The 226,522-nt window shown below is 71.8% G+C and carries 211 protein-coding genes, 4 tRNA genes and 1 pseudogene (2 of these 216 cut by a window edge); 110 read left to right on the top strand and 106 right to left on the bottom strand.

Annotated features, from left to right (window positions below):
• The 3 genes from OG344_RS02180 to OG344_RS02170 all read left to right on the top strand — a co-directional run.
• Positions 1-511, top strand: the 3' portion of a protein-coding gene (locus tag OG344_RS02180) for a lysophospholipid acyltransferase family protein (RefSeq protein ID WP_405086743.1). Its footprint begins 299 nt before the window's first position; only the last 511 of its 810 coding nucleotides appear in the window; its start codon lies beyond the left edge, outside the window; its stop codon occupies positions 509-511.
• 53 nt (positions 512-564) lie between these two features.
• Positions 565-1,572 carry an NAD(P)H-dependent glycerol-3-phosphate dehydrogenase gene (locus OG344_RS02175; RefSeq protein WP_405086742.1) on the top strand — a complete coding sequence of 336 codons (1,008 nt, stop codon included), beginning with the start codon at positions 565-567 and terminating at the stop codon, positions 1,570-1,572.
• Positions 1,573-1,645: 73 nt separating this feature from the next.
• Positions 1,646-2,761 (top strand): D-alanine--D-alanine ligase family protein, encoded by a 1,116-nt coding sequence (locus tag OG344_RS02170; protein ID WP_405086741.1) that lies wholly within the window; start codon positions 1,646-1,648, stop codon positions 2,759-2,761.
• A gap of 75 nt (positions 2,762-2,836) precedes the next feature.
• Here the strand turns inward: OG344_RS02170 and OG344_RS02165 are convergent, their stop codons facing one another.
• Positions 2,837-3,280 (bottom strand): DUF3515 domain-containing protein, encoded by a 444-nt coding sequence (locus tag OG344_RS02165; RefSeq protein WP_405086740.1) that lies wholly within the window; start codon positions 3,278-3,280, stop codon positions 2,837-2,839.
• 22 nt (positions 3,281-3,302) lie between these two features.
• A complete protein-coding gene (locus tag OG344_RS02160; RefSeq protein ID WP_405086739.1) occupies positions 3,303-3,536 on the bottom strand; it encodes an Lrp/AsnC family transcriptional regulator in 234 nt (77 codons plus the stop codon).
• 47 nt (positions 3,537-3,583) lie between these two features.
• Between OG344_RS02160 and OG344_RS02155 the strand changes: the two genes are divergently transcribed.
• From OG344_RS02155 to thiD, 3 genes are all read left to right on the top strand, one after another.
• Positions 3,584-4,552, top strand: a complete 969-nt coding sequence (locus OG344_RS02155) for a thiamine-phosphate kinase (protein ID WP_405086738.1) — start codon at positions 3,584-3,586, stop codon at positions 4,550-4,552.
• A gap of 142 nt (positions 4,553-4,694) precedes the next feature.
• Positions 4,695-5,897 carry a hypothetical protein gene (locus OG344_RS02150; RefSeq protein ID WP_405086737.1) on the top strand — a complete coding sequence of 401 codons (1,203 nt, stop codon included), beginning with the start codon at positions 4,695-4,697 and terminating at the stop codon, positions 5,895-5,897.
• Positions 5,898-6,086: 189 nt separating this feature from the next.
• A complete protein-coding gene (thiD, locus tag OG344_RS02145; protein WP_405086736.1) occupies positions 6,087-6,896 on the top strand; it encodes a bifunctional hydroxymethylpyrimidine kinase/phosphomethylpyrimidine kinase in 810 nt (269 codons plus the stop codon).
• A 44-nt stretch (positions 6,897-6,940) separates the two neighbouring features.
• On the opposite strand, the gene OG344_RS02140 is transcribed toward thiD, so the two are convergent.
• Together OG344_RS02140 and rpmB are read right to left on the bottom strand one after the other, a co-directional pair.
• Positions 6,941-7,549, bottom strand: a complete 609-nt coding sequence (locus tag OG344_RS02140) for a hypothetical protein (RefSeq protein ID WP_405086735.1) — start codon at positions 7,547-7,549, stop codon at positions 6,941-6,943.
• 89 nt (positions 7,550-7,638) lie between these two features.
• On the bottom strand, positions 7,639-7,824 hold the full coding sequence (gene rpmB, locus OG344_RS02135; RefSeq protein ID WP_030506042.1) for a 50S ribosomal protein L28: 186 nt from the start codon (positions 7,822-7,824) through the stop codon (positions 7,639-7,641).
• 205 nt (positions 7,825-8,029) lie between these two features.
• Here rpmB and OG344_RS02130 point away from each other — a divergent pair, with 205 nt between their 5' ends.
• The 14 genes from OG344_RS02130 to OG344_RS02065 all read left to right on the top strand — a co-directional run bounded on the left by OG344_RS02130 (position 8,030) and on the right by OG344_RS02065 (position 25,598).
• On the top strand, positions 8,030-9,673 hold the full coding sequence (locus tag OG344_RS02130) for a DAK2 domain-containing protein (RefSeq protein ID WP_405086734.1): 1,644 nt from the start codon (positions 8,030-8,032) through the stop codon (positions 9,671-9,673).
• A gap of 37 nt (positions 9,674-9,710) precedes the next feature.
• A complete protein-coding gene (gene recG / locus OG344_RS02125; RefSeq protein WP_405086733.1) occupies positions 9,711-11,873 on the top strand; it encodes an ATP-dependent DNA helicase RecG in 2,163 nt (720 codons plus the stop codon).
• 455 nt (positions 11,874-12,328) lie between these two features.
• A complete protein-coding gene (gene rsmD / locus OG344_RS02120; RefSeq protein WP_405086732.1) occupies positions 12,329-12,898 on the top strand; it encodes a 16S rRNA (guanine(966)-N(2))-methyltransferase RsmD in 570 nt (189 codons plus the stop codon).
• A 17-nt stretch (positions 12,899-12,915) separates the two neighbouring features.
• Positions 12,916-13,392 carry a pantetheine-phosphate adenylyltransferase gene (gene coaD, locus OG344_RS02115; protein ID WP_327047559.1) on the top strand — a complete coding sequence of 159 codons (477 nt, stop codon included), beginning with the start codon at positions 12,916-12,918 and terminating at the stop codon, positions 13,390-13,392.
• Between the two features lie 69 nt (positions 13,393-13,461).
• Complete coding sequence (locus OG344_RS02110) at positions 13,462-14,016, top strand: YceD family protein (RefSeq protein ID WP_405086731.1); 555 nt, start codon at positions 13,462-13,464, stop codon at positions 14,014-14,016.
• 1 nt (position 14,017) lies between these two features.
• Complete coding sequence (rpmF, locus tag OG344_RS02105; protein WP_111698173.1) at positions 14,018-14,197, top strand: 50S ribosomal protein L32; 180 nt, start codon at positions 14,018-14,020, stop codon at positions 14,195-14,197.
• A gap of 288 nt (positions 14,198-14,485) precedes the next feature.
• Complete coding sequence (gene rnc / locus OG344_RS02100; protein WP_327047557.1) at positions 14,486-15,235, top strand: ribonuclease III; 750 nt, start codon at positions 14,486-14,488, stop codon at positions 15,233-15,235.
• Positions 15,236-15,254: 19 nt separating this feature from the next.
• Positions 15,255-16,142 carry a bifunctional DNA-formamidopyrimidine glycosylase/DNA-(apurinic or apyrimidinic site) lyase gene (mutM, locus tag OG344_RS02095; RefSeq protein WP_405086730.1) on the top strand — a complete coding sequence of 296 codons (888 nt, stop codon included), beginning with the start codon at positions 15,255-15,257 and terminating at the stop codon, positions 16,140-16,142.
• 74 nt (positions 16,143-16,216) lie between these two features.
• Positions 16,217-16,486, top strand: a complete 270-nt coding sequence (locus tag OG344_RS02090) for an acylphosphatase (RefSeq protein WP_405086729.1) — start codon at positions 16,217-16,219, stop codon at positions 16,484-16,486.
• Between the two features lie 188 nt (positions 16,487-16,674).
• Positions 16,675-16,869, top strand: coding sequence for a hypothetical protein (locus OG344_RS02085; RefSeq protein WP_142571989.1), 195 nt, complete (start codon positions 16,675-16,677; stop codon positions 16,867-16,869).
• Between the two features lie 189 nt (positions 16,870-17,058).
• On the top strand, positions 17,059-20,772 hold the full coding sequence (gene smc / locus OG344_RS02080; RefSeq protein WP_405086728.1) for a chromosome segregation protein SMC: 3,714 nt from the start codon (positions 17,059-17,061) through the stop codon (positions 20,770-20,772).
• 111 nt (positions 20,773-20,883) lie between these two features.
• Complete coding sequence (gene ftsY, locus OG344_RS02075) at positions 20,884-22,059, top strand: signal recognition particle-docking protein FtsY (RefSeq protein ID WP_405086727.1); 1,176 nt, start codon at positions 20,884-20,886, stop codon at positions 22,057-22,059.
• A 280-nt stretch (positions 22,060-22,339) separates the two neighbouring features.
• Positions 22,340-24,370 carry a tetratricopeptide repeat protein gene (locus tag OG344_RS02070; RefSeq protein ID WP_405086726.1) on the top strand — a complete coding sequence of 677 codons (2,031 nt, stop codon included), beginning with the start codon at positions 22,340-22,342 and terminating at the stop codon, positions 24,368-24,370.
• Positions 24,363-25,598 carry an MFS transporter gene (locus tag OG344_RS02065; RefSeq protein WP_405086725.1) on the top strand — a complete coding sequence of 412 codons (1,236 nt, stop codon included), beginning with the start codon at positions 24,363-24,365 and terminating at the stop codon, positions 25,596-25,598. Before OG344_RS02070 ends, OG344_RS02065 begins: the two co-directional genes overlap by 8 nt.
• Positions 25,599-25,623: 25 nt before the next feature.
• Here OG344_RS02065 and OG344_RS02060 read toward each other — a convergent pair whose 3' ends face one another.
• Positions 25,624-26,694 carry a PLP-dependent cysteine synthase family protein gene (locus tag OG344_RS02060; protein ID WP_405086724.1) on the bottom strand — a complete coding sequence of 357 codons (1,071 nt, stop codon included), beginning with the start codon at positions 26,692-26,694 and terminating at the stop codon, positions 25,624-25,626.
• A gap of 295 nt (positions 26,695-26,989) precedes the next feature.
• Here OG344_RS02060 and OG344_RS02055 point away from each other — a divergent pair, with 295 nt between their 5' ends.
• On the top strand, positions 26,990-27,583 hold the full coding sequence (locus OG344_RS02055) for a sigma-70 family RNA polymerase sigma factor (RefSeq protein WP_327047550.1): 594 nt from the start codon (positions 26,990-26,992) through the stop codon (positions 27,581-27,583).
• A gap of 75 nt (positions 27,584-27,658) precedes the next feature.
• On the opposite strand, the gene OG344_RS02050 is transcribed toward OG344_RS02055, so the two are convergent.
• A complete protein-coding gene (locus OG344_RS02050) occupies positions 27,659-28,495 on the bottom strand; it encodes an EamA family transporter (RefSeq protein WP_405086723.1) in 837 nt (278 codons plus the stop codon).
• 229 nt (positions 28,496-28,724) lie between these two features.
• Here OG344_RS02050 and OG344_RS02045 point away from each other — a divergent pair, with 229 nt between their 5' ends.
• Positions 28,725-29,030, top strand: coding sequence for a hypothetical protein (locus tag OG344_RS02045; protein WP_327047548.1), 306 nt, complete (start codon positions 28,725-28,727; stop codon positions 29,028-29,030).
• A 34-nt stretch (positions 29,031-29,064) separates the two neighbouring features.
• Positions 29,065-29,901, top strand: a complete 837-nt coding sequence (locus OG344_RS02040) for a polysaccharide deacetylase family protein (protein WP_405086722.1) — start codon at positions 29,065-29,067, stop codon at positions 29,899-29,901.
• 14 nt (positions 29,902-29,915) lie between these two features.
• On the opposite strand, the gene OG344_RS02035 is transcribed toward OG344_RS02040, so the two are convergent.
• Positions 29,916-30,578 (bottom strand): superoxide dismutase family protein, encoded by a 663-nt coding sequence (locus OG344_RS02035; RefSeq protein ID WP_405086721.1) that lies wholly within the window; start codon positions 30,576-30,578, stop codon positions 29,916-29,918.
• 151 nt (positions 30,579-30,729) lie between these two features.
• Positions 30,730-32,583 (bottom strand): translational GTPase TypA, encoded by a 1,854-nt coding sequence (gene typA, locus OG344_RS02030; RefSeq protein ID WP_405086720.1) that lies wholly within the window; start codon positions 32,581-32,583, stop codon positions 30,730-30,732.
• 217 nt (positions 32,584-32,800) lie between these two features.
• Between typA and OG344_RS02025 the strand changes: the two genes are divergently transcribed.
• Positions 32,801-33,556, top strand: coding sequence for an alpha/beta hydrolase (locus OG344_RS02025; protein WP_405086719.1), 756 nt, complete (start codon positions 32,801-32,803; stop codon positions 33,554-33,556).
• A gap of 128 nt (positions 33,557-33,684) precedes the next feature.
• Here the strand turns inward: OG344_RS02025 and OG344_RS02020 are convergent, their stop codons facing one another.
• Positions 33,685-35,121 (bottom strand): aldehyde dehydrogenase, encoded by a 1,437-nt coding sequence (locus OG344_RS02020; RefSeq protein WP_405086718.1) that lies wholly within the window; start codon positions 35,119-35,121, stop codon positions 33,685-33,687.
• A gap of 174 nt (positions 35,122-35,295) precedes the next feature.
• A complete protein-coding gene (locus OG344_RS02015) occupies positions 35,296-38,466 on the bottom strand; it encodes a M14 family zinc carboxypeptidase (protein ID WP_405086717.1) in 3,171 nt (1,056 codons plus the stop codon).
• 213 nt (positions 38,467-38,679) lie between these two features.
• Between OG344_RS02015 and OG344_RS02010 the strand changes: the two genes are divergently transcribed.
• Positions 38,680-39,576 carry a coiled-coil domain-containing protein gene (locus OG344_RS02010; RefSeq protein ID WP_405086716.1) on the top strand — a complete coding sequence of 299 codons (897 nt, stop codon included), beginning with the start codon at positions 38,680-38,682 and terminating at the stop codon, positions 39,574-39,576.
• Here the strand turns inward: OG344_RS02010 and OG344_RS02005 are convergent.
• Positions 39,558-40,853, bottom strand: a complete 1,296-nt coding sequence (locus tag OG344_RS02005) for a GH1 family beta-glucosidase (RefSeq protein ID WP_405086715.1) — start codon at positions 40,851-40,853, stop codon at positions 39,558-39,560. The two genes, OG344_RS02010 and OG344_RS02005, sit on opposite strands and share 19 nt — an antisense overlap.
• 70 nt (positions 40,854-40,923) lie before the next feature.
• On the opposite strand from OG344_RS02005, the gene OG344_RS02000 reads away from it, so the two are divergent.
• Positions 40,924-41,568: a TetR family transcriptional regulator gene (locus OG344_RS02000; RefSeq protein ID WP_405086714.1), complete on the top strand. Its 645-nt coding sequence runs from the start codon at positions 40,924-40,926 to the stop codon at positions 41,566-41,568.
• Positions 41,569-41,612: 44 nt separating this feature from the next.
• On the top strand, positions 41,613-41,825 hold the full coding sequence (locus OG344_RS01995) for a type II toxin-antitoxin system VapB family antitoxin (protein ID WP_405086713.1): 213 nt from the start codon (positions 41,613-41,615) through the stop codon (positions 41,823-41,825).
• Positions 41,826-42,021: 196 nt separating this feature from the next.
• Here OG344_RS01995 and OG344_RS01990 read toward each other — a convergent pair whose 3' ends face one another.
• A complete protein-coding gene (locus tag OG344_RS01990) occupies positions 42,022-42,345 on the bottom strand; it encodes a DUF6907 domain-containing protein (protein WP_405086712.1) in 324 nt (107 codons plus the stop codon).
• Positions 42,342-42,551, bottom strand: a complete 210-nt coding sequence (locus tag OG344_RS01985; protein WP_405086711.1) for a hypothetical protein — start codon at positions 42,549-42,551, stop codon at positions 42,342-42,344. Before OG344_RS01985 ends, OG344_RS01990 begins: the two co-directional genes overlap by 4 nt.
• A 175-nt stretch (positions 42,552-42,726) precedes the next feature.
• On the opposite strand from OG344_RS01985, the gene OG344_RS01980 reads away from it, so the two are divergent.
• On the top strand, positions 42,727-44,037 hold the full coding sequence (locus tag OG344_RS01980) for a helix-turn-helix domain-containing protein (protein ID WP_405086710.1): 1,311 nt from the start codon (positions 42,727-42,729) through the stop codon (positions 44,035-44,037).
• Positions 44,038-44,710: 673 nt separating this feature from the next.
• A complete protein-coding gene (locus OG344_RS01975; RefSeq protein WP_405086709.1) occupies positions 44,711-46,042 on the top strand; it encodes an ImmA/IrrE family metallo-endopeptidase in 1,332 nt (443 codons plus the stop codon).
• A gap of 391 nt (positions 46,043-46,433) precedes the next feature.
• Here OG344_RS01975 and OG344_RS01970 read toward each other — a convergent pair whose 3' ends face one another.
• The 3 genes from OG344_RS01970 to OG344_RS01960 all read right to left on the bottom strand — a co-directional run bounded on the left by OG344_RS01970 (position 46,434) and on the right by OG344_RS01960 (position 47,979).
• Entirely contained in the window at positions 46,434-46,736 is a 303-nt protein-coding gene (locus OG344_RS01970) for a hypothetical protein (protein ID WP_405086708.1), read from the bottom strand.
• 5 nt (positions 46,737-46,741) lie between these two features.
• Positions 46,742-47,233, bottom strand: a complete 492-nt coding sequence (locus OG344_RS01965; RefSeq protein ID WP_405086707.1) for a hypothetical protein — start codon at positions 47,231-47,233, stop codon at positions 46,742-46,744.
• A gap of 92 nt (positions 47,234-47,325) precedes the next feature.
• Positions 47,326-47,979 (bottom strand): hypothetical protein, encoded by a 654-nt coding sequence (locus tag OG344_RS01960; protein ID WP_405086706.1) that lies wholly within the window; start codon positions 47,977-47,979, stop codon positions 47,326-47,328.
• A 118-nt stretch (positions 47,980-48,097) separates the two neighbouring features.
• On the opposite strand from OG344_RS01960, the gene tnpC reads away from it, so the two are divergent.
• Entirely contained in the window at positions 48,098-49,612 is a 1,515-nt protein-coding gene (tnpC, locus tag OG344_RS01955; RefSeq protein ID WP_405086705.1) for an IS66 family transposase, read from the top strand.
• An 87-nt stretch (positions 49,613-49,699) separates the two neighbouring features.
• Here tnpC and OG344_RS01950 read toward each other — a convergent pair whose 3' ends face one another.
• The 6 genes from OG344_RS01950 to OG344_RS01925 all read right to left on the bottom strand — a co-directional run bounded on the left by OG344_RS01950 (position 49,700) and on the right by OG344_RS01925 (position 57,748).
• Positions 49,700-51,130, bottom strand: a complete 1,431-nt coding sequence (locus tag OG344_RS01950; RefSeq protein WP_405086704.1) for a hypothetical protein — start codon at positions 51,128-51,130, stop codon at positions 49,700-49,702.
• Between the two features lie 168 nt (positions 51,131-51,298).
• Positions 51,299-52,567: an MFS transporter gene (locus OG344_RS01945; protein WP_405086703.1), complete on the bottom strand. Its 1,269-nt coding sequence runs from the start codon at positions 52,565-52,567 to the stop codon at positions 51,299-51,301.
• The gene (locus tag OG344_RS01940; RefSeq protein WP_405086702.1) at positions 52,564-54,285 is read right to left on the bottom strand and encodes a hypothetical protein; all 1,722 of its coding nucleotides are present in this window, start codon (positions 54,283-54,285) and stop codon (positions 52,564-52,566) included. Before OG344_RS01940 ends, OG344_RS01945 begins: the two co-directional genes overlap by 4 nt.
• Positions 54,270-55,025 (bottom strand): ABC transporter ATP-binding protein, encoded by a 756-nt coding sequence (locus OG344_RS01935; protein ID WP_405086701.1) that lies wholly within the window; start codon positions 55,023-55,025, stop codon positions 54,270-54,272. The genes OG344_RS01940 and OG344_RS01935 overlap by 16 nt, the downstream gene beginning before the upstream one ends.
• An 83-nt stretch (positions 55,026-55,108) precedes the next feature.
• Positions 55,109-56,020, bottom strand: a complete 912-nt coding sequence (locus tag OG344_RS01930) for an aldo/keto reductase (protein ID WP_405086700.1) — start codon at positions 56,018-56,020, stop codon at positions 55,109-55,111.
• Between the two features lie 45 nt (positions 56,021-56,065).
• Entirely contained in the window at positions 56,066-57,748 is a 1,683-nt protein-coding gene (locus OG344_RS01925; protein ID WP_405086699.1) for a pentapeptide repeat-containing protein, read from the bottom strand.
• A gap of 169 nt (positions 57,749-57,917) precedes the next feature.
• On the opposite strand from OG344_RS01925, the gene OG344_RS01920 reads away from it, so the two are divergent.
• Positions 57,918-58,316, top strand: coding sequence for a MerR family transcriptional regulator (locus OG344_RS01920; RefSeq protein ID WP_405086698.1), 399 nt, complete (start codon positions 57,918-57,920; stop codon positions 58,314-58,316).
• Positions 58,317-58,345: 29 nt separating this feature from the next.
• Here the strand turns inward: OG344_RS01920 and OG344_RS01915 are convergent, their stop codons facing one another.
• The gene (locus OG344_RS01915) at positions 58,346-60,247 is read right to left on the bottom strand and encodes an ABC transporter ATP-binding protein (protein ID WP_405086697.1); all 1,902 of its coding nucleotides are present in this window, start codon (positions 60,245-60,247) and stop codon (positions 58,346-58,348) included.
• A 230-nt stretch (positions 60,248-60,477) separates the two neighbouring features.
• Here OG344_RS01915 and OG344_RS01910 point away from each other — a divergent pair, with 230 nt between their 5' ends.
• The 3 genes from OG344_RS01910 (at position 60,478) to OG344_RS01900 (ending at position 63,664) form a co-directional block, all read left to right on the top strand.
• Entirely contained in the window at positions 60,478-61,764 is a 1,287-nt protein-coding gene (locus tag OG344_RS01910) for an ABC transporter substrate-binding protein (RefSeq protein ID WP_405086696.1), read from the top strand.
• Positions 61,765-61,880: 116 nt separating this feature from the next.
• Positions 61,881-62,774, top strand: coding sequence for a carbohydrate ABC transporter permease (locus OG344_RS01905; RefSeq protein ID WP_405086695.1), 894 nt, complete (start codon positions 61,881-61,883; stop codon positions 62,772-62,774).
• Positions 62,771-63,664, top strand: coding sequence for a carbohydrate ABC transporter permease (locus tag OG344_RS01900; protein WP_327047522.1), 894 nt, complete (start codon positions 62,771-62,773; stop codon positions 63,662-63,664). The genes OG344_RS01905 and OG344_RS01900 overlap by 4 nt, the downstream gene beginning before the upstream one ends.
• 3 nt (positions 63,665-63,667) lie before the next feature.
• On the opposite strand, the gene OG344_RS01895 is transcribed toward OG344_RS01900, so the two are convergent.
• Complete coding sequence (locus OG344_RS01895) at positions 63,668-64,768, bottom strand: LacI family DNA-binding transcriptional regulator (protein ID WP_405086694.1); 1,101 nt, start codon at positions 64,766-64,768, stop codon at positions 63,668-63,670.
• Positions 64,769-64,817: 49 nt separating this feature from the next.
• Here OG344_RS01895 and OG344_RS01890 point away from each other — a divergent pair, with 49 nt between their 5' ends.
• The 3 genes from OG344_RS01890 to OG344_RS01880 all read left to right on the top strand — a co-directional run bounded on the left by OG344_RS01890 (position 64,818) and on the right by OG344_RS01880 (position 67,915).
• Positions 64,818-66,068, top strand: a complete 1,251-nt coding sequence (locus OG344_RS01890; protein ID WP_405086693.1) for a helix-turn-helix domain-containing protein — start codon at positions 64,818-64,820, stop codon at positions 66,066-66,068.
• Positions 66,069-66,076: 8 nt separating this feature from the next.
• On the top strand, positions 66,077-66,496 hold the full coding sequence (locus OG344_RS01885; protein WP_405086692.1) for a hypothetical protein: 420 nt from the start codon (positions 66,077-66,079) through the stop codon (positions 66,494-66,496).
• Positions 66,497-66,721: 225 nt separating this feature from the next.
• Positions 66,722-67,915, top strand: a complete 1,194-nt coding sequence (locus OG344_RS01880; protein WP_405086691.1) for an MFS transporter — start codon at positions 66,722-66,724, stop codon at positions 67,913-67,915.
• Between the two features lie 29 nt (positions 67,916-67,944).
• Here the strand turns inward: OG344_RS01880 and OG344_RS01875 are convergent, their stop codons facing one another.
• Positions 67,945-68,316 (bottom strand): phage holin family protein, encoded by a 372-nt coding sequence (locus tag OG344_RS01875; RefSeq protein WP_327047518.1) that lies wholly within the window; start codon positions 68,314-68,316, stop codon positions 67,945-67,947.
• A gap of 187 nt (positions 68,317-68,503) precedes the next feature.
• Here OG344_RS01875 and OG344_RS01870 point away from each other — a divergent pair, with 187 nt between their 5' ends.
• The 7 genes from OG344_RS01870 (at position 68,504) to nhaA (ending at position 74,216) form a co-directional block, all read left to right on the top strand.
• Complete coding sequence (locus OG344_RS01870) at positions 68,504-68,779, top strand: hypothetical protein (protein ID WP_405086690.1); 276 nt, start codon at positions 68,504-68,506, stop codon at positions 68,777-68,779.
• A gap of 54 nt (positions 68,780-68,833) precedes the next feature.
• Entirely contained in the window at positions 68,834-69,547 is a 714-nt protein-coding gene (locus tag OG344_RS01865) for a response regulator transcription factor (protein WP_327047517.1), read from the top strand.
• Positions 69,544-70,608: an ATP-binding protein gene (locus OG344_RS01860; RefSeq protein WP_405086689.1), complete on the top strand. Its 1,065-nt coding sequence runs from the start codon at positions 69,544-69,546 to the stop codon at positions 70,606-70,608. Before OG344_RS01865 ends, OG344_RS01860 begins: the two co-directional genes overlap by 4 nt.
• A 4-nt stretch (positions 70,609-70,612) precedes the next feature.
• Complete coding sequence (locus tag OG344_RS01855) at positions 70,613-70,999, top strand: OsmC family protein (RefSeq protein ID WP_405086688.1); 387 nt, start codon at positions 70,613-70,615, stop codon at positions 70,997-70,999.
• A 985-nt stretch (positions 71,000-71,984) separates the two neighbouring features.
• Positions 71,985-72,557 (top strand): hypothetical protein, encoded by a 573-nt coding sequence (locus OG344_RS01850; protein ID WP_327047514.1) that lies wholly within the window; start codon positions 71,985-71,987, stop codon positions 72,555-72,557.
• Positions 72,558-72,629: 72 nt separating this feature from the next.
• A tRNA-Lys gene (locus OG344_RS01845) sits at positions 72,630-72,703 on the top strand.
• Between the two features lie 160 nt (positions 72,704-72,863).
• Positions 72,864-74,216 carry a Na+/H+ antiporter NhaA gene (nhaA, locus tag OG344_RS01840; RefSeq protein WP_405086687.1) on the top strand — a complete coding sequence of 451 codons (1,353 nt, stop codon included), beginning with the start codon at positions 72,864-72,866 and terminating at the stop codon, positions 74,214-74,216.
• A 49-nt stretch (positions 74,217-74,265) separates the two neighbouring features.
• Here nhaA and OG344_RS01835 read toward each other — a convergent pair whose 3' ends face one another.
• The gene (locus OG344_RS01835; protein WP_405086686.1) at positions 74,266-75,441 is read right to left on the bottom strand and encodes a cytochrome P450; all 1,176 of its coding nucleotides are present in this window, start codon (positions 75,439-75,441) and stop codon (positions 74,266-74,268) included.
• A gap of 370 nt (positions 75,442-75,811) precedes the next feature.
• Between OG344_RS01835 and OG344_RS01830 the strand changes: the two genes are divergently transcribed.
• From OG344_RS01830 to OG344_RS01820, 3 genes are all read left to right on the top strand, one after another.
• Positions 75,812-76,054 carry a hypothetical protein gene (locus OG344_RS01830; protein ID WP_405086685.1) on the top strand — a complete coding sequence of 81 codons (243 nt, stop codon included), beginning with the start codon at positions 75,812-75,814 and terminating at the stop codon, positions 76,052-76,054.
• 130 nt (positions 76,055-76,184) lie between these two features.
• On the top strand, positions 76,185-77,183 hold the full coding sequence (locus OG344_RS01825; protein WP_405086684.1) for an aldose 1-epimerase family protein: 999 nt from the start codon (positions 76,185-76,187) through the stop codon (positions 77,181-77,183).
• Between the two features lie 340 nt (positions 77,184-77,523).
• Positions 77,524-77,991: an ATP-binding protein gene (locus OG344_RS01820; protein ID WP_405086683.1), complete on the top strand. Its 468-nt coding sequence runs from the start codon at positions 77,524-77,526 to the stop codon at positions 77,989-77,991.
• Positions 77,992-78,028: 37 nt separating this feature from the next.
• Here OG344_RS01820 and OG344_RS01815 read toward each other — a convergent pair whose 3' ends face one another.
• Positions 78,029-78,571 carry a shikimate kinase gene (locus OG344_RS01815; RefSeq protein ID WP_405086682.1) on the bottom strand — a complete coding sequence of 181 codons (543 nt, stop codon included), beginning with the start codon at positions 78,569-78,571 and terminating at the stop codon, positions 78,029-78,031.
• Positions 78,572-78,656: 85 nt separating this feature from the next.
• On the opposite strand from OG344_RS01815, the gene OG344_RS01810 reads away from it, so the two are divergent.
• Positions 78,657-78,914, top strand: coding sequence for a DUF6458 family protein (locus OG344_RS01810; protein ID WP_327047508.1), 258 nt, complete (start codon positions 78,657-78,659; stop codon positions 78,912-78,914).
• 56 nt (positions 78,915-78,970) lie between these two features.
• The gene (locus tag OG344_RS01805) at positions 78,971-79,363 is read left to right on the top strand and encodes a ChaB family protein (protein ID WP_405086681.1); all 393 of its coding nucleotides are present in this window, start codon (positions 78,971-78,973) and stop codon (positions 79,361-79,363) included.
• 162 nt (positions 79,364-79,525) lie between these two features.
• Here the strand turns inward: OG344_RS01805 and OG344_RS01800 are convergent, their stop codons facing one another.
• The 4 genes from OG344_RS01800 to OG344_RS01785 form a co-directional block, all read right to left on the bottom strand.
• Positions 79,526-81,352 (bottom strand): transketolase, encoded by a 1,827-nt coding sequence (locus OG344_RS01800; RefSeq protein WP_405086680.1) that lies wholly within the window; start codon positions 81,350-81,352, stop codon positions 79,526-79,528.
• Positions 81,353-81,455: 103 nt separating this feature from the next.
• Positions 81,456-82,463: an SDR family oxidoreductase gene (locus OG344_RS01795; RefSeq protein ID WP_405089034.1), complete on the bottom strand. Its 1,008-nt coding sequence runs from the start codon at positions 82,461-82,463 to the stop codon at positions 81,456-81,458.
• Between the two features lie 10 nt (positions 82,464-82,473).
• Positions 82,474-82,722 carry a hypothetical protein gene (locus OG344_RS01790; protein WP_327047504.1) on the bottom strand — a complete coding sequence of 83 codons (249 nt, stop codon included), beginning with the start codon at positions 82,720-82,722 and terminating at the stop codon, positions 82,474-82,476.
• 10 nt (positions 82,723-82,732) lie between these two features.
• On the bottom strand, positions 82,733-83,776 hold the full coding sequence (locus OG344_RS01785) for a bifunctional heptose 7-phosphate kinase/heptose 1-phosphate adenyltransferase (RefSeq protein WP_405086679.1): 1,044 nt from the start codon (positions 83,774-83,776) through the stop codon (positions 82,733-82,735).
• A gap of 204 nt (positions 83,777-83,980) precedes the next feature.
• Here OG344_RS01785 and OG344_RS01780 point away from each other — a divergent pair, with 204 nt between their 5' ends.
• Both OG344_RS01780 and OG344_RS01775 read left to right on the top strand, forming a co-directional pair.
• Positions 83,981-85,030, top strand: coding sequence for a glycosyltransferase family 9 protein (locus OG344_RS01780; protein WP_327047502.1), 1,050 nt, complete (start codon positions 83,981-83,983; stop codon positions 85,028-85,030).
• On the top strand, positions 85,027-86,112 hold the full coding sequence (locus tag OG344_RS01775) for a DNA topoisomerase IB (RefSeq protein ID WP_405086678.1): 1,086 nt from the start codon (positions 85,027-85,029) through the stop codon (positions 86,110-86,112). Before OG344_RS01780 ends, OG344_RS01775 begins: the two co-directional genes overlap by 4 nt.
• A gap of 96 nt (positions 86,113-86,208) precedes the next feature.
• Here OG344_RS01775 and OG344_RS01770 read toward each other — a convergent pair whose 3' ends face one another.
• Both OG344_RS01770 and OG344_RS01765 read right to left on the bottom strand, forming a co-directional pair.
• Positions 86,209-87,123, bottom strand: a complete 915-nt coding sequence (locus OG344_RS01770; protein ID WP_405086677.1) for a glycosyltransferase family 9 protein — start codon at positions 87,121-87,123, stop codon at positions 86,209-86,211.
• 27 nt (positions 87,124-87,150) lie between these two features.
• Positions 87,151-88,374, bottom strand: coding sequence for a glycosyltransferase (locus OG344_RS01765; RefSeq protein ID WP_405086676.1), 1,224 nt, complete (start codon positions 88,372-88,374; stop codon positions 87,151-87,153).
• A 481-nt stretch (positions 88,375-88,855) separates the two neighbouring features.
• Between OG344_RS01765 and OG344_RS01760 the strand changes: the two genes are divergently transcribed.
• A complete protein-coding gene (locus tag OG344_RS01760) occupies positions 88,856-89,101 on the top strand; it encodes a BON domain-containing protein (RefSeq protein WP_142558089.1) in 246 nt (81 codons plus the stop codon).
• 5 nt (positions 89,102-89,106) lie between these two features.
• On the top strand, positions 89,107-89,826 hold the full coding sequence (locus OG344_RS01755) for a metallophosphoesterase (RefSeq protein ID WP_405089033.1): 720 nt from the start codon (positions 89,107-89,109) through the stop codon (positions 89,824-89,826).
• A gap of 131 nt (positions 89,827-89,957) precedes the next feature.
• On the opposite strand, the gene OG344_RS01750 is transcribed toward OG344_RS01755, so the two are convergent.
• The 3 genes from OG344_RS01750 to OG344_RS01740 form a co-directional block, all read right to left on the bottom strand.
• Positions 89,958-90,107 (bottom strand): GPGG-motif small membrane protein, encoded by a 150-nt coding sequence (locus tag OG344_RS01750; RefSeq protein WP_165900798.1) that lies wholly within the window; start codon positions 90,105-90,107, stop codon positions 89,958-89,960.
• A 315-nt stretch (positions 90,108-90,422) separates the two neighbouring features.
• Positions 90,423-90,932 carry a DUF6328 family protein gene (locus OG344_RS01745; protein ID WP_405086675.1) on the bottom strand — a complete coding sequence of 170 codons (510 nt, stop codon included), beginning with the start codon at positions 90,930-90,932 and terminating at the stop codon, positions 90,423-90,425.
• The gene (locus OG344_RS01740; protein WP_405086674.1) at positions 90,929-91,429 is read right to left on the bottom strand and encodes a DUF1360 domain-containing protein; all 501 of its coding nucleotides are present in this window, start codon (positions 91,427-91,429) and stop codon (positions 90,929-90,931) included. The genes OG344_RS01745 and OG344_RS01740 overlap by 4 nt, the downstream gene beginning before the upstream one ends.
• A gap of 55 nt (positions 91,430-91,484) precedes the next feature.
• On the opposite strand from OG344_RS01740, the gene OG344_RS01735 reads away from it, so the two are divergent.
• Positions 91,485-92,081, top strand: coding sequence for a nucleotidyltransferase (locus OG344_RS01735; RefSeq protein WP_405086673.1), 597 nt, complete (start codon positions 91,485-91,487; stop codon positions 92,079-92,081).
• Between the two features lie 127 nt (positions 92,082-92,208).
• On the opposite strand, the gene OG344_RS01730 is transcribed toward OG344_RS01735, so the two are convergent.
• On the bottom strand, positions 92,209-92,574 hold the full coding sequence (locus OG344_RS01730) for a PRC-barrel domain containing protein (protein WP_405086672.1): 366 nt from the start codon (positions 92,572-92,574) through the stop codon (positions 92,209-92,211).
• A 135-nt stretch (positions 92,575-92,709) separates the two neighbouring features.
• Here OG344_RS01730 and OG344_RS01725 point away from each other — a divergent pair.
• Positions 92,710-92,786 (top strand) — tRNA-Lys (locus OG344_RS01725).
• Between the two features lie 109 nt (positions 92,787-92,895).
• Here OG344_RS01725 and OG344_RS01720 read toward each other — a convergent pair.
• Positions 92,896-95,259 (bottom strand): M48 family metalloprotease, encoded by a 2,364-nt coding sequence (locus OG344_RS01720; RefSeq protein ID WP_405086671.1) that lies wholly within the window; start codon positions 95,257-95,259, stop codon positions 92,896-92,898.
• Positions 95,260-95,476: 217 nt separating this feature from the next.
• Here OG344_RS01720 and OG344_RS01715 point away from each other — a divergent pair, with 217 nt between their 5' ends.
• From OG344_RS01715 to OG344_RS01700, 4 genes are all read left to right on the top strand, one after another.
• On the top strand, positions 95,477-96,166 hold the full coding sequence (locus OG344_RS01715; RefSeq protein WP_327047491.1) for a Crp/Fnr family transcriptional regulator: 690 nt from the start codon (positions 95,477-95,479) through the stop codon (positions 96,164-96,166).
• 63 nt (positions 96,167-96,229) lie between these two features.
• Complete coding sequence (locus OG344_RS01710) at positions 96,230-96,787, top strand: hypothetical protein (protein ID WP_405086670.1); 558 nt, start codon at positions 96,230-96,232, stop codon at positions 96,785-96,787.
• Entirely contained in the window at positions 96,784-99,723 is a 2,940-nt protein-coding gene (locus OG344_RS01705) for a CHAT domain-containing protein (RefSeq protein WP_405086669.1), read from the top strand. The genes OG344_RS01710 and OG344_RS01705 overlap by 4 nt, the downstream gene beginning before the upstream one ends.
• Positions 99,720-101,123, top strand: a complete 1,404-nt coding sequence (locus tag OG344_RS01700) for a hypothetical protein (protein ID WP_405086668.1) — start codon at positions 99,720-99,722, stop codon at positions 101,121-101,123. The genes OG344_RS01705 and OG344_RS01700 overlap by 4 nt, the downstream gene beginning before the upstream one ends.
• Positions 101,124-101,194: 71 nt before the next feature.
• Here OG344_RS01700 and OG344_RS01695 read toward each other — a convergent pair whose 3' ends face one another.
• Genes OG344_RS01695 through OG344_RS01670 form a run of 6 tightly spaced genes read right to left on the bottom strand, consistent with a single transcriptional unit; the run spans position 101,195 to position 106,321 of the window.
• On the bottom strand, positions 101,195-101,833 hold the full coding sequence (locus tag OG344_RS01695; protein ID WP_405086667.1) for a hypothetical protein: 639 nt from the start codon (positions 101,831-101,833) through the stop codon (positions 101,195-101,197).
• 5 nt (positions 101,834-101,838) lie between these two features.
• Positions 101,839-102,924, bottom strand: coding sequence for a DUF475 domain-containing protein (locus OG344_RS01690; RefSeq protein ID WP_405086666.1), 1,086 nt, complete (start codon positions 102,922-102,924; stop codon positions 101,839-101,841).
• Positions 102,921-103,481 carry a TerD family protein gene (locus OG344_RS01685; protein ID WP_405086665.1) on the bottom strand — a complete coding sequence of 187 codons (561 nt, stop codon included), beginning with the start codon at positions 103,479-103,481 and terminating at the stop codon, positions 102,921-102,923. Before OG344_RS01685 ends, OG344_RS01690 begins: the two co-directional genes overlap by 4 nt.
• Before the next feature lie 10 nt (positions 103,482-103,491).
• Positions 103,492-104,757: a hypothetical protein gene (locus OG344_RS01680; RefSeq protein WP_405086664.1), complete on the bottom strand. Its 1,266-nt coding sequence runs from the start codon at positions 104,755-104,757 to the stop codon at positions 103,492-103,494.
• 38 nt (positions 104,758-104,795) lie between these two features.
• On the bottom strand, positions 104,796-105,518 hold the full coding sequence (locus OG344_RS01675; RefSeq protein WP_405086663.1) for a hypothetical protein: 723 nt from the start codon (positions 105,516-105,518) through the stop codon (positions 104,796-104,798).
• Between the two features lie 5 nt (positions 105,519-105,523).
• Positions 105,524-106,321, bottom strand: coding sequence for a hypothetical protein (locus OG344_RS01670; RefSeq protein ID WP_405086662.1), 798 nt, complete (start codon positions 106,319-106,321; stop codon positions 105,524-105,526).
• Positions 106,322-106,726: 405 nt separating this feature from the next.
• Between OG344_RS01670 and OG344_RS01665 the strand changes: the two genes are divergently transcribed.
• Positions 106,727-107,008, top strand: coding sequence for a hypothetical protein (locus OG344_RS01665; RefSeq protein WP_405086661.1), 282 nt, complete (start codon positions 106,727-106,729; stop codon positions 107,006-107,008).
• Positions 107,009-107,078: 70 nt separating this feature from the next.
• Here the strand turns inward: OG344_RS01665 and OG344_RS01660 are convergent, their stop codons facing one another.
• Together OG344_RS01660 and OG344_RS01655 are read right to left on the bottom strand one after the other, a co-directional pair.
• Positions 107,079-107,276: a hypothetical protein gene (locus OG344_RS01660; protein WP_405086660.1), complete on the bottom strand. Its 198-nt coding sequence runs from the start codon at positions 107,274-107,276 to the stop codon at positions 107,079-107,081.
• Between the two features lie 128 nt (positions 107,277-107,404).
• Positions 107,405-109,021 (bottom strand): hypothetical protein, encoded by a 1,617-nt coding sequence (locus OG344_RS01655; RefSeq protein WP_405086659.1) that lies wholly within the window; start codon positions 109,019-109,021, stop codon positions 107,405-107,407.
• Between the two features lie 334 nt (positions 109,022-109,355).
• Here OG344_RS01655 and OG344_RS01650 point away from each other — a divergent pair, with 334 nt between their 5' ends.
• Complete coding sequence (locus OG344_RS01650) at positions 109,356-110,009, top strand: HAD family hydrolase (RefSeq protein WP_405086658.1); 654 nt, start codon at positions 109,356-109,358, stop codon at positions 110,007-110,009.
• 16 nt (positions 110,010-110,025) lie between these two features.
• On the opposite strand, the gene OG344_RS01645 is transcribed toward OG344_RS01650, so the two are convergent.
• Positions 110,026-111,369, bottom strand: a complete 1,344-nt coding sequence (locus OG344_RS01645) for a multiprotein-bridging factor 1 family protein (protein ID WP_405086657.1) — start codon at positions 111,367-111,369, stop codon at positions 110,026-110,028.
• A gap of 196 nt (positions 111,370-111,565) precedes the next feature.
• On the opposite strand from OG344_RS01645, the gene OG344_RS01640 reads away from it, so the two are divergent.
• From OG344_RS01640 to mgrA, 4 genes are all read left to right on the top strand, one after another.
• Positions 111,566-111,823 carry a hypothetical protein gene (locus tag OG344_RS01640; protein ID WP_405086656.1) on the top strand — a complete coding sequence of 86 codons (258 nt, stop codon included), beginning with the start codon at positions 111,566-111,568 and terminating at the stop codon, positions 111,821-111,823.
• A gap of 112 nt (positions 111,824-111,935) precedes the next feature.
• Complete coding sequence (locus OG344_RS01635) at positions 111,936-112,568, top strand: hypothetical protein (RefSeq protein ID WP_405086655.1); 633 nt, start codon at positions 111,936-111,938, stop codon at positions 112,566-112,568.
• Between the two features lie 82 nt (positions 112,569-112,650).
• The gene (locus tag OG344_RS01630) at positions 112,651-113,427 is read left to right on the top strand and encodes an aminotransferase class IV (protein ID WP_405086654.1); all 777 of its coding nucleotides are present in this window, start codon (positions 112,651-112,653) and stop codon (positions 113,425-113,427) included.
• 111 nt (positions 113,428-113,538) lie between these two features.
• Complete coding sequence (gene mgrA / locus OG344_RS01625; RefSeq protein ID WP_405086653.1) at positions 113,539-114,543, top strand: L-glyceraldehyde 3-phosphate reductase; 1,005 nt, start codon at positions 113,539-113,541, stop codon at positions 114,541-114,543.
• Between the two features lies 1 nt (position 114,544).
• Here mgrA and OG344_RS01620 read toward each other — a convergent pair whose 3' ends face one another.
• Genes OG344_RS01620 through OG344_RS01610 form a run of 3 tightly spaced genes read right to left on the bottom strand, consistent with a single transcriptional unit; the run spans position 114,545 to position 118,559 of the window.
• Positions 114,545-115,408, bottom strand: a complete 864-nt coding sequence (locus tag OG344_RS01620; RefSeq protein ID WP_405086652.1) for an NAD(+)/NADH kinase — start codon at positions 115,406-115,408, stop codon at positions 114,545-114,547.
• Positions 115,409-115,440: 32 nt separating this feature from the next.
• The gene (locus OG344_RS01615) at positions 115,441-116,904 is read right to left on the bottom strand and encodes an ATP-binding protein (protein WP_405086651.1); all 1,464 of its coding nucleotides are present in this window, start codon (positions 116,902-116,904) and stop codon (positions 115,441-115,443) included.
• Complete coding sequence (locus tag OG344_RS01610; protein WP_405086650.1) at positions 116,901-118,559, bottom strand: FAD-dependent oxidoreductase; 1,659 nt, start codon at positions 118,557-118,559, stop codon at positions 116,901-116,903. Before OG344_RS01610 ends, OG344_RS01615 begins: the two co-directional genes overlap by 4 nt.
• Before the next feature lie 136 nt (positions 118,560-118,695).
• Between OG344_RS01610 and OG344_RS01605 the strand changes: the two genes are divergently transcribed.
• Positions 118,696-119,361 carry a CBS domain-containing protein gene (locus OG344_RS01605; RefSeq protein WP_327047465.1) on the top strand — a complete coding sequence of 222 codons (666 nt, stop codon included), beginning with the start codon at positions 118,696-118,698 and terminating at the stop codon, positions 119,359-119,361.
• Here the strand turns inward: OG344_RS01605 and OG344_RS01600 are convergent.
• Together OG344_RS01600 and OG344_RS01595 are read right to left on the bottom strand one after the other, a co-directional pair.
• Entirely contained in the window at positions 119,348-120,352 is a 1,005-nt protein-coding gene (locus OG344_RS01600) for a zinc-dependent alcohol dehydrogenase family protein (RefSeq protein WP_405086649.1), read from the bottom strand. The two genes, OG344_RS01605 and OG344_RS01600, sit on opposite strands and share 14 nt — an antisense overlap.
• Positions 120,353-120,354: 2 nt before the next feature.
• Positions 120,355-120,780, bottom strand: coding sequence for a pyridoxamine 5'-phosphate oxidase family protein (locus OG344_RS01595; RefSeq protein WP_405086648.1), 426 nt, complete (start codon positions 120,778-120,780; stop codon positions 120,355-120,357).
• Between the two features lie 336 nt (positions 120,781-121,116).
• Between OG344_RS01595 and OG344_RS01590 the strand changes: the two genes are divergently transcribed.
• Positions 121,117-121,521 (top strand): VOC family protein, encoded by a 405-nt coding sequence (locus OG344_RS01590; RefSeq protein WP_405086647.1) that lies wholly within the window; start codon positions 121,117-121,119, stop codon positions 121,519-121,521.
• 114 nt (positions 121,522-121,635) lie between these two features.
• Positions 121,636-122,991 carry a lanthionine synthetase LanC family protein gene (locus OG344_RS01585; protein ID WP_405086646.1) on the top strand — a complete coding sequence of 452 codons (1,356 nt, stop codon included), beginning with the start codon at positions 121,636-121,638 and terminating at the stop codon, positions 122,989-122,991.
• A 7-nt stretch (positions 122,992-122,998) separates the two neighbouring features.
• Here OG344_RS01585 and OG344_RS01580 read toward each other — a convergent pair whose 3' ends face one another.
• The gene (locus OG344_RS01580) at positions 122,999-123,895 is read right to left on the bottom strand and encodes a fructosamine kinase family protein (protein ID WP_405086645.1); all 897 of its coding nucleotides are present in this window, start codon (positions 123,893-123,895) and stop codon (positions 122,999-123,001) included.
• 249 nt (positions 123,896-124,144) lie between these two features.
• Here OG344_RS01580 and OG344_RS01575 point away from each other — a divergent pair, with 249 nt between their 5' ends.
• The gene (locus OG344_RS01575; RefSeq protein WP_405086644.1) at positions 124,145-125,725 is read left to right on the top strand and encodes a cellulose binding domain-containing protein; all 1,581 of its coding nucleotides are present in this window, start codon (positions 124,145-124,147) and stop codon (positions 125,723-125,725) included.
• Between the two features lie 329 nt (positions 125,726-126,054).
• Positions 126,055-126,924, top strand: a complete 870-nt coding sequence (locus tag OG344_RS01570) for a hypothetical protein (RefSeq protein WP_405086643.1) — start codon at positions 126,055-126,057, stop codon at positions 126,922-126,924.
• A 32-nt stretch (positions 126,925-126,956) separates the two neighbouring features.
• Here the strand turns inward: OG344_RS01570 and secA2 are convergent, their stop codons facing one another.
• Entirely contained in the window at positions 126,957-129,257 is a 2,301-nt protein-coding gene (secA2, locus tag OG344_RS01565; protein WP_327047457.1) for an accessory Sec system translocase SecA2, read from the bottom strand.
• 124 nt (positions 129,258-129,381) lie between these two features.
• On the opposite strand from secA2, the gene OG344_RS01560 reads away from it, so the two are divergent.
• Both OG344_RS01560 and OG344_RS01555 read left to right on the top strand, forming a co-directional pair.
• Entirely contained in the window at positions 129,382-129,738 is a 357-nt protein-coding gene (locus OG344_RS01560) for a VOC family protein (RefSeq protein WP_327047456.1), read from the top strand.
• 129 nt (positions 129,739-129,867) lie between these two features.
• On the top strand, positions 129,868-130,746 hold the full coding sequence (locus OG344_RS01555; protein ID WP_405086640.1) for a DMT family transporter: 879 nt from the start codon (positions 129,868-129,870) through the stop codon (positions 130,744-130,746).
• Positions 130,747-130,778: 32 nt separating this feature from the next.
• Here the strand turns inward: OG344_RS01555 and OG344_RS01550 are convergent, their stop codons facing one another.
• On the bottom strand, positions 130,779-131,963 hold the full coding sequence (locus tag OG344_RS01550; protein WP_405086639.1) for an FAD-dependent oxidoreductase: 1,185 nt from the start codon (positions 131,961-131,963) through the stop codon (positions 130,779-130,781).
• A gap of 70 nt (positions 131,964-132,033) precedes the next feature.
• Here OG344_RS01550 and OG344_RS01545 point away from each other — a divergent pair, with 70 nt between their 5' ends.
• The 5 genes from OG344_RS01545 to OG344_RS01525 all read left to right on the top strand — a co-directional run bounded on the left by OG344_RS01545 (position 132,034) and on the right by OG344_RS01525 (position 137,432).
• Positions 132,034-132,609 (top strand): TetR/AcrR family transcriptional regulator, encoded by a 576-nt coding sequence (locus tag OG344_RS01545; protein ID WP_405086638.1) that lies wholly within the window; start codon positions 132,034-132,036, stop codon positions 132,607-132,609.
• Between the two features lie 164 nt (positions 132,610-132,773).
• Positions 132,774-133,799 (top strand): phosphotransferase family protein, encoded by a 1,026-nt coding sequence (locus OG344_RS01540; protein WP_405086637.1) that lies wholly within the window; start codon positions 132,774-132,776, stop codon positions 133,797-133,799.
• Positions 133,800-135,017, top strand: a complete 1,218-nt coding sequence (locus OG344_RS01535) for an acyl-CoA dehydrogenase family protein (protein ID WP_405086636.1) — start codon at positions 133,800-133,802, stop codon at positions 135,015-135,017.
• A 7-nt stretch (positions 135,018-135,024) separates the two neighbouring features.
• Positions 135,025-136,197 (top strand): acyl-CoA dehydrogenase family protein, encoded by a 1,173-nt coding sequence (locus OG344_RS01530; protein ID WP_405086635.1) that lies wholly within the window; start codon positions 135,025-135,027, stop codon positions 136,195-136,197.
• Entirely contained in the window at positions 136,194-137,432 is a 1,239-nt protein-coding gene (locus OG344_RS01525) for an acyl-CoA dehydrogenase family protein (protein WP_405086634.1), read from the top strand. Before OG344_RS01530 ends, OG344_RS01525 begins: the two co-directional genes overlap by 4 nt.
• Positions 137,433-137,475: 43 nt before the next feature.
• Here the strand turns inward: OG344_RS01525 and OG344_RS01520 are convergent, their stop codons facing one another.
• A complete protein-coding gene (locus OG344_RS01520) occupies positions 137,476-138,099 on the bottom strand; it encodes a TetR/AcrR family transcriptional regulator (protein WP_405089032.1) in 624 nt (207 codons plus the stop codon).
• 162 nt (positions 138,100-138,261) lie between these two features.
• Between OG344_RS01520 and OG344_RS01515 the strand changes: the two genes are divergently transcribed.
• The 3 genes from OG344_RS01515 (at position 138,262) to OG344_RS01505 (ending at position 139,950) form a co-directional block, all read left to right on the top strand.
• Positions 138,262-139,050, top strand: coding sequence for a nuclease-related domain-containing protein (locus OG344_RS01515; RefSeq protein WP_405086633.1), 789 nt, complete (start codon positions 138,262-138,264; stop codon positions 139,048-139,050).
• Positions 139,051-139,145: 95 nt separating this feature from the next.
• Positions 139,146-139,222 (top strand) — tRNA-Lys (locus tag OG344_RS01510).
• A gap of 341 nt (positions 139,223-139,563) precedes the next feature.
• Positions 139,564-139,950, top strand: a complete 387-nt coding sequence (locus OG344_RS01505) for a recombinase family protein (protein WP_405086632.1) — start codon at positions 139,564-139,566, stop codon at positions 139,948-139,950.
• Between the two features lie 119 nt (positions 139,951-140,069).
• On the opposite strand, the gene OG344_RS01500 is transcribed toward OG344_RS01505, so the two are convergent.
• Positions 140,070-140,237, bottom strand: coding sequence for an alpha/beta fold hydrolase (locus OG344_RS01500; protein ID WP_405086631.1), 168 nt, complete (start codon positions 140,235-140,237; stop codon positions 140,070-140,072).
• On the bottom strand, positions 140,234-140,449 hold the full coding sequence (locus tag OG344_RS01495; protein ID WP_405086630.1) for an alpha/beta fold hydrolase: 216 nt from the start codon (positions 140,447-140,449) through the stop codon (positions 140,234-140,236). Before OG344_RS01495 ends, OG344_RS01500 begins: the two co-directional genes overlap by 4 nt.
• Positions 140,450-140,511: 62 nt before the next feature.
• Between OG344_RS01495 and OG344_RS01490 the strand changes: the two genes are divergently transcribed.
• Entirely contained in the window at positions 140,512-141,459 is a 948-nt protein-coding gene (locus OG344_RS01490) for a helix-turn-helix transcriptional regulator (protein WP_405086629.1), read from the top strand.
• A 95-nt stretch (positions 141,460-141,554) separates the two neighbouring features.
• On the opposite strand, the gene OG344_RS01485 is transcribed toward OG344_RS01490, so the two are convergent.
• From OG344_RS01485 to OG344_RS01475, 3 genes are all read right to left on the bottom strand, one after another.
• On the bottom strand, positions 141,555-142,166 hold the full coding sequence (locus OG344_RS01485; protein WP_405086628.1) for a YdeI family protein: 612 nt from the start codon (positions 142,164-142,166) through the stop codon (positions 141,555-141,557).
• Positions 142,167-142,247: 81 nt separating this feature from the next.
• Positions 142,248-142,844 (bottom strand): helix-turn-helix domain-containing protein, encoded by a 597-nt coding sequence (locus tag OG344_RS01480; protein WP_405089031.1) that lies wholly within the window; start codon positions 142,842-142,844, stop codon positions 142,248-142,250.
• Complete coding sequence (locus OG344_RS01475; protein ID WP_405086627.1) at positions 142,844-144,319, bottom strand: hypothetical protein; 1,476 nt, start codon at positions 144,317-144,319, stop codon at positions 142,844-142,846. The genes OG344_RS01480 and OG344_RS01475 overlap by 1 nt, the downstream gene beginning before the upstream one ends.
• A 56-nt stretch (positions 144,320-144,375) precedes the next feature.
• On the opposite strand from OG344_RS01475, the gene OG344_RS01470 reads away from it, so the two are divergent.
• The 3 genes from OG344_RS01470 (at position 144,376) to OG344_RS01460 (ending at position 146,593) form a co-directional block, all read left to right on the top strand.
• Positions 144,376-145,095, top strand: a complete 720-nt coding sequence (locus OG344_RS01470; RefSeq protein ID WP_405086626.1) for a TetR/AcrR family transcriptional regulator — start codon at positions 144,376-144,378, stop codon at positions 145,093-145,095.
• 92 nt (positions 145,096-145,187) lie between these two features.
• Positions 145,188-146,171 (top strand): DUF2332 domain-containing protein, encoded by a 984-nt coding sequence (locus OG344_RS01465; RefSeq protein ID WP_405086625.1) that lies wholly within the window; start codon positions 145,188-145,190, stop codon positions 146,169-146,171.
• A gap of 44 nt (positions 146,172-146,215) precedes the next feature.
• The gene (locus OG344_RS01460) at positions 146,216-146,593 is read left to right on the top strand and encodes a class I SAM-dependent methyltransferase (protein WP_405086624.1); all 378 of its coding nucleotides are present in this window, start codon (positions 146,216-146,218) and stop codon (positions 146,591-146,593) included.
• Between the two features lie 66 nt (positions 146,594-146,659).
• Here the strand turns inward: OG344_RS01460 and OG344_RS01455 are convergent, their stop codons facing one another.
• Positions 146,660-152,179: an amino acid adenylation domain-containing protein gene (locus OG344_RS01455; RefSeq protein WP_405086623.1), complete on the bottom strand. Its 5,520-nt coding sequence runs from the start codon at positions 152,177-152,179 to the stop codon at positions 146,660-146,662.
• Between the two features lie 500 nt (positions 152,180-152,679).
• On the opposite strand from OG344_RS01455, the gene OG344_RS01450 reads away from it, so the two are divergent.
• The 3 genes from OG344_RS01450 (at position 152,680) to OG344_RS01440 (ending at position 157,108) form a co-directional block, all read left to right on the top strand.
• Positions 152,680-153,603, top strand: a complete 924-nt coding sequence (locus OG344_RS01450; protein WP_405086622.1) for a TauD/TfdA family dioxygenase — start codon at positions 152,680-152,682, stop codon at positions 153,601-153,603.
• A 65-nt stretch (positions 153,604-153,668) separates the two neighbouring features.
• Positions 153,669-155,828: an HAD-IIIC family phosphatase gene (locus tag OG344_RS01445; RefSeq protein ID WP_405086621.1), complete on the top strand. Its 2,160-nt coding sequence runs from the start codon at positions 153,669-153,671 to the stop codon at positions 155,826-155,828.
• 5 nt (positions 155,829-155,833) lie between these two features.
• Positions 155,834-157,108, top strand: coding sequence for a glycosyltransferase (locus OG344_RS01440; protein ID WP_405086620.1), 1,275 nt, complete (start codon positions 155,834-155,836; stop codon positions 157,106-157,108).
• A gap of 15 nt (positions 157,109-157,123) precedes the next feature.
• On the opposite strand, the gene OG344_RS01435 is transcribed toward OG344_RS01440, so the two are convergent.
• The 3 genes from OG344_RS01435 to OG344_RS01425 form a co-directional block, all read right to left on the bottom strand.
• Positions 157,124-158,278, bottom strand: coding sequence for an NAD(P)/FAD-dependent oxidoreductase (locus tag OG344_RS01435; protein ID WP_405086619.1), 1,155 nt, complete (start codon positions 158,276-158,278; stop codon positions 157,124-157,126).
• A 2-nt stretch (positions 158,279-158,280) separates the two neighbouring features.
• Positions 158,281-159,546: a serine hydrolase domain-containing protein gene (locus OG344_RS01430; protein WP_405086618.1), complete on the bottom strand. Its 1,266-nt coding sequence runs from the start codon at positions 159,544-159,546 to the stop codon at positions 158,281-158,283.
• 109 nt (positions 159,547-159,655) lie between these two features.
• Positions 159,656-161,155, bottom strand: coding sequence for an RICIN domain-containing protein (locus tag OG344_RS01425; RefSeq protein ID WP_405086617.1), 1,500 nt, complete (start codon positions 161,153-161,155; stop codon positions 159,656-159,658).
• A gap of 259 nt (positions 161,156-161,414) precedes the next feature.
• Here OG344_RS01425 and OG344_RS01420 point away from each other — a divergent pair, with 259 nt between their 5' ends.
• Positions 161,415-162,053, top strand: coding sequence for a TenA family protein (locus OG344_RS01420; protein WP_405086616.1), 639 nt, complete (start codon positions 161,415-161,417; stop codon positions 162,051-162,053).
• A gap of 39 nt (positions 162,054-162,092) precedes the next feature.
• Here the strand turns inward: OG344_RS01420 and OG344_RS01415 are convergent, their stop codons facing one another.
• The 7 genes from OG344_RS01415 to OG344_RS01385 all read right to left on the bottom strand — a co-directional run bounded on the left by OG344_RS01415 (position 162,093) and on the right by OG344_RS01385 (position 165,670).
• Entirely contained in the window at positions 162,093-162,536 is a 444-nt protein-coding gene (locus tag OG344_RS01415; RefSeq protein WP_327047430.1) for an SRPBCC family protein, read from the bottom strand.
• An 8-nt stretch (positions 162,537-162,544) separates the two neighbouring features.
• Complete coding sequence (locus OG344_RS01410; protein WP_405086615.1) at positions 162,545-162,772, bottom strand: hypothetical protein; 228 nt, start codon at positions 162,770-162,772, stop codon at positions 162,545-162,547.
• A 56-nt stretch (positions 162,773-162,828) separates the two neighbouring features.
• Complete coding sequence (locus OG344_RS01405) at positions 162,829-163,413, bottom strand: Dps family protein (RefSeq protein ID WP_405086614.1); 585 nt, start codon at positions 163,411-163,413, stop codon at positions 162,829-162,831.
• A 199-nt stretch (positions 163,414-163,612) separates the two neighbouring features.
• Complete coding sequence (locus OG344_RS01400) at positions 163,613-163,984, bottom strand: hypothetical protein (RefSeq protein WP_327047424.1); 372 nt, start codon at positions 163,982-163,984, stop codon at positions 163,613-163,615.
• 65 nt (positions 163,985-164,049) lie between these two features.
• A complete protein-coding gene (locus tag OG344_RS01395) occupies positions 164,050-164,469 on the bottom strand; it encodes a roadblock/LC7 domain-containing protein (RefSeq protein ID WP_405086613.1) in 420 nt (139 codons plus the stop codon).
• Between the two features lie 38 nt (positions 164,470-164,507).
• On the bottom strand, positions 164,508-165,332 hold the full coding sequence (locus OG344_RS01390) for a MarR family transcriptional regulator (RefSeq protein WP_405086612.1): 825 nt from the start codon (positions 165,330-165,332) through the stop codon (positions 164,508-164,510).
• Positions 165,332-165,670: a roadblock/LC7 domain-containing protein gene (locus OG344_RS01385; protein WP_327047421.1), complete on the bottom strand. Its 339-nt coding sequence runs from the start codon at positions 165,668-165,670 to the stop codon at positions 165,332-165,334. Before OG344_RS01385 ends, OG344_RS01390 begins: the two co-directional genes overlap by 1 nt.
• A gap of 295 nt (positions 165,671-165,965) precedes the next feature.
• On the opposite strand from OG344_RS01385, the gene OG344_RS01380 reads away from it, so the two are divergent.
• A complete protein-coding gene (locus OG344_RS01380; RefSeq protein WP_405086611.1) occupies positions 165,966-166,475 on the top strand; it encodes a DUF523 domain-containing protein in 510 nt (169 codons plus the stop codon).
• Here the strand turns inward: OG344_RS01380 and OG344_RS01375 are convergent.
• Positions 166,450-167,676, bottom strand: a complete 1,227-nt coding sequence (locus tag OG344_RS01375; protein ID WP_405086610.1) for a DUF4032 domain-containing protein — start codon at positions 167,674-167,676, stop codon at positions 166,450-166,452. The two genes, OG344_RS01380 and OG344_RS01375, sit on opposite strands and share 26 nt — an antisense overlap.
• Before the next feature lie 56 nt (positions 167,677-167,732).
• Here OG344_RS01375 and OG344_RS01370 point away from each other — a divergent pair, with 56 nt between their 5' ends.
• Positions 167,733-169,307: a DUF885 domain-containing protein gene (locus tag OG344_RS01370; protein ID WP_405086609.1), complete on the top strand. Its 1,575-nt coding sequence runs from the start codon at positions 167,733-167,735 to the stop codon at positions 169,305-169,307.
• Between the two features lie 23 nt (positions 169,308-169,330).
• Here the strand turns inward: OG344_RS01370 and OG344_RS01365 are convergent, their stop codons facing one another.
• Entirely contained in the window at positions 169,331-169,984 is a 654-nt protein-coding gene (locus tag OG344_RS01365; protein ID WP_405086608.1) for a class II aldolase/adducin family protein, read from the bottom strand.
• Between the two features lie 47 nt (positions 169,985-170,031).
• Between OG344_RS01365 and OG344_RS01360 the strand changes: the two genes are divergently transcribed.
• The 4 genes from OG344_RS01360 to OG344_RS01345 all read left to right on the top strand — a co-directional run bounded on the left by OG344_RS01360 (position 170,032) and on the right by OG344_RS01345 (position 174,954).
• A complete protein-coding gene (locus OG344_RS01360) occupies positions 170,032-170,304 on the top strand; it encodes a 4a-hydroxytetrahydrobiopterin dehydratase (RefSeq protein ID WP_405086607.1) in 273 nt (90 codons plus the stop codon).
• A gap of 90 nt (positions 170,305-170,394) precedes the next feature.
• The gene (locus tag OG344_RS01355) at positions 170,395-171,423 is read left to right on the top strand and encodes an RNA polymerase subunit sigma-70 (RefSeq protein WP_405086606.1); all 1,029 of its coding nucleotides are present in this window, start codon (positions 170,395-170,397) and stop codon (positions 171,421-171,423) included.
• A gap of 37 nt (positions 171,424-171,460) precedes the next feature.
• Positions 171,461-172,210, top strand: a complete 750-nt coding sequence (locus OG344_RS01350; RefSeq protein WP_405086605.1) for a DUF6069 family protein — start codon at positions 171,461-171,463, stop codon at positions 172,208-172,210.
• A 236-nt stretch (positions 172,211-172,446) separates the two neighbouring features.
• Positions 172,447-174,954 carry a DUF222 domain-containing protein gene (locus OG344_RS01345; protein WP_405086604.1) on the top strand — a complete coding sequence of 836 codons (2,508 nt, stop codon included), beginning with the start codon at positions 172,447-172,449 and terminating at the stop codon, positions 174,952-174,954.
• 41 nt (positions 174,955-174,995) lie between these two features.
• On the opposite strand, the gene OG344_RS01340 is transcribed toward OG344_RS01345, so the two are convergent.
• Positions 174,996-175,817 (bottom strand): spermidine synthase, encoded by an 822-nt coding sequence (locus tag OG344_RS01340; protein WP_405086603.1) that lies wholly within the window; start codon positions 175,815-175,817, stop codon positions 174,996-174,998.
• Between the two features lie 53 nt (positions 175,818-175,870).
• Here OG344_RS01340 and OG344_RS01335 point away from each other — a divergent pair, with 53 nt between their 5' ends.
• Positions 175,871-177,505: a penicillin-binding transpeptidase domain-containing protein gene (locus OG344_RS01335; RefSeq protein ID WP_405086602.1), complete on the top strand. Its 1,635-nt coding sequence runs from the start codon at positions 175,871-175,873 to the stop codon at positions 177,503-177,505.
• A 25-nt stretch (positions 177,506-177,530) separates the two neighbouring features.
• Here the strand turns inward: OG344_RS01335 and OG344_RS01330 are convergent, their stop codons facing one another.
• Positions 177,531-177,977 carry an Lrp/AsnC family transcriptional regulator gene (locus OG344_RS01330; protein WP_327047410.1) on the bottom strand — a complete coding sequence of 149 codons (447 nt, stop codon included), beginning with the start codon at positions 177,975-177,977 and terminating at the stop codon, positions 177,531-177,533.
• Positions 177,974-179,329, bottom strand: a complete 1,356-nt coding sequence (locus OG344_RS01325) for a transaminase (RefSeq protein ID WP_405086601.1) — start codon at positions 179,327-179,329, stop codon at positions 177,974-177,976. The genes OG344_RS01330 and OG344_RS01325 overlap by 4 nt, the downstream gene beginning before the upstream one ends.
• A gap of 211 nt (positions 179,330-179,540) precedes the next feature.
• Here OG344_RS01325 and lat point away from each other — a divergent pair, with 211 nt between their 5' ends.
• Positions 179,541-180,815 carry an L-lysine 6-transaminase gene (gene lat / locus OG344_RS01320; protein ID WP_405086600.1) on the top strand — a complete coding sequence of 425 codons (1,275 nt, stop codon included), beginning with the start codon at positions 179,541-179,543 and terminating at the stop codon, positions 180,813-180,815.
• Here the strand turns inward: lat and OG344_RS01315 are convergent.
• The 7 genes from OG344_RS01315 to OG344_RS01285 form a co-directional block, all read right to left on the bottom strand.
• Entirely contained in the window at positions 180,735-181,097 is a 363-nt protein-coding gene (locus tag OG344_RS01315; protein ID WP_405086599.1) for a LuxR C-terminal-related transcriptional regulator, read from the bottom strand. The genes lat and OG344_RS01315 overlap by 81 nt on opposite strands.
• Before the next feature lie 240 nt (positions 181,098-181,337).
• Positions 181,338-181,413 (bottom strand) — tRNA-His (locus OG344_RS01310).
• A gap of 98 nt (positions 181,414-181,511) precedes the next feature.
• Entirely contained in the window at positions 181,512-182,108 is a 597-nt protein-coding gene (gene orn / locus OG344_RS01305) for an oligoribonuclease (protein ID WP_405086598.1), read from the bottom strand.
• Between the two features lie 21 nt (positions 182,109-182,129).
• Positions 182,130-183,299 (bottom strand): DUF2510 domain-containing protein, encoded by a 1,170-nt coding sequence (locus OG344_RS01300; RefSeq protein ID WP_405086597.1) that lies wholly within the window; start codon positions 183,297-183,299, stop codon positions 182,130-182,132.
• A gap of 19 nt (positions 183,300-183,318) precedes the next feature.
• A complete protein-coding gene (locus tag OG344_RS01295) occupies positions 183,319-184,734 on the bottom strand; it encodes a hypothetical protein (protein ID WP_405086596.1) in 1,416 nt (471 codons plus the stop codon).
• Between the two features lie 67 nt (positions 184,735-184,801).
• Positions 184,802-186,337: a protein kinase domain-containing protein gene (locus tag OG344_RS01290; protein WP_405086595.1), complete on the bottom strand. Its 1,536-nt coding sequence runs from the start codon at positions 186,335-186,337 to the stop codon at positions 184,802-184,804.
• Positions 186,338-186,439: 102 nt separating this feature from the next.
• Entirely contained in the window at positions 186,440-187,081 is a 642-nt protein-coding gene (locus OG344_RS01285; protein WP_405086594.1) for a pyridoxamine 5'-phosphate oxidase family protein, read from the bottom strand.
• A 36-nt stretch (positions 187,082-187,117) separates the two neighbouring features.
• Here OG344_RS01285 and OG344_RS01280 point away from each other — a divergent pair, with 36 nt between their 5' ends.
• Complete coding sequence (locus OG344_RS01280; RefSeq protein ID WP_405086593.1) at positions 187,118-188,635, top strand: PLP-dependent aminotransferase family protein; 1,518 nt, start codon at positions 187,118-187,120, stop codon at positions 188,633-188,635.
• On the opposite strand, the gene OG344_RS01275 is transcribed toward OG344_RS01280, so the two are convergent.
• The 3 genes from OG344_RS01275 to OG344_RS01265 all read right to left on the bottom strand — a co-directional run bounded on the left by OG344_RS01275 (position 188,613) and on the right by OG344_RS01265 (position 193,050).
• Complete coding sequence (locus tag OG344_RS01275) at positions 188,613-189,152, bottom strand: hypothetical protein (protein ID WP_405086592.1); 540 nt, start codon at positions 189,150-189,152, stop codon at positions 188,613-188,615. The genes OG344_RS01280 and OG344_RS01275 overlap by 23 nt on opposite strands.
• A gap of 157 nt (positions 189,153-189,309) precedes the next feature.
• The gene (locus OG344_RS01270) at positions 189,310-191,019 is read right to left on the bottom strand and encodes an RNA polymerase sigma factor (protein WP_405086591.1); all 1,710 of its coding nucleotides are present in this window, start codon (positions 191,017-191,019) and stop codon (positions 189,310-189,312) included.
• Between the two features lie 189 nt (positions 191,020-191,208).
• Positions 191,209-193,050, bottom strand: coding sequence for a substrate-binding domain-containing protein (locus OG344_RS01265; RefSeq protein ID WP_405086590.1), 1,842 nt, complete (start codon positions 193,048-193,050; stop codon positions 191,209-191,211).
• A 91-nt stretch (positions 193,051-193,141) separates the two neighbouring features.
• Here OG344_RS01265 and OG344_RS01260 point away from each other — a divergent pair, with 91 nt between their 5' ends.
• Entirely contained in the window at positions 193,142-194,017 is an 876-nt protein-coding gene (locus OG344_RS01260; RefSeq protein WP_405086589.1) for a TrmH family RNA methyltransferase, read from the top strand.
• 26 nt (positions 194,018-194,043) lie between these two features.
• Here the strand turns inward: OG344_RS01260 and OG344_RS01255 are convergent, their stop codons facing one another.
• From OG344_RS01255 to OG344_RS01235, 5 genes are all read right to left on the bottom strand, one after another.
• Positions 194,044-194,889, bottom strand: coding sequence for a D-alanyl-D-alanine carboxypeptidase family protein (locus OG344_RS01255; RefSeq protein ID WP_405086588.1), 846 nt, complete (start codon positions 194,887-194,889; stop codon positions 194,044-194,046).
• Positions 194,882-195,412, bottom strand: coding sequence for a DedA family protein (locus tag OG344_RS01250; RefSeq protein ID WP_405086587.1), 531 nt, complete (start codon positions 195,410-195,412; stop codon positions 194,882-194,884). The genes OG344_RS01255 and OG344_RS01250 overlap by 8 nt, the downstream gene beginning before the upstream one ends.
• Positions 195,413-195,611: 199 nt before the next feature.
• Positions 195,612-198,971 (bottom strand): BTAD domain-containing putative transcriptional regulator, encoded by a 3,360-nt coding sequence (locus OG344_RS01245; protein ID WP_405086586.1) that lies wholly within the window; start codon positions 198,969-198,971, stop codon positions 195,612-195,614.
• 311 nt (positions 198,972-199,282) lie between these two features.
• A complete protein-coding gene (locus tag OG344_RS01240; RefSeq protein ID WP_405086585.1) occupies positions 199,283-200,503 on the bottom strand; it encodes a lysylphosphatidylglycerol synthase domain-containing protein in 1,221 nt (406 codons plus the stop codon).
• A 5-nt stretch (positions 200,504-200,508) separates the two neighbouring features.
• Positions 200,509-201,306 carry a PIG-L family deacetylase gene (locus OG344_RS01235; protein ID WP_327047393.1) on the bottom strand — a complete coding sequence of 266 codons (798 nt, stop codon included), beginning with the start codon at positions 201,304-201,306 and terminating at the stop codon, positions 200,509-200,511.
• Between the two features lie 144 nt (positions 201,307-201,450).
• Between OG344_RS01235 and OG344_RS01230 the strand changes: the two genes are divergently transcribed.
• The gene (locus tag OG344_RS01230; protein WP_405086584.1) at positions 201,451-202,563 is read left to right on the top strand and encodes a glycosyltransferase family 4 protein; all 1,113 of its coding nucleotides are present in this window, start codon (positions 201,451-201,453) and stop codon (positions 202,561-202,563) included.
• A gap of 310 nt (positions 202,564-202,873) precedes the next feature.
• On the opposite strand, the gene cysS is transcribed toward OG344_RS01230, so the two are convergent.
• A complete protein-coding gene (gene cysS / locus OG344_RS01225; RefSeq protein WP_405086582.1) occupies positions 202,874-204,250 on the bottom strand; it encodes a cysteine--tRNA ligase in 1,377 nt (458 codons plus the stop codon).
• 137 nt (positions 204,251-204,387) lie between these two features.
• On the opposite strand from cysS, the gene OG344_RS01220 reads away from it, so the two are divergent.
• Complete coding sequence (locus OG344_RS01220) at positions 204,388-205,131, top strand: DUF427 domain-containing protein (RefSeq protein ID WP_405086580.1); 744 nt, start codon at positions 204,388-204,390, stop codon at positions 205,129-205,131.
• 9 nt (positions 205,132-205,140) lie between these two features.
• Here the strand turns inward: OG344_RS01220 and OG344_RS01215 are convergent, their stop codons facing one another.
• The 5 genes from OG344_RS01215 to OG344_RS01195 all read right to left on the bottom strand — a co-directional run bounded on the left by OG344_RS01215 (position 205,141) and on the right by OG344_RS01195 (position 206,893).
• Entirely contained in the window at positions 205,141-205,563 is a 423-nt protein-coding gene (locus OG344_RS01215; protein WP_327047389.1) for a type II toxin-antitoxin system VapC family toxin, read from the bottom strand.
• Positions 205,563-205,814, bottom strand: coding sequence for a type II toxin-antitoxin system Phd/YefM family antitoxin (locus OG344_RS01210; RefSeq protein ID WP_327047388.1), 252 nt, complete (start codon positions 205,812-205,814; stop codon positions 205,563-205,565). The genes OG344_RS01215 and OG344_RS01210 overlap by 1 nt, the downstream gene beginning before the upstream one ends.
• Before the next feature lie 32 nt (positions 205,815-205,846).
• Entirely contained in the window at positions 205,847-206,314 is a 468-nt protein-coding gene (locus OG344_RS01205) for a Clp protease N-terminal domain-containing protein (RefSeq protein ID WP_405086579.1), read from the bottom strand.
• Positions 206,315-206,321: 7 nt separating this feature from the next.
• Positions 206,322-206,525, bottom strand: a complete 204-nt coding sequence (locus OG344_RS01200) for a hypothetical protein (protein ID WP_327047386.1) — start codon at positions 206,523-206,525, stop codon at positions 206,322-206,324.
• Positions 206,526-206,605: 80 nt separating this feature from the next.
• Positions 206,606-206,893: a hypothetical protein gene (locus OG344_RS01195; RefSeq protein WP_117408619.1), complete on the bottom strand. Its 288-nt coding sequence runs from the start codon at positions 206,891-206,893 to the stop codon at positions 206,606-206,608.
• A 239-nt stretch (positions 206,894-207,132) separates the two neighbouring features.
• Between OG344_RS01195 and OG344_RS01190 the strand changes: the two genes are divergently transcribed.
• From OG344_RS01190 to OG344_RS01170, 5 genes and pseudogenes are all read left to right on the top strand, one after another.
• On the top strand, positions 207,133-208,596 hold the full coding sequence (locus tag OG344_RS01190) for an XRE family transcriptional regulator (RefSeq protein ID WP_327047385.1): 1,464 nt from the start codon (positions 207,133-207,135) through the stop codon (positions 208,594-208,596).
• A 31-nt stretch (positions 208,597-208,627) separates the two neighbouring features.
• Positions 208,628-209,611, top strand: a complete 984-nt coding sequence (locus OG344_RS01185; protein ID WP_405086578.1) for a phosphotransferase enzyme family protein — start codon at positions 208,628-208,630, stop codon at positions 209,609-209,611.
• A gap of 212 nt (positions 209,612-209,823) precedes the next feature.
• Positions 209,824-210,027 (top strand): cold-shock protein, encoded by a 204-nt coding sequence (locus tag OG344_RS01180; RefSeq protein WP_405089030.1) that lies wholly within the window; start codon positions 209,824-209,826, stop codon positions 210,025-210,027.
• A 136-nt stretch (positions 210,028-210,163) separates the two neighbouring features.
• Positions 210,164-211,837 (top strand): alpha-amylase family protein, encoded by a 1,674-nt coding sequence (locus tag OG344_RS01175; protein WP_405086577.1) that lies wholly within the window; start codon positions 210,164-210,166, stop codon positions 211,835-211,837.
• A 72-nt stretch (positions 211,838-211,909) separates the two neighbouring features.
• Positions 211,910-212,395, top strand: a pseudogene (locus OG344_RS01170) (DUF998 domain-containing protein); the annotation flags it as partial.
• A 102-nt stretch (positions 212,396-212,497) separates the two neighbouring features.
• Here OG344_RS01170 and OG344_RS01165 read toward each other — a convergent pair.
• The 3 genes from OG344_RS01165 to OG344_RS01155 all read right to left on the bottom strand — a co-directional run bounded on the left by OG344_RS01165 (position 212,498) and on the right by OG344_RS01155 (position 216,145).
• Entirely contained in the window at positions 212,498-213,586 is a 1,089-nt protein-coding gene (locus OG344_RS01165; protein ID WP_405086576.1) for a hypothetical protein, read from the bottom strand.
• Between the two features lie 58 nt (positions 213,587-213,644).
• On the bottom strand, positions 213,645-215,033 hold the full coding sequence (locus OG344_RS01160) for a dihydrolipoyl dehydrogenase family protein (RefSeq protein ID WP_405086575.1): 1,389 nt from the start codon (positions 215,031-215,033) through the stop codon (positions 213,645-213,647).
• A 134-nt stretch (positions 215,034-215,167) separates the two neighbouring features.
• Positions 215,168-216,145 (bottom strand): malate dehydrogenase, encoded by a 978-nt coding sequence (locus OG344_RS01155; protein WP_405086574.1) that lies wholly within the window; start codon positions 216,143-216,145, stop codon positions 215,168-215,170.
• Between the two features lie 377 nt (positions 216,146-216,522).
• On the opposite strand from OG344_RS01155, the gene OG344_RS01150 reads away from it, so the two are divergent.
• A complete protein-coding gene (locus tag OG344_RS01150; protein WP_405086573.1) occupies positions 216,523-218,403 on the top strand; it encodes a glycoside hydrolase family 6 protein in 1,881 nt (626 codons plus the stop codon).
• Between the two features lie 129 nt (positions 218,404-218,532).
• On the opposite strand, the gene OG344_RS01145 is transcribed toward OG344_RS01150, so the two are convergent.
• Both OG344_RS01145 and dapD read right to left on the bottom strand, forming a co-directional pair.
• A complete protein-coding gene (locus tag OG344_RS01145) occupies positions 218,533-218,709 on the bottom strand; it encodes a hypothetical protein (RefSeq protein WP_191910244.1) in 177 nt (58 codons plus the stop codon).
• A gap of 110 nt (positions 218,710-218,819) precedes the next feature.
• A complete protein-coding gene (gene dapD, locus OG344_RS01140) occupies positions 218,820-219,785 on the bottom strand; it encodes a 2,3,4,5-tetrahydropyridine-2,6-dicarboxylate N-succinyltransferase (protein ID WP_327047375.1) in 966 nt (321 codons plus the stop codon).
• A gap of 165 nt (positions 219,786-219,950) precedes the next feature.
• On the opposite strand from dapD, the gene OG344_RS01135 reads away from it, so the two are divergent.
• Genes OG344_RS01135 through egtD form a run of 4 tightly spaced genes read left to right on the top strand, consistent with a single transcriptional unit; the run spans position 219,951 to position 224,152 of the window.
• Positions 219,951-221,111: a glutamate-cysteine ligase family protein gene (locus OG344_RS01135; RefSeq protein WP_405086572.1), complete on the top strand. Its 1,161-nt coding sequence runs from the start codon at positions 219,951-219,953 to the stop codon at positions 221,109-221,111.
• Positions 221,112-221,128: 17 nt separating this feature from the next.
• Positions 221,129-222,406 carry an ergothioneine biosynthesis protein EgtB gene (gene egtB, locus OG344_RS01130; RefSeq protein WP_405089029.1) on the top strand — a complete coding sequence of 426 codons (1,278 nt, stop codon included), beginning with the start codon at positions 221,129-221,131 and terminating at the stop codon, positions 222,404-222,406.
• A gap of 3 nt (positions 222,407-222,409) precedes the next feature.
• Entirely contained in the window at positions 222,410-223,126 is a 717-nt protein-coding gene (gene egtC / locus OG344_RS01125; protein WP_405086571.1) for an ergothioneine biosynthesis protein EgtC, read from the top strand.
• Positions 223,127-223,168: 42 nt separating this feature from the next.
• Positions 223,169-224,152: an L-histidine N(alpha)-methyltransferase gene (gene egtD, locus OG344_RS01120; RefSeq protein ID WP_405089028.1), complete on the top strand. Its 984-nt coding sequence runs from the start codon at positions 223,169-223,171 to the stop codon at positions 224,150-224,152.
• On the opposite strand, the gene OG344_RS01115 is transcribed toward egtD, so the two are convergent.
• The 3 genes from OG344_RS01115 to OG344_RS01105 form a co-directional block, all read right to left on the bottom strand.
• Positions 224,127-225,536 (bottom strand): sensor histidine kinase, encoded by a 1,410-nt coding sequence (locus OG344_RS01115; RefSeq protein WP_405086570.1) that lies wholly within the window; start codon positions 225,534-225,536, stop codon positions 224,127-224,129. The genes egtD and OG344_RS01115 overlap by 26 nt on opposite strands.
• Before the next feature lie 291 nt (positions 225,537-225,827).
• The gene (locus OG344_RS01110) at positions 225,828-226,226 is read right to left on the bottom strand and encodes a PPOX class F420-dependent oxidoreductase (RefSeq protein ID WP_405086569.1); all 399 of its coding nucleotides are present in this window, start codon (positions 226,224-226,226) and stop codon (positions 225,828-225,830) included.
• Between the two features lie 103 nt (positions 226,227-226,329).
• Positions 226,330-226,522 carry the 3' end of a hypothetical protein gene (locus OG344_RS01105; RefSeq protein ID WP_327047369.1) on the bottom strand. It continues 338 nt past the right edge of the window, so 193 of the gene's 531 nt are visible here — the last part of the coding sequence; its start codon lies beyond the right edge, outside the window — the gene reads right to left on this strand; it ends in the stop codon at positions 226,330-226,332.

Here is a 226,522-nt window from a genome sequence, read left to right as displayed (position 1 = left end):
GATCCTGGCCAAGGCCGGCCTCTTCCGGCTGCCCCTCCTCGGCCGCGCCGTCAGGCAGTTCCAGGCCATCCCGGTCGAGCGCAACAGCACCGAGGCCACGCGGTCGCTCAGGACCGCCGAGGAGCGGCTCCGGAACGGCGCCTGCATCATGTTCTATCCCGAGGGCACGATCAGCCGCGATCCCGAGATGTGGCCGATGACCGGCAAGACCGGTGTCGCCCGGCTGGCCCTCACGAGCGGCGTGCCGGTCATCCCGATCGCGCACTGGGGCGCCCAGGAACTGCTGCCGTACGGCGAGAAGAAGCCGCACCTCCTGCCTCGCACGACCTTCCACGTGCTCGCCGGGCCGCCGGTGGATCTGTCCCGGTACGCCGGGCAGCCCCTGCGCGGCTCGGTCCTGCGCGACGCGACCGCCGACATCATGGCGGCCATCACCGCCCTGCTCGCCGAGATTCGGGATGAGAAGGCGCCAGAGGTCCCCTATGACCCGAAGAACGACTCCAACGGCTGACCGGAGCGTACGGTGAGGGGTGAGCGGGTGCGGCAAGAGGAGTGGTGCGTCCAGTGAGCAGGGCGGCTGTTTTTGGTACGGGCTCGTGGGGCACCACGTTCGCGATGATCCTCGCCGAGGCGGGCACCACCACGACCCTGTGGGGCAGGCGGGCGCAGATCGTCGACGCGATCAACGAGACCCGGGAGAACCCGGAGTACCTGCCGGGGACGCGGCTGCCCGACACCCTCCGCGCGACGACCGACCCCGCCGAGGCGATGGACGGCGCGGACTTCGTGGTCCTCGCCGTCCCGTCCCAGACGCTGCGCGCCAACCTCCAGGGGTGGAAGCACCACATCCCGCCCGGGGCGGTGCTGGTCAGCCTGATGAAGGGCGTCGAACTCGGCACCTGCAAGCGGATGAGCGAGGTCGCCTGCGAGGTGGCGGAGGTGCCGGCGAGCCGGGTGGCCGTGGTCTCCGGGCCCAACCTGGTGCCCGAGCTGGCCCGGCGGCAGCCCGCCGCGGCCGTCGTCGCCTGCACCGACGAGGAGGTGGCGGACCGGCTGCAGGAGGCGTGCCACCTGCCGTGGTTCCGGACGTACACGAACCCGGACGTGGTCGGCGTCGAGCTTGGCGGCGCGGTCAAGAACGTCATCGCGCTGGCCGTCGGCGTCGCGGCCGGCATGGGCCTGGGCGACAACGTGCGCGCGACGCTCATGACGCGCGGGCTCGCCGAGATCGCCCGGCTGGGCGCGGCGCTCGGCGCCGACCAGCACACCTTCGCGGGCCTCGCCGGCATGGGCGACCTCGTCGCGACCTGCACCTCGCCGCTGTCGCGCAACCGGACCTTCGGCGAGAATCTGGGCCGCGGGATGACCATGGCCGAGGTCGTCGCGGCCACGAAGCAGACCGCCGAGGGCGTCAAGTCGTGCGAGTCGGTGCTCGAACTGGCCAGGAAGCACGACGTGGAGATGCCGATCACCGAGGTGGTCGTGGGGGTCGTCCACGACGGCATGACTCCGGGCGAGGCCGCCGTGCTGCTTATGTCCCGCACGCCGAAACCGGAGCGCTACGGCGTCTGACCAGGCGTCCGGCTCTCCGAGGCGCGCGGCTGACAAGCCGTTATGCCCCTCGAACACGGTAGATTCGGGCATCATGAATGAGGATCGCGAGTCCCCGTCACGCGTGCGCGTGGCAGTCGTCTTCGGCGGGCGCAACTCCGAGCACGCCGTCTCGCTGATGGGCGCGGGCAGCGTGCTGCAGGCCATCGACCGGACGAAGTACGAGGTCGTCCCCATCGGCATCGCCCAGGACGGGCGCTGGGTGCTGGCCTCCGGCGGCCAGACGTACGCGATCGAGTCGGGCCGCCTGCCCGTCGTGGACGACTCGGGCACGGCGCTCGCGCTGCCGGGGGATTCCGGCGCGCTCGTGGCCCTGGAGCCCGGCGAGATCCCGCGCTCGCTCGGGCAGGTGGACGTCGTGTTCCCGGTGATGCACGGCCCGTTCGGCGAGGACGGGACCATCCAGGGCCTGCTGGAGATGGCCGGGGTCCGTTACGTCGGCTCGGGCGTGCTGGCCAGCGCGGTCGGGATGGACAAGGCGTACATGAAGCTCGTCCTGCGCGTGGCAGGCCTGCCGGTCGGCCCGTTCGTGGTCGTCCGGGACCGCGACTGGCGCCTCGACCGCGGCCGGGTGCTGAAGGAGATCGAGGAACTGGGCTGGCCGGTGTTCGTCAAGCCGTCCCGGGCCGGGTCGTCGCAGGGGATCTCCAAGGCGCACGACCCCGAGTCGCTGGAGCTGGCGATCGAGCGGGCCCGCGAGCACGACCCGAAGGTGCTGGTCGAGGCCGCCGTCGCCGGCCGGGAGATCGAGTGCGCCGTGCTGGAGTCGCCGGACGGCGCCGCTCCCGAGGCCAGCGTCCCCGGCGAGGTGCTGGTGCGGGGCGACCGCGAGTTCTTCGACTTCGAGGCCAAGTATCACCCCGGCCAGATGGAGCTCCGGGCCCCCGCCGACATCCCCGCCGAGGCGGCCGAGACGCTGCGGGCCATGGCGGTGCGCGCGTACGAGGCGCTCGGCTGCGAGGGACTGTCGAGGGTCGACTTCTTCTACACGCCGTCCGGCGAGCTGATCGTCAACGAGATCAACACCATGCCGGGGTTCACCTCGCTGTCGGTCGCGCCGCAGCTGTGGGCCGCCACCGGGCTGCCGTACGCCGACCTGGTGGACCGCCTGATCCAGCTCGCCCTGCGCCGCCCCGCCGGGCTGCGCTGACCGTGCCGTCCCGACGGCTCGCGCTGACCGTGCCGTCCCGACGGCTCGCGCTGACCGTGCCGTCCCAGGCGCCGGCTAATCGGGGACGTTCCGCTTGACCGGCTCGGCGAGATCGACCAGCACCGCGGCCGGTTGGTGGCTCTTGGCGATCGTGACCTCGACGTACGCCACCCGGTTGACCGAGGTGAACAGCGTCGGCAGCCGGGGGTCCTGGAACCAGCCGACGCCGTTGACGTCGACGACCTCGGCCGTGGGCTCCATCGCGGCCGGGCGGGGCACGCCGCAGCGCAGGGCGATCTGGCCGTCGCCCCAGACGGCGACGTACGGCGAGGGCGGCTCGGACTCGGCCCGGCCGAGCCCGTCGAGCGTCCCGGGCAGGGCCGCGCCGAGCCTGCGGCAGGCCGCGGCGGCCTCGCCGGCCGGCGAGGGCGGCTCCACGTGGATGGTCGACGAGCAGGCCGTGAGCAGGGCCAGCGTCAGACCCGCCGCGGCCGCGGCCGTGCCCCTCGCCACGCGCATCGTCCCCCCGGTCGGTTCGCGGTCAGATGTGGACGATCGGACACGTCAGCGTGCGGGTGATGCCCTGCACCGCCTGGATCTGGGCCACCACGAGCTTGCCGAGTTCGTCCACGTTGCCGGCCTGGGCGCGGACGATCACGTCGTAGGGGCCGGTCACGTCCTCGGCCTGTGTCACCCCAGGGATGGAGGAGATCTCCTCGGCCACGTTGGCCGCCCTGCCGACCTCGGTCTGGATAAGGATGTAGGCCTGCACCATGATGCCCTCCGGGTAGAGATCAGTGCCGGAGCGTAACCGTACCTCGGATGCACAAGGGGTGTGCCATCACAGTCGGAGAACTGGGCGAATTCGGAGTAATTCAGCGAATATCAGGACGGCTTCCTCAGGGCGCGGCCGTACTGCTGGGCCCCGGTGACGACGCCGCGATCCTGCGCGCGCCCGACGGCCGGGTGGTGGTGAGCACGGACCTTCTGGTGGAGGGAAGGCACTTCCGCCGCGACTGGTCGGGCGGCTACGACATCGGCCGCAAGGCGGCGGCGCAGAACCTCGCCGACATCGCCGCCATGGGAGCGGAACCCACCGCGCTGGTGGTCGGGCTCGGCCTGCCCCCGGACGCCGCCGCCGACTGGCTCGACGCGCTGACCGACGGCTTCCGCGACGAGTGCGACCTCGTGGGCGCGACCGTGGCGGGGGGCGACGTCACGCGATCGGAGAGCGTCGTGCTCGGGGTGACCGCGCTGGGAGACCTCGGCGGACGGCCGCCGGTGACCCGTGCGGGCGCGCGGCCCGGGGACGTGGTCGCGGTGGCCGGCCGCCTCGGCCACGCGGCGGCGGGTCTCGCCCTGCTCACGGCGGGGGCCGGCGCCGGCGCCCCGGAGTTGCGGGAGCTTCTTGAGGCGCACCGGCGCCCCCGGCCGCCGTACGCCTGCGGGCCCCGGGCCGCGCTGCTCGGCGCGACGGCCATGCTCGACGTGAGCGACGGCCTGCTGCAGGACCTCGGGCACGTCGCGGAGGCCTCGGGAGTGGCCGTCGCCCTGGACGCCGCCGCCCTTCCCGTGGCGGAGGTCCTGGCCGCGGCAGCCGGCGAGCTGGGAGCAGACCCGCTGGAGTGGGTGCTGACCGGCGGCGACGACCACGCGCTCGCCGCGACCTTCCCTCCCGCCGTACGGCTGCCGCCGGAGTGGACGGTCATCGGCCAGGTCGAGCGGGGTCACGGCGTACGCGTCGACGGGCAGGTCCGGGCCGTGGGCGGATGGGATCACTTCCGTGAATGAAGTGAAATTTGTGACATAGGTGTATCAGATCTGTTATTAAGTATGGCGGTCGGCGACAGAGAGGACCGCCATGGGCCGTCATGCGGCAGGACGAAGCACCGGAGAAGGCACGCTCGCCCCACCCGGGGAGGGGGCGCCGGTCGTGGGTGAGCCCGGTGACCCGGAGCCGGGGCCGGGCACCAGGACCTTCGCCGCGCTGTCTCCCGAGAGCCTCGCCTCCCACGACGACGACCCTCCTCGTGGCTTCCTGGGCTCCGGCTGGAACGACCGGCCGGAGCCGCCGAAGCGCCTGCGGCGGGTGGCGCTGGTGTCCGGCCTGTCGGTGCTGCTGGCCGTCGGTGTGACGACGGGCGGGGTGCGCCTGATGGCCGGGCGGACCACGCTGACCGCAGAGCCGGCCCGGCAGGCCTGCGCGTCCGCCGTGGACTGTGCCGTGACCGGTGCTCCCTCTCTCGGCGCTGGGGCGCCGCAGGAGACCGGCCCCGCTCCCCAGATAGGTGACGCGGCAGGCGACGCCGCCGGTGACGCGGAGGGCGGGACGACGGGCGGCACGGCCGGGGACGGAGCCGCGGGGGACGGAGCCGCGGGGGACGGAGCCGCGGGGGACACGGCGGGAGACGGAGCCGCGGGCGGCCGGACCGGCGAGGACCCGGCGCGGGGCGACACCGGTCCAGGCACGCCCCCCGGCCCCGGCGCCCCGCCTGTCTCCCAGCCGGCGGCCGACCCTGTCCCGGGCGCCGGGCAGGGGCGCACCCAAGACAAGGCCCGTGCCTCCACCTCTCCCAAGGCGCGTGCCACGTCGCCCGCCGGGCACCGGAGCGGCGCGGGTTCCACGCCCGCCGGCGTCGGCGCTCCCGCGACGGCCGACGCCCCGGGAACGGACGGCACGACGGACGGCACGACGGACGGCGCGGACCCGGGCAGCCCGGCAACCTCCGGCACCTCGGAGCCGGGCGGGCCGGACTCGGGCTCGCCGGACTCGGGCGGGGAGGCCCCGCACACCGACTCGGCCGCCGCGCCGGGTGACGGCGCCGTCCGCGTCACGTACGCGGTGACGGGCAGGCGCGGCGCGGCCTACACGGCCCGGCTCGCCGTCCGCAACGAGGGCCCGGCGCTGTCCTCCTGGACGCTCCGGCTGCCGGTAGGCGGGCGGGTGATCGCGGTGCGAGGAGCCGCCCACTGGGAGCAGCAGGGAGACACCCTGGTCGTCACCGGAGAGCCGCTCGGCGAGAGCGGCGAGATCGGCGTCGTCTTCGACGCCGAGGGCTCCTCCCGCGCCCCGGCCGAATGCGCGCTCGCCGAGGGAACCTGCGCCGTCGCGAGCGACTCCCGCCACCACCGCTGACGCCCGCGCCCAGATCCCGTGCCCCGGTCCCGTGCCCCGGGGCTGGGCGCTCGTCTCGCATCACCGCCGCCGGGATGTCGCCGGTGGGTGACGCGATGGGCGCCGGGAAGTGTGTCGCCCGGGCCGTGCGTGCCCGGCCCGTCCCTGCTCGCGAAGGGGCGCGGCCTACGCCAAAGGGGACCTGGTTGGATGGACGCTATGACCACCCCACCACGTGTTCTGACGATCGCGGGCTCCGACTCCGGCGGCGGAGCCGGCATCCAGGCCGACCTGAAGACCATGCTGGCCCTCGGCGTACACGGCATGAGCGTGATCGCCGCGGTGACGGCGCAGAACTCGCTGGGCGTCCAGGGCTACTGGGAGCTGCCCCCGGAGGCGGTGCGCGCCCAGCTCGACTCGGTCCTCGGCGACATCGGAGCCCAGGCGATCAAAACGGGCATGCTGGCCTCGCCTGCGCTGGTGGAGACCGTCGCCGAGGTCCTCGCGGGCGTCGCCGTTCCCGTCGTGGTGGACCCGGTGGGCGTGTCCAAGCACGGTGACAGCCTGCTCCGGCCGGAGGCCGTGGAGACCGTCAGGAGGACGCTGCTGCCCACGGCGACCGTGGTCACCCCCAACCTGTGGGAGGTCGAGCAGCTCACGGACGTCAAGGTGGAGGACGAGGCCGACCTGCCCCGCGCCGCCGAGGCGGTGCTGGCGCTCGGCCCGAAGTGGGCGCTCATCAAGGGAGGGCACCTGCCCGGCGAGCCGGTCGACCTGCTGACCGACGGATCGGCCGAGCACCGCTTCACCGCCGAGCGGCTCGACAACCGGCACACCCACGGCACCGGCTGCACGCTCGCCTCCGCCATCGCCTCCTACCTCGCCCTCGGCGAGGACGTCCCCGGCGCCGTACGGCTCGCCAAGGAGTACGTCACCGGCGCGATCGCGCACGGGTTCCCGCTGGGCGCGGGCATCGGCCCGGTCGACCACGGCTGGCGCCTGCGCCCCGCTTCCCGCTGACCGCGAGGCCCGCCGGGCAGGGCGGAGGAGGCCCGCGCCGCCGGTCAGAGCAGGCGGCCGAGAGGGTCGTGGGCGAGACGGCGCAGGACGGCCGCCACCTCGGCGGCCTTGGGCTCGGGGCGCGTCCCGGACTCCACCGCGTCGGCGAGGGCGGTGAGCTCCCGCGGAGGCAGCAGGGCGCCGTTCATATCGCGAAGGCGCAGCTTGATCCGGGGGCCCGAGGGGCCCTGGGCGACCAGCAGGGGAATCCGCCGCCCGGTGTGCCGCCTCCCCTCGCCACCCGGTCTCCGCTCGTACTCGGGCTCGGAGTCCAGCCACACGTCCGCGGTCGCGAGGTCGGCGCTGCCGCTCGTGAACGCGCCCTGCACGTCGAGTACGGAACCGGTCAGGCGGGCGCCGTACCTGATCGTGCGCAACAGGACGGTCGCGATCGTCCCCACGGCGGCGAGCGCGATCAACGCCACGACCGGCATGACGAAACCCGGGCTCGCCCCGTCGGCCGCGTTGAGGGGATCGGGGCCGGCGAAGACCTCGTCCGCCACCTTGAGGAACACGCGCGCGCCCACGCCGGAGATCACGAGGAACACGGCCGCCGCCACCGTCGCCGCTGTCTTCTGACCGGTGGACGCGCCTACGCTGAGGGGAATGCTCACATGATCCACGTTAGCCCGCATCGGGTGTGCGGGCACGCGAAAGCCCGCCACCGGCATGGGTGACGGGCTCCGGCGGGATCGTCAGCAGGTCAGCGGGTGACCTTGCCCGCCTTGATGCAGGAGGTGCAGACGTTCATCCGCTTCGGCGTCCCGTTGACCACCGCGCGCACGGTCTGGATGTTGGGGTTCCAGCGGCGGCGGGTGCGGCGGTGCGAGTGGGAGATGTTGTTGCCGAAAATCGGCTTCTTGGCGCAGACGTCGCAGACGGAAGCCACGGTAATCGCTCCTTTGAATCAGTCGATCGGCCCGGCGCCGGTGCAGCGGCTCATCCGAGCAATGCCGGGACAACCGGCTGGCCACACGAGGATATCCGATGTGCGCCGGTCCACGCCAAACGGGAGCCCGGCGAACGGGGATAGTCTCGTACCCGCCAACGGTAGCGCATCGCGGGGCCGGAGCGCGCGGAAGGAAGGACGGCGGATGCTCAAGGAGCTCGATCCCCCCGCCGTACGGCGCTGGTCCCGGCACTGCGCCACGTCACTCGGCCGGGCCAGGGCGGAGATCGACGCGCTCAACGTCTTCCCCGTGCCGGACGGGGACACCGGGACGAACCTGCACCTCACGCTCTTGTCCGCGGCCGACGCGCTGGACGTTCTTCCCGTCGGCGCGGACGCCGGCGCCACCTGGGCGGCGCTGGCCCGCGGGGCGCTGCTCGGCGCGCGGGGCAACTCCGGCGTGATCGTCAGCCAGGCGCTCAAGGGCCTCGCCGACACGCTCGGCCCGGCCCGGGGCGACGGCGCCGACCTGCGCGCCGGCCTCGCGAGGGCGGCCGAGACGGCCAGGGCGGCGGTGGCCAGGCCGGTTGAGGGCACCCTGCTCACCGTGCTGTCCGCCGCCGCGCGGGCCGTACGGGACGCGCCGGACGACCTGGCCGCGGTGGCCCGCCTCGCGGCGGAGGAGGCGCGGCGGGCGCTGCGCCGCACGACCGGGCAGCTCGACGTGCTGTCCCGCAACGGCGTGGTCGACGCCGGCGCGGCCGGGCTGGTGATCGTCCTGGAGAGCCTGGCCGAGGTGGTGATCGAGGCGTACAGCGAGCGGCACGAGGTGCCCGCCCCGGCCGGTCGGGTCGTGCCGGAGGCGCGCGTCAGGCCCGTGCCGGAGGCGCGCGTCCGGGTCCTGCCGGAGGCGGGCGGATGGATCGCGCCGGAGGCGACCGGGCGGCACGCGGACGGCCCCGGGTACGAGGTCATGTACCTCCTGGACGCGGGCGCGGGCGAGGTGAGCCGGCTGAGGGCGGAGCTGGACGCGCTCGGGGACAGCCTCGTGGTCGTCGGCGGGGAGGGCCTGTGGAACGTCCACGTCCACGTGGACGACGCGGGCGCGGCCGTCGAGGCCGGGCTCCGGGCCGGGCGCCCGCACCGGATCAGGGTCACCTGGCTCGGGGCGCGGCCGCACGAGCCGGGCCCGGTCAGGGGAGTGGTGGCGGTCGCCGCCGGAGACGGCCTGGCGGGCCTGTTCGCGGAGGCGGGCGCGGTGGTCGTACGGCGCGAGCCGGGGTCGGTTCCGCCGGTCGCCGCGCTGGTGCGGGCGATCCGCGACGCCGGCGCGGAGGTCGCGGTGCTGCCCAACGACGCCGCCGTGTACGACGTGGCGGTCGCCGCCGCCGAGATCGCCAGGGAGGAGGGCGCGACCGTCAGCGTCCTGCCCACCCGGGCCTCCGTGCAGGGCCTCGCCGCGCTGGCCGTGCACGATCCCCTCCGCCGGTTCGACGACGACGTCGTGGCGATGACCGACGCGGCCGGGCACACCCGCCACGGGCACGTGTGGGTGGCCGACCGCGCGGCGGTGACCAGCGCGGGCCTGTGCCGTCCCGGCGAGGTGCTCGGGGTGGTGGACGGGGAGGTCGCGCTGATCGGCGCGGACCTGGCCGCGACCGCGGTCGAGGTCGCCCGGCGCCTGGTGTCGGGCGGCACCGAGATGGTCACGCTGGTCATCGGCGCGGGCGCGCCGCCCGAGGTCCCGCGGGCCGTCGAGGACGACCTGGAGCGGACGCGGCCCGACCTCGAGATCGTCGTGTACGAGGGCGGGCAGGGCGGGTATCCCCTCCTGATCGGCGCGGAGTGAGCCCGATTGTCGGCCGGTACGGGTAGTAATGAGTGTCGTGACGAGCTTCGACGAGCCGCTCAAGAAGGCGGTCGGCAGGTCCGCCGCCCCGCTGGAAAGCGCGCTGGGCATCAGCACGGTCGGCGAACTGCTGCGCCACTATCCGCGGCGCTACGCCCAGCGGGGTGAGCTGACGCCGATCGCGTCACTGGAGCACGACGAGCACGTGACCGTGGTCGCCAAGGTGTCGTCCGCGGTCCGCAGGCCGATGAAGAACCGGCAGGGCACCTGGCTCGACATGGTGGTGACGGACGGCAGTGAGCGGCTGCACCTGGCGTTCTTCGGCAAGGGCGCCTACGTCGCCGAGCAGCGGCTCCCGCCGGGCACCGAGGCGATGTTCTCGGGGAAGGTCAACGTCTTCGTCGCCGGGAAGTCCCGGCGCGTCTCGCTCACCCATCCCGAGTACGAGTCGTTCGACGAGACGGCGGAGACGGCCGAGGAGTTCGCCTCCGCGCTGGTGCCGATCTATCCGTCGGGCCAGGGACTGCCGAGCTGGAAGATCCGCCGGGCCGTGCAGACCGTGCTCGACGTGCTCAGCCTGGACGACCCCGTCCCCGGCGAGCTGCGGGAACGGCTGGGCCTGCTGCCGATCGAGGACGCGCTGCGCCTGGTCCACCGGCCGCGCGGTCAGGGGGACGTCGCGCGGGCCCACGACCGGCTGAAGTTCGACGAGGCGTTCGTGTTGCAGGCCGTCCTGGTGCGGCGGCGGATGGCCGCCTCCGCCTGGGCCGCCACGCCCCGCGCCCGGCGCGAGGGCGGGCTGCTCGGGGAGTTCGACAAGCGGCTGCCGTTCGAGCTCACCGAGGGGCAGCGACAGGTCGGCGAGGAGATCGCGGCCGACCTCGCCCGCGCCCACCCCATGCACCGGCTCCTGCAGGGCGAGGTCGGCGCGGGCAAGACCGTGGTCGCGCTGCGCGCGATGCTCCAGGTGGTCGACTCCGGCGGCCAGGCCGTACTGCTCGCTCCCACCGAGGTGCTCGCCCAGCAGCACCACCGGTCGATCGTGGCCATGCTGGGCGATCTCGCGGCCGGCGGCATGCTCGGCGGCACCGCGGTCGCGCTGCTCACCGGGTCCATGGGCGCGGCGGCGCGGAGGAGCGCGCTGCTCGACGCGGCCTCCGGCACGGCCGGCATCGTGATCGGCACCCACGCCGTGCTCCAGGAGCACGTCCAGTTCTTCGACCTCGGGCTGGTCGTGGTCGACGAGCAGCACAGGTTCGGCGTCGAGCAGCGCGACGCGCTGCGGGAGAAGGGCGGCGGCGGGCGGCCCCACGTGCTGGTCATGACGGCGACACCGATCCCGCGCACGGTCGCGATGACCGTGTTCGGCGACCTGGAGGTCTCCACGCTGTCCCAGCTGCCCTCCGGCCGCGCTCCCATCACCACGCACGTGGTGCCCGCCGCCGAGAAGCCCCACTACCTCGACCGGGCGTGGCAGCGGGTCCGCGAGGAGACCGGCCTCGGCCGCCAGGCGTACGTGGTGTGCCCGCGCATCGGCGACCAGGAGGGCGACGAGGGCGACCTGGCGAAGGCCGACGACGAGCGCCGGCCGCCCCTGGCGGTGCTCGACGTCGCGCGGACGCTCGCGGAGGGTCCCCTCGCCGGGCTGCGGATCGAGGCGCTGCACGGCAAGCTGGCGCCCGAGGACAAGGACGCGGTGATGCGCGCCTTCGCCCGTGGGGAGATCGACGTCCTGGTGGCGACCACGGTCATCGAGGTCGGCGTCGACGTCCCCAACTCGTCGGTCATGGTCATCATGGACGCCGACCGCTTCGGCGTCTCCCAGCTGCACCAGTTGCGCGGCCGGGTCGGGCGGGGCGGCCTGCCCGGGCTGTGCCTGCTGGTGAGCGAGGCGCCGGAGGGCACCGCGGCGCGCCGCAGGCTCGACGCCGTGGCGACGACCCTCGACGGCTTCGAGCTGTCCCGGGTCGACCTGGAGCAGCGCCGGGAGGGCGACGTGCTCGGCGCCGCCCAGTCGGGGCGCAGGTCGTCGCTCAGGCTGCTGCAGCTGCTGCGGGACGAGGACGTCATCGAGGCCGCCCGCGCCGAGGCGACCTCGCTGCTGGCCGCCGACCCCGGGCTGTCGGGCCATCCGGCGCTGCGTGCCGAGATCGACGCCCTGGTCTCCGACGAGCGCGCCGAGTTCCTGGAGAAGGCCTGACCGGCCCGATCGGGGCGCCGGCCTCGGTGGAGTGCATGCGGAGGAGCGGGGTCGGAGGACCAGGGATCCGGCGGCGCGGGCTTGACGGGAGCCGAGGGAGACCCGGGGAAGCCGGGAAAGCCGGGGGAAGCCGGGGAAATTGGAACGGGCGCCGTGCGAACACGACGCCCGTGTGACGACCCAGAGCCCGGCTCAGGGGACGGCCTCCCCCCGAATGCCGTCCCCGGCCGGGCCCGCCTCCGGGTCAGGTGCCGGAGGCGCCGACGTGCGGAAGGGCTCACGATCACGCCGGCCGGCCTCCCGCTGGGTCACCGTGGAGGCCGCAGAACTCATGATGCTCATGGGACGGACCCCGCGATACGGCTCTTACCCTTTCCTCGCCGCCGCTTGCCCACTCTTGACCCGGCGACGCGGGCCCGTCCCCGGCGTGCCGCGGCGGGCGGGACAATGAGGACGTGACGCGGGTGATCGCAGGGACGGCGGGGGGCCGCAGGCTGGCCGTCCCGCCGGGGAGATCGACCAGGCCGACGAGCGACCGCACCCGGGAGGGCGTGTTCGCGACGGTCGGCTCCACGCTCGGGCCGCTGGACGGGACGCGGGCGCTCGACCTCTACGCCGGGTCGGGCGCCGTCGGCCTGGAGGCACTGAGCCGGGGAGCCGCCCACGCGCTGCTGGTCGAGTCGGACGCCAGGGCCGCGCGGACGATCAGGGAGAACATCGCGTCGCTCGGCCTGCCGGGGGCGTCCCTGCGGGCCGAGAAGGTCGAGCGGGTGGTCGGCCGCCCGTGCGAGGAGCCGTACGACTTCGTCTTCGCCGACCCGCCCTACGCCGTCTCGGGCGAGGCCGTCTCGCGGGTGCTCGCCGCGCTGCGCGACAACGGCTGGCTGGCGGAGGGCGCGCTGGTGGCCGTGGAGCGGGAGTCCCGGGGTAAGGACCTGGTGTGGCCGGAGGGATTCACCGAGGACAGGGTCCGCCGGTACGGCGAAGCGGCCGTTTGGTACGGTCGCGCCGCCGGGAACCCGTGAATCTATGGGGGTGCGCGTTGCGCCGCGTCGTCTGCCCGGGGTCGTTCGATCCCGTCACCAACGGACATCTGGACATCATCGGCCGGACGTCACGGCTGTACGACGAGGTCGTCGTGGCCGTGTTGATCAATATCGAGAAGCACAGCCTGTTCACCGTCGACGAGCGCATCGAGATGCTCCAGGCGGTGACGAAGGAGTACGGCAACATCCGGGTCGAGAAGTTCCACGGGCTGTTGGTGGACTTCTGCAGGCAGCAGGGCATCCCGGCCATCGTGAAGGGCCTGCGGGCGGTCAGCGACTTCGACTACGAGCTGCAGATGGCCCAGCTCAACTACCGGATGTCGGGGGTGGAGACGCTGTTCATGTCCACCAACCCGGAATACTCGTTCCTGTCGTCGAGCAGGCTCAAGGAGATCGCCCGGTACGGCGGCGACGTGTCGGGCCTGGTCCCCGACCTCGTCCACCAGCTGCTCAGCGAGCGGCTCAGAGGCTGAACGGGGCTGGTATTCTTGCCTTTCAGCCTTGCACGACGGCGGTGATTCGCCATGCCTAACGAGAGCAGGATGAGTCTGCGCAGCCTCGATCCCCGAGCCCCCTGGGTGATTTCCACCCACGATCTGGGACGCCGACCGGGATCGATGCGCACCCTCACCCCGACCCTCCCGGCGCCGGTGGACCTCGCGGTCGGAATGATCGGCGTTCCCAAGGACGCCGACGTCGAGCTGGACATCCGGCTCGAGGCGGTGATGGAGGGCGTGCTCGTGACGGGCACGGCGCAGGCTCCCCTCACGGGGGAGTGCTCGCGCTGCCTGGACCCGTTGACCTCGGAGATCGAGGTCGGCTTCCAGGAGCTCTACTTCTACTCGGCGGAGGACGCCCGAGAGGACGATCTGCTCCTCGACGGCGAACTGCTCGATCTCGAGCCGGTATTCCGTGACGCGGTGGTGCTCGCACTACCGCTGAGCCCGGTGTGCGGTGAAGACTGCCCCGGTCTCTGCGCGGAGTGCGGAGCCAGGCTGGCGGAGGCCGGCCCGGACCACCGGCACGAGACGATCGACCCCCGCTGGGCGGCGCTGCAGGGTTTGGCAGAGGAACAGAAAGACGATCAGGAGGGTTGACGTGGCCGTCCCCAAGCGGAGAATGTCGCGGAGCAACACCCGCGCCCGCAGGTCCCAGTGGAAGGCGGCGGCGGTCGCACTCGTGAGCTGCCCGCAGTGCCGCTCGCCCAAGCGCCCGCACGTCGCGTGCCCGACCTGCGGCACCTACAACCGCCGTCAGGTCGTCGAGCCGTCGGCCTGATCGCGCGCGAGCTGCCGCGACCGCGGCTCGGAGACCCGTCTCCGGGCCGCGCGTAGTGATCGGGACGCCGGCCGGATCGTCAACAGGACCCGGCCGGCGTTACCGTGCTTTCAGGAACGTGCGGCGGTAGGACGGTAGACACGCACCGGCATGCACGCCCGCGGCCGTGGTGGACGCCGGGGCCATCGGCTCCCGGCGGGACCGGCGTCCACCACGCCTTCGGGCCATCGGCGGATCCACCTGCCTCCCGCGCACGGCTTTGTCCCGCGGAGGAGTTGGGAGGATTCCATGGCCGCACCATCGGCGAAACCCGTGCCCGTCGAGATCGCCAGAGAAGAGCTTCACCAGGTGATCGACGTCCGGCTCAGCGCCGGAATCCTGGAGCGGGCGCTGACGCACCGCTCGTACGCGTACGAGAACGGCGGCCTGCCGACCAACGAGCGCCTGGAGTTCCTGGGTGACTCGGTGCTGGGCCTGGTGGTGACGGACACGCTGTTCCGCAACCACCCGGACCTGCCGGAGGGCCAGCTCGCGAAGCTGCGCGCCGCCGTGGTCAACATGCGGGCGCTCGCGGACGTCGCCAGGACGCTCGACCTCGGCAAGTACCTGCGGCTCGGCCGCGGCGAGGAGGGCACCGGCGGACGGGACAAGTCGTCCATCCTGGCCGACACGCTGGAGGCCCTGATCGGCACCGTGTACGTCGACAAGGGCCTGGACGAGGCGTTCCGCGTCGTCCACCTGCTGTTCGACCCGCTCATCACGCGGTCCGCGTCGCTCGGGGCCGGGCTCGACTGGAAGACGTCCCTGCAGGAGCTCACCGCCGCCGAGATGCTCGGCGTGCCGGAATACCACGTCGACGAGAGCGGGCCCGACCACGCCAAGTCCTTCGCGGCCGTGGTGCGCGTGGGCGGCAAGGAGTACGGCAAGGGCGCCGGGCGCAGCAAGAAGGAGGCCGAGCAGCAGGCGGCCGAGGCGGCCTGGACCGCGATCCGCGCGCTGCGCGACGCCCGCGAGGGCGCCGGGCCCGTCCGCGCCTGACCCCGCCCGGGGAGGGAACATGCCCGAACTGCCCGAGGTCGAGGTCGTACGCAGGGGCCTGGAGCGCTGGGTCGCCGGCCGGACGGTCGCCGCGGCCGAGGTGCTCAATCCCCGCGCGGTCCGCCGCAACCCCGGCGATCTCGCCGCCCAGCTCAAGGGCCGCACCCTCGCCTCGGCCGAGCGCAGGGGCAAGTACCTGTGGCTGCCCCTGCTCGACGGCCCCGCGGAGCACACCCCGGAGGAGGCGGGGGAGGCGCTGCTCGCCCACCTCGGCATGAGCGGCCAGCTTCTCGTCGTGGACCCGATGGCGCCGATCGAGAAGCACCTGCGGGTGCGCGTGGGCTTCGCCGACGGCGGCCCGGAGTTACGTTTCGTCGACCAGCGCACCTTCGGGCACCTCCTGGTCGCCCCGATGACCGCCGGCCGGGGCCGGGCGGTGCCCGAGCCGGTCGCGCACATCGCCGCCGACCCGCTGGAGGACGCCTTCGACGACGCCGAGTTCGCCGTACGGCTGCGGCTGCGCCGTACGGGGATCAAACGGGCGCTGCTCGACCAGTCGCTGATCAGCGGGGTCGGCAACATCTACGCGGACGAGGCGTTGTGGCGGGCGCGGCTGCACTGGGCGCGCCCGACCGAGACGCTGACCCGGCCGAAGATCTTCGAGCTGCTCGCGGCGGCCCGGGCCGTCATGACCGAGGCCCTCGGCCAGGGCGGCACGTCCTTCGACAGCCTGTACGTCGACGTGAACGGCGAGAGCGGCTACTTCGACCGGTCGCTCGCGGTCTACGGCAGGCGAGACGAGCCCTGCCGCCGCTGCGGCACGCCGGTCAGGCGGGAGGCGTTCATGAACCGCTCCTCCTACAGCTGCCCGAAGTGCCAGCCCCGCCCGAGGAACGCCCGCCCCTAGCCGGCCGGCCCCTGGCCCGGCCGTAGCACCACCCCCGGCGGTCGCGGCCGGAGCCGATCTGGATACTTGTATTCGTGATTCGGTTGACGGCATGGGTCCGGGGACGGGTGCAGGGTGTGGGATTCCGCTGGTGGACCCGCGCCCGCGCGCTGGAACTCGGGCTGGTCGGGTGGGCCGCGAACCTGGCCGACGGAAGGGTCGAGGTCGTCGCCGAGGGCCCCAGGGAGTCGTGCGACACGCTCCTGGACCTGTTACGCACCGGTGACACGCCCGGGCACGTCGAGGGGGTGGTCGAGCGCTGGAGCGAAGCGAAGCGAAGTATCGCCGGGTTTGTCGAGAGGTAGGGCTTCCCTCAAACCCCGTAAATCCGGTATATTTACCTAGCGAGAGTGCCCACCGGCTTCATCGTGCGGAGCGTTCAACTTGACCGTCTCCAATGCCGGTGCGACTCTTGAGAGGAACCACGCGCACCCCTCCCGCGGCATGAAGTGCGCGAACCAGTCTGGTCACTCAGCGTGGAGGACCCTTTACTATGGCGAAGGCTCTACTCGGCCACGTCGGCGGTCCTGATCCTCGAATGATCTCGGAAATGCGTCGCCTCCAGCAGCGCATCCGCGACCTCGAGGCAGAACTCAACCGGCTCCAGGCCCAGAACGACGCGCTCGAAGCGCAAACTCGTGATGAGGCCCTGGTCCGGCTGCAGGATCGCGAGCCGGCTCTCACCTGAGGGACCGGCCGGAACGGGAAAAGGATTGTAGGGACGCCCCGCAAAGGCGTCCCTTGCCATTTCCGGAACCGTTCCACGGGAATTGTCACCCGGCCGGCCGGACGTCAAGCGGCCTCTATTCCGCGTGCTCCGGCCCCGGGACCTGTAGTCTTTCCCCCCAGCCGACGGGCGGCACCGAGGGGGCGGGACGTGTACCTGAAGACGCTCACCTTACGCGGCTTCAAGTCGTTCGCCTCGGCCACCACCCTCCGTTTCGAGCCCGGCATCACGGCGGTTGTCGGCCCCAACGGCTCCGGAAAGTCCAACGTCGTCGACGCCCTCGCCTGGGTGATGGGCGAGCACAGCGCCAAGTCGCTGCGCGGCGGCAAGATGGAGGACGTCATCTTCGCGGGCACCTCCAGCCGCCCGCCCCTCGGCCGCGCCGAGGTCACCCTGACGATCGACAACGGTGACGGCGCGCTGCCGATCGACTACACCGAGGTCACGATCAGCCGGCTGATGTTCCGGTCGGGCCAGAGCGAGTACGCCATCAACGGCGACACCTGCCGCCTGCTCGACATCCAGGAACTGCTGTCCGACTCCGGCATCGGCCGGGAGATGCACGTCATCGTCGGCCAGGGCCAGCTCGACCAGGTGCTGCACGCCGGGCCCGAGGAGCGCAGGGCGTTCATCGAAGAGGCCGCCGGCGTGCTCAAGCACCGCAAGCGCAAGGAGAAGGCGCTCCGCAAGCTCGACGCGATGCAGGCCAACCTCACCCGCGTCCAGGATCTCGTGGCCGAGCTGCGCCGCCAGCTCAAGCCGCTCGGCCGGCAGGCCGAGATCGCGAGGAAGGCCGCCGTGATCCAGGCCGACCTGCGCGACGCGCGGCTGCGCCTGCTCGCCGACGACGTCGTGACCCTCCGCGACACCCTGCAACGCGAGGAGGCCGACGAGGCGGCCGTGCAGGCCAGGCGGGCCAGGGTGGAGGCCGAGCTGGCCGAGGGACAGCGGCGGGAAACCGAGCTGGAGGCCGCGGAGAACGAGGCCCAGCCGCGGCTGAAGGCGGCCCAGGAGACCTTCTACCACCTCTCGGCCCTGCGGGAGCGGCTGCGCGGCGTGGAGAGCCTGGCGGCCGAACGCAGGCGGCACGCCGCCGACGCCGCGTCCGTCGAACGGCGCGGGCGCGATCCGGAGGACCTGGAGCGCGAGGCCGCCGAGGTGCGCGAGCAGGAGCGGGTGCTGGCCGACGAGCTGGACGAGGCGCGCGAGCGGCTCGCCGCCGCCGTCGAGGTGCGTGCCGAGGCCGAGGAGGCCCTCGCCGCCGAGGAACGGCGCCTTTCGGTCGCCGCCCGCGCCGCGGCCGACCGCAGGGAGGCGCTCGCCCGGCTGCGCGGCCAGGTCGAGTCGGCCAGGAGCCGGGCCAGGGCCGCCGGGGACGAGATCGGCCGGCTCACCAGGGCCGTCGAGGACGCCACCCGCCGCGCCGAGCGGGCCCAGGACGAGCTGGACACGGGCACGCTCGACGAGCCCCCGGCCGACCCCGGGCTCGCCGCCGAGCTGGAGACGGCACAGGAGGGCGTCGACCTCGCCCGCGCCGCGGTGGAGGAGGCCAGGGCCGTCGCCGAGCGGGCGGGGGCCGTGGTGGAGCGGGAGCGGGCCGCCCTGGCCGCGCCGGGCGACGCGCTGGCCGCCGCGAAGGCCGCCGTCGGCGCCGCCCGCGCCGCCGACTCCGGGTCGCAGCGCGACGTGGCCGCCCTGCAGGCGCGGTGCGAGGCCCTGGAGATGAGCCTGGCCGGAGGCGCGGACGGGGCCGCCGCGCTGCTCGGGGCGGGCCTGCCCGGAGTGCTCGGCCCCGTCGCCGCGCTGCTGGCCGTACGGCCAGGGGCGGAGGCCGCCGTCGCGGCCGTGCTGGCCGTTGACGGCGTGGCGGTCGCCTCGCTCACCGCGGCCGTGGCGGCCGTGGAGCATCTGCGCGAGGCGGGCGCCGGCCGCGCCGCCCTGCTCGTCGCGGCCGACCGGCACGAGGCCTGCGACCGGCCGGAGCCGCCCGTCGCGGGCGCGGAGTGGGCGGCCGACCTGGTGGCCGTGCCGGACGAGCTGCGCCCGGCGGTGGAGGCGCTGCTGTCCGGCGTGGTCGTGGTGCCCGACCTGCCGGCCGCGCGCAAGGTCGTGGACTCCCACCCGGACCTGCGGGCCGTCACCACGTCGGGCGACCTGCTCGGGGTCCACGCGGCGCACGGCGGCTCCGGCGGCGGGTCCTCGCTGCTGCGGATGCGGACCGCCCTCGACGAGGCCGCCGCCGATCTGGCCACCGCCAGGGCCGGGGCCGAGCGGCACGCCGAGGCGCTCGCGGAGGCCGTGGCCGCCGAGCGGGAGTGCCAGCTCGCGCTGGAGGAGGCCCAGGCGCGGGTGGCCGAGGCGCAGAGCGGTGCGAGCGCCGCGCAGAGCGGCGTCAACGACGCCCAGAACGGGCTGAACGCGGCGCAGGCCGTGCTCGACCGGCTGCGCGGCAGGCAGCGGGAGGCCGACCAGAAGGCCGCCGCCGCGGCCAGGCAGCTCGCCGGGCTGGAGGCCGCCGTCAAGGCCGCCCAGGACGAGGCGGCGCGGCTGGGCGGGTCGGTGCGCGCCGCGGAGGAGGCCCGCGAACAGGCCCAGGCCGTGGTGGTGGAGCTGGAGGAACAGCTCGCCGAGGCGGAGTACGCCGCCGAGCTGGAGGCCGAGCCGACCGCCGACACCCGCGACGAGCTCGCCGCCGTCTGCGGCGTCACCCGTCAGGCCGAGATGGAGGCCCGGCTGACCGTCCGTACGGCGGAGGAGCGGGCGCGGGGCATCGCGGGCCGCGCCGAGGCCCTGCTCCGTGCGGCCCAGCGGGAGCGGCAGGACCGCGCACGGGCCGTGGCCGACCGGGAACGCCGGCGCAGGCAGGCCGAGATCGCCGCCGCGGTCGCCGAGGGCGCCCGCACGGCGCTGACCGCCCTGGAGGGCTCGCTCGCGCGGGCCGCCGAGGAGCGCGACGAGGCCGAGCGGGCGCGCGGGCGGATCGACGCCGAGCTCAAGCAGGTGCGCCTGCGCGTCCGCGAGCTCGGCTCCGAGCTGGACGCCCTGGTCAACCGGGTCCACGGCAGCGAGATGGCGAGGACGGAGCGGCGGCTGCGCCTGGAGCAGATGGAGCAGCGGGCCCTGGAGGAGTACGGCATCGAGCTGGAGCCCCTCCTCGCCGAGTACGGCCCCACGGCGCCGGTGCCGGGCGAGCCGCCCGTGCCGTACGTGCGGGAGGAGCAGGAGAAACGGGCGAGGACGGCCGAGCGGCAGATGACCCAGCTCGGCAAGGTCAACCCGCTGGCGCTGGAGGAGTTCGCCGCGCTGGAGGAACGGCACGCCTTCCTCACCTCCCAGCTGGAGGACCTCAAGAAGACCCGGCGCGACCTGCTGCTGGTGGTCAAGGAGGTCGACGACCGGGTCGAGCAGGTCTTCGCGGCGGCGTACGAGGACGTGGCGCGCGAGTTCGGGCAGATCTTCGACCGGGTCTTCCCCGGCGGGGAGGGCCGGCTGCTCCTGACCGATCCCTCCGACATGCTGACCACCGGGGTCGAGGTCGAGGCCCGGCCGCCCGGCAAGAAGGTCAAGCGCCTGTCGCTGCTGTCCGGCGGCGAGCGGTCGCTGACGGCGGTGGCGTTCCTCGTCTCGATCTTCAAGGCCCGTCCGTCGCCGTTCTACGTGATGGACGAGGTCGAGGCGGCCCTGGACGACACCAACACCCAGCGGCTGCTCACCCTGTTCGAGGAACTGAGACAGACCTCACAGCTCATCGTGATCACGCACCAGAAGCGCACGATGGAGATCGCCGACGCGCTGTACGGCGTGTCGATGCGCGGCGACGGCGTCACCCAGGTCGTGAGCCAGCGCCTGCGCGAGAAGGTGTAGGAACCGGATCCCGGTCGGCGGCGGGGAACCCGAGGCCGTGGCGCGGCGGATGCGCGCGACGGGCGGGTCCGCGCGACCGAGCACTGCCGGTTGTCTGGGAAACTGCATGGTGTGGACGGTTACCTCGGCATCATCGTGATCGTGGCCATCGTCGCCATACTGGCGGTGGGTGGCCTGTGGCTGCTGTTCCGGCCGAAGGCGAAGGACCTGCCGCCCGCCCCGCCGGCCCCGCCCGAGCCGAAGGCTCCCGTCGTGGAGGCGCCGCTCAAGGGAGGGCTGGGCGAGGAGGACGGCGGCACGACGACCACGCTGCCGCCTCCCCCCATCGAGGAGCTGATCAAGGCTCCGGAGATCGAGGTCCCGCCGCCCTCGGCGGGACGGATGATCCGGCTGCGCGGCCGCCTGGCCCGCTCGCAGAACGTCCTCGGCCGCGGGCTGCTCGAACTGCTGTCGCGGGACCGGCTCGACGACGACGTCTGGGACGAGATCGAGGAGACCCTGATCACCGCCGACGTCGGCGTCGCGCCCACCCGCGCGATGGTGGAGGAACTGCGGACGAAGGTGAAGGTGCTCGGCAGCCGCACCCCGGACGAGGTGCGCAGGCTGCTGCGCGAGGAACTGCTCACGCAGATCGCGCCGGATCTCGACCGCACCCTCCACACCCGGCCGCACGGGGAGCGGCCCGCCGTCGTGCTCGTCGTCGGCGTCAACGGCACCGGCAAGACCACCACCTCGGGCAAGCTCGCCCGGGTGCTGGTCGGCGACGGCGGGAAGGTCGTGCTCGGCGCCGCCGACACGTTCCGGGCCGCCGCGACCGACCAGCTCCAGACGTGGGGCGACCGGGTCGGCGCGGGCGTCGTACGCGGCCCCGAGGGCGGCGACCCGGCGTCCGTGGCGTTCGACGCCGTGGCCAAGGGCATCGAGGACAAGGCCGACACCGTGATCATCGACACGGCGGGACGGCTGCACACCAAGACCGGCCTCATGGACGAATTGGGCAAGGTCAAGCGGGTCATCGAGAAGAAGGCGACGGTGGACGAGGTGCTGCTCGTCCTCGACGCGACCACCGGCCAGAACGGCATGCGCCAGGCCCAGGTCTTCGCCGAGGTGGTCAACGTGACCGGCATCGCCCTGACCAAGCTGGACGGCACCGCCAAGGGCGGCATCGTGATCTCGGTCCAGCGTGAGCTGGGCGTGCCGGTGAAGCTCGTCGGCCTCGGCGAGGGCCCGGACGACCTCGCGCCGTTCGACCCCGAGGTCTTCGTGGACGCCCTGATCGGCGACTGAGGCGCTATCCGGCTATGGGCATTTCCCGATCAAGCCTTGTTGGCCGGTCTCGTTCATGTTGATATATCCCTCATTCGCACAATGGTCGAAGGGGGCACCATGAAGAAGATCATCGTCCACAAACCTGGCACGGCCAAGCTGTCCGCCGCCGCCAGTCCCCGGCACCTGACCTGATCCATCACGGAGCCGGCGCCCGAGGGGTTCGACACGACCCGGGGCGCCGGCTCCGTTCTCGTCTGCGGGGGAGATCTTCGGCGCCGATCACGGGGAGGCCGAGCGCGTGCGCCATCTGTGGATCAGGGCAACACACTGGACGGGGGAGGCGGTCCCGGAGCCGCTGCTGCCTCCGATCGACGCGCACCGGCGGCGGTGCGGGCCGTACACCGCGGCGGGCGCTCTGCTGCACGCGCTGGTGCCGCGGGCCCTGGAGCACCGGCCCGACCTGGTGTCCGCGCACGACATCGAGATCCGTGCGGCCGCCCCCGATCTGTGCGATGTGGTTCCGGCCCGGCGGCAGTCGATCGCCGCCGCTCTGCCCCGGACCCAGCGCATCCTGGTGCCCGCGCCCCGGCGCACGCTGCGCATCGCCAACGGCCTGGCCGAGTTCCTCCGCGATTACCCGGCGCGCGGGCCGCGCGCGCTCGTCGTGGAGCAGGTGGACCACGCCGACCACACCGACCGCGAGCTCCTCACCGTCCTGCTCCGCCGCCTCGACCCCGCCCTGCTCACGCTCGTCGTCTGCGCGGCCGATCCCGATCCCGAACTGGCCGCCGCTCTCGAACGGTACGCCGAGCGACGGGTCGCCAAGAGGGACTACGTCACCGAGGGGGACGCCGAGGGGGACGCCGAGGGGGACTACGTCGAGTTCGACGGTACCTGCGACGCGCCCTCGGTGCGCGAGCCGTACGAGCGGGCGAGTCCCGGAGAACGGGCCCGCAGGCACCGGGAGAGGGCCGACGCGCTGGCCGCGACCGGGCTGGTCGCGCCGCGGCTCGGTGCGATCCCCTACCACCGCGAGCGCTGTCACCTGGAGCAGGGGGGCGACCCACGGGCGATGATCGACGCGTTCGCCTTCGCGGTGGACCGGTGCCTGACCGAGGGCTTCCACCACGCCGCCGCCGAGCTGGGCGAGCGGGCCTTGCGGATCATCGAGCGGGAGGCCGGCCCCGAGGCGTGGTGGCGGATCCTGCACGGCACCGCGTCCGCGCTGGGCGCCACCGAGCGGGAGGAGGCGGCCCGCGCGCTGTTCGACCGGGCCCGCAGGGAGATCGTCGACCCGAAGGACCGGGCGACCGCGGCCTACGCCACCGCGATGCTGCTGGTCCGTCATCACGACCCGGCCCGGCGGGACGCCGACGAGGCGCTGGCCTGGATCAACGAGGCGGTGGCGCTCACCTCTCTGCTGCCCGACCGCCGGTTGCGCGCCTTCCACCTGGGCTTCGACCTCAACGGCAAGGCGCTCGTGGAGAGTCGCCGCGGCCGGCTCACCGAGGCGTACCGGCTCGTCGAGGAGGCGATCGAGCTGGCGGAACGCGACCTGGACCCCGGCGAGCACCCCATCCACCGGCTGGTCCTGCGGGCCAACCGGGCCCAGTTGAGCGTGCTGCTGGGGCGGCCGCACGAGGCGCTGGCCGATCTGACGGCGGCGGTCGAGGCCGACCCGGAGTATCCCGACTACTACATCGACCGCGGCAACCTGCTGTGCCGCCTCGGCAGGCACGACGAGGCGGCGGCCGACTACGAGACCCCGATGCGGGTGAGCCCGCCCTTCCCCGAGCCGTACTACAACCGGGCGGAGATCCGGTTCGCCGAGGGGGACCACGAGGGGGCCCTGGCCGACCTGGACTACGCCCTGGAGCTGGACCCCGGATTCGCACTCGCCTACGTCAACCGGGCGGGACTGCTCGCTGCCGCCGGGGAGTACGGCAGGGCCAGGGAGGACGTGGAGCTGGGCCTGGCGCTGGATCCGGGAAACGCCCATCTGCTGTGCGTGCTGGGCCAGGTGGAGGCGGCGGAGGGCAGGCACGCCGAGGCGCGTAAGGCGCTCGACGCCGCGCTGGACCGGGACCCCGCGCTGGCGTCGGCGTGGGCCGCCCGGGGTGCCCTCGCCTTCGAGACCGGGGACCCCGAAGGGGCCGTGGCCGACCTGACCCGGGCGCTCGGACTCGGCGAGGACGCCGCGCTGCTGTTCAACCGGGCCGTCGCACTGCGCGCCCTTGGCAGGCGGGAACCGGCCAGGGCCGACCTCCTCCGGGCGGCGGACCTGGCGCCGGACGACGTGGACGTGCGGCAGGCTCTGGAAGATGCCTGACGACGTCCTGGCCGCCTATCCCACCCACCGGTACTGGCTGCTGCTGGGCGCCTATCTCACCTCGTCCGTCGGCAACTGGATGTACCGGCTGACCCTTCCGCTGCTGGTGCTGCACCTGACGGGCTCCGCCCTGGCCACGGGCGCGCTGTACGCGCTGGAGTACCTGCCCTATCTGCTGCTCGCGATGTTCGGAGGTGTGATCGCCGACCGGTTCGACCACCGGCGGGTGCTGATCGCGGGTGACCTGGTCGCCGGGGTGGTCGCCTGCGCCCTGGCCCTGTTCGTGATGGCGGGAGCGCGGCCGGTCTGGCTGATCTTCGCGCTCACCTTCCTGCTGGCGTGCGCCGAGCCGCTCTACCAACCGGCGTTCCAGAGCATCCTGCCGGCGCTGGTGCCGCCGCGGCGCCTGGCGACGGCCAACGCACGCGTCCACATGGGCGACTACGCGCTCGGCACGCTGGGCCCCCTGATCGGCGCGACCGCCGTGATGGCGCTGGGCTACCAGACGGCGATCTTCCTCGACGCGGGCACGTTCTTCGTGTCGGCGCTGCTGATCCTGTTCATCGGGCGCAAGGCCGCACGCCCCGGCCGCGCCGCCGGGCGGAAATCGGTGTTCGGTGACATCCGGGAGGGACTGCGCTACCTGTTCAGGGAGAACCGGATCGTCCTGTCCAGTGCCCTGCTGGCCATGGCGGGCAACTTCACGATCTGGCTGGCCCTGGCCGGCCTCGTCTTCTACCTCACCGAATATCACCGGTTCACGCCGGCGCAGATCGGCGTGGTGTACGCGATGCAGGGGGTGGGCGCGGTCCTCGGCGCCGCGGCGGCCGGTCGCCTGCTGAGGCGCCACCCGCCGGGCACGCTCCTGACGGCCGCGATGGCCGTGGGCGGCCTCGCGGTGCTCTGCCTGGTCCCGGCGCGTGGCCCGGTGGCGATCGGGGCGGCGTGGCTGGCGCAGTTCGCCGCGGCCGGGGTGGTGGGGGTGTCCGCGCTCACGCTCCGCCAGCGGCTCGTCCCCGAGCGGCTGCTCGGCCGGGTCCTCGCCACCACCCGGATGCTCGGATTCGCCTCCATTCCCCTCGCGTCGATCGTGACCGGCGTGCTGGAGCACACGCTGCACGACACGCACGTGGTCCTGGCCTTCGTGGGCGTGAGCTGGCTGCTGCTTTCGGTGGCCGTGTTCCGGTCCCCGCTGCGCGACGCCGTCCTCGAGCCCGCATCGGGGTGAGGAGCGTCAACGGGCCGGGCGCGGGTCAGCTCGCGAGGAACGCGCGCAGGCCGGCGAGGTGCGGCCCGATGTCGATCCCCTGCCCGGCGAGCCAGCGCGGGCTGCCGTAGGTGTCGCGGTAGCGCTCCGCGCCGTCGCAGATCAGGGTGACCACGCTGCCCCGCTCGCCCCGTTCGCGCATCTCCCCGATGATCCGTACGGCCGCCGCGATGTTGGTGCCGGTCGAGCCGCCGACCTCCCGGCGGGTGACCTCCCTGACCCAGTGCATGGCCGCGATCGACAGGGCGTCCGGGACCTGGCACATCCGGTCGATGACCGTCGGCAGGAACGACGGCTCGACCCTCGGCCGGCCGATCCCCTCGATCCGCGATCCGGCGCCGTCGCGCTCCTCGCCGGAGACCCAGGACGGATAGAACGCCGAGCCCTCCGGGTCGGCCACGCACAGCCGGGTCTGGTGGCGGCGGTAGCGGATGTAGCGGCCGATCGTCGCCGAGGTCCCGCCGGTCCCCGCGCCGACCACGATCCAGGCCGGCTCCGGGTGCCGCTCCAGGGCCATCTGCTGGAAGATACTCTCGGCGATGTTGTTGTTGCCCCGCCAGTCCGTCGCCCGTTCGGCGTAGGTGAACTGGTCCATGTAGTGGCCCCCGGTCTCGGTGGCCAGGCGGTGCGACTCGTCGTAGATGGCCCTCGGGTCGTCCACGAGGTGGCACTTGCCGCCGTAGAACTCGATGATCTCCCGCTTCTCCGGGGACGTGCCCGCGGGGATGACCGCGATGAACGGCAGGCCCAGCAGGCGGGCGAAGTACGCCTCGCTCACGGCGGTCGACCCGCTGGACGCCTCGATGATCGTCGTGGTGGGGCCGATCCAGCCGTTGGCGAGGCCGTACAGGAAGAGGGACCGGGCGAGACGGTGCTTGAGTGAACCGGTCGGGTGCACCGACTCGTCTTTCAGGTAGAGGTCGACACCCCAGTGCGAGGGGAGCGGGAAGGCGTGGAGATGCGTGTCACAACTGCGGTTGGCGTCGGCCTCGACGGCCTGGATGGCCTCGGCCACCCATGCCCGTGTCGCGGAGTCGTGCCGGTCCAGGTGGTTCATGGCGCCACTGTAGTCAGTGAAGTCGGCCACATTTTACGCCGGATTGAGCCTTCGGTGTTACGCTAATGAGACTTGTTCGGCCTGTGCGTGACCTGGCCGCGTGGGACCGGCCCCCAGAAAAGCCTGAAAAGACGGCGCTGAGCGATGGGGCCGCGGAACGATGACCACTTCGGGCGAGCTAACGGCGTGCTTAGGCCCCGACCGGCACGATGTCCTTGGCAGAACAATGAACGGTCGTCCCCGCATGTGTTCGGGCCGGACGGGTAACGGGGGATAAGTTCCGTAGGGGGAAGAGATGATCTCGACCGACGAGCAGCGGCAGACATGGTTCGAGCGTGAGGTCGTGCCGGTGACGAGCCAGCTCTACGCCTCCGCCATGCGCCTGACCCGCAACCCCGCCGACGCGGAGGACCTGGTCCAGGAGACGGTCGCCAAGGCCTACACCTCCTATCACCAGTTCCGCGAGGGCACGAACCTCAAGGCGTGGCTGCACCGGATCCTGACCAACAATTTCATCAACGACTACCGGAAGAGGCAGCGGTCGCCCAAGCTGTCGGCCGCCGAGGAGATCGAGGACTGGCAGCTCGCCGCGGCGGAGTCGCACATGTCGACCGGCCTGCGCTCCGCCGAGACCGAGGCGCTCGACCTGATCCCCGACAGCGTCGTGATGAACGCCCTGCGCGCCCTGCCGGAGGAGTTCCGGGTGGCGGTCTTCCTGGCCGACGTCGAGGGGTTCGCCTACAAGGAGATCGCCGACCGGATGGGCACCCCGATCGGCACCGTCATGTCCCGCCTGCACCGCGGCCGCCGGCAGTTGCGCGGAATGCTTGAGGGCTACGCCCGCGAGGAGGGCGTCGTCCGGGTCCCCGAACCCGCCTGCGCCGCCTGAGCCCGGCGGGCTGTGCCGCCGGAGCCCGGCCTCTCCGAGCCGGGCTGTGCCGCCTGAGCTGACCGGCCTCGGGGGTCAGGCGGCGGCGATGAGGGCGATCGCGCCGAGCGCGAAGCCGACGCCGGTGATCTGCACGGGGCTCAGCCGCTCGCCCAGCACGTATCTCGCCAGCAGAAGTGTGCTCGCCGGATAGAGCGACACCAGGACCGCCACCAGGGTGAGCATCCCCCGCTGCGCCGCGAAGAGATAGAGCACGTTGGCGGCCATGTCGAGCACGCCGGCCACCACCGTCACCCGCAGGGAGCCCGGCGCCGGGCGCAGGCCCCGGCGCGTGGCGAGGGCGAGCAGGGCGACGAGCGTGATCGACGCGAACCTCGCCCCCAGCAGCGGCCACGCCCCGGAGTCGGCCGGAGCCAGCTTGAGCAGCACGAAGAACCCGCCGAAGCCCGCTCCCGACACCAGTGCCGCGACGACCGGGCCCAGCCTCGGACGGCCGGCCCCGCCGCCCGGCTCGCGGCTGACGAGCAGCACGGCGAACAGGCCGAGCGCGACTCCGGCCAGCGCCAGGGGAGACGGACGGTCACCGGTGAGCAGGCCGAAGACCACCGGGACCGCCATCGCGGTCGTGGCGGTGGTGGGGGCGACCACGGACATCATGCCGGTGGCCAGGCCGCGGTAGAACAGCACGATGCCGAAGGCCCCGGCGACGCCCGAGGCCGTCCCCCAGAGCAGCGCCGCCGTGCTCGCGTGCCCCGGCAGGATCGGGAGCAGGGCGACGACCAGCACCGTGCCGCCCAGTTGCGAGAGCACGACGACGGCCAGCACCTTCGAGCGTCTGGTGGCGAGCCCCCCGAAGAAGTCCGCCGTACCGAAGATCACCGCGCATGCGGTCGCGAGCGTGATCGCCGTCACGACCAACCCCCAAGAAAACTCCACGAACAGTGCAAAGATGCAATAGTACGGGCGAGAGTGACGTCAGGGCCGATGCGCCCACGATCCTCGAAGGCACCACGTGACTCGTGAGTAAGGGCTGCGCGGTGACGCTGCGTGGCCGATGATTACAGAATGAATCGGAAAGCGCCGCCTCAAGCTTGGGTACATCCATTTTTGTACGTGTCTGGTGGGCAGGGGGCGGTGCCCGGTGAGTGAGTCGCGGGTCGCGGTGGAAAAACTTCGCGCGGAACTCGCCGCGCTCGGGGTGGCCGACGCGTACGAGATCGGCGACGAGGCTACCCTCTCGGTGTGGATAGGCCTCGTCGTGACCTTTCGTGACGGGTTTTACCGTTGGCGCGAGGGTGCCGTGAAGTGTCGGCACCTGGGTACGGATCCCGCAGGGTGCGCCGTCCGGGTGGCTCGCAGACATGCCGAACTGAAAGCGGACGTGCCGCCCTGGTGGGAGGAGCTGGACAGAGTTCTGCGGGGGGGAGCCGACGGCGGCTGTCCGTGACGTTCGTGGCCCCCCGCCTGCTCCGGGGGGTCGTATGCGGATCGGATTCGTGCTGCTGTCGTTGGCGCTGCTCGCCGGATGTGCCCAGAACAGATCCGCGCCACCGCTGCGGGGGGCCGAGCGCAAGGCGGTGCGGGCCGTGGCGCCGCACTTCCGTTTCGGGCCGGTGCGGCGGTTCGACGCCGACCTGCTGCGCTGGCGGCTCGCCGGGGCGCAGCGGGGCGCGCCCGGGGCGCGCCTGCCCGCGGTGCCGCCACCCCGGCAGGTCGACTGCCGGCAGCACCGGTGCGTGGCGCTGACCTTCGACGACGGGCCCGCCGAGTACACCGGGCACGTGCTCGACCTGCTCGCCGCGCATCACGCCCGGGCCACGTTCTTCATGCTCGGCCAGATGATCACGGGGGAGACCCGGGACTTCGTCCGCCGCATGGCCTCCGAGGGGCACGAGCTCGGCAACCACACCTGGGACCACGCCTCGCTCTCCGGCCTCTCGACCGAGGCCATGCGGCGGGAGCTGGAGCGGACCCAGGAGGCCGTATTCAAGATCACCGGTGTGCGGATGCGGCTCATGCGCCCGCCGTACGGCGCGACGAACAAGTCGGTGGAGGAGGAGTCGAAGCAGGAGGGACTCTCGCAGATCCTGTGGGCGGTCGACACCCTCGACTGGCTCAACCGCAATCCGACGGTGATCGCCCAGCGCAGCGCCGCCGCCAAGCCGGGCGACATCGTGCTCATGCACGACATCCACCCCACCACCGTGCAGGCGCTGCCCCATCTGCTCGACGAACTCGACCGCAAGGGCTTCACGTACGTGACCGTCTCCGAGCTGCTCGGCAGCCCCGCACCGGGGAAGACGTACACCAACCGCTGACGTGGCATACGAGGTCAGGCGCGCGGCCTGACGACGCCGCAGCCGATCCGCGCGCCGGCGTCGCCCGTTCTGCGGGTGGTCAGGTCCGGGCCGGTGGCGCCCATGGAGTCGGGGCGGTGGAAGTACCTCTTCGGGATGTGGGCGAGGTTGTCCGGCCCGGCGTGCACCACGACCGCGCTGCCGTCGGCGTCGGCGAGCTCCTCCAGCGTGAACCGGTCGGTCACGAACGAGGCGGAGGCGGTTCCGTCGTCGGCGGCCAGCAGCGGGGGCATGTCCCCGGCCCCGTCGCCGTGCGTGCCCGGGCCGAGGTGGCTTCCGGCGCTGGAGAACGCCGTGCCGGTGGCCCGGTCGACGGAACGCGGGTCGCACACGCCCGCCGCGTGGACGTGGAAGCCGTGGAACCCGGGCGCGAGCCCCCGCACGCTGACGCTGACCCTGGTCTTCTCCAGGTCGTACCGCTCGAACCGGACGCTGCCCAGGACGCGCCCGGTGGCGTCCCTGATGACGGCGGCCGCCGTCTCGCCGGTGCGTGACGACGCCACGCGAGCGGCGGACGCCCGGGGGACGGCCGTGACGGCGCGCCCCGGAGTGAGGCCACCGGGCAGCGTGAGCACCAGCGCGAGTCCCAGCGGGAGACCCAGCGAGAGACCTGGGGCGAAACGGGGTGGGCGAGGCATGGTCGCTGTCCTCCTCAGACGCTTGACGCATCCGACAGCAGAGCACGGCGAGCCGAGCCGAGGAGGCGGAACGACGCCGTCCGTACCCGCCCTTTACCCGCTCTTGGCGTCGCGGGCCGGGCGGTCAGGCGGCGAGGATCGGGTGACGGGGTCAGTTGGTTCGCTTGGCGCGGGCGGCGGCGCGGCCCCGGATGGAGGAGTCCAGGACGACCTTCCGGATGCGCACGGTCTGCGACGTGATCTCCACGCACTCGTCGTCGCGGATGAACTCCAGGGCCTGCTCCAGCGACAGCATGCGCGGCGGGATCACCTTCTCGGTCTCCTCGCTGGTGGAGGAGCGCATGTTCGTGAGCTTCTTCTCCTTGGTGATGTTCACGTCCATGTCGTCCGAGCGCGAGTTCTCGCCCACGATCATGCCCTCGTACACCTCGGTGCTGGGGGAGATGAACAGAGTGCCGCGCTCCTGCAGGTTGAGCATGGCGAACGCGGTGACCTGGCCCGCCCGGTCGGCGACCAGCGAGCCGGTGTTGCGGGTGCGCAGCTCGCCGAACCACGGCTCGTAGCCGTCGAAGACGTGGTGGACGAGGCCGGTGCCCCGGGTCTCGGTGAGGAACTCGGTGCGGAAGCCGATCAGGCCGCGCGACGGCACCACGAACTCCATCCGGATCCAGCCGGTGCCGTGGTTCGTCATGTGCTCCATGCGGCCCTTGCGTACGGCCAGGAGCTGGGTGACCGCGCCCAGGTACTCCTCCGGGCAGTCGACGGTGAGGCGCTCGACCGGCTCGTGCAGCTTCCCGTCGATCGTCCTGGTCACGACCTGCGGCTTGCCGACGGTCAGCTCGTAGCCCTCGCGGCGCATCTGCTCCACCAGGATCGCCAGGGCGAGCTCGCCGCGGCCCTGGACCTCCCACGCGTCCGGGGTCTCGGTGGGCAGCACGCGCAGTGAGACGTTGCCGACCAGTTCCTTGTCGAGGCGGTCCTTCACCAGGCGGGCGGTGACCTTGGCGCCCTTGACCTTGCCCACCAGCGGGCTGGTGTTGGTGCCGATCGTCATGGAGATCGCCGGCTCGTCGACCGTGATCAGCGGCAGCGGGCGCGGGTCGTCCGGGTCGGCCAGCGTCTCGCCGATCATGATCTCCGGGATGCCGGCGATGGCGATGATGTCGCCCGGCCCCGCCTCCTCGGCGGGCTTGCGCTCCAGCGCCTCGGTCATCAGCAGCTCGGAGATCTTGACGCGCTGGACGGTGCCGTCGGTGCGGCACCAGGCGACCTGCTGGCCCTTGCGGATGGTGCCGTGGTGGACGCGGCACAGCGCGATCCGGCCCAGGTAGCTGGAGGCGTCGAGGTTGGTGACGTGCGCCTGGAGCGGCGCGGAGGGGTCGTACACCGGCGCCGGGATCGTCTGCTTGATCGTCTCGAACAGCGGCTCGAGGTCGTCGGAGTCGGGCATGCCGCCGTCGGCGGGACGCGCCAGCGACGCCCGGCCCGCCTTGGCCGAGGCGTACACGATCGGGAAGTCGATCTGCTCCTCGGTGGCGTCGAGGTCGATGAACAGCTCGTACACCTCGTCGACGACCTCGGCGATCCGGGCGTCCGGGCGGTCGACCTTGTTGATGCACAGGATGACCGGCATCTTCGCCGACAGCGCCTTGCGCAGCACGAAGCGGGTCTGCGGCAGCGGGCCCTCGGAGGCGTCCACCAGCAGCACGACGCCGTCGACCATCGACAGCCCGCGCTCGACCTCGCCGCCGAAGTCGGCGTGGCCGGGGGTGTCGATGATGTTCAGCGTCATGCCGCCGTGCCTGACGGCGGTGTTCTTGGCGAGAATGGTGATGCCCTTCTCGCGCTCCAGGTCGTTGGAGTCCATGACGCGCTCGTCCACGTCCTGGTTGGCCCGGAACGCGCCGGACTGCCAGAGCATGGCGTCGACCAGCGTGGTCTTGCCGTGGTCGACGTGCGCGATGATCGCGATGTTTCGCAGGTCGTCGCGGGTGTTCATAGGCATAGGGAAGTCTCGCTCTGGTTCGTCGGAGTGTCGTCCGCGTCCCGGGACCGAAGCGAGACGCACAGCAGCCGCAAGACGCGGCCATACCAGTTTAGTTGATCCTGATCGCCACCACGCGCCGACGGCTCCGGGACCCTCGATGACAACGCCGGCGCCGCGGCCCGCATTCCACGGTGTGGCGGGAGACGCGTGACATGGGGGAAATAGGGTCGGAGGTATGGCTCTCGCTGTCGCTTACGGAGCGATGCTGTGGACGGCGGACGGCGTCCGCATCGACGCGGCGCACACGCCCAACGGGTCGCTCGACCTCGGCGTCGTCGTAGCGCACGGGTTCACCGGCTCGTGGAGAGGGCCGGACACCCGGCGCATCGTGCACGTCCTGTCGAGGTTCGGCGGCGTGGTGTCGTTCGACTTCCGGGGCCACGGACGCTCCGGCGGCCGGTCGACCGTAGGCGACCTTGAGGTTCTCGACGTCGACGCGGCGGTCAAGCACGCGCGCTCGATCGGTTACCGCCGCATCGTCACGCTCGGCTTCTCGATGGGCGCGGCCGTCGTCGTACGGCACGCCGCGCTGCACGGGGGCGTGGACGCGGTGGTCGCGGTGAGCGGCCCGGCCCGCTGGTACTACCGGGGCACCAAGCCCATGCGCCAGGTCCACTGGGCGATCGAGCGCTGGCACGGGCGGCTGGCGGTCCGGCTGGCCAAGCGGACCAGGATCGCGGTCGAGGGATGGGAGCCCGTGCCGCTCCCGCCGCACGAGGCGGTGGCGATGCTCGCCCCCACGCCGTTGCTGATCGTGCACGGCGACCGGGACCCGTTCTTCCCCGTCGAACACGCCTACCAGCTCTACGAAAACGCCGGGGAGCCGAAGGAGCTGTGGATCGAGCCCGGCTACGGCCACGCCGAGGCGGCGGCCACCCCTGACCTGGTCCGCCGAATTGGTCACTGGATTTCGCGAACCAAACCCACATAAGTGTCGTCTATACGTACGCACAACCCGTTGGTGAAGCGGAAAGAAGCGGGAAGCGCAGCGTCGCGGGGGCGCGCTGGGCGGTCCACCGGCCCGGTGTGGCATGCGTGCCGCACCGGGCCGGAGGGGCACTAGCCCAGGCGGGCGATGGACTTGTGCTCCAGGTAGGCCGACAGGCCCTCGGGGCCGAGCTCGCGGCCGAGGCCGCTGGCCTTGAACCCGCCGAACGGGGTGTTGGGGTCGAGCGTGTGCATCGTGTTGACGCCGTACGTGCCGGTGCGCACCCGGCGGGCGATCTCCATGCCGTGCTCGGCGTCGCCGGTCCAGACCGAGCCCGACAGGCCGTAGTCGCTGTCGTTCGCGATCCGCACCGCGTCCGTCTCGTCCTCGTACGGGATCACCGTGAGGACCGGGCCGAAGATCTCCTCGCGGGCGATGCGCATGTCGTTGGTGGCGTCGGCGAAGACCGTGGGGGCGACGTACCAGCCCCGATCGTACGGCCGGTCGAGGCCGCCGACGACGGGCTTGGCGCCCTCCTCGACGCCCGCCCTGATGTAGCCCTCGACCCGCTCCCGCTGCCGCCGGGCCACCAGCGGGCCGATGCCGGTGGCCGGGTCGGCGGGGTCGCCCACCCGCTGGCTCGTCACCATGTGGGCGACGGCCTGCACCACCTCGTCGTACCGGGCGCGGGAGGCGAGGACGCGGGTCTGCGCCACGCACGCCTGGCCGTTGTTCATCAGCGTGGCCATCGTCAGCAGGCCCATCGCCGAGGACAGGTCGCAGTCGTCCAGGATGATCGCCGCCGACTTGCCGCCCAGCTCCAGCGTGCACCGCTTGAGCCGTTCGCCGCAGATCGCGGCGATCCGGCGCCCGGCGGCGGTCGAGCCGGTGAAGGCGACCTTGTCGACGCCGGGGTGGGAGACGAGGTGCTCGCCCGCCTCGCGGCCGGCCGGGACGATGTTCACGACCCCGGCGGGGATGCCGGCGTCATGGATCATCTCGGCGAGCAGGTAGGCGTCGAGGGGTGTCTCGGGGGCGGGCTTGAGCACGACGGCGCAGCCCGCGACGAGCGCCGGGGCGAGCTTGCTCATGGTGACGAACTGGGGGACGTTCCACGGGACCACGGCCGCGACGACGCCGACCGGCTCACGGCGGACGGTCACCGGGCCGAACAGGCCGGGCCGCTCCTCCTCGACGGGGAACGCGGCGCCGAGACCGGCGAAGTACTTCAGCATGCCCAGCGGCTGCGGCGTCTGGGCGAGCCGGGAGAACGTGATCGGGGCGCCCATCTCCAGCGTGATCAGCTCGGCCATCTCGGCCTGGCGCGCCTCGTAGATCTCCGCGAGCCGTCCCACCGCCGCCGCGCGCTCGGCCATCGTCATCCGCGGCCACGGCCCGTTGTCGAAGGCGTCCCTGGCCGCCGCGACGGCGCGGTCCATGTCGGCCGCGGTGCCGTCCGGGACCCGGCCGACGACCTCCTCGGTGTGCGGGGAGACCACCTCGATCGTGCCCGTGCCGACGGGGGTCACCCAGTCGCCGCCGACGAACAACGTGTCGTGCTGCCGCATGCCTGCCTCCCGCTCGGGCGCGCGCTTGACTTCAATGGAGACCGAATCATGTTCTGCTCAGTGTTGGCAAGAGCGGGGGTTGACAAGAGCCGACGCCGGTGCCAGTGCCGGCGCGACCGTGGCCCGGTCCCGCCGTACGGCGAGGACCGGGCCACGGGTGCTCCGGCGGAAGCCCTACGGAAGGGCCGGCCCGAGCAGGTGCCGCATCGACCGGCGGACCAGGTCGGTCCGCATGGCCTGGGTCGTCGCACCCTCGGCGCCGAAGCCGAAGTAGACCGTGTCCTTCGTGGTGACGCCCGCGCCGTCCTCCAGCGTCTGGTCGCTGCGCGTCCAGTCGTTCAGCGCGTCCGCCGAGCCCGGGGGCGGGCCCGCGACGGTCCAACCGCCGAGGCCGTCCTCGAACGAGGTCTGCGAGACGACTGCGCCGTCGGCCTTGACGGTCGCGTCGTCCAGCCAGACGCCGAGGCCCTGGGTGCCCCAGTCGCTGATGTAGGAGATCGACACCTCGACCTGCTTACCCGCGTACGCCGTCAGGTCGATCGTCCACTGCTGCCAGCCGTTCGACGGGCCGGAGGCCGCGTGCCACGCGCCGGTGGTGCCGGTCGCCGTGCACGACGAGGCGCCGTCGTACGTCTGGTAGCGGGCGGTGAACGGGTGGAGGCCCGCCCAGCCGTTGGCGCAGCTCTCCCCGGGCTCGTCCGAGGTGTGCCCGTTGGCGTCGGGGAGCGTCGTCCAGTCGTCCTGGCCGGCCGTGTGCGCCTCGACGGTCAGGAAGTCCCAGTCCGCCTCGGTGTTGTACGACGTCCAGAACGACAGCTCGCCGCTGGTCCTGCCGGTGAGGTCGATCGTCCTCGTCAGCCGCTTGTACGACTGGTCGGCCTGGCCGCTCTGCACGTCCCACGCGCCGGTGTGCGGCGCGAAGGGCGAGCCCCCGGCGTACTGCCACTTCAGCGGGGCCGAGCTGGCGAACTGCGGGAACCGGCTCACCGGCAGCACCGACGAGGTCGTGACGAACGCGGAGGTGTGGTCCTGGTTGCCGGGCGAGTCGCCGCCGCCCAGCGTGCCGAGGAACCCGGCGAAGGCGCCACCCGTGCCCTTCAGCGGCACCGTGGCGCCGTCCGCGTCCTGGCCGCCGCCGTCCACGAAGGTGTAGGCGCCGAGGTAGTACTGCACGAAGTCGTTGCTGAGCGCCAGGCACGGCGGCTTGCTCAGCGTCGTGCACTCGGGCTGCGCCGGATAGTCCGGCTCGTACCAGTAGGCGCCGTCGACGTTCTGGGCGTACAACGCGTACTTGCCGGTGACGAGCAGTTTGCCGCCCTCGTTGAGGTAGTCGCGGAACGCGAGTTCCAGCTCCTCGGCCAGGTTGGCGGCGGTGCCGCCGGGCTGCCCGGCCGCGCGGGGGATGACGTCGTCGCCGGTCTCCCAGACGACCGCCTTGTAGTGGCTGAGGACTCCGAGCGGGTGGGGCGCTTTCCGGCCGTTTTTGTCCACGTCGTACACGTCGGACGAGTAACCGGACCCGGTCAGCGCCTTGACGTAGGCGGCGGCGTACTTCGCCTCGGCCGCGCCCTGCGCGGGGCTGATCCCCGTGACGTCCTCCGCCGCGACGACCAGGACCTTCCCGCCGATGTCCGTGGACACCCGATAGGTGAAGTCGTCGCTCTTCTTCAGCAGCGAGGTGAACCACACCTTCACCCGGTCACCGGGCCTGGCGCCCTTAACCGTGCCCCTGAGCCGGTGGAAGTAGGTGTCGTAGCCCTCGCCGTACCGCTTGCCGCCCTTCCACTCGCTCGTCGGCGCGGCCTTCGTCCGCCCGCCATTGATCTGGTAGTTGAGGACGACGGGCCCGAGCCTGCGCTTGGCGTCGACCTGCACCACCTGGTCGGTGCCATAGCCGACGTCGAACGGGTCGACGACGAAGTCGGGGACCGTGTTGCCGAGGTGGCTGACCGGCTCGGCCGGGTTCAGCGCCGACTTCGCGACGTCCAGCGCGAACGGCAACTGCTTCTCGAACTCGGCCCGCACCAGCGCCTCGTCGTCGGGGAAGACGAAGCCGCAGCCGTCACAGCCCTCCTCAAGCTCCGGCGTCCAGGCGAGCGTGCCGTACGCCTTGTGCGCGTGGTCGGTGGTCTCGCCGTTGGTGGTGTAGAGCTCGGCGCCGACGCCGGGATCGAAGCCCGGGATCGCGGGCTTCTCGTCGGTCCCGGTCAGCGCCAGGTAGACGGGATCGTCCGCGGTCGTCGTCTGGACCTGCCAGCCCTGCGGATAGAGCAGCAGCGGGCCGTACGAGTGGTAGTTGACCAGGGCCTTGAAGCGGAGCCGCCGGAGCAGGCCGTCCATGGCCTTCGTCTCGGGCTCCGACGCGGGGGCGGCGCCGCGGTAGGTCTCGCTGCTGAGGACGCTGGAGGAGCCCTCTTCGTCATACCCCCACCTGGTGGGGTAGTTGCGGTTGGGGTCGACCCCGTCGACGCCGGTGATCCGGCCGTCGCCGTCGTTGTCGCGGAGGTTCTTGCGCCAGAGCCGGTTGCCCTCGGTGAAGGTGAAGTCGTAGCCGTCGGGGTTGGCCACCGGCACGAACCACACCTCGGTGGTGGCCAGCAGCTTCGCGACGTCGGCCTTGCCCTTGTTGGCCACCAGGTATTTCAGCAGCCGCATGTCGACCTCGGTCGCGATCCACTCACGGGCGTGCTGGGTGGCCGAGTAGAGCACGGCGGGCTTCAGGCCGTCGGGCAGCACCCGGGCCAGCGCGGTGAGCTTGAGGGCGAGGATGTCCTTGCCCTGGACGGTCTTACCGATCGACTCCAGCTTCGCGACGTCCTTGTTGGCGTCCGCGATGGCCCTGAGCTGGTCGGCGATGCCGCCCTTCTCCGAGTAGGACCTCCAGACGGTGTATCCGCCGGCCGCCTGCGCCCGGGCCGCCTGCAACTGCGTCTGGCCCTGGGGGTTGCGAACCGGTTGCGGCCGGTAGCCGAGGATCTGGAGCTTCTTGACGTCGGCGGGCGTCGCCGTCAGCTCGACGTGTTCCTTGTCGCCCGAGTTGTCACCTGAGTTGCCGCCTGAGTTGTCGCCTGAGTTGTCGCCTGAGGGGTGCTGCTGGACGACGTCGAAGCCCTTCTGGTTCAGCGTGGCCGCGGTTCCGGGCACGCTGTCGAGCTGGTAGAGGTCGATCTGGTCCGTTGGCGGGAGCGGGTCGCCCTGGCCGGCCTGCGCCGGTACAGCCTGCGCCGGTACAGCCTGCGCCGGTACAGCCTGCGCCGGTACAGCCTGCGCCGGTGCGGCCGGCGCCAGGAGCGCCGCGCCGAGAGCCACGGCGGCCAGGGTCGAGACGATCACTCGTCGGGACATCGATGAGCCCTTCGTGAGGGGTGGCGATCTCCCGAATCTCCGTCGATGTCAATCCGCGTTCAAGTGCGGTAAGGAGACGCGTAAGTCTCGAATCGATCACAGAGCGCGGAACCCGACGATTGCCTGCTTAGAACCCAACAGTTTCGCCTGTTCCGGTAGCAGACATATAGATCGTCTCCTATAGTTTCGGACCGAATCCGAGTGGAGGTCGACGTGCGGTCGGGACGCTGGGCCAGGCTGGCGGTGGTCACCACCGCTCTCCTCGCCGCATCCTCTGTCTCGGGCGTGTTCACCGCCTCGGCCGAGCCCGGCCAGCAGGCCAAACTGGCCAGGCTGACGAAGGATGCCGCCGCGCTGCAGAAGGCGTACCGCGGGGAGATCCTCAGCCTGGAGGACGCGGAGCTGGCCGCCAAGAAGGCGTCCGCCAAGGTCGGGAAGCTGAAGGTGGACCTGCTCGCGGCCCAGCGGGCGGTCATCCAGTTCGCCCAGACCTCCTACATGAGCGGCGGCATGGACGCCTCACAGCTCTTCTCCGCGTCGGGCGACCTGAGCTCGCTGTCGACGCTGGCCTACCTGGGCGACGCGAGGTCGGAGCGGCTGAAGGGCATCCGGGCGCTGGTCGCCAGGCAGCGGAAGGCGAGCCGCGACGCCGACGCCGAGATCGACAAGCTGCAGCGCCACATCAAGGACCTGAAGGCGAAGCGGCGCGAGATCGAGACCCTGATGGCGAAGTACGGCTTCCAGACCCCCGACGCCGGCAGCGGCCTGACCCAGCGCATGGTCACCGTACGCAACGCGATCATGTCGCAGTTCCCGATGCCGTTCAGCGTCGGCTGCCTGCGGGCGGGGGACCCGGGGGAGCACGGCAAGGGCCGGGCCTGCGACTTCATGATGAGCGGCGGCGGCCGCATGCCCGACGCGGTGGGCAAGGAGCGGGGCGACGCCCTCGCCCAGTGGTGCATCCAGCACGCGAGCCAGTACGGGATCATGTACATCATCTGGCAGCAGCGCTTCTACGACATGCGCACCGGGGCCGGGTGGCGGATGATGTCCGACCGCGGAGGGATCACCGCCAACCACTACGACCACGTTCACGTGTCGGTTCTCTGAGTGTCGGTGCTCTGATCCTTCAGGAAGTCCGCGAACCAGTGGTAGGACGCCTTCGGGGTGCGCCTCCGGGTCGCGAAGTCGACGTGGACGAGGCCGAACCGCTGGTGGTAGCCCTCGGCCCACTCGAAGTTGTCCAGCAGCGACCAGACGAAGTAGCCGCGCACGTCCGCGTCCGCCTCCCGCATCGCCCGGATGTGGCCGTCGAGGTAGGCGATCCGCTCCTGGTCGTCGAGGCCGTCGTACGAGCAGCCGTTCTCGGTGACGTAGACGGGCGGGAGCGCGTCGCCGTACCGGGCCGTGAGGGAGCCGAGCAGCTCGCGCAGGCCGCCGGGCACGACGGGCCAGCCGAAGGCGGTCACGGGATGACCGGTGATCGGCTCGAACTCGAACGGCAGGCCGCCCCCGCCGGGGCCGGAGATCCGCGTCGGCATGTAGTAGTTGACCCCCAGGCCGTCGAGCGGCTGGGCGATCGTCTCCAGGTCGCCTGCCTTCACGGGCAGTTCGACGCCGTACGCCGACAGGTCGGGGTAGGCGCCGGTGAGGACCGGGTCGTTGAACAGCCGGTTGTGCAGGATGTCGTACGCCTCGGCGGCGGCGAGGTCCTGCTCTGAATCGGAGGCCGGCCAGACGGGCGTGCAGTTGTTCGTGATGAGCACGTCGCGCGCTCCGGCCGCCCGCAGCGCCTGCGTGGCCAGGCCGTGGCCGAGCAGCTGGTGGTGGGCCGCGGGCAGCGCGCCCAACATGAGCGTCCGGCCGGGGGCGTGCATGCCGAGGGCGTATCCGTACACCATGTGGACGAACGGCTCGTTCAGCGTGATCCACATGGGGACCCGGTCGGCGAGCCGGTCGGCCACGACGGCGGCGTAGTCGGCGAAGTGGCGGGACGTGTCGCGGTCGAGCCAGCCGCCCTCGTCCTCCAGCGCCTGCGGCAGATCCCAGTGGAAGAGCGTCGGGACCGGGGTGATCCCCTTCTCGTGGAGTGCGTCGACGAGGCGGTCGTAGAAGTCGAGCCCGGCCTGGTTGATTCGGCCCCGGCCGGTCGGCAGGATTCGCGGCCAGGCGATCGAGAACCGGTAGGCGCCGACCCCGAGGCCGGCCATCAGAGCGACGTCCTCGGCGTACCGGTGATAGTGGTCGCAGGCCACGTCGCCGGTGTGCCCATCGCGCGTCTTGTGTGGTGTATGGGAGAAGGTGTCCCAGATAGAGGGGCCCCGGCCGTCCTCCGCGACGGCTCCCTCGATCTGGTAGGACGCCGTCGCCGTACCCCACAGGAACATGCCGTCTCCCGTTATCATGAGTGTTACTCGCGTTAACGTAGCCGTCCGGTGGGCGGGAGACAATGGCGTCATGACCACAGGGGGAACGTTGCGCCGGCGGCCCGCGCAGCGCCGCAGCCAGGAGCGCGTGGAGCGCATGCTCGACGAGTGCGCCGGGCTGCTCGACGAGGTGGGATACGAGGCGCTGACGACCAAGGAGGTCGCCCGCCGGGCCGGGGTGCCGATCGGCACCTTCTACCAGTTCTTCACCGACAAGCAGAGCCTGGTCCGCGCGCTCGCGCTGCGCAACCTGGAGGCGTACCTGGACCGGATGGCGACCCTGCTGGCGGACGCGCGCCTCTCCGACTGGGCCGGCGCGGTCGACCTCGGCATCGACGAGTTCGTCCGCATGAAGCGCACCATGCCCGGCTTCGGGGTGGTGGACTTCGGAGAGGTGCTCGCCGCCCCCGGCGGCCCGGCCCTGCCCGGCACCCAGCGGATGCTGGACGAGGCCCTGGAGAACAACGTGATCGTGGCCGACGGGCTGCGCTCGATGATGGTGGAGGTACTCGGCGTCGTGCCGGGCGACGGCCTGTCCCGCGCCTTCGTGGTCGCCGTCGAGGCCGCCGACGCCGTGCTCAAACTGGCCTTCCGCGCCCACCCGGACGGCGACCCCGACCTCATCGCCGAATGCAAACGCCTCGTCCGCCGCTACCTCTCCGACCACCTTCAATAGACACGCGTACGGTAGCCGGATCAGGGTCAGTAGGGGGTGCTGGAGTGACTCGAATCGCCATCGAGCTCGACGACGACATGGTCGTCGCGGCCATGCGGATCTATGGCACCAGCACCCAGGGCGAGGCGGTGCGGACAGCGATGGAGGAGGCCGTGAAGCGGCATCTGCGCCTGGAACTGGCCGAAGCGATCAAGAGCGGGGAACTGGACCTCAGCGAGATCGTGGAGAAGACCGGACCCCGCGATGCGGACGGCTGACTGCTGCCTTCGGATCTCCCACCAGTGCGCGAAAGCCGGGCCACCACCTGCGGAGGTTAACCCGGCTTCACTTCGCGACCCCGAACGGGCCACGCATGATTCAGGATATTGAGCTTCGGCCGGCTACGCAGCAGCTTTAGCTCGATTGGACGCGCCTGCCGTACGGGGGGGCACACGGCAAGCGGGCTGGAACCGATCAGGCGGCGGAGGGCGGGGTCTCCACGGCGCTGATGGCGGCGAGGCCGATCAGGCGAAGGCCGAGGCGCTCGGCCTCGGCGGCCGTCAGCATGGCGACGGGCAGGTCGTCCAGGTGGAGGTGGATCAGCGGGCCGTCGTCGCGTGGCGTGAGGGCCAGGTCGAGCCACAGTCGCTGGCACTCGCCGTTGGCGCACCGCGGGTGCCTGCTGCACTCGATCGCGTGCAGCCAGCCGTTGTGGATGCGTGCGCCCGGCCGTTCGCCGGTGTGGGCCTCGATGCACCAGGGCGGGCAGGTTCGGTGGCGTAGCGCCGCGAGGATCACCGCGCCACCGCCGTCGTGTCGGCCAGGCTCTCCTGCTCGGCGATGGCCCGGCAGAGCTCTTGCAGGTCGTCGCCGTCGACCGTACGCAGGGCTCCGGCGTCCTCGGCCTCCTGGGGGAAGCGGCGCTCGCGGGTGGCCCAGAATCGGCCGGCGTCGCTTCGCATGATCCGCCAACCGGCGAAGGCGGTGCCTCTATCGTTTGTCACGGGTCAGGAGCTCCTTCCTGATCAAGGGACCCGTATGGCGGTGGAGTCGCCTGCGGGTCCCGCTGTTTTCGTGGCCTGGTGGCCGTTTCCCTGTTAATAGTGGGGCGAGGCGAAAGGCCCTTCATGGGTTTTGAGCTGGTGGAACGTCGGAGCCAATACCACCAATAGGAGGGACATGTCGCGCAGGCCGAATCCGGTGGATCCTGGTGCGTCTCCGCTGCATCTGTTCGGTGCGGCTCTGCGCCGGATTCGGGGTGATGCGCCGCTGACCAAGGTGGGAAAGGAGATCCTTACCGATTGGTCACGGATTGCCCGATGGGAACGCGGGGAATGCCTGCCTCATGCCGATTCGGTGCGCCGCCTCGATGAGTTTTTCGGCGCGGACGGAATTCTGATCGCGCTGCATCAGGCGATGTCCGAACTGGAACGGCTGCGTTCCGCGTCCCCGAAGCCGGATCAGGACAAAGGTGAATTCATGGAGCGTCGCGCCCTGCTGCAATTGGCGATCGCGGGTCTCGGCATGGGGGCGCTGGGTGATGTCACCGCCGGCGAGCCGGTGCGCCGTCTGCTCGACCTGGCGATGGAGGCGGAGCCTCGGAGCGTCGAGGACTGGCACCTCGCCTGCCTGGACCACCTGCATGGGCTGCGCACCCGGCCTCCGGCGCAGGTTGCGGCGGACCTGCTGGTCGATCTGATGGCGGTCAGGCACCAGATCGAGAGGTCCAGGCCGGATGATGTGACGGAGTTGCACCGGGTGACGGCGGCGTTCGCGACCGTCCACGCCAACGCGCTGACCCGGCTCGGCGAGCACGGCGCCGCCCTGCGCTGGTGGCGTACGGCCCGACAGGCCGCCGACGCCTCGGGAGACCTCGAACTCGGGCTCAGTGTTCGCGCCACAGAGACTGGCCATGGTCTGTACGGCCAACGCGACCCGGAAACCGTTCTGCGGCTCACCGAAAGCGCGCAGCGGATGGCCGGAACCCAGCCGTCCCTCGGCCTGGCCCTGGTCGTCTGCTCGCAGGCCAAGGCGTTCGCTTTTCTGGGCAGGCACAAGGAAGCAGGCCATGCGCTGAACGTCACCCGCGACCTACTGGCGACCGATCCTCCGGCAGTGGGCATCATGCCGGGGTACTGGCAGGGCGGCCAACTGCCGTATGCGGAGAGCATCATCTACGCAGGTACCGGCGACGAAACGGTCCAATCGGAGGCCAGTGAGGTCGTGCTGGCGTTGACCAGGGACTACCAGATCATGTCCACCGCTCGACTGCACTCGGCCCTCTGTACCGTAGTCAACGGAGGGGTCGACGAGGGCGCACGCCTCGCGACGGCCGTGATGGGCGACATACATCCCGAGGCCCGCAGCGTCATGACGACCGAGACCGCGCGCTGGGTGCTGCGTGCCGTACCGCGCGAGAAGCACGACCGCCCCGCCGTCGGTGAACTACGCGAACTGCTGACCGTGGCACCCGCAGCCCGCGACGCGTGAGGCCGGAACGGCGGCAACTCGTGAAGAGCGGCCCATACGCGGACGCCGAATCACTGCGCGCCCGGATGCGTGACGGGGATGGCGAGGCGTTCGAGGTGATCTTCGAGGAGATGGGCGGCCGCGGTGCTCACCATCGCACTCATGGGCGCGGTCATCTCACACCCCCACCACCAGAAGCGACGAGCCGAAGGAATAAGTCGCCAAACGACGTGATTGGGATGGTTGCGAGAAAATGACACATTCTGCCGAATGAATTGTTAGGCCTTTTGCTTAGGGCAATAATCACTCTCATGCGAGCCCCTAAACGGCATAGACCCCCACGTCGGCAACGGTCGGATCCGCCGACCGGCATTGAGCTTGATAAGCTCGCAGCGCGTGCATCCTACGTAGGGAGCCCTGAACACAAGACCTACCCATCCTTCGCAGGGCCTGCGCGACTACGGGCTGACGCCAGCAAGTGCGACCCTCGCCTGGGCGATCGGGCGGAGCTGACGGGATGGCTGCGTGAGGCCATAGCCGGAGGGCAGGTCGGAGCCCCCTGGGAAGGAGACTTTCCCCGCTACGTCTGGCACCGCAAGGACAATACCGTGTACGAAGGGCGTCTGGTAAATTCCGAGCTGGGGCAGTACAAAGGATATCCGCTGCAACCCGCTGAATGGCCGGGGTGGCTGACATGACCAAGGCTAGTGAGCTCAACGTGACATGGGAATGGGAACAAGCTCCCGGTGTGATGGCTCGTGAACTGAAAGAGACATGGGCGAGGATAGAGATCTCGGTCGGGGACGACTGGGTCACGCTCGTCCAGGACCATGCCTCCGGGGCCTCTCGGCGATCGATCTACGCTCCGCTGTACCCGCTGGCCGAGTGGATAGCCTATAACTGGTGGTTCCTCAAGGCCGATTCGCGTCCTGCGTCGTACTGCAATATATCGCGGGCGAGGCGGCCTAAAGAGCATCCGGACGTTCTCCGGCGTTTCCATCAACGGCATGGAATGCGCTCTTCGGGAGACGGATTCCTTTGGCCAGACCTTCTGATCATCCCCGAGGGAAGGGAAACCCGGCTTGTCTGGAGCCGCGACAGAACATCCAGCCGGGAACATCCGACGAGATTCATTTCCCAAGGGGAGGCGCAGATAGAAGCAACTCTCGTATCGGATAGGCTGGGACTGATCGTCACTGGCGTTATCGCGCGTCTGGAGGAGCGCGGTGTGCGCGGAACACCGCTGGCGACAGAGTGGCAGAGCATACAGGCCGCGGATGAGGAAGAAGCAGAGTTCTGTCTTGCCGCGGCACGCCTCGGGCTCGACCCTTACAGTGACGCCAGGAAGTTCGAGCCAGAGATCCTTCGAGTGGCTCAGGAGCTAGGCGGGCAGGTTTACGTTGACTTCTTGAATGCTGTGGATCCAGGCCTCATCGGTAGAACTCTCAACTGGGTGAAGCAGGCCAGAGACAAAGTGAACGAGCTGCCCGCCCAAGCCTCCGAGTCTGCAGCTCTCTCGCTCAGGGAGGCCATTCGAGGGGCTGGCCTGCGGCACCATACCCTGCCGTGGCGACAGGGGTGGTCACAGGCGAGGGAAGTCCGCCAGGCTCTTGAATTGGAGCCCGACGAGGTGTTCGATCCGACCGAATTGGTGTCGAGCGTTCTGGATATTACAGCTGACCCTGGTATACAAGCGGCCGGCAATGTTCCCACACAGAAGCGGCCGCTCGTCGTTGTTGGGCACTCCTATCCAGCAACCGCTGAGAGATTCACGCTGTCGCGGGCCCTCTGGCATGTGATTTACGAGGATGACCCATTCTTTCTGGTGACGGCAGCCTATACGGACAGGCACAAGATCGAGAGAGCCTTCGCCGCCGAACTTCTGGCTCCGGCGGAAGGCATTGCCGAGGAGCTGGGGAACCTTCGCATGATATCGGCGGAGGAACTGGAGCGGATCGCGGAGCATTTCCGCGTCTCAACGTTCGTAGTGCAGCATCAGGTAGAAAACCAGCTCGGTGTCGCTTGATATGTCCAAATCACGCCGACTGGCCGGCGCTGCTTCGCAGGATGCGCCAGCCGGTGAAGACTGTTCGACAGCCTGCACCAGTTCGGCAGCAATCGCCGGTCGCGATGGCGGCCTCGCCGAAGTGGCTCTCGTGGAGGAGCTGCCTTGGCTCACCTGGCTTCCGGATGCTGAGCGTCAGGCCTGCATCCGTGAGGTCCTCGGCCATCTGGTTGCGGAGGCGGACACAGGAGACCGGCTTCCAACTGCACGCGCGATTGCCGCCTGGCACGCCACTGCGGTGGTGTGGAGCGACCCCGAGCTCGCGCGGGAACTCCAGGGTCCCTTCGCGGGCGACGGCCCCGAAGTCTCCCGTCCGCTTCAAGGCACATGACGGCGTATCCGCTCCATGTCGTCAGGGCAGGCCGTATCTGATCCGGATCGTTTTCGCCTGCTCCTCTGTCACCTCGGGTGGCGTGCCGGCCAGTGCCTGGCGTAGTTCGGACAGGATCCTGTCATTGGAGGTGCGGACACGGGAGCGGTGCCGGCTGAACTCTTCGTCGAAGCGCCTGGCCGCCGCTCCCGTCCACACCGCCCCGTTGTGAAAGTGCAGGTACGGCCCGTCCACGCGCTGCTCGATCTCCTGCACCAGCGGTTCGATCGTTCGTAGGGCGTCTGTGAGAGCCGCGTACAGCGGATTGGTGACCAGTTGAGCCACAAGCATCATCCCTTCGCGGACACAGACGGCGAGGGGGACGATGACGCGGCGCTCGCATCGGTGATCAGCTTGGGTGCGATCAGCTTCATCAACGCCACCACATCCGCCGCGTTGTCCCGCCCTTCAGCGCCTATCTCAAGCTGAATCATGATTCGAGTCTCGCCTCGCACAAGCATGGAATAGACCGAATTGGTATTACTCGAAGAGTCTTTGAAATAATAACCCTTTCCCCCGGGCAGGATCTCCGGTAAGGGTTTGGCGCCACCCCTCAGATGCTCCTCAACTTCCGCTAATTCCCCTCCTGGTGAGAGGTCAACATACAATACTTTGAGCTTGTCGCCGGTCCGCTGATAGATCGCACAACCTCCCATGCCGGTGCTGCTCCGCCGTAAATCGAAGTCCCCCCGAATAAGTGGGTCTCTTACCCCAGTCATCACTTCGATCGGACGCAGGGGAATATAGTCACACGCGTAAGGGGGGGCTGCGATTGTGGGCATGGGTGTACGATCGATGTGCTTCTTTTCTGAGCACCCGGTAGTGCTGGCCAAAAAGAGAGCTAGTGCTGCCCACGCGGAGAGAGTCTTCCGGATCACGACTCGTACTGCGCAAAGGCTCGCGAGAAGCTTTGGTTGAGGGGTTCGCTGACATCCCGCCATGGCTGTCCTGACTGCTCATAGAGCCAGCGTTTGTAAGCCTCGACCCGACGATACTTGTCGGTGCTGTTGCTGGCTTTCTGATCGATCATCTCATCCATGGTCATAAGCGTTCGACCATCGTCCTTCAGGAAGTTGTTCGGGTTGTTACGTGGGTCGTCTCCCTTCTTGAGCCCTTCAAGTGAGGCCCAAGGGTGAGTTTTTGCCGCAGGCTCAGCCTCTCCGAAAAGTCCGTGCTTGAGCATCGCCTGTGCGGTGAGATCCTGCACGAGGGTTCTCGAGTTATCAACGGCAGCGTTGGCGTCGCTGCGGGCGATGCCTTCCTCCTTCCCCTTAAGAGCGTCTTCGAGAAGCCCGTTCCATGCTCCGATGACGCTGGTGGTGATCGGCCAGGCCCCTTCCCACCGAGGTATGGCGAGTGCGCTGTTGACCACAGCATTGAATGCCTTAACCTTCACCGTCTGCGTCTCGTCCAGTTTCTTGCCCTCCTCGATCTTTGCCAGGCCGGCAGCATCGGTAATTAGCCCGAAGCCGGCGCCGATTTTTCGCGCGCTCGTTCGCAGGGCATCGTCGCCGTTACCAACGGTCATTGCGTTGGCGCCCGAATCGAGGTAAGCATTCAGGCCGTTCGCGAGGAGTGATATGCGGATCGCCTGTGTGACGGTCCGTCATTTTGATCACCTGTCTGCGATGTGGTGAGATCGTCGGGTGTCCGGCCTGGAGGAGATGTCGCGTGAGGAGCTGATCGAGCTCGTCCGCGTCCAGGCCGCCCGCCAGGAGGCGTTGATCGCGCGGTTGGCCGCGATGGTCGACGCGTTGGAGGAGGAGAACGCCGAGCTGCGCGAGCGGGTGGCGCGGCTGGAGCGGGCGCTGTCGCGTAACAGCGGGAACTCGGGGATGCCGCCCTCCAGCGACGATCAGCCAGGTAAGGCGCAGCCGAAGGACAAGCCCGCCACCGCCTCGAAGGCCGGCAGGGACAGTGCCAAGCGCAAGCCGGGCAAGCAGAAAGGCGCGCCGGGTACGCATCTGGCCTGGTCGGACGATCCGGATGAGATCGCCGACACGTTCGACCACTTCCCGGAGGGGATGTGTGGGTGCGGCGCCGATCTGGCGGACGCGACCGATCTGGGCGTGACCGGGCGTCACCAGCAGATCGAGATTCCCTTGGTGTCGGCGCAGCGGTTCCAGCACGATCTGCACACGGTGGCCTGCCGGTGCGGTGCGGTGCATAGCGCGCCTCGGCCGGAAGGGGTGCCGGAGGCCGCGGTCAGCTTTGGGGTGAAGCTGCAGACGTTGTGCGTGTACTTGATGGTCGCCCACGCGATTCCGGTGCAGCGCTGCGCGGAGCTGGTCGAGTCGCTGACCGGCGCGAAGCCGTCGCAGGGGTTCGTGCACGGGCTGCTGAAGCGTGCCGCCGCCGCGGTCGCCGCCGCCAACAGGCGCATCTGGATGCTGCTCACCCTCGCCTACGCGGTCTGCTGTGACGAGACACCGATCCGGGTCGGGCCCAAGAAGGTCAAGAAGTACCTGATGGTCGCCTGCGATCGTCTGTACACCTGGTACCTGCTGGGGGATCGTAGCCTGGACACCTTCGAGCAGGTCATCCCGCATCTGGGCGGGGTCATCGTGCATGACCGGTACCAGAACTACGACTCGGCCCGGCTCGGCTCGCACACCCATCAACTCTGTGCGGCCCACCTACTTCGTGATCTTGAGGACTGTGTCGAGACCTACCCGGGCCGGCACTGGCCCGAGCAGATCCAGCGCGCCCTGCGCGGGCTGATCCACGAGGCCAACCTCGCCCGGAAGGCCGGCGCCGCGCAGATCGACCCGCGGGTCAAGGCCGACCTGATCAGAGGGTTCCGGCACGGGGTCCTGGTCGGCCTGTCGGAAGTCCACCGCCTGCCCGGCGGCAAGCAGGTCAAGCAGCCGATCGGCCGCCTGCTGCTGGAAGTCCTGCGCGGCCGCGAGAACGACGTGTTGCGCTTCGCCCACGATCTGAACGTCCCGCCCACCTCCAACCAGGCAGAACGTGACGTCCGCCCGGCCAAGACCCAGCAGAAGATCTCCGGTCGGCTCCGCTCGGAGCGGGCCACCGAACACCGGTACGCCATCCGCGGCTACCTGTCCACCGCCGTTAAACACGGCAGCAACGCGGTCGCCGTCATCCATGACGCTCTACTCGGCCGCCCCTGGATGCCACCCGGCCCGGCAACACCCTGACCCAGCCCCACACGCTGTAATCCCGCACACCCACACACGATCACACATGGTGATCGCTCAACGTCGAAATGCGCTTGGGCTGAATGCTTACGAATCGAGGAGCCGCGCCGCAAACGCGGTCTGGGCAACCGTGACAAGGGTAAATGCCTTGGAGTCGGAAAAGTTTTCTTTCAACAGTGAGCGCAGCTCCTTCTTGTTGAACCACGCTCCCCATGGGTCCTGCCCTGCCATCTGCGAGTAGTCGGCTCCTCTGACTCCCGGCGCACCAGGGTCGCTGCCTGAGTCGGCGACTCGGTTGATGTCGCTGATGTAGCCGGCGAGGATGTGGCCGGTTGCGGTGGTGGGGACGAGTGATGCCGGGGGGTCGCCGACTTCGATTCGCTGGGCTTCCAGGTGGGCGAACTCCGAGGCGAGCGCGGCGGAGATGTAGCCGCGGGATGGCTGGCTCGGTGTGCCGTCGTGGTCGCGGAAGGTGAGCATGGAGGCCTCCAGCGCCTTGCCCAGCGCCGCGCCGCCGTCCTGGGTGTACCGCTCGGTCAGGAAGTGCTTGAGCGCCGTGGCGTCCTTGGCGAAGAAGTCCTGAGCGGCGGCGGGATCGGCGGCCAGCGCCTCCATCAGGGGCACCATCGGGTCCGGTGAGGGGGTGAGCTGCCTGCTCCGGGCGCGGTCCCAGGCGTCGAGTTTCCGGGCGACCGCCACCAGGAATGACGTGTCGGCCTTGCCGTTCTTCAGCGCGAGAGCGACCGCGTACGCCTGCTTCGGGTCGGCGGGGGACGGGGAGGCGAGCTGATCGCGCCAGGCCGGGCTGAACCGGGAACTCGCCGTGCCCAGCGCGGCGCCGAGCGCAGCCTGCAACCGCTGCACCTTCTTATCGTCTCCGTGCTCGGCGGCCTTCGCCACCAGTTCGCGGAAGCCCGCTCCGCCGAGGCTGGTCATCAGGGCCGTCGCGAAGGCGGCGTCTCCCTTCCGCTTCTCCAGAGCCGTCAGCGTCTTCGCGTCGACCTCGCCCTTGTCCACGGCTTCGGTCAGGGTGGTTACGGCGGCGTAGACGTCGGGGTCGTGGGCCGCCCTGCCGTACAGGCTCTCGTCGAAGTCGCGCAGGCCGCCGGTCGCACCCGCGCCTGCGCTCCACTCGCCCTGCTGGGCGCGGATCGTCTCGCTGCGGCGCCGCAGGTCGGGGCGGCTGGTCGTGAGCCAGTTCCTCATCTCACGGAGGGCGCCGAGGCCTGATGTGTCCTGCCCGAGTTGTCGCAGCGTCCGGTCGATGATCTGCTCATTGCGCCCGAGGGAGTCTTCCGCGCGGCCGAGTCCGCGCTCGAAGTCGTCCAGCGCCGAGGGGTTGATGCCGGAGTAGCCGTCGCTGATGCCGCCGATCGGGGACGACTGGGGCTGCGGAGACGGCGTGACGGTGGATGGAGGCTCGTCCGGCCGTTTCGCCGGGGGATCGGAGCTTGGCGAGGGATGCGGAGCCAGCGAAGGCGCTGCTGAGGGCGTTGATCCTGATGACGATGCGGCCATGAGGTGGCGGACTCCAGCGCGGTCGGCGGAACGCGACAACTCCGGCCCAAAGATTACGGGCGAATCGCCCTGTAGTAAAGGTATGCCTCAAGTCTGGATATGGGTCTGAACGATTACCACAGGCTACGGGTATGTCTAAGCGACTGCAGATATCACCATTCAGGCGTTTCATCCTCCCATATCGATAATTCGTTCTTTTGTGCCCGGTGACGCGACGAGGACGGGCGCGGGGTCATGAGACGGGGTACGCCACGGGAGTAGCGCGGCCGTCGCGACGAGCAGCACCGCGCCGATCGCGATCGCGGTGCGGGCGCCGGCCAGGCCGGCGAGGACGCCCCACAGGGCCGTGAGCGCGGCGGTCGTCGTCCGCGAGGTGATGGTCCAGGCGGTGAGGACCCGCGCCACCCTGCCGTCCTCGATCCGTTCGAGGCGGTAGGTGGCGAAGACGGGATTGAAGACGCCCATGCAGGTGAGCAGGCCGAACTCGACCAGTATGATCAGCATGAGCCCGGCCGGGCCCGCTCCCATGAACGGGAGCCCGACGAGCCAGGGCACCCGCGCGACGCCGAACGCCAGCAGCATCGCCCGCTGCCCGAACCGGCGGACGAGCGGACGGGAGATCCGGGAGCCCAGGACGCCGCCCAGGCAGGGGACGCCGAAGGCTAGCCCGTACTGCAGCGGAGTCAGACCGAGATCATGCTGCATCAGGAAGGTCAGCGGCGGGGCCGTCGCCATGATGAGCCCGGAGACGAGCACCGTGTTCGCGAACAGGACGCGCAGCCCGCGGTCCGCGACGATCATCCGCCACCCCTCGGCGATCTCCGCCCGGCGCGAGGCGCCTGTACGGCGGACGGGCGGGGCCGGCTCCGGGGCCGCGATCGCGCGGATGCCAAGCGCGGACAGCAAATAGCTGGCCGCGTTCAGGGCGACCGTGACGACAGGGCCGAGAATCCCGATGAGCGCGCCGCCGGCCGGGGGGCCGAGTGCGGTGGACGTCCACATGACCGTCTCGAACCGGCCGTTGGCCTCCATCAGGTGATTCTTGGGCACGAGGGCCTTGAGGTGGGCTCCGCTCGCCCCCACGAAGACGATGTCGGCCAGGGCGACGACCACGGCCACGCCGAGCAGGTGCGCGTACGTCAGCGCGCCGGCGGCGTACGCGACCGGCACGGTCAGCAGCGTCAGGAAGCGGACCAGGTCGGCCCGGATCATGAGCCGCCGCTTCCGCCGGAACTCCATCCACGGGCCGAGCGGCACGGCCAGCAGGGCGCCGGCCGCTCCACCGGCCGCGGCGATCAGGGACACCTGCGCGGCGCCGGCGTGCAGGGCCAGGATGGCGATCAGCGGAAACGCGTCCAGCGCCAGCCATGTCCCCAGGGAGCTCACCGCGTAGGCCCCCCACAGCCACGCGAAGTCCCGTCCCAGCCCCCGCGTCATCGGCGTGGCGTGACGACCCACAAGCCCGTGCCGTACATCGCCAGACCGAGCAGGACGAAGGCGGCGGCGACCGGGTAGCGCAGCCCGGAGGGCATGTAGGTGGCCAGGAACCAGCTGTGGCGCGGCATGCCGTTGGCCACGAAGACGGCGGCGAGCACGCCCTGCGGGATCAGCGGGATGGCGCCGAAGCCGAAGCACCACCAGGCGATCGTCTTCCGCGTCGTGGACAGGTGCTCGAAGCGGGACTTCACCGTCGTCCGCGGCTTACGGCCGGTCCGCATGGTGTCCAGTAGCTCGGGTCCGTGTGAGCGCAGCCGCCGCTCGGCGAGCAGGCCGAAGCCCCAGTGACACAGCGTGCCGGTCACGACGCCGGCGGCCACGCCCGCCCAGCCGTACCAGATCGCCGCCAGCGCCGCCGGCACGCCCGTCAGGAGCACCAGCGCGAGCGTCAGATAGGCCAGCCCGGTCAGGCCGCCGTCGTCCTCGCTGGTACGCAGCGGGTTGCCCGCGCGGCGGTGCGGGTCGGTGCCGGGTACGAGCCCGTACACCGAGATGAGCGGCACCAGCCCGGCCGCGCCGCCCAGCAGGGCGGGCAGCAGTGCCAGGATCAGGGGCCACCGGCCATCGGCCACAGCGGTGAACGCCACCGTCAGCACGATCGCCACCGGTGCGTGCGCCGACAGCCAGGCCAGCTGCCTGCCGCGCACGTCGCTCGCGGTCGTCGTCATCAGCGTCAGCCACAGCGCGGTGCCGTCGGTGCCGTACAGGTTGGAGGTCATGGCGGCGGCCATCACGATGAAGATCAGGCCGGCGTAGGGCAGCATGCCGTCCCAGCCGAGGATCAGCGGGCTGGCCGCGAAGCAGACGCCGTACGAGAGCGCGAAGGTCAGCTGGTGGTTGCGCACCAGGTCGCGCGACCAGGTGCGCAGCTCCTTGGAGATGATCGCGCCGTTGGCGGTGGTCGCCGTCATCGGGCGTCTGCCCCGGGCGGAGGCCCGCGTGGCGCCCGCGCGCCTGCTGAGCAGCGCCGCCCACGCGCCCAGGAGCAGCAGCACCAGTACGGCCAGCGCCGCCAGCGCCCACCACTCGCCCCGGACGGCCAGCAGGCCCCACCCGGAGGGCAGGTACCACACCACGGAGGGCACGCCGGTCTGACCGAAAATCACGAAAAAGACCCAGATCTGCCCGAGCGCCGCCAGGATCGCGCCGTTGAGCACGCCCGAGGTGATCGCACCCGACCGGGTGCGCAGCGCCAGCCCGACCACCGCCACGGAGATCTTCGACAGCAGCACGAAAACGGCCAGCTGCAGCACCATCGCCGGCACGGCCACCAGAGCGTTCACGACGCCGAGCCGTACCCCCGCGACCAGCAGCCCGAGCAGGGCGGTCAGGCTCACCACCGGCGCTACACCGACGAAGGCCGAGACCAGCAGCCCGGCCGCCAGCCGGCGCGTCGGCAGGCCGAGCAGCGAGAAGTACTCCGGACGCAGCGTCTCGTCCCCGCCACCCATGAAGACCGGGCCGAGCATCCAGCCCAGCAGCCAGACCGCATACCCCGCCGCCAGCAGGTCGGGGCCGGCGAAGGCCAGGTAGACGGTTCCGGCCGCGAGCAGCGCGCCGAGCGACGCGCCAGTGCCCGCGGTCTGCGCCCGCTCGCCGTGGAAGGCGTGGCGCAGCACCGCGACCTTCATCCGGGCCATGGTCAGCGCGACAGCCACGACAGCTCCTTGACTTCGCTGCCCTGCTCGCCGACGAGCTCGACGAAGGTCTCCTCCAGCGAGCGCGCGCCGCGCACCTCGTCCAGAATGCCGGCCGCGGCCACCGTACCCTTGTCGATCACCGCGACGTGGTCGCACAGCTGCTCGACAAGAGCCATCACATGGCTGGACAGGACGATCGAGCCGCCGCCCGAGACGAAGCCGCGCAGGATGGTCTTGATCGTGGCGGCGGACACCGGGTCCACCGCCTCGAACGGCTCGTCCAGCACCAGCAGCCGCGGCGCGTGCAGCAGCGCGGTGGCCAGCCCGATCTTCTTGCGCATGCCGGTCGAATACTCGATGACCAGCGTCTTCTCCGCGCCGTCCAGCTCCAGTACGGCCAGCAGTTCCTCGGCCCGCCGGGCCACCACGTCCTTGTCCAGGCCGCGCAGCAGGCCCAGATAGGTGAGCACCTCGCGGCCGGTCAGCCGTTCGGGCATGGCCAGCCCGTCGGGCAGCACCCCGACCTCCGCCTTCGCGCGCTCGGGGGCCGACCACACGTCCGCGCCGAAGATCCGGGCGCTGCCGCTGTCGGGTCGCAGCAGACCGACGGCCATGGACAGGGTGGTCGTCTTGCCGGCGCCGTTCTGGCCGACGAGCCCGAAGAAGGAGCCCGGGGGAACGCTGAGGTCGATGGCGTCGACGGCGAGCCTGTCGCCGAATCGCTTGGTCAGCCCGCTGATCTCCAGCGCTGGCGTCATGGTGTGCTCCGGGTGGCGAGGGAAAGGCCGTGGCCGGCGGCCAGGTGGCTGAGATCGTAGTGGGGGTCCTTCGCGGTTACGGGTCAGACGGGGGCGTCGAGGCGGGAGAGCTGCTCGTCGCCGAGCTTGACGTCGGCCATGATCTCCTCCAACTGGGCGACCGAGCTGACTCCGACGATCGGGAGGATGTCCTGCGCCCGCAGCCAGGCGAGCACGACCTGGTTGCGCGTCGCGCCGATCTCGCCCGCCACCTCGTCCAGTGCGGCCAGCCGCTTCGCGGTGCCCGGGTGGTCGTAGTGCTCGGGCAGCGGCTTGGCCGTGTACGCGCCCGCCAGCAGCGAGGAGTAGACCCACAGCCGCAGATCGCCCTCGGAGCGCACGTAGTCGAGCAACTCCTCGGTGACCAGGGTGTGGCCGCCCTCGGGCAGCCGTACGCCGGGGCGGGGACGGAGGTAGGAGTGGCGGAGCTGCACGTGGCCGTAGCGGGCGCCGCCGCGCGCCGCCGCCAGGGCGCGGGCCCGCTCCAGCCGCCAGGTGGCGTGGTTGCTCGCGCCCACCTCCCCGGCCTGGCCGGCCCGCACCACCTCGTCGAAGGCGGCGACCGTCTCCTCCAGCGGCGTCGCCCTGTCGTCGATGTGGGCCCAGTACACGTCCACGTGATCGGTGCCGAGGCGCCGCAGGCTGCCCTCGATCGCGGCCCGGACGACACCGGCTGACAGGCCCTCGGCGGCGTCGAGCGTACGGGCGCCGGGCACGGACGGGCGGGCGCCGCACTTGGTGCTGATCACCACCGCGTCCCGGTTGCGGCGGGAGGCGAGCCACCGGCCGATGGTGGCCTCGCTCTCGTCCCCGGTCGCGCCGTCCAGCCAGAAGGGATAGTTGTTGGCCGTGTCGAGGACCGTTCCGCCGCCTTCGACGAAGCGGTCGAGGATGGCGAAGGAGGTCTTCTCGTCCACGATGGTCCCGAAGGGGATCGTCCCCAGAGCGATTCTCATGCCGAACAGGCTGCCGCCTGGAGCGCACTCCAGCGCAAGCCGCTTTCACCGGCGGCGGGAGAGGGCCTTCCGGCCGCGCGCCACGATCGTCCCGACGTCCTGCAGGTCGCTCATGTCGCGGGCGGTCGCCAGAGCTTCCTTCGCCGCGTCGTAGGCGTCCAGGGCCGCGTTCCAGTCGACCTCGCCGGTTCTGTCCGCCACCGTGTCGATCTCCTCGCCGAGCCGCGTTACGTTCTCCTCCTGCGCGCGCCGCGCGTCCTCGAACCGGACGGCCCGTTCCGCGAGGTGCTTCCTGACGGCCTTCCTCCGCCGGGTTCCGCGGACGACCAGCCCGAGGACGATCAAGAAGACGATCAGGCCTGTGATGCCGAAGAAGACGAACCAGCCGGCGCCGAGCCTGCTGGTGGAGCCGGACAGGTCGGCGTCCTCCGCGTAGTCCGCCTGCAGGCCGGTGACCTCGGCGTCCTGGAAGGTCGCGCCCCGCAGTTCGGCGGACTGCAGGTTGGCGTCGGTCAGCGTGGCCCTGCGGAAGACCGCGTCCCGGAGCCTGCCGCTGTTGAGCTGCGCCCGGTCCATCCGCGCGGCGGTGAAGTCGGCCTGGTCCGCCGTCACGCTGGTCATCTCCGCCCCGCGCAGGTCGGCGCCCGCGAGGGTGGCCCCGGTCAGGGTGGAGCTGCCGATCTCGGCCTCCGAGAGGTCCGCCCGGGAGAGGTTCGCCCCGGTGAGGTCCGCGCTGCGGAGCACGGCCCGCCTGAGGTGCGCGCCGGTCAGGTCCGCGCCCTTGAGGGAGCGGAAGGTCGTCCCGGCCGCGGAGACGTCCCGGAGGATGGCCCGGTTGAGCTTGACGCTGCCCAGATTGAGGCCGTCCAGCTTGGCGCCGGTCAGGTCGGCGCAGCTCAGGTCGTCGGGGAAGTCGGTGACCGTGGTCAGGTCCCATCCCGCGTAGTGCTGGCCCTCGCCGGCCTCGCACGCCGGGCCGGGCGCGGGCAGGTCCTTCGGCACGCCCCTGCTCCCGGCCAGGTGGGCGCCCCGCACGTTCCGCAGGTCGGCCCCGCCGAGGTCGGCGCCCCGGAAGTCGGCGCCGTCCATCACCGCCTCGTACAGCTGCGCGTCCCGGAGGTCCGCCCGCCGGACCACGGCCTTGATCAGGGTGGCGCCGTAGAGCCGGGCCTTCGGGGCCTTCACCCGGGTGAGGTCGGCCCGGCGCAGGTCGGCGCCGTAGACGTCGGCGTCGGTGAGGTCGGCGCCGACCAGCTTCGCGTCGTCGAACTGCGCCGAGTAGGCCTTGGCCCGCGTCAGGGTCGCCCCGCTCAGGTCGGCCCCCTCCAGGTGCGCGCCGTACGGCGAGGAGTCGTCCATCGTCGCCCCGCGCAGGTCCGCGCCCCGCAGATCCGCGTAGTAGAGCTCGGCCTCCGACAGGTCGGCCTTGCCCAGCCTGGCCCCGGCCATCTGGGCGTTCCCGAGGTGGGTCCCCTTGAGTGACGCTCCCCGCAGGTCGGCCCCGTCGAGCGGGACGCGTACGTACAGCCCGTCCAGCGTGGCGCCGCGCAGGTCGGCGCAGGACAGGTCGGCGGGCAGCGCGGCCCGGGTGAGATCGCGCCCGGCCAGTTTCGGGCCGCTGCCGGGACGGCACGGGAGCGGCGCGGCGGAGGCCGGCGAGACCGGGACCATCGGCAGGACGGCGGCGGCGAGCGCCATGCCGGCGAGTAGGCGGGGAAGGCCGGGCATCTCTGTCTCACTGTCTCCCTCGGGGACGCCGCCGCCTGCCGGGAAAGGTTCCCCGGGAAAGGCGTTGAACAGCACCCGTTATACGGGGAATTGTTTGCGATTCGCTTGCGAACCGCCTACAGACACAACCGCGCGGCGGTACGGCATTCGCTGTGACAGGATCAACGGCGTGGCCGTGTACACACCTGGACAGGTCGTCGAGGAGACCGGTTTCAGCCTCGACACCCTTCGTTACTACGAACGGATCGGGCTGCTTGAGCCGATCCGCCGGAACGCGTCGGGCCAGCGGCGCTTCACCGAGGAGGACGTGAGCTGGCTCGGCATGGTCCGCTGCCTCCGGGACACCGGCATGCCGATCGCCGAGATGCTGCGCTTCGCCGCGCTCGTACGGCAGGGCGAGCACACCATCGCCGACCGCATCGCGCTGCTGGAGGAGCACGACCGGAAGGTCGAGGCCCAGATCGCCGACCTGCGCCAGAAACAGGGCGGGGTGCAGCGCAAGATGCGGTACTACAAGGACGTGCTCACCATGCGCGCCATGCTCCCCGACTGCGAGCAGGCCTCCTGACGGCCGGGTAGGCGGTTCGAGAAGCCGGGTCAGGAGGCGCGGTAGGCATCGGCCTGGAGGTTGTAGAGCTCGGCGTAGAGCCCGCCGAGCGCGATCAGCTCGTCGTGGGTGCCGTGCTCGCGGACGTGGCCGTGGTCGAGCACGTAGATGCGGTCGGCGTAGCGGACACTGGCGAGCCGGTGGGTGATGAGCAGCACCGTCCGCCCGTCGGCGTGCCGCCTGATCCGGTCGAACAACGCGTGCTCGGCCCGGGCGTCGAGGGCCGCCGTGGGTTCGTCGCAGATCAGCAGTGGCGCGTCCCGGTAGAAGCCGCGCGCCACCGCGACGCGCTGCCACTGGCCGCCCGACAGCTCGTGGCCGTTCTTGAACCGGCGGTCCAGCAGCGTGCGGTAGCCGAGCGGCAGTTCGGCGACGACCTGGTCGGCGCCCGCCACCTCGGCGGCGCGGACCACCTCGTCCTCGCCCCTCTCCATGCCCATCGTGATGTTGTGGCGGGCGGTCAGCGGCCACCGGGTGTGGTCCTGCGCGATGACCGCGATCCTGCGGCGCAGGCTGTCGGGATCGACCTCGGTCACGTCGATGTCGTCCCACAGCACCCGGCCGCCGTCCGGTTCGTACAAGCCGGCGAGGATCTTGGCGAGGGTGGTCTTCCCCGAGCCGTTCTCCCCGACGAGGGCCACGACCTCCCCACGCTCGACGCGGGCCGACACCCCGCGCAGCGCCGGGGCCGGCGTGGCCGGATAGGTGAACGTCACGTCTTCGACGGTGATGCGCTCGAAGCGCTCCGGGGCCTCCCGCTCGCGCGGGGGCGGGATCCTGCCCTCCGCGTGCGCGGCGAAGTCCAGGAAGTCGGTGAAGTAGAGCCCCTCCTCGTAGAGCCGGTTCGTCGAGTACAGGAGGTTCGCCAGCGACGCCTGGCCGGTCCGGATGGCGAGCACCGCGGTGCCGGCCACCGCGAGCGGCACCGCGCCGATCACCAGCAGCACTCCGAGCGTGACGTAGACGACGCCCTGACCGACGCCGCCGAGCGCCTCGCCCAGGATCCTCGCGAACGTCTGCCGCCGCGCCAGCGCGAGCATCACCCGCTGCTCGCCCACGGCGACGGCGTCGAACATGCGGAGCAGGAAACCGCGCATGGTGAACGTGCGCACCTCGGCCGCGGTGTCCTTGTCGGCGAGCAGCTCCTCGATGATCCACTTGCGGCGGCGGGCCGAGATCAGCTGGAGGTTGGTCGCGTAGCGCATCCTGGCCGACCGGACCGCCGCCCAGGCGTCGGGCAGCACCGCCAGCAGGAGCAGCGGCAGCAGCACCGGGTGCAGCACGCCCAGCACGCCCGCCGCGGCCGCGATCCCGACCACCGCCGACACGGTGTCGATGGCGGTGCTCACGATCGTGTCGGCCACCATGCCGCGCATGCGGGCCCGCTGCAGCGCGTCGTGGAACTCCGGATCGTCGTAACAGACGAGCTCGACCCGGCTCGTCAGCGTGTAGAGCCGCCGCTCGGTGATGCGGCTGACCTGAGGTGACAGCCGTGACTCCGCCCAGCCCGCACCGGCCTGCACCGCAGTGCGCACGGTGGCGGCGAGGCCCACGAGCAGCAGGCTCGGCAGCGCGGCCCGGACCCGGTCGGGGGTCGGGCCTTCCTGGAGCAGCGCGGTCAGCACGCCGGTGGTGGCCAGCAGGCCGAAGGCGGTGAGGACGCCGCCGAGCACGCTCAGCGCGACGGTGGCCACCGTGTCGCGGGGGCTCGCCTCCCACGCGATGCGGAGGGCCTGGCGAACCAGGCCGGGCAGCCGCCGGGCCACGGTCAGGAAGCTGAGCCCCGCCATCGTGCCGTAGTGCCGGGCCCACTGAGGCGACTCGATCTCGTCCAGATCCGGTAGGTCGTCCTCGGACAGATGGTCAGGTCCCCCCTGCTGTGTGACCGTCATGCCAGCAGTGTGTGCGCCCGCACCGACAATTTCGCGGGCTCCAGGGGCGGCTCTCCCTTTGACGCACGTCCCTAACAGGCCGCCAAGCTCCGTATGCAGAGACGTTATCGGGACAAACTTGACGGCGCGCGCAGGGAAGTGGGTGGATGGACGGTGCTGACAACGTTGTCAGCCATATGTGTCTTCGGGGAGCCCGAAATCCTCGCGAAAAGCCTGAAGGGAATGTTGTGATGAGACGACGGTGGATGGCGGCCGTCGCGGTCTCGATGGCGGGCCTGCTGACCCTTTCCGCGTGCGGCGGCGGTGACAAGCAGGACACCGCGGGCGGGCCGGCCGCGCACCGGAAGGTCGAGGTCTTCTCGTGGTGGACGGGCCCGGGTGAGGCCGACGGCCTGAAGGCCATGCGCGAGATCTTCGCCAAGCAGAACTCGAACTTCGAGTTCTTCGACGCCGCCGTCGCCGGCGGCTCGGGCGACCAGGCCAGGGCGCTGCTGTCGAGCAAGCTGCAGGCCAACCAGCCTCCGGACACCTTCCAGGGGCACGCCGGGGCCGAACTCCAGGGCTACATCAAGAGCGGCAAGCTGGAGTCGCTGAACTTCCTGTACGACGAGCTGAAGCTCAAGGACGTCATGCCCCAGCAGCTGATCGACCAGATCACGGTGGAGGGCCAGGTCTACTCCGTGCCGGTGAACATCCACCGGTCGAACGTGCTGTGGTTCAACCCCTCGGTCCTCAAGGGCGCCGGGATCTCGGGCGCGCCGAAGACGGTGGACGAGTTCGTCGCCGACCTGGACAAGGTCAAGAAGAGCGGCAAGATCCCGCTGTCGATCGGCTCGCAGTGGACGCTCGTCCACCTGCTGGAGTCCGTGCTGCTCGGCTCGCTCGGCACCGACGCCTACAACGCCCTGTGGGCGGCGAGCTCCGACTGGTCCAACGCGGACGTGACCAAGGCGCTGGAGAACTTCAAGACGATCCTGTCGTACGCCGGGACGCCGCAGGACGACTGGCAGCCGGCGGCCAAGCAGGTCGCCGACGGCGAGGCCGCCTTCAACATCATGGGCGACTGGGCCTACGGCTACTTCCACAACCCGCCGGAGGGCGGTCTCGGCAAGGAGTCGAAGAAGGACTTCGACTGGGCCGCGTCGCCGGGCACGGACGGCACGTTCATGTGGCTGTCGGACAGCTTCACCCTGCCGAAGGGCGCGCCCAACCGCGACGGCGCGATCGCGTGGCTGAAGGTGGCCGCCAGCAAGGAGGGCCAGGACGCGTTCAACCCGCTGAAGGGCTCGATCCCCGCCCGCAAGGACGCCGACCAGTCCCTCTACAAGGACTATCTTTCCTGGAGCCTGGAGCAGTGGGCCGGCGACAAGCTGGCCGGCTCGATCCAGCACGGCGTGGTCGCCAACGACACGTGGCGTACCTCGATCACCGACGCGGTCGGCCTGTTCCAGCAGGACAAGGACGTCGCCAAGCTCCAGCAGGCGCTGGTCGCGGCGGCCAAGAACAGCGGCCAGTGAACAGCGGCAGGTGAACGGCCGCCGGTGAGCTGATCTTCCCGTACGGCCCACGCCGTGACCGACGCCGGGCTCCGGCCGGCGCGGCGTGGGCCGTGCTTGACTTCTGAGAGGCGCAAGTGACGCGGGTGCGCAGATGGCTGCCGGGTCTGCTCCTGGTCTCGCCGTCGATCGTCCTCATCGCGGTCTTCGTGTACGGCCTGCTGGGCTGGAACCTCAAGCTCGCCATGACCGACAAGCACAACGAGATCGCCGAGATCCCCGGCAACTTCGCCGGGCTGGAGAACTTCACCGGCATCTGGAGCGAGGAGCGCTGGGGCCTGTCGGTCCGGCACTCGATCGTCTTCACCGTGGTCTTCGTCGCCGGCGCGCTCGTCCTCGGCTGGCTCCTCGCGTTCCTGATGGAGAAGGGCATCCGGGCCGAGAGCGGCTTCCGCGCCGTCTACCTGTTCCCGATGGCCGTCTCCTTCATCGCCACCGGAGTGGTGTGGCGGTGGCTGATGAACAGCGCGACGGGCGAGCACGCGGTGGGCCTCAACCGGCTCTTCCACTACATGGGGCTCGACTTCCTGCAGTGGCAGTGGTTCCGCGATCCCGACTGGGGGATGGCGGCCATGGCGATCCCGGCCGTCTGGCAGATGTCCGGATACATCATGGCGCTGTTCCTCGCCGGGTTCCGCGGCGTTCCCGACGAACTGCGGGAGGCCGCCCGGGTGGACGGCTGCGGCGAGTGGGGGGTCTACCGGCACGTGGTGCTGCCGATGCTGCGCCCGGTGACGCTCTCCGCGCTGATCATCCTCGGCCACATCTCGCTGAAGGTCTTCGACCTCGTCGTCGCGGTGTCGGGCAAGCAGATCATCACCGACGTGCCCGCGACGTTCATGTGGACGGCGGTCTACGACTCGCACGACCCGGCCAAGGGGGCGACGATCGCGTCCTACATCGTGCTGTCCGTCGTGATCTTCGTCGTGCCCTACCTGATCTGGAACGCCCGTAAGGGGAACCGCCCATGACCGCCCACGTCGCCGAGGAGGCTCCGCGTACGGCGCCCGCCACCCCGGCCCGCGAGAAGGGCAGGGCCGGCACGTGGGTGCGGCTCGTCCTGTTGCTGCTGTTCGTCCTGGTCTTCCTGATCCCGGTCTACGTGCTGCTGGTCACGAGCTTCAAGCCGCTCAGCGAGGCCGATCCCGCCCAGGCGTGGAACCTCCCCAAGGTCTGGACGACCGAGGCGTGGCGCGTCGCCTGGGAGAAGCTCGAACCGGGCATCGTCAACAGCTTCCTGCTGGCGGTCCCCGGATCACTGATCTCCGCCGCCCTCGGGTCGCTGAACGGGTACGTGCTGTCCAAGTGGCGCTTCCCCGGCGCCGACGTGCTGTTCACGCTGTTCCTCTTCGGGATGTTCATCCCGTACCAGGGCGTCATGATCCCGCTGGTGCAGTTGATGGTGGACATGGGCGACGCGCTCGGCGTGCAGCTCTACGGCGGCATCCCGGGCCTGGTCCTCGCCCACGTGGTGTACGGCATCCCGATCTGCACGCTGATCTTCCGGAACTACTACGTCACGATCCCCGACGAGCTGATCGAGGCCTCCCGCGTCGACGGCGCGGGCATGCTGCGCACGCTCTGGTCGATCGTGCTGCCGGTCTCCGGCCCGGCGTTCGCCGTGGTGATCATCTGGCAGTTCACCTCGATGTGGAACGACTTCCTCTTCGCGGTCTTCCTCACCGGGCCCACCTCGTGGCCGGCCACGGTCATGCTCAACAACATCGCGGGTGCGGTGACGACGCCGTACAGCCAGCAGATGGCCGCGGCGATCCTCGCGTCCATCCCCACGATGGTCGTGTACGTCCTGCTCGGCCGGTTCTTCATGCGCGGCCTCATGGCCGGCGCGCTCAAGGGCTGATGTTCAGGGGCTGATGTTCGGGGGGCGGTCCCGGCGGGGCGGGGGAGGGCGCTCGCCCGAGCCGCGCGGGATCAGCCTCGTGGGCAGTTCGAACCGGGTGACCGGGCCGTCGTCCCCGGCCATGCGCAGGAAGAGCAGGTCGGCCGCCGTACGGCCGAGCCGGGCGGGGTCCTGCGCCACCACGGTCACGCCCAGCAGGTCGGCCAGCTCGAAGTCGTCGAACCCGACGAGGGCGAGGCCGCCGAGGCAGGGGCGCGCGCCCTCCACGAAGGCGCCGGTCGCCGCCCCGGGCCCGGAGCCGATGATCGAGGCCAGCGCCCGCAGCGTCTCGACCGTGGTCCGGCCGTTGCCGGTCAGCAATGCGGTCGGCGGGTCGGACGCCCGCAGCAGCCGGGCGAGGTCCGCCCGCAACCGCGCCGGGTCCGCCGGTCCCATGGCCACCAGGCCCTCGTCGTACGGCAGGCCCGCGGCGGCCAGCGCCTCCCGGTAGCCGCGCAGCCGCTCGGCGGCCGTGAAGATCCGGGGGAGGTCGCCGAGGAACGCGACGCGGCGGTGGCCGTGCGCGATCAGGTGGGCCGCGCCCGCCCGGGCCCCGCCCGCGTTGTCGGACAGGACGACGTCCGCCTCGCAGCCCGCGCCGGGCGGCCGGTCGGTGAACACCGCCCTGGTCCCGGCCTCGAACTCGGGCGAGAGATAGGTGTGGTCCGTCCCGGCGGGCACGATGATCAGCCCGTCGACGCGGCGGGCGCAGAAGGCGAGCACGAGGTCGCGTTCCCGGGCCGCGTCCTCCTGGGACGACCCGGTGAACAGCAGACAGCCGTGGTGCAGCGCGGTCTCCTCGACGGCCCGGCTGAGGCTGGAGTAGAAGACGTCGGCGGCGTCCTCGATGACCAGGCCGATGCTCGCCGTACGGCCCCGGCGCAGCGTCCGCGCGCCGTCGTTGCGGCGGTAGCCGAGCCGGTCGATCGCGGCCCGCACGCGTAGCGCCGTCGCGGCGTTCACGCCGGGCTCGTCGTTGACCACACGGGAGACGGTCTTCAGCGCCACGCCGGCCGCGGCGGCCACGTCGTTCATGGTCGGACGGCCGCGTCTCGTGTCTCCCACGCAGGGATCATCTCCCATTCCACGGCCCTGGACAACGTTGTCAGTCCGCATGACGCGGAGTGATCGCTTTTCCGCGGACCGTGCACGCCGCGACGCTGAGGCGGCAGCGTGTCCGTCTCGCGCCCTGCGGCTCACCAGGTTCTCCTCTTCTCCGAACCGGAGGCTGTTCTATAATCGCACAGTGAGCACTCCGGATGCGAAGGAACTGGGCGAGCGCATCGCACTCGCGCGGCAACGGGCTGGAATGACGCAGGCCGACCTCTCTGCCTCTGTGGCACTCGACCGGTCCGGCCTCGCCAAAATCGAGAACGGCAGTCGCCGGGTTTCCGCCCTGGAGTTGGCCCGCATCGCGGCCGCGCTGCACGAACGGATCGAGTGGTTCTTCCGGGCGGCGCCGCCCGCCGTGATCTCTCATCGAAACCTTGAGGAGCCCGGCGCGGCCAGCCCCGCGATCGATCGGCTGATCGAGACGGTGGCGCGGCACGTCGAGTTCGTCACCGGCCGCGTCGGGCAGACGTGGCCAAACGCTCCGGACCTGACCCGGCCGGGCACCGCGGCCGAGGCGGAGGAGACCGCCGTCAGGGCCCGTGATCTCCTGGGCGCCGACCCCGGTGGCCCGGTGTCGGGCCTCGCCGAGAGGATGGCCGCGCAGGGCCTCTTCGCGTTCTCGTTCGATCTGGGCACCGACGCCGCCGACGCCGCCTCTCTGCTGCTGCGTGAAGGCGGCGTGGCCGTAGTCAACGGCGCCCGCCAGGTCGGACGTCGCCGCCTGGCACTGGCGCACGAGTTCGGTCATTTCCTGTTCGCCGACGAGTACACCGTCGACTGGCGGATCGCCGAGCAGGACGGCACCGAAGGCTGGGAGTCGCGTCTGGACCGATTCGCACGCGCCTTCCTGCTGCCCGAGGCCGGCCTGCGCGAGGAGTTCGGCCGTCTGAAGAAGGAGCATCGAGACCTGCGCACGATCGCGGTCATCCTCGGCAGCTCGTATCAGGTGGACATGTCCACTCTGGCCCGCCGAATGACAGAGATCGGCCTGGTCTCCTCCACTGACGCCGGCCTGGTCAGGTCGGTACGCACCGGCAGAGCCGACATCGTCGAGCTGAATCTCGTGGTCAAACACGAACTCGAACCTCCCTGCCTGCCCAAGCCTTACGTGAAGTCGGTCCTCTCCCTCTATCGCGGTTCCGACGTCTCCGCCGCCCGTGCCGTCGACCTTCTGTTCGACACCTGGGCCGAAGACGAACTTCCCGCGGTTCCGGTGCTGCCGGAGAATGCGATCTGGGAGTTCGTGTCCTGATGGAGGACGTGAGTGAGACATTCGTCTTCGACACGGGCCCGCTGAGCGCCTTCGCGACGAACAACTGGTTAGGCGTGCTCAAGGCGGTTGTCGGCAAGCGCCGTGCTGTCATCCCGGATGCGGTGGTGGCCGAGCTGAGGGAGGGCGAGGCCAAGGATTCCCGGATAGGCGCCGCGCTCACCGCGGACTGGATCGAGCACCGTGAACTCACGTCCCGTGCCGAGCAGGAGGCGTTCGCAGACTTCTCGGAACTGCTCGTCGTCGGCGACAGGAACATCGGCGAAGCGGGTGTGCTCGCCCTGGCCCGCACGATGCGGGCCACCGCCGTGGTGGACGACGCGGCGGCGAGGAAGGCCGCGACCTCTACAACGTCGACTACTGCCCCACGTTGCGGTTGCTGTGCTGGTCGATACGGGACGGTCTGCTGACTGTTCCGCTCGTCGCCGAGCTGGCCGACGACCTGTTGTCCAGCAAGTATCACCTGCCGTTCCGCCCTGGGGGCTTCGCGCGGTGGGCCGAGGAGAACGGCCTTCTCGACGGCCGTTAGCAACGGCAGACAGCAGCCGGCGGCACATTGCACGGCGCGTCGGCGTTCCCCATGCCCACGGGCGTTCAGAAGCCGTCGACGGACCCGTCGATAGGGTGCGGGGATTATGAGGCGGATTGTGGGCTATCGGGGCGATGCGTTGTTGATAGCCGGGTTTGTCCTGGCGGCGCTGAACCTGCGGCCCGCACTCGCGGGTGTGTCACCGGTCCTTCCCGCGATCATGCGCGACCTCGGCCTCAGCCCGGCGGGCGGCGGCGCCGTCACCACGGTCATGGTGGGGTGCCTCGGCCTGCTCGCCCCGGTCGCCCCCGTGCTGGCCACCAGGATCGGGCTCGACCGCACTCTGCTGGCCGGGCTGCTCGTCCTCGCGGCCGGTGTGGCCCTGCGCAGCGCGGACGGCGTGAGCGCCCTCTACGGTGGTGCCGCGCTGGCCGGCGCGGCGATCGCCGTCATGAACGTGGTCATGCCGGGGCTGGTCAAGCGGCACTTTCCCAGCCGGATCGGCCTCTTCACCGGCCTGTACGTCTCGGTCATGGTGGGCGGGGCCGCCGCGGCGTCGGCGGTGATGGTCCCGCTGACCGAGCGTCTCGGCTGGCGGACGGCGGTCGGCACGGTGGCACCGCTCGCGCTGCTGGCGTCGGCGCTGTGGGCGGTGGTCGCGGTCCGGCCGGGTGCGGGCGCCGCACGCCGGACGCCGGGCTCGCGGGCCGGTGGGCGGCCGTACCTCGCGCTGCTCCGCGCCCGCGCCACCTGGCTGGTCGCCGCCTTCATGGGCATGCAGTCGCTGACCTTCTACGTCATGCTGGCCTGGCTGCCGACCATCTTCCAAGAGGCCGGTCTGCCGGCCGGGCAGGCGGGATACCTGCTGGGCCTGACGAACCTCGTGCAGATCCCCGCGGCGCTGCTCGTCCCCCTGCACGCGGGACGCGCGCGTTCCCAGGTGCCGCACGTGGTCGCCGCCATGCTGCTGGTCATCGCCGGATACGCCGGAGTGCTGCTCGCGCCCACCACGGCTCCCTGGCTGTGGATGGTCGTCCTGGGGCTGGGGCAGGGCGCCGCGATCGCGCTCGCCCTGCTCGTCATCACCGTGCGGGCGCCCGATCCGGCCTCGGTGACGGCGTTGTCGGCGGTCGCCCAGACGGGCGGCTACCTGCTCGCCGCGCTCGGGCCGTTCGCGTTCGGCGTGCTCCACGAGGTGTCGGGCGGCTGGACCGTGCCCCTGCTCGCCGGGCTGGGCGTCTGCGTCGTCCAACTGGCCGCCGGCGTGCTCGCCGCCCGGCCCGCACCCGTCTGGAAATGACGCGCCGCCGCGCAACGGCCGCCGCGCGCTCAGTCGTCGCCGAGGAGCATGTTGAGGACCCAGCTGATCACGCCCACGACGATGGCGCCCCAGAACGCGGCGACGAATCCGCTGACGTGGAAGGGAAGGTGGAGCTGCTCGGCGAGCCAGCTCGTCAGCAGCAGGAGCGCGGCGTTCACCACGAGGGCGAACAGGCCCAGCGTGAGCACGTAGAACGCGCATCCGATGGTCTTGATGACCGGCTTTATGACGGCGTTCACGAGGCCGAAGATCAGCGCGACCGCGAAGAGGGTGCCGATCTGCCTGGCGGTGGAGCCGGTGCTCACGGTGATGCCGTCCACCAGCTTGGTGGACGCCCACAGGGCCGCGGCCACCACAACGATCTTGAGTATGACCTTCACGTCCACGATCCTTCCATGGTGCGGCAAAGAGTGCGCGATTTCCGTGTCCGGGGAACGACCGGAGCCGTACGCCCCGGTCCCCCGCCCTAAACGGGGCGCGGCGGGCGCGGCTCCCCGGCACGGCTTTCTCCCGGCGCCGGGTATAAGCGGCAAACATCGGGGAAACCTCCACTGGAGGTGAGATCGAATGGACGTGGAAGAGCTGGAGTCGCTGTCCGCGAAGGAACTGCACGACCGGGCCGTGCACTACGCCGTACGGCACGGTGACCTGGGGTTCCTGTGGGATCTGCTGAAGGTCATCCCGGCGGCCGAGGCGGCCAGCGGGAACACCGACGAGACCGCGAACGACCTCAGCAGGGTGTCGGCGCTGCTCAGCGATGCCATGGCGGCGGGCGAGGGAGAGCTCGGCGACGCGCTCCGGCCGGTCTACGTCGACTACCTGTCCAGACACCCCGACGCCTGAGCGCCCGCTGGCCCTGCTCAGCACCCTCTCATCTCCCCACGTCACAATGACGGCGTGGTCAAGACACAGGTGCTGGTGGTCGACGACGAGCCGGAGGTCCGCGACGCGATCGCGCGGGCCCTGCGGGTCGAGGGGTACGGCGTGGCGACCGCGGGAGACGGTCTCGACGCCCTCGACGTGATCGGCGGCTCGGCGCCGGACCTGATGGTGCTCGACGTCCTGATGCCGGGGATGGACGGCATCGAGGTCTGCCGGGCGCTGCGGGACGACGGCAACCGGCTGCCGGTCCTCATGCTGACCGCGCTGGACGGGATCGGCGACAAGGTCGCCGGGCTCGACGCGGGCGCCGACGACTACCTGGTCAAGCCGTTCGCGCTGGAGGAGCTGTTCGCCCGGGTGCGGGCGCTGCTGCGCCGCGCCGCGCCGTCGACCGAGGCGGGTTTCGCCGGCCTCGTCCTGCTGCCGGACAGCAGGCAGGCCCGGCGCGGACGCCGGCTGATCGACCTGACCAGGACCGAGTACGCCCTGCTCGACCTGCTGATCCGCAACGGCGGCCAGGTGCTCACCCGGCAGGTCATCCACGAACGCATCTGGGGCTACGGCTTCCGGCCCGGCTCCAACCCCCTGGAGGTCTACATCCGCTACCTCCGCAGGAAGACCGAGGCGGGGGGCGAGCCCCGGCTGATCCACACCGTGCACGGCCTGGGGTACGCGCTCAGGGAGCCGGTGGGGGAGCGGGTAGCGGAGCCGGTGGGGGAGGAGCGGTGAAGCTCCGCTGGCGGCTCGCGATGGCCTCGGCGCTGGCCGCCGCGGTCAGCGTGATCGTCGTCATCGTGACCGCGTACTTCATCACCTGCCGCCGGGTCGAGTGGGCGAGGGACCACTACGGGACGTACGAGGGCTATGGCGACCCGCCTCCCCGCGGCGTGCTGGCCGCCCTCGCGGACGTCGACGACCTGGGCTGGCCCTTCGTCGCCGTGGCGGTGGGCGGGCTGGTGCTGTCGGGGGCGCTCGGCTGGCTGGCCGCCCGAGCCGCGCTGCGGCCGGTGAACGCGCTCAAGGACGCCGCGGGACGGGTCGCCACGACCAGGGATCTCACCACCCGCATCCAGGTGTCCGGGGACGACGAGCTGAGCAGTCTCGCCCGGAGCTTCAACGCCATGCTCGACGCCCTCGAACGGTCCGCGAAGTCGCAGAAACGCCTGGTCGCCGATGCCTCCCACGAGCTGCGCACGCCGCTCACCGCCGTACGGACCAACGTGGAGCTGCTGATCAGGGGCAACCTGCCCCAGGAGGACCGCGACGAGGCGAGCAGGGCCGTGATGAGCGGGCTCGAGGAGCTCACCGCGCTGGTCGCGGACGTGGTCGAACTGGCCCGCGACGAGGAGCCGGCCGTACTCGTGGAGCAGGTGCGCTTCGACGAGCTGGTCTCCCGGGAGGTCGCCCGGGCGGCCAGGCACTGGCCCGCGACCGCCTACTCGGTGTCGGTCGAGCCCGCGGTGGTTCGCGGCGTGCCCGACCGGCTCGCCCGGGCCGTCGGCAACCTGCTCGACAACGCGGCGAAGTACAGCCCCGGGGGCGGAGAGGTCGAGGTGTCCCTGCGGGACGGCGTGCTGACCGTCCGCGACCACGGCCCCGGCATCTCGGCGGACGACCTGCCGCACGTCTTCGACCGCTTCTACCGGGCGCCCTCGGCGCGGGCGCTGCCCGGCTCGGGGCTGGGGCTGGCGATCGTGGGACAGGTGGTGGACAGCCACGGCGGCAGCGTCTCCGCCGGTCCCGCTCCCGGCGGAGGCACGCTCGTCCGGCTGGCTCTGCCAGTAGGCTGAAGCCATGGGCTCTGTACGCGTCGAGCGGACCGAGGACGGCTTCGTCGCTCGCAACGAGAGCGGCGCGGAGATCGTGATGGGCTCCGGTGACGGGCTGTTCAGCCCAGTGGAGCTGCTGCTGGCGGCCGTGGGCGGGTGCAACGTCATGACCGTCGAGCCGCTCACCGCCACGCGCGGCCACCGGCTCGCTCGGCTCGCCGTGGAGGTCTCGGCGGAAAAGGAGAGCCCGACCCTGCTGCGGTCCGTTACCGTGACGTACGACGTGGAACTGCCGCCGGGGGACTCGGGGGAGGTCTTCGAGGCCGTCGCCGGACGGGTCCACGAACGGCACTGCACAGTGAGCCGGTCCCTGCAGCGGGGCACCGAGGTCAGGCTGGTGCTCGGCGACTAGCACGGGTGCGGGCGGGGCCCCGCCCGTATGCAGGCCGAAAGCCGACCTGCGTATGACGACTTCATGGCAAGCGGGCTTGTACTGTTGAAGCAGGTCCTCGGGAGAGGGCGACAGACTTTTTCGATAAGGGCGCGGATGGGGGAACCGCGTCCGGAAAGCGGGGGACCCGCCGGTGCCTTTGGGGAGGGCATTCCTGGCGGAACCGCTTTGATCCGGAGCCGGGCAGTTGGGGGACTGCCCGGCTCCGGCATGTTCCGGCCCGGCCGGTCCGGCGGAAGGCCCCCTGTTCGGAAGGCCCCCTGTTCGGAAGGCCCCCTGTTCGGAAGGCCCCTGTTCGAAAGGCCGCTCCCTGCCGAGGCAGTTCCTTGTTCGGACGGCCGCCCCTCCACGCTCGCCTCCGCCGCGCCCGCTCTGCCGGCCGCCTCACCTGCGCATCCGTCCGACCGCCTGCCGTGTGGCCGGTCGGTCGCCTGCCCCTTCTTGACCGCCGACTCGTGGGCCGCTGCGCTCTTCCTCTCCTCCGTCTCGCGACGGCCGCGCCTCGCCGAGCGGGGGCCGCGGCGTTTTACTTTCATGAAGGAGCGCCTGCGGCGGATCGCGCGGAATGCCCGGCGCCGCCGACGTTGCCGCCCGGCTAAACAAGCGGACAGGTAGATCTTCCGCGCCGTATGCCCGATTTACTTTGCTACGTCCTGACTCGTCCTGTAGTGTCCTATTTGTTGCCGCCGACCGGTGGCTGGATTGGACTTGGGGAGGAGATCACGGTGGGCGACCCCGCCCGGATCTCCGGCCCAGGACGCTTCGGATCCCACGTCTGACTCACGACGGCCTTCCGGCCGATCGCCATAGCTTCAGCGCACACGCCTCCGGGTGGTCGATCTGTCCCGCCCGGACACGTGGCCCGTCACCGTGACCCGCCGTACCCGCGGGTCCTCTGATGACGCATGGCCATCCACTGTCGTCTCACGAAAGATCCCCAGCCTTGATGAAGACTCTGTCCGACCTGCGTGGCAAGCGTCGGGTCACCGCCGTGGCCACGCTCGCCGGCGCCGCGGTGCTGGTCACGTCCCTCGTGGCCGCCGCCCCCGCGCCCGCGGAGCCGCCGGTCGGGGAAGCCGTCAACCTCTCCAGCATCGTCCCCATGCACGAGGAGGTCCTGTACGCGGGGGCCACCAAGGGCTCGTACTTCTGGGACGACGCGTCGGGCCGTCAGGGAGACACCGGCATGCCGGCCATCGGCAAGCCGATGCAGAAGGGTCTGTTCGCCAGCCCGAGCTGGCCGCTCGGCACCGAGGGCTACATCATGTACCAGGGCCGGAAGGCCAAGTTCTTCATCGGCGACCGCGGCCCGGGCATCCCCTCCGAGAGCGGCGTCATGCTGGACATCGACGGCAAGACCTTCGCCGAGCTCACCGGCACCACCTGGAACGAGAACACGCTGACCGTCGCCGGCGGCGCCGGCCACATCCCGATCCAGTACGTCATCACGAAGTGGGGCGACGGACCGGGCCTGCGCGGCGAGCCCGCTCCCTTCTCCAGCGGCGCCTGGCGGGGCTGACCGGCCCGGTGATCCCCCCATCCGGCGATGTGCGCGACCTGCGCGGGACTGCTAAGGTTACGGACATCGCAGGCGCCGCTAGCTCAGTTGGTTAGAGCAGCTGACTCTTAATCAGCGGGTCCGGGGTTCGAGTCCCTGGCGGCGCACAGCAAGTGATCAGGCCCGGCATCCGGAACGGATGCCGGGCCTGACTCGTCCCGCGCTCCGGTCCATGTCCGTACGGGTTGTCGGGTTTGTATAGAATACGGGTGGGGTGCCGGGAAGTCTGGTCGGCTGTCGCCGACCCGACCCCGGAAACGGAGCCTCATGAGCACGCCCCGCCGCACCCCTCGTCGCCGCATCCCTCTTCTCGGACCCGGGTCCTGGACCGAGACCCGCCGGATCGCCGACATCCTGCGACAGGAGACCATCGGCGGCGCGCTGCTGCTGGTGGCCGCGCTCGCGGCCCTCGTGTGGGCCAACTCGCCCTGGTCGGCCGGATACGAGACGCTGCGGTCGGTCCGGGTGGGACCCGGGGCGCTGCACCTCGACCTCAGCCTCGCGACCTGGGCCGCCGACGGGCTCCTGGCGATCTTCTTCTTCGTCGCCGGGCTGGAACTGAAGCGCGAGTTCGTCGCGGGCGACCTGCGCGACCCCCGGCGGGCCGCGGTGCCGGTCGTGGCGGCGGTCGGCGGCGTGATCGTGCCCGCGCTGCTGTATCTGCTGGTGAACGCGCTGCTCAACCCGCTGGCGAACCCCGGCGCGGGCGGTGCGCTGCGGGGCTGGGCGGTGCCGACCGCCACCGACATCGCCTTCGCGCTGGCGGTGCTCGCCGTGGTGGGCAGGAACCTCCCGTCGGCCCTGCGCACGTTCCTCCTCACCCTCGCGGTCGTCGACGACCTGCTCGCCATCGCGATCATCGCGGTGTTCTACACCGCGCACCTGGCGCCGCTCCCGCTGCTCGCGGCGCTGCTCCCGCTGGGCCTGTTCGCTGTGCTCGTACGGCGCGGGGTGCGCGCGTGGTGGCTGCTGGCGCCGCTCGCCGTGGTCACCTGGGCCCTGGTGCACGCGTCGGGCGTACACGCCACGGTGGCCGGCGTGCTGCTCGCCTTCACCATCCCCGTCCACCGGACCACCGGAGATGCCACCGGAGAGGTCACAGGACAGGGCGCGGGCCCGGCCGAGCACTTCGAGCACCGGTTCCGGCCGCTCTCCGCCGGGGTGGCGGTGCCGCTGTTCGCCTTCCTGTCGGCCGGGGTGGCGCTGGGCGGGCCCGGCGGCCTGCCGGGGCTGCTCACCGGCGGCGTGCCTCTCGGCGTCGTCGCCGGGCTCGTCGTCGGCAAGCCGCTCGGGATCACCGCGGCCACGTGGCTCGTCGCGCGCTTCACCCGGGCCGACATCGACGACGGCCTGGCCTGGGTGGACATCGTGGGGGTGGCGATCCTTTCCGGCATCGGGTTCACGGTGTCGCTGCTCATCGGCGAGCTCGCGTTCGGCGCCGGATCCACCTGGGACGGTCAGGTCAAGGTCGCGGTGCTGACCGGGTCGCTGGGCGCGGCGCTGCTGGCCACCGTGATCCTGCGCCTGCGCGACCGCGTCTACCGCCGTCTCGCCGAAGCCGAAGCTCGCGCCCGGGCCGAGGCCGAGACCGGGGCGCGGACCGCCGCCGCGCCCCGGTGACAGATCAGCGGGTGACAGGTCAGCGGGTGACAGGCCTTAAGGCGACCGCTCACCAGGTGACGGGGAGCGTGTCGATCCCTCCGGTCAGTGTGCCGCTCCGCGCCTCCAGTTCCTCGTACGGCGCGGCGAGGGCGAGTGCGGGGAAGCGCGCGAACAGGGAGCCGAAGACGGCGTTGAGCTCGATCCGCGCCAGGCCCGACCCCAGGCAGTGGTGCGGGCCGTGGCCGAAGCCGATGTGCGGCCGCGGATCGCGCCGGCGGATGTCGAACTTCTCGGGGTCGGGGTAGACGCGCTCGTCCCGGTTGGCCGCGTGGATCGCCAGTGACACCAGTTCACCCTCGCGGATGCGCACCCCGCCGACCTCGACGTCCGCGTGCGCGTAACGGATCAGCCCGTGCTCGCTCGGCGCGCCGAACCGCATGATCTCCTCGACGGCGGCGTCGAGGAGGGAGGGATCGCGCAGCAGCGCGTCGCGCTCGGCGGGGTTGCGCAGGAACAGCAGCACGCCGTAGTCGATCTGGTTGACCGTGGTCTCGTGGCCCGCGAACAGCAGGCCGCCCGCGATCTTGGCGATCTCCTCCTCCGGCAGCGAGGCGTTCGCCAGATCGGTGTAGACGTCCTCGCCGGGGTTCTCTCGCTTGGCCTTCACGATCTCGAAGGTGTAGGCGTTCAGCTCCATCTGCGCGTCGGCGGAGCGGGCGAGATCGGTGAGGTCGGTCATCGCCTCGGCCACGGCCCGGAACCTGTCCCGGTCCTCGTACGGCACGCCGAGAAGCTCGCAGATCACCTGGATGGGGAGCGGAAGCGACAGCCCCGCGTGCAGGTCGGCCGGCGGACCCTGCTCGGCGAGCCCGTCGAGAAGGTTCCCGACGAGCGCCCGCACGCCGTCCGACAGGGCGCGCATGCGCCGGGCCGAGAACGCGGGGGACAGCAGGCGCCGCATCTCCTTGTGGATGATCCGCTCGGTGGCGTAGTCGCCGGTCGGGCCGCCGAGCAGGACGTTGTTGGACAGCCGGGCCGCCGTCTCGGGAGCGGGGTGGGAGCGGCCGAACCTGTCGTCGCCGAACACCTGCCGGATCTCGTCGTAGCCGGTGACGAGCCACGCCTCGTCCCCGGTGTGGGTCCGGACCCTGGCGATCGGCGCGCTGGTGCGCAGCTCGCCGAAATATGGCGAGATATCCAGTATGTCTGGCCGATCGAACGGCAGTCGTGGCAGCTCGGGCATGGGCGGCCTTCCCTTCGGCACAGGGGTGGACCACTTGAATCTCCCCCCTGACCGCACGGCTGACAAGGTAGTAAAAGCATGTCCGGTGTGACGGGAGAGCGGACGTTTGCCTCAGTGCCCGTCCCGTTCCTCCGGGTTCCGCCGGAGAACGTCGGTGAGGACCGTCAGCGTCGTGCCCGGGCGAGGCATGGGACGGATGGGGCGAAAGGAACAGGGATCAGGTGGTGGTGAAGTCACCGCAGCCCGGGGGAGATCTTCGCCCGGGCAGTGGTGGCGGGCCCTCCGGATGGGGGAGGTGGCCTCTCACTACCAATCGTGTCCGGATGAGCACATCGTTGTCTCCCGGCACCGAGCCTGGAGGTGGTGACGAGTGCGGTTCTCCGCCGAGGACGCTGCGTACAGTCAACTGAGCAGCGAGTACGCCGGCCGCTGGTCGGTCTGGAGAAGCGACGCCGGCCGTTGGTACGCGACCCGCATGACGCGGTCGCTGTCCAGGATCCAGATGGACCGGGGCCTGATCATGACCGCCTGCGGAGAGAGCGCGGAGGAACTGCGCGCGCTACTCATGGTCCAGGAGGGCCTGGCGGGCAGCCAGCCGCTGCCCTCCCCCTGACAGCCGTGACGCCGTGACGCCGTGACGCCGTGACAGCGGTGCCGCGCCGGGCGGGGCGGGGGCGAGGGGTGGGCAGGGCGGGTGCGGGCAGGGCGGGATTATCGGGAAAACGGGTGGGAAGATCGGGTTCATGACAGAACCGGAGGTCCGCCGGCCCGTTCCCCCGACCGGTACGCAGCACGTCATCGCCGCGCACGGCTACCGGGCGGTCGTCACCGAGGTGGGTGCGGGCCTGCGTGCGCTCACGTTCCGGGACCGGCCGCTGGTCATGTCGTACCCGGAGGGCAAGCCACCCGTCGGCGGCGCCGGGCAGTTGCTGCTCCCGTGGCCGAACCGGGTCAGGAACGGCCGCTACGACGCGGACGGCGAGACGAGACAGCTCGCGATCACCGAGCCGCGGACCGGCAACGCCGCGCACGGCTTCACCCGGCTGCTGCCCTGGACGGTCCTGGGCGCCGCCGGGGACTCGGTCACGCTCGGGCTGCGGCTGTTCCCCCAGCCCGGCTATCCGCACGTGCTCGACCTCACGGCGTCGTACGCGCTGGGCGAGGCGGGCCTGGAGGTCGAGGTGTCGGCGGTCAACGTGGGGGAGGGCGTCGCGCCGTACGGCATGGGCGCGCATCCCTACCTCACGCTCGGCGAGGACGCTCCGCCGGAAACCGGGCACGGCACCGAGCACGGCACCGGGAACGGTGCCGTGGACGAGGCGGTGCTGGAACTGCCCGCGGCCGAGTGGGCGCCCGTGGACGAGCAGCGGATCCCCATCGGCCGCCGGACTGTCGAGGGCACCGAGTACGACTTCCGGACGGGACGCCGCGTCGGCGGCGTCGTGCTCGACACCCCCTTCACGAACCTGGAGCGAGACGCCGGGGGCCGGGTGCGGGCGCGTCTCAGGACCGCCGACGGCTCCCGGAGCGTGGAGCTGTGGGGCGGGCCGGGCATCGAGTGGCTCCAGGTCTTCACCGGCGACACGCTCGCCGCGCCCTACCGGCGCTCGGGGGTCGCGGTCGAGCCGATGAGCTGCCCGCCGAACGCCTTCGCGACCGGCGAGTCCCTGCTGCGCCTGGCCCCGGGCGAGCGGGCGGCGCACCGGTGGGGGATCACCTCCCTGCCCGCGGCCGGTGCCTGACCAGCCGTCCGGAGAGGCCGTACGTCTCCGGAGCAGGACGGCGGATTCCGGTCCGCGCCAAACGGAAGAGACGGATGTGGTTGATTTCAGCTACTTTCATGACCGCTCGTGAGGCCGGCGAGGACCCCGGTACGGCGGCGGGTCGCCGCGCGCCCCCGTGATCCACACCCCTAGCTGCGGCGACGGCGCCCGGAGGCCGGTCATGCGGCCGCCGCGAGCTCCGCGCGCATCACAGATCGGGCATCGATCGGAAACAATCTTGTTTCTTTGAATTCACACGACCACGGTGCGTACCGTATCTTGAGTCGTGGGAGCGCTCCCATAGCCTAAGGAGGCGCGCGTGTCTCTCCCCTTCGGTGCCGCGCCGGTTGACCCGGCCCCCGTCTGGACCGCCGAGTGCCTCCTGCCCGCCGTCGGCGCGAGTGTGGCGACCGCGCGCTCCCTCGTACGTCGTGAGCTCGGCCGATGGGGTCTGGACGCGCTGGTCGACGACTGCTGCCTGATCGTGAGCGAGCTCGCCTCCAATGTCGTACGGCACGGCGGCAACGTCTTCACTCTCCGGCTCGGCAGCAACGGCTGCTGGGTGTACGGCGAGGTGTTCGACCAGGGCGACGGGGTGCCGTCCCAGCGCGACGCCGACCCGGAGTCGGTGGGCGGCCGTGGGCTGCTCATCGTGGACGAGCTCGCCGACGACTGGGGCGTGGCCGCCTCGGGCCGGGGCGGCAAGACCGTCTGGTTCCTGGCCGGGACGGGCAGCCGGTCGCTGCTGCCCGTCGTTCCGCACCAGTCGCGCATCGCTGTCTGCTGACGCCCGGCCGCCTCGCCGCCCCCTCACCGTCCCTGACCTACCGTCCCTCGGACGCTCCTCCGGAGACCCGTGCCCCGTCCAGGTGGGCCAGCACGGCGTCCGTGATCTCCTTGGGGGTGTGCGCGGCGGGGTCGAGGGTCAGGTCCGCCACCTCCTGGAAGCCCGGCAGCCGCAGGTCGCGCTGCTCGGTCAGCATGCGCACCAGGTCGGGCTTGAAATGCGGCCGGTGGGGGCTCGACTTCATCCGCTCGGCGAGGACCTCCGGCGGGCCGTCGAGGAAGACCACGAACGCGGGGGCCAGCGCCTTGCGCGTCTCGGGGTCCTCGACCGTGCTGGCCGCGGCGGCGATCACCGGGGACCGGTCGTCCGTCAGCGCGTCGCGCAGCACCAGCGCCTCGCGCGCGTGCAACTCGTCGGGGCCCAGATCCGCCGCGATCACGGCGGCGGTCGTGCCGTACCTGGCTTCGAGATCGGCGTCGCTGTCGCGCATGGGGCGGTCGAGGGCGGCGGCGAGCAGCCGTGCGACGGTGCTTTTGCCCGCGCCCATGAGTCCCATGACCACGACGGGGGTATCGGTCATGTTCGCCATGCTGCCCCATACGCCCCCCGGCATGCGACGTTTGGAATCCGTGGAGGGGATAGAGCAGAAGGCGAAGGAGGAAGCCATGACCATCGCCGGAAGCATCATCCTCATCATGTTGGGGGCCATCCTCACCTGGGCGGTCGACTTCGCGATCGCGGGTCTCGACATCCAGGTCATCGGGGTGATCCTGATGGTGGGCGGCCTCGCCGGGCTGCTCTTCGGGATCTGGCGCATGACGACGCTGCGCCGCCGGACCACCGTCACCGCCGCCACCCCCGTCGACGCCACCGCCACCCATCGCCGGGTGTACGAGGAGCGGCGCTACGACGACCCCATCTGAGACCCCATCTGACCCCTCCGCCCACGACTTCTGCTGGTCTGAAGGGAGGCCTGGACATGCCGGGACGTAAGGAACTGCCCTCGACCCTGGAGCGCTCGCCCAAGGAGGCCCAGGAGACCTGGATCAAGGCGCACGACTCCGCCGTCGAGACGTACGGCGAGGGCGAGCGCGCCCACCGCACGGCGTTCTCCGCGCTCAAGCACTCCTTCGAGAAGGTGGGCGACCACTGGGAGAAGAAGAAGGGTCGCGGGCCGTCGGACGAGCAGGCGAAGAAGAGCACCCCCAAGCCGGGCAAGACGGCCGAGGGCGTCGACGCGAACGCCTCCAAGCAACACCTGTACGACGTCGCCACCCGACTCGGCATCCCGGGCCGCTCCACGATGACCAAGGACGAGCTCGTGGACGCCATCAAGAAGGCCAACCGCAGGGCGACCGCCAAGGCCCGCTGACGGCTCCGGCCCGAGCACAGCCGACGAGAAACGGACACCGCGCCGCCGGACCGCCCGCATGGGCCCGGTCCGGCGGCGCTTCGACGTCCAGGCCGATGCCTGCCCCGCCCGTCAGACTTACGCCGGCCCCGCCCGTCAGAGCGGCGCCGCCGTACCCGCCCGTCAGGGGAGCAGGGCGAGGACGGCCTCGCGGATGGCGGTCCTGTCGATGCCCGCGTCGCGGAGCTGGTCCGCGGCGCCCGCGCTTCCGGGCATCCGCGCCACGGCCAGCTTGCGCACCGGCACCGGGCTCTCCGCGAGGGCCGAGAGCACGGCGTCGCCCAGGCCGCCCTCCGGCCAGTGGTCCTCCACCGTGACGACCCGCCCCGTGGCGGTGGCCATCGTGACGAGTTCGGGCGAGTCGAGCGGCTTGACGGAGTAGGCGTCGACGACGGTGACCGAGACGCCGTCCCCGGCGAGCAGGTCGGCCGCGGCGAGAGCCTCGTGCACGGTGACGCCCGCGGCCACGATCGTCGCCTGGCCGCCGGTGCGCAGGACCTTGCACCCGCCCACGGGGAACTCCTCGTCCGGGCCGTAGATCACCGGGGTCTCGCCCCTGGTGGTGCGCAGGTAGCGGATGCCCTCCAGGCCGGCCATGTCCGCGACCAGCCGGGCCGTCTGGTTCGCGTCGCACGGATACAGCACCGTGCTGCCGTGCACCGCGCGGAAGGCCGCCAGGTCCTCCAGGCCCATCTGGGAGGGACCGTCCTCGCCGATGGACACGCCGCCGTGCGACCCGACGAGGCAGAGCCCGGCCCGGCTCACCGCGGCCATCCGGACGAAGTCGTACGCCCTGGTCAGAAAGGCGGCGAAGGTCGCGACGTACGGGGTCCAGCCGCGTGCCTGCATGCCCGTCGCGGCGGCCACCATCTGCTGCTCGGCGATGTAGAACTCGAAGAAGCGCTCCGGATGCGCCTTGGCGAACGTCTCCAGCTTCGTCGAGTCGGCCACCTCGCCGTCGAGCGCGACCACGTCGCCCCGGGCCGTGCCGAGCGCGGCCAGGGCCTCGCCGAAGGCGGTCCGCGTCGCCACCTCCTCGCCCAGCTCGTACTTCGGCAGGACGAGCGGGCCGCCGGCGTACCGGTACGGCGCGCCCTGGGAGGCGGGCGGGGTCATCGGCACGGTCAGCGAGCGTGGGCCGCCGAGCTCGCCGAGCGCCTGCTCGGCGTCGGCCAGCGGCTTGCCGTGCTTGCCCTCGCGGTCCTCCACGGCCGACACCCCGCGGCCCTTGCAGGTTCTGGCGATGATCGCCGTGGGGCGGCGCCGGGTGGCCCGGGCGTCCGCGAGCGCGTAGTCGATCTGGCCGGGGTCGTGGCCGTCGATCTCGATCGTGTGCCAGCCGAAGGCGCCGAGCCTGGCGGCGTACGCGCCGAGGTCCCAGCCGTGCCGGGTGGGGCCGCGCTGACCGAGCCGGTTCACGTCGACGATCACGGTGAGGTTGTTCAGTCCCTCGTGCCCGGCGTGCTCGACGGCCTCCCACATCGATCCCTCGGCGAGCTCGCTGTCGCCGCACAGCACCCACACGTGGTTCGGGAGGCGGTCCAGCCGCCGCGCGGTCAGCGCCAGCCCCACGCCGACGGGCAGGCCGAATCCCAGCGAACCGGTGGCCACGTCGACGAACGGCACGTCCGGCGTCGGATGCCCCTCCAGACGGCTGCCGCGCCTGCGGAAGGTCAGCAGCTCCTCGTCGGACACGACGCCCATGGCCTTGAGCATGGCGTAGAGGAGGGGGGAGGCGTGCCCCTTGGAGAAGACCAGGTGGTCGTTGGCGGGGTCGGCCGGGTTCTCGACGTTCACGCGGAGCTGCCGCGCGAGCAGTACGGCCATCAGCTCGGCCGCCGACATCGAGGACGTGGGGTGCCCCGAGCCGGCGGCAGCGGCGGCCCGCACCGAGTCCACCCGGAGCTGGGACGCGAGTTCGCACAGGAACCGGTAGTCAAGCTCGTCCATCGTCCTCGACTACCCGGGTACGCCCCTTCATATCGCCAGAAATGGGGCGTACCCGATATATCAGTGCTTTCCCGTCAGGGACGGCTGTGTAGTCAGCGAGTAGTCAGCGGCGGCTCAGGCCGACACCGGCGAGGGCGGCGGCCCCGAGGGCGGCGGCGGCGAGGGCGGCGGCGGCGACCAGGCGGCGGTGCTGCGACAGCCACACCTGCACGCTCCGGCTGTGCGACCGCCCGTCGAAACCGCCGTGCGCGCCGTAGTCCTTGTCCTCGTCGGCGGGCTCCCACAGGTTGGAGATGCCGGTCGGCGCCTTCTCGGAGGTGAGCTGCGACTGCACGCCGGTCCTGGCGAGGTAGCGGTCGAGCAGGGCGGGCACCGCCCGCTGCCCCATGATCGTGGCCGCGGTCATCCCGCCGACCCAGTACTCCTTCCGCTCCGGGTGCTCGGCGGCGTGGACGATCGCCCGCGCCGCCACCTCCGGCTGGTAGATCGGCGGCACCGGCTGGGCGTGGCGCCGCATGCGGTTCAGCCCCCAGTCGAACTGCGGGGTGTTCAGGGCTGGAAGCTGCACCATCGTGATCTTCACGCCGGAGTCCTCGGCGAGCAGCTCCGTGCGCACCGACTCGGTGAAGCCGCTGATGGCGTGCTTGGCCCCGCAGTACGCCGACTGCAGCGGGATCGACCGGTAGGCGAGGGCCGAGCCCGCCTGCACGATCGCGCCCTTGTCCCGGGGCTTCATCAGCTCCAGGGCCACGCGGGTGCCCCACACGTAGCCGAGATAGGTCACCTTGGTCTCGCGTTCGTACTCCTCGGGAGTGATCTGGAGGAACGGCGCGAAGACCGTCGTGAACGCGATGTTGATCCAGACGTCGATCGGCCCGAGCTCGGCCTCGGCCCGCTGGGCGGCCGCGCGGACCTGGTCGTAGTCGGAGACGTCGGCGGCGAAGACCTTCCCGGTCCCGCCCTCGGCTCCGACGTCGACGGCGGCCCCCGCCAGGCCCGCCTCCCCCCGCGCGATGAGGGCCACCTTCGCGCCCTCGGCTCCGAGCCGCCTGACCACGGCGCGGCCCACCCCGCCGCTCGCCCCGGTCACCACCACGACCTTGTCCCGCAGGCTCACCTCGTCATCCTCTCGATCGGGGCCCGCCACCGAGTCTCCGCTGCCTGCGCACGGCGAAGAGCATGACGGCTCCGACGGCCGCCATGATCACCACGACGACCCCCGTCAGCCACCACAGGCGGCCGACGAAGGAGAGCACCAGCACGGCGAAGCAGAAGACCAGAGCGAACGACCCGATGCGGACGTAGATCACGTCCATCGGGGTCGCCTCGACCATGGGCTTTCCGGTCGGCGAACGTTGTTCTTCGGTCATGAACGCCCCCCTACCCTCGAATCCGGTTCACTATCGCGGTCGTCGACCTGTCCGGGACGTACCCGAGCACGTCGGGGCGCAGCGCCCGCGCCAGGTCCTCACGGGCGCACACGGCCGTGCCCGGGCGGCGCACCACCACGCTCGCCGCCGCCTGCGCGATGTCCGCGGCCCGCTCCGGGCCGGCGCCGGCCGCGAGGCTCAGGGAGAACGCGGCGGTGAACGTGTCGCCCGCGCCGATGCTCATCGTGTCGGGCGCGGGGCTCGCGAACGTGCGGTGCGGCTCCCGGCCGCGCCGGTGCAGGAGCGTCCCCTGGCCGTCCAAAGTGGTGACCACCAGCTCCGCGCCGGTGGCCTCGACGATCTCCTCCGACCGCGCGGACAGGAAGGCGACCCGGTCGTCGTCACCGCCCTCGCCGAGCAGCCGTACGATCTCGGCGTAGTTGGGCAGCACGGCCTTCGGGCGGCACTCCCGCCAGGCCGCCACGTCGTGGGCGTCCACCACGAGGACCGGCGCCCCACGGGAGCCGTCGCTCCGCTCGACGCCGAGGTCGCACAGCAGGCGGCGTACGGCCGGGGTGCAGACGCCGCCGCCGTAGTCGCAGGCGACGATGACGTCCGCGTGCGCCGCCAGCCGGGTGATCCGGTCGAGGAGCTCGCGCTCGGCCGCCTCGGGCAGCGGCGCGTCGTCCTCCTCGTCGTACCGGGCCACGATCTGGCCGTCGGTCAGCACCCGGCGCTTGACGGGCGTGCGCAGGCTGCGCACGATGACCAGGCCCTCGATGTCGAGCCGTCCCAGGGCCGCGTTGAGCGTCGCTCCCGCGGGGTCGGCTCCGGTGACGCCGACCATGTGGACCCGGGCGCCGAGGGCGGCGAGGTTCACGGCCGTGTTGGCGGCGCCGCCCGGCTGGTCCTCGATCCGCTCGATGGCCACGACCGGGACCGGGGCCTCCTGGGCCATCCGCTTGGTGCGCCCGCGCAGCCACGAGTCGAGCATCACGTCCCCGACGACGACGGCTGTGACTTCACCGAAGCGGCCCAGCGTCTCTTCCGTCATACCATGGCGGCTACCCCGGCGGACGCAGGGAAAACAACGGTCACGCCAGGCCCGGCCGGCCGGTTTGGCGGGCCGGCACGGGGGTAACCGGGAGCAGACCGCTCCACACGAGCGCCCCGCCGGGGTCAGCCGGCGGGCCGGACGGAATGGGGGGTGTCCGATGGCCCAGGAGAGGACGCGGGGAACCAGAGGCGGTCCGTGCCCATGAGCGCGCTGATCGTCGAAGGAGTCGAGCGGATCGCCGTGCTGCGGGCCAACGCGCTCGGCGACCTGCTGCTGGCCCTGCCCGCGATCGGGGCGCTGCGCCGGGCGTACCCGGCGGCGAAGATCACCCTGCTGGGGCGCGAGTGGCACGCGAAGTTCCTGCGGGGCCGCCCCGGCCCGGTGGACGAGGTCGTGCCCCTGCCGCCCATCTCCGGCGTCTCCTCCCCGGCGGACGGGTCCGCCGCCCCCGAGGAGCTGTACGAGGACCTGCGCGAGCGCAGGTTCGACCTGGCCGTCCAGATGCACGGCGGCGGGCGCAACTCCAACCCGTTCATCCGCCGCCTCGGCGCGCGGCTGACGGCCGGGTTGCGCACCCCTGACGCCGAACCGCTCGACCGCTGGGTGCCGTACGTCCACTACCAGCACGAGACGCTGCGTTACCTGGAGGTCGCGGGCCTGCTCGGCGCGGCGACCAGCGAGATCGAACCGAGGGTCGACGTCGTCAGGGAGGACTGGGCCGAGCTCGGCCACACACTGGGAAGGGTGCCGCGGGGCCTGGTGGCGATCCATCCCGGCGCGCGCGACCGGCGCAGGCGCTGGCCCCCGGAGCGGTTCGCGGAGGTCGCCGACCGGCTCGGGCGGCCGGTGGTGGTGACGGGCGTCGAAGAGGAGCGCGACCTCGTAGAGAAGGTCGTCGCCCAGATGCAGGCACCGGCGAGAGCCGTGATCGGGGAGCTGTCCCTCGGCGGGCTCACCGCGTTGTACGCCGCCTGCGACCTGCTCGTCTCCAACGACACCGGGCCACGGCACCTGGCCGCGGCGACCGGCACGCCCACGGTCGGCGTCTACTGGTGCGGCAACATGATCAACTGGGGTCCGCTGAGCAGGGGTCATCACCGGCCGCTCATCTCCTGGACGTCGCGCTGCCCCGTCTGCGGCGCGGGCGCGACCAAGGACGGCATGCGGGAGTGCGGCCACCGGGACGTCTCCTGGGTCGCCGACGTCGGCGTCGACGACGTGCTCGAACAGGCATGGGACCTGCTGGGATGAGCACGGCCGCGGCCGAGGTGCTCCAGGCGCCGCCCGTCGAGCTGCGGCCCAGCGACCCGGCCGAGCCCGGTATCAGGCGCCGCCGCCGGGGGCGCGGGTTCGGCTACACCTGGGCCTCCGGCCGGCCCGTGCGCGACCGCGCCGCGCTGCTCCGGATCAGAACCCTCGCGATCCCGCCGGCCTGGACCGACGTCTGGATCTGCGCCCGTCCGGACGGCCACCTGCAGGCGGTGGGGACCGACTCCGCCGGCCGGCGGCAGTACCGCTACCACGACGAGTGGCGCAGGCAGCAGGACGAGGCCAAGTTCGACCATGTGCTGGAGATCGCCGAGCGGCTCCCCGCGTTCCGGGAACGGGTCGCGCGGGACCTGCGCGGCGAGGGGCTGGGCCGCGAACGGGTGCTGGCCGCGGCCGCCCGGATGCTCGACATCGGCTTCTTCCGGGTCGGCGGAGAGGAGTACACCGACTCCTACGGCCTGGCCACGCTCAAGACCTCGCACGTGAAGTGCGGCGACGGCAGGGTCGTGTGCCGCTATCTCGCCAAGGGCCGCAAGGAGCGGGAGCAGGTGCTCGCCGACGCCGAGGTCTGCGAGGTCCTGACCGCGCTGTCGAAGGGACACCGCGGCGAGCTGCTGCGGTACCGCGCCGGCGAGACGGGCGAGGGAGCATGGGCCGACGTGCGCAGCGCCGACATCAACGCCTATCTCAAGGACGCCTTCGGCACCGACGTGTCGGCCAAGGACTTCCGCACCTGGCACGCCACCGTGCTCGCGGCCGTCGGGCTCGCCGTCTCCCGGCCGGTGCGCAGCGGCGCCGGCCGCAGGCGCGCGGTGTCCAGGGTGATGAGGGAGGTGTCGGAGTACCTCGGCAACACCCCGTCGGTGTGCCGCGCCTCCTACGTGGACCCGCGTCTCGTCGCGCTGTACGAGAAGGGCCGGACCATCCCCCTCGAACGGCTGGCCGAGGACGCCGAAGGCGGGCTCGCCACCCACGGACCGGTCGAGCAGGCCGTCATCGCGCTCCTGCGCCAGGCGCCGTCCCGGCGGCCGGCCCGGCGCCGTACGGGCCGCCGGGCCGCCTGATCCCCTGTCACTTCGCGAAGCCGTCGCGGAAGGGCCGCCGCAGAAGGGCCGCCTCGCACGCCGTCGGGCGAGGCGGCACTCCGGATGGGGCGGCGGTCAGCGGACTCCGGCCCCGAGGGCCCGTACGGCGGCGTCGATCACCTGGGCGGCCGAGATCGCGCCGACGTCGCCGGACTCGTGCAGCACCGGGTGCCGGCGGCCGTCCGGAGGCGACACCAGCACCGACGGCGTCCGGTAGGCCGCGGCGAGCCGCGTCAGCGCGACGTCGCCGCTTATCACCAGCCTGGCCCCGGCGACCAGCGCGCACAGCTGCCGCAGCGACGTGCGGCCCGCCAGCACGATCTGCGGCGGCAGCACCGCCCGGGTCGCCACCAGCAGCGCCATCGGCCGCTCGCGCAGGCTCCCCGTGATCACGACGGGCAGGCCGTCCTCCGACAGCCTCCGCGCCACCGTGGCGAAGCGCTCCGCGGGCCAGCGCAGCGACGCGCCGCCCGCCCCCGGATGGATCACGACGGCCCCCGGCGCCGGGCTGGCCGTCAGCGGCGTGGGCAGGGTCGTGTCCTCCGGGTCGGCCGGCACGCCGTACCACCGCAGCAGGCGGCACCAGCGCAGCACCTCGTGCTCGCCCGGTTGCCACCACGGCCCCCTGACCCAGGGTACGTCCCGGTTGGCGTACGCCCACAGGCGGTCGACGCCCCTGCCCTCGTGCCGCAGGTTCAGCAGGACGCGGTGACTGCGCGGGCCCCGGCCGTGCAGGTTCACGGCGAGGTCGGGCAGGAGCGGGGGATGCCCGGCGTCCTCCTCACCCGGCCCGGGCCACGTCAGCGGCGCGAACCCGCGGGCGGGGAGGATGCGGTCAACGGCGCCGGTGAGCGCCGCCAGCTCGCTCAGCTCCGGCGGGCAGGCGAGGACCACCCGCAGCCCGTGCCGGCGCAGGGCGCGCAGCGCCGGCACCACGCCGAGTAAACCCTCGATCCCGTCCGAGCGCAGTACGAGGGCCGTGGACGTCACCGGCTCACCTCCGGGGGGCGACGCGGCTCACGACGCGCTCCGGTCGAGGTGGCGGGTGGGCAGCACCTGGTCGTAGGCGGCCAGCGTCTCACCGGCGATCCGGCTCCAGTTGTACCTGGCCCGGGCGCGGTCCGCCCCGGCGATGCCGTACGCCGTGCGCCGCACCGGGTCGTCGATCAGCCGGCGCAGCGCCCTGGCCAGCACGGCGGGGCGGCGGGGCGGGACGAGGACGCCGGTCACGTTGTTGACGACGGTCTCCCTCTGCCCCCCGACGGCCGAGGCGACGACCGGGACACCGCAGGCCATCGCCTCCAGCGCCACCATGCCGAACGGCTCGTACCACGGGACGGACACGACCGCGGTGGCCGAGCGCATCAGCGCGGGGAGCTTCTCCCGCTCGACGCGGCCGAGGAAGCGGACCCGGTCGGACACCCCCGCCTGGGCCGCGAGCCAGCGCAGCCGGGTGACCTCGGGGTCGCGGTGCAGTTCGGCCGCCGGGGGGCCGCCCGCGACGACCAGTTCGGCGTCCCTGAGGTACTGCAGGGCGAGGATCGTGGTCTCCACGCCCTTGCGCGGCACCAGCCTGCCCACGGACAGCAGGCGCGGGCGGCCCGGCCGCTCCAGCGGCCGCACGTGGGGATTGAAGGCGGTCACGTCCACCCCGCAGGGGACCACGCGCGCGGTCCGGCGCGGCACCCGCAGGCGGATCAGCTCGTCCACCTCGTCGCCGCAGGTCGCGACGACGGCGTCCACGCGCCGCCCGATCTCGGCCTCCGCGTCCACGCGGTCGCGCGGGCTCGTGTCGGCGGGGCCCTGGTGGCGCCGCTTGACGCTGCCGAGAGCGTGGTAGGTGTGCACGACGGGAATCCGCAGCTTCTCCGCCGCCGCGAGCGCCGCGAGGCCGCTCATCCAGAAGTGGCTGTGCACGACGTCGGGCCGATCGAACAGCCACCGGTCGTGCAGCCATTTCCCGAAGTGGGGAACCCACGGAAGGATCTCGTCCTTGGGGATCTCGGAGGCGGGGCCGGCGGGAACGTGGACGACGTCCACACCGGGGGCGAAGGCGACGGTCTCCGCGAGGTCCTCGCGGTCCCTGCGCGTGTAGACGGTGACCTCGTGGCCGGCTCGGGCGAGTTCGCGGGCGAGCGCGGCGACGTGCACGTTCTGGCCGCCCGCGTCGACCCCGCCGAGCGTGGCGAGTGGGCTGGCATGCTCCGAGACCATGGCGATCTTCACTGGGGGTTCCTCCATGAGCGGCAGTGGCGGGTACCCGGCTCGGGAGTCAGGGAGTCCAGGTGAACGGGGCCGGTGACCGGGACCGCGTCAGGAGCGGGTCGCGTACGGCGGGCCGTTGCGGGCGAGGGGCGGAGGGCGGGCCCTGGGCCCGTGAGCGGCAGAGCGCACGCTGGATGTGCGGCGCCGGGGGCGGCCGTCAGGAAGGCCGCGGCGTGGGAGCCGTCGGAGAGGCGGGGGAGACAGGTGCCGACGCCGATGTGTTCCGTACCCGCGGCGGTTCTTTCAGGGCGGGGGGAAGACCGGTCGCACGTTCCCAAGACGCTCCTCCAACATGGCATGCTCACGCCAAGGAGGTACCTGCGTCTTAGGCACCAGGAATACCGATAACCATAACCCCTCGGAGGCCCGCCAAACCAGTTGTTCCGCCGGGAAAGGCCAGGGGTTTCGCCGGGGGAGGTCAGGGCAGCGCTCATCTAAAAGGCCTAGGGGGTCAGAGATGGAGACGCCGCACTACGTCGCGGCCCGCGTGCAGCGGGCTCTCGCGGAGGACGAACGGACCACCGAGCTGGGCATCCGGGTCGACGTGCGGGGAGAACAGGTCTACCTGCGCGGGCAGGTGTCCTGCGACGAGCGGCGGCACCAGATCGAGAACGTCGCCCGCGAAGCGGCTCCGGGCCTGCGAGTCCACAACGAGATCACTCTGGTGGAGGTGCGGGAGCCGGGAGAGGAGGAACATCTGTGAGGGAGATGCGCATCGCGGCCGTAGCGGACATCCACCTGGGCGAGGACCTGCGCGGCCACTACCGCAAGAAGATCGAGGGCATCGAGCGCCGGGCCGACGTGCTGCTCGTGGGGGGCGACCTCACCAGGCACGGCACGATCGCCGAGGGCCGGGTCGTCGCCGAGGAGCTGAGCGGCCTGCCCATTCCGGTCGTCGCCGTGCTCGGCAACCACGACTACCACTCCGACCACAACCAGGAGATCGTCGACCTGCTGCGGGACGCGGGGATCACCGTGCTGGACGACGAGGGCACCGTCGTCCCCGTCGACGGCGTACGGCTGGGCGTCGCCGGCGGCAAGGGCTTCGGCGGCGGCTTCGCCGGGAAGTGCGCCAGCGATTTCGGGGAGCCGGAGACGAAGGCGTTCGTCCGGCACACCAAGGACATCGCCGAGAGATGGCGGCGGGCGCTGAAGGAGCTGGATGCCGACCACAAGATCGTGCTCAGCCACTACTCCCCGGTCAAGGACACGCTGATGGGCGAGCCTCCGGAGATCTACCCCTTCCTCGGCAGCTACATGCTGGCCGAGGCGGCGGACGCGGAGGGCGCCGACCTGTTCATCCACGGGCACGCGCACGCGGGCACGGAGAAGGGCGTCACCCCGGGCGGCATCCGGGTGCGCAACGTGGCCCTGCCGGTCATCAAGCACGCCTACACCGTCTACTGCCTCAACGGCGACGACTGCTGAGCGGCCGCCGCCGAATCACCGCCGGCGAGCGGACGGCTGGTCCGGCGGACGTCCACCGGACACGGAACGGCGACCGGTTTCGCGAAACCGGTCGCCGTTCCGTGTCAGGTCAGAGTTCAGGGTGTACGCGGCTAGGGATTGAAGATGCTGACACCCCCGGGGCCGATGAGGAACCCGAGGACGATGAGGACAATCCCCCAGAGGATGTCCCGACGGGCCAGGATGACGTAGATCCCGGCGATGACCAGTACCACGGCGATGATCCAAAGCAGAGTAGCCATGGCCCTCCACTGCCCTCGCGAGGGGGCACGTAACATCATCCAGTCCTGGGCCCGATTGAATTTGCGGCCAGAGCGTACATCGTTACGTTTGCTTGACCTGATTCGGGCATATGGGGATATATGACCACTTTCGGATGCGGTTCCGCCCGGGGATCGGCACCGGCGAGGCGCTCAACGAGCGTCGTCACGGAGGAGGCCGCCACCGCCTCGACGCCCTGCGGGTCCGCACCCGAGACGCACCTGGACGCCAGTCAGGCCGGCCGTACGAAGGGAGCGCGGCCGCGGCGAACCGAGGTCGCGCTCCTTCAGGCGTTCTCAGGCGTCGTTGGTCGTCAGGGTGTCGGTTCTGACGAGGCGCAGTGACAGCAGCGGCTGGACGAACCACAGCCAGGCGCAGAGCAGCGCAACTCCCGTCCCGACCACCGCGGCGGGCCAGGCGCTGGTCAGCGCGTCCACGACCAGAGCGGTGGAGCAGGCCATGGCGACGGCCAGGGCCAGCGCCCCGGCCACGCCCAGCCGGTTGGCGCGGCGCAGCAGCGGTTCCTTGAGCCCCGACCGGAACAGGATGCGGTGCTGGGTGGCCGGAGCGATCGTGCAGATCGAGGCGAACGCCGCGCTGATGACGGCGATGTAGAACAACCAGTTCCCGGTCGTGTCGACCTTGCTGAAACCGGAGGAGAACGGCAGTGTCAGCAGGAACGCGAAAAGCACCTGCACGCCCGTCGCGGCCACCCGCAGACCCTGCAGCAGCTCGCCGAGCTCGCGGTCGACCCGCTCCTTCGGGCTCTCGTCGGTGTTCTCCAGAGGTTCGAGCACTTCGCTCACTCCGCGGCCTTCATGAGCCGGGCGTAGGCGAACTGGAGCCAGTCGGAGATCGCCACGGCCGCCATGGTGGCGCCCGCGAGCCGGGTCAGGCGGGGAAAGAACACCGTGCCCGCGGCGTAGCCGGTCGCCACCCACTGGGACAGGCAGAACGGGCAGGTCAGCAGCTCGCCCACGGCGTGCTGCAGCCCGTGACCGCGGACCTTCTCGCTCAGCTCGGCCGGGCCGGAGACGCCCTTATAGCGGGTGAAGGGGGCGCGTATCGGGCTGGTCACCGGGTCCTTGGCCAGCGTCCGTGAGAGCCGGTGCGTGAACAGGCCCATGAGCATGAGGTCCATCGGGCTGATCTTCTCGGGCGGCTTCCGGCCGGTCAGCCTGGCCGTGGCCAGCAACGCGGAAACGGCCCCGCCGTACACCGCGAGAACCCGTGTGTACGAGGCGAGCGGACGGTTCTCCTCGCCCTCGTAGGCGCGCTTGATCTCCTGCAGGGTCTCGGTCATGAGCGCGCCCTACCCTCGATTGTTTGCGGCGAACATTGCTGGGCAAGCGACGTGAGTGGGTAGTCACAGTCACGAAGTCACCGACGCGATTCTCGATACGCTCAAGCGCGCCGGCTCCGGGCTCAAGGAGGCCGGGGTGCGTTTCGCCCTGGCCGGGGGCTGCGCCGGGTACGCGAGGGGCGCCGCGCCATCGCTGCACGACGTCGACTTCGCTCTGCTGGAGGAAGACGTCCCGCTCGCGCTGAAGACCCTGGAGGGCCTGGGTTTCCGGACCGCGAGACCACCGGAGGACTGGCTGGTCAAGGCGTTCGACGAGGAGGGTGTGCTCGTCGATCTGATCTTCTCGCTCGCCGAGCGGCCCGTCACCGAGGCCATGCTGGCCCGGGCCGAGCCGATCAACGTCGCCGCGCTGAGCCTTCCCGTCCTCGAAGCCACCGACCTGGTGATCTCCTGGATCATGCCGCTGTCCGAGCACGCCTGCGACTACGGCTCGCTGCTGCCGATGGTCCGGGCGATGCGCGAACAGGTGGACTGGGACAGGGTCGCGTCGGTCGTGGCCCCGTCGCCGTACGCCTCGACGTTCGTCACACTGCTGGAGAAACTGCGCATCGTCGCCCCTACGAATCCGACATCCGACACCAGCTGGCCATGAAGCCGGCCGTACCGGTCTGACGTGCGGGCCCGCCCGGCCAGGCGGAGGGGCCGGGCGCACACGTGGTGAGGGGCCGCGCCGTGGTGGCGCGGCCCCTCACACGTCATGCCGTCACTCCGTCATGCGGTCACAGGGTCTCGCTGCTGTGGGGGAAGCGCCCGTAGTAGTCGGCCAGGCGGTCCCGGTACTCGGGCTGCGTCACCGCCGCCTCGTCGTACTCCGGTGCGTTCTTGATCTCCTGCTTGGTCCTGCTGACGAAGACCTTGCGATCCTCGCGGTCGATGCTCTTCACCACGCTCGCGGGGAGCATGACCTTCTTACCGAAGATCCAGGGGCCCGTGTCGACGACGATGTAGCTTTGGCCGGCCTCGTAGGTGGCCTCGTCCACGGACCCGATCTTCCCGTCCACGGCCTGGACGTCGTACCCGACGACGTCCATCTGCCCTCCGGTGCCGTAAACGGTGTCGGGATACGACCAGAGATCCGGTGTCATTGTGACTCTCCCTTCGTCGTCATTCACCTATCCCGGAGCGCGGAATGGGAATACCCCGACGACGTAAGAGCAGTACAGGGTCCGGCCGCGTCGTGACGCGGGACGACCCCGGACGCCGCTACCCTTGTCGTGCGGGCGCCGCTAGCTCAGTTGGTCAGAGCAGCTGACTCTTAATCAGCGGGTCCGGGGTTCGAGTCCCTGGCGGCGCACCACCACAGCGGTTCACCACCGCCGTTCACCACCGCCGTTCACCACCGCCGTTCACCACCGCCGTTCACCACCGCCGTTCACCATCGCGGTCGACGTGATCCGATCAGCGCGTCAGGGCGCGGTGGAGACGTCGAGGACGGCGGTGAACTCCAGGGCGGGGAAGGAGCCCAGATCCGCCGCGGAGCCGTCGGGCTTGCGCGCCCACAGCGCGTCCATGACCGCCTGACCACCGCTGAGGTCGATGGTCCCGTTGATCTCGATGATCATTGTCTCGCCGGCCGCGTCCCGCTCGACGGGCAGCCAGAAGGTCACCGTGTCGCCGATCCGCAGCCAGCCGCCCTCCGTCGGTCGCAGGCCGGGCCGCTTCGCCAGGTCGGAGAAGGCGAGCCGTCCGTCGCGCTCGGCCCGCCAGACGCCCGCGCCGAGCCACCCCGCCGCGACGCTCCGCCACTCCGGGTCGTCGCCGTGCTGTTCGAGTTTCCGGTACGGAGCCTGGATGCGCAGGTCGACGGGAAGCTCCTGGCCGGTCCACGGCCGGTCGTCGATCAGGCCGGTCCGGTCCGCCGTCGCCTGCGGTGCGGCGGTCGTCACCACGGCCGTGACTGTGGCGGTGGCGCCGGGGACCGGACCGGCCTGCCCGGAGCCTGTCGACGGGCCGGCCCCGAGAGTTCCCGAGGCGAGCAGGCCGGGGACGAGGGCCGAGACCAGGTAGGGCGCGAAGCGCTGCCGGGACGCGTGAACCGGCGTCCAGACGCGGAGCCAGAGCGGGGCGATCAGGGGCCAGGCGACGAGGAGGGCGGTGATCTCGGTGAGCTGGGTCCGGGCCGGCGACAACCACTCGGGCAGCCCCCCGATCACCGTCCGCACCGACTCGCCGAAGGAGGACCCGGTGAGGTTCAGGGCGATCAGCTGGAAGACCACGATCGCGGCGATGCGCACCACGATCGCCAGGGGCCAGAGAGCGGCCAGGGCCGCCGTACCGCCGGGCCACAGGCGCGCGGCCCACAGGCGGAGCCGTAGCGGAGGATGGCTCAGCAGCGCGAGGGCACGCAGGACGGGGTGCGCCCGCGGGCGGGCGGGGCCGAGGGCGCGGGCCAGCGCGGCGGGCCCGACGGCGCTCATCGCGTAACGGTCCGCGCTGAGCTCCGCGGCCCAGAGGCCCGCCACGGGCAGGATCAGGGTGATCGGGAGCGCGGCGACGACCTTCAGGACGGCCGCGAACAGCGACGACCCTCCGGCGCCGTCCGCGACGAGATACACCGCCGACACCGGCGTGAGCACGGCGAGGGCCGCGCCCCACATCCTGACGACCCAGGCGAACGGGCCGGCGAGACCGACGATCAGGTGGTCTCCCTGGCGCAGGTGGGCGACCTCGTGGAGCAGCACGGCCCGGGCCGCCTCCCGGTCCCGGCTCCACAGGCTCACCAGCGGGGGGTAGACCGCGACGCGCGCCTCCCGCCAGCCGACCGGATAGACCCGGGCCAGCCGGTCGTGCCGTTCGCCGAGGCGGACACCGGCGGCGGGGGCGTGGCTCCGGACGAAGGCCGTCATCGCCTCGATCACCGGGTCGTCGCTGGGCAGCAGCCGGTGCCGGTGTTCGGCCCATCGCCCGCGCGCCCCCGGAAACAGCACCCCGGCGATCCCGGCCAGCAGGAGCAGCGCGGGGAGGAACTCCAGGGCCCCGGTCGCGGTCAGGAGCGCCGCCGCGCCACGCTCGGCGTTGGTCAGCAGGGAGCCGACGAGCACCGTCATGCCGTCGGCGTCCTGCCGGAGGCCGTCCAGCGCCCCGGGCACGCCCGGGGCGAGGACCCCGAGGAAGTAGAACCAGAGCCATGGCGGCAGCAGCCAGTCGGAGGAGTCACCGCCTCTTCCGGCGAGCGCCCGCGTGGTCGCCGGCCCGGCCGGAGGCCCCGCGGGTGGGCTGCCGGAAAGCGCCCGGAGGAACGCCTCGATCTCGGCGGGGTCGCGGTCCTGCTGGAAGACCAGCTTGAGGGTGTCGTAGGTGAGCGACTCCGCGCGGTCGCCGGCGACGCCCTGGGCCCGCAGCCGGTTCCGGAGCCCGGCGATGGTCTGGTCGAGCACGGGGGTGGGGTCGGGTGAGGCAGCGGGGTCGGGTGAGGCAGTGTGGCCGGATGAGGCAGCGGGGCCGGGCCGGGGAGCGCGCGGAGGGACGCCGAAGCCGGCGGCCGGCCGCCCCGAACGGAGAGCCAGGATCATGAGCAGATTGACCAGCGGATGGGAGGCCAGCAGGCCGAGCAGGTCGCCGGAGACGACGCGGAGCGCGTCGAGGATGATCGGCAGTTCCCCGGCGCCGACGCCGCCGAAGCCCCCGGGTTCGGCGGCGGCGGCGCGCAGGAGGTCGCGGCGCCGCCGGCCACCGGCCACATACGCCTCGCCCACACGTCCGGCCGAGGCGGCCTCGGCCGGAACGAGATGTTCGGCGAGGCGCCTGGACCAGAATGCGACCGTGTCCACGGGTCCTCCACGGGGTCGAGGTGACGCCGACAGATCGTGACATTGTTTCTTGGGAACGATCCAGCCTTTTCGCGGAGTTTGCGCTATAAATCGAAAAAATCTGATCCCGTGGTGAATCCAGGGAGCGTAAATGGCCGCATCGACGCCAGAACCTTCACATGGCCCCCGGCGGGTGGGGCCATGGCCTCCCAATACCTTTCTCGGTTCGCTTGACCCGGTGACGCGAGACGAGATGCTCTCGGCCGGCGATCCGCTCCAGGTGGCCAGCGGAGAGACGATCGTCATGGAGGGTGACAGGAGGACCAGGCACGTCTTCCTCATCATCCAGGGATACGTGAAAGTCCTGAGCAACAGCGCGGACGGCAAGGTGGCCCTGCTCGCGATCCGCGCGGGGGGAGACCTCGTCGGGGAGTTCGCCGCGCTGGACGGCAGCCCCCGGGTCGCGTCGGTGGTGACGGTCGGCCCGTGCTTCGTGCGCAGGATCGGTCAGCGCGATTTCCTCGACTTCCTCGCCCGGCATCCCGGCGCGGCACTCGCGGTGAACGTGACCGTGGTGGGAAAGCTGCGCCACGCCACCTGGCAGCGCATCGAGATCGGGACCTCCCCCGTACCCGTCCGCGCGGTGCGGATGCTGCTCTACCTCGCCACCCGGTACGGCGAGGCGACGCGCGAGGGCGTGCTGATCGCGTCCCTGACGCAGCAGGAGCTGGCCGCCATGATCGGCTCCCGGGAGAACAGCGTGCACAAGATCCTGCGGGAGCTCAAGGCCCGCAAGGTGATCGAGACGCGGTACGGAAGGATCCTGATCAGAGACAGGCAGGCTCTGTGCGACGCGGCGGGAATCAGCGAAATCCCGCCGGAATACGGAGTCTGGCCGCCGCCGGGACCGCACAGTGAGGAGGACTGACGAGGACGCTGTGTGGGCGGCTGTGTGGTCGGCTGGGTGGGCGGCTGGGTGGGCGGAGGGCGAATGGACGGGTCGGACCCGGTGCGGCGGTTGTGCGCGGTGGTGGAGGCCGAAGGCCCGGTGGACCATCCGTACTCCCCGGTCGCCGACGTCGTCGAGAGCGCGAGCGCGGCGGCCGGGGTCGACCAGATCGCTCTTCAGGTCCTGCCGTCGGGCCTCCTCCTCGTGTTGAGCTCGGGGGTCAACGAGGCGCGCGTGGTCTCCGATCTGAGCCGGGAACTGCGCAACGCGCTGTGGCGGCTGAACCGGCGGCTGTCCGGCGCGCACCGCCTGCGCTGCCGGATCTCCTTCCACCAGGGGCTGGTCCGGCTGACCGACGAGGGGTTCGACGGACAGGCGGTGCGGGTCGCCCGCGACCTGTGCGGCAGCGACGATCTCCGCGCGGCCCTGCTGGAAAGCGCCGAACACGATCTGGCGTTGATCCTCAGTGCCCGGCTCCTCGACGAACTGGCCTATCCGGAGTCGACCGGCCTGCACCGGGAGCAGTTCCGCCGGGTCACCGCGACCGCGCAGGGCAGGCACGTCCCGGCGTACGTCTACGCGTACGGCGAGGCGACGTGAGCGGCGACGTGAGCGGCGACGTGAGCGGGGAGGTGAGCGGGGAGGTGAGCGGGGACGGAGCGGCGCTCGCCGGCGAGCCCGCCACGGTCCTGCTCGCCGAGCCCGTGTACCGGACGGACGGGTGGCTCGCCGAGTGGCGTGAGGTGCCGCCACGACCGCGGGACTCCTTCCTGCTCCGGCTGTTCGCCCGCGGCGAGCTGTGGCTGCGTCCCGGCGGCGCCGCCGAGGCGCGCCTGGCGTCGGGGGAGCCGCTGACCGGCTCCTGGCGGGTGGACGGGCCCTTTCCGCTGGTGCCGACCTCGTGGCCGGACGGAACGGGCACCCTGGACGGGTACCTCTCGGAGGACGCCGGCGGCTGGTGGTTCGACGCCGTCTACACGGGCCCCGGCTGGGTGGGGAGTGCCGTCGTCGCCCGCGTGAGACAGCGCTTCACGCCCCGGGGCCACCTCCGCATGCCGGGGCCCGGCGCCGCTCGGGCTCCTGATGTCGCGTCCGTTCGGGTTCCTGATGTCGCGTCCGCTCGGGCCCGCGAGCCCCGCCCCGGCGCGATGGAGCCGGTCACGTCCCCGCGGCCCGCCTCCCTGGAGGGCCTTCGTACGCTGCTCGACGCCGCGTCGCTCCGGGGCAGGTGGCGGGTCGTCGCCGGCCCGGCGTACGGCACGACCGTGACCGTCTCCTCCGCGAGCGCGTTCGCGGAGCACGGCGGAGGGTTCCTCCGGCTGGCGCGCGGCCCGGACGTCGCCGTCGGCCTGGCGCCGGCGGCTCCGGGCGCCGGATGGGAACTCGTGGTCCTCGCGAGAGTGGACGCGCCCCCGCCGACCCTCTCCGGGGTGGGAGACAGGATCGAAGACGGGGCGGCGCTGCGCCGTCTCGGCATCGAGTTGCTGGCCGCCGGGAGGTTCGGCCAGGCCGCGCCGATCCTCGACCGCGCGGCCGAGTTGTCCGCGGGCGGCGAGGCGTCCACGAGCACCGGCCGCGTGATCGACCTGCTCGGGCTGTGCGACGCGCGGATCCGCTGCGCGTTCGCCGGATCCCGCTTCGCCGTCCTGCCCGCGGCGCTGGTCGCCGCGGCGGACGTACGGCGTGAGATCACGCTCGGGCCCGGGGCCTTCACCCCCTGGCTCGACACGCTCCGGTTCCTTCGGGACACGGCCGAACCGCTGGGTGAGTCGTTGCGCCGGATCGCGGATCTGGCGGGTGCCGGCCCGTCGTCCTCCGGCCTCGCCGCCGCCGCGGCCGAATGCGCGGAGGCGGCCGAGACCGTGTGCGGCGTGCTGCGCTCGACGGGATCGCCGTCGGACGGCCCGGAGACGATCGAGTCGTCGGCGGCGCGCGTGGACCACGCCCTGGCCGCCGGTCAGGACGCGATGCGGGAGACGGCGGACGCGCTGGCCGCCCACGGGGCGCCCGAGCCCGGGTCGGCGGGTGAACTGGTGCTGTTGTCCGCACGCGGCGGCGCCGACGCGCTCGCTCTCATGCGTGACCGCCTCGCCCGGTCGGCCCCCGCGGCCGCGGCGAGATTCGTGCTGGACCAGGCCCGTGAGGCGGCCGGTGTCACCGCCGGCTACGTCGAGGTGTGGCGTGCCCTGCTCGACTCCCACTGGGAAAAGATCATCTCAACTGATCAGGCACTGCCGTTCTACGAGCGGATGGTGACGCTGCTGCTCGATCTCGACGCGCCCGAGGACGCCCTGGTGGCCTCCGAGATGGCCCGGGCCCGCGCTTTCGGCGACACGCTGCGCGAGAACCGGGCCGGACCCGGCGATCCGGCCCGGGGTCTGGGCGGCGCCCCGCCGGTGAGCCGCGAGGGGCTGAGGGACATCCTCACCCGCCACGACGCCGTCGTCGTCGAGTATTTCCTCGCGGGCGACCTGCTCACCGTCTGGGTCTGGCCGCGCGGGGGCCCGCTCACACGGGTCACCCGCCGCGTCGACCGGGCCGGGCTGGAGGAGACGGTGAAGGAGTTCGGCCGGCTCGCGCGGACGGCGCGGCACGACGCGGCGTCGCGGGCGGCGATGGCCGCCGCGCTGCGCCGGCTCGGCGAGGTGCTGTGGGACGTCGTCCCGGCCGGCCTGCTGCCCGCCGATCCGGACGAACCGGTCACGGTGGTTCCGCACCTCGAGTTGTTCCACGTGCCGTTCGCCGCGCTCCGCGACGCGTCCGGGACGTACCTCGTCGAGCGCCACGCGATCCGGGTGCTGCCCGCGCTGGCCATGATCCCCGATCTGACCGCGCCGCGCCCGGGACGGCCCGCGAACGCCCCTCCCGAACTGGTGGCGCTGGTCAATCCGCGCCCGCTCCCCGAGGGGCCACAACTCGACTGGACGCAGGAACGTTTCGGCGAGATCACCGGCATGTACGGCGAACCCGTCCGGCTGTACACGGGGGAGAAGGCCACCGCCGCGACCCTGCGCGAGGTCGCGGGCACCGGGACGGTCCTGTACTTCGGCACCCACGGCCGCGCGGTCACCGAGGTCGACGACGATCCGATGATGTCGTACCTCGTGCTCGCGCCCTCCGCCGGTCACGACGGGTACCTGCGCGCCCTGGAGGTGCCCGGGCTCGGCCTCGCGGCCGATCTGGTGATCCTCGCGGCCTGTGAGACCGGCGGCGGAGCGGCGACCGCGGACGGTGTCATCGGACTGAGCCGCGCGTTCCTCACCTCCGGGCCCACCGGGCTGATCACGACCCTCTACCCGGTCGGCCAGCACGCCGGCTTCTACCTGATGGCCGACTTCCACGAGTCCTGGCTGCTCGACGGGCTGGAGCCGGTGAGCGCTCTCCGGCACGCACAGGCCCGTGCCGCCTCGGCCCAGCGGGTCACCGCGCAGGAGCCGCACCTGTGGGCGGCGTTCACGTTCTTCGGCTTGGGCTCCGTCACGCGCGCCGCGGGGGAAGCTCCGACGGCGCAGGCAAGAGAGGCGACACCGAGATGACCGACCAGACAGCCGCCCTCCCTGGTCCGTACGGGCAGGCCGACGACGCGCCGTCCGACGCACCGTCCGAGGCGCCGGACGGCTTCCCCTCCGGGGAACTGCTCGCCCGCTCCGACCTGTATGGGGCGGAGCATTTGCTCGGCCACGGGACGCAGCGCCCGCGCGAGTCCGGGGTGGACATCGCCCGGCCCTTCGTTCACCCGGTGCCGGACGAGACGCTCTCCCCGGTGCTGCGCGGCCGCGCCGAGACCATGGGCGTACGGCACTACGAGGCGCTGTTCGCGTTCGACCTGGAGGAACTGCCCGCCGACCGCCGTTACACGGGAGTGCGGTTCGAGGTGCGCCTCGTCGACGACGACGCGGTCGCGTTGCGTCTCGGGGTGGGCGAGACGCTGATGGACGACGTCCTGGGCCCGTGGCCGAGCAGTGGGCCGCCGGCCGCGTCGCCGGGTGCTCCGGCTGGCGCGGAAGGGCGGTACCGGCGGCTGCTCAACCGGCTGCGCGACGTGCCGGGCGACCCGGAGCCGCGCGTCTTCGGCGCGGGGCGCCCGTCGTTCGGGTTCACCCTCTCGGCCGAGCCCGGGCGTCCGCTGACCCGCCGGTCGTACGGCCTGCGCGTGCTGCTCGAACTGCCCGGCGACGTTCCGGACCTCGCGGGCAGCCTCGTCGTCGGCACCACGATCAGCCGGGTCCGCCGTACGCGCTCGGATCTCCTGGAAGCCGCACTGGCGACGGCCGAGACCTTCGGCGAGCCGCTTCCCGCGCCGGAGAGGCCGCACGCGGGGGCGCGGCAGAAGACCGGCGGGGCCGCCGTGCGGCTGTGCGTCGCGACGGACATCGAGAAGTACAGCAGGTTCACCGACGACGAGGCCGCTCTGCGGGCGCAGAAGCGGCTGGTGACCGTGCTGGCCGCCGCCCGGCGCCGGGCGGGCATCGACGAGTCCCGCGTCGACCTGCAGGAGCAGGGCGACGGTCAGTTCGCGGCGCTGCCGCCGGACATCGAGGAGAGGCGGGTCATCCCCGACCTCGTGCGGGCGCTGCGACTGGAGTTGCACGACGTCAACGCCGAGCTGAACAGGGACGCGATGCTCCGGCTCCGGGTCGCCATGTGCCGGGGCTCGATCCGGCGCGGCGCGAACGGATACGTCGGCCGGACGGTCATCGCGGTCCACCGCGTGCTCGACGCGCCGTCCGTCCGCGCCGCGCTCGCGAACGAGGAGACGGCGACGATGGTCATCGCCGTTTCGGACTCCGTCTTCATGGAGGTCGTCGCACAGGGGAGCGGTGATCTGGACCCCGACGACTTCCAGCAGGTCAGTGCCAAGCTGCCGGAGAAGGGCTTCGAGGAGACCGCGTGGATCCTGGTGCCGCCTCCCGTTCGCCGGGCCGGGGGCTCCTGACGCGCTCGCCGGCCTGAAGGCGGGAACACCGGAGCGCCCCGGGTGACCGGGGCGCTCCTTTCGGACACTCTCTAGTGGTACGTCTTGCGCCCCGCCCGGTAGGTGAGGCCCCACTGGTAGGCCGCGTCCATGCCCCGGTGCCCCCGGCTGAAGTAGCGCATCTCACGGCGGATGCCGAGCTCCTCGCCCACCCTGTGGAGCATGAAGACCGCGCACACCCGGGCCCGCGGGTTGGCGTCGTCCAGCATGACCTCGATGGGCGGGCCGCTCACCGGAAACACCGTGGTGACCGCCCCGGCCGCGGCCCAGTTGGGCACCCCGTCGAAGATGTGCGCGAAGACGAGGATCCGGCGGATCAGATGGACCTGCGCCATGTCGACGATCATGTTCTCGCCGCCGCTGCCGCCCCGCCGCTCGTCCCGGTCCAGCATGATCACCGGATCGGCGCCGTCCTTCGGCACCCGGAACTTGTCACCGAGCGCCTGGACGCAGCCCCGGCTGCCGTCGGTCAGCTCCCACAGGCAGCACAGGTCCAGGTCGACGGGGACCGTCTCCGACGATCTCCAGTCGAGGTTGATCCGCATCTGCCCGCCCCCGCGCGGGATCGACATCCTCGGCGCTTCCTTGGTGAGGACCACCCTGTAGTCGTCCGGCTCTCTGTAGTCGTCCGGCTCTCTGTGGTCGTCCGGCCCTCTGTGGTCGTCCGGCACCGTCTTCACCTCTCATCTGTGCGTGACGTTCCGCGCGACGGCGCCGCCCCGGCCGGGGCGGCGTCCCGACCGGCGTTCTCGCGCCGGTTGCGCAGGGCCGAGGACGCCGTCGCCGTACCGATGAAGGCGAGCCCGACCAGGCCGGTGAGGATCTCCGGTACGGAGCGGCCGAGGCCGATCAGCATGATCGCGGCCAGCGCCCCGATCGCCCAGTGGGCGCCGTGCTCCAGGTAGACGTACTCGTCCAGCGTGCCCCGGCGGACCAGGAAGATCGTGAGTGAACGGATGTACATCGCGCCGATCCCCAGGCCGAGGGCGATGATCAGGAGCTCGTCGCTGATCGCGAAGGCGCCCACGACCCCGTCGAAGGAGAACGAGGCGTCCAGCACCTCCAGGTAGAGGAAGAGGGACAGGCCGGCCCGCCCGGCGGCGGCGGCCGGGCCCGGCCGCCGCGAGTCCTCCTCCCGCTGTTCCGCCTCGAACAACCTCCCCAGGCTGTTGACCAGCAGGTACGTGACGATCCCCAGAGCTCCGGCGACGAGCGCCGGCCCGGGTTCCGGAGCGAGGTAGGTGGTGGTCGCGACCAGCACGACCAGGGCGACCACGACGGACAGCTGGTCGAGCTTGCCGATCCGCGCGAGCGGCCGCTCCAGCCAGGCCAGCCACGCGAACTCGCGCTCCTCGAAGATGAAGTCCAGGAAGATCATGAGAAGGAAAACGCCGCCGAACGCCGCGATGAGCGGGTGCGCCTCGTGCAGACGCCTGCCGTACTCGGCGGCGTCGTTCAGCGCCAGCCCGATCGCCTCGCCCGGGCTCATCCGGGCGGTGATCCCGACGACCACCAGCGGGAACAACAGCCGCATCCCGAACACCGCGATCACGATGCCGGCCGTGAGGAACATCCGCTGCCAGAGCGGGCTCATCCGTTCGATCACCCGCGCGTTCACCACCGCGTTGTCGAACGACAGCGAGATCTCCAGGATCGCCAGGACGGCCACCAGCACGAAGGCCTTCGGCCCGCCGAGCACGAGCGCGGTCAGCAGGCCGAACGCCGTCACGCCGAGCGGCCAGCGGAAGATGCGGAGGATCACGAGGCCACGTCCACACCGAAGACGGTCGCGATAGCGCGAAGCCCGCCGCTGTGGCCCTCGCCGATCGCCCGGAAGCGCCACCCCGTCCTGTGCAGGAAGAGCTCACCGAAGATCACGGCAGGGTACGCCGACGCCTCCTCGGTGAGGTCGTAGCGGATCAGCTCGGCGGAGGTCGTCTCGTCGACCACCCGGATGTACGCGTCGCGCACCTGGCCGAAGGTCTGCCCGCGGACCTCGCCCTCGTAGATCGACACGGCGAAGACGATCCGCGCGCAGCGGCCGGGAACCTCCGCGAGGTCGACCCGGATGACCTCGCAGTCTCCGCCGCTCGATCCGGTCCGGTCGTCGCCGGTATGCTCGACCGAGCCGTCCGGGCTGGTCAGGTTGTGGTAGAAGACGAAGTGCTTGTCGGTCAGCACCCGGCCGGCTCCGCTCACCAGCAGCGCCGAGGCGTCGAGGTCGGCGTCCTCGCCCGCGGCCTTCCAGCCGAGACCGACGAGGATCCTGGTCAGGTCGCGGATCGGGGCGTCGGCGCCCTTCGAGAGGTTCACACTCATCTGACGTCCTTCAGGAATCCGCCTGGGTGTAATGACGGCGCTGGTGCCGGTCGAGGATCGCCGGCCCGTACCGTGAGGCGTCCGGGTCGTCGAGCGCGCCTATGAGCGCGTCCATGTAGATGGTCTCCACATGGTCGAAGCCGCCGTCGATCTGCGCCGTGTACACGTCCCGCTTCTGCTTGAGGGTCGCCAGGTAGTCGCCGAGCTCGGCGCCGTACCTGTCGGACTCCTCCTGACGTGCCTGCGCGATCTCCAGGGCCTGCGCGGCACGGTGCAGCTTCATCCGCTGCTCCTTCAGATCCCGGTCGTTCGGGTTGCCCGTACGGCGCCCCAGCTCCGTGGCGATCAAAGCAGTGAAGATCATCAATGCCAGGAACAGGACGACGGTGGCGAACAGCTTCCAGCCCTCGGTCGCCGGAGGGATCGTGATGGTCGTACCCGACAGCCTGATCTCGGTGGTCCCGGAGATCGCCACCAGCCGCAGCGACACGACCGCGCCGATGGCGGCGAGCCAGATCACCGGGATGAGGAACAGGATGACCGGGCGGCCGGCGAGGCCGCGCCGGCGTCCACGTCCGCCTTCTCCCTCCTCGTCGTCCTCGGCCCGGCGCCCGCGCCGCCCGCGGTGTTCCTGCCACTCGCGGAAGCTGCGGCCGTACATGTGCGGTCCGAAGACGAAGACGAAGATCGCGCCCACGGCCAGCGCGTACGTCATGATCGTCGCGTCGCCCCAGGCCAGGAACGTCGCGTAGTAGATGGGGACCTCGATGGTGAGCAGCACGAGCAGGAGCAGCACCGGCACGCCCCACAGGCGGAGCATCTCCCGCAGGCCGCCGCCGAGGGCGATCGAGCTGGGCCTGCCGTCTCCCACCCACCGGGACGGCCCGAGCTCCAGGCGCTCCACCCGTCCGTGCGCCATCTCGTAGGCGGTGCGATCGCGGACGTACTGCTCCTGGACGGCCTCGGAGTGCCTGACGTGGGCCGCCTGCGCGGACCGTGCGGCCAGCTCCTGCTCCTGGAACTGCGCGTTGAGATCTTCGAGGGCCAGTTGCCGCTCGGCGTCGAGGACGAGGAGATGCTGCGGTTCGAAGCCCTGCGTCTTGATCGTGACCGTGTCGAGAGCCTTGCTTCCGGCGTCCGCCGCGCCCCTGGACTCCGCGCGGCTCCGCAGCGCGGCCCAGTCGGGCAGGCGGACGTGGGCGGGCCGCCACCTGGCCGGGGGAACGGTCACGTCGTGCGCGTCCTGCCGGGTGCGGGTGAGAGATTTCACGGCCATGGGCATGGAGACTCCTCCGGGGAGGGATGCGGGGATCGCTAATGGATGGTGAGGTTCGACGCGCCGACGCCGGCCGTGGCGAAGATCGATTTCCACAGGGACTCGAGCGGGGGGACGCATTCCGGCCGGCGCTCGGACAGCAGGTTGAAGCCGTAGACGTCGATCGCCGAGCCCCCGAGATCGGCGATCAGCTCCTTTTCCTTCAACCCGGTCACGATGCTCGTACGAGCGGACTCGGCGCCGACGTCGCACGCGCTCAGGTCGAGACCCCCCGTGTTGCTCATCAGGTCGCTGAACACGGCGATCCTGCGTCCCCCGCCGGAATCGGGCGCGGCGGCCAGCCGGTCGGCCATCACGCGGAGCCCGCCCAGGACGTCGGACCCCCTGGCGTCGTCCAGGGCGCAGGTCCGCAGGCGTTCGGCTCGTGCCGCGGCCTCCTGGAGCAGCTTCTGGTGGACTCTCTTGTCGGTGAGTTCGTTGTTCGTGTCGGCGTAGAGCGGTATGGGCGCCTCCTGGCACGGGGAGCCCTCCGAGTTTCCGGTGATCGCGGCGTAGGCCACCCATCCGCAGCCGTCCAGGAACGCGGGCAGGTTCCGGTCGACGATGGACTTCGAGACCTCGTAGCCACGGAATCCGGTGATGTCCATGACGACGCCGCAGGACGCCGTCTGTCTGTCGTCGGCGAAGCAGCCCGCGGCCGACAGGGTGGCGAGGGCGAGGGCCGCGAGTGCCGCGCGGGCGCGCCGGGGAGGAGTGTTCACGGTGTTCACCGATCCGGGTGGTGGTTGTGGTCGCCGCTCTCGATCGAGCGGGGGTTCATGTCACGCCGCCACAGGTCGAGCCACTGCTCCCAGGCCTGGTCGGCGCTGTCGCGGACGCCTCTCGGAATCGCGGCCCGGAGCCGGGCCCCTGGGTCCTCGAACCAGTCGTCGAGCAGTTCGAACCGCCGGGGCCGCCACCTCCGGGCGATCTCACCGGCGTTCTCGTGGGTGCTCAGGAGACCGTCCCGGTAACAGATGACCAGGGTCTCGGCCGCGTGCAGCGCCTTGCGCGCCTCCTCCTTGTACCGCCACCACGTCTGCAGCCAGTTGCTGTCCGCGGTGGTCAGCAGGGTCACGTGACCCTCGATGTCCGCGTTGTGTTTCCGGATCTTCTGCTCCAGCCGCATCCGGACGGCCTCCTCCGGCGTCAGGAACCGCACCTCGTCCCACGACTCGCCCCGATGGGGCGCGCCGGCGCGTTCCAACGCGAGGATGTCGGGGTTGAGACCGGCGCTGATCGCCTGAACCTCGCTCACCAGCTGGCTCAGGGTTACCAGGGCACCCTGCGTCTGTTGTTCGATCAGCCCCAGGGCCTTCGCCCGCTCGTTCAGAAGCTCCGACTGCTGAAATTCGAACTGCTCGAAAATGCACTGAACGGCGGGAGGCTCGAACGCGGGGTCCTCAATGAAAATCTTGTAGTACGCCGTCTTCTCTCCGTCGGCCACGCCGGCTCGCCGGGCCTTCTCACAGGTGATGGCCTCCCTGGCCTCCCCGGCCTGCCCGGGGTCCGTTTCCTTCGCCATTTGGCCGTGACCCCTCCCTTCACGGTGCCGTCTGGCTCGATCAGGTCTCAGAATGCGAGAGGCAGGCGTGCGAGACACCCCATAAATCCGGTTTTCGGTTGTGGCGGTCCCGGGATAACCCACCGCGAGGTACGCCCGCTCCGCGTGCGCGACAACCCGCTTTTATCAGGGGTTCTCCGATCTCGGCCGCCGCATGCTGGAGGGCCGATCGGACGTCGCCGGCCGCTTCGGCGCCCGCGGTGGCCGTACCCGGGATCACGGTCCCGGCGGCCGGCGAGTCCGCGGCGCTCGCCACCGGGCTTGAGGCCGCGGAGCCGGAGACCACGGAGCCGGAGACCACGGAGCCGGACACCACGGAGCCGGAGGTCGTGGAGACGGAGACCTCCGAGGACGACGACACCGACGATGAGGCCGGGGACGAGGCCCAGCATCGACCTGGCGTACGTCGAGACGGCCGGCCGGACGATCAGCGTCAGGCCGGATGAGCGGGTGGCCGCCACGCTCGGCAACAACTTCACGGCGGAAACCGGCCTGTTGGCCGGACTCTACGCCCCGGTGTCGGGGCAGTTGTCGATCACAATCGACGATGACGGCGACATCTCGGGCAGCGTCGAGCTCGTGGGGTACGGCGGCGCCGGTTTCGGGGAGATCCGCTACCAGGCGGAGATCAGCGGCCACCGCGCCTGACCACCTGCCGCGGTGCTTCCGCACGGGGCCGCCGGCCGCGCCGGCACGACCCGGGTCAGTGCTGGGAGGCTCAGTGCTGGGAGGCTTCGTACCAGAGGTAGGGGATCGACCAGTCCCAGTGCTCGGCCTCGTCCGTTTCCCGTACCGGGTCGGGCTCGTGTGACCACAGTACGGCGCCGGGTACACCGAACTGGGCGGCCCAGTATCGCCCGAGCCGTACGAATCCCCGGCCGAGGGCGCAGGCCATCCGCTTCACCAGTGCGAGCATCACCGGGCACCACTCCTCGTACGCTCTGGCACGCCACTGCTTGTGCCCCAGATCACCATGGATCCGGAAATAAAGATTTAATCTGGTCGATTCCTCGAAGTAAATGGTCAGACGACCTCATGGCGGTCTCAGGAGCCGAGCAGTTCGTGCAGGCCCCAGCCATCGGCGTCCTCCACCACCCGCAGCGCCAGCTCCGCGCGACCGGCCATGTCGAGCGGCGCGACACCGGAGACCGCGTGGCCGTGCGCGAGCCGGTCGAGCGCGGCCCCGACGAGCGGCCCCGCCGTCCGTACGGTCGACGGCAGCGCGATCGAGCGCGTCGACCCGCCGTGCAGCACGATGTTGCGCTGGCGATAGAGGCGCCGGAAGCAGCCGCGCAGATAACGCTCCACGCGGCCGAGCGTCACGGACGGCGCGGCGGCCAGTTCGCGCATCCGCCCGAGGGCCGCCGTCGTCACCGGATCGTCCAGGTGGACGACCGGGTCGGCGGCCAGCCACCGCACCATGCGCCGTACCCGTTCCCGGTTGTTGCCGCCGATCGCGTCGAGGTCGCGCCGCAGGCGCGGGTCACCCTCACGGATGCGGGGGTCGTAGCTCAGCGCGGTCAGTTCCGCCCGCGGCCACCCGGCGGTCACCAGCGCGGCGGCGCGGTCCGCGGCCACCGCCCGGCCCTCCTCGCGGTCCGCCTCGTCGGTGTCGCAGAAGAGCAGCGACTCGATCGCGGCCCATGCTCCGGCGACGGCGGTGCTCGGGGAGCTCTCCGTGAGCGGCGCGGCGAGTTCGAGCGCGTCGTCGATGCGCAGGCCGTGGGCGCCGGAGTCGGGCAGGTCGTAGAGCACGCCCACCCGCTCCAGGGAGAGCACGGTGACCGCCGGATCGCCCCGCCGGAAGTCCTGAGGCTCCGCCAGGCCGGTGAGGAACACCTGGGGATAGACGTCCAGCGCCGTCTGCCCGCGCCGGTACCGCACCCTGTTGCGCACCCGGTCGAACAGCTCGGTCACCTGCTGCACCGCCGAGACATGGTCACGTGCCCGTACGCGAAAGAGCAGCCCTCCACTCGCGCGGACGGCGGTGACGTGCGGAAACTGGATGAGCAGGCGGTGGCGCACCTCTTCCTTCGGCACCCAGTGCGGAGACTTGAGCGCCACCTGCGGGGCGGGCACCTTGTCCTGGATGACGATCAGCCCCTCGTACTCCTGATCGCCACGCGACTCCAGGTCCAGGAGAAGATCGATCAGGTCCACCGAGCCGGCCGACGCGTCCAGCCGCGACTTGATCTCCTGGCGGAGGAAATCCTGATGGAACCCCTCGTCGAGCAGATGTGAGGCGATGCACCGGGCGGAACGTTCCACATGCACGTGACCGCTGGTGAGGACGTCACGCCAGCGTCTCAGATAGCCGTCGGCGACCAGGTCCGACAGGAGCGCCATGTTCCGCTGGCTGCGGGCGCCCGGCCTGATCGGTTTGAGGCAGGTCAGGTGGATGTGCCGGCGAATCTGCCCGTCGCCCAGCGCGCTGTCGGTCTTGAGCCTCCGCAGCAGCGACTCGCGTGCGTACCAGGCCAGGGAGCCCTGCGAGAGAACATGGCGTCCCACCCACTCAGCCGCCTCCACGGCTTCGCGCAGCGCGAGCACGGTGCCCACATCCCACAGCCGGCGATGCCAGGGCCGCCAGGACTCCAGCAGTTCCTGCACCCGGGCGTTGACCAGGGTGCCGGTCTCCGGTCTTGCGGTGGCGGCTCGCATCGGTGTCGGATCCTTTCGGTTCGGCCGCGTGACCGCCGCGTTACTGGTTGCGAGCATGCCAGGCGGGAAGCTATCCTGGGAAGCACTTAGGCAGGGGAGCCGCCCGGAAGGGCCGCTCCCCATCGCCTTTTCTGGGGGTTGTGCGGCATCCAGTTTGGCCGATCAAGCGCCAGCCGTCACAGTTTTCGTACAACTCGGCCACCCTTCGTGACCTTCTTCGCTTTCCGTGCCTCGTACTGGCGGCGCCCTGTGGCGCTTCCGGTCCTCGTACGAGGGCAGTGAGACCCCCGGCGTCCGCGTATCGTTCTCGAAACGCGAGTGACCGGAGGTGCCGATGCGGCTGGAGGCCGTCTTCTTCGACGTCGGGGAGACCCTGGTGGACGAGACCCGGGAGTACGGCACCTGGGCCGACTGGCTCGGAGTGCCACGGCACACCTTCTCCGCCGTGTTCGGCGCCGTCATCGCCCGCGGCGGGGACTACCGGGAGACCTTCCAGCACTTCCGGCCGGGGTTCGACCTCCACGCCGAGCGGGAGCGCCGGGCCCGGGAGGGGCACGCCGAGACCTTCGGCGAGGAGAACCTCTATCCCGACGCGCGGCCGTGCCTCGCCGAACTGCGGGAGATGGGGCTGCGCGTCGGGCTCGCCGGCAACCAGACCTCCCGCGCCGAAAGCATCCTGCGCACCCTCGGCCTGCCCGTGGACGTGATCGGCACCTCCGACGGCTGGGGCGTGGAGAAGCCCGCCCCGGCCTTCTTCGAGCGCGTGGTGGCGGAGGCCGGCTGCCCCGCGGAGTCGGTTCTCTACGTGGGTGACCGGCTCGACAACGACATCCGGCCCGCCCAGCGGGCCGGGCTGCGCACCGCCCTCGTACGGCGAGGCCCCTGGGGGCACGTCGTCCGGGACGAGAAGGTGACCCGGGCGTGCCTGTTCCGCGTCGACTCGCTCGACGAGTTACCCGCCCTGGTCCGCAAGCACAACGGCGACTGACGGCTCAGCCCGCCGGTCACATCGTGAGCTCGGGGAGCCTGGCGCGGCCGAGGTCCGTCAGCCGTTCGCCGAGTTGCCGCGTCGCCGCCGCGGGCGGCAGCGCGTCCAGGACTCCGCGGACGCGCTCGTGGCCGATCGCGTACCAGTGCTCCTCCAGCGCGTCGACGGCCCGCCTGAGGTGCTCGGCGGCCTGGTCGCTGTCGGCCGGGGCATGCGCGGCGGCGAGGTCGGCGAACAGCACCGAGCGCTGTTTGCCGCCGTTCGGGCCGAGATGGTCGAGCGCCGTGCGCAGCCGGCGGGCCGCCTCCTCGTGCTGGCCGGCGGTGAGCGCGCTGTATCCGGCGAAGCCGTCGAGCCGGGCGCGCTCGAAGAAGTCCAGCCAGGGAGGGTCTTCCCCCCTCGTGTCGACCATCTGGTCGGCCCGGTCGATGTGCCGCATGCACTCCTTGGGCTCGCCGCACCGGGCGGTGATCTCCGAGGCGACGCAGTGGAGCCACGCCCTGGTCAGCGGGCCGACGCCGTGCCAGGCGTGCGCGAACGCCGCGTCGAGTAACCCCAGCGCGTCGGAGCGGCGGCCGCCGAAGCCGGGGACGAAGGCCGCGTGGGCGAGCACGGCGGCGGCGAGCTGGTGGTCTCCGCACTCCCGCGTCGCCGAAAGGGCCAGCCGGAACAGCCGCGCGGCCGTGTGACATTCCTCCAGATCGAAGAAGGCCACCCTGCCGGACAGCAGGGCCGAGCGCGCGGCCGCCTCGGCGAGCGTCTGCCGCACCGCTCCCTCCGGAGCGGCGCGCAACAGGCTCGTGCCGAGCTGAGTGTGGGCCACCGACGCCTGGAAGATCTCCTCCGGGGGCGAGGTCCAGTAGAGCGCGGCCTGCCCGTCGACGACCCGGGCGAACGCCTCGGCCGACTCGGCGTCGACCCCGCGCCCGCGCTCCACCGCCGCCGCCGGGAGACGCTCGCCGCCCTCGCCGAGGAGCGGGGCGAGCACGCCCGCGCCGAAGAGGTTCCGCAGGAACGTGGAACGGTCGATGCCGTCTGCGGTGATCATGCTCAGCAGCCTCCCAATCTCGTCCACCACATCCGTCAACGGCCGCATGGCCATCTCGTCGGGGGTGAGCAGTCCCAGTTCGCTCGCGGACATGCCGAAAATCGTCACGAGATGCTTGCGGTAGCGCGGGTCCGGCCACCGGTCGCCCGTCTCCCAGCGGCGGACGGTGTTCGCCGTCAGGCCCGTGTCCTTCTCCCCGCACGACCGCATGGCCGCACGGATGCGTTCACACACTTCCTCGTAGGACCACCCGCGCTGCAGGCGTTCCCATGCGAGCCGGCGATTCGGCGGATGACGGTGGCTGGCCGGCATGTCGCACCCCTCCTCGCATGACCGCTTCGCGCGCGACCGCGTGCACGCTGCGTCGGCGTGACACGCTGACACTACGGGAGTTTCCGTGTTCGCGTGACTACTGGCTGTGATTGGACGTCCCCTGGCTGATACCGCCGCCGTCGCGGACGCGCTTGACTTGGCCCACTTCCGCGAGCAGCCGTTGGAGATGGGTGACATGACTACGTTGGAGGACATCGCGCAGGTCCACACCGGCTGGATCATCTGGCGGTCGGACGCCGGCCGCTGGTGGGCCACCAGGCGCGGGGCGGTCGGCCTGGAAGCCATCCGGAGGGGGTGTGCGATGACGCTCGACGCCGACGACCCCGAGGGCCTCGCCGCCGCCCTGACCGCCCAGGAGGAGGTGACCGCCGAAATCGTCGCAGACCTCGCCCCGATCGCCCCGATCGCCGCGGACTCCGCCCCCACGGCATGAGCGGGCCGAGAGGCGAGAGCAGAGGGCTTTGTTGACATCGGCAGTCGTAAGAGAGAGCATTGCTCTCGAAACGGAGCGATGTCTCAATCTCTGCCTGCCGATGGAGCCCCCCATGAACGCCGCCCTGCCTGCCCGTGCCCGGTTGACCGGGCTGTCCTTTCTCGTGGCCGGAATCCTGTTCCTCCTCTATCCGCTGGTCCGGCCGTACGGGGACGAGACGGCGCTGTCCGGGGCCGCGACGATGGCGTCGCCCGCCTGGGTTGCGGCGCACCTGTTCGGGATGCTCGGGTTCGTCCTGCTCGCGCTGGGGACTCTCGGCCTCTACCTGGTGCTCGACCGGCCCCTCGCCCTGCGGGCGGCGGTGGTGACCTGGATCGGGGCCGGCCTCACCCTGCCGTACTACGGCGCGGAGGACTTCGGGCTCAACGTCATCGGCGCGCGGGCGGTGCGGGACAACGACGTCTCGCTGCTGGCGCTGGTGGACGAGTTCCGCTTCGGCCCGGTGGCGATCACGATGTTCGCGGCCGGACTCGTGCTGCTCGGCACCGGCGCCGTCCTGGCCGCCGTCGCCGCCGGGCGGTCGGGGACCCTGCCCCGGTGGAGCGGCGCCCCGCTGGCCGCGGGGATGGCGCTGTTCATCCCCCAGTTCTTCGGTTCGCCGGCGGTGCGGGTCGCCCACGGCCTGCTGCTGGCGATCGGCGGCGCCTGGCTCGCGGTCGCCCTGTGGCGGGCGAGCCGATCATGATGGTCGCGATCCTTTCGTTCGGGACGCCGCGCCCGCGGGTCCCCTCCTTTGCCGCCGGCGGCGGCCCTGTAGCGTGGAGATCGTGTTCCTCCGGGTCGAGATCGACGGCCGCCCACCCACGGCCGAGGCGCTATGGCATCCCGCACTCGTCAACTACGGCCACTTCACCGCCCTGCAGGTCAGGAACGGCCGCACCCGGGGGCTCGGCCTGCACCTCGCCCGGCTCGACGCCGCCAACCGTGAGCTCTTCGGCGCCGGCCTCGACGGCGACCTGGTGCGCGAGCGCGTCCGGCACGCTCTGGCCGGCGACGCGCGCGACGCCTCGGTGCGGGTGATGGCCTACTGGCCGGATGACTGCGACGCGGTGCGCCTCCTCGTCGCGGTGCTGCCGCCCGCGCCCCCGCCGTCCGGGCGGCAGAGCCTGAAGCCGGTGCCGTACGAGCGGCCCGTCGCGCACGTCAAGCACGTCGGCGGGTTCGGCCAGATCTACCACCGGAAGGCCGCCGAGCGCGAGGGCTTCGACGACGTCCTGCTCACCGGTCCGGACGGCGCCGTCGCCGAGGGCGGCGTCACCAACATCGGGTGCTTCGACGGCTCGTCGGTCGTGTGGCCCGACGCGCCCAGCCTGGGCGGCGTCACCATGCGACTGCTGGAGGACCGCCTCCCGGCCGCCGGGATCGGCTCGCGGCGCGGGCCGGTGCGGCTGGCCGACCTGCCGTCGTACCGGTCGGTCTTCGTGGCCAACTCCCGCGGCGTCGCGCCCGTCGGGCGGGTCGGCGACGTCGCCCTCCCCGTGGACGACGACTTCGCCCGGACGCTGTCCGAGGTCTACGAGTCGGTTCCCTGGGACCCGATCTGAGGGCGGGCGGCCCCGGGGGCGAGCGGCCGTCGACACGTGCGGTTTCCTGGTAGTCCTTGGAGAAGGCGCCGGTGAAGGACCGGTCCCGGCCGCACGAGCGAAAGGTCACGGATGATCCCGCACCCCTACGTCCCCGCCCCCGCCCGGTACGACGACATGCGGTACCGGCGCAGCGGAAGGAGCGGCGTGCTGCTTCCCGAGATCTCCCTCGGCCTGTGGCACAACTTCGGCGACGGCCACGCGTTCGACGTGCAGCGCGCCGTCCTGCGCCGCGCCTTCGACCTCGGCGTCACCCACTTCGACCTGGCCAACAACTACGGCCCGCCGTACGGCTCGGCGGAGGAGAACTTCGGCCGCCACCTGCGGGCCGACTTCCGGCCCTTCCGCGACGAGCTGTTCGTCTCGACCAAGGCGGGCTACGACATGTGGCCGGGCCCGTACGGCGAGTGGGGGTCACGGAAGTATCTGCTGGCGAGCCTCGACCGGTCGCTGAGCCGGATGGGCCTCGACTACGTCGACGTGTTCTACTCCCACCGCCCCGACCCGGACACTCCGATCGAGGAGACGATGGGCGCCCTCGACACGGCGGTGCGCTCCGGCAAGGCGCTCTACGTGGGCATCTCGAACTACTCGGCGGAGGAGACCGAGCGGGCCGCCGCCGCGCTGCGCGACCTGGGCACCCCGCTCCTGATCCACCAGCCGCGTTACTCGATGCTCGACCGCTGGGTGGAGGACGGCCTGCTCGACGTCCTGGAGCGGTCCGGGGCGGGCTGCATCGCCTACTCGCCGCTGGCGCAGGGCCTGCTGACCGGGCGCTACCTCGACGGTGAGGTGCCGGCGGACTCACGGATGGCGATCGGCCACTTCCTCACGCGCGACCGGCTCACCCCCGGGCTGCTGGACACCCTGCGCGGCCTCGACAAGATCGCCCAGGCGCGCGGCCAGTCGCTCGCGCAGCTCGCGCTGTCGTGGATCCTGCGCGACCGGCGGGTCACGTCCGTCCTGGTCGGGGCCAGCTCGGTGGAGCAGTTCGAGCAGAACGCCGCCGCCCTGGCCGCGCCGCCGCTCACCCCGGAGGAGCTGGCCGACATCGAGAACCTGCTGCGCGCCGCCTGACCTAGTCGACCTCGGCGCTGCCGTTCACCCGGAGCTTGCGGCGGGCCCGGTCGTAGAAGGTCGTCGTCCCGAGCCGCACCACGCGGGCCGCGGCGCGCAGCGCCGTCACGGTGAGCCGGTCGCCCGGGCCCAGATGGCCGCCGATGGCGCCGTCGACCTCCATCGCGAGCTGTCCGCTCGTCGGGAGCACGTCGAGTGTCACCTCCTCGTCGGCGGACAGGACGAGCGCCCGGTTGAACGCCGAGTGCGCGGCGGCCGGGACGACGATGAAGCCCTCGACGGTGGGGGAGACGATCGGGCCGCCGGCCGAGAAGCTGTACGCCGTCGACCCGGTGGCGGTCGAGACGATCACCGCGTCGGCGGCGTACCGGACGAACGGCTCGCCGTACACCGAGACGGACACGGCCGCGAGCCCGTCGCCGGGGATGCGGACGAGCGCGATGTCGTTGAAGGCGGTCACCGTCCGGCCGTCGGGGCGGGTCGCCCGGACCGCCATGCGCGGTTCGACCGTGTACCGGTGCTCGTCGATCGCCGACAGCGCGGGCGCGAGGTCCGCGACGTCGATCTCGGCGAGGAAGCCGAGCCGGCCCAGGTTGACGCCGAGGACGGGCGTCGGCCGCCCGGCGATCAGGCGCATGGTGCGCAGCATCGTCCCGTCGCCGCCGAGGCTGACCAGCAGGTCGGCCTGCCGCACCAGCGTCTGGGCGTCCACCGAGACCGCGCTGCAGTCGATGCGCCCGACCTCGTCGGGCAGGCCCAGCACCGGGCAGCCCCGGTTGCGCGCCCACTCGACGATGGTGTCGATCGCCTCCTTCGAGTCGCGCTCGGGGTGCAGGACGAGACCGACGGTGCTGACCATGCCCATGTCCCTCACTGTACGGGGGCTTTGGGCACGCCCTACCGGCCGTCGTCCCGGGGCGCCTGGATGATGGGCAGGACGACCCGGAACCGGGTGTCCCCCGGCGCGGACTCCACCCGGATGTCCCCGTGGTGCTTGTTCACGACGATCCGATACGAGATGTCCAGGCCCAGGCCGGTGCCCTCGCCGACGGGCTTGGTGGTGAAGAACGGCTCGAAGATGCGGGGCCGGACCTCCGGCGGGATGCCGGGCCCGGTGTCGCCGATCTCCGCGATCAGGTGCCCGTCCTTCCGCCGGGTGCGGATGGTCAGCGTGCCCTCGCCGTTCATCGCGCCGAGCGCGTTGTCGATGAGGTTGGTCCACACCTGGTTCAGCTCCGCCGCGTACGCCGGGATCGGCGGCAGCGACCGGTCGTACTCCCTGACCGTGCGCACCCCCGGGGGGATCTTGCCGTGGAGCATGGTCAGCGTGGCGTCGAGCAGGTCGTGCACGTCGATCGTCTGGTACGGGGCCCGGTCGAGCTGGGAGTACTGCTTGGCCGCGCCGACCAGGCTGGAGATCCGGTTCACCGCGTCGTCGATCTCGCCCATCAGCAGCTCGGTGTCGATGGTGTAGGTGAGCCACCGCACCGCCGCCTCCCGGTTCTCCTCGCCCACCGCGCCGGCGATCTGGCCGAGCCAGTCCACGTCGACGCCCCCGGCCACCAGTGTGGCCGCGAGGTCCCAGCCGCCGACGATGTCGTGGTCGTCCAGCCAGTCGGCGATGGCGTCCTCGGCGTCGGACCGTGCCAGCGGGGACAGCTCGGGGGCGGACGCGGCGCGCTTGACCGCGTCATCCTGGAGCTCCACCAGATCGTGCAGCTGGCTGCCGTCGAGCCGCCCGTCGGCGATCATGGCGAGCTTCTGCCGCATGCCCGCCACCCGCCCGCGCAGCGCGGACGTGGCCCGCACGGCGGCGGCCGCCGGGTTGTTCAGCTCGTGCGTCAGCCCGGCCGACAGCGAGCCGAGCGCGAGCAGCCGCTCCCGCTCGCCCACGACCGTCTGGGTGGCGCGCATGCCGATGAAGAGCCCTTCCAGCAGGTGCATCGCCATCGGGAACCACTCGCGCACGCACTCGGCGATCACCTCGGCCGGCAGCACGAAGAACTCGGCATCGGTGACCGCGCGCAGCGAGTTCAGGTAGAGCTGGTGCTGCTCGCCGCTGATGTACGCCTGGGTGGCGCCGCCGTACACGCCGCGCTGGGAGGTGCGGCTCACCTCGACCTCGTCGCCCTGCACCCGCCTGCTCATCGCGACCGTGCCGCTGAGCAGTACGAAGAAGCAGGTGGCGGGCTCGCCCTCGCCGTAGACGAGAGTGCCGGCGGCGCGCGTCTCCACCCGGCCCGCCGCCGACAGGGCGGAGAGCTGGCCGTCGTCCAGCGACTCGAAGAGGAACAGCGTGCGCAGCTCGTGCGGCGGCAGCGTCCCTGTCTTCGGCGTCCCTGTCTTCGGCGTCTCTGTCATCGGCCCTCCAGGTAGCGGTGGACGAGCGAGACCGCCATCGCGCCCTCGCCCACGGCCGAGGCGACGCGCTTGACCGAGCCCGCCCGCACGTCGCCGGCGACGAAGACGCCCGGCATGCTCGACTCCAGGTGATAGGGGTCTCTGGACGGCGCCCACCCGGCCGGGCGGAGTCCGTCGGCGAGCAGGTCGGAGCCGGTCAGCACAAATCCGTTGCCGTCGCGGGCCACCAGGTCGCCGAGCCAGTCGGTGCGCGGCTCCGCGCCGATGAAGACGAAGAGCCACGACGTCGGCACCGCGGCGACCCGCCCGGACCTCCGGTCGCACAGGGTCAGCCGCTCCAGGTGGTCGCGTCCCTCGCCCCCCACGACCTCGGTGTTCGGGTGGACCTCGATGTTCGCGATCCCCTCGATCTGGTCGATCAGGTAGCGCGACATCGACCGGGTGAGGTCGTCGCCCCGGATGAGGATGTGCACCTTCCGGGCGAAGTGGGAGAAGTACACCGCCCCCTGCCCCGCGGAGTTGGCTCCGCCGACGATGTAGATCTCCTCGCCCGAGCAGTTCGGGGCCTCGATGGCGGCCGAGCCGTAGAAGACGCCGCGGCCGGTCAGGTCGGCGAGGCCGGGGGCGTCCAGGAGGCGGTACGACACGCCCGTGGCCAGCACCACCGTGTGCGCCGCGACGGCCGTGTCGTCGGAGAACCGGAGCAGGGTGACCGGGTCCTGCCGTTCGAGGCCGACGACCTCGCGGGTGGTGAGCATCTCGGCGTTGAACTTCTGGGCCTGCCTGCGGGCGCGGTCGGTGAGCTGGGCGCCCGAGACGCCGTCGGGGAAGCCCAGGTAGTTCTCGATCCGGCTGCTCTGCCCCGCCTGGCCGCCGGTCGCCCGCTGCTCCACCAGGAGGGTCCGCAGGCCCTCGGACGCGCCGTACACGGCCGCGCCGAGCCCGGCCGGGCCCCCGCCGATCACGGCGAGGTCGTAGAGGTCGGAGGCGGGGGTGGTGGCCATGCCGACGTGCGCGGCGAGGTCGGTCTCCGTGGGCCGGGCCAGGGCCTTGCCGTCCGTGGTGATCACGACCGGCACGTCCGCCTCGCCGAGCCCGGCCGCGGCGAGCAGCCGCGCGCCCTCGGCCTCGTCCGCCCGCAGCCAGCGGTACGGCACGAGGTTGCGGGCCAGGAAGTCGCGCACCGCGAACGACCGCGCCGACCAGCGGTGCCCGACGACCTTGGTCTCCGGCATCGTCACGGCGGGGGTGGTGAGCCACGCGTCCAGCAGCGCGTCCAGCACCGGGTAGAGCTTCTCCTCCGGCGGGTTCCACGGCTTGAGCAGGTAGTGGTCGAGATCCACGATGTTGATCGCGTTGATGGCCGCGTCCGTGTCGGCGTACGCGGTGAGCAGCACGCGCCGGGCCAGCGGGAAGACGTCCATGGCGGCTTCGAGGAACTCGATGCCGTTCATCCCCGGCATCCGGTAGTCGGCCAGGAGTACGGCGACCTGCTCGCCGCGCAGCTTGATCTCGCGCAGCGCGTCCAGCGCGGTGGACCCGGACTCCGCCCGGATCACGCGGTAGCGGTCGCCGTACCGGCGGCGTAGGTCGCGTGCCACCGAACGCGAGACAGAGGGATCGTCGTCGACGGTGAGGATCGCGGCGTTCTGCACCTCTCCACGGTACTTGGCGATGGACGAAATCCGGTTCGTCCCCGGGGGGCCATAGGTCCCATGCCACGGGGACGTTCGCCGCTCGCCCCGCTGGTGGGTATGACGAAGTCTGAAAAGGGACGGGAAGGAAGAAATCATGCCCATGACCGTCCGGGACGTCATGAACAGGTTCGTGGTCGCGGTCGAGGCGGAGGCCTCGTTCGGCGAGGTGGTGACCGCGATGTGCCGGTTCCACGTCGGAGCGGTTCCCGTCGTGGACGGCGATCGGCGGGTGCTGGGCATGGTCAGCGAGGACGACCTGCTGCTCAAGGACATGGACCGGCGGATGGGCGACCTGCTCTTCGAGGGGCCCTCGCGCCACCGGGAGCGGAGGAAGGCGGCCGGCCGGCGGGTCCGCGATCTCATGAGCACTCCCGCGATCACGGTCACCGAGGACACCCCGGTGCGGCAGGCGGCCTGGCTCATGCACCGCAACCGGATCAAGGACCTCCCGGTGGTGGACGCGGCCACCGGGCGCATCACCGGGCTGGTCCGCAAGTCCGACCTGATCAGGGTGTTCTGCCGCTCCGCGCAGGACATCCGCGACGACGTCCTCGACGTGATCGGGCCCTGCTCGGGGCGGTGCTCGCTGCGGGTCGAGGACGGGATCGTCTACCTCGACGGCACCGTCGAGCGGCGTTCCCAGCTGAGGGCGCTGCTGGAGGCCGTCTGGCGGGTGGACGGCGTGGTGGACGTCGACTCCGACATCTCGTACGAGGTCGACGACCTCGGCCGGGTGACCCCGCCCGTCACCCGCCCATGAGCAGGACGGCCGCCCCCTCCACGCGGTCGGCGGCGAGGTCGGCCAGCGCCCGGTCGGCGGCCGGGAAGGGGTAGGGCGTGGTCGTGACCCGGGGGTGGTGGAGGGACGCCAGCCGGAGGAACTCCCGGCCGTCGTCGCGGGTGTTGGCCGTGACGCTGCGCAACGTGCGCTCCTGGAACAGATGGCGCTGGTAGTTCAGCACCGGGATGTCGGTCAGGTGGATCCCGGCGACCGCGAGCGTCCCGCCCCGGTCGAGCGCGGCGAGGGCGACCGGCACGAGGTCGCCCACCGGGGCGAACAGGATGGCCGCGTCCAGGGGCTCCGGCGGCGGGTCGGCGCTGCCCGCGGCGGAGGCCGCGCCCAGCCGGAGCGCGAGGTCCCGGGCCGCCGCCGACCTCGTCATCACGTGTACGGTCGCGCCCTCGGCGATCGCGATCTGCGCGGTCAGGTGCGCCGAGGCGCCGAAGCCGTAGATCCCGAGCCGGCCGCCCGGCGGCAGATCGGCGCGGACCAGCGCCCGGTATCCGATGATCCCCGCGCACAGCAGCGGCGCGAGCGTCTCGGCCGGGGCGTCCTCCGGCAACGGGTAGACGTACGCGGCGGGGGCGGTCAGCAGCTCGGCGTAGCCGCCGTCGGCGTCCCAGCCCGTGTAGGCCGACGCGGGACACAGGTTCTCCGCGCCCCGCAGGCAGTAGCGGCACCGGCCGCAGGTCGAGCGCAGCCACGCCACGCCCACCCGCGAACCGGGCGGCGGCCCCGCCGTGTCCGGGCCGAGGGCCGCCACCCGCCCCACCACCTCGTGCCCGGGGACCGTACGCGAGCGTCTCGGGGGGAGATCGCCCTCGGCGAGGTGCAGGTCGGTGCGGCAGACGGCGCACACCTCGACGCGGATCAGCAGTTCCCCCGGTCCGGGCACGGGGTCCGGCAGTTCGGCCCGCTCCAGGGGCCGCGACGCGACCGGCCCCGGCCGGGCCACCACCCAGGCGTCCACGGCTAGCCGTGCCGGATGCGCCGGCCGCTGATCTCGACCGGCTCGATCCGGATGTAGAGGGGGCGCTCGCCGCCCGCCCACGTCTCGACCTCCTTGTGCACGTCGCCGGTCACGTGGTGGGCCCCGCCGCGGATGAGCACGCTCCAGCCCTCCCGCGTCCTGTCGTCGATGTGGTCGACCTCGAAGGCGACCATGAAGTCGGCCCCGTTGACGCCCGTGCGCAGGTCGGCGTCCATCGGGCCGCCGAACGCCGTGCGGAACAGCACCGCGCCCTGCTCCACCGTGTAGTTGACCGGCAGGATCACCGGGCCGCCGGGGTGGGTGAAGGCGATCCTGCCCACGCCGCCGGGGGAGATCAGCCGCAGGCAGTCGTCGCGGTCCAGCTTCTCCAGATGCGGCAGGCCGGCGGGTGCGGTGTTCTCACTCATGCGTTCCTCTTCTTCACAGTCGATTCTTCACAGCCGGGTCGTACGGCCTCGTTCGGCGCGCGGCCGGCACCAGACCAGCATCGCGTCCCAGGCGCCGGCGGCGGCACCGCCGTCCGTCACGTTCCGGGGGACGAAAGGCCCTTGGCCGCGTCTCCTCCCTTGGCCGTCGTTTGCCGTAATCCCTCCTTTAGTCGCATGCCCCAGATGGGCACCACCGTCACGTGGCTCCCGCCGGGGAGTGCCACGGGGAGGGACCCCTCGTCATCACCACCACAGAAGGGACACTGTGATGAGACCGGACGGACCGCCACACGCCGATCGACGGGCGAGGCCCTGATGGAGGTGCTGAGCGGCCGGATGCTCCTGCGCTCCGCCGACCGGGCCGCGAGCCGCCGCTTCTACCGGGACGTCCTGGGCCTGGCGGTGAGCCGGGAGTTCGGGCCGGCCGAGGACCCCGGGGTGGTCTACTTCCTCGGGGCCGGATTCCTGGAGATCTCCTCGCACGGCGGCGGCGCGCGGGAGAGCCCGGCGCTCTGGCTGCAGGTCCGCGACGTCCGGCGGGAGCACGACCGGCTGGCCGCCGCGGGGGTGCGGGTGTCGCACCCGCCGCGGCTGGAACCCTGGGGGCTGGTGGAGATGTGGATCGAGGATCCCGACGGCCTGCCGATCGTGCTCGTCGAGATCCCCGAGGGTCATCCGCTGCGGCGCGATCCCCGGTCCTTCACCCCGCATCCCACCTGACCAGGATGAGTGTGATCGGGTCGCACCTCGCCGTAGGCTTCTCCTGGGAGACGGTAGCCTTAATTTCCTACCGGATTCGTGGGAGACCTACCGGATTCGTGGGAGAATCGGGCGATGAGTACCTGGCCATGTGAGACGCCGACCACCGCCGCCGTCATGGCCGCGCGCTGGGTGAGGTCGGCGGCCGTCGACGACGCCCTCGGACGGCACTGGCTGGCCAATCCCGATCCCCGGGGCCGGTCGGCCGGCGCGGGGAGCACCTCCTCCCTGTACGCGGGGGCGGCCGGCGTCGTGCTGTTCTTCCTGGAGGCCGCCGCCGCCACCGGTGACCGGACGTACCTGGACGACGCGCTCGCGGGGGCGCGGCGGCTCGCCGCGACGTGGCGGGAGCAGCGCGACCCGACCTTCTACCACGGCCGGGCGGGGATGCTCTTCGCGATGGCCGAGACCGGCTGGGCGACCGGCGACGAGGAGGTCCACGAGGCGGCCCGCGCCGCCGCCGACGGCCTGGTGCGCGACGTCCGCCGGTTCGACGACGGCGCCGGCTGGACCGGGGACCCGGCGCTGCGCGGCGACGGGGGGATCGTGCTCGCGCTGCTGCACGCCTCGGGCCTCCTCGGGGTGTCGGCGTACGAGGAGGTGGCCGTCGAGGCGGGCGGGCGCGTCGCGGCCCTGGCAGTGCCCGGTCACCGCTTCGGCGGGAAAGCCTGCCCCGACCTGCCCGTGGACGCCGTCACGCCGGGGTTCCTGTCGGGGACGGCGGGCGCCGCGTTCCTGCTCGCCCGGCTGCACGGCGTGACCCGCGACGCGCGGTTCCTCGCGGCGGCCCGCCGGGGGGCCGACTTCGTCCGCACGGTCAGCGTGGTCACCGACAGGTGCGCCCGCATCCCGCATCACCTGCCGCAGGGGCGCCGCCTCCACTACCTCGGCTTCTGCTCCGGCGCGGCCGGGGTGGCCCGGATGTTCCACGAGCTGCACCGCGTCACCGGCGACCCCGGCGACCTGGACTGGGTGGAGCGTCTCGCCCACGGGATCGTGCAGAGCGGGCTGCCGGAGCGCACCCCGCCGGGTCACTGGGACGTGGCCTGCCTGTGCTGCGGCACGGCCGGGCTGCTGGAACTGTTCACGGGCCTGTACGCCGCCACCGGGCGGGAGCCGTACCTCGCCTTCGCCCGCACCCTCGCCGCCGACCTCATCGGCCGCGCGGCCGGGGACGAGGAGGACGGGTTCCGCTGGTACCAGGCGTACCGTCGGCTGCGTCCGGAGGAGTTCACCGCCGACACCGGCTACATGGTCGGCGCCGCGGGGATCGGGACCGCGCTGCTGCACCTCGCCGCCACCGAGGACGCCGCCCGGGACGCGGCGGGAGGTTCCGCAGGGGGTGGCCCGCGCCGCCTGATCCTCCTGCCGGACAACCCGTTCCCGGCGATCCCGGTGCCCGCCGCCGTCCTGCGCGAGGGCGACGCCTGAGCTGATCTCAGGGCCGTCGCCGGAACGGGGCGAGCGTGGCGCGCACGAGATCGGCGGCGCCCCAGTCGGGATCGAACTGGGCGATCACGGCCAGGTGCTGGCGCAGCTGGATGATCGGCATGCGTTCGCGCCAGTCGCGGTCGAGCCCGGTCAGCTCGGCGTACAGCTCGAAGAACACGTGCGCCTCGGGCGGCGGCGCCGTCGTCCACAGATGGGCCAGGTCGACCTCGGCCCACGTGTACGACACGGCCGGGTCGATCAGCGCGGGCCGCCCGCCGGGGGTGGCCATGACGTTCAGCGCCCACAGGTCGCCGTGCGTCAGGCACGCGGGCCTGACCGGCAGCAGCTCGGGCAGCCGGTCGCACAGCCGCTCCAGCGCCGCTCGGTCCGCGGCGTCGAGCGCCTCCCGGACGCGACGCTCGCCGAGCCAGCGCAGCAGCCGGTGCCGGGCGAAGAACGCGTACCCGTCGTCATCCCAGGTGTTGACCTGCCGGCGACGGCCCAGCCAGTTGTCCCGATGCCACCCGAATCGGGGGTGCCGCGTGGTGGTGTGCAGGTGGGCGAGCGCGTGCGCGAGCTGCTCCCAGAAGGCCTCGGCGTCCGGCCGGGGGTGCAGCGCGGACAGTACGAGCAGGTCGCGGTCCGCGAGGATGATCTCGGGCGTGGCGACGCCGCCCGTCTCGCGGAGCACGGTGAGTCCTTCGGCCTCCGCGGCGAAGGCGTCGTTCGTCAAGGCGTCCGACGGCGGCTCGCCGAACGCCTTGACGAACACCGGCGTGCCGTCACCGCGGCGCGCGAGCCCCGCGATCGCGGCGAGGCCTCCGGTGGCCGGCTCGACCGCGACGACGTCGGTCAGACCGGCCGCGTGCAGGCGTTCGAGCAGGAAGGACGTCGCGTCTGTCACGGGTGTGCTCCTGTCTGCTGGCCGCAGGTGAAATTTTCACCTTGCGGTTCGCGTCCACGCAGGTCGGCGGAGCGGCGCCTCCGTCACCCTTTGACTTAACCGGTCGAGTTCACGACGCTTCGCTGCGGTTTTCTCACTCCGCGCGCCGGAGGGGCGCGCCGCCGGCCTGGACCCGTTCGACGGGTGGGGAGGCACGACCGGCGACGCGAGCGCCCCGACGGCGGAGCGGGCGACACGGAAGGACGGACCATGCGACGCAGAGGCGTCATCCTCACCGTTCTCGGCCTGGTGGCCGCGGGCGGGCTCGCCTTGGGACACACGACGGCGGCCGAGGCCGCCGTGGCGTGCAAGGTGACCTACACAGCCAGCGAGTGGCAGGGCGGCATGTCCGCCAATCTCAGCATCCAGAACCTGGGTGATCCGGTTAACAACTGGACGCTCACGTTCACGTTCCCGAACAGCGGCCAGAAGGTCACGCAGGGCTGGTCGGCGACCTGGAGCCAGTCGGGCAGTGCCGTGAGCGCGGCCGCGCTGGACTGGAACAAATCCTTGGCCGCCGGCGCGTCGACGAGCATCGGCTTCAACGGCACCTGGTCCGGGAGCAACCCGGCGCCGTCCGACTTCAAGCTGAACGGCGTCTCCTGCAACGGCACCCCGCAGTCTCCCTCGGCGTCGCCCTCGGCATCCCCGTCGGCCTCGCCCACGCGGTCGCCCAGCCCTTCGCCGAGCGCATCTCCCTCGCCCAGCCCGTCACCCAGCCCGTCACCCAGCCCGTCACCCTCTGCCAGCCCCTCGGCGTCGCCGAGCCCGCAGACGGGCGCGGCGCCGAAGCTGAAGGTGTCGGGCAACAAGATCGTAAACGCCTCGACCGGCGCGGCGTACCGGCTGCTGGGGGTCAACCGCTCGGGCGGCGAGTTCATGTGCGTCCAGGGGCGCGGCTTCTGGGACGGCCCGGTCGACAACGCGGCGATCGACGTGATGAAGACCTGGAAGGTCAGGGCCGTCCGCATCCCGCTGAACGAGGAGTGCTGGCTCGGCCTGAGCAACATCCAGGCGTCGTACGGCGGCGCCGCCTACCAGAACGAGGTCAAGTCGTACGTCGACCGTCTGGTCGCCAAGGGCATCACCCCGATCGTCGAGATGCACTGGAACTACGGCCAGTACACCGGCAACTCCTCCGGCTGCTCCGACGTGCACGCCTCCTGCCAGAAGCCGATGCCGGACGCGCAGTACGCGCCGCAGTTCTGGACCGGCGTCGCCAATGCCTTCAAGGGCCGGGACGAGGTCGTGTTCGACCTGTTCAACGAGCCCTACCCGGAGCGGGCGACCGGCGGCGCGACGTCGGGGTGGACCTGCTGGCGGGACGGCGGCACCTGCCCCGGCATCCCCTACCAGGTGGCGGGGTTCCAGTCGCTGGTGAACACCGTCCGGGCCACCGGCGCGACGAACATCATCCTGCTGGGCGGCCTGGCCTACTCCAACGACCTGACGCAGTGGCTGCAGTACAAGCCCACGGACTCACGGGGCAACCTGGCCGCCGCGTGGCACGTGTACAACTTCAACACCTGCGTCAGCGCCTCGTGCTGGGACAGCCAGCTCGCGCCGGTGGCCGCCCAGGTTCCGCTGGTCGCGGGGGAGATCGGGGAGAACACGTGCTCCCACGGGTTCATCGACCAGGTCATGAACTGGTTCGACGCCAAGGGGCTGTCCTACCTCGGCTGGACCTGGAACACCTGGGACTGCTCCACCGGGCCGTCCCTGATCAGTGACTACAACGGGACCCCGACCGGTTTCGGGGCGGGACTGCGAGCGCGCCTGCTGTCGTCCTGATCTTCTCTCGTGCTTCGCGTGCCCTCCTCCCCATCCGGCCCCCGGGGAGGAGGGCACGTCCACGTCTGACTTTGCCACGCGATGGGGTGTTCGTCCAGAAAGTAAAACTTTCGTCCTCAATGTCGAGATTTGGGGTCTTCCTGGTTTAGTGTCCGGTTACCCGACCGTGACCAGTCAGGAGATCCCCCATTTCCAACTACGCGGACCCCCATGAGCAGCACGCGACCGCCGTCTCCCTCGCGGCGGTCTCCCTCCCCACACGCACCGCCGGGGCGGCCGGGGCCCCGGCCGTTCCCGAGGTCGGCTGTCCCACCGCCGGCGGCCGGACGGTGCTATACGCCGGCAAGACGACCGCGTCCTACTTCTGGGACGACGGATCGGGCATCAACGGCGACACCGGAGCCCCCGCGTCGGGCGAGCCGATGCAGAAGGGCCTCGCGGCCAGCCCGAGCTGGCCCATGGGCACCAAGGGCTATGTGATCTACCAGGGCAGGACGGCCGACTTCTTCGTCGGTGACCGCGGCCCCGGCGTTCCCTCCAGCAGCGGGGTCATGCTCGACCTCGACGGCAAGACGTTCGCCGACCTCACCGGCGGCACCTGGGACGGTGACTCGCTCACCGTCGAGGGCGCGGGCGGGCTCGGCCACATCCCCGTGCAGTACGTCATCACCGAGTGGGGCAAGGGGCGCGGCAAGACGGGCGCGCCCAAGCCGTTCTCCACCGGCGCGTACGGCGTGCGGGACCAGGCCGCGCCGCCGCCTCCCTGCCCGACCTCGGCCCCCGCCCCCTCCGTGGAGTCGCAGACCACCGCCTCCACGCCGGCGGCCAAGGCGGCCCCGGCGCAGAAGCCGGCGCAGGAGTCGGCTCAGGGGTCGTCTTCTCCCACGCCCGCCGCCCAGGCAGAGGCCGCCGCGGCGGCCATGGCCCCCTTCGCCGGCGGGCGGGACGCGGCGGGCGGCGCGGCCCCAGCGGCGCGGGCGGGCGGAGCCGAGACCCCGACGGCCGCCACGGCCGGTACGGCCGGTACGGCGTCGGTCCAGGCCGTCACCCCCGTGTCCGCCACCGGCGACCCGTCCGGCCGCGACGACGCCGCTCCGGCCGTCTCCGCCGCGATCGTCGTGTGCGCGCTCGTCGCGGTGAGCGCGAAAGTGGTGCACAGCCGGGTCACCCGCCGGCCGAGCGGCGACGAGGCCCGGTAGGGGCCATCGGACCCGGGCGGGAGGGGCGGGGTCTACTTTCTGCGGCCCCGGAGCGCTCCCGCCACCCGGTTGAACACCCGGTCCCACTCGGAGCCGAACGGGTTGTCCTGCACCAGATAGGTCCAGGTCGCCGTGGGCCGCTTGAGGCCCTGGTCCGCGAGATCCCGGGTGACGTCGGCCTTCTCGAAGGTCTCCCGGGAGCGCCGTTCGACCTCGTCCAGCATCGCCCGGTAGGCGGGGACGGCCTCGCGGTTGAACTCGTCCAGCGGGTTGAGCCGCCCGAGCGCGCGCAGGTGGATGCCCTCGCGCAGGTCGGACAGGAAACCGAGGTGCTCGGTCCAGCACTGGTCGAGGTGGTAGAGCACGATCTGCCGGGCGGCCCGCCCGACCACCTCCTCGCCCGCCGTCTCGCACAGCTCGCGGTAGCGCTCCGGGCAGGCCGACTCCAGCGCCCGCGCCCCGGTGTCGCCGCGCAGGACCCGGTCGCGCCGTTCGAGCACCTCCGCCCGCTGGCGCTCCAGCAGCCGGGTGTACCGCCACGTGTTGCGGTGGATCTCCAGGTTCACGCCCTCGGCCACCCGCTGGGCGTGCGCCACGAGCGCGTGCGCCTCGGGTTTCCGTACGGCGCCGTCGGCGTCGGCGGGCGGCAGCGACTGGTCCGGCGCGTAGACCGTCAGGAGCGGGTCCTGGCCGCTGACGAAGAAGACCGAGCCGCCCGGGTCGCCCTGCCGCCCGGCCCGGCCCCGGAGTTGGTCGTCCAGCCTGCTGCTGTCGTGCCTGCCGGTGCCGATGACGTAGAGCCCGCCGAGCGAGGCGACCTCCTTCTCCTTCTCGCCGGGGTCCTTCTCGCCGGGGTTCTCCTCGCCGGGGCCGCCCGCGCCGAGCCGGATGTCGGTGCCGCGCCCGGCCATCTGGGTGGAGACCGTGAGGGCACCGCGCCGCCCGGCCCGCGCGATGATCTGCGCCTCCTCGGCGTCGTTCTTCGCGTTCAGGACGGTCGCCGCGAGGCCTCTGGCCGCGAGGGCCCCGGCCAGGCGCTCGGACTCGGCGACGTCGAGCGTGCCGACGAGGATCGGCTGCCCGGTGGCGTGCCGGGTCTCGATCTCGTCCAGCAGCGCCCCCTCCTTGTCCTCCGCGGTCGCGAAGATCCGGTCGGGCTCGTCCACCCGTACGCAGGGCCGGTTGGGCGGGACGACCACGACGGAGAGGTCGTAGAACTCGCGGAGCTGCTCGCCCACGGCGACGGCGGTGCCGGTCATGCCGCACACGCGGGGATAGCGGTGGACGAGACCCTGCACGGTGATCGAGTCGAGGATCTCGCCCGTCTCCGACGCCTGCAGGTGCTCCTTGGCCTCCACGGCGGCCTGCAGCCCGTCCGGCCAGCGCTGCAGCGCCGCGACCCGGCCGCGCGAGGTGTTGACGAGCTCGACCTTGCCGTCCCTGACGATGTAGTCGACGTCCCGGGTGAGCAGCGTGTGGGCGTGCAGCGCGAGGTTGACCTGCGTCACCACGCCGGGGTGCTCGTAGATGTCGACGCCGAGGGCCTTCTCGACCGTGTCGATGCCCTTGGGGGTGAGGAAGACGGCCCGGCCCTCCTCGTCGATCGTGTAGTGGTAGCCGCGCGACAGCCGCCGTACGAGGGCCGCCATCTCGGGCAGGGCCGTGCCCGCGTCGGCCGCGCCGGCCAGCACCAGGGGCACCCGGGCCTCGTCCACCAGCACCGAGTCGGCCTCGTCGACGAGCGCGACCTCCGGGGCCGGCACGACCAGCTCGGCCGGGTCGGTGCGGAGCCGGTCGCGCAGCACGTCGAAGCCGAGCTCGCTCACCGCCGCGTACGTGACGTCGCACGCGTACGCCTTCCTGCGCTCCTCCGGCGTGGAGGTCTCGGCGACCCATCCGGCCGTCAGGCCCAGCGTCTCGTACAGCGGGCCCATCCACTCGGCGTCGCGGCGGGCGAGGTAGTCGTTGACCGAGACCACGTGGACCCGGGCGCCGCGCAGCGCGTACCCGGCCGCCGCCATGGCCCCGACCAGCGTCTTGCCCTCGCCGGTGGCCATCTCCGCGACGTGGCCCTCCAGCAGCGCCAGCATGCCCGCGAGCTGCACGTCGTACGGCCGCTGGCCGAGCGCGCGGTGGGCCGCCTCCCGCATCACCGCGCAGAAGTCGGCGGTGCCGACCCAGGCCGGGTCGACGACGGCGGGGCGAAGCTCGTCGCGCCGGCCGGCCTCGGCCGCACGCCCGGCCGCCTCCGCCGCGACCCGCTGGAAGGGGGCGAGATCGACGCTTCCCGGCTTCTCCAGGAACCGCCTGATCCATCGACCTACCCGCGTCACATCCGCTCCAACGACTCTTGGGTCCGACTGGTTCCACATGCCCGGTTCATGGTCCCACTATCGGGGGCGAGACAGGTGAGCGTACCTGACACTCCCTGACAGGTACGCGCGGCAGCATGGCCGTATGACAACGATCGCGAAGCTCATCGCCGTGACCATGGACTGCGCCGAGCCGAAGAGGCTCGCCGACTTCTACTCTCAGATCACCGGCCTGCCGGTGCAGTATGCCGAAGAGGAGTACGCCGGCATCGGCGACGACACGACGGCCGTCTACTTCCAGCGGGTGCCCGACTGGAAGGCGCCGTCCTGGCCCGGCGCGGACAAGCAGTTCCACCTCGACTTCCGGGTGCCCGACCTCGCCAAGGCAGTGGAGGAGTACGTCGCGCTCGGGGCGACCAAGCCGGAGTTCCAGCCGGGCGACTGGGTCGTGCTCGCCGACCCGGAGGGACACCTCTTCTGCGTCTGCCCCGAGAGGTCCTGAAAGGTGCGATGAGGGCTGAGAGTCGCGGGTTCCCGTGGCGCGGACCCACTCCCCCTAAACTTGCGTGGTGATATCTGGACACACCGCCGGCTCCCGGCACCCCGGCCGGCGCGCATGATCTGGGCGGGAGTGGCGATCGCCCTCGTCGGGGCGCTCGGGTACGCGCTGGGCGCGGCGCTGCAGCAGTTCGAAGCCGTGCGCGACGGGGCGACGCTCGCGCTCGTGCGACGGCCCCGCTGGCTGATCGGCGGGGTGATCGGCCTCGTCGGCGCGTCCCTGCACGCCGTGGCGCTCAGCGTGGCCCCGCTCGTCGTCGTCCAGCCGGTGAGCGTGGCGACGCTGGTCTTCGCGGTGCCGCTCGCCGCCACGCTGCACGGCAGGCGCCCCCGGCGGGCCGAGATCGCCGGATCGATCGCGGTGGCGGTGGGCCTGCTCGGCCTGATGCTGCTGGTCCCGGCGCACAACGTGACCCCCGTGCTGTCGGACGTGAACGCTGTCGCGCTGATCGGCTGCGTCGCCCTGGTCGCCGCCGTCACCTTCACCGCCGCGCGCCTGCTGCGGGGGCCGCTCAAGGCGCTGCTGATGTCGGTCGGCGCGGGCGCGGTGACCGCGACCGTGTCCACGTTCGTCCGGGTGGTCGGCGGCGGGCTCAACGGAGACCTCGGGCGGCTGGTCCACTGGTTCACCCTGGCCATCCCGGTGCTGCTGGTCTGCGCCATCGTGCTGCTGCAGAAGTCGTACGCCGTGGGCTACTTCGGGATCGCCTACGCCGGAGTGCAGGTGGTCGATCCCCTCACCTCGGTGACGGCGGGGGCCGTGCTGCTGGGCGAGTCGCTGCCCACCGGGCCCGACAAGGTGGTTCCCGCGCTGCTGGCCGCCGCCCTGCTGATCGCCGGGACGGTCACCCTGGGCCGCCTGGCCCCCGACCAGTCCAAACCCCCTGTCGTACGCGGCGAGCCGGGCCCCCGCGAGGAGCCGGTGAGCGCGGCGACGCCCGAGGCGGCCTGATCCCCGGCGTCGCTCAGCGCGGGGAACCACTCTCAGCCCGGCCAGCGGAAGACGTCGTCGAACTGGCGCACCGCGACGGCGGGGCCGAGCAGGCCCGCCGCGCGCACCGCGCCGTCGCGCAGGGCGACCGCGAGCGGGTCGCGCCAGCCGCTGATCCGCCCGGCCAGCCGCGACCGCCGCACGATCGGCGTGGTCCGGGCCAACCGCTCCCGGCTGTACGCGGCAAGCCCAGCAGCGAGATCCGCAGCGGGATCCGGGGCCGGGCCGCCGCCCGGCGAGACGTGCCGGGCGAGCACGACGGCGTCCTCGATCGCCTGGCAGGCGCCCTGCCCGAGGTTGGGCGTCATGGGATGCGCCGCATCGCCCAGCAGCGCGATCCGCCCGGAGTGGAACGCGGGCAGCGGGGTGTCGAGCGAGTAGATGTCGTGGCGCAGCACCGCGCCCGGGCCGGCGGCGGCCAGCAGCCCGGGGATCGGGTCGTGCCAGCGGCCGAACAGGCGGACGAGCTCCTCCTTCTCGCTCTCCGCGCGCAGGCCCGCCGCGACCGGCGCCGTGGCGTAGCAGTAGACCTGGCCGCCCGCCAGCGGCATGACTCCGAACACCAAACCCGCCCCCCAGGTCTCCGACGCGCCGACCGTTCCGGCGTTGGGGATGATCGCCCGCCAGCTCGTCACACCCGCGTAGACGGGCTCGGGATGACCGGGGAACAGCGCCGCGCGGGTCCGCGACCGGATCCCGTCCGCCGCCACGACGAGATCGGCCCGGATCGTCTCCGTGCCGCCTGCCGTGCCGCCTGCCGGGGTGGCGAGGGTGACCAGGCCCGTCCCGGGGTCGGCCGACTCGGCCCGGGTGCCCAGCCGCAGGGCGCCTTCCGGCAGGCGCGCGGCGAGGATGCCGACCAGCGCCGACCGGGTGAGCAGCACGATCGAGTCGCCGTACCGGGCGGCGGACTCCTCGGCGGTGGTCCGCGACAGCCAGCGGCCGGACGGCCGCCGGAGGCCCGCCTCGCCCTGGATCGCCGAAAGCTTCCTGACCTCGTCCCCGAGTCCGATCATGTCGAGGGCCCGCAGCGCGTTGGGCGCGACCGCGAGCCCCGCGCCGACCGGCTCGATGGAGGCCGCCTGCTCCAGGACGGTCACCTGCCAGCCGTTCCGCGCCAGGGCCAGCGCCGTCGTCAGCCCGCCGATGCCCGCTCCGACCACCACTGCCTGCGCCATGTCCGGCCTCCTTCACTACAGGTGTAGTCACAAACTACTACGCCTGTAGTGCGCCCGTACGATGAGGGCCGTGAACAGTCAGCGGGCGCTCTTCGTCGCGGACGCGGCCATCGCGATCCTGGCCGAGCGTGGCATGCGGGGGCTGACCCACCGGGCGGTCGACGAGGCCGCCGGCCTCCCTCCCGGGTCCACGTCGAACTGCGCCCGCACACGTGCGGCGCTGCTGGAGCTGACGCTGGCCCGGCTGTCGGAGCGCGAGGCGGCGGCACTCTCCACGGTGGTGTCCGGTCTCCCCTTCGGCGAGGGGGGCGCCGCCGACCTGACGGACCTCCTCGCCGCCTTCGCGTACGCGGCGATGACCGAGCACCGGGAGACCACCGTCGCCCGGTACGAACTGGCGCTGGAGGCGACCCGCCGGCCGGAGCTGCGCAGGCTGTACGACGAGCTGGGCCGCCGCATCCGCGAGCCCGCCGTCGCCATGCTGGCCGCCGCGGGCTCACCCGACCCCGAACGCCGGGGCGGGCAGATGGTGGCCTACGTCGACGGCCTGCTGTTCGACGCGGTGGCGGGCGCGGGCGGCACCCCGTCCCCCGAGGACCTGCGCGCGGCCTGCGAGGACCTCATGACCCTGTTCCTCCGCGGCTGAGTGACGCGGCTGTTCCTCCGCGGTGAGTGACGCGGCTGTTCCTCCGCGGTGAGTGACGCGGCTGTTCCTCCGCGGTGAGTGACGCGGCTGAGCGCCGCCTCGAACCGCCCTTCCGGGCGGGCGCCGTGTCGACACGCATACCGGCTGGTCGGTACGCTCACGGGGTGTACGCCGACCCGCCCGGCCTCGATCTCGCCCGCCTCGCCGGGCACCTCCGGCGCGCGGGCCTGACCGAAGGGCCGCTCACCGCCGAGCTGATCGTCGGCGGGAGGTCCAACCTCACGTACGTGGTCCGCGACGCCGAGCGGACGTACGTCGTGCGCCGGCCGCCGCTCGGGCACGTTCTGGCCACCGCACACGACATGGCGCGGGAGCACCGGGTGATGAGCGCCCTGCGCGACACCGCGGTCCCCGTGCCGCGCACGTTCCACCTGTGCCGGGACACCGAGGTGATCGGCGCGCCCTTCTTCGTGATGGAGCACGTCGAGGGCGGGCAGCCGCCGCTCACCCCCGCCCTCGCCCACGCGCTGGTGGACGTGCTGGCCGCGCTCCACTCGATCACTCCCGGGAGCGTGGGGCTCGGCGACTTCGGCAGGCCCGAGGGCTTCCTGGAGCGGCAGGTCACCCGGTGGAGGCGGCAGCTCGACGCCTCCCGCAGCCGCGACGTCCCCGGCTTCGACGACCTGTACGAACGCCTCGTCCGCGACGTACCCGCCCCGCCGCCCGAACGGGCCGTTCCGGCGATCCTGCACGGCGACTTCAAGCTCGGCAACACGCTGGTCGCCGGCGGCGAGGTGCGGGCCGTGCTCGACTGGGAGATGTCCACACTCGGTGACCCGCTCACCGACCTGGCGCTGTTCCTCCTGTACGGCGAGGTCGCCGCGCTCGACCCCGCCGCGGGCCGTGCGGTCGGCGCGACCGGTGCGGCGGGTGAGGCGGGTGAGGCGGACGGCGCGGCGCCGCTCCTGCCGATCGAAGCGGGCGCGGAGCTCGCCGCGCGCTACGGGGAGGCGTCCGGGCGCGACCTGTCCCGGTTCGGCTGGTACGTCGGCCTCGCCTGCTTCAAGCTCGCGGTGATCGCCGAGGGCATCCACTTCCGCCACGCGATGGGCCTCACGGTGGGGGAGGGCTTCGCGGGGATCGGCGAGCAGGTCGCCCCGCTCGTCGCCCGCGGGCTCATGGAGGTCTGAATGCACTTCGCGTTCGACGACCGGACGGAGGAGCTGCGGGCCCGGCTGCTCGCGTTCATGGACGAGTGCGTCCACCCGGCCGAGCGCGCCTTCCACGAGCAGGCGGCCCAGGTCCGGGCGGCCGGCGGCTGGGGCCCGCCGCCGCTGCTGGAGGACCTCAGGGCCGAGGCCCGCTCGCGCGGCCTGTGGAACCTCTTTCTTCCAGGAGAGCAGGGCGCGGGGCTGACCAACCTCCAGTACGCCCCGCTCGCCGAGATCATGGGCAGGTCGCCGGCCATCGCGCCGCCCGCGACCAACTGCGCCGCCCCCGACACCGGCAACATGGAACTGCTGGCGGAGTTCGGCAGCACGCGGCAGCGCGCGGAGTATCTGGAGCCGCTGCTGGCCGGTGAGATCAGGTCGGCGTTCGCGATGACCGAGCCCGAGGTGGCCTCCTCCGACGCGACGAACATCGCGACCTCCATCACGAGGGACGGCGACGAGTACGTCGTCAACGGCCGCAAGTGGTACATCACCGGCGCGATGGACCCGAACTGCCGGGTCTTCGTCGTGATGGGCAAGACGGACCCCGAGGCGCCCAGGCACCGGCAGCAGAGCATGGTGCTCGTCCCGCGCGACACCCCCGGTCTCACCGTACGGCGCGGCATGACCGTCTTCGGGTACGACGACGCCGACCACGGAGGCCACGCCGAGGTGGTGTTCGAGGACGTACGCGTGCCCGTGGGCAACCTGGTCGGCGAGGAGGGCGGCGGCTTCGCCATCGCCCAGGCGCGGCTCGGGCCGGGCCGGATCCACCACTGCATGCGGCTCGTCGGCATGGCCGAGCGGGCGGTGGAGCTGACGTGCCGCCGGGTGCTGTCGCGCGAGGCGTTCGGCGGGCCGCTGGCCCGGCAGGGGGTGGTCCAGGACTGGATCGCCGAGTCGCGGGTGCGCATCGAGCAACTGCGCCTGCTGGTGCTCAAGACCGCCTGGCTGATGGACACCGCCGGCAACAGGGGCGCGCACACCGAGATCCAGGCCATCAAGATCGCCGCACCCGCGACCGTGGAGTGGATCCTGGACAAGGCGATCCAGGCCCACGGCGCCGCCGGGCTGAGCCAGGATTATCCCCTCGCCGCGCTGTGGGCGGGGGCGCGGGCCCTGCGGTTCGCCGACGGCCCCGACGAGGTCCACAAGCGGTCGCTGGCCCGCCGCGAGCTCAAGAGACACATGGGGTGATCTTCCGGTGACATGGGATGAGGCGTCGGTCGCCCGGCGCGCCGCGGCCTTCCTCGCGGAGCACGACCCGGCGGCCGTGGACCGCCTGGCGTTCCTGCGCGCCCGGTTCGACGCCGGGCTCGCCTGGGTGCACTTCCCCGAAGGCCTCGGCGGCCTCGGCGCGCCCTGGGAGCTGCAGGCGGTGGCCGACCGGGAGCTGAGGGGCACGCCCGACAACCAGCCGGGCCGCATCGGCATCGGCCTCGGCATGGCCGCCCCGACGATCCTCGCCTTCGGCACCGAGGAGCAGAAGCGGCGCTTCCTGCGTCCCCTCTGGACCGGCGAGGAGGTGTGGTGCCAGCTCTTCAGCGAGCCGGGCGCCGGTTCCGACCTCGCCACCCTGGCCACCCGCGCCGTACGCGAGGGCGACGAGTGGGTGGTGGACGGCCAGAAGGTGTGGACGTCGAGCGCGCACACCGCCCGCTGGGGCCTCCTGCTGGCCCGCACCGACCCCGGCGTGCCCAAGCACCGCGGGCTGACCTACTTCGTCTGCGACATGCGCGCGCCGGGCGTCGAGGTGCGCCCGCTGCGCCAGATCACCGGCGAGGCCGAGTTCAACGAGGTCTTCCTCACCGGGGTCCGCCTGCCCGGCGCGCTGCGGCTGGGCGAGGCCGGAGACGGCTGGCGCGTCGCGCAGGCCACGCTGATGAACGAGCGGGTCGCCATCGGCGGCATGCCGGTCCGCCGCACGATGATGGAGGTCGTCGCCGACACCTGGCGCTCCCGGCCCGAGCTACGCACCCACGACCTGCACCAGCGGCTGCTGCGGCTCTGGGTGGAGTCGGAGGTCATGCGCCTGACGGCAGCGCGGCTGCGCGAGCAGCTCGCCGCCGGGCACCCGGGGCCGGAGGGCTCGGGGATGAAGCTCGCCTTCGCCCGGCTGCACCAGGAGCTCTCCGGCCTGGAGGTCGAGCTGCTCCGCGAGGACGGCCTCGCCTACGACGACTGGACCTTCCGCCGCCCCGAGACGGTCGACTTCCTCGGCCGGGAGGCGGGCTACCGCTACCTGCGGGCCAAGGGCAACTCGATCGAGGGCGGCACCTCGGAGATCCTGCGGAACATCATCGCCGAACGCGTGCTCGGGCTGCCCGCCGAGCCGCGTGCCGACAAGGACGTCGCGTGGAAGGACCTCCCCCGATGACCCTGCTTTACACGGAGGTGGAGGAGGAGCTGCGGGCCGCCGTGCGCGACCTGCTCGCCGACCGGTGCTCTCCGTCCGCCGTACTGGGCCGCGTCGAATCCGGTGTGGAGTCCGGCACGCCGTACGACGCGGAGCTGTGGAAGACGCTGACCCGCGACATCGGCGTGGGCGGGCTGCTGGTGCCCGAGGAACTCGGGGGCGCCGCCTCCGGTGCGGGCGGGGCGTCGGCCCGCGAGGCCGCCGTCGTGCTGGAGGAGCTGGGCCGCGCCGTGGCGCCGGTGCCGTTCCTCGCGAGCGCCGTCCTCGCGACCCAGGCGCTCCTGTCGGCGTGGGGAACGGCGGGGGGAGACGCGGGGGGAGTGGTGGCCGGCGAGCTGCTGGGCCGCCTGGCGTCCGGGGAGGCGACCGCCGCGCTCGCGGTGCCGTTCGCCGCCTCGCCGTACGCTCCGCCGGCCCCCGCGGTGGCCCTCGGCGAGGACGGCACGGTGACCGGCACGGTCGGCGGCGTGATCGGCGCGGAGATCGCCGACGTCCTGCTCGTCCCGGTACGGCTGACGCGGGGCACCGCCCTGTGCGCGGTGGAGGCGTCCCCGGCCGCGGCTCTCGGAGGGGCTGCCGGAGGGGCCGTCGGAGGAGCTGTCCGGGGACCCGTACGGGTGACCCCGGCCACCTCGCTCGACCTGACCCGGCCGGTCGCGACGGTGTCGTTCGCCTCGGCCCCCGCGCGCGTCGTCGCCACCGCCGGCGGCCCTGAGACGCCGTGGGTGCGGGAGGCCCTGCTGCGCGGCGCGGGGCTGCTCGCCTCCGAGCAGCTCGGGATCGCCGAGTGGTGCCTCGCCACCACGGTCGCGTACGTCAGGGAGCGCAGGCAGTTCGCCCGGCCGGTGGGGTCGTTCCAGGCGGTCAAGCACCGGCTGGCCGATCTGTGGCTGGAGATCGCGGGGGCCAGGGCGGCGGCCCGGAACGCGGCCGCCCGGCTCGCGGAGGCGCCGATCGCGGGGGACATCGCGGGGGACATCGCGGTGGCCGTCGCGGTGACTCAGGCGCACTGCGGAGCGGTCGCCGTCCACGCCGCCGAGGAGTGCGTGCAGCTTCACGGCGGCATCGGGATGACCTGGGAACATCCCGCGCACCTGTACCTCAAGCGGGCCAAGGCCGACCAGATCGCACTCGGCACCCCCGGTGACCACCGTGAGGCCCTCGCCGGGCCGGCGGACCTCCCCGCGCCGGTCTGACCTCTCAGGGCCGCTTGTCAGGGCCGCTTCTCAGGGCCGCTTCTCAGGGGCGCAGCGAGCCGAGCAGGAGGTCGGCGAAGTGGCGGCCGACCTCCTTGCCGGTCAGCGGGCCGTCCGGGTGATACCAGGTGCCGAGGTGGTGGACCGAGCCGAAGAAGAAGTCGACCACCATCTCGGCCGGGATGTCGTCGCGGAAGACGCCGTCGCGCTGCCCCTCGGCGACGAGGCCGCGGAACCGCTCGTGGTAGCGGCGCCGCTCGGCCCGCACGCTCCGGTGGGTCTCGGGGGCCAGCTGGTGCATCGACCTGAAGAAGATCTTCGAGTCGTCCAGGTTGTCGACCGTGGTCACGACGACGTCCGTCGCCGCCGCGTGGAGCCGCTCGGCCACCGGGCCCCCGGCGTCGGCGAAGTGGTTGAGCCGCTCCATCTGCAGGCGCAGCACCCGGGCGTAGATCTCGTGCAGCAGGTCGTCCTTGGACCCGAAGTAGTGGTACATCGCGCCCTTGGTGACCCCGGCCGCCGCGACGATCTCCTGGACCGAGGTGCTCTCGAAGCCCCGCTCGGCGAACAGCCGGGTCGCCTCGGCGAGCAGGCGCCGCCGTACGGGCTCCTCCACGGGCGCGCCGCGACCGGCGGGCGCGGGGAGATTCGATGCACGCCGGGACATCCTGACCTCCTTCGTCACGGCCCAAGCATACCGACTGGTCGGTCGACGCCTGGGGGCTGTGCCGCCCGGGTAATGAGTCAGCCAAGGACTGGCGGAATCGCATTACTTCCCTCACCTTAGGAGGGTTGGGATTCCCGCTCGGGTATCCCGGGAGAAAGCCGCATGCAGACTGTGGGGGTTGGCGTGCCGAACGGTTCCATCTATGTGCCGAAGGACGAGAAGTTCACCGGCGCGTCGCCGCAGAACCTGTACGTGACGTTCTGGTTCGCGGGGCGCAAGAACCGGCTCCGGATACGGGCCGCCATCACGGTCGCGGGCTTCGCCGCGGGCAACCTGCTGGGCTCGCGGCTCGGGTTGAACCCGTTCGCCGCGGGGCTCGTGCTGGGCGCTCTCGCGGGTGGCGTCGACTGGTTCGTCGCCTGGCGCCTGTACGAGCGCACGGCGGTGTGGCGGGGCAAGCGCCGCGGCGAGGTGCGCACCGGCCGGCTGCTGCGCCTCATGCTGCGCCGGCACGGCTACCGGGTCATGGACGGCCGGGCCGTCCCCGGAGAGGCGTCGATCGACCACCTCGTCATCGGTCCCGGCGGCGTGTGGATCGTGGACAACGAGGCGTGGTCGCCCGACACCCTCATCGCGCGGTACGGCGAGCGGCTGTTCTTCGACGAGAAGTTCGGCACCTCGGTCGCCAAGGGCCTGATCTCCGCCGCCGACTCGATGGCCGCGCTGCTGACCAAGGAGACCGGGATCGAGGTGACGATCGTCCCGGTGCTCGCCGTACACGGCGGGAAGATCAAGGCCTGGGGCGGCGTCCTGAGCGGAGAGGGGCTGACCGTCGCCTATCCCCGCCGCGTCGCGGGCTGGATCCGCGCGAACGGGTCGGCGGCGTACACGGAGGAGCAGATCGACCTGCTGGCGCGCACGGCCGCCCGCATCCTGCGCCGCATGAGCTGACCGGGGCCGCATGGCCGGGGCCGCAGCTCCGGACGCGGCTTCGCTCCGGTCCGATTTTGACTGCTCCGAGGGGTGCGATAACCTCTAAGAGCTCTGCGCCGCTAGCTCAGTTGGTTAGAGCAGCTGACTCTTAATCAGCGGGTCCGGGGTTCGAGTCCCTGGCGGCGCACCAACCCGGAAGCCCAGGTCGTCATCGGCCTGGGCTTTCCGCGTGGTGCGCCCGGGTGGCGTGCAGGGACGCGAGCAGCTGGAGGCGTTCTGCGTCCGCGGTGCCGGGCCCCGCCGTGTAGACGAGCAGGACCGGCCCGGGATTGCCGGGCAGGGGATAGACGTCCCAGTCGACGGTGATCTCAGCCGCCTCGTGCTGTCCGGCACGCGTTCCGGGGCGCGGCGCGTGCGGACGGCCGCCGGCCGCCGCGCGGCCCGGGCGAGGGTGAACAGGTGCCGGCGTTCCTCGTCGTCGAGGTCGAGGTCGAGCGCGGAGGCGGGGCTTGAGCAGCAACCCTACGGCCAGTGGCCGTGGCCGAGACCCGTCGCGTCGGATACGCCCGCTGCAGCACCGATGACATCCTGACGGGCCTGTCTGGCCGGGGCGTCCTGTTCGGCGTCGGCATGACCATCCATGACTGGAGCGACCCGTTCGGCCGACTGTTCCTTCAGACCCTCGCCATGGTCGCCGAGTTCGAGGCGAACATCGGGCACCAGCGCACCCGCGAAGGCATGGCGCTGGCGAAGAAAAACGGCAAGCTCAAGGGCAAACAGCCCAAACTCCCCGCACCCGCCCGCCGCTCCATCCGCCGCCGCTACGCCGAAGGTGAGGTCTCCCTCGCCGACCTCGCCACCGAATACAGCGTTGGCCGCTTCACCATCCACCGCATCATCCACAACCCGGAGACCTGAGCACCAGCGCCCTGACCTGCGGATCAGTCACAGCTGGCGGCTGGTGGTAGCTGCCTTGCCGGTAGTGAGCCCAGAACCCTCAGTGGCCAGGCGTTTTCGCAGGCTGGGATCACGAGACGTCAGGCGTCATCCCGCTTGTCCAGCCATCGGAGAATGGCCTGGTTTGTTTCTTCGGGTTTTTCCTGCTGGATCCAGTGGCCGCAGTCCAGGCAGACCACTTCCACGTTGGGCACGAACTCTGCCAGGTTTTCCGACCTCGCGACCGGGTCCCGGTCGCCGTAGATCATGAGGGCGGGCTGGTGGATGATCGAGTCCTGATGACGTGATAGCCGGCCGCGGCGAGGGCGGGCATCTGGTGGCGCCAGGTGAAGGCGTGGTCCGGCCAGCCGTGGCAGAGCACGATGGGCCTTCCCGCGTTCTCTCGGCCCGCTTCGAAGACTTCGAGTTCCACACCGTTGACCGGAATGAGGGTGGGCTTGGGGAAATCGGTTGAGGTCATGGCGCCATCCTGACGCCGAAACCGGTCACCTCATGACCGGTTTGTGTGGGAGTTTTGTGGGCGTGCGAACCGACCGGCTGGTGGCCGTCCTCCTCATGCTGCAACGGCGCGAGCAGGTGACAGCGGCAGAGGTCGCCCGGGAGCTGGAGGTCTCCGAGCGCACCGCCCGCCGCGACCTCGACGCCCTGGCCATGGCCGGGGTGCCCGTGTACTCCACGCAAGGACGGGGCGGCGGCTGGCGCCTGGTGGGCGGCGCCCGTACCGACCTGTCCGGGTTGACCGCGGGTGAGGCCCGCGCCCTGTTCCTGGTCGCCGGCCCGGCCTCGGCCGCGACCCCGGCCGTGAAAGCAGCCCTGCGCAAACTCGTCCAAGCCCTGCCGGAACCCTTCCGCGCCCAAGCCGAAGCAGCAGCATCATCCTTGGTCATGGACCCGCGACGATGGGGGTCGAGCCGGGTCGAGCACCGACCACCTCGCTTCCTCGACGACCTCCAGGACGCGGTGATCCGCGGCGTCCAGGTGCGGCTCGGCTACGTCGATAGCAAAGGCGCCGAAACCGAGAGGACCGTCCATCCGCTGGGCATCGTCGCCAAAGGCCCGGCGTGGTATCTCGTCTCCCACACCGAGACCGGCCGACGGACCTTCCGGATCGACCGCGTGACATCCGCCGACCCGACCGGCGATCCCGTGCACCGGCCCGAGGACTTCGACCTCGCCGAGAGCTGGCGCGAGATCGCCGACGAGATCGACCGCAAACGAACACCTCTGGAGGTCCAGGCCGTCTGCGCGCCCCACGCCATAGGCATTCTCCGGATCGGGTTCGGCGACCGACTCGAAGTCGGAGGCACCACGACCGACGGACGCATCGACGTCGTGATCCGCGGCCACGACGACTACACCCTCGCCGGCGAACTCGCCGGGCTGGTCGAATGGCTCGAAGTGACCGGCCCCCCGGGTGTGCGAGACCACCTGGCCTCGATCGGCAACGCCCTCGTCGAGCGATACAGCTGACGCCGGCACGGGCGCTCAGCCCACGTGCTGAGCATGATTTCGAGAGCACAGTTCTGGTGAACAACGTGGGTTCGTCTGTTCTGGCAGACATCCGGTCACGACGTCGGCGGGTCCGTCGGCCTGGCTCGCTGAGGGTGGATCGTCTCGTGCCGGGCCAGCATCGCCACGTACTCGGCGATCTTCCGGGTGCGCGTCTCGGCCCGCTTGACGGCATTGACCCGGCTGATGAGAGCGAAGCGGTTGGTCTTGGTGAGCACCTCGAATATCGCCTGCGCCGCTGGGTCGGCGGCGATCGCGGCTCGCACGTCGGCCGGGACCTCCGCTTCCGACGGCGGTGCGTAGGCGGCCGTCCACCGCCCGTCGGCCTTCGCGGCTTCCACCGCGGCACGGCCAGCGGGCAGCATCAGGCCGGCCGCCTCCAACCGGTCCACGTTGGCGACGTTGCGCTGGGACCAGATACTGCGGGACCGGCGCGGGGTGAACCGCCTCCAGGAACTCTCCTCGTCGCGCTTGCGGGCCTGCCCGTCGATCCAGCCGAAGCACAGTGCCTCATCGACCGCCTGCTGCCAGGTCAGCGTGGTGACAGAGCCGCCCTTCCTGGTCAGGGCGAGCCACACGCCAGGAGAGGCAGTGTGGTTGCCCAGCAGCCACGCGCGCAGCGCCGAGCTGTCAGCCACGATCAACTCGTCCAGTTCGGTTCCGGTCACCACCGCAGGCTAGTACCGCGACCCGATGTTGCGACTGGTCCGGGTGGCTCGTTGAGCTGGCGCCGGCGGCTCCGCCACCCTCTACCGGGCCGACCCCGCCGGCTGTGCGGAGGACCCGTCGGCGGTCGCGATGGATTCCCAGATCGACGCGACGCTGGCGCTGGCCTCGGCGATCTTCGGGCCATCACCCGAGGTCCACGAGCGGGCCGCGACCCACGCGACGAACTCAGGCTCGACCGAGACGAAGTCCTTCCATCCATAGGCCCGCCGGAGCTCCCGCTGATGATCAAACGGCGGCTCCCGCCGCTCGGTGTTCTCATCATCGAGGAAGAACACCCGCTCCAGATCCGCCCGCGACGGCGGCCCCGAGAACCGCCCGTACGCAGCAGCCTCATCATCGGTCAGGAAATCCACCACCGGCATAAGCGGCAAAGTACGACTGTCGCGACCCTGCTCCATGCGCTGGTAGTAGTCGGTGCTCAGCCCGGCCAGCAGCGCGACCTCCTCGTGTCGCAGGCCGGCCACCTTGCGCCGGGGCCCCGGCTCCAGGCCGACGTCCTGGGGGCGCAACCGGCCGCGCCGGGCACGCAGGAAATCACCGAGCTCACGGGCGTACGGGTGGTCGACGACAGTCTGCCGCCACGGCCCACGCCGAAGGTAGGCCTGATGCGATCCGATCAGGTTCCGGGGCTGACGAACACCGGCGTGTCAGAAACAGACAGTCGCAGCCGCCGGTCGCGGACCTCGACCGGGTGAGGCTCGCCGAACGCGTCGACCGCGGTCGCGGCGGAATCGTCCCAGGGCCAGGAAACGGTGACGGGCGGTTGAGCCTCCCCGTCGACCATGTCACGACGGTCCCACAGCACCAGTAGCGGCCCCTTTTCCGGACGCTCGACCTCGAACGCAAACAGGCTGGGCGGCTCGGCGGGCCGCACGCGGGTCACCCGGCCGGCCCCGGCGAGCTGCGCGGCGAGCAGGGCGAAGGTGCCGGCCGCCGGGTGCCGGACGGCGAGCTCGCCGCCCCGGTAGCCGAGCATGGCGAGCTTGCCGAACATCAGATGCATGATCTGCAGAGGGTCGGCCGGTCCGGGCACCTCGGGCGCGAGGTTCCAGTAAAGGGTTCGGCGGACTCCGGCGGCGAGCGCCTGCAGGGTGCACGCGACGAGCTGGCGGCAGTTGATCCGGTGCCGCATGGCCTCGAGCTCGGGCGGGCACCCGTCCATGAACATCTGTAGCCGGGGCGGCAGATGCGGCATCCGCGCGTACAGCGCGGCCATGGCCCGTCGCTCGGGGGTGTCCTGCCGCACCCTGGCGGCCAGTTCTTCGGTGCTTTGCACGTGCGCGCCCTCGGCGAAGGCCTCGGCGAACACCTCGTACATGACGGCCTGGGCGTCGGGGAACTCGAACGGCACGGGCGCGGCGTACTCGCCCACCACCACCGGTTTGAGGCAGCCGTGCGCCCGCATCAACTCCCGCACGGCCTCGATGTGGGCGGGGACCGCGGAGGCGTCGCCGTACAGGTGCACGTCGAACAGGTCGAAGGCGTCGCGGCCGTGGGACAGCACATACTCGAAGAAACGCCACGGCTCGCTTCCCGCCTCGCTGCTGAGCACGTCGTAGCCGCAGCCGCCGAGTACCACGGCGGCCGCCGGGTCGGCCTCCCTGACCGCGTCGTACATGACTTTCAACTGCGCGACGTACTCGGCGGCGGTCCCGGCCCACAACAGGTCGGTGTTGCTCGGCTCGTTGTCGCACTGCCAGTAGCGCACCCGTCCCGCGCAGCGGCGCACCACCCGGCGTACGAACTCGGCGTAGGCGCTCAGGTCGTGCGCCGGGGAGGGCGGCAGGAAGTCGGTCGGCGTCCGGGTCGCCCACGGGGAGCTGGAGCACAGCGTGATCCACACCTCCTCGTCGCCGTCCAGCTGGTCGAGCAGCGTGTCGACCACTTCCCAGCGGTAGCGGCCAGGTTCGGGCTCGACCTGGCTCCAGTACACGTACGCCCGTAGGATCCCGGCCCCCAGCGATCGAGCCTGGGGGACGAACGTTCCGGGCGGGCCGAACAGGCCGTAGCTGACGCTCCTCACGATGCCCAGCCGGATCCCCGGCGGGTCGAACGCGTCGGTCGCCGTCGCCGTCGCCGTCTCTGTCATCATAGGCCTCCTTGAGAGTTTACGACGTACACATTGTGTATATCTCATACACTAAAACCATGGGTGGGGAAGAGACGAATCCGGTCCCGCTGATCTGGACCCAGCCGCCGCCTCCGCCGCGTCGGCGCGCGCTGGACCGGGAGAAGATCGTGGCGGCGGCGATCCGCGTGGCCGGCGAGGCCGGACTGGACGGCCTGACGATGAAGGCGGTCGCCGCCCACCTCGGGCCGTACTCGCCGATGGCTCTCTATCGGCATGTGCTCAGCAAGGAAGGCCTGTTCGACCTCATGCTCGACGCGGCAACGGCCGAGATCCCGCTCCCCGGGGATCCCGGCGAAGACTGGCGCGCAGACCTGCGCACGCTCGCCCTGGAAACTCGGCGGATGACGGCGCGGCACCCCTGGTTCGCCGTGTTGGTCCACGCCCGCCCTCCGGCCGGCCCGCACATGATGCGCCGGCTGGAGTTCATGCTCACCGTCCTCGTGCAGCGGGGGGCGACCGTCGGCGATGCCATGACCTACGCGGCGCTGATCGACCGACACGTCTTCGGCAGCGCCCTGCAGGAGAGCGAGGAGGCCCGCCTGGAGCGGCGCTACGGCCTGGACGACGAGGCCCGGCTGTACGCCGCCATCGCGACGCTTCACGAACTGGCCGCCGCCGACGGCCGCCTGCCTCGCCTGACGAGCTGGCTCGCCCATCCGGCCGGTCCCACGCCGGAGGAACGCTTCGCGATCGGACTCGACTTCATCCTCGACGGCATCGCGGGCAGGCTGCTGTGATCTCGCCGTCCGACAACTACGTCACCGCCGGTCGGCCAGGAAGCGTTTTGACCTGATTTGATGAAGCCTGCGGCGTTCTCTGGGAGGCGGGCATGGAGACGGCGGAGTGGTACCGGTACTTCGCGGAGCGCGAGGTCAGCGGGCACAGCCCGGTCTACGAGGCGCTGGGCCTCGCCGTCGCCGCCGACCCCGGGCTGCTCGAACTGATCGACGGACTGCCGGAGCCGAAGCGGCAGCCCAACCTGCTGCTCGCCGCGGTGCGCTTCCTCGGCGGGCCGTACGACGACTTCGGCCGCTTCCGCGCCTGGACCGTACGGCACTGGGACCGAGTGCGGGAGACCGTGCTCGCCCGGCGGACGCAGACCAACGAGACGGGCCGGTGCGCGAGCCTGCTGCCCGTGCTGGCGGCGCTGCCGCGGCCGCTGGCCCTGATCGAGGTGGGCGCGTCGGCGGGGCTGTGCCTGTATCCGGACCGCTACCGCTACCGGTACGACGGCCCTGCCGGCCGTGGGCCGGAGATCGGACCGGCCGCGAGCCCGGTCCTGCTCACCTGCCGGACGAACGGCAGGGTGCCGGTGCCGGACCACCTGCCGGAGATCGTGTGGCGGGCCGGGATCGACCTCGACCCCGTCGACGTGCGCGACGAAGAGGCGGTGCGCTGGCTGGAGTGCCTGGTCTGGCCGGGACAGGACGACCGGCTGGCGCGGCTGCGCGGGGCGGTGCGGATGGCGAGGCGGGACCCGCCGCGCCTGGTGCGAGGGGACGCCTTGGCCGCCCTGCCCGGCCTCGTCGCCGCCGCGCCCGCCGGGGCGACGGTCGTCGTCTTCCACAGCGCGGTGATGCCGTACCTCGACGCCGGAGCGCGGAACCGGTTCGTGGCACTGGTAGGCGGCCTGCGGGCCCACGGCCTTCCGGTGCGGTGGATCTCCAACGAGGGCTCGCCCCGGCTGTCCTCGGTGCTCGCGGGCCTGATGGCCGGTCTGCCGGGAGGCCGGCTGACGTTCCTGACCGCGCTCGACGGCCGCCCGCTCGCCATGACCGGGCCGCACGGCGAGTGGCTGGACTGGCTCGGCTGACCGGGCGCCCGGCGGCGGACGCCGGGGATGCCGATACTGGGATCATGACGCTCTACGACGAGATCGGCACGACGTACAGCGCCGTCCGCAGGCCGGACCCGAGGGTCGCGGCCCGGATCACCGCCGCGATCGGGGACGCCGCCACGGTCGTCAACGTGGGGGCGGGCGCGGGGTCGTACGAGCCGCCGCGGACCCTGCTCGCGGTCGAGCCGAGCGTGGTGATGATCGCGCAGCGGCCGCCGGGGGCGGCCCCCGTGGTACGGGCCCGGGCCGAGGCCCTGCCCCTCGCCGACGACGTGGCCGACGCCGCGATGGCGATCCTGACCGTGCACCACTGGTCGGACCTCGCGGCCGGGATCGCCGAGATGCGCCGGGTCGCGCGGTACGACGCCGGCTACCGGCTGCTCGTCGCCGATGTGTGAGCGGACCTGTGAGCGGACCTGTGAGCCGCCGGCCGCCGCGAACGGCGGCCGGCGAGCCACTACTCGTCAGGCCTTGACCTCCACCGCCTTGACCACCTCGACCGCCTCCGGCGCCTCGCCGCGGCTGCGCAGCTCCTCCAGGCCGACCAGGTCGTCGGCCTCGGCGTCCGGGGTCTCCTCGTCGAACCGCGCCAGCGCCGGGTGACGCAGGGCGATCGTGATCGTGAGGGCGATGGCAAGCCCGCAGACCACGTACAGCAGGCCGATCCCGCGCCCCTCGCCGACTCCGAGGACCTTGCCGACCGAGCCGGCCAGCGCGCCGTCCGGCCGCATCAGCGGCTCGAAGACCAGCCCCACCAGCCAGGCCTGTACGGCCAGCCCGACCGGCTGGGTCGACAGCGCGAGCATCCGGTTGATCGAGATGACGCGGGCGTGGTAGCGCTGCGGCACCTTCGAGTGGATGATCGTCAGCCAGATGCTGTCGCTGATCGTCATCATCAGCGACATGCCGAACGCGCCCAGCGTGATCAGGATGAGCGACGGCCGCAGGCCGGCGATGGCGCAGAAGATCCCGAGCACTCCGGCGGCTGCCAGCATGCCGAACATCCGGCGGTCGCGCGGGCCGCCCCACAGCGTGATGATCAGGCCGCCGCAGACCGCCCCGACGCCCGCGAGCAGCGCGACCCGCCCGGTGTCGGCCAGCTCGCCGACCGACAGCACCAGCGGCGGGATCATGATGAACCCGGTGAACAGGAAGAAGTTAACGATGAACATCGTGAAGGCCATCGCCCGCAGGCCCCGCCGCCGGAGCAGGTAGCGGAAGCCGTTGCGGATCTCGGCGGAGACGGTCTCCCGGCGCCGCCAGGCCATCGTGGCGGGGAAGCGGACCAGCAGGGTCACCGTGAACGCGAGCGCGTAGCACACCACGTTGGCGGTCAGGATGCCCTCGATGCCGATCAGCGCCAGCACGGCGACGGAGAACAGCGGCACCATCAGCTGGGCCACGGCGTTGCCGAGCTGGACGACCCCGCCCACGTGGTGCAGATAATGCTTGGGCGCGAGCTGCGGGCCCGCCGACTGCCAGGCCACCCGTTGCAGGGTCACCGATATCGACAACAGCACCAGCAGGGCGTAGAGCAGCGGCATGTTCAGGGTGTCGGAGACCATCAGCGCGAGCAGCCCGGCCTGGACGGCGAGGGACATCCCGTCGGCCACCAGTATCGCCCGTTTGCGGTCGTACCGGTCGACCAGCGCGCCGATCAGCGGCGCGAGGACCAGCCCCGGCACCAGCCCGACGATGGCGAACAGGCCGAACTGCACCAGCGAGCCGCTCTTCAGGTACGCCCAGATCGGCACGGCGAACTCGGTCATCACCGCGCCGATCATGGAGACGATCTGGCCGGTCGCCACCGTGAAGAACCGGCCGAGGCTGGGCTGCGGCCCGGCCACGTCGGCCTTCCGGTCGAGCGAGACGGCCTCCCGCCACCAGGTGGCCGTGTCGCCCTCCGCCGGCGCCCGCCACTCCTCCGGACGCTCCAGCGCGGTGTGCGTGGTGGTGACGATCGCGGCCAGCTCGTCGGTGCGGTAGCGGAGGAAGTAGTGCCCCGCCTCGGCCATCACGACGAGCGCGGTGGTCTCGGAGACGCAGTGCCAGTCGCGGTAGCGCTCCTGGTAGAAGTCGGTCAGCGCGTCGCGGTCGCCCACGATCGAGACCACCGGGGCGCGCAGCTGCGGGCTCTGCTGTTCGACCAGCTCGCTGAAGTAGTCCTCACCGGCCCGCGCGTCCACCCGCATCGTGCGGATGATGTGGTCGACCTGCTCGGGGTCGAGGTCCTGCAGGTCGGCGCCCATCGCACGCAGCCAGTTGGCGTGCGCGTTGGCGTTGTCCAGCGCCTTGCTGCGGAAGATCCGGCCGAGCAGGCCGTTCAGGCCCTTCGTGGGGGTGGCGAACGGGAAGCTGCCACCCACGTAGACGGCCTCGATCCGGCGTCCCGCCGCCTCCAGCCTGCGCGCGATCTCGGCGGTGAGCGCGCTGCCGACGCAGTGGCCGTACAGCGCGACCGGGCCGCGCACCCGCTCCATCACCTCGTCGCACACCCGCTGGGCGGCCTCGTGGAACGGGATCGTGCTCTCCTCGACCCCGAGCTCGTGGCCCGGCAGGGCGACCGAGAACAGCGAGTGCCCGCCCGGCAGCACGTCGGCCAGCGGCTGGTAGATCATCGCGCTGGCCCCGCCGTACGGGATGCAGACCAGTGACAGCGTCGGCGTCTTCACCGGCCGGGTCAGCTCGACCAGCAGCCCCCGGGGGCCGGACGCGGCGTCCTCGGGCGCCTGCCGCGCGGCGTCGATCAGCGCGGCCAGCTCCCGTACGGTGCGGTTGGCGATCGCGTCGAGCACGGTCACCTGGTAGCCGTCGGAGGGCAGCGCCTGGCGCAGCTTGGCGACCATGCGGATGAGCAGCAGCGAGTGGCCGCCCAGCGCGTTGAAGTCGCTGTCGATCGAGATCGCCTCGATGCCGAGGACCTCCCGCCAGACCCCGGCCACCACGATCTCGGTCTCGGTCTCCGGCTCCGCCAGGTCCTCGGCCACCCGGACGGCCGGGTCGGGCAGCGCCTTGCGGTCCACCTTGCCGTTGGCGTTGAGCGGGATGGTCTCCAGCGGCACGAACATCGACGGGACCATGTAGTCCGGCAGCCGCGCCGCGCAGTGATCGGCGAGGTCGTCCGGCTCCCGCGCCTCGGGCACGTAGTAGGCGACGAGCCGCCTGTCCTCGGGCGTGAACGCGTGCACGACGACGACCGCGTCGCGTACGCCGGGGTGGTCGAGCACCGCCGCCCTGACCTCGTCCAGCTCGATGCGGTAGCCGCGGATCTTCACCTGGTCGTCGAAACGGCCGAGGAAGACCACGTTCCCGTCGCGGGCCCAGGCCACCCGGTCGCCGGTGCGGTACATCCGCCCGCCCGGCACGAACGGATCGGCCAGGAACCGCTCCTCGGTGAGGTCGGGCCGGTTCAGGTAGCCGCGGGTGACGCCCACGCCCCCGACGTAGAGCTCGCCCGGCACGCCGACCGGCTGCAGCCGCCGGTTCGCGTCGAGGACGTACATCCGCATGTTGGGCAGCGGGCGCCCGATGGGCACGACCTCCACGAGCTGGGCGTCCCGCACCGGATAGACGCACGTGCCGACCGACGCCTCGGTGGGGCCGTACTCGTTGACGAGCCGCCCCGGGCCGAGCATCTCCATCCACCGGTTGGCCATCGACCCGGGCAGCGCCTCGCCCGCCACGACGATCGTGCCGGCGAGCGCCTCGGCCTGCCGGGCGTCGATCTGGTGGCCGAGCACCTCCAGGTGCCCGGGCGTGCACTTGATGAAGCTGTACGGCCCGCCCGCGACGAGCAGCGCGCCCAGCTCGCCCATGTCGAAGTCCTGCTCCAGCACCGTGACCCGCTGCCCGGTGACGAGCGGCGCCCAGAGGTTCGGGACCACGAGGTCGAACGCCACCGAGCCGAACAGCGGCGCCCCGCCGTCGCCCTGGCTCGCCAGGTCCTCCACGGCCCACCACACGTGGTTCACCAGGCCCCGGTGGGTGACCTGCACGCCCTTCGGCTTCCCGGTCGACCCCGAGGTGAAGATCACGTACGCCAGCCGGTCGATGTCGTACGGCACGCCCACCGGCTCGGCGGGCTGGCCGTCGAGCACGCCGCTCCCGACGTCGACCACGTCGTCCAGCGTGTCGTCCAGCGCGTCGACGCCGTCGAACAGGTGCGCGTACCCCGCCGAGGTCAGGACCAGCGGGGTCGCGGCGATCGACAGCATGTCCGAGACGCGCTGCGCGGGGAACTTGGGATCCATCGGCAGGTACGCCGCGCCGGCCTTCCACACGCCGAGCAGGCAGGCGATCAGCTCCGGGCTCCGGTCGAGCAGCACGCCCACCGTGTCCTCGGGCCCGATGCCCCGCTCGCGCAGCAGGTGCGCGACCTGGTTGGCGCGGGCGTGCAGCTCGGCGTACGTCGTGGTGCGGCCCTCGAACGCGACCGCGACCGCATCGGAGCCCGCGTGCCGTTCCAGCAGCTCGGGCAGGGCCACGTCCGGGTACGGCCGGGCCGAGTCGTTCCAGGCGCCCAGCGCGAGGTCGCGTTCGGCGTCGGTCAGCAGGTCCAGGTCGGCGAGCGGGGTGTCCGGGGCGGCGGCGATCCGCTCGGCCAGCGCACGGTAGTGCCCGGCGAGCCGGGCGACCGCGTCCGCGTCGAACCGGTCCTTCTGGTAGGTCAGGTAGAGCTCGGGGTCGCCGCCGCCGTTCAGGTGCACCAGCAGCGCGAGGTCGTAGGTGAAGTCGTCGACCTCGTGCGCCCAGACCGACGCCTCCAGCCCCGGCCAGCGCCCGCGCTGGTCGCGGAAGACCCGCAGCGAGAAGCCCACGGTGGACAGCGAGAAGTTGCGGGCGTCCCGGTCGCGCAGCGCCCCCGCCAGCTCGGAGAACGGCAGGTGGTTGGTGAGCGCCTCGCCGAGCCGCCGCCGCACCCCCGCGGCGGCCTCGCGGAACGAGGGGTTGCCCGACAGGTCGGCGCGCAGCGGCAGGGCGTTGACGAAGCAGCCGAGCACGGGCTCCAGCTCCACCCGGCGGCGCCCGCCGTCGACCGTGGCGATCGTCAGGTCGTCCTGCCCGGTGTAGCGCGCGAGCGCCATCGAGAAGACCGTGAGCAGGGCCACGAACGGCGTGGTCCCGGGGCCGCCCGCCTCCCGCAGCGCCCGCAGGACCTCCTCCGGCAGCGTGAACAGGTGGCAGTCGCTCCGCCTGCCCTCCGGGATCGCCTGGTCGTTTCTGGCGATCGGCAGTTCGACCGAGGCGGCGCCGTCGAGCCGGTCGCGCCAGTACGCGAGCCGCCGCTCCCGCCGCTCGCCGGTCAGCTCACGCCGCGACCAGGCCGCGTAGTCGGCGTACTGGAGCGGGGGAGGGGCGACCCCGGCGGGGCGGCCCTCGTGGGCGGCGGCGTACACGGTGGTGAGCTCGTCCACGATGATGCCGACCGACCACCCGTCACAGGCGATGTGGTGGCAGACGAACATCAGCACGTGGTCCTCGTCGCCCAGCCGGACCAGCGTCGTACGGTGGACCGGCCCGGTCTCCAGGTCGAAGCGCTCCACCGCGGCCCGTGACGTGATCTCCCGGGCCCGTTCCTCCCGCTCGGACCCGGGCAGGTCGCGCAGGTCGACGACGTCGAGAGGCGCGGGCCCGGGGTCGAGGACGACCTGCCGGGGCTCGGGCCCGTCGCCCTCGTAGACCGTGCGCAGGATCTCGTGGCGTTCGACCAGGGTGTCGAGGGCGATGGTCAGCGCCCGGACGTCGAGCGGGCCGGCGAGCCGCAGGCCGATCGTGGCGTTCGGCGCCGGGGCGCCCTCGGCGAATCGGGCGCCGAGCCACATCTGGGCCTGCTCGTAGGAGCAGGGGGCGGGTCCCGCGCCGCGCGGAGTGATCGCGTCCGCGGCGGCCGCCCGGGCGGCGAGCAGCCGGCGCAGCGCCTCCTGCCTGCGTGGGGAAAGCGACGCTATTAGATGCTCGTTGTCAGTCGTCGGCGTTATCGTCACCGAGCGTTCTCCTCTCTGCGCACTAATGCGCAGGCGCCAACTGACCAGACGGAAAAGTGGTTGATCGAGAAACGCCTGAACGTTGAATTCCGCAGGGGTCGCCGCGTATCTCGCCACTTATGGCGGCGGGACGAATGGGAGCGCTCCCACGAAAGGATTATTACGATACGTGATACACCCTGGTAACGCAAGCCTTACATTGACCTGCCCTCGGCCACATTCGGTAAGAGGAAATCGACCTTCCGTGATCATGCGCAGACGAGGGAAGGTCCGGCCGTGCAGGCATTGCGGAGCGTTACAGCGAGGTGTCGAATTACCTGACCGGCATGGTCGGGAAAGGCGTGGAACTTGTTTCTTGCGCGGCACCCTATCCGGGTTCTATGTTGGCCGCCGGAATGAATTTCCGCAGGGGCGCCGCCTATTCGAGGGCCCGCCTGCCTCCTCAATTCGACTCGTCGTCGTGGCCGATCACGGCCGGATATCGCTCAGCAGGAGGACGCATGAACGACGGCTGGACGCCCCTGGAGATAAACCCCGACGGCCCCGCCACTCCGGAGGGGCTGGTCGAGCGCCTGCGCGGGCTCGACGTGGGCGATCTGCTCGCGCGGGAGAAGGCCCTCGTCTTCCGGGGTTTCGGCGTTACGCCCGAGACGCTGGACCCGGTCATGGACATGCTCCTGCCCAACCGGCTGGCGTACGTCCACGGCAACTCGCCACGCACCAAGGTCGGCGGCAACGTCTACACCTCCACCGAGTACCCGCCCGAGTACACGATCTCGATGCACAACGAGTTGTCGTACTCCGCCGCCTGGCCCTCCCGGCTGCTGTTCTTCTGCGAGAAGGCGGCCGAGACCGGCGGGGCCACCCCGGTGGTGGACGGCGTGCGCTGGCTGGAGTCGCTCGACGACGAGGTCAGGGAGGCCTTCGCCAAGGGCGTGCGCTACACCCAGAACCTGCACGCCGGCCGGGGACTCGGCAAGAGCTGGCAGGAGACGTTCGAGACCGAGGACCGCGACCGGGTGGCCGAGTTCCTCGACGGCATCGGGGCCGACTGGCAGTGGCGGCCCGACGGCGGCGTGCGGGTCTCCCAGATCAGGCCGTCCACCACCCGGCACCCGGTGACCGGGGCCGAGGTGTGGTTCAACCAGGCCGACCAGTGGCACCCCGCCTCGCTCGGCGACGAGACGGCCGCGATGCTCGCCGAGCTCATGCCGCCGGAGGAGCTGCCGCAGTCCGTGACGTTCCCGGACGGCGCGCCGATCCCCGGCGACCACGTCATCCAGGCGCGCGACCGCGGCCTGGACAACGCGGTGGACGTCGACTGGCGGAGCGGCGACCTGCTGCTGATCGACAACGTGCTCGTCGGTCACGGCCGACGGCCCTTCACCGGCTCCCGCCGCGTCCTCGTCGCCATGTCTGATTGAGCCCCGTCCGACTGAAAGCAGCCTCCCAGACTTCCAAGCCGTCTCCGGCTGAAAGGGGATCCGCAGTGAGCAAGATCGCTTTGGGGGTCGCCGCGACCTTCACCGCCGAGCCGCTCGGGGACGCCCTGAGATTCTGGCTCGCCGAGCTGGGGACCGAGGGGGACGTCGCCTTCGCTCCGTACGACCAGGTCTTCCCCTCGCTGCTCGACCCGGGCAGCGTGCTCGGCCGGGCCGGCGCCGTGGTCGTCCTCGTCCGCGCCGAGGACCTCGCCGGAAACGTCACGGCCGGCGCCGCCGACGAGGATCCGGCCGCTCTCGACGCCGCCGCGGACGACCTCGCCACCGCGCTCCGGACGTCGGCGGCCGCGGCGGGCACCCCGCATCTCGTCGCGATCTGCCCCGCCTCGCCCGGGCATGGCTCGCCGGGCGCGCACGCGCGCCTGGCCGCCGGGCTGGCCGAGGCGCTGAAGGACGACCGCGCGGTCGGCGTGCTCACCTCCGCCGAGCCGTACGAGCCGGCGGACCCGGAGGCCGTCCACGACGCGTTCGCCGACCGGACCGGCAACGTCCCCTACACCGACCACTACTTCGCCGCGCTCGCCGCGGCGGCCGTACGCCGCCTCCAGGCCGTGACCACCCCGCGTCCCAAGGTCGTCGTCGCCGACTGCGACGGCACGCTGTGGGACGGCGTGGTCGGCGAGGACGGCCCGGACGGCGTCGTGATCGGCCCGGAGCGCGAGGAGATCTGGCGGGAGCTGGCCCGGCAGGTCGCGGCGGGGCGGCTGCTGTGCCTGTGCAGCAAGAACGCGGAGAAGGACGTCCGCGAGGTCTTCGCCCGGCATCCCGGGCTGCCGTTCGGCCTGGACGACGTCACGGCGATGCGCGTCGGCTGGGAGGCAAAGTCGCAGGCCCTGCGCTCGCTGGCCGACGAGCTCAACCTCGGGCTCGACTCCTTCGTCTTCCTCGACGACAGCCCGGTCGAGTGCGCCGAGGTCCGGGCCGGCTGCCCCGAGGTGCTGACCCTCCAGATGCCGCCCGGCGCCGCGGACGCGGCGGCGTTCCTGCGGCACTGCTGGCCGCTCGACCTCGCCGCCGTCACCGACGCCGACCGCGACCGCACCCGGCGCTACCAGGAGGAACGGCGGCGTGAGCAGGCCAGGGGCGAGATGTCCCTCGCCGACTTCTTCGCCACGCTCGACCTGCGGGTGACGATCACCCCGGCGGGCCCCGGGCACGAGGCGCGGGCCGCCCAGCTCGCCGAGCGGACCAACCAGTTCAACCTGTCGGGGACGCGGCGCCTGGACGGCGACGAGACCTTCGTGGTGGACGTGCGCGACCGGTTCGGCGACTACGGCGTCGTCGGTCTCACCGAAGTTCGGACGGACGGGGACACGCTGCGCGCCGGCGCGTTCCTGCTGAGCTGCCGCGCCCTCGGGCGCGGGGTCGAGCACCGCATGCTCGCCCACCTGGGCGCGCTCGCGCGCGACCGCGGGCTGGCCCGGGTCGCGCTGTCCTTCCGGCCGACCGAGCGCAACCAGCCCGCCAGGGACTTCCTGGCCACCCTGCCCGCCACCGCCGAGCCGTACGGCGAAGAGGCGGCGGAGACGGCGTGGTACGTCCTCACCGCGGCCGACGCCGCGGCCGTTGTTCATTCACCCGTCCATTCACCCGTCCACGCACCGGTTCACTCACCCGTCCACCCATCGGGCGCTGCTGAGGAGAGGGCGGCGGCGCCCACCGGATGGGCGGCCGTCGAGCGGATCGCGACCCGGCTCACCGGCCCCGAGGCGATCCTGGAGGCGATGCGGGCCGCCCGCCCGGTGTCAGTGGTGGCCGCCGAGATCGCCGGGGCGACCCCCGTCGAGGCGACCGTCATGCGGTGGTGGGCGGAGCTGCTCGACAAGCCGCCCACCTCGGTGAACGACGGGTTCTTCGAGCTGGGCGGCCACTCGCTGCGGCTGGTGCAGTTCATGGCGCGGGTGCGTGCCGAGTTCGGGGTCGAGCTGCCCTTCGACACCCTTTACACCACCTCCTTCACCATCGCCGAGGTCGCCAAGGTGATCGAGGAGCGGCAGCTCGCCGAGACCGGCGACGAGGAGCTGGCCGGGCTGCTCGACGAGCTCGCGGGCCTGTCGGACGAGGAGATCGACGCCCTGCTCGAATCAGGGCTCGAATCGGGGCTCGAATCGGGGCTCGAATCGGGGTCTGAATCAGGGAACGGCTGATCCGCATGGCCACGATGCTGCTGAGCACCCACGGCACGAACGGCGACGTGCTCCCGTTCGTACGGATCGGGCGCGAGCTGGCGGAGCGCGGCCACGAGGTCACCGTGCTCACGCACGCCTGGTTCGCCGACCGGATAGCGGCCGCGGGCCTGCGGCACCTGCCGATCGACACCGCGGAGGGCTACGACCGGCACCTGGACGACGCGCGGCGCTACATGCTCGACCCGCTGAAGGACCCGGACGGCGTGCTCCGGCTCTACCGGCGCAACGGCCTGTTCGAGCTGCTGGCCGAGGAGGTGCGCATGATCGAGGCGCACTACCGGCCGGGGGAGACGGTGGTGGTGGCCCGGCACACCTCGGGCATCGCCGCGCTGATGGCCGCCGAGCTGCACGGGGTCCCCGTGGCGCTGGCGTCCGTCACACCCCACCAGTACGTCTCGCTGCCGGTCCTCGCCGACCTCTTCCGGCGCGTGCTCGGGGAGGGCTACGACGAGGTCTACCGGACCTTCGGCCTGCGCCCGGTCCGTGACTGGGCCGCCTACCTGAACAACGCCCCGGTGCAGCTCGCGCTGTGGCCGGAATGGTTCGACGCCGCGGGCCAGCCGGCGCCGGCGGGCGTCGTGCGCTGCGGGTTCGTGCTCGGCGACACGGCGGAGGGGCCCGTCCCCGACTGGGCCGAGCCGCCCGTGCTGATCACCGGCGGCACCGGCCAGGTGCTGCACGACCGGTTCTACGAGGTGGCGGCCGCCGCGTGCCGGCGGATCGGGAGGCGGGCCCTGCTGGTGAACCGGCACCCGGCGTTCCAGCCGGAGTCGCTGCCCGACGGGGTGGAGTGGGTGCCCTCGGCGCCGTTCGCCTCGTTCATGCCCCGTGTCGCCGCGGTCGTCCACCACGGCGGGATCGGCACGCTCGCCCGGGCGCTGGCGTCGTCGACCCCGCAGGTGCTGCTCGCCCACGGCGTCGACCGTCCCGACAACGCCGAGCGGCTCGACCGCGCGGGCGTCGCGGAATGGCTTCCCGTGTCCCACTGGGACGAGGAACGGACCGCCGCGCTGCTCGCCCGCTCCCTCGCCGACGACGGGTACCACGAGCGGGTCGCCCCGCTCGCCGCCGACGCCGCGTCGGAGGACGGCGTACGGGTCGCCGCCGACCACGCCGAGGCCCTGATCGGCGCCGACGAGATCCTGCGGCGGCCGGTCCCGCGCGAGCGACTGGCCCGGCTCACCCCCGAGCAGAAGGTGCGCCTGGCCGCCCTGGCCCGTGCCCGCCGTGACGGTTGAAGAGGCGTGTGGAGGTCAGGCGAGGTCGCGGAGCCAGCGGAGGGCGACCGCGCCGGCCAGGCGGGGCGGCACCGTGCCCGCGCCGAGCCCGACGTCCACGAGCAGGTCGAAGACCTCGGTGCGCCGGGCGGCCACGGAGATCGCCGCGTCGATGAAGCCGGGGGAGCGGGCGGCCAGGGAGAGCGCGTCGGTGGTGCGCAGGTGCCGTCCGAGCGCCCGGCGCAGGGCCCGCCGGTAGGCCCGCAGCGGGTCCGCCGGCGAGCCGATCGCGGCCTCCGCGGCGAGCCGCCCCGACAGCAGCGCATAGTAGATGCCCTCGCCGGTCAGCGGGTTGACGAGGCTCGCCGCGTCGCCGGCCAGCAGCACCCGGCCCGCCCCCGGCACCGGCCGTCCGCTCGACAGCGGCAGGTGGTGGGCCCGCAGGTCGCGGACGGGCGACCTGATCTCACCGAGCAGGGGCAGGAGCCGGGCCAGCCGCCCGTGCAGGATCTCGCGCCCGGGCCGGCCGGTCTGTCGCAGCATCGGCAGTAGCAGCCCGTAGCCGACGTTGGCCGTGCCGTCGCCCACCGGGAACGACCAGGCGTAGGCCGGCCAGCCCTCGCTCCGCATGACGATGACCTGCACGTCGTCGTCCGGCGGCACGTCGGCGTACCCGCGTACCGCGATGGCGGTGTGCCGGTCCGGGCTCGGCGGGACGCCGATCAGCCGCCGTACGGTGGAGTTGGCGCCGTCGGCGGCGACGACCACCCGGGCGGCCACCTCGCCGTCGAGCACGACGAGCCCGTCGCGGATGGTCAGCGTGCGCACCCGGTGGCGGCGCACCTCCACGCCGCGCGCCGCGACCGCCTCGACCAGCCGGGCGTCGAAGACCCGGCGGGGGACCACGTGGTTGGGCCGCGCGACCGCGGCCGAGACCTCGATCCCGCCGGGCGACGTCACCGACAGGCGCGGCGTCGGCCGGTGGTCGTCGAGCAGGCCGGGCAGTCCGAGCACCGCGAGCTCCTGGCGCGCATGCGCCGCTATGCCGTCGCCGCAGGCCTTGTCGCGGGGGAAGGCCGCCCGGTCGAGCAGCAGCACCCGGCAGCCGGGGTCGAGCTGCCTCGCCCGCAGCGCGGCGGCGGAGCCCGCCGGTCCCGCGCCGGCCACCACGAGGTCCCAGACGTCGTCCACATCTACAGACCGTACGTGGAGAAGAGGTTCGTGGTGGGCCACGACTTCACCGAGTTCGCGGCGGTGTGGAGTTGGGCGTCGATGTCCCCGTAGTTCAGTCCCGAGGCATCGTCGCGCTGGTCGAACAGCACCACCCAGCTCAGCCCGTCGTAGCGCCGGACCATGAGCGTGGAGGTGCCGGCCAGCGACCCCGTGTGCCAGGTGTTGCGGCCCCCGGTGACCGGGCGGACCTGCCAGCCGAGGCCGTAGTACCAGCCGTCGGAGTTGACCCCGATCGACGGCTTGGCGAACGCCTTGGAGATCGACGCCGAGGTCAGCACGCCGGCCGCGTCGAAGAGGGTGGAGAACCTGGCCAGGTCGACGGCCGTGGCGAGCCAGCCGCCGTGGGCGGCCATGTTCTCGAGGTTGAACCCGCCGTAGGGGAAGGGCACCACTGAGTCCGAGGTGTCGATCACGCTCTTGCCGGTGTACTTCGAGAAATAGGGAGCCTCGCCCGATTTGCGGAGGCTCTTCGCGGTCCTGCCGAGCGCCATCCGCTTGATCTTCAGGGGCGTCAGCACCTTGCTCTGGACGTAGCTCGCGTACGAGACGCCGCTCGCCTTCTCGATGATCTTCTGGAGGAGGAGGTATCCGTAGTTCGAGTACGCGTACGTCGTGCCGGGGGCGTGGTCGAGCCTGAGGCCGGACGTGTGCCTGACGATCTGCGCCTGCGTGATCGGCAGCGGGACGCCGAGCGCCGCCGCGATGACCCGGTCCCTGAACATCGGGTCGCCCGAGACCTCGGAGTCCCACCCGCCGAGGTGCTGCAGCAGGTGGGTCACGGTGACGGCGGCGAGCCGCGGATCGGCGGTCGTGCTCAGCCCCAGCAGCGGCGCGACCTTGGCCGAGAGACTGAGCTTGCCGTCCTGCGCCAGCTTCAGCACCGCGGCGGCGGTGACCGGCTTGCTCAGGCTCGCGACGCGGAACAGCGAGGTGGGGCCGGCCGCGAACGAGGTGTCCGCCGCCCAGTTGTAGCCCCGGGCGAGCACCAGCTTGCCTTTGCGGACCACGGCGAGGGACGCGTGCGGGATCGTCCGCGCCTGCATGAAGCGCTTCAGCGTGTCGTCGAAGGGCTTCAGCGACGTCGCGCCACGGCCGGTGACGCTCCACACGCGGGCCGCCGCGCTCGCCGGCGACGCGGGCAGCCCGGCGGCGAGCCCCGACGCGGCGCCGCCCGCCAGCAGGCGCAGGGCGTTCCTCCGGGAAACGGAAAACCTGTCTGAAATCATGCCGGCTGATCTTAGAGGAGTCTTGACCGGCCATGGCCGCGACCCTGACCGCGGCCCTGACGGCGAGGGAGGCCGCGGCGGGTGGCCGCGGCCTCCTGTGCGTCCGGCACTAGATCTTGCCGGTGCCCGCGTTCGCGAGGACGTTCGCCTTCACGCCGCTCGGGTTGTCGACCGTGTACGAGTACGGGATGGAGGCGACGCTGCCGGAGGTCTGCGGCGTGCCGGAGTTCACGAGGTAGTTGTTGCGGGCGACGATCGAGCCGCCCGGCGAGGAACCCTCGGAGGTGTGCGTGGGCTCGGCGACGTTCTCGAAGTAGTTGCCCTCGACGAGCACCCCGGCGCCGCAGGTGGAGGCGATGCCGTAGCTGTAGTCGGTGTACGAGGGGTCCTTGTAGTAGTAGTTGCTGAACACGTGGACCGGGTTGCCGAAGCGCACCCTCGGGTTGCGCTGGGCGCAGGTCTGGAACGCGTTGTGGTGGTACGTCACCCGCAGGTGCCCGGTGTCCTCGGAGCCGTTGCTGTCGCTGTGGCCGACGAGCGAGCACTTGACGTGGTCGTGGAGCTTGTTCCAGGACACGGTGACGTAGTCGGAGCCGTGCGTGATGTCGAGCAGGCCGTCGTAGTAGTCCGTGCCGTGGCCGGTGTCGCTCGACAGGTCGTTGTGGTCGAGCCACACCCGCTTGGCGTTGTCGAGGTGGATCGCGTCGCCGTTGCCGTTGGCGGCCGGGACCTTGGAGATCTTCAGGTTGCGCACGATGACGTTGGAGACGTCGCGGATGTTGACGCCGCAGCCGGTCAGCCCCGAGTTCGCCCCGACCCCGACGAGGGTGGTGTTGCCGCCCACCCGTACGTCGTCGGAACAGGTGAAGTTGCCGTTGATCTGTACGGTCTTCGCGGAGTTGCCCGTCACGGCGGCGGTGAGCGCGCTCAGGGAGGTGACCGTCGTCGCCGGGCCGCCCGCGCCGCCGCTGGTGCCGCCGCCCTGCGTCGCCCAGCCGACCAGCCCGGTGGCGGGCGGAGTGGTCGGACCGCTCGTGGGGGTGCTGGTGGGGGTGCTGGTGGGGGTGGCGGTCGGGGTGCCGGTGGAGCCGGTGGGCTGGAGGGTCCACTGTTTGGTGGCGACGGAGTCGCAGGAGTTCTGCTGGACGAGGGCGCCGGAGGAGGTGGAGTTGTCCTTGGTGTTGAGGCACTTGTCGCTGCCCGCGTTGACGACCTGGTAGCCGGCTCCGGAGGTGGTGAGTATCCAGGTCTGGGAGGAGGCGCCGGTGCAGGTTTCCTGCTGGACGGCTTTGCCGGCGGAGGTGGAGGCGCCGGTGACGCCGGCGCATTTGCCGCTGTTGCCGGCGGTGAGGCGGACGCCGCTGCCCTGGGCCGCGAGGGTCCAGGTCTGGTTGCTCGCGCCGGTGCAGGCGGAGGCGGTGAGTTGTACGCCGTCGGAGCCGCTGCCGCCGGGGACGGTGAGGCACAGGCCGCCGGCGGCGTTGACGATCCGGTAGGCGCCGGTGGTGGGCGCCGCGTTGGAGACGCCGGTGAAGACGCCGCCGACCAGGGCGGCGACCCCCGCGACGGCGCCGATCACTCCGGCTCCGGTTCTGGTGCTCCTTCTCAAGGCCGAGCTCCTTGCGTGTCGTGCAGGACCCCTGACCGAGGGGTGAATCCCGATCCCGCGAGGAATTCATGAATGTGAACAACATTCATGACGAGGAACGCCAGGCTCACGGTACGGACCTGGACATCGAGGGTCAACGGTCAGCCCCGGGGTCTCGTGCGTACGCAGCGCGTCATAAGAGATCATCGTGAAACGTTCACGCCGGACGTGCCGGGGAGGAATGGCGGATGATTGACGATGATCGACGGATGATTGACGGATGACCGGGGAACAGGTGTTCAGCGCGTGGCTGCGGGCCCGCAGTGAGCCCGACTGGACGGCGGTGGTCACGCATCCATTCGCCGCGGAGATCAGCCGCGGCACCGCCGCCATGCGGCGTTATCTGGAGCAGGACTTCCAGTTCGTGGACGCCTTCACGGCGCTGCTCGGCGCCGCGGTCGCCGCCGCCGGCTCCTTCGAGGCACGGGTGGCCGTGGGCCGCTTCCTCGGGCAGGCGGTGGCCGACACCGAGCGCGGCTACTTCCACCGCGCGCTCGCCGCGGTCGGCGGTGATCCGGCCCCGCCCAGGCTGGAACCGGTGACGATCGAGTTCCGCGCGCTGATGGACGAGGTGCGGCTCAGCCAGGACTATCCGCTGATCCTGGCCGTGCTGTGCGTGGCCGAGTGGACCTACCTCGGCTGGGCCACCCGGATCCCCGTCATGTGCGAGAGCTTCGTCCACCGCGAGTGGGTCGACCTGCACAGCGGGCCGGAGTTCGAGGCGTGGGTCGGCTTCCTGCGCCGCGAGCTCGACCGGCTCGGCCCGGGGCTGGACGAGAGCGGCCGGGCCCGCGTGCTGGACGTCTTCCGCCACGCGACCACCCTGGAGCGCCGCTTCTTCGACATGGCCGCCGGCTGATCGGCAGGGCTGATTGCAGGGCTGATCCGCGGGGCCGTGTCAGGGAGCGCGCAGGGCCAGCGCGGCGAGGCGGCGCAGGGACAGCCGGAGGAAGACGGCGCCCAGCGGCCCGGCGACCCGCCAGCCGATCCGGCCGGCCACCCCGAAGGGCAGGTGCAGGTGCTCCTCCCACAGGATCCTGCTCCCGCCGCCCGGCCGGGGCAGCACCTGGAACCTCCCCGTCCCGCGGACGACCCGGCCGGTGTGGCGGACCTCCACCTCGTCCGGGGGGCGCCAGCCGGTGACGTCCATCGTGTCCAGGAACGACAGCGGGCCGATCCCGGTCGCCGCCGCGAGCCTGCTGCCCCTGCTGTGGCCGTCGCCCTCGACGACCCAGGCCCGGGTCAGCAGCATCCACTCGCGGTGCCGGGGCCAGTCGGTCAGCACGGCGAAGACGCGCTCCGGGCTCGCCTGGGCGTCCACCGTCACCGTGAGAGTCTCCATGCCTGTTCCTACGTCTGAGTCGCCGCCGCCGGACGCCTCCCGTCCCGGAAGCGGACCGCGTGCGACGCGGCACGGTCCGCGGCGAACCCGAGCAGGCGCTCGCCCTCGTCGGCCAGCGCGTCCCGGGCCGCCGGGCCCAGCGGTGCGAACGGCTCGATCTCCAGGGTCGCCGTCTCCCCTGCCGCCGCGCTCTGCCGCCGCGCTCTGCTGCCGCGCTCTGCTGCCGCGCCTGCCACCGTGCCCTGCTGCCATGCCCTGTCATCGCGCCCTGCTGCCGGGACCGTCCCAGGGATCAGGTGCGCACGAGCGGCGTGTCGACGAGGTGCTCGGCCAGGAACCAGGCCTGCAGCTCGCCCGTACGGACGACCTCGGAGACGAGCAGGTCGTCGGTGCCGTCGTCGCCCATGTCGGCCGCGCGGGAGGCGGCGTCGTGCGCGGCGACCAGGATCGTCTCGTGGGCTTCGAGAAGCCGGGAGAGCATCGCGGGCACCTCCTCCACGCCGTCCGGCGGCCGTGGGATCACGGTCATCTCCGCCACCTGGCGCGGATCGCCGACCGCGACCCCGCCGAGTGTCTGAATACGTTCGGCGATGGCGTCGATGATCGGAAGTTGCTCGCTCGCGTGCTTGTCGAGCAGCAGGTGCAACTGGTAGAAGGTCGGCCCCCGCATGAGCCAGTGGTGCTTCTTGTACAGGCTGTACAGGATCTGCGTGTCGGCCAGGATCTGGTTGAGCCGCTGGCAGGAGTATTCCCGGGTCTCCCTCGGCAGGCCGACGGGGAAGTCCCGGACCGTGCCGAACGACTGGATCTCCACACCCCTCTGGTGCAGCCAGGGCTGGCTGCTCGCACGGACTCCGGAGGAAGGGTTGACAGCCAAGACGTCACTCCTCACTCAATCGGTTTGTACCCAACAGTGAGTCTTTCGCCTTCTATGTCCCCTAAACGCCTTCTATAGCGATTTATCCAAAGTGGACCGTCTATCCGGCCCGCAGGGCCTCCGCGCGGCGCCTCGGCGATCCGCCTTCGAGGGAGGTCGGGAGGCCGCCCCCGGCGGCCTCCTGGGCGATCGCGCGACGTCAGATCTCCAGTCTGTCCTCGATCGAGCGGAGCTGGTGCCGGGCCAGCGCCAGGTTGGCCCGGCCGCGGTCCAGGGCGAGGTAGAGGAAGAGGCCCTTGCCGCCGCGGCCGGTGATCGGCCGGATGAGGTGATACTGCGAGCCCAGCGTGATGAGGATGTCCTCGATCGTCTCGTTCAGCTGGAGCGCCTCGATCGCCCGCAGTTTGGCCCTGACCACCTCGGTGTTGGCCGCGGCGGCGACCTGGAGGTCGAGGTCCTTGGACCCGCCGAGCGCGCCCAGCGCCATCCCGCTTCCGTAGTCGGCCACGACCGCGCCGACCGCGCCGTCGATGGTGAGCATCTCCTTGAGGGAGACATCCATGTTCGCCATGCGTTTCTCTCCTGCCTCTCCTGGTTCCTGTGCTGTGCTGTGCTGTCCGCGGGCGCCGGTCGGCGCTATCCGCGTCCGGCGATGGCGGCGATCCTGTCCGCCGCCCTGCGTCCCTCGATCCGGAGCAGGCCGAGGTTCGCCCCCGGGCCCGCGAGAACGGTGAGGACGAGCGTGGGTCCCGCGGCGTAGCACGCGGTGTGCCCCTGGGCCGCGGAGATCAGCGTCTCCTCCAGCCGGCCGATCTGGGCGAGATCGGTCATTTTCCGGCTCAGCGACAGCAGCGCCGACGTGAGCGCCGCCGTCTGCTCGGTGCTGGTGACGACGGTGCTGGTGACGGTGCTGGTGACGGTGCTGGTCACAGGGCCCGCGGTGAGGTCCGTCGTCACGAGCATGCCGTCGATCGTGCACGTGAGCGCACCGGTGATCTCGGGTGCCCGCTCGCGCAGGACGACCAGCTCCCGATGTATGTCGTGGCGAAGATCCACCGAGGCATCCCTTCCGGCCCGCCTGAGCCACCCGATCACTACAGCGCCTCCAGCGCGTCACGCACTCTGAGCAGCAGGTTCACGTCGGTCACGGCGCCGGCGACCGGCACCGCCGGCGGCCGGGGCGCGCGCCTGGGCAGCGCGTCAGGCTGCTTGTCCGGCTCCTTGTCCGGCTGTTCGTCCGGTGCCGCCTGATCCGTCGCCAGCAGGCCCGCCGCCGCGAGCTCCCGTACGGCCAGCAGGGTGGAGTAGGCCGGGTGCCCGAGGCGGCGGGCCAGCTCGACCGGCGTGGCGGCGGAGTCGGCGGCCAGCAGCAGCTCCCACTGCAACCGGGTGAGCAGCGCGTGCGTGCCGGGAATCCGCCGCAGAGGCGTCACGGGCCGCGCGTCCAGCTCGGCCGACGGCCACGCCCGCTCCAGCCGTGCCCGGCGCCTGGCGCACTCGCGCACCAGCCCCGGCACGTCGAAGAACCAGTGGACCCCGAGCCAGTGGGCGTCGCCCGCCCTGAACCTGGTCCGGAGCGTCCTCGGCGTGAGCAGGAAGAACGCCGCGTCCAGCGTGGCCGACAGCACGCAGAACTCCAGCTCGCCCCGGCTGAGCACGCCCCTGCGCACGAGCAGCGCGCCGCCGTCCCCGCCCGGCCCGGCCTCCTGCCGCGCGTGCCGGATCCTGGCGGCGCCGATCCGGCCCGACCCGCCGAGCAGGTCCTCCACTCCGGGCGTGGCCGCGCAGTCCACGTACGACACCCGGCCGCGTACGAGGTAGACCGTGCCCTCCTTGCCCACCCGCAGCGAGCCGGTGGCCCCGTCCTGGGCGAGACCGGTGAGCACGGCGTCCAGAGTGGGCGCGGGCCGGGTTCCCATCAGGAGGCGACCAGCTCGTCCGTGATGGCGCGCAGCCGCAGCCGGGCCAGGGCGAGGTTCGCACGCTCCACGTCCAGCCGTAGGCACAGCAGCAGCGGGCCGTCGAACATCATCTCCATGGGCCGTACGAGGTGGTAGGACGTGCCGGTGGTCACGATCACGTCCTCGACCCGGAGGCCGGTCTCCTCGGACGCCGTCGCGACGCCGTCGAGCGTGGCGCGGTAGGCCCCGCTGAGCCCGGCGGCGGCCCGGCCGGGATCGGCGATCCCCTTCGCCGCCACGGCCATGCCGCTGGTGTGGTCGACCAGGATCGCGCCGAGCGCGCCAGGAATCGACATTGCCTCCGAGAGGCAGTCCTCTATCCCGATCAACCCGTCACCCCTCGTCGCTTCTGTCGCGCCTCTGTCGTCTCTGTCGCCTTGAAGGCCTCGCCGGTACAGCGCGGCCAACACTAGAGGAGCAGGTGGACGGGGCAGCCGAGTCGGAAACGGGCTGGGATGAATGAATTAGTCCATAAGAATAAGAATTGTTCTCCCTGGAATGGTAATCCCGGTTTTCATGAAATTTCCTCGCATCGGGGGGAGCCGAGGGGAGGGTGCCGCGCGGTGCCGTACGGCGGCCAGAATGAGAGGCGTGGAGCGGATTCTGGTCAGCGCCTGCCTGCTCGGCCGCCGGGTGCGGTACGACGGCGGGGCCAAGACGAGCGACGACGACCTGCTCGCCCGATGGCGCGCGGAAGGGCGGCTCGTACCGTTCTGCCCCGAGGTCGAGGGCGGGCTGCCCGTGCCCCGCCCGCCCGCCGAGATCGAGGGCGGCGCGGGCGGCGCGGCGGTGCTGGCCGGGGAGGCCCGGATCCTGACGCCGGACGGCGCCGACGTCACCGAGGCGTTCCTGTCCGGCGCGCGGCAGGCCCTCGCCGCCGCCCGCTCCTCCGGCGTACGGGTCGCGGTCCTCAAGGAGGGCAGCCCGTCGTGCGGATCGCTGCGGATCTACGACGGCGCCCACCGCGGCAGGACCACCCCGGGGCAGGGAGTGACGACCGCGCTGCTGGAGCTGAACGGCATCCGCGTCTTCGGCGAGGACCGCGTCCCCGACGCCGCCCGCTACCTCGAAACCCTTAGGGAGACAGGGGATCCGCGGTGACGATGACGGCCTTCTCGTCGGGCTTGTGCACCAGGACGTTGTCCACGTAGGACCGCACCGCCACGTCGAGGCCGACGTCCTTGCCGGCCGCCTCCGACATGTACCAGCGGTGGTCGAGCACCTCGTGGAAGAGCTGGGCGGGCTCCAGCTTGCGCCGCATGGCGGCCGGGACCGCGCTCACCACCGCCTGGAACACCTCGGCCAGCCACCGGTGGGCCACGATCGCCTCGTCCTCGTGCCGCAGCCCGTTCGACACGCGGAACGCGTCGAGGTCGTTGAGCAGCCGCCTGGCCTGGTTCTCCTCCACGTCGAGGCCGGTCAGGCGGAGCAGCCGGCGCTGGTGGTGCCCGGCGTCCACGACCTTCGGCCGTACGATCAGCCGGGACGTGCCGGCCTTGCGGCGCACCATCATCTCGGCGACGTCGAAACCGAGCGAATTGAGCCGGCGGACCCGCTGGTCGACCCGGTGCCAGTCGACCTCCTCGATGATCTCGTCCTCGGTCAGCTCGTCCCACAGCCGGTGATAGCGCTCGACCAGCTGGTCGGCGAAGACCAGCGGGTCGATGGTCGGGTGGAGCAGCCCGCCGGCCTCCAGGTCGAGCATCTCGCCGTAGATGTTCACGTGCGCCACGTCGATGTCGTGGGCCCGCTGGCCCTCGCTGATCGCGGGGTGGAGGTCGCCCGTCTCGGCGTCCACGAGATAGGCGGCGAACGCGCCGGCGTCCCGGCGGAACAATGTGTTCGACAGCGAGCAGTCGCCCCAGTAGAAGCCGCTCAGGTGGAGCCGTACGAGCAGGACGGCGAGCGCGTCGAGCAGGCGGGTCAGCGTGTCGGGCCGCACCGAGCCCGACAGCACGGCGCGGTACGGCAGGGAGAACTGCAGGTGCCGGGTGATCAGAGCGGAGTCGAGCTCCGAGCCGTCCGCGGCGGTGCGCCCGGTCACGACGGCCACCGGCTCGACCGAGGGCGCGTCGTGCCGGGTCAGGTCCCACAGCAGGCGATACTCCCGCTTGGCGTATCTGGTGCTGATCTCCTTGATCGCGTAGACCCGGCCGGACAGCCGGGCGAAGCGCACGACGTGCCGGGAGATGCCGCGCGGCAGCGTCACCAGGTGGTGGACGGGCCATTCTTCGAGGGGGACGTCCCAGGGCAGGCGGATCAGGTCGGGGTCGCTGGGGGCTCCGGTGATCTGCAGGGGCACCGATTGCTCCTTATCTGGGGGCTTCCACATAAGTGTCGCGGATAGAGTCGGGCGCTATGACGCTGGTGGATGAGTTCGTTTCTTGGTACCTGGCCGAGAACCCGGTCATGGCCGCTCTGCTGGGGGCCGACGGGTACGACCGCACGCTGGGCGACTTCAGCGCGGCCGCTTTCACGGGACGGGAGCGGGCGGCCGGGGAATGGCTGCGCAAGCTGTCGGAGGCGGCTTTCGACGACCCGGAGGACGAGATCGACCGCGACCTGGTCGCCTCCCATCTGCGCGGGGCCATGGCGCTGGCCCGCTGGCCGGAGTGGCGGCGGGACCCGGCCGCCTACCTCGGGCTGGTCTTCGCCTCGATGTTCACCCCGTTCCAGCAGCGCCTCAAGCCGGAGGCCGAGCTGGTCGACGCCGCCGTCGCGCGCCTCGCCGAGGTGCCGGCCGTGCTCGCCGCCTGCCGGGCGAACCTGGACCCCGAGATCGCCGCCGACCTGCTGGTCCGGCGCGGCCTCGACCAGGCGCGTACGGGACGCCGCTTCCTGACCGAGACGCTGCCCGCCCAGGTCGGCGACCCGGAGCTGCGGGCGCGCCTCGCCCGGGCCGCCGAGCCCGCCGCCGACGCCTTCGACGGGCTGGTCGGCTTCCTGGAGGACTTCCGGCCGCGGGGCAGCTGGCGGATGGGCGAGGAGCTCTACTCGGCCCTGCTGCGCGAGCGGGAGATGCTGGGCTACGGCGCCCCCGAACTGCACGAGAAGGGCAGGCAGGCCTGGGCCGAGCTCGACGGGCGGATGACCGAGGTCGCGTCCCGCGTCGGGCCGGGCACCTGGCGGGAGGTGATGGAGTCGCTCATGGACAACCACCCGCCGACCCTGGAGGCCATGCGCGCCGAGTACGAGGCCGAGACGCTGCGGGCCCGTGACTTCGTCCGGCAGCGGGGACTGGTGACCTTCCCCGAGGGGGAGGAGTGCCGGGTCGAGCCGTCTCCGGAGTTCCAGCGGCCCATCATCGCCGTGGCCAGCTACCTCGCCCCGCCGCCGCTGTCGGCCTCGCGCGACGGGATCTTCTTCGTGCCGTACACGCCCGACGGCTTCACCGGGGAGCAGGTGCGGCAGCGGCTGCGAACCAACTCGCGGGCCCAGATGCCCTCGATCAGCGTCCACGAGGCCTACCCCGGCCACCACTGGCACCTCGGGTGGATGGCCGGCAATCCGCGCCGGGCCCGCAAGATCTTCCGTACGCCGTACTTCGTGGAGGGCTGGGCGCTCTACGTCGAGAAGGTGATGCACGAGCAGGGCTACTTCGACACCCCGGAGACCGAGCTCGCCCACCTCGACTGCCGCATCTGGCGGGCCGCCCGCATCGTGGTGGACACCGCGCTGCACTGCGACGACATGACGCCGGAGCAGGCGGAGGAGTTCCTCACCACGAAGGCGTCCCTGTCGCCGGGGACCGCCGCGGGGGAGGTCAGCCGCTACTGCGCCTGGCCCACCCAGGCTCCCTCGTACCTCACCGGCGCGCTGGAGATCGAGCGCATCAGGGCCGACTACGCGGGCGACCTGCGGACCTTCCACGACACGATCGCCGGGTCGGGCGGCCTGCCACTCGGCCTCGCCCGGAAGGCCGTGCTGGGCTGAGCCTCGTGCCCGGGGCGCGCGGGTCAGCCGGCGAGCGCGCGTTCGATTACAGCGGTGAGCTGGTCCTCGGTGAGAACCGCGGGCCGGCCCACCCCCAGGGCGCGGACGTAGACCTCGCACAGCCATTCGAGCAGGCGGGTCGCCTCGAACGCCTGCTCCAGGCCGTTCCCGATCGTCACCGCACCGTGACCGGCCATCAGGGCCGCCTGCCTGCCCTCGATCGCGGCGAGGACGCCCCGGGCCAGTTCCGGCGTGCCGTACGTCGCGTACGGGGCGACCCGGACCGTGCCGCCGAGCAGCAGCGTGTTGTAGTGAATCGGCGGCAGTTCGGTCATGGTGGAGGCGACGACGGTCGCGAAGACCGAGTGCGTGTGGACCACGGCCCGCGCGGAGGTCGCCTCGTACAACGCGAGATGCGTCGGCGTCTCCGAGGAGGGCCTGGTCCCGCCGTCCACGACCCGGCCGGTGAGGTCGAGGACCGGGCAGTCCTCGGGCCGGAGCCGGTCGAGCGCGACTCCCGACGGAGTGACGACGACCAGGTCGCCCTTCCGGGCGCTCAGGTTGCCCGAGGTCCCGATGACCAGGCCGAGATCCGCCGCCCTGCGGCCGTACTCGCACAGCTCACGCCGCAACTCGTCCATCCGCCCGTCCATCCGCCCGTCTACCTGCTCGTCCACGTCGGCGAATCTACACAATCGGCCGGTTTTCGTGATGTCCTGAACCTATGTACGAGGCTTCCGAGTGGCGCCGCGAGGGTGACACGATCCGCAGGACCGTCGCCGCCCGCGACTTCCGTACGGCCATCGCGATCGTCAACGACATCGCGGAGCAGGCCGAGGCGCTGAACCACCATCCCGACATCGACATCCGGTGGCGCACCCTGCACCTGGCGTTGACCACCCACGACGCGGGTGGTCTCACCGACCTCGACTACAAACTCGCCGCCCGCATCGACGCCATAATCGCCGATCACGAGGCGGGATCCCCCCAGTCCTGAACCAGCCCTGCCGGCGGTCCTGGTGATGAGTTGTCGCGTCCACACCCGTCACACGTACGAAGGGACACGACGAGGCGGAAGGACGACGTGATGGGTGTGGACACGCGGCTGGAGGAGCTGGGCGTGAGCGGGCCGGGTGCGAGCGGGCTGGGTGCGAGCGGTTTGGGCGGGGTCGACGAGCCGGCGTTCACGGGGATGGCGGAGCGGCACCGGCGGGAGCTGCACGTGCACTGCTACCGGATGCTCGGGTCGTTCGAGGACGCCGAGGACACCGTGCAGGAGACGTTCCTCCGTGCCTGGCGCCGGCGGGAGACCTTCGAGGGGCGGTCGACGTTCCGGGCCTGGCTGTACCGGATCGCCACCAACGCCTGCCTGGACCTGCTCGCCAGGTGCCGCCCGGAGCCCGTGACCGGCGGCGAGGTGCTGTGGCTGCAGCCCTACCCCGACCGGCTGCTCGACGAGCTGCCCGCGGGCGACGCGAACGAGCCGGAGACCGTCGCCGTCGCGCGGGAGACGATCGAGCTGGCCTACCTGGTCGCCGTTCAGCACCTCGCGCCGCGCCCGCGCGCCGTGCTGATCCTCCGGGACGTGCTCGGCTGGCCGGCGAAGGACGTCGCGGAGCTCCTCGGCGACTCCGTCAACTCCGTGAACAGCGCGCTGCAGCGGGCCCGCGCCGGCATGCGGGAGCACCTACCGGCCGAGCGGCAGGACTGGACCGGCGGCGAGGAGGACGCCGGGACGCGCGAGCTGGTGCGCCGCTTCACCGACGCCAGCGTGGCCACGGACATCGCCGGGCTCACCGCACTGCTGCGGGACGACGTCCGCTGCTCGATGCCGCCCACGCCGGGCCTGTGCGTCGGCCGTGACGCGGTGGTGCAGGACTGGGTCGAGAGCGGTTTCGAGGGCATGAAGCACCTGCGCGCCGTCCCCACCTTCGTGAACCGGCAGCCCGCCGTCGCCTTCTACCAGTGGCGGAAGCGGGAGGACGCGTATCTGCCGCTGACGATCGACGTCCTGCGCGTCACCGGCGGGCTGATCACCGAGGTCGTCATCTTCCACGATGACAGGTTCCCGCAGCTCGGGCTGCCGGAGCGCCTGCCGGCGGACGGCACAGAGTAGTCCCGGCACGGAGTAGTCCCGGCACGGAGTAGTCCCGGTGCGGACGCTCGCGCTGCGCGGTGGCGCGCGTGTCGCGGTGGTCGCGGCCGAGTGGTCCGCCGCGTTCGGCGTCGTCACCCACGGGCGGGTGCAGCTGGAGCTGCGCGACGGCGAACCCGGGCCGGTCCTCGGACGCGACGCGGGGTTCTGGCTCCGCGGCACCGGCGTCCGCGCCCTGCGCAACCCCGGACGTCGTACGGCGAGGGTGCGCATCGTCACCCTCAGTGACCAACACCGTCACCCGCCAGTCAACACACCCCATACATCGGCTAACGGACATAGGAGGAATGACATGGACAGCATGAACGACACTGGGGTCCTGGCGGGCCCGGCATCGGGCCAGGCCGGCCGCACCCACCCACTCCGCAGGCTCGCCGGCACCGGCCTCGTCGCCATGCTCGTAGCGATGGCGGCCACCACCCTCGCCGCCGCGCTTGCCCGGGCCGTCGGCGTCGACTTCGCGATCCCCGATGGTGGCGAGACGATTCCGTTGCCCGGATTCGCCGTGGTGACCGGTTTCTTCTCGCTCGTGGGCATCGTCATCGCGGTCGCTTTTCTCCGTTGGAGCGCTCGCCCCGCCGAGCGATTCGTGTGGACGGCGGTGTCGCTGACCGCGATCTCCTTGGTCCCGCCCCTCCTCGCAGGGGCGAACACCGCCACCACCATTGCCCTCCTCGGGCTACACCTCGTCCCTGCGACGGTGATGATCCCGACCCTGGCTCGGACCCTCCGCCCCCGGGCCGATTGATCATCCCGCGACAGGACAACGCGCGGCGCAGCGGACGTGCGCGAGCGTGCGATGACATACACCGACTTATCCGATTCGCTGGCGCAGTGTCAGCCGGTGAAAGAGCATCGCGAATTCGTCCCGGGCGGCGGGGATTTCTGCGCGCCTGTGATCCCAACAACTTGCCGCTCGGGGGTGTTCACAGCATGGCAGCGTGAGAGAATTCATACAGAGTTTCGAATCTGTCGGGAGGTGTGATGGATCTGTTCGATGCTGATCCTAGGCACCTCAAGCGTTCTAATGATATCGGCGACGATTGGTGGGATCAGCTCACCGCCGGCTCGCCTTTGTGGTCTCCCGAGGATCCACTTGCCCGCGAATATGTGCCGATCGTCGACCCTGGGGCGCCAAAGCGCACGAGCCGGCTCGATAACTCGGCGGAAACGCCCGGACCTGCTCGTTCATTCACAACTCGTGGTGGCGCGGCGTCTGATGCCGAATCCACCCACGATGAGACCACGCGTGATGCTTTTCCCGATAGCGCCGGGGGTGTCGGCAGCGGTGGTCCCGCTGGCGCTCTCGGTGGCGATGCGTCCGGCAGCGCTCCGGGTAGCGCTTGTGGCGGTGCATCCGGTGACGCTCCCGACCGTGCGTTTGATGGTGCCTTCGGTGGTTCTTCCGGTGGTGCTTCCGGCTCGGGGTCGTCGTGGGTGGCGGTGGCGGCTCTTGTCGAGGCGGCTCGGGTGGTGGCGTTGGTGCCGGTGCCTGAGGACGCGGGTGTGTGTCTGGCCGAGGCGGAGGAGTTGCTTGCGGTCCGTGATCGGATCACTTCGGCGTTGGCGGCCCGGGTGGGTCGTGTCCATCGGGCCGGGGAGGCGAAGAACCATGGGCATGCGTCCACCAAGTTGTGGCTGCGTAGCGCCGGGGGGATGACGCCTGCGGGGGCGGGCCGCCTGTTGACGATGAGCATGGAAGTGCACCGTCTTGCTGAGGTGCGTCGCCTGTTCGCGGAGGGTGGTCTGCCTGAGGGGGTCGTGGAGGCGATCTGCACGGCCACCTCTGGGCTGACCGATGAGCAGGCGGCGACGGCTGAGCGGATTCTGTTGGAGTTGGCGAACTCGGCGGGTGCGGCGGAGGTGGCGAAGGCGGGGCGGTATCTGCGGGCGGTGCTGGATCCCGACGGGCATGAGAAGGACGAGCAGGCGGATTTCGATCGCCGGTTCTTCCGGGTGCGCCGGCGTAGGGGCGGCGGTGTGGAGGGGGAGTTCTACCTGCCGGTGGAGGCGGCCGCGCGGTTGCGGCACCTGCTGGACGTCTACGCCAGGCCGAAGGCGGAGGGTGATGACCGGCCGTTGAGTGTGCGGAACGCGGACGCGTTGATCGCGTTCTTGGAGAACAAGATCGTGACTGAGCTTCTGGTGCTGGTCAACGCCGAGTCTCTCCCCGACGACCCCCCGAGTGGCACTCCCTGCGATGACGGCGAGCCCACCATTGAGGAGCCCGCCGGCGAAGAGCCACACGAAGAGCCAGACGAAGAGCCAGACGAAGAGCCAGACGAAGAGCCAGACGAAGAGCCAGCGGGTGCGGAGCCGGGCGCACGGCCATCGGCCGTCAGCCCCGAACGCACAGCCACCAGCCCCAAACGCACAGTCACCGTGCCCCCGGCGAGCGGGGATCGCTCAGCCGGCGAGGACGGTAGCTCGGCCGTCGCGCCCTCCGCTGGAGACGACACCTCCCGTGCCGCCTGCCGTGCCGCCTCCCATGCCGCCTCCAGTGCCGCCGCCCATGCCGCCTCCAGTGCCGCCGCAGGTGCGGGCGCGGGTGCGGGTGCGGGCGCGTGTGGGGACGCTGACGGGCAGGAGCCTGTCACCGGCCGCGCGGCCGCCGGTAGCTCGCCCATGGATGGTCCGGCTGCCGCCTGGCCGCACTTCGACCCCACCGGCAGCCACGAGCGCAGCCACGAGCACGGCCACGAGCGCGGCGACCTGCGCGACTGCGATGACGTCCAGCAGGGCCACGCCAACGACCACGCCAACGATCCTGACGACGCTGACGACGACCCCGGCACTCAGGAAGAGGGCATCGAGCGAGGACACCGCAGAAACCGAGCGCGGCCGCAGCAGGCACCCCCACAGCAGGCGCACCCCCAGCAGACACGCCCCCAGCAGGCGTATGCCCCTGATCCCCCATCGGAGCACGACGTCCCGCCGGGTGCGGGACACGGCGGCGACGCCTGGCCGGGAGCTGAGCCTTGGCCGGGAGATGATGCCTGGACGGGGATGGGAGCCGATGCGCCGCCGGGGAGCAGTCCGCCGGGGGTGGGGGGCAATGCGCCGCCGGGGGTGTGGTTGCGGGGGTTGCCGGGGCTGATCCTGGCGACCGGGCACCTGCTGCCCATTGTCAGCGTGCATCGGCTTGCCCGCACCAGCAGCCTGGTGAGGATCGTGATGAACGCCGCCGGGCAGGTCCTGGACATGGGCCGCAAGGTCCGCCTGGCCACACCCGTCCAGCGCCGGGCGGTCTTCGCCCGGTACGCCACCTGCTGGGTCGACGGCTGCCCCCTGCCCGCCACCATGTGCCAGATCGATCATTGCGACAACTGGAGCAGCGGCGGGCTGACCGACCTCAAGCTGCTCGGGCCGGCCTGCCAGTTCCACAACCGCGACCGCTACCGCCACCCCACCCGCTACACCCGCCGCACGATCGGAGACGACCGCTGGGCCTTCACCTACCGCAACCCCCGAACCACCCGGCGGCGACTGTGACGGCGGGCCGGTTGACGCCTCTGGCCGGTCAGCCGAACAGGTCAGCCGAACAGGTCGGCCGGGGGCACGGGAGCGAGGACGGCGTCGCCGTCGTGAATGGGGGCGGCCCCGGCGACCAGCCGGGTCAGGTCCTCACCCGCGACGCAGCGGGCCTGGGTGAGGCCGCCCGCGGCCCGGCGGGTCAGTGCCTCGACGGGCAACTGCCCGGGGGTCGCCGTCAGGATGACGTTGCCGAACCTGCGGCCGCGCAGAATGCCGGGCTCGGCGATCAGCGCGGTGTGCGGGAACACGCGGGCAACCGTGGAGACGACCCGTTTGACGAAGGGCAGGCCCTTGCCGTCCGCCACGTTGATCAGGGCGGTTCCGGAGGGCCGCAGCACGCGGGCGATCTCCGCCATGTATTCCGTGGTCGCGAGCTCGACCGGCATGGTCGCGCCCGTGAACGCGTCGAGCACGAACAGGTCGGCCGAGGCGTCCGGCAGAGCGGCGGTCGCCGCGCGGCCGTCCGCCACCCGGACCTTCAACCGGGGCACGGACTTCAGCCTCAGCTGGTCGCGTACGAGCTGGACCAGCCCGGCGTCCGGTTCGACGACGATGTGCCGGGACCCGGGCCGGCGGGCGGAGACGTACCGCGGGATCGTGCAGGCCCCGCCGCCGACGTGCACGGCGTCGAGCGGGCCCTCCGGCAGGCAGTCGATCACGGCGGCGATGAGCTGCACGTAGGAGAAATCGAGATAGGTGGGATCGGCCAGGTCCACGTACGACTGGGGCACGCCGTCCCTGATCAGCATCCATCCGTCGGGCCGGTCGAGGTCGCGCAGGAGCTCCACCTCGCCGAAGGTCGCTTGATAGCGGCCTGACAACGGTTCTTTGCTCCTTGCCACCTTTGACCCCTTTCGCATGATATGAGAACCGTATGCGGAACAGGGCACTGCTCGCCCTCGTCACGGTCGCCGCGGCCATTTTCGTCTTCGGCGTGGTCGGTCTCGTGGTCTCGGGCAGGCAGGAGCCGGTGATGGTCGCCACGCCGGCCGCGTCCCCCACCATCCCGCAGACGCTCGAACTGCGTCCCGACGGCTCGCCGGACGAGACGGCCACCGCCTACTTCGACGCCTGGGCCAAGGGCGACTACGAGGCGATGCGTGAACTCGTCGACGAGCCACCGGCCGATTTCGCCGACCAGCATCGCCAGTTCGAGGACGCCGCCCTGTCGAACTCGATTCGGATCACGCCCGGGGCCGTCACCCGCGACGGGGACGAGACGGCCGAGGTGCCCTTCACCCAGGAGCGGGACGAGCCGGACAAGGGGCCCTGGCGCTTCGACTCGGCCCTGCGCCTGGCCGTACGGGACGCCACCTGGAAGGTGCTGTGGACGTCGGCCGTCCTGTTCCCCGAGATCGAAGCCGGCGGCCGTCTCGTCAGGACCACGCCGATGACCGGCCCGCTGCGGCCGGTGACCCGGGAAGGGGAGGAGTTCCCCCAGGATTCGGACGCCGACGCGTACCTCGACGGGCTGGTCGCCCAGGGGGTGGCGCCGACGAACGGTGTCGCGGTGGGGTGGGAGCTGCGGGTCGAGAACCCCGGGTCGCCGTCGAAGGCCGTTCTCGCCTACACGCCCAAGCGGCAACCGGCCGGCGTACGGACGACCATCGAGTGGCCGGTTCAGGCCGCGGCGGCGCGGGCGCTCGACGGCGTGCCGCAGCGGGCCGCCATCGTCGCCGTACGGCCGACCACCGGGGAGATCCTCGCGGTCGCCGACCGCCTGGGCGGACGCGGCGCCTTCGAGCGCAAGTACGCCCCCGGTTCGACGTTCAAGACGGTCACGGCCGCCGCCCTGCTCGGCGGAGGGCTGGCCCCCGACACCACGGTGGAGTGCCCGTCGGTGTACCAGATCCCCTTCCACCGGCAGATCCCCAACTACCACAACGAGGACCACGGGGCGGTCACGCTCCGCCATGCCTTCGCCCTGTCGTGCAACACCACCTTCGCCCGCCTGACGGTCGAGCGGTTGGACGCCGACAGGCTGGTCGAGCAGGCCAGGGCGTTCGGCTTCGGCGTGCAGGGCGAGAGTGGCGGCGGCCAGGGGAGTGGGCAGGGCGGCGGCTACACGTGTGGCAGCCTGAAACGGCCGGAGAACCCCGACGCGCTCGCCGAGGACTCCTTCGGCCAGGGCACGGTCGAGGCGACCCCGCTGTGCATGGCGCTGGTCGCGGCGGCGGTGAAGAGTGGCGAGTGGCGGCCGGCCCGCCCGCTGGCGGAGGAGGCGTCCCAGGGCGAGCTGCAGCAGAGCGTGCCCCTGCCGTCGAACGTGGCGGAGGGGCTGCGTGACCTGATGAGCGCGGTCACCGTCGACGGGACCGCCGCCGAGGCACACCTGCCGGAGGGGGTGGCCGGCAAGACCGGCACGGCGGAGGACTGGCAGGGTGGTCAGGACCACGCCTGGTTCATCGGCTATCAAGGTGACCTCGCCTTCGCCGTGTTCGTCGAGCACGGCGGCACCGGGCGCAGCGCCGCCGTGCCCATCGCCGCCCGCTTCCTGCAGGCCCTGTAGACCCCTCAGAACCCCTCAGAACCCCTCAGAGGCCGGGCCAGGCGAACCGGTGCGTGTGGATCCCGAAGTAGGTGAACGCCTCGGCCCTGGTCACGCCGGGAACGCGTTTGACGTCGTCGTTGAGCACCGCGAGGAGCTCGGCGGGCTCCCGGCACACCACCTCGGCGAACAGGTCGAACGAGCCCGCCGTGAGCACCACGTAGATCACGCCGGGCAGCGCGCTGATCCGGTCGGCGACCTCGTGCACGTCGCTGTCGACGCGTACGCCGATCAGCGCCATCACCGGAAGGCCCAGCGCCATCGGGTCGGTGACCCCGACGATCTGCACGACGCCCTCGTCGCGCAGTCGCTGCACCCGCTGCCGTACGGCGGGGGCGGACAGGCCGGTCGCCTCGGCGAGCGCGGTGTAGGAGGCCCGGCCGTCCCGCTGCAGCTCGCGCAGCAGGACCCGGTCGATCTCGTCGGGGATCACGCGACCAGCTCGGCGACCGCCGCCGCGAACACCTCGTGGTGCCGGTCCACGTCGGCCTCGGTGGTGGCCGGGGACATCAGCGCCATGTTGTGGAACGGCGTGAGCAGCACTCCCCGGTTGGCCAGGTGGACGTGCAGGTAGTCGTCCAGCTCGGGATCGCCGGCGGCGTTCGACTCGCCGCCGTTGCGCGGGGCCGGGCTGGTGAAGCGATACTCGGCGCGTGCGCCCAGCCGGCTGACCGACCACGCCAGGCCGTGCGCGTCGATGATCTCCTGCACCCCCTTGGCGAAGCGGGTCGCCAGCTCGGTCATGGCGGTGAACGCGTCGTCGGTCAGCACGTGCTCCAGCGTGGCCCGCATTGCGGCGACCGACAGGGGGTTGCCCGCCAGCGTGCCGCCGACCCCGCCCATGTCGACCAGGTCGAGCCCGTCCATGGCCTCGATCCGGGCGACGACCTCGGCCGACAGGCCGTACCCGCCGCTCGGGATGCCGCCGCCGACGGCCTTGCCGATCGTCACGATGTCGGGACGCAGGTTCCAGGCCTTCGTGCAGCCGCCGGGCCCGGCCGAGAACGTGTGGGTCTCGTCGTTGATCAGCAGGCTGCCGTACCGCCGGGTCAGCTCGCGCACGCCCTCCAGGTAGCCCGGCTCGGGCAGCACGATCCCGATGTTGGTCAGGGCGGGCTCCATCAGGACCGCCGCGACGTCGCCGTAGGCCAGTTCGCGCTCGAGCGCGGGCAGGTCGTTGAACTCCACGACGCGGGAGGTCACCGTAGGGTCGACCGGCGCGCCGACGTTGCCCTCACGGGACACCTGCCGGCCGTCCGGGCCGACCACGATCAGTACCTCGTCCACGCTGCCGTGGTAACAGTAACTGTTCACCAGGATCTTCGGCCTGCCGGTGATCGCCCGGGCCAGCCGGATCGCCCACCGGTTGGCGTCGGTGGCGGTCAGCGAGAAGCTCCAGTACGGCACGCCGAACCGGCGGCCGAGCTCGGCGCCGACCCAGGCGGCGTCCTCGGTCGGCATCATCACGGTGGCGCCGCCCCGGCGGCCGAACCGGTCGGCGACCGCCTCCACGGTCGCCTGCGGGGAGTGCCCGGCCATCGCGCCCGTGTCGCCGAGGCAGAGATCGACGTACTCGTGGCCGTCGAGGTCGGTGACGCGGGCGCCGTGGGCCTCAGCCAGGTACAGCGGGAAGCCGCCGGCCGTCTTGTTCATCCACGTCATCGGCACGCCGCCGAAGAGATGCCCCCTCGCCTGCTCGTACGCGACGGCCGAGCGCGGGTTCCGCTCCCGGAAGAGGCGGCGCTCGCGGTCGAGCAGCCGGGCCAGGCGAGTACGGTCGATCATGTTCCCTGCCTCAGAAAAGATTGCCGAACTCGGTTTCAACCACCGAATCTGAAGCAAACGTACACAAACACGTCCGTTTCGTCATCCCTGGGATGGGTGGGTCTGTGGTCGGAAAAATATCCTTCCTGGATGGTATTAAGGCGGAAACCATTCACATAGATGACCCAGTGTGAGGGAATCATCTCGTTTCCCAGCCTGACGCGGAGGCGACATGGACCCCAGCGCTGTGCACGACGCCCTCGCACGGCACCTGCTCGTCGACGGTTTCCGGCTGGTGCTCGACCTGGACCGGAGCGCGGGCTCCTGGCTGGTCGACGCCCGCGACGGGCGGAGGTACCTGGACTTCTACACGTTCTTCGCCTCGTCGCCGCTCGGGGTCAACCCCTTCGCCGGCGAGCCCGAGTTCGTCGCACTGCTCGGCCGGGTGGCGGCCAACAAGCCCGCCAACTCCGACATCTACACCGTGCATCTCGCCGAGTTCGCCGAGACGTTCCGGCGGGTGCTCGGCGATCCGGAACTGCCGCACCTGTTCTTCGTCGAGGGCGGCTCGGCGGCCGTGGAGAACGCCCTCAAGTGCGCCTTCGACTGGAAGAGCCGCTGGAATGAAGCCCACGGCCGCCATCCGGGCCTCGGCACCCGGGTCCTCCACCTGACCCGGGCCTTCCACGGCCGCGGCGGCTACGCGCTCTCGCTCACCAACACCGACGCCGTCAAGACCGACCGGTTCCCCCGGTTCTACTGGCCGCGCGTCGACGTCCCGGCGATCCACCTCGGGAACGTCGAACGCGCCGAGGAACGGGCGCTGGCGCAGGCGAAGGAGGCGTTCGAGAGGTTCCGCCATGACATCGCCTGCTTCATCGCCGAGCCGATCCAGGGCGAAGGGGGCGACAACCACATGCGTCCCGAGTTCCTGCGGGCGATGCAGGACCTGTGTCACGAGTACGACGCGCTGTTCGTGCTGGACGAGGTGCAGACCGGGGTGGGTCTCACCGGCACGCCCTGGGCGTACCAGCAGCTCGGGTTGGCCCCCGACATCGTGGCTTTCGCGAAGAAGGTGCAGGTCGGCGGCATCATGGCGGGCCGCAGAGTGGACCTGGTGCCGGACAACGTGTTCCGGGTGAGCGGCAGGATCAACTCCACCTGGGGAGGCGGACTGGTCGACATGGTGCGGTCCCGCCGGATGCTGGAGATCATCGAGCGGGACGGGCTGATTCCGAGGGCGGCCATCCTGGGCGAGAAGCTGCTGGGCGCCCTGCGGGGCCTGGAGTCCGACGGACTGGTCGCCAACGCGCGGGGCCGCGGGCTCATGTGCGCCTTCGACGTCCCCGACCCCGGCGGGCTGGTCACCCGGCTGCGGGAGGAGCGGGCGATTCTGGTCCTGCGCTGCGGCGAGCAGTCGGTGCGGCTACGCCCTGCCCTGTCCGTCCAGCCCGACGAGCTTGAGCACGGCCTCGCCGGTCTCCGCGCCTGCCTCACCGGCGTCTGAGCACGGGTTGTCTGAGCACGGGTTGTCTGAGGACCGGGCTTCTGAGGACTGCTCGGCTCTCTCCCCGGGCGGGTCCGCCTCGCCGCGCCAGCGGCAGATGGCCCTGCCCCGCGACTCCACGCCAAGCTTGGCGTAGATGCGGTTCACGTGGTTCTTCACGGTCTTCTCGCTCAGGAACAGCCGCTGGGCGATCTCGCCATTGGAGTGACCTGTGGCGATCAGCTCCATGACCTCGCTTTCCCGCTTACTCAACCCAAGGGCGGTGTGGTCGTCGCCTCTCATCCGGCCTCCGTCGAAGACGTCAGAGATCGCCGGGGCCCCCGCGCGGCGGTTGTCAGGCAGCATAACCCGCAATGTCCACCAATGGGGCAAAGAGGGCTGACTTGCCCGCGTCAGCGCTGCTCGCGTCGCTACCTGCCTGAAACACGGGTCCCTGAAACACGGGTCCCTGAAACACGGGTCCCTGAAACACGGGTCCCTGAAACACGAACGGCCGGTCCGTGAGGACCGGCCGTTCGTTGCTGGGGTGAGTGATGGGACTTGAACCCACGACATCCAGGACCACAACCTGGCGCTCTGCCAGCTGAGCTACACCCACCATGTCCGCCGCTCGCGGCGTACGAAGAAAGTGTAGCGGTATTTTCGAGTCCTCCGCGCCCTCGATACCGCACGCCCAGCCTGTGATCCGGGGCCCGCTTATGACCCGGACACGGCCTCGGCGACCTCGCGGGCGGTGGCCGAGTCGGGGCCGGGCTGCGGGACGAAGACCGCGGCACGGTAGTAGCGCAGCTCCCGGATGCTCTCGGTGATGTCGGCCAGCGCGCGGTGCCCGCCCTGCTTCTCGGGGGAGGCGAAGTAGACCCGGGGATACCAGCGGCGGGCCAGTTCCTTGATCGACGAGACGTCGATCATCCGGTAGTGCAGGTGGCCGTCCACGAGGGGCATGTCCCGGGCGATGAAGGCGCGGTCGGTCGCGATGGAGTTGCCGCACAGCGGCGCCCGCTTGGCCTCGGGGATGTGGGACCGGATGTAGTCGAGCACGACCGCCTCGGCCTCGGCCAGCGTCACCCCCGTCGAGAGGGCCCGCAGCAGTCCCGAGGCCGTGTGCATCTCCCGCACGACGTCCGACATCTGTTCCAGGGTCTCGGCGGGCGGCTTGATGACGACGTCCACGCCCTCGTCCAGCTGGTTCAGCTCGCCGTCGGTGACGATGCAGGCCACCTCGACCAGCGCGTCATGGCCCAGATCGAGCCCGGTCATCTCACAGTCGATCCAAACCAGCGGGTCAGTCATGCCTCAAGCGTAATAGGGACGTCACTGGGCTTGGAGCGAGTTCAGCACCCGCTTGACGACCGACTGGTCCAGGTTGTCGGGCACCGAGACGTACAGCATCGCCGGTTGGACGCCCTGGCCGCGGTCCACGAGGACGAACGCGCCCCGCTCCTTCTTCCAGTCGAGCTTCTGCGCCGTGGACACCTGGGAGAAGTCCATCTCGAACTCGATGATCCAGCCCTGCTTGCCACTCACCTTCAGCGCCTCGCTGCGCAGGACCCTGCGCTTGTGCGAGAGGCCGTAGAAGACGGGTTCGTACGCGACGAGCATCGCCGGGGCCAGCCGCTCGAAGTCCTGGGGACCGGTGTAGGGGATGACCTTGGGCAGCTCGGCGGCGAAGACGCTGCCCACCCAGCTGTGGTCCTTGCCGTCGTAGTTCTGCTGGGACATCGCCTGGTAGCCGCTCGTCCACAGCGGGAACTGGTCGTTGGACGGGTCGTTGATCTCCTGCGACTGCGGCACCACCCACTTGCCGCCCGGGAAGGCGTAGGACAGCCCGGTCACCGAGTCGTTGATCCGGCCGCCGGTCGGCTCCGGCAGCGTGGGCAGCGGCCGGGTGGACGGCTCCGGGCTCGGCTCGGGCGGCACGGTCTGGTCCAGCGGCGGTGGGGCCGTCGTCACCGGCTGCGGCCGGGCGGTCACCGTTCCGGCGCGGTCGCGCAGGAGGACGAACGCGCCGCCGATCAGGAGCGCCAGCACGACCACCGCCGCGATTCCCCCGGCGATCCAGGGCCACACCGTCGTGCTCCGTTGCTGCGTGCCGAACTCGGGCACGGGAAGCTGGGCCGTAGGCGCCCCCTGCCCGCCCGGATAGCCCGGCTGGCCCCACGGCGCCTGGCCTCCAGGACCGGAGCCGCCGGGGCCATAATCGCCAGCACCGTAACCTCCAGCGCCGTAACCTCCAGCGCCGCCCGAGGGCTGGGTCCACTGCTGCGCCGGTGCCGCCTGGGACGGCACAGTCTGGGACCGCACGGTCTGGGACGGCACGGTCTGGGACGGTGCCGTCTGGTCGGGCGCGGCCGCGGCCTCCTGTCCCGGCTGCCCCGGCTGTCCCGGGGAGTGGGTGGCGTCGGTCCACTGGTTGCCGTCCCACCATCGCAGGAGGGGGGAGCCGTACGGGTCCGGATACCAGCCGGCAGGGGTCGTCGTCATGCGCGCCACACTAATGAAGTCAGCATTTGTAGGTAAAACTTGCCGTGTCCTGAATCGGTTTTCCGGTCGTCGTGGGGGACAGGACACGGAGCGTCGCCGATCCCTTGAACGATCCGGAGCCGGTCACCTTCCAGTGCAGGGGGAGATGTACCGACGTGTCCCCGGAGGATATCCGCTGCTCCTGCTCCTGCCGTTTGCGGTCGTCGCTGCGGATCCAGAGATAGCGGATCGTCCCGGCTCCGCCGTTGGTCGTGACCACCCCGACGAAGTCGGCCGTGCCGTCGCAGCGCACCGTCTTCTTGGCCACCTTGACGTCGACGCCGCTCACCGCGGCCTCCACGGCGGGCGGTTGACGCAGCCACAGGATCACCGCGGCGATCAGGATCGCCAGCAGCACGGTGCCCGCCCAGGCCGTCGTACGCCGGCGGCGGCGGGGCGGGGCGGCGGGCGGGCGCGCCTGGGTGACGGCGGAGGTCCGGCCCGACCGCCAGATCTGCGCAGCCGTGGTCTCGGACGGGGCCTCGGTCGGCACGCCCGGCCCGAACCGCATCATCACGTCGTCGTCCGCGGCTGAGGGCAGGCCGGGGGGCAGACCGGGGGGCGGGTCGGAGGGCAGGTCGAGCAGGGTCACCGCCTCACCCGCGGCGGGCACGACCGGCCCAGATACCGGCACATATACCGGCGCAGGGCCGGAAGCAGGGCCGGGAACAGGGCCGGGCGCAGGGCCGGGGAAGTCGCGCGCGGCCTGGGCGAGCCGGTCACGCGCCATGAACCCGGGCGGCAGCCCGTCGCGCCCGGCGAGCAGGGTGTCGCGGGCGGCGGCCAGCCCGTGGGCCGTGGCGGCGGTGATCGCCCGGTGCAGCAGCTCCGCCTCGGGCCCGTTCACCCACCCTGCGGCGAGCTGCCGGGCGAGCGTCACCCAGGCCGCGACGTCGCGCTCCGGCGGCACGTGCTCGCCGCGGAGCGCCGCCACCAGGCCGCGCTCGGCGAGCAGCGCCGCGCCGTCCTCGGTGACGACGACCGTTCCGGCGCCGAACGCGCCGTGCGTCAGCCCGGAGGCGTGTACGGAGGCGAGCGTCTGCGCCGTCTCCAGGAGGACGGCCGCCACGCTGCCGGCGTCGAGATGCAGGCCGTTCCACCGCAGCAGTTCGTCGAGGACCGGCGTCGCCCGGCCGGTAATCAGCCACAGCTCGTCGCGCGCGGCCACCAGGTCGACGACGGGCAGCAGCCCCGCGGCCCCGCCGCGCTGGAGGCGCAGGTCGTCGGTGACCGTCGCGACCAGCCGTTCCCTCGCCCGGGCCGCCGCCGCGGGATCGAACCTCAGCACGCCGGACGGCCTGCCGCCGGGGGAGACCGCGTCCGTCCAGACGCCTGCCTCTCCGGCCCGGGTGCGGCCGGTGAGCCGGTGTCCCGCGACCGTCACGCCTTCTCGCATCTGTGCCGCCTCCGGTGCCGTCCGCGCGTACGCTCCACGGCAAGTGTGGCGGGAACGAGGCCGGTCGTCACCGGGGAACCTCCTGCGGCGGCGAACTGCCGCCGGGCTCGCTCACGGTCGGGGTGGGCCGCGTCGTGGGCGGCGCGGTGGTGCGGGTGGCGGTCGGCGCGGGGGTGGGCCGCGTCGTGGGCTGCGGGTCTATCGTCGCGGTGACCGTGGGGTCGGGCTGCGAGGTGGGCTTCGCCGAGGGCTTCGGCCGCGTCGTGGGCCGGGCAGTGGGCCGTACGGTGGGCTTGACCGTCGGTTTCACGGTCGGCCTGCGCGTCGGTCTGAGTGTGGGGTTCACGGTGGGGTTCAGGGTGGGGTTCACGTTCGGCCGGCCGGTCGCGGTGGGCCGCACGACCGGCGTCGGCGAGGCGACCGGCTTCGGGCTGGTGGAGGCAGGCGAGGGCGCGGGGGAGGGCTCCGAGTCGTCCGAGTCCTCCGGCTCCTCCGTCGGAGCGTCGCCGGGCGACGAGGAGTCGATCCCGAGGGGGCTCGGCGTCTCGATCGACGTGCCCGCCTGCAGGGTGGTCCCGCTGACGGTCTGCACCAGCGCCACGGTGCCGGCCGCGATCACGACCATGCCGGCCAGGGTCAGGCCGATCTTGATCCGGGCCTGGCCCAGCAGGCCGCCCAGCCGGGTCTCGGCCAGGGCCGTGCCCGCTTCGGGAACGTCCTTCTTGAGGGGGAAGAACGGCACCAGCAGCCCGGCGAGCGCCGCGAGCCGCCGTCGTCCCCTCTCCTCCCAGGCCGGGCCGTACGCGTCGGTGGAGACCGTCTCCAGCTCCCGCAGGAACTCCTCGGCGGAGGCGTACCGGTCCTCGGGCCGCTTGGCCATGCCGCGCTCCACGAGCCCGCGCAGCGGCGGCGGCACCTCGTCGACCGGCGGAGGGGTGGCCTGGTGCTGGCGGGCCAGCGCGGCGATGTTCTGGGCGCGGAACGGCCGGCTGCCGGTGAGGCACTCGAAGAACACGACGGTGGCCGCGTAGACGTCGCCGGCCGGGCCCGCCCTGCCGCCGGACCACTGTTCCGGCGGCATGTACGGCGGGGTGCCGGAGGCGCTCACGCCCTCCCCGGCCTGGACGGCGATGCCGAAGTCGACGAGCTTGCTGTTGCCGTCGGCCTCGACCATGACGTTCTCGGGCTTGTAGTCCCGGTGAACGACCCCGATCTCGTGCGCCGCGGCCAGGCCGAGCAGCGAGCCCTTCAGCACGGTGAGCGCGGCCTCGGGGCCGGTGGGCCCCTCCGAGCGCAGCATCGCGCGGAGCGAGACGCCGTCGACCAGTTCCATGACGATGGCCGCGCCGCGGGCGGTCTCGGCGTACTCGTAGAAACGGGCCGCGTGCGGGTTGGGATCCATCGCCGCGAGCAGCCGGGCCTCGTGCCGGAACCGCGCGACGAAGTGGAGGTCCGTCATCAGCTGGTCGGACAGGTACTTGATCGCCACGGGGATGTCGTCGGCATCGTGCCGGGCGAGCACCACCCGCCCGCCGCCCCCTACGCCGAGTTCCCTGATCTCGGTGTAGCCGGGGACGCGCCAGGCGTCCGTCTGGCCGTACATAACGGTCTCCTCATCGCCTGGGGCCCCCGCCGAATCCGAGACCGTAGCTTAGTGACGAACCCTCCATTGCGATGAAAAGTCATGATTCAGTTAGGTTTAGTGTCAGTACTGCCGCTTTTCGACGTGCTCGGGAACCGGGATGCCGGGGGTGAGGCGCGGGTCGGGCTCGGGGACGCCCCAGGAGACGGCGAGCGGCAGCACGCCCGCCCAGACGGGCAGGTCGTAGTCTTCCTCGTCGTCCTTCGGCGGTCCCTGCCGCACCTTCACCGACGCCTCCTCCAGCGACAGCGCGAGCACGGCCGTGGCGGCCATCTCCTTGCGGTCGGGCGGGCGGACGACGTCCCACTGACCGGGCGCGAGCTGCTCGGTGATCGCCCGCAGCCCCGCGAGCCGCTCATCGGGGTCGTCCACGAGCCGGGCCGTGCCGAAGACCATGGCGCAGCGGTAGTTCACCGAGTGGTGGAACGCGGAGCGGGCCAGCACGACGCCGTCGAGGTGGGTCACGGTGACGCAGACCTGGCCGCCGGAGCCGGCCCGCAGCGAGGTGGCCCCGGTGGAGCCGTGCAGGTAGAGGGTGTCGCCGATCCGTCCGTAGCCGGTGGGGATCACCATGGGGGAGTCGCCGGCCAGCACGCCGAGGTGACAGACGAGACCGGCGTCCAGGATGGCGTACAGGTCGGCGCGGTCGGTGCGAGCGCGGTCCTTCGCGCGGTTCAGGGTGGTGCGGGTGGTCGCGGAGAGCATGTCCGTTACGTTATGTCCAGGGTGGACTGGTGGAACATGTCCACTTCTGGCCGCTGCGGGGAGACCACTTTTGCGGAGAACACTGTGCGCCTGACCATCGATGTGCCGGTGACGGTGGACCGCGCCGGGCCCGCGCCGCTCGCCGTCCAGGTCGCCGCCCAGTTGCGGGAGGCCATGCGTACGGGCGGGCTCAAGGCGGGGGAGCGGCTGCCGTCCACCCGGAGGCTCGCGGTCCTGCTGGGGGTCAGCAGGACCGTCGTCACCGACGCCTACCAGCAGCTGTACGCGGAGGGGTGGCTGGAGGGGCGGCACGGCTCGGGCACCTACGTCGCCGAGGACGCGCTGCCGTACGAGCACCCGGCCCCGGACCGGGCCCCGGACCAGGCCACGGACCAGGCCACGGACCAGGCCACGGACCAGGCCACGGACCAGGCCACGGACCACGCCACGGCGCCGGTCGCTCCCGGGGACCCGCTGATCGGCGACCCGGTGATCAGGAACATGGTGGACCTGCGGCCGGGGCGGCCGTGGGTGTCCGGCTACGACCGGGCGGCCTGGCGGCGGGCCTGGCGATCCGCCGGCGACCTGCCGCTGAACGCCTTTCCCGACCCCTACGGTCACCCGGAGCTGCGCGAACTGCTGGCCGGGCACCTGCGCAGGGCCCGGGCGGTGCCGGTGGACGCGGGGAACGTCATGGTGACCCGGGGCACCGGCAACGGCCTCGACCTGGTCGCCGCCACGCTGCTGGGCCCGGGAACCCGGGCCGGGGTCGAGGAGCCGGGCTGGGGGGCGGCCCGGCGCGTGTTCGCCTCGCGGGGCGCCGAGGTCGTGCCCTGCCCGGTGGACGAGCAGGGCGTGATCGCCGAGGCGCTCCCCGACGACCTGCGGGTGCTCTACACCACCCCCGCGCACCAGTTCCCGCTGGGCGGCAGGCTGCCGATCCCCCGCAGGGAGCGGCTGCTCGCCTGGGCCCGCAGGACCGGCGCGATCGTCGTGGAGGACGACTACGACGCCGAGTTCCGCTACGACGTCGCGCCGCTGCCCGCGCTCTACGGGCTCGACCCCGAGCGGGTGGTGCTGCTCGGCACGCTGTCGAAGTCGCTCGGCCCCGACGTGGGGCTCGGCTGGCTGGTCGCCCCGGCGGATCTGCTCGCCAGGATCGCCGAGCGCCGGGCACGGGTCGCCGACCGCACGTCGGGGCCGGTCCAGCGGGCCGTGACGACCCTGCTGGAACGTGGTGACCTCGACCGGCACCTGCGCAGGATGCGGCTGGAGTACGCCCGGCGCAGGGCAGCCATCGTCGAGGCGCTCGGGCCGTACGTGCGGGGCGACACGGCCGGGCTCCACGTGATGGTCGCGCTGCCCGCCGCCGTCGTCCCCGGCCTCGTACGGCGGGCCGGGGAACACGGTGTGCTCCTGGACACGACCGAACGCCACCACCACGGGCCGACCCGGGTGCACGGCCTCGTGCTCGGGTACGGTTCCGCCTCCCTCGCCGGGGTGCGGCGCGGATGCGCGGTGATCCGGTCGCTCATACCTCCTGGAGAAGCCTGAGCCCGTCCCGGGGAAGCGAGTCCTCCAGGCCGGGCGCGTCGTCTCCGATGATGCGGCCGATGTCGATCGACCCCGGGTCGCCCTCCCGGGTGCCGGGCACCTGGGAGTGGCCGAAGTGCCCGCCCCGCGCCCACAGGCGCCTGCTCCGCTCCGCCGCCAGGGAGTGGGGATAGGGCAGCGGGGGGCCGGCCGGCCAGCGGCGCGGCACCCCCCAGGAGTCGAGCCAGGCCAGGATGTCGTCCAGGCCGTCGAGCTTGGTGTCGGTGAACGGTTCCCTCGCCGAACCGATGACGTGGATCTGCACGCAGACCCGTCCGTTCCTGCCCCGGTCCGCGGCCAGCGCGCCGCCCGCCCGGGTGGGCGGGAGCAACTGGACGATCTCCCCGGTCACCGGGTTCCACACCAGGTGGGAGGGCCGGCGGAGCTGGATCAGCCGCTGGGCGACGGATCTGGCCGAGACCCCGTGGGGATCGGCGGGCCAGATGAACCAGACGGTCCTCGGGGCTCCTCCGAGCATCGATCCGGAGTCCCCGGGGGAGGGAAGTCGGCTTGCGCCGGGCAGCCATGCTTGGGCCACAATGCCCCCTCAAATCCTCGGTCGCGTCGTTTTTCCCCTTTCAAACTTTCATCGACACCTCAGGACGCGTGATTGTTACCGCCCGGTGCGGATCTCCTCACGGGGAGGGGGAGGGCGCCGGATCGCCGGCGGGAGACGGGCCGGTCGTGGCCCCGTCGCCGTGACCGTCATTGGGGTCGTCGGGCCGGGTGGTCGGCCCGGGCCCGCCGTCGCCTTCCTGCCCGTCCCAGGAGAGCCGGCAGGACGGCCGGCCCGCGGCCGACTGGAAGGTCACCACACCGCTGCCCGGGACCGCCGGATCGGCGACGGCGAGCGTGATCCGGCCGCTCGCCCCGGCGCGCAGCCTGCCCTGCCGCGGAGAGACGGTGAGGCCGCCCGACGCGCCGGCCGACCACTCGATCGCCGAGCCGCGAGCCGCCAGTGTGATCGTCGCGCCGGTGGCCCCGCCGAGGTCGCCCGGGCACAGTGCGGTGAGCGACGGCTGCGGCGCGCGGGTCGTACGGGTGGATGTCGGCCGCGACCGCCCCGGCGGTGGGAGGGTGTGGGGCGGGGCGGTCGCGGCCTGGTGGGGGGACGGCTGGGGGGACGAGTCAGGTGAATCGTCCGGAGGGGCGGAGGGCTCGTCGGCCTGTTCGTCTACCGGGGGGTCGTCGGCCGGTGGATCGCCCTCGTCCAGATCCAAAGCGGGGTCCAGAGCGGGGTCCGGCGCGGGGGAGGTGGCCGGGGGCACGCGCACCGCCTCCAGGCGATCGGCGGGGGACTCCCCGGACACCAGCGCGAGCCCGCCCGCGGTGGCGAAGACGCAGGCGGCGGCGAGCAGCACCGGGGCGACCTTGAGCGGACGAGGCCGTCTGCGCATCCCCCCGCGCCCACCTCCCTGCCCACTTCCATGCTCACCGCCGTGTCCACCGCCGTGTCCACCGCCGTGTCCACCGCCGCGCCCACCGCGGCGCCTGCGCCCGGCGCGCCCCGGCGCCGCGGCGGCCGGGAAGCCGCGGTCGTCGAGGGGACCGGTGGCGTCAGCCGGGGGGTCGGCGCGCAGGATCGAGTCGATCACCTGGCGGCGGGCGGACAGCGGCGGATACGCGACGGGGATCATGTCCAGCAGCCGCTCGGCCGACACGTGCCTGCCCCGGCCCTCCCGGCAGATCTCGCAGCCCGCGACGTGCCTGCTCAGCCGCTTGCGCAGCGTGTCGCTCAGCGGCCCGTCCCGCCAGTCGGCGCCCACGCCGTTGTCCACCAGCGCCGACAGGCCGGGGCAGTGGGCCCGGCCCACCCGGGCCAGCACGAGGGCCGCCGCGCCGTTCTCCAGGTGGTCCCGGGCCCGGGTGAGCCGCGCCGACACCTGCCGGGAGGAGAGCCCGAGGACCGATCCTGCTTCGGCGGGCGTCAGGCCGTGCCGTACGGCGAGGGTGAGCAGCTCGCGCTCGGCGACGCCGAGCTCCCCCAGCACCTCCTGCACGAGCGCGGCGAGCGGGGGATCGGCCGACTCGTCGAGAGCGATCACCGGTCCGGCGTGGCCTCCCGTGGTCTCGGGCGCGGTGCACTCGGACCGGGTCAGCGCGTACAGCCACGCCCGCAGCCGGGCGGGCTCGGTCAGCCGACCGGCGTGGCAGGACGCGGCGACCAGCGCGTCGTGCATGGCGCGCGCCGCGGCCTCCAGGTCGCGAAGCAGGGTGTAGGCGTAGTCGCTCAGCCGGTCGGCGTACGCGTCGTAGAGGGCGGACGCCGCCTCGGCGTCGCCGCGCCGCAGCGCCTCCAGCAGTCGATGGTCGTCGGCTCGCCCGACGCCGGGCCATTCGGGCAACGGATATTCCTCCCCGTGTGACGGAACCGCTTGTCGCCGATCCCCACACGAGTGGGACGCCGCCCGGACGGGCGCCGTTTACGGGTCGCGCGGCCGTGCCCGAAGCCATGCCCAACCGGCATGACCTGCGAAAACAGTGACTCCTGCGGCCCTTGTGAATCAGGAGGTCACCCGGAGATCACCCGGAGGTCACTGCTGCCCGCCGTCCCCGCAGTCGGGCGCGCAGAGGCGGCGGGCGATGCCCTTGAGGAAGATGTTGCGGATCTCCAGCACCGTCTGCGGGAAGAACGCGGCGCCGCCCGTGGCCTTGGCGATGGAGGTCATCTGCGTCCGGTCCTCGTCCTTCTGGGTGTTGTAGGAGATGATCAGGAGGCTGACCGGCCGCTTGGGATCGAAGGCGCCCTTCAGCTTCCGCAGGATCTCGGTGTTGGAGATGCCGCCGTTCGGGTCGTCGTTGCCGACGCCGTCGGTGAAGAGCAGGATCGTGTTGACCTTGTCGGGCTCGTACTCCTTGGTCATCTTCTGGTAGGCGGCCCAGAGCGTGTCGTTCAGGCCGGTGTTCCCGGTGGGGATGGCCCGCGAGTTCCGCAGCGCCTGCGTGATCACGTCACGGCGGGTCACGCCGTTGATCTGCTGGGCCAGCGGCCCGATGTGCACGATGGGCTTCCAGTCGACGCCCTCTCCCTGCAGGTTGTCGGAGAACGCCCAGATGCCGATCTCGGCCTTGTCGGGGAACAGCTTCAGGCCCTCGACGCTGATGTCGGTGATCGCGCGCATCCGGGTGATGCCGCTCTTGTCGGCGGGCAGCGCCATGGTGCCGGAGATGTCCATCAGCGCGAGCAGCTTGGTGCCGAGCTTGATCTGGTGCCAGGCCTGGGAGAGGCGGGTGACGGCCGCGGCGTCCGGCAACGGGATCGTGGCCGGCCTCTTGGCGCTGACGCCGTTGTCCGGCTTGAGCAGGCTGCCGCCCTTGCCGTCCGGGGTGCGGAAACCGTAGTCCTGGACGGTCTTCCTCCCGCTGGGCGAGGAGACCTCGGTCGCGAAGGCCTGTGCGGCCTCGCGCGCCGCGGCGTCCCGGGCCGTGATGATCATCGGGTAGTCGAGGCTGACCGTGCCCTCGGCCGGATAGAGCGCGACCGCCGGGTTCGCGGGGGTCGTCGTCGTGTTGTACGACCAGACGGCCTGCTCGGAGGTCACGCCGACGGGAATGCGGGCCGTGGCCTTGGTCAGCGTGGCGAACAGGCTCTCCGGCGACGGCACGGTCGACTCCGAGAGCCGGCGCAGCACGCCGACGAGCGTCTCCTCGCTCCCGCCTCCTTGGTTGAGCACGGCGGCCCCGGCCAGCAGCGCGCCGAGACCCGCGGCGTTCTGGGTGGGGTCGAGCGCGAGCACGCGCACCTTCTTCGCCAGGCCGTCGGGGTTGGCGGCGTTAGCGGCGCTCATCAGGCCGGTCCAGCTCGGGCTGAAGGCCGACTGCAGCTTCTCCGCGCCGGCCCTGGAAGCGGCCAGCACGACGGGGGTGCTGGCGGCGTTCGCCGCGGGCTTGGGCGCGCTCTTCAGGCCGGTCAGCCAGAGGCTGGAGTCGGGGATCCACAGGTCGGGGTCGAGCTTGCCGCTGGTGGGCCCGGTGCCGGCCAGCCCGTTGGCGACGTCGGCGGACTGGGCGGCCTTGACCGTCACCGCGACGCACCTGCCGTCCACGGACCTGCCCGCCTGGCCGAACCTGGAGGCGATCTTCTTGATGGCCGGCTGGATGTCGGGTGAGGCCACCACGGACAACGACACCTTCTCACCGGCGCAGCCGGGGCTCTTGTTCACCACCACGTAGGCCGCGACGCCGAGGAGCACGGCCAGGGCGACCGCCCCGGCCAGGGGGACCAGCACCGAGCCCCGCCCGGCCCGCCGCCGCGGCGGGGGCTCGTACGGGGGCTCGTACGGACGCTCGTACGGGGGCTCGTGCGGGGGTTCGAAGCCGCCGCCATCGAGCTCGTCTGTGCGGTGCCGTCCGCCCACGGTGCCCTCTTTCTCCATATTGCTAACGGGACGATACTGGCAGGGCGAAGCATGGTGATACGGCCGTTTCTCCGTCTGGGCATGGTTTGCGACGGCGTACCCTGGGCCGATGGTCATCCCGGTCGAGGACGCCGCCGACGCCCGTCTGGCGGATTATGTTCGGTTGCGTGACGTCGACCTGCGCAGGAGCGTGGAAAGCGAGCGCGGGCTGTTCGTCGCCGAGGGCGAGAAGGTGATCAGGCGCGCGATCGGGGCCGGCCATCCGGTGCGTTCGGTGCTCACCACGGCCAAGTGGCTCGACGCGCTGGCCGACGTCGTCGGGGGAACCACCGGGGGAACCACTGAGGGAACCACTGAGGGAACCACTGAGGGAACCACCGTGTATCTCGTCTCCGACGAGGTGATGGAGGGGGTCACCGGTTTCCCGGTGCACCGGGGCGCGCTCGCCGCCATGGAACGGACGGAACTGCCCTCCGTCGGCGCCCTCCTGACGGACGCCGAAAGGATCCTCGTCCTGGAGGACCTGGTCGACCACGGCAACGTGGGGGCGATCTTCCGCTGCGCCGCTGCGCTCGGCGTCGGCGCGATCGTGCTGTCGCCGCGCTGCGCGGACCCCCTCTACCGCAGGGCGGTCAAGGTGTCGATGGGCGCGGTGTTCGCCATCCCGTACGCCCGGATGACCGACTGGCACGGCGGGCTGGCGGAGGTCAGGGCGGCCGGGTTCCGCCTGCTGGCGCTCACGCCGGACCAGTCGGCCGTGCCGCTGGACGAGGCCCCGCTGTCCGGCCGGGTCGCCCTGATGCTCGGCTCCGAGGGCGACGGGCTGTCGTCCCACTGGCTGCGCGAGGCCGACCAGCCCGTCTGCATCCCGATGAGCCCGCGGGCGATGGACCTCGGCGTCGACTCGCTCAACGTGGTCGCCGCCGCGGCCGTCGCCTGCCACGGCCTGCTCAGAAACTCGCTCACGGGCCGACTCACGGGCTGACTCACGGGCCGACTCACGGGCCCGACTCAGGGCAGCGCGAGCCCCTCCTCGTCGATCCAGGCGAGGAGCCTGCGCGCCGTGGTGTAGCGCGCCTGGTCGCTGCGCTCGCCCAGCAGCACCCCGACGTACGTGCGATCGTCGCGGGTGACGGCGAACGACAGGCAGTATCCGGCCTGGCGGGTGTAGCCGGTCTTCAGCCCTGCCGCGCCGTCCTTCAGCAGTTCGTTGGTGTTGCGCCACACGTGCGCCCGGTGCAGGCGCGACTTCGTCACCGCGCGCTTGGGGCTCCTGGCGACGGACGCGATCACCGGGTCCCGCAGCGCGGCCACGGCCAGCGTCGCCTGGTCACGGGCGGTGGAGTAGCCCTTGGAAGGCAGCCCGTCGGGGTTGGCGTAACGGGTGTCGCCCAGCCCGAGACCCTTCGCCGTGTCGTTCATCCGCGCCACGAACTTCGCCGTCCCCGGGCCGTACCGCTCGGCCAGGGCGTGCGCGGCGTCGGCGCCGGAGGGCAGCATGAGCGCGTAGAGCAGGTCGCGCACGGTGAGCCGCTCGCCCGCCCGCAGTCCCGCCGCCGAGGCGCCGCCGGCCAGGGCGTGCTTCACGTCGGCCTTGGTGATCGTCACCACGTCGTCCAGCCGGGCCTGGCGGCGGACGACGTACGCGGTCATGACCTTGGTGAGGCTCGCGACCGGCACCCGCCGCGTCTCCCGCTTGGCGAACTGGATCGTTCCCGTCGTCACGTCGACCAGATAGGCCTCGCGGGCCGTCACCGACGGCGCCGCATGTGCTTCGGCCTGTGCCGCGGGCGCCGCGGCGGCCCCTGCCGTGACGAGGGCGACGGCGGTCAGCGCGATGAGTACCCCGTTACGCATCCCGACATGATCGCACGGCTTCGGGGGCGGGTGCGCCGGACCGGTTCCTCCGGCGCCGCAGGAGCAGCGCCACCGCCACCGCCACCGCCGCAGCCAGCACGGCGGCGGCCGCCAGCGCCGGGGACCGGGCCGCGAGCGACAGCCAGGCCCACAGGAGCGAGTAGAGACCGAAGGAGGTCACCGGCACCCAGGTCAGGCAGCCGAGAGCGCTCGCCACCAGATACCAGCGGTAGTCCACCCGCAGCGCGCCGGCCACCCACGGCAGGGCGTGCCGGAGCCCGGGCACCCAGAAGCAGCCGTACACGGCGAGCGCGCCCCACCGGCGCACCACGCCCTCCACGCGCTCGATCCGCTCCCGGCCGATCCTGCGGCCCACCCGGGAGCGATAGAGGGCGTCGCCGAGCCTGCGGCCGATCCAGTAGTACGCCTGGAACGCGCCGAACAGGGCGACCGCGCCGACCGCGACGACCAGCCACAGGGGCAGGCCGAACACCGAGGCCGCCGTAGGGTCAGGGATTCGCACGTGGCCTCACCTTAGCGTCACAGAACGCCACGTTTGCAAGCAGATGGCAACTCACGGTCAATCCACCTTCCGTACACCTGAGAGTGACGGAACACGAGGCGACGGGTTCGCGAAGTAGTGCGGTGTGACGCGGTCGGGGAACGCGCCCACCACCGACAGGGGCCTTCGCGAGCTCGCCTCCATAACTCCGGGCCGGGGCTCATCCGCCGAGCGCCGCGCCGGCCTCGGCGACCCAGCGCGGCACGCCCACCCGTTCGGCCACGGCCAGCGCCTTCTCGTAGTGCTCCCGGGACGGCAGGCCGAGCCGTACGGCGAGGTCCCCGAGGGTCTTGGCCACCGGCCAGAGGGCGACCACCCCCGTGCCCGCCCCGGCGATGCGGTCGTGGAAGGGCGCCAGCTTCTCGTACGCCTCCCGCATCCTGCCCTCGTCGTCGAGCAGCATCCCGGCGAGCGCGCGCCAGATGAGCGTCAGCTCGTAGAGGAAGTCGGTGCGGACCGGCTCCCGGCTCGTGGCCACCACCCGGGCGTCCCTGTCGTGGCCGGCGGCGGCGAGCGCCACGGCGTAGGCGTCGAGCGTCCACTTGGCGCCGCGCTGGTGGGCCTCGCTCAGCGGATCGACCATCTCCGCGGCCCGCCCGTCCACCAGGTGCAGGCAGAACGTGGCGATCAGCGGCAGGTCCTGGCGGCCTTCGAGCATGCCCGCGCGCGCGGTCAGCCGCGCCGCGTTCCGGTAGGCGCGCTCGGCCCCCGCGTAGTCACCGGTGATCATGAGCCGCTGCCCGGCGTACCACGCGCCGACGGCGGCGGGGGCGGGCAGGTCGTAGCGCCGCCCGAGCAGCTCGGCCTGCGCGAGGTGCTCGTCGGCCTCGGCGAAGGCGCCCCGCGCCGCCGCGCACTCCAGCAGCACGAGGTGCGCCAGCGTCTGCACGGCGATCTGGCCCGACTCCGCGCCGACCCGCAGCAGTTCGCGGCCGATCGTCTCCCGCTCGTCGACCTGCGTCAGCGTGTACGACTGCCGCAGCCGGCCGCTCAGCGCCATGGCGAGCAGCGCGGGGTCGCCGCTCGACCGGGCCAGTTCCTCGGCCTCCAGCGACGCCTGGTAGCCGCGCTCGGTCGCCGACCCCTCCAGTTCGAGGGCGAGCGTGGCGAGCAGGCTGGCCCGCAGCGACTGCTCTCCCGCGGGGAGCTCGACCAGGGCCTTCTCGGTGACGTCGACGATCTCCCAGGCCGTACGGGTGAAGTCGCGGGCGATGCCCTTGTGCGGCACCGCGAGGGCCGCCGCGACGCGGGCGGTCAGTTCCAGGTCGCCGAACGGCAGCGCGACCGCCATCGCCTCTCCACGGTGGGCGCGGGCGGCGGTCATGTCCCCGCACAGCGCCAGCGCCCTGATCAGCCGCAGCTGTAACTCCAGCCGGTTCCGTACGGGTCCGCGGCCCGCGTGGGCCCGGCTTGTGTGAGCACGATCGAAGGCGGCGATGGCCTGCTGCCACAGCGTGGCCGCCTCGCGGTGGGCGAACCTCCGCTCGGCCTGCTCGGCCGCGAGGCCGGCGTACCGCACGGCCTGGGCGGAGGTCTCCACCGTGCCCGCCGCGTCGTAGTGGTGGGCCAGCGCGGCGACGTCGTTCGGGCTGCGCTGCTCGATGACGGAGGCGACCGCCGCGTGCAGCCGCGACCGGCGCAGCCGGGAGGCGTCGGAGTAGATCGTGTCCCTGACCAGGTCGTGGTCGAACCTGAGCTTCCCGGGGCCGGGCTCGGTCACAAGGCCGGCGAGCAGCGCCGCCTCGACCGCGTCCACGACCGCGTCCTCGTCGCCGGAGACGTCGACGAGCACGTCCACGTCCACGTCGCGGCCGATCACCGCGGCCTGGAGCAGCACCTGCTGGGCCCGCTCGGGAAGGCGGGCGATCCGCCGCCGCAACACGTCGCGCACGCCCGAGGGCACCTCGGAGATGTCCGCCTCGGCCTCGAACAGGCGGGCCGTCTCCTTCACGAAGAACGGGTTGCCCCCGGCCCGCTCCACGATCGTGCTGACGACCTCCTCGTCCACCTCGTGCACGCAGGTCGCCCGGACCAGCTCCGCCACCGCCGCGTCGTCGAGGCCGCCGAGGCCGACCCGCACCGGGTCGAGCCGCGCGAGCGCGGCCAGCACGTCCTGCTGCTGGTCGTTCAGCTCGCCGTCGCGGCAGGTCACCACGATCAGCACCCGGCTGGCGGCGAGCAGGCTCGGCAGCGCGCGCAGCAGCGCGAGCGTCTGGTCGTCGGCCCAGTGCAGGTCCTCCAGGAGGATCAGCAGCGGGGCCTCCCGGGCGACCGCGGACAGGTAGCCGCCGACCGCCCGGTGCAGCCGGAAGCCCCCCGACGTCTCGTCGTCGCCCGTGTCCGGGGCGGCGTCGTCCAGCAGCGGCGCGAGCAGCGCGGCGTACTCGCCCGCGCCCCTGCGGGAGATGAGCGTGCGCAGCACCTCCACCCAGGCCCAGCCCGGCGGGGTCGCCGTGCTGTCGGGGCAGCCGCCGGTCGCCCCGATCCAGCCCTCGTGCTCCAGCCGCTCGAACAGCCGCCGTACGAGCGTGGTCTTGCCCGCGCCGGGGTCGCCGCTGACGACGGCGACGGTGAACCGGCCCGCCTGCGCGCGGGGCACGGCGGAGGCGAGCGCGGCCAGTTCGGCGTCGCGGCCGACGAACGGCTCGGGCTCCAGCGGCGGCGCGTCCCCGGTCGCGACCGGGCGCGGCGGCCAGGTCGCGGTGATCTCGACGGGCCTGCGGGGCGCGGGCAGCACGAGGTCGAGCCCGGGGGCCTGGGCGAGGATGTCCGACTCCAGCTTCCGCAGCGCGGGGCCGGGGTCGATGCCCAGCTCGTCGTCCAGGATCGTGCGGGCCCGGCGCAGGGCGGCCAGCGCGTCGCCCTGGCGCCCGCACCGGTACAGGCCGAGCGCGAGCAGCCGCCAGCCCTCCTCGCGCAGGGCGTGCTCGGTGGTCAGCGCCTCCAGGTCGGGCACGGTCTCGGCGTGCAGGCCCATCCGCAGCCCGGCGTCGGCGTGCCGTTCCCTGGCCACCAGGCGCAGCTCGCTGAGCCGCGCCACCTCCGCCTCGGCCCACGACTGGTCCGTGAAGTCCGAGTAGGGCGTGCCCTGCCACAGCGCGAGCGCCGACTCCAGCCTGGCCCGGGCGGACTGCGGGTTCTCCTCCAGCCGCTCTCCGGCCGACCGGACCGTGGCCTCGAAGCGCAGCGCGTCGACCTGTTCGGGCGCGGCGCGCAGGGCGTAGCCGGACGCGACGGTCACGAGCAGCCGGTTCGGCCCGCCGCGCGGCCGGTTCGGCTCCAGCACCCGGCGCAGCCGGGAGATGTACACCTGGAGGCCCGACTGCGCGCCCTTGGCGGCGTCGTCGTCCCACAGGTCGAACAGCAGGGTGTCCACCGGCACGACCTGGCCGCGCGCGGCGAGGAGACGGGCCAGCACCGCCCGCTGCCGCAGCCCGCCGAGGTCGAGCTCGGCGGCGCCGTCGTGCGCCCCCACCGGCCCGAGGACCCGGAACGTCACCGGGCTCGTCGGGGGAGTCATGGGACGCTCCTCTGCTGTTGTCGAGTGCCGGACGTCTTCGCGTGTGCTTGGGATGTCTGTTCGTGTGCTGGGATGCTCTGGGGTGCCGGGTGCCTTTCAGGCGTCTTTCAGGCGTCACCGTATGCGCGCCCCGAAGCGGGCACAAGACTTTCCCCAAGCCGTGCGCCCGCACCTTCTCGCCCTGCGATATTAGGCGATCAACCGGGTGATCACGGGCGATATCCGGGGGAGTCTCACGGCAGGACCGGCACGGGACCGGCGGAGGACCGGCGGAAGGCCGGCGGAGGGCCGGCGGAGGGCCGGCGGGACGCTCAGAGGGCGCGGGAGGGCCGCGCGGCGGCCGTGCCCGGGTCGGTGTCGGTGTCGGGGTCGGCGTCGGGGTCGGGGTCGGCGTCCGGGGCCGTGCCCGGGCGCGCGGCCCGCGCCTCCCGCCTGCGCAGCAGCGCCCAGCCGCCGAGCGCGAGCCCGCCCCACGGGATCTCGATCGTGTACGTCCAGAAGCCGAACAGGACGGCCGCGGCGGTGGCCCCGCCCGCGGGCTGGCCGAACGCCCCGATCAGCAGGGCGGCGACGCCGCCCTCCATGATCCCCGCCCCGCTGGGCGTGACGAGGGCGGTGGTGAGGACGCGGCTCAGCGCGAACACGGCCACGGTCTCGGCCGGCCCGGGATAGGAGTCGGTGGCGACCATGCAGGCGGCCATGATCAGGCACTGCAGCACCAGGAACGCGACCATCCCCAGCGACAGCCCGGCCCACCGGGTGTGGATGATGCCGGCCGTGTCCCTGCGCAGCCGTTCGATCGCCGCCGACGCCGCGTGCTCGGCCGGGCGGAACCGCCGGGGCGCGAGCCGTACGAGCCGGTCGAGCGCGCGACCGAGCACGGCGGCGGCGCGGTCCCAGTAGAGCGCGGCCGCGACCACGGCCACCAGCGCGAGGATCGAGACCGCGCCGGCCCAGCCCGCCTTGGCGACGGTGGGGTTGGTGGCCTTGCCCGCGATCAGCAGGCAGGCGATCCCCACGGCCGGCAGGATGAACCGGAACAGCGAGTTCCAGATGCCGGTGACCAGCGTGTAGACGACGATCGGCCGGTTCGCGAAGCCCCAGCCGCGGGTCATGCCGAACGTCAGGGCCACCCCGGCCGCGCCGCCGAACGGCAGCAGGTTGCTCACCGCGCTGCCGGCCGCGTTGAGCGTGAGCGCCTGCGGGTGGGTGAGGCCGGGCAGGGCTGAGGTCATCACGTACGTGTACGCCAACAGGCTGGCCAGCCAGAGCAGGGTCATCAGCGCGATGGTCTGCCAGCCGAGGCCGCCGAACCGCCGGCCGATCTCGTGCCAGCTCACGGTGGCGCCGGTCAGCGTGTGCACGATCTGCGGCAGGTAGACCACCAGGGCCACGGCCAGCCCGAGCGACACCGCGGACAGCGCTATCTGCAGCCACTTCCTGTTCACCCGCGAATGCCCCCAGTCCGGTCTCCGGTCGCCTCCAGTCTGCCGGTCCGCGAGGGTGCCCGGCTCCTCCGCACGGAGGATCACGTCCCTTAGGGGGAGTCGAACGGATGCCGGAGGCGGGTGCCTCTGGGCAGCCCCCGGCGGACGTACCACTCGGTGCCGAAGACGAAGCGGTAGGCGGGGCCGGGGATCCTCAGCATGGCCCCCAGCGTGCGGTCGCCGTCGCCGCCGGTCGCCTGGCTGGCGTGGGCCGCCATCGACGCCCGCTTCGCCTTCGCGTACCTGCGTACGCTGACCCGGTGGGTGATCGCCTCGCGCGGCGAGTACGCCCGCTCGAAGCTCCGCACGTCGATCGCCGGGTAGAACCGGGCGGCCAGCCGTACGCCCCTGAGCAGCAGGTCGCGGTCGACCGTCGCCTCCAGCACGATGGGCGTGCCGGCGATCTCGGCGGCGCGGCTGCCGACCCGGTAGACCTGCACGTGGTCGGGGTGGCCGTAGCCCCCGGCCGGGTCGTAGATCGTGAGCAGGCCGGCCGCCTCCTCCTTGAGGACCGCGGCCAGCCGCTGCGCCGCGTCCTCGACGTCGGCGTCGATGAACGCGTTGTCGGACCGGTCGTCGGCCACGCCGCCGTCGATCGCCAGGCCGGAGTCGCCGTAACCGAGCAGCACGACCCGGGCGCAGCCGAGGGCCGCGGCCGACCGGTACAGCTCGTCCATTCTGGTTCTGCCCAGCTCATCGCCCCTGGGCAGTTCGGCGAGGCCGCGCTCTCCGGCGGTCGCGACGACGAGCACCACCCGGTGTCCCTCGTCGGCCAGCATCGCCATGGTTCCGGCGGTCAGCAGCGCCTCGTCGTCGGGATGGGCGTGGAAGAACACCGCTGTGCTCATCGCGCCCCACGGAACGTTGTCATAGTGTGCTCCACCACGTGTCGTCCTCGTGCCATGATCCCACGTGGTCCGCGTCCCGTGACGCCACCCCTGCCGGGGAGCGGCCGGTTTGATGGGCATCGCGCGCTCTGTCAGGCTGACCCGGTGAGGATTCTCCACGTCAGCGACTGCTACCTGCCGCGGCTCGGAGGCATCGAGGTGCAGGTCGCCGATCTCGTCAGGGCGCAGCGTGAGGCGGGTCATCAGGTCGAGGTGGTGACGGCGACGCCGGGGGAGCCGCTGCCCGGTGTGCACCGGGTGGTCGCGAACCTCCCGTTCGACCTGCCGGTGCATCCGCGCGGGACCGGCCACCTGCTGCGGATCATGGCGAGCGGGCGGTACGACGTCGCGCACGTCCACACCGGGGCCGTCTCGCCGTTCGCGTGGATGGGGGTGCGCGCGGCGGTGCGGGCCGGGCTCCCGGTGGTCGCGACCGTGCACAGCATGTGGGACCCGGTCACCCGGGGGATCTACCGGGCGCTGCAGGGCGCCTTCGGCTGGCGGCGCTGGGGGCTGGTCGTCAGCGCGGTCAGCGAGGCCGCCGCCCGGCCCATCCGCGAGGTGGCGGGCCCGCGCGTGCCGGTGCAGGTCGTTTCCAACGGGCTCGACGTGACCTCCTGGCGGCCCGGCCCGGACGGGCCGGTGGACGGGCCGGTGGACGGGCCGGTGGGCAGGGCCGTGCACGTGGTGGCGGTAGGCAGGCTCGCGCCGCGCAAGCAGCCGCTGCGGCTGCTCAAGCTGCTGGAGGCGGCGCGCTCGCGGGTGCCGGGAGAGATCGTGATGCGCGCGACGATCGTGGGGGACGGTCCCGCCCGCGGGCGGATGGAGCGTTATCTGCGGGAGCGGCGGATGGGCTGGGTGTCGCTGCCGGGCAGGTACACCCGTGAGCAGATCAGGGCGTTGCTGGCGGCGGCCGACGTGTTCGTCGCCCCGGCCCCGCGCGAATCGTTCGGGCTGGCCGCGCTGGAGGCCCGCGCGGCGGGGGTGCCGGTCGTGGCACGGGCGCAGAGCGGGGTGGCCGACTTCGTCAGGCCCGGCAAGGAGGGCCTGCTGGGCCGTACGTTCGACGACCTGGTGGCCTCGGTCGTCCGGCTGACCCGCGACTCCGCCCTGCGGCAGTCGATCGCCGAGCACAATCGGGAGACCGAGCCGGTCAGGTGTTCCTGGCCCGCGGTGCTGGAGGGCTTCGCCCGCTGCTACGAGCTGGCCAGGGGCTGACCGGGGGCGTGCTCAGAACGGGAGGACCCTTCCCGAAGGGGTGCGCAGGTCGACCGGGGCTGGCGTTCTCGGCGGCCGCGGTCGCTGCACGATCTGCACCTTCTTCATCCGGCCCTCCTTTCGGCGGTGTCCGCTCGGCTGGTGCCGTCATGATTCCCATGATTTGGTCAGGATTACCCTCCATGCGTCAGTTCTTGTTCTTGTAACATGCGCGGTCCGGTCACCCCGGCGTCTCCCGGTGCCGTGTAGGGCCTGGCGCGGACTGGGGCCTCGGGGGATGTGAACGCTCACTCGGCAGGCGGCTCAAGATCTATCTGATAAGAGCGGGGTGCTCGATTTGGCGGCGATTAGCGAGCGTCGTCTCGATGTGCTGTTCCATGGCCCGCGCACGATCGTGATCACCCTGCCGGGCGCTGGCGGAGGCGAGATTGCGAACCACCCGCAGCACCGCGCCCGCGACTTCCTGCAGATGCGTTTCGCGGTGCCAGTTCGCGCTGAGCGGGTCGAGACCGAGGACATTCAGCATGGCCCGGGCCGAGCGGCATTCCCGCACCGCCCTCTCGCGGTCCCCGGCGGCCAGGGCGGCGTTGCCGTCCGCCACCGCCGCGTGGACGGCGGCCAGAGCCTGCGGCACGTTCAGGTCGCTGTCCATCGCCGCGCTGAACTGCGTGGGAAGGGGGGCGGGAAGGGGGACGGACGGGGGAGCGGCGTCCGAGCCCGCCCGCACCACGAACCTCTCGACGCGCCGGTAGGCCGCGGCCGCCTCGTCCAGGGCGTCGACGCTGAATTCGACCGGAGACCGGTAATGGGCGGCCGCCAGGTAATAGCGGAGTTCGGCCGGCCGTACGCGGTCGAGCAGGGCCGGGAGGGCCAGCGGGTTGCGTAGGTGTTTACGCACTTTCTCGCCGCCCTGGGTGACCGGGCCGTTGTGCAGCCAGAATCGCGCGAAGGCGTCTCCCGCGGCGCGTGACTGGGCCATTTCGTTCTCGTGGTGCGGAAATATCAGATTGACTCCGCCGCCGTGGATGTCGAATTCCGTGCCGAGATACCGGCGGGCCATCGCGGAGCATTCCAGGTGCCATCCCGGGCGCCCCTCGCCCCAGGGCGAGTGCCACACCGGCTCGCCTGGTTTGGCGCTCTTCCACAACGCGAAATCGCGTGGGTCGCGTTTCCCGCGTTCGTGTTCCTCGGCCGCCCGAAGATGCCGGGCCTGCTGCCGGGAAAGGGACCCGTAGTGCGGATAGGAGTCGACCGAGAAGTAGACGTTGCCGTCGGCCTCGTAGGCGTGCCCGGCCGCCACGAGTTCCTCGATCATCTCGACCATCTCGGGAATGTGCCCGGTCGCCCGAGGCTCCACGCTGGGAGGAAGGCAGCCCAGGGCGGCGTAGGCGCGTACGAAGGCGCGGTGCACGGGATCGGTGATCCGCCACCACGGAATTCCCTCGGAAAGCGACCTGCCGATTATCTTGTCCTCGATGTCGGTGACGTTCCGGCAGAGCAGGACTTCATATCCGCTGCTTTTCAGCCAGCGGTGCAGAATATCGAAGTTCACCTGCGACCTGAGCTGTCCCACGTGCGGTGGAACGACGACGGTGGGGCCGCAGAGATAAATCGACACCTTTCCGGGAATTCGGGGGACGAAATCGCGGACGGCGCGGCGATGCGTATCGTAAAGGCGAAGACCCACCTAGCCGAGGGTAAGCGACTAATCCGCTCGCTGTCGATAGTGCGGGCCGACTCGGGTTCGCACACCGGGAAATGTCGATTGTGAGGGTGTGCGCGGGTGGGGGAATAAGGACGTCTCGCCCGCTCGTTGCCGCTGCCATGGAGCCGACGAAACGGGGCCGTGTCCGGGTGGAGCCGACGGCCAAGCGCGTGCGCGTCTATGCCGAGGGACTGCCGGTGGCCGACACCACCCGCGCCCTGCTGGTCTGGGAGGGTCCCTACTACCCGACGTACTACTTCCCGGTGGAGGACGTCCGCATGGACGCGCTCAAGGCCACCGGCGAGACGCGGCACTCGCCGAGCCGGGGCGACGCGCCGGTCCACGACGTGGCCGGCAGGCCGGGCGCCGCCCTGGTCCATGGCGACGACGCGCCGCTGGCGGAGATCCGCGGGCACGTCCGCTTCGAATGGGACGCGATGGACAACTGGTTCGAGGAGGACGAGGAGGTCTTCGTGCACGCCCGTGACCCCTACACACGGGTGGACGTCCTCGCGAGCTCGCGCCACGTCCGCATCGAGGTGGGCGGCGTCACCGTCGCCGACTCGCGCGGCCCGCGCATCCTGTTCGAGACCGGCCTGCCCCCGCGCTACTACCTGCCGAAGACAGACGTACGGCTGGACCTGCTCCGCCCGTCGGAGACCGTGACGCGCTGCCCGTACAAGGGGCGGGCGGAGTACTGGTCGGTCGGCGAGGACGAGCCGGGCAGGGACCTCGTCTGGTCGTATCCCACCCCGCTCCCGGAGTCACAGAAGATCGCCGGCCTGGTCGCCTTCTACGACGAGAAGGTGGACGTCTACGTCGACGGCGTCCTCCAGCCCCGCCCGAAGACCAAGTTCTCCTGACCCCGCCGGTCAGCTGTGCAGGCCGAACGGATTGAGCACGGAAACTCCGGTGCCCTCGAAATCCTTGACGTTCCGGCTTACCAGGGTCCAGCCGTTCACTCTCGCCGTGGCCGCGATCAGGCCGTCCGCGGTCGGCAGTGTCCGTACGGCGTTGAGCCGTCCCCACTCCTCGGCCACCTCGGGAGTGATGGGGACGATCCGGTCACCGAACTGACGGAGCAGGGCGTGCAACCAGCGTTCGAGCACCGCCGCCTGGGCGGGGTCGTTGCGCCTGCGGAGTTCGACCCCGCAGCGAATCTCGCCGATAGTGAGGCTGCTCAGATGCAGCGTGGGACCGTGTGCGGCACCGATCCAGTCCCTTACGGCGACGCTTCCGTTACGCTTGCGCACCTCTGACACCACGTTGGTGTCCAGCAGATAACCGGCTGCCATCAGCCGAGATCCACCTCTCGCGGCAGGTCCTTGTTGCGAGGGAACTCGGTGTCGTCGTTCCAGTCGGGATCCGCGAGGAGGAAGTGGGTCAAGTCGGGAGCGTCCCCATGCAGGCGGCGATATTCGGCGATGTCGATGACCACCGCGACCTCCTCACCGTGCCGGGTGACCACCTGGGGGCCCTCGTCCAGCGCGCGGCGCACCACTTCGCTGAATCGTTGTTTCGCCTCCTGCACTTGCCAGGCGGTCATGGCGTGCTCCTGTCTAGTCTGTCCAGACTGAATTATAGGAGCCGGCGGGCGGCGGCGCGGTCGATGCGGAGGCGTTCGATCAGTTCGGCGGCCGGGTCGGGGCGTTCGAGATCGAGCAGGGCGGTCAGCAGGTGACGGGGGGCCAGGTCGCGGCTCCCGGTCGGACTGGCGCCGACGGCCCGGTGGACGGTGGCGCGGGCCGCCGTGGTGAGCGTGCCCACGGACAGGGCCGGATGCCGGCGGGGCCCCGCCGACGCCGGGAGGTCCGCGACGTGGACGCCGATGGCCTCCAGGGCCTCGCTGTCCATCCCGTCGAGGGCGGCGCGGGCGTCGTCGAGGCCCGCGCCGAGGGCGCGGGCGGGCTCGGCCGCGGGCTCGGCGAGCAGGCCGAGCAGCAGGTGCTCGGTGCCGACGCGCCGGTCTCCCCGCCGCCTGGCCTCCTCCAGGGCCGCGGTCACCACCCTGGCGAACGGGCTCTTCTTCGTGAAACGTCCGAGCATCGCGTCCTCACTTCCCGTACTTCGCGTGCGCCGACTGCCGGGACATCCCGAGGGCGTCCCCGATCTGCTCCCACGTCCAGCCCTGTTCGCGGGCCCGTGCGACGGACGCCGCCTCGACCTGCTCGGCCAGCCTGCGCAGGGCGGTGACCGCGCGCAGTGCCACGGCCGGGTCGGCGCTCGCCACCCGCTGAGAGAGAACTTCGGGATCCATGCCTGTCAGTCTGCACTGACACGAAGGTCAGTGTCAATTCAGACTGACAGGCCGCTCGGTTTGGTGTCGCCGGCGTCCGGTCAGCGGCGGATGACGTGCAGGACGCTGGCGATGCGCTCGGCGGCGGTGACGACGTCCGAGGCGTGGCCGATGCGGCCCGCCCAGGACAGCCAGTACCACCACTCTCCGTCGCTGGCGTTGGACGCCAGCACGTCCTCGGCCATCGTGGGCTCCATGGGGTTGATGACACGCAGACGCGGGTAGAGGCCCGCCGGCGCAGTCAGGCGTACCTGGAACGAGTGGGCCTCCAGTTGGGCCGCGAGCCGCTCCAGATGGTCCATCGCCGCACTACGGTCTACCGTCGTCATCGTCGCCTCCGGGGAACGTCAGGACCTATCACCGGAAAGGGTGAACCCGCTACGACACACCGGCAATCGTCCGGATCCCGCGAAACCGTGCAATAACCAGGGAACTCACCCCGATTCCGTGGAACAGACGCGGGTTCCCGGCCACGAACGCATAACAGTCGCGGGGGGTTGGGTACCTGCTCCTTTACGTTGGGGAAACAACCGTAAACGGGGACTCTGCACAAACGGAGGGCGTGTCCATGGCCCGCGGAGAGCACTCACCCGCTTGCGCGCGACGCTGGCGCGAACAGGCGCAGATTCGGCAGTGGACGCTGTGGCAGACCGTCCAGGCGATCCACGGGTGCTGTGGTGTCAGCCTGCTGAAGGCCCACCGGCTCGGGCGCGGCTGGTCGGCCCGGCAGGCCATCGAGGAGCTGGAGCACCTGTGTGACCAGCAGGACCTCGGGCACCCGCACGCGAGCATCGACCTGCTGAACGCCTGGGAGAACAACCGCGCCCGCCCGCGCCCGCAGACGATCGACCTGCTGGCCCGCTTGTATCGTGCCAACGCCGTCCGGCTCGGCCTCGCCGCCGACTACTGCGAGGACACGGGCGGGCAGCGGATCGTCGTGGTGGGGCCGGGCCAGACCGGCGAGCAGGCCCGTACGGAGGACCTGACCGCCGACGACGCCGAGCGCCGGGCGCTGTTCCACCAGGCGATGCTGCTCGGCACGCCGAACGGCCGGTTCTTCGCCGAGGTCGAGGGCATCCGCCACGAGCTCGACCGCACTCTCGCCATGGGCACGGTGAACGAGGACCAGCTCGACCGGCTGGACGAGCAGGTCCTGCGCTACCGCCGCGAATACATGACGACCCCGCCGATGCCGATGCTCTGCCGGGTCATGCTGGAGATCTCGGACGTGCGCCGGCTCAGCGCCGCCCGCCAGCCGTCCTCGGTGCAGCGCCGCCTGCTCACCGCGACCACGATGCTCACGCTGCTCGCCGCCGACGCGCTGATGAAGCTGGGCGACACGCGCCAGGCCCACACGTGGTACGGCACCGCCCGGGCCGCCTCCGACGACGTGGGCGACCTGCGGCTGCGCGCGCTCGTCCGCGCCCAGCAGACGATGCTCCTGTACTACTACGGCGACCTGAACGAGACCGTCCGGCTGGCCCGCGAGGCGCGGATGCTGGCCGGTTCTGCGCCCAGTTCCCCGGCGGCGCTCGCGGCGGCGGCCGAGGCCCGCGCGCTGGCCAGGATGGGAGACGGCAAGGCGGCCAGGATCGCGCTCGCCGAGGCCGAGCAGATCTTCGCCCGGATGCGCGGCATGAGCCAGGACGACCTCGCCTTCGTCTTCACCGAGAAGCGGATGACGTTCTACCGCACCGGCACCCTGATCGAGCTGGGGGACGCCCAGAAGATCAAGGGGATGGACACCTTCCCGCCGGGCTTCCAGACGATCGACCCGGCGCTGATCCTGCTCGACCAGGCGAGCCATCTCGCGAGGAGCGGCGACCACGAGGAGGCCTGCCGGATCGCGGCCGAGGCGCTGCGGCAGGTGCCGGCCGAGCACCGCACCTCGATCGTGGTCACCCGGGCCAGGGCCCTGCTCGCGGACGCCGACCCCTCCCTGCCCGCCGTACGGCGCCTGCGGCAGGTGCTGGCCGAGTCGTCGCCCGCGCTCGTGCTGAGCGGGCTGTTCCCGTCCGCAGAGAACGCCTGACGCCGTCGTGGGGGCCTCCGGCATGAGGATCATGGAACGCCCGTCGCTGGCCGAGGAGGCGTTCGAGGTCCTGCGCGAGGTCTGCGCGCGGATCGGGGTGGACGCGCGTGGCGCGCAGCTCATGCGGCTGCGCAGCAACGCCGTCTTCAAGCTGCGCGCGAACGCGCCGGGCTGGGACAGGGCAGGCGACGGCAGGGCAGGCGGCGGCAGGGCAGGCGGCAGGGCACGCGGGCAGACGAGCGGGGAGATGGTGGTGCGGATCGCGACGGCGCCGGACGCGCTGACCCGCCTGCCGGTGGTCCTGGCGGTCGCCCGCTGGCTCGCCGACCGGGGCTTCCCGACCGTGCGGCCGGTCGACGAGATCCCCGGTCAGCCCATCGTCCACGAGGGACGGGCGGTGACCTTCTGGCGGTACGTCCCCTCCCGGGGCCGTCCGACGACCCGGCAACTCGGCGGGGTGCTGCGCAGCCTCCACCGCGAGCCGGTGCCGCCGATGGGGCTGCGGACGCTCACCGACCCGCTCGCCGAGGTGCGGCACGCGGTGGAGCAGCGGGCCGAGGTGCTCACCCCCGGGCAGCGGTCCTGGCTGAGCGACCGCATCGAGGAGCTCACCGGGCGCTGGCGCGACCTGGACACCGGTGCGCCGGTGCTGCTGCACGGAGACGCGTGGATCGACAACCTGCTGCGCTGCCAGGACGGGCACGTGGTGCTGTGCGACTGGGACGGTGTGGCCGTCGGGCCGCGCGAGTGGGACCTGGTGCACACCTATCACGGGCAGCGCCGGTTCGGGCTGTCGACGGACGACGTGGACGGCTTCGCCCACGCGTACGGCTCCGACCTGCGGCAGTGGCCGGGCTACGGCACGCTCATGGAGGTGCGGGACATGTACGCCGTGGGCATCCACATCCGCAACGCCGCCGGAGACCCGTTCTCCCGGCAGGAACTGCCCCGCCGGCTCGACTCACTCACGCGCGGTGACGGCCAGGCCCGGTGGTACATGGCGGCACCGGCATAGCCTCAGGTAATCGCGGGTACTGTCCGTACAGGCTGTGAGTGTCGCAGTGGACGATTACCAAAAACGTGGTCTGTGAAAAGCGCACCCGGGTTGTCCCCGGCGGCGGGCGTGCGTGCCATTCCAGCGTCCCACGCGGATGGGCGACGATTCCGCTACGCAGCCTCATGCTCCCGACCTGGGAACATGGTGCGGCTTCCAAGAAGGAGAAGCAGTTGTCTGAAGGCACTGTCAAGTGGTTCAACTCCGAAAAGGGCTTCGGTTTCATCGCTCCGGACGACGGCACCCCTGACGTGTTCGTTCATTATTCGGCGATAACGTCGAACGGTTATCGTTCGCTGGACCAGAACCAGAGAGTCAGTTATGTGACCGTTCAGGGCACCAAGGGACCGCAGGCCGAACAGGTCACGCCGCTGTAGATCGTGACTCGCGGTGACGGTTCGGCCGTGATCGGCCGCACCGGCGGTACCTCGTCGGCCCGCGCCGTTCCGGCGGCGCGGGCCCGATGTTTTGCCGTTCCTTTGCCGGGCAGCGGGAACGGTCATGAGACTCAGCATGACCTCCGACCTCTGGTGGAAGAACGCGGTCGTGTACTGCCTCGACATCGAGACCTTCGCCGACGGCGACGGCGACGGGATCGGCGACTTCCGGGGCGCGATCCAGCGCATCGACCACCTGGACAGGATGGGTGTCACGTGCATCTGGCTGATGCCGTTCTTCCCGACCCCTGACAAGGACGACGGGTACGACATCACCGACTTCTACAACGTCGACCCGCGCCTGGGGACGCTCGGCGACTTCGTCGAGTTCATGCGGGTGGCCAGGGACCGCGGCATCCGGGTCATCGCGGACCTCGTGGTCAACCACACCTCCGACCAGCATCCCTGGTTCAAGGAGGCGCGTTCGAGCCGGAACTCCCGCTACCGCGACTGGTACATCTGGTCGGACAAGCCGGAGCCGGACGACCCCGAGGGCGTGGTGTTCCCCGACAAGGAGGACAGTCTCTGGGAGTACGACGAGAAGACCGAGCAATACTACTACCACCGGTTCTACCGGTTCCAGCCCGACCTCAACACCGCCAACCACGAGGTGCGGGACGAGATCTCCCGCATCCTCGGCTTCTGGATGGAGCTCGGCCTGTCGGGGTTCCGGGTGGACGCCGTGCCGTTCCTCATCGAGCAGGTCACCAACGACGGTGACGACCTGCCCGACCCGCACGAGTTCTTCGCCTGCCTGCGGGCCTTCCTCAGCCGCCGCGACGGCAGCGCGATCCTGCTCGGCGAGGTCAACCTGCCGTACCCGGACCTGGTGAAGTACTTCGGCCACGACCTCGGCGACGAGCTCACCATGTGCTTCGACTTCATCAGCATGCAGCGGACGTACCTGTCGCTCGCGCGCAAGGACGCCCGGCCGCTCGCCGCCGCGCTGCGGGAGCGGCCCAATCCGCCGAGGGACAGCCAGTGGGCGACGTTCATGCGCAACCACGACGAGCTCACGCTCGACAAGCTCAGCGACTCCGAGCGCGAGGAGATCTTCGCGGCGTTCGGCCCGGACAAGGACATGCAGGTGTTCGGGCGTGGTCTGCGGCGCCGCCTGCCGCCGATGCTCGGCGGCGACCGGGAGCGGATCAAGATGGTCTACAGCCTGCTGTTCTCCCTGCCGGGCACACCGGTGCTCTTCTACGGCGAGGAGATCGGCATGGGGGAGAACCTGGAGCTGGAGGGCCGTCTCGCCGTACGGACGCCCATGCAGTGGACCCCCCACCGCAACGGCGGCTTCAGCGAGGCCGACCCCGCGAAGGTCGGCATGCCCATGACGAAGGGCGACTTCGGCCACGAGAAGGTGAACGTCAGCGCGCAGGAACGCGACCCCGACTCGCTCCTGGCGTGGATCACCCGCCTGATCCGGCACTACCGCGACTGCCCGGAGTTCGCCTGGGGGAAGTACACCGTGCTCGACACGGGCGTGGACGCGGTGTTCGCGCACCGCGCGGACTGCGACGGCGAGACGGTCGTCGCCGTGCACAACCTCGGCGACGCCGAGACCGAGGTGGAGCTCACCCTGGAGGGGCTCGACTCCTCGAAGGTGCTGACCGACCTGCTCGTGGACGGCCGGGTCGAGATCGGCGACTCGGGCCGGGCCGGCTTCCCGATGGGCCGGTACGGCTGCCGCTGGTTCCGGGCCTCCACCCCCGAGACCGCCCCCGCCGACTCCGCGGACCCTTCCTAGGGGACGCCTCAGGGGCGACTCCGGTGGATCTCCGATGGGCCGCCGCCATCCCCATGGCCACAGTGATGAGTCATGGGGATGGTCCTGGGATACGCGCTGGTCGCCGCCGGCTCCGCCGTGATGTTCGTGCTTCACCTGACGGCCGGGCTCGACCCGCTGCGGGACATGATCAGTGAGTACGCGTTCGCGCCGCACGGCACGTTGCTGCCCGTCTCGCTGACGCTGCTCGCGGCCGGCTCCGCCGTGCTCGCCGTACGGCTGGCACGGCTGGACCGGCGCGCGGCCCTGCTGGTCGGCCTGTGGAGCGGCTGCCTGCTGCTGGTCGCCGGGTTCCCGACCGACCGGCCCGGGCTGTCGCTGTCGGTGGCCGGGGGCATCCACCGCTACGCGGCGTTCGCCGCGTTCGTCAGTCTTCCGCCGGCCGGGCTGCTCGTGGCCAGGGCCACCCGCTCGCGGCCGGTCCGGCTGCTGTGCTCGGCCGCGCTCGGGTCGCTCGTCCTGGTGGTCGTGCCGTACGCCCTCCGCGCGCTGGGCCTCGACCCCGGCATGGTGCCCGCCGGTCTCACGCAGCGCCTGACCGTCGTGTCCGAGATCGCGGCGCTGCTGGTGATGGCGGCCTCGGCCGCCTCCGCCGTGTCAGCTACCGTGTCGGCCGCTGTGTCAGCCGCCGCAGCTCAGGTACGCGAAGGCGCCGGATCGGACCTGGTAGGAGTCGCGCACCCGGGTCCGGCCCGTCTCGGTGTCGACCCTCAGGACGGTCACCACGTCGCGCGAGCCCCGCACCCGGACGAGGTGGAGGGTCACCTCGTGCCCGCCGGTCCAGTCGATCATGTCGAGCGAGGCGTCCTTCGGCAGCGAGAAGCCGACCGAGCCCGTCGACTGGTCGGTGGCGACGTCGTAGAAGTGCAGCCTCGCCTTCTTGCCGAGGCCGGTGACGAAGGCGACGGTGCGGTCGTCGGCGGACAACGCCCACGGGCCGTTGTTGGCCACGATCTGGGGCGGGACGGCGGCGGCCAGTTCGGCGCCCGTGTCGTCGTGGACGGACAGCCCGATGGTGTTCGCGTCGCCGGCCCGCTGCAGGAGGACGGCCGAGCCGTCTCCGCTGAAGCCGGAGAACGCGTCCGTCTTCGGGGTGGTGCCGGTCGCGCTCGCCCGCGCCACGTCGAACAGGCGCACCCGGGTGCGGCCGTCCGCGGTGGTGTAGCCGAGGGCCAGGCGGTCGCCGTCCTGGGAGAGCTTCAGCCAGGCCGCGTTCATGCCGACGCCGTGCGGCAGCGGATTCCTCGGCATCACGCGGACCTCACCCTGAACCCCGCCCTGGACTCCACTGTGGAACTCGCGTACGACGAGCCGGTGGTCGGACCTGCGGAAGTAGGCCACCGACTCGCCGTCGCCGCTCACGGTGAGCGGGGCGCTGTTGGTCCTGTCGGGCCTGCCCTTGGCGGTCAGCGGCCACAGCATGGCGTCCTTGAGCGCGACCCGCCTGCCGTCGAGCAGGTCCAGCCGCCAGGTGTGGCAGGGCGTCGTGGTGCCGTCCTTGCGCGGGCAGGAGTCCACCGACGCGTAGCGGATCATGTGGTGGCCCGTGTGGCGGGGGGTCCGCGCCTGCGTGGCGGCTGTGGGGGCGGCTGTGGGGGCGGCTGTGGCGCCGGCGGGTGCCGCCGCCGGGATGGTGAGTGCCGGAACGGTCAGCATGGTCAGGGCGAGGCCGGTCAGCCCTCGTGTGATCGGCCGGGTGGGGTGCTGCATGATCATCTCCTCTCTGGGATGTCATGCATTGGACCCGCCCGGGACCCGGCCGGTTCTGTCACGTGTTGATATCGGACTGCCGGTGGTCGAGGGTCTCCAGCGCGTCCTCGACGGCACGGTGGAAGGTCGGATACGCGTACATCATGTGCCGCAGCCGCGCGGTGGGGATCTCGTTCTGCACCGCGACCACGAGCGCGCCGAGGACCTCGCCGCCCGCCGGGCCGCTGCTGGTGGCGCCGACGAGCACCCCGCGCCGCGCGTCCTCGACCAGCTTGACCAGGCCCTCGTGCCCCGGCCCGTGGATCCAGCCCCGGGCCGAGTCGCCGAGCGCGGCGAACCCGACCCGCACCTCGACGCCGGCCTCCCCGGCCTCCCGCTCGGTCAGGCCGACCGCGCCCACCTCCGGGTCGGTGAACGTGACGCGCGGCACCGCGCGGTAGTCGGCGGCGGGCCAGCCCTCGCCGAGGATGTCGCGGGCGGCGATCCTGCCCTGGTAGACGGCGACGTGCGTGTAGGCTCCGCGGCCGGTCACGTCGCCCACCGCCCAGACGCCGTCGGCGGCCCGCATCCGCTCGTCCACCTCGACGAAGCGGGCCTTCTCGTCCAGGCCGGCGTTCCCGGCGCCGATCGCCGCCAGATCGATGTCGCGCCCGGTCGCCACCAGCAGGTGCGCGGCGCGCAGGGTCCGGCCGTCGCCGAGCGTCAGAGTGAAGCCGGTGCCGTCGTGCCGCACCCGCTCGACGGCGACGCCGACGCGCGTCTCGACGCGTTCCCCGGCGAACACGCGGGCCAGCAGCGCGCCCGCCTCCGGCTCCTCACGGGGCAGCAGGCGGCCGGCGCCCTCCACGATCGTGACCCGGGCGCCGAACCGGGCGAAGACCTGGGCGAGCTCGCATCCGACCGCTCCGCCGCCGAGCACGATCAGCGACTCGGGCACCCGCCGCGCCACGACGGCGTCCCGGTTGGTCCAGTACGGCGTGCCCTCCAGGCCGTCGATCGGCGGAACGGCGGGCGTGGTGCCGGTGGCGACGACGATCCCCCGGCGGGCGCGCAGCCGGCGGCCGTTCACGGTCACCTCGCGCGGGCCGGTGATCCGGCCGCGGCCGCGTACGACCTCGACTCCGGCGCTCTCGAAGTGCTCGGCCTTGCCGGCGTCGCTCCAGTCGTCGGTGCCCTCACCGGTGATCCGGTCGATCACCGGGGCCCACGCCGGGGTCACCCGGACCGACCCGGCCACGCCGGGCACGCGTCGGGCCTCGGCCAGCAGATCGGCCGCGCGCACCATCATCTTCGAGGGGACACAGCCCCAGTAGGCGCACTCGCCCCCGATCAGGCCGGCCTCCACGGCGGCCACGCCGAGCCCCGCCTCCGCCAGCCGTCCCGCGACGCCCTCGCCGCCGGGTCCCATGCCGAGCACCACAACGTCGTAGGCGCCGTCTGCAGTCATGCCCGTCCGCTGCCCCCGGAAGGCCACAGCTCACCCGGCACCAGGTAATGCCGGGGTAAACGTGCGGAGGGGGCGGGCCGTGACCGGCCCACCCCCTCCGCACGCGTTCTTCAGATCGGCCGTCAAATCGGCCGTCAGATGAGGCCGAGCGCCTGGACGGCGTCGCGCTCCTCCACCAGCTCCCCGACCGAGGCGTCGATCCGCTCGCGGGAGAACGCGTCGATCTCCAGGCCCTGGACGATCTCCCAGCGGCCGTTCCTGGACACGACCGGGAAGGACGAGATGAGGCCTTCCGGCACGCCGTACGAGCCGTCGGACGGCACCGCGGCGGAGGTCCAGTCGCCCTCGGGTGTGCCGTTCACCCAGTCGTGCACGTGGTCGATCGCCGCGTTGGCGGCGGACGCGGCCGACGACGCGCCGCGCGCCTCGATGATCGCCGCGCCGCGCTTGGCGACGGTCGGGATGAAGGTGTCGCGCAGCCACTCCTCCTCGACGAGCTCGGCCGCGACCTTGCCGCCGACCTCGGTGTGGAAGAGGTCCGGGTACTGCGTCGCGCTGTGGTTGCCCCAGATCGTCATCTTGCTGATCTCGGTCACCGGCACGCTCAGCTTGCCGGCGAGCTGCGACAGCGCGCGGTTGTGGTCGAGCCGGGTCATCGCGGTGAACCGCTCGGCCGGCACGTCGGGAGCGGCGGAGCGCGCGATCAGCGCGTTGGTGTTGGCCGGGTTGCCCACGACGAGCACGCGGATGTCGTCGGCGGCGTTGTCGTTGATGGCCCTGCCCTGCGGGCCGAAGATCCCGCCGTTGGCCTCGAGCAGGTCGCCGCGCTCCATGCCCTTGGTACGGGGGCGGGCGCCGACGAGCAGCGCGACGTTGGCGCCGTCGAAGGCCTTGGCCGGGTCGTCGGAGATCTCGATGCCGCGCAGCAGCGGGAACGCGCAGTCGTCGAGCTCCATCGCCGTGCCCTCGGCCGCCTTCACGGCCTGCGGGATCTCCAGGAGGCTGAGCTTCACCGGGGTGTCGGCCCCGAGAAGCTGGCCCGAGGCGACGCGGAACAGCAGCGCGTAACCGATCTGGCCGGCAGCACCGGTGACGGTCACTTTGACGGTCATGACGATCCCCATTCGCGATATGTGTGACTCACGGATGCTACCCGCCGGACCCCGTCCCCTCGTGCCCAGGTCAGGTCCGCGTCAGGTCCGTGTCCGGTGTCGCGGTCCGGGGTGTCCCGTCCGCGGGGTCCGGTTGACCCGCCGTAGGGCCCTGGCCACGCGTTTCGCGGATGAATGGGTGAAACTTTCACGTAACACGCAGGCGTCTTCGGGCGTAACGTCACCATGGATGCCCTGTTCGGGCGGCGGGTACACGCCGGGTGGCCTTTTCATGGCGGTGTGGGTCTTGACGGGTCTCTGTACGCCGCCGGGGGCGGTGCCTATGGTTCGTGGGAGCGCTCCCAAGCGCAGTAACCACCGCCAGGAGGACCTTCCCAATGAGATCCACCCCCCGACCGGGAGCCGTGAGCTCCACGGTGCGCCGCGGCCTGGTCGCGGCGGCCGTGCTCGCGATCGGCTCCACGGCGGCCGTGGCCACCGCCACTTCGGCGAATGCCGCGGTCTCGTGCAAAGTCACGTACGACGCCAGCGAGTGGCAGGGCGGCATGTCCGCCAACATCACCATCCAGAACCTCGGTGACGCCCTCAGCAACTGGACGCTCACGTTCACCTTCCCGAACAGCGGCCAGAAGGTCGCCCAGGGCTGGTCGGCGAACTGGAGCCAGTCCGGCAGCAACGTGACCGCGACCGCGCTCGACTGGAACAAGTCGCTCGCGACCGGCGCGTCCACCAACATCGGCTTCAACGGCACCTGGACCAGCAGCAACCCGAAGCCGACCGACTTCAAGGTCAACGGCGTGTCCTGCAACGGCACCCCGCAGTCGCCGTCGCCCTCGCCGTCGCAGTCGCCCTCGCGGACGCCGTCCCCGTCCCCGTCGCAGTCGCCGTCCCAGTCGCCGTCTCCGTCCCCCTCGCAGTCGCCCTCGCGGACGCCGTCTCCGTCCCCCTCGCAGTCCCCCTCGCAGTCCCCGTCGCAGTCGCCGCCGCCCGGGACCCACGTGGACAACCCGTACGTCGGTGCCACGGGTTATGTGAACCCGGACTGGTCGCGGAGCGCGGCGAACGAGCCGGGCGGTTCGCGGGTGTCCAACATCTCCACGGCGGTCTGGCTGGACCAGATCGGCGCCATCAGCTCCGGCTCGGCCGGCAACAACAGCATGGGCCTGCGTGAGCACCTCGACGAGGCGGTCAGGCAGGACGCGGCCAACGGCAGCGCGCCTCTCACGATCCAGGTCGTCATCTACGACCTCCCGAACCGTGACTGCTCGGCGCTCTCCTCCAACGGTGAGCTGAAGATCGCGCAGAACGGCCTCGCGCGGTACAAGTCCGAGTACATCGACGTGATCGCCGGGATCATGGCCGACTCGAAGTACTCGAACCTCCGCATCGTGACGATCGTCGAGCCCGACTCGCTGCCGAACCTGATCACCAACGTCAGCAACTTCCAGGCGTGCCAGGAGGCCCAGTCCTCGGGCGCCTACGTCCAGGGCGTCCAGTACGCGCTGAACAAGCTGCACGCGATCCGGAACGTCTACACCTACGTGGACGCGGCGCACCACGCCTGGCTCGGCTGGGACAGCAACTTCGGCCCGATGGTGAACCTCTTCTACCAGGTCGCCACCGGTACCACCGCGGGCACGAGCAGCATCGACGGTTTCATCCTGAACACCGCCAACTTCTCCGCGACGGTCGAGCCGTACTTCAACATCAACACCACCGTGAACGGCCAGTCGGTGCGTCAGTCCAAGTGGGTCGACTGGAACTACTACGTGGACGAGCAGTCCTTCGCGGTCGGTCTCCGGAACGCCCTGGTGGCGAAGGGCTTCCCGAACACGCTGGGCATGCTGATCGACACCTCCCGCAACGGCTGGGGCGGCTCGGCCCGTCCGACCGGGCCGAGCACGTCCACCAACGTGGACACCTTCGTCAACCAGTCCCGCGTCGACCGCCGGATCCACGCCGGCAACTGGTGCAACCAGTCCGGCGCCGGCATGGGTGAGCGGCCGAAGGCGGCCCCCGCCGCCGGTCTCGACGCCTACGTCTGGATCAAGCCCCCGGGTGAGTCCGACGGCTCCAGCTCCGCCATCAACAACAACGAGGGCAAGGGCTTCGACCGGATGTGTGACCCGACCTACACGGGTAACTCGCTGAACGGCAACAGCATGTCCGGTGCTCTCGGCGGCGCCCCGGTCTCGGGCCACTGGTTCTCCGCCCAGTTCCAGCAGCTCATGCAGAACGCCTACCCGCCGCTCTCGTAACCCGAGAAACCGCGTAGGCGCACAAGAAGGCGGGCCCCGTCGCGATCGCGACGGGGCCCGCCCCTTTTGTGGGTACTGCTTCTGTGGGTACTGCTTCTGTGTGTATTGCTTTTGTGTGTACTGCGCAGGTCAGGTGTAGTGGCTCGACCCGCTGCTCCGGGTGAGCTTGAACACGACCGACACGATCAGGGCGATCGCGCCGATGATCAGGACCCACTTCAGCGCGCCGAAGATGAGCCCGATCACGGAGCCGAGAAGGAAGAACCCGACGACGACGGCTGCTGCGATGAGGAGAATGCGTCCCATGCCTTCACGGTACGGGCCGCACTCCCCCCGCTCACAGGGCCGAAGGCCAAGTTCAGGGCCGACTCAGGGACATCTCAGGGTGCGCCGCGCGTGGGGCACAGTAGGGGAGATCAGTCGTTCGCGTGCAGCGCGGCGTTGAGTTCGATGCCCCTGCTGTCCCTGGCCACCGCCTCGACGGCCCCGGTCGTCGAGTTGCGGCGCAGCAGCAGGCCCGACTTGCCCGACAGCTCCCTGGCCTTCACGACCTGCCCGTCCGGGAGGGCGACCTTGGTGCCCGCCGTGACGTACAGCCCGGCCTCCACCACGCAGTCGTCGCCCAGCGAGATGCCGATGCCGGAGTTGGCCCCGAGCAGGCACCGCTCGCCGATCGAGATGACCTCCTTGCCGCCGCCGGACAGCGTCCCCATGATCGAGGCGCCACCGCCCACGTCGGAGCCGTCGCCCACGACGACCCCGGCGGAGATCCGGCCCTCCACCATCGATGCGCCGAGCGTGCCGGCGTTGTAGTTGACGAAGCCCTCGTGCATGACGGTGGTGCCGCTCGCCAGGTGCGCGCCGAGCCTTACGCGGTCGGCGTCGGCGATCCGCACTCCCGCGGGCAGCACGTAGTCGACCATCCGGGGGAACTTGTCCACGCCGTACACAGTCACCGGGCCGCGGGCCCGGAGGCGCAGCCGCACCTCCTCGAAGCCCTCGACCCGGCACGGGCCGTGGCTGGTCCACACGACGTTGGCCAGCAGCCCGAAGATCCCGTCGAGGTTGAGCGCGCGCGGCCGGACCAGGCGGTGGGACAGCAGGTGCAGGCGCAGGTACGCGTCGTGCGCGTCGGCCGGGGGAGCCGCCAGATCGGCGATGCCGGTGCGCACGGCCACGACCTCGACGCCGCGGGCGGGGTCGGGGCCGACGAGCTCCGCCATGCCCTCACCCAGGTCCTCGTGGGAGATCGGCTCGGTGCCCACGGCCGGGGGCTCGCCCAGCGCCGGGAAGGGGAACCAGGTGTCGAGCACGGTGCCGTCCGCGGCGATCGTGGCCAGGCCGATGCCGTACGCACCAGAGGTGGAGTCCATAGCTGTCATGGACACCTACGCTACCGGCACCCCGGAGAAGGGCCCCTCGGCCGAGCGGGCCCGCCTCGGTAGGGCTCGGGTTCAAACACGCATTTACGGGGAAAGTTGACTCGGCACCACCGAGTCGTGTGAGGCCCGTCGTGTGAGGCGGGTCGTGTGAGGCGAGGGGGGCGGATGACCGACGTGCAGGGGTACGCTCGGGACTGCTTCCGCGGAGTCACGTCGAACCGTTTGGGCGTCGAGCTGGAGTTCCTGGTGTTCGACGCGATGGACCCGGCGAGGCCGGTCCCGGTCGCCAGGACCGAGGACGCGCTCCCGCCGCTCCCGGGCGGCAGCAAGGTGACCTTCGAGCCGGGCGGCCAGCTCGAACTGTCGGCCCCGCCGGACGTCCTGCCCGCCGCGATCACCAAGCTCACCGCCGACGTCGAGGCCGTGCGGCTCGCGCTCGCCCGGGCCGGGCTGCGGCTGGGCAACCGCGGCCTCGACGTGCTCCGTCCGCCCGTCCGGCAGCTGACCGAGCCGAGGTACGAGGCGATGGACGCCTTCCTGGGCCGCCCGTACGGACCGGCGATGATGTGCTCGACGGCCTCGATCCAGGTCAACCTGGACGTCGGCGACGATCCGCGGGCTCGCTGGGACCGCGCCCACGCGCTCGGCCCGGTGCTCGTGGCCGCCTTCGCCAACTCGCCCGCCGGTGGGTGGGCCTCCGGGCGCCAGGCGGTGTGGAGCCGCCTCGATCCGACCAGGACCGCTCCTGTCGCCCAGCGCCTGAATGGCGGCGGCGACCTGGCGGATGACCCGGGGGACGACCCGGCGGACGACTGGGCGCGCTACCTCCTCGACGCGCGTCTCATGATGGTCCGGGAGGGCGACGCCTGCCGGCCCGTCCTCGACGGCTCGGCGTTCCGCGACTTCGCCCGGGCGGCCGGGCGGCCCGCCGGCGAGGCCGACATCGCCTATCACGCCACCACGCTCTTCCCGCCGGTGCGGCCCCGCGGCTGGCTGGAGGTGCGCTACCTCGACGCGCAGGGGCCCGCCGGATGGCCCGTGTGCGTGGCCGTCGTCCACGCGCTCGTCACCGACGACCAGGCCGCGGCGACCGCCCTGGAGGCCGCCCGGCCGCTCGCCGGCCGCTGGACGGACGCCGCCCGCCTCGGGCTCGCCGACTCCGCCCTGCGCCGCTGCGCCTCCGTCTGCTTCCGCGCCGCCGCCGAGGCCCTGCCCCGGCTCGGGGCCGGGCCCCGGCTGGTCGCCCGGGTCCGCGCGTTCGCCTCCCGGCACATCGAATCCGGCCGCCCGCCGGCCACCGACCGGATGGAGGAGATGTTCGCGTGACCGAACTCGACATCGGCATGACCGGTCTGAAGGACAGGATCGCGGCCGAGCTCGCCGCCGTGCGGGAGCGGTCCCTCGCCTACACCGACGCCGACGACGACGTGCTGACGCGTCAGCACTCGCCGCTCATGTCGCCGCTGGTCTGGGACCTCGCCCACGTCGGCAACTACGAGGAGCTGTGGGTGCTCCGGGAGGCGGCCGGCATCGAGCCGCTGCGCCCGGAGATCGACCACCTCTACGACGCGTTCAGGTATCCGCGTGCGGACCGGCCCTCGCTGCCGCTGCTCACCCCCGCCGAGGCCAGGAAGTACATCTCGGGCGTACGCGGCCGGGTGCTCGACGTCCTCGACCGGCTCGACCCGGCCGACCCCGACCCGCTGCGGGCCGGCGGCTTCGTCTTCGGGCTGGTCCTGCAGCACGAGCACCAGCACGGCGAGACCATGCTGGCCACGCTGCAGCTGTCCCGGCGGCCGGGGCTGGTGCGCGACGGCGCGCTGCCGCCCGGCGGCGCTCCGGCCGCCGGCCCCGAGGTCCACATCCCCGCCGGGATCTTCGGCATGGGCACGGACACGGTGGCCTGGGCGTACGACAACGAACGCCCGGCGCACCGGCGGCACCTGCCGGGCTACTGGATCGACCGTCACCCCGTCACCTGCGGGGCGTACCTGCGGTTCGTCGAGGACGGCGGCTACCGCGACCCGCGCTGGTGGCTGCCGCAGGGCTGGGAGTGGGTTCAGCGCACCGGCGTGGACGCCCCGCTGTTCTGGACGAGGGACGGCGACACCTGGTGGCGTCTCCGATTCGGCCGGGAGGAGCCGGTCCCGCCGGACGAGCCGGTCCAGCACGTCTCGTGGTACGAGGCCGACGCGTACGCCCGGTGGGCGGGCAAGAGGTTGCCGACCGAGGCCGAGTGGGAGAAGGCGTGTGGGGGACGCGAGTATCCCTGGGGCGACGCCGGGCCCGGCGACCTCGGTCACCGGGCGAACCTGGGACACCGGGCCGCCCGGCCCGCGCCGGTCGGGGCGTACCCGAAGGGAGCGAGCCCGTACGGCGTCGAACAGCTCGTCGGCGACGTCTGGGAGTGGACGGACTCCTGGTTCCAGCCCTATCCGGGCTTCCGCAGCTTCCCGTACAAGGAGTACAGCGAGGTCTTCTTCGGGGAGACCTACCGGGTGCTGCGCGGCGGTTCGTGGGCCACCCATCCCTCGGCGGTGCGGACGACCTTCCGCAACTGGGACCTCCCGATCCGCAGGCAGATCTTCGCCGGGTTCCGCTGCGCGCGATCCGAGGACTAGCCGGTGTGCCGCCACGCGGCGTGGCTGGGGCCGGCGCGGTCCCTGGCCTCGCTCGTCAGCGACCCCGAGCACGGCCTGCTGCGCCAGTCGTACGCGCCGCGCCTGCAGAGGTACGGCACCGTGAACGCGGACGGGTTCGGGTTCGGGTGGTACGACGCGGCCCTGCCGGGGCCGGTCCGCTACCGCCGGGCGGTGCCGATCTGGGCGGACGCCAACATGCCCGGCCTCGCCGCGGCGGCGCGCTCGTCGTGCCTGCTCGCGGCGGTCCGGTCGGCCACGACCGGCATGCCGGTCGAGGAGACGGCGACCGCGCCGTTCGCCGACGGGCGCTGGCTGCTCAGCCACAACGGCAGGGTCCGGCGGGAGGCGGTCCGGCCCCTCGTGACCGGCCCGGACGACGGCCCGGAGAGCGCGTGCGACTCGGCGTGGCTCGCCTCGGCGGTGTTCGCCCGCCTCCGCGACGGCGTGCCGCTCGCCGGCGCGCTGTCCCTCGTGGTACGCGGGGCCGCGGAGGGGGACCGGCACGCCCGGCTCAACCTGCTCGTCGTCGGCGGCGCGGAGGTGGCGGCCGTCACCTGGGGCGACACCCTGTTCGCCCACCTGGAGGAAGGAGTGCTCGTCTCCAGCGAGCCGCTGGACGACCGGCCCGGATGGCGGGCCGTGCCCGACCGCAGCCTGCTGCTCGCCACCCCCGACGGCGTGGCGGTGACACCCATCTGACACCCATCTGACGGCCACCGACTGAGAGGGGACCCCATGAGCATGATCGATCACCTCGACGGCGACTACCTGCGCCAGGCTCTGGAGAGCGACGTGCGCGCCGGGTTCACCTCCACGCCCAAGTGGCTGCCGCCCAAGTGGTTCTACGACGCGGCCGGAGGCGAGCTGTTCACCCGGATCACCCGGCTGGCCGAGTACTACCCGACCCGGTGCGAGCTGGAGATCCTGCGCCGCCGGGCCGTCGACGTCGCGGCGCTCAGCCGCGCCGACACACTCGTCGAACTGGGCTCGGGCACCAGCGAGAAGACCGTGCTCCTGCTCGACGCGCTGGCCGCCGCCGGGACGCTCCGGGCCTACGTCCCGGTCGACGTGGACGCCGTCACGCTGGAGACCGCGGCGGAGCGGCTCGCCGTACGTTATCGCGGCCTGAACGTGCGGCCGGTGCGCGCCGACTTCGAGCGGCACCTCGCCCTGCTGCCGAGTGCGGGCAGGCGGCTGGTCGCGTTCCTCGGCGGCACGATCGGCAACCTCACGCCCGCCGCCCGGGAGGTGTTCCTCAAGGAACTGCGCGCCACGATGCGGCCGGGGGACACCCTGCTCCTCGGCGCCGACCTGGTGAAGGACCACGCCCGGCTGGTCGCGGCGTACGACGACCGGCAGGGCGTCACGGCCGCCTTCAACCGCAACGTGCTCCACGTGATCAACCGCGAGCTGGACGCCGCCTTCGAGCCGGAGGCGTTCGAGCATGTCGCGCTCTACGACGAGGACAACGAGTGGATCGAGATGCGGCTGCGGGCGGCCCGGCCGATGGAGGTCCCGATCAGGGCGCTCGGCCTCACGGCCGCCTTCGGCGAGGGGGAGGAGCTGCGTACGGAGATCAGCGCCAAGTTCCGCAGGGAAGGCCTGGTCGGCGAGCTGTCCCGGGCCGGGTTCGAGGTCGCCCGCTGGCACACCGACAGCGGAGGCGACTTCGCGCTGACCCTCGCCGCCGTACCGGGCGTCACTGGGCCGGGCGGCAGTGGGTGAGCTGCCGGGGGCGGCTCGCGGCCGGGGCTCCCGCGGGGAGCGGCAGGCGCAGGACGAAGCGGGCGCCGCGCGGGGAGTCCTCGACGCGGAGCGTGCCGTGGTGCGCGTCCGCCGTGATGCGGCAGAGGGCGAGGCCCAGCCCGGTGCCCTTGGGGTCGCGGCGGCGCCCGTCCTTCAGCCGCACGAACGGCTCGAAGACCCGCTCGCGGTCCTCCGGCGCGATGCCCTCGCCGTCGTCGAGCACGGTGACGACCGCCTCGTCCCCGGCCCGCTCGACGCTGACCTCCACCTCGCTGTACGCGTGCCGCTGGGCGTTGACCAGCAGGTTGGTCAGCACGCCGCACAGCTGGACCCGGTTGCCGAGGACGGTCACGTCGTCCCTGATCTCGGCGCGCACGGGCACCCCGTCCGTACGGGCGGCCGCCTCCTCCCGCGCGAGCGTCCCGAGGTCGACGGGCTCGGGCTCGGCCGCCGCGGCCGTCCGGACACGGGCGACCGTGAGCATCTCGCTGATGATCGCCTGGCAGCGCTCGGTGGTGCGCACCGCCGTCCGCAGGGTCTCGTACGGATCGGTCTCGTCGCGGTAGAGCAGGGCCTCCTCCAGCTGTGTCCGGAGCCCGGCCAGCGGGGTCCGCAGCTCGTGGGAGACCATCGAGGCGAAGTGCCGCTGCTGGCGCACCGAGGAGTCGAGGTGTTCGAGCAGGTCGTTGGAGGCGCGGGCCAGCTCGGCGATCTCGTCGTGGCCGCACGGCTGCGGTACCCGCAGGCTGAGGTCGCGCACGGTGATCTCTTCGACCTTCTCGCGGATCTCCCGGACGGGACGCAGCGTGCGCCCCGCGGAGCGCCAGCTCGCCCAGGTCCAGCCGGCCGTCATGAGCAACACCCCGATCGCGATGAACAGTTCCAGCCGCCGCGTCGCCAGGAGAGCCGGCTCGGCCCTCCCGGAGTAGACGGCGTGCGGCTCGCCGTTCCAGAAGAGCCGGGTCTGCACCGGCAGCACCCGTACGGCGGTGACCACGACGCACCGGTCCCCGTCCCGGCACTCGATCCGGTACTGCAGGCGACCCGGCTCCTCAGGCATGGGAGAGGTCAGCGGCGGCCTGCCGGTCGCCCCCCGGCTGGCCGTGATCACCCGGTTCCGCGAGTCGACGAGCTGCACCAGGTTCTCGTGCGCGGCGGGCGGCTCGGGGATGCCGCCGGGGCCCATCGAGGCGATCCAGTCGGTGGCCACCCGCTGGGTGTCCATGAACAGGTGCGAGCGGACTTGGTTCCGGACGGCGATGTCCAGGCCAACCCCGATCACCGTGAGAACCACGAGGGAGAGGACCGCGCTCATCAGGGCGATGCGCGCCTGGATCGAACGCGGGCGTAAAAGGAGAGGCATGCGCCTGCCAACCATGGCCCCTCCCCGATTCCCCGTAATGCAATGCCCGTACAAAAATGGTATGAGACATATCCGAGATCGGAACCCTCAGGACAAAAAGGATCGCAAGTCTTACCAGCTCAGGGCCGATGCTTGGCTGTCCCTTTACCCGTGCGGCCCCGCCGCTTTTCCGGGCCGTGGGAACAGTGGTCGCCAAGGGGAAATCGCGCCGTACGTGAAAAGTGTGGCGGCGCCGGAGGCGAGAAAGGTGCGCCGGGCGGCTCGGTGCGAGCTCGCCCGGCGAGCGTCCCGTCAGCGGCCCGCGCTGGAGACGACCTTCTCGGGAACGACGCGCACGGTGACGCGCTGCTCTCCCGGCTGGCGGTAGGGGTAGGTGTCCACCCCGAGGTACTTCTTCGTCAGGCCGTCGATGATCGCGTCCGCGCCTTCGAGCTCCAGCGTGGCGGTGCCCGAGACGCTGACGAAGCGGAAGGCGTCATTGGGGTCGAGCACGCTGACCGACACCCGGGGGTCGTCGCGCAGGTGCTTCTCCTTCGCCCGCCCCACGGCGGTGTTGAAGACGACCTCGTCTCCGTCGACGGTGACCCACACCACGGTGTTGTGCAGCGATCCGTCCGGCCTGACGGTCGTCACCCAGGCGTGGATCGGTTCCTTCAGCAGAGCCACGGCGTTCTCATCCAGCTTGCTCATCCGGCTTCTCCTCGGTTCGTCGGCGCCGCCTCTGATCGACAACACGACAGCGCACGACGACATTCTCTTCCCGAGGATTGGGGACAGGATCCCCGCCTCCGGATCAGCGTACGGAGACGGGCTCGGGGGCGGGGATGACGTGGCGCCGGACCTCCTCCCGCGGCCGGGGCGCGAGTTCGGTGGTCAGCGGCTCCCTCTCGGCCCGCAGCCGGTTGAGTGCGAGCACGAGCGCGGTGCCCCACAGCAGGTGTCCCGCCAGCAGCGCGGCCTGGCGTCCCGGGCGGTCCTTCGGCAGG

This window comes from Microbispora sp. NBC_01389 (assembly GCF_045040095.1).
Taxonomy (GTDB): Bacteria; Actinomycetota; Actinomycetes; order Streptosporangiales; family Streptosporangiaceae; genus Microbispora.
Note: the sequence above shows the minus strand (reverse complement) of the source record. Positions and strands in the feature narration are given on the sequence as shown.

What these genes read in the sequence shown, in the direction of transcription:
- OG344_RS02170 (WP_405086741.1), top strand. Translation starts at nt 1,646, where the DNA reads ATGAATGAGGATCGCGAGTCCCCGTCACGCGTGCGCGTGGCAGTCGTC.
- OG344_RS02165 (WP_405086740.1), bottom strand. Translation starts at nt 3,280, where the DNA reads ATGCGCGTGGCGAGGGGCACGGCCGCGGCCGCGGCGGGTCTGACGCTG.
- OG344_RS02160 (WP_405086739.1), bottom strand. Translation starts at nt 3,536, where the DNA reads ATGGTGCAGGCCTACATCCTTATCCAGACCGAGGTCGGCAGGGCGGCC.
- OG344_RS02155 (WP_405086738.1), top strand. Translation starts at nt 3,584, where the DNA reads ATGCACAAGGGGTGTGCCATCACAGTCGGAGAACTGGGCGAATTCGGA.
- thiD (WP_405086736.1), top strand. Translation starts at nt 6,087, where the DNA reads ATGGACGCTATGACCACCCCACCACGTGTTCTGACGATCGCGGGCTCC.
- OG344_RS02130 (WP_405086734.1), top strand. Translation starts at nt 8,030, where the DNA reads ATGCTCAAGGAGCTCGATCCCCCCGCCGTACGGCGCTGGTCCCGGCAC.
- OG344_RS02110 (WP_405086731.1), top strand. Translation starts at nt 13,462, where the DNA reads ATGAGTCTGCGCAGCCTCGATCCCCGAGCCCCCTGGGTGATTTCCACC.
- rnc (WP_327047557.1), top strand. Translation starts at nt 14,486, where the DNA reads ATGGCCGCACCATCGGCGAAACCCGTGCCCGTCGAGATCGCCAGAGAA.
- mutM (WP_405086730.1), top strand. Translation starts at nt 15,255, where the DNA reads ATGCCCGAACTGCCCGAGGTCGAGGTCGTACGCAGGGGCCTGGAGCGC.
- OG344_RS02085 (WP_142571989.1), top strand. Translation starts at nt 16,675, where the DNA reads ATGGCGAAGGCTCTACTCGGCCACGTCGGCGGTCCTGATCCTCGAATG.
- OG344_RS02065 (WP_405086725.1), top strand. Translation starts at nt 24,363, where the DNA reads ATGCCTGACGACGTCCTGGCCGCCTATCCCACCCACCGGTACTGGCTG.
- OG344_RS02060 (WP_405086724.1), bottom strand. Translation starts at nt 26,694, where the DNA reads ATGAACCACCTGGACCGGCACGACTCCGCGACACGGGCATGGGTGGCC.
- OG344_RS02055 (WP_327047550.1), top strand. Translation starts at nt 26,990, where the DNA reads ATGATCTCGACCGACGAGCAGCGGCAGACATGGTTCGAGCGTGAGGTC.
- OG344_RS02040 (WP_405086722.1), top strand. Translation starts at nt 29,065, where the DNA reads ATGCGGATCGGATTCGTGCTGCTGTCGTTGGCGCTGCTCGCCGGATGT.
- OG344_RS02035 (WP_405086721.1), bottom strand. Translation starts at nt 30,578, where the DNA reads ATGCCTCGCCCACCCCGTTTCGCCCCAGGTCTCTCGCTGGGTCTCCCG.
- typA (WP_405086720.1), bottom strand. Translation starts at nt 32,583, where the DNA reads ATGCCTATGAACACCCGCGACGACCTGCGAAACATCGCGATCATCGCG.
- OG344_RS02025 (WP_405086719.1), top strand. Translation starts at nt 32,801, where the DNA reads ATGGCTCTCGCTGTCGCTTACGGAGCGATGCTGTGGACGGCGGACGGC.
- OG344_RS02020 (WP_405086718.1), bottom strand. Translation starts at nt 35,121, where the DNA reads ATGCGGCAGCACGACACGTTGTTCGTCGGCGGCGACTGGGTGACCCCC.
- OG344_RS02015 (WP_405086717.1), bottom strand. Translation starts at nt 38,466, where the DNA reads ATGTCCCGACGAGTGATCGTCTCGACCCTGGCCGCCGTGGCTCTCGGC.
- OG344_RS02005 (WP_405086715.1), bottom strand. Translation starts at nt 40,853, where the DNA reads ATGTTCCTGTGGGGTACGGCGACGGCGTCCTACCAGATCGAGGGAGCC.
- OG344_RS02000 (WP_405086714.1), top strand. Translation starts at nt 40,924, where the DNA reads ATGACCACAGGGGGAACGTTGCGCCGGCGGCCCGCGCAGCGCCGCAGC.
- OG344_RS01980 (WP_405086710.1), top strand. Translation starts at nt 42,727, where the DNA reads ATGTCGCGCAGGCCGAATCCGGTGGATCCTGGTGCGTCTCCGCTGCAT.
- OG344_RS01975 (WP_405086709.1), top strand. Translation starts at nt 44,711, where the DNA reads ATGACCAAGGCTAGTGAGCTCAACGTGACATGGGAATGGGAACAAGCT.
- OG344_RS01965 (WP_405086707.1), bottom strand. Translation starts at nt 47,233, where the DNA reads ATGCCCACAATCGCAGCCCCCCCTTACGCGTGTGACTATATTCCCCTG.
- OG344_RS01960 (WP_405086706.1), bottom strand. Translation starts at nt 47,979, where the DNA reads ATGACCGTTGGTAACGGCGACGATGCCCTGCGAACGAGCGCGCGAAAA.
- OG344_RS01950 (WP_405086704.1), bottom strand. Translation starts at nt 51,130, where the DNA reads ATGGCCGCATCGTCATCAGGATCAACGCCCTCAGCAGCGCCTTCGCTG.
- OG344_RS01945 (WP_405086703.1), bottom strand. Translation starts at nt 52,567, where the DNA reads ATGACGCGGGGGCTGGGACGGGACTTCGCGTGGCTGTGGGGGGCCTAC.
- OG344_RS01935 (WP_405086701.1), bottom strand. Translation starts at nt 55,025, where the DNA reads ATGACGCCAGCGCTGGAGATCAGCGGGCTGACCAAGCGATTCGGCGAC.
- OG344_RS01930 (WP_405086700.1), bottom strand. Translation starts at nt 56,020, where the DNA reads ATGAGAATCGCTCTGGGGACGATCCCCTTCGGGACCATCGTGGACGAG.
- OG344_RS01925 (WP_405086699.1), bottom strand. Translation starts at nt 57,748, where the DNA reads ATGCCCGGCCTTCCCCGCCTACTCGCCGGCATGGCGCTCGCCGCCGCC.
- OG344_RS01915 (WP_405086697.1), bottom strand. Translation starts at nt 60,247, where the DNA reads ATGACGGTCACACAGCAGGGGGGACCTGACCATCTGTCCGAGGACGAC.
- OG344_RS01910 (WP_405086696.1), top strand. Translation starts at nt 60,478, where the DNA reads ATGAGACGACGGTGGATGGCGGCCGTCGCGGTCTCGATGGCGGGCCTG.
- OG344_RS01900 (WP_327047522.1), top strand. Translation starts at nt 62,771, where the DNA reads ATGACCGCCCACGTCGCCGAGGAGGCTCCGCGTACGGCGCCCGCCACC.
- OG344_RS01890 (WP_405086693.1), top strand. Translation starts at nt 64,818, where the DNA reads ATGACGCGGAGTGATCGCTTTTCCGCGGACCGTGCACGCCGCGACGCT.
- OG344_RS01880 (WP_405086691.1), top strand. Translation starts at nt 66,722, where the DNA reads ATGAGGCGGATTGTGGGCTATCGGGGCGATGCGTTGTTGATAGCCGGG.
- OG344_RS01870 (WP_405086690.1), top strand. Translation starts at nt 68,504, where the DNA reads ATGGACGTGGAAGAGCTGGAGTCGCTGTCCGCGAAGGAACTGCACGAC.
- OG344_RS01855 (WP_405086688.1), top strand. Translation starts at nt 70,613, where the DNA reads ATGGGCTCTGTACGCGTCGAGCGGACCGAGGACGGCTTCGTCGCTCGC.
- OG344_RS01850 (WP_327047514.1), top strand. Translation starts at nt 71,985, where the DNA reads ATGAAGACTCTGTCCGACCTGCGTGGCAAGCGTCGGGTCACCGCCGTG.
- nhaA (WP_405086687.1), top strand. Translation starts at nt 72,864, where the DNA reads ATGAGCACGCCCCGCCGCACCCCTCGTCGCCGCATCCCTCTTCTCGGA.
- OG344_RS01835 (WP_405086686.1), bottom strand. Translation starts at nt 75,441, where the DNA reads ATGCCCGAGCTGCCACGACTGCCGTTCGATCGGCCAGACATACTGGAT.
- OG344_RS01825 (WP_405086684.1), top strand. Translation starts at nt 76,185, where the DNA reads ATGACAGAACCGGAGGTCCGCCGGCCCGTTCCCCCGACCGGTACGCAG.
- OG344_RS01815 (WP_405086682.1), bottom strand. Translation starts at nt 78,571, where the DNA reads ATGACCGATACCCCCGTCGTGGTCATGGGACTCATGGGCGCGGGCAAA.
- OG344_RS01810 (WP_327047508.1), top strand. Translation starts at nt 78,657, where the DNA reads ATGACCATCGCCGGAAGCATCATCCTCATCATGTTGGGGGCCATCCTC.
- OG344_RS01805 (WP_405086681.1), top strand. Translation starts at nt 78,971, where the DNA reads ATGCCGGGACGTAAGGAACTGCCCTCGACCCTGGAGCGCTCGCCCAAG.
- OG344_RS01800 (WP_405086680.1), bottom strand. Translation starts at nt 81,352, where the DNA reads ATGGACGAGCTTGACTACCGGTTCCTGTGCGAACTCGCGTCCCAGCTC.
- OG344_RS01790 (WP_327047504.1), bottom strand. Translation starts at nt 82,722, where the DNA reads ATGACCGAAGAACAACGTTCGCCGACCGGAAAGCCCATGGTCGAGGCG.
- OG344_RS01785 (WP_405086679.1), bottom strand. Translation starts at nt 83,776, where the DNA reads ATGACGGAAGAGACGCTGGGCCGCTTCGGTGAAGTCACAGCCGTCGTC.
- OG344_RS01780 (WP_327047502.1), top strand. Translation starts at nt 83,981, where the DNA reads ATGAGCGCGCTGATCGTCGAAGGAGTCGAGCGGATCGCCGTGCTGCGG.
- OG344_RS01775 (WP_405086678.1), top strand. Translation starts at nt 85,027, where the DNA reads ATGAGCACGGCCGCGGCCGAGGTGCTCCAGGCGCCGCCCGTCGAGCTG.
- OG344_RS01765 (WP_405086676.1), bottom strand. Translation starts at nt 88,374, where the DNA reads ATGGAGGAACCCCCAGTGAAGATCGCCATGGTCTCGGAGCATGCCAGC.
- OG344_RS01760 (WP_142558089.1), top strand. Translation starts at nt 88,856, where the DNA reads ATGGAGACGCCGCACTACGTCGCGGCCCGCGTGCAGCGGGCTCTCGCG.
- OG344_RS01755 (WP_405089033.1), top strand. Translation starts at nt 89,107, where the DNA reads ATGCGCATCGCGGCCGTAGCGGACATCCACCTGGGCGAGGACCTGCGC.
- OG344_RS01750 (WP_165900798.1), bottom strand. Translation starts at nt 90,107, where the DNA reads ATGGCTACTCTGCTTTGGATCATCGCCGTGGTACTGGTCATCGCCGGG.
- OG344_RS01740 (WP_405086674.1), bottom strand. Translation starts at nt 91,429, where the DNA reads ATGACCGAGACCCTGCAGGAGATCAAGCGCGCCTACGAGGGCGAGGAG.
- OG344_RS01730 (WP_405086672.1), bottom strand. Translation starts at nt 92,574, where the DNA reads ATGACACCGGATCTCTGGTCGTATCCCGACACCGTTTACGGCACCGGA.
- OG344_RS01710 (WP_405086670.1), top strand. Translation starts at nt 96,230, where the DNA reads ATGGACGGGTCGGACCCGGTGCGGCGGTTGTGCGCGGTGGTGGAGGCC.
- OG344_RS01700 (WP_405086668.1), top strand. Translation starts at nt 99,720, where the DNA reads ATGACCGACCAGACAGCCGCCCTCCCTGGTCCGTACGGGCAGGCCGAC.
- OG344_RS01685 (WP_405086665.1), bottom strand. Translation starts at nt 103,481, where the DNA reads ATGAGTGTGAACCTCTCGAAGGGCGCCGACGCCCCGATCCGCGACCTG.
- OG344_RS01680 (WP_405086664.1), bottom strand. Translation starts at nt 104,757, where the DNA reads ATGGCCGTGAAATCTCTCACCCGCACCCGGCAGGACGCGCACGACGTG.
- OG344_RS01670 (WP_405086662.1), bottom strand. Translation starts at nt 106,321, where the DNA reads ATGGCGAAGGAAACGGACCCCGGGCAGGCCGGGGAGGCCAGGGAGGCC.
- OG344_RS01665 (WP_405086661.1), top strand. Translation starts at nt 106,727, where the DNA reads ATGAGGCCGGGGACGAGGCCCAGCATCGACCTGGCGTACGTCGAGACG.
- OG344_RS01660 (WP_405086660.1), bottom strand. Translation starts at nt 107,276, where the DNA reads ATGCTCGCACTGGTGAAGCGGATGGCCTGCGCCCTCGGCCGGGGATTC.
- OG344_RS01655 (WP_405086659.1), bottom strand. Translation starts at nt 109,021, where the DNA reads ATGCGAGCCGCCACCGCAAGACCGGAGACCGGCACCCTGGTCAACGCC.
- OG344_RS01650 (WP_405086658.1), top strand. Translation starts at nt 109,356, where the DNA reads ATGCGGCTGGAGGCCGTCTTCTTCGACGTCGGGGAGACCCTGGTGGAC.
- OG344_RS01645 (WP_405086657.1), bottom strand. Translation starts at nt 111,369, where the DNA reads ATGCCGGCCAGCCACCGTCATCCGCCGAATCGCCGGCTCGCATGGGAA.
- OG344_RS01640 (WP_405086656.1), top strand. Translation starts at nt 111,566, where the DNA reads ATGACTACGTTGGAGGACATCGCGCAGGTCCACACCGGCTGGATCATC.
- OG344_RS01635 (WP_405086655.1), top strand. Translation starts at nt 111,936, where the DNA reads ATGAACGCCGCCCTGCCTGCCCGTGCCCGGTTGACCGGGCTGTCCTTT.
- mgrA (WP_405086653.1), top strand. Translation starts at nt 113,539, where the DNA reads ATGATCCCGCACCCCTACGTCCCCGCCCCCGCCCGGTACGACGACATG.
- OG344_RS01620 (WP_405086652.1), bottom strand. Translation starts at nt 115,408, where the DNA reads ATGGGCATGGTCAGCACCGTCGGTCTCGTCCTGCACCCCGAGCGCGAC.
- OG344_RS01615 (WP_405086651.1), bottom strand. Translation starts at nt 116,904, where the DNA reads ATGACAGAGACGCCGAAGACAGGGACGCCGAAGACAGGGACGCTGCCG.
- OG344_RS01605 (WP_327047465.1), top strand. Translation starts at nt 118,696, where the DNA reads ATGCCCATGACCGTCCGGGACGTCATGAACAGGTTCGTGGTCGCGGTC.
- OG344_RS01595 (WP_405086648.1), bottom strand. Translation starts at nt 120,780, where the DNA reads ATGAGTGAGAACACCGCACCCGCCGGCCTGCCGCATCTGGAGAAGCTG.
- OG344_RS01590 (WP_405086647.1), top strand. Translation starts at nt 121,117, where the DNA reads ATGGAGGTGCTGAGCGGCCGGATGCTCCTGCGCTCCGCCGACCGGGCC.
- OG344_RS01585 (WP_405086646.1), top strand. Translation starts at nt 121,636, where the DNA reads ATGAGTACCTGGCCATGTGAGACGCCGACCACCGCCGCCGTCATGGCC.
- OG344_RS01575 (WP_405086644.1), top strand. Translation starts at nt 124,145, where the DNA reads ATGCGACGCAGAGGCGTCATCCTCACCGTTCTCGGCCTGGTGGCCGCG.
- OG344_RS01560 (WP_327047456.1), top strand. Translation starts at nt 129,382, where the DNA reads ATGACAACGATCGCGAAGCTCATCGCCGTGACCATGGACTGCGCCGAG.
- OG344_RS01550 (WP_405086639.1), bottom strand. Translation starts at nt 131,963, where the DNA reads ATGGCGCAGGCAGTGGTGGTCGGAGCGGGCATCGGCGGGCTGACGACG.
- OG344_RS01535 (WP_405086636.1), top strand. Translation starts at nt 133,800, where the DNA reads ATGCACTTCGCGTTCGACGACCGGACGGAGGAGCTGCGGGCCCGGCTG.
- OG344_RS01525 (WP_405086634.1), top strand. Translation starts at nt 136,194, where the DNA reads ATGACCCTGCTTTACACGGAGGTGGAGGAGGAGCTGCGGGCCGCCGTG.
- OG344_RS01520 (WP_405089032.1), bottom strand. Translation starts at nt 138,099, where the DNA reads ATGTCCCGGCGTGCATCGAATCTCCCCGCGCCCGCCGGTCGCGGCGCG.
- OG344_RS01515 (WP_405086633.1), top strand. Translation starts at nt 138,262, where the DNA reads ATGCAGACTGTGGGGGTTGGCGTGCCGAACGGTTCCATCTATGTGCCG.
- OG344_RS01500 (WP_405086631.1), bottom strand. Translation starts at nt 140,237, where the DNA reads ATGATCTACGGCGACCGGGACCCGGTCGCGAGGTCGGAAAACCTGGCA.
- OG344_RS01495 (WP_405086630.1), bottom strand. Translation starts at nt 140,449, where the DNA reads ATGACCTCAACCGATTTCCCCAAGCCCACCCTCATTCCGGTCAACGGT.
- OG344_RS01475 (WP_405086627.1), bottom strand. Translation starts at nt 144,319, where the DNA reads ATGATGACAGAGACGGCGACGGCGACGGCGACCGACGCGTTCGACCCG.
- OG344_RS01470 (WP_405086626.1), top strand. Translation starts at nt 144,376, where the DNA reads ATGGGTGGGGAAGAGACGAATCCGGTCCCGCTGATCTGGACCCAGCCG.
- OG344_RS01465 (WP_405086625.1), top strand. Translation starts at nt 145,188, where the DNA reads ATGGAGACGGCGGAGTGGTACCGGTACTTCGCGGAGCGCGAGGTCAGC.
- OG344_RS01460 (WP_405086624.1), top strand. Translation starts at nt 146,216, where the DNA reads ATGACGCTCTACGACGAGATCGGCACGACGTACAGCGCCGTCCGCAGG.
- OG344_RS01450 (WP_405086622.1), top strand. Translation starts at nt 152,680, where the DNA reads ATGAACGACGGCTGGACGCCCCTGGAGATAAACCCCGACGGCCCCGCC.
- OG344_RS01440 (WP_405086620.1), top strand. Translation starts at nt 155,834, where the DNA reads ATGGCCACGATGCTGCTGAGCACCCACGGCACGAACGGCGACGTGCTC.
- OG344_RS01430 (WP_405086618.1), bottom strand. Translation starts at nt 159,546, where the DNA reads ATGATTTCAGACAGGTTTTCCGTTTCCCGGAGGAACGCCCTGCGCCTG.
- OG344_RS01420 (WP_405086616.1), top strand. Translation starts at nt 161,415, where the DNA reads ATGACCGGGGAACAGGTGTTCAGCGCGTGGCTGCGGGCCCGCAGTGAG.
- OG344_RS01415 (WP_327047430.1), bottom strand. Translation starts at nt 162,536, where the DNA reads ATGGAGACTCTCACGGTGACGGTGGACGCCCAGGCGAGCCCGGAGCGC.
- OG344_RS01400 (WP_327047424.1), bottom strand. Translation starts at nt 163,984, where the DNA reads ATGGCGAACATGGATGTCTCCCTCAAGGAGATGCTCACCATCGACGGC.
- OG344_RS01390 (WP_405086612.1), bottom strand. Translation starts at nt 165,332, where the DNA reads ATGGGAACCCGGCCCGCGCCCACTCTGGACGCCGTGCTCACCGGTCTC.
- OG344_RS01385 (WP_327047421.1), bottom strand. Translation starts at nt 165,670, where the DNA reads ATGTCGATTCCTGGCGCGCTCGGCGCGATCCTGGTCGACCACACCAGC.
- OG344_RS01370 (WP_405086609.1), top strand. Translation starts at nt 167,733, where the DNA reads ATGACGCTGGTGGATGAGTTCGTTTCTTGGTACCTGGCCGAGAACCCG.
- OG344_RS01360 (WP_405086607.1), top strand. Translation starts at nt 170,032, where the DNA reads ATGTACGAGGCTTCCGAGTGGCGCCGCGAGGGTGACACGATCCGCAGG.
- OG344_RS01355 (WP_405086606.1), top strand. Translation starts at nt 170,395, where the DNA reads ATGGGTGTGGACACGCGGCTGGAGGAGCTGGGCGTGAGCGGGCCGGGT.
- OG344_RS01345 (WP_405086604.1), top strand. Translation starts at nt 172,447, where the DNA reads ATGGATCTGTTCGATGCTGATCCTAGGCACCTCAAGCGTTCTAATGAT.
- OG344_RS01335 (WP_405086602.1), top strand. Translation starts at nt 175,871, where the DNA reads ATGCGGAACAGGGCACTGCTCGCCCTCGTCACGGTCGCCGCGGCCATT.
- OG344_RS01325 (WP_405086601.1), bottom strand. Translation starts at nt 179,329, where the DNA reads ATGATCGACCGTACTCGCCTGGCCCGGCTGCTCGACCGCGAGCGCCGC.
- lat (WP_405086600.1), top strand. Translation starts at nt 179,541, where the DNA reads ATGGACCCCAGCGCTGTGCACGACGCCCTCGCACGGCACCTGCTCGTC.
- OG344_RS01315 (WP_405086599.1), bottom strand. Translation starts at nt 181,097, where the DNA reads ATGAGAGGCGACGACCACACCGCCCTTGGGTTGAGTAAGCGGGAAAGC.
- orn (WP_405086598.1), bottom strand. Translation starts at nt 182,108, where the DNA reads ATGACTGACCCGCTGGTTTGGATCGACTGTGAGATGACCGGGCTCGAT.
- OG344_RS01300 (WP_405086597.1), bottom strand. Translation starts at nt 183,299, where the DNA reads ATGACGACGACCCCTGCCGGCTGGTATCCGGACCCGTACGGCTCCCCC.
- OG344_RS01295 (WP_405086596.1), bottom strand. Translation starts at nt 184,734, where the DNA reads ATGCGAGAAGGCGTGACGGTCGCGGGACACCGGCTCACCGGCCGCACC.
- OG344_RS01290 (WP_405086595.1), bottom strand. Translation starts at nt 186,337, where the DNA reads ATGTACGGCCAGACGGACGCCTGGCGCGTCCCCGGCTACACCGAGATC.
- OG344_RS01285 (WP_405086594.1), bottom strand. Translation starts at nt 187,081, where the DNA reads ATGCTCTCCGCGACCACCCGCACCACCCTGAACCGCGCGAAGGACCGC.
- OG344_RS01280 (WP_405086593.1), top strand. Translation starts at nt 187,118, where the DNA reads ATGTCCACTTCTGGCCGCTGCGGGGAGACCACTTTTGCGGAGAACACT.
- OG344_RS01275 (WP_405086592.1), bottom strand. Translation starts at nt 189,152, where the DNA reads ATGCTCGGAGGAGCCCCGAGGACCGTCTGGTTCATCTGGCCCGCCGAT.
- OG344_RS01265 (WP_405086590.1), bottom strand. Translation starts at nt 193,050, where the DNA reads ATGGAGAAAGAGGGCACCGTGGGCGGACGGCACCGCACAGACGAGCTC.
- OG344_RS01260 (WP_405086589.1), top strand. Translation starts at nt 193,142, where the DNA reads ATGGTCATCCCGGTCGAGGACGCCGCCGACGCCCGTCTGGCGGATTAT.
- OG344_RS01255 (WP_405086588.1), bottom strand. Translation starts at nt 194,889, where the DNA reads ATGCGTAACGGGGTACTCATCGCGCTGACCGCCGTCGCCCTCGTCACG.
- OG344_RS01245 (WP_405086586.1), bottom strand. Translation starts at nt 198,971, where the DNA reads ATGACTCCCCCGACGAGCCCGGTGACGTTCCGGGTCCTCGGGCCGGTG.
- OG344_RS01235 (WP_327047393.1), bottom strand. Translation starts at nt 201,306, where the DNA reads ATGAGCACAGCGGTGTTCTTCCACGCCCATCCCGACGACGAGGCGCTG.
- OG344_RS01220 (WP_405086580.1), top strand. Translation starts at nt 204,388, where the DNA reads ATGGAGCCGACGAAACGGGGCCGTGTCCGGGTGGAGCCGACGGCCAAG.
- OG344_RS01215 (WP_327047389.1), bottom strand. Translation starts at nt 205,563, where the DNA reads ATGGCAGCCGGTTATCTGCTGGACACCAACGTGGTGTCAGAGGTGCGC.
- OG344_RS01210 (WP_327047388.1), bottom strand. Translation starts at nt 205,814, where the DNA reads ATGACCGCCTGGCAAGTGCAGGAGGCGAAACAACGATTCAGCGAAGTG.
- OG344_RS01205 (WP_405086579.1), bottom strand. Translation starts at nt 206,314, where the DNA reads ATGCTCGGACGTTTCACGAAGAAGAGCCCGTTCGCCAGGGTGGTGACC.
- OG344_RS01200 (WP_327047386.1), bottom strand. Translation starts at nt 206,525, where the DNA reads ATGGATCCCGAAGTTCTCTCTCAGCGGGTGGCGAGCGCCGACCCGGCC.
- OG344_RS01195 (WP_117408619.1), bottom strand. Translation starts at nt 206,893, where the DNA reads ATGACGACGGTAGACCGTAGTGCGGCGATGGACCATCTGGAGCGGCTC.
- OG344_RS01190 (WP_327047385.1), top strand. Translation starts at nt 207,133, where the DNA reads ATGGCCCGCGGAGAGCACTCACCCGCTTGCGCGCGACGCTGGCGCGAA.
- OG344_RS01185 (WP_405086578.1), top strand. Translation starts at nt 208,628, where the DNA reads ATGGAACGCCCGTCGCTGGCCGAGGAGGCGTTCGAGGTCCTGCGCGAG.
- OG344_RS01175 (WP_405086577.1), top strand. Translation starts at nt 210,164, where the DNA reads ATGACCTCCGACCTCTGGTGGAAGAACGCGGTCGTGTACTGCCTCGAC.
- OG344_RS01165 (WP_405086576.1), bottom strand. Translation starts at nt 213,586, where the DNA reads ATGCAGCACCCCACCCGGCCGATCACACGAGGGCTGACCGGCCTCGCC.
- OG344_RS01160 (WP_405086575.1), bottom strand. Translation starts at nt 215,033, where the DNA reads ATGACTGCAGACGGCGCCTACGACGTTGTGGTGCTCGGCATGGGACCC.
- OG344_RS01155 (WP_405086574.1), bottom strand. Translation starts at nt 216,145, where the DNA reads ATGACCGTCAAAGTGACCGTCACCGGTGCTGCCGGCCAGATCGGTTAC.
- OG344_RS01150 (WP_405086573.1), top strand. Translation starts at nt 216,523, where the DNA reads ATGAGATCCACCCCCCGACCGGGAGCCGTGAGCTCCACGGTGCGCCGC.
- OG344_RS01145 (WP_191910244.1), bottom strand. Translation starts at nt 218,709, where the DNA reads ATGGGACGCATTCTCCTCATCGCAGCAGCCGTCGTCGTCGGGTTCTTC.
- dapD (WP_327047375.1), bottom strand. Translation starts at nt 219,785, where the DNA reads ATGACAGCTATGGACTCCACCTCTGGTGCGTACGGCATCGGCCTGGCC.
- OG344_RS01135 (WP_405086572.1), top strand. Translation starts at nt 219,951, where the DNA reads ATGACCGACGTGCAGGGGTACGCTCGGGACTGCTTCCGCGGAGTCACG.
- egtB (WP_405089029.1), top strand. Translation starts at nt 221,129, where the DNA reads ATGACCGGTCTGAAGGACAGGATCGCGGCCGAGCTCGCCGCCGTGCGG.
- egtD (WP_405089028.1), top strand. Translation starts at nt 223,169, where the DNA reads ATGATCGATCACCTCGACGGCGACTACCTGCGCCAGGCTCTGGAGAGC.
- OG344_RS01115 (WP_405086570.1), bottom strand. Translation starts at nt 225,536, where the DNA reads ATGCCTCTCCTTTTACGCCCGCGTTCGATCCAGGCGCGCATCGCCCTG.
- OG344_RS01110 (WP_405086569.1), bottom strand. Translation starts at nt 226,226, where the DNA reads ATGAGCAAGCTGGATGAGAACGCCGTGGCTCTGCTGAAGGAACCGATC.